The organism is Streptomyces sp. NPDC051105 (assembly GCF_040682795.1).
GTDB lineage: Bacteria > Actinomycetota > Actinomycetes > Streptomycetales > Streptomycetaceae > Streptomyces.
This window is the reverse complement of record NZ_JBFBBR010000001.1, coordinates 686,274-908,197: the sequence shown is the minus strand read 5'-3', so window position 1 is coordinate 908,197 and position 221,924 is coordinate 686,274. Positions and strand designations below refer to the sequence as shown.

180 protein-coding genes, 1 tRNA gene, 1 rRNA gene, 3 pseudogenes and 1 riboswitch (1 of these 186 only partly in view) are annotated in these 221,924 nt (G+C 70.6%); of the genes and pseudogenes, 111 read left to right on the top strand and 74 right to left on the bottom strand.

The window, feature by feature from the left end; all coding sequences use genetic code 11:
* The 3 genes from rrf to AB0N16_RS04005 all read left to right on the top strand — a co-directional run.
* Positions 1 to 95, top strand: a 5S ribosomal RNA gene (rrf, locus tag AB0N16_RS04015); the annotation flags it as partial.
* A 113-nt stretch (positions 96 to 208) separates the two neighbouring features.
* Positions 209 to 871, top strand: coding sequence for a DegT/DnrJ/EryC1/StrS family aminotransferase (locus tag AB0N16_RS04010; RefSeq protein ID WP_365792802.1), 663 nt, complete (start codon positions 209 to 211; stop codon positions 869 to 871).
* A gap of 76 nt (positions 872 to 947) precedes the next feature.
* Positions 948 to 1,020, top strand: a tRNA-Thr gene (locus AB0N16_RS04005).
* A 62-nt stretch (positions 1,021 to 1,082) separates the two neighbouring features.
* On the opposite strand, the gene AB0N16_RS04000 is transcribed toward AB0N16_RS04005, so the two are convergent.
* On the bottom strand, positions 1,083 to 3,839 hold the full coding sequence (locus AB0N16_RS04000) for a SpoIIE family protein phosphatase (protein ID WP_365792723.1): 2,757 nt from the start codon (positions 3,837 to 3,839) through the stop codon (positions 1,083 to 1,085).
* A 412-nt stretch (positions 3,840 to 4,251) separates the two neighbouring features.
* Here AB0N16_RS04000 and AB0N16_RS03995 point away from each other — a divergent pair, with 412 nt between their 5' ends.
* The 10 genes from AB0N16_RS03995 to AB0N16_RS03950 all read left to right on the top strand — a co-directional run bounded on the left by AB0N16_RS03995 (position 4,252) and on the right by AB0N16_RS03950 (position 19,355).
* Positions 4,252 to 9,711 (top strand): HAMP domain-containing protein, encoded by a 5,460-nt coding sequence (locus tag AB0N16_RS03995; protein WP_365792721.1) that lies wholly within the window; start codon positions 4,252 to 4,254, stop codon positions 9,709 to 9,711.
* A gap of 274 nt (positions 9,712 to 9,985) precedes the next feature.
* On the top strand, positions 9,986 to 10,666 hold the full coding sequence (locus AB0N16_RS03990; protein ID WP_365792719.1) for a response regulator: 681 nt from the start codon (positions 9,986 to 9,988) through the stop codon (positions 10,664 to 10,666).
* Positions 10,667 to 10,790: 124 nt separating this feature from the next.
* On the top strand, positions 10,791 to 13,565 hold the full coding sequence (locus tag AB0N16_RS03985; protein WP_365792717.1) for a DNA translocase FtsK: 2,775 nt from the start codon (positions 10,791 to 10,793) through the stop codon (positions 13,563 to 13,565).
* A gap of 275 nt (positions 13,566 to 13,840) precedes the next feature.
* Positions 13,841 to 14,683, top strand: coding sequence for a RodZ domain-containing protein (locus AB0N16_RS03980; RefSeq protein ID WP_365792715.1), 843 nt, complete (start codon positions 13,841 to 13,843; stop codon positions 14,681 to 14,683).
* 92 nt (positions 14,684 to 14,775) lie between these two features.
* Complete coding sequence (gene rimO / locus AB0N16_RS03975) at positions 14,776 to 16,248, top strand: 30S ribosomal protein S12 methylthiotransferase RimO (protein ID WP_365792713.1); 1,473 nt, start codon at positions 14,776 to 14,778, stop codon at positions 16,246 to 16,248.
* Between the two features lie 353 nt (positions 16,249 to 16,601).
* Positions 16,602 to 17,270, top strand: a complete 669-nt coding sequence (gene pgsA, locus AB0N16_RS03970; RefSeq protein ID WP_365792800.1) for a CDP-diacylglycerol--glycerol-3-phosphate 3-phosphatidyltransferase — start codon at positions 16,602 to 16,604, stop codon at positions 17,268 to 17,270.
* The gene (locus tag AB0N16_RS03965; RefSeq protein ID WP_365792711.1) at positions 17,267 to 17,812 is read left to right on the top strand and encodes a CinA family protein; all 546 of its coding nucleotides are present in this window, start codon (positions 17,267 to 17,269) and stop codon (positions 17,810 to 17,812) included. Before pgsA ends, AB0N16_RS03965 begins: the two co-directional genes overlap by 4 nt.
* 109 nt (positions 17,813 to 17,921) lie before the next feature.
* On the top strand, positions 17,922 to 18,296 hold the full coding sequence (locus AB0N16_RS03960) for a helix-turn-helix transcriptional regulator (RefSeq protein WP_181809285.1): 375 nt from the start codon (positions 17,922 to 17,924) through the stop codon (positions 18,294 to 18,296).
* 208 nt (positions 18,297 to 18,504) lie between these two features.
* Entirely contained in the window at positions 18,505 to 18,975 is a 471-nt protein-coding gene (locus AB0N16_RS03955) for a DNA starvation/stationary phase protection protein (RefSeq protein WP_362576492.1), read from the top strand.
* A 101-nt stretch (positions 18,976 to 19,076) separates the two neighbouring features.
* The gene (locus tag AB0N16_RS03950) at positions 19,077 to 19,355 is read left to right on the top strand and encodes a hypothetical protein (protein WP_365792708.1); all 279 of its coding nucleotides are present in this window, start codon (positions 19,077 to 19,079) and stop codon (positions 19,353 to 19,355) included.
* On the opposite strand, the gene AB0N16_RS03945 is transcribed toward AB0N16_RS03950, so the two are convergent.
* The 3 genes from AB0N16_RS03945 to AB0N16_RS03935 all read right to left on the bottom strand — a co-directional run bounded on the left by AB0N16_RS03945 (position 19,303) and on the right by AB0N16_RS03935 (position 26,011).
* The gene (locus tag AB0N16_RS03945) at positions 19,303 to 20,067 is read right to left on the bottom strand and encodes an SDR family NAD(P)-dependent oxidoreductase (protein ID WP_365792706.1); all 765 of its coding nucleotides are present in this window, start codon (positions 20,065 to 20,067) and stop codon (positions 19,303 to 19,305) included. The genes AB0N16_RS03950 and AB0N16_RS03945 overlap by 53 nt on opposite strands.
* A gap of 32 nt (positions 20,068 to 20,099) precedes the next feature.
* Positions 20,100 to 20,936, bottom strand: coding sequence for a DNA-formamidopyrimidine glycosylase family protein (locus tag AB0N16_RS03940; RefSeq protein ID WP_365792704.1), 837 nt, complete (start codon positions 20,934 to 20,936; stop codon positions 20,100 to 20,102).
* 119 nt (positions 20,937 to 21,055) lie between these two features.
* On the bottom strand, positions 21,056 to 26,011 hold the full coding sequence (locus AB0N16_RS03935) for an ATP-dependent helicase (RefSeq protein ID WP_365792702.1): 4,956 nt from the start codon (positions 26,009 to 26,011) through the stop codon (positions 21,056 to 21,058).
* Between the two features lie 176 nt (positions 26,012 to 26,187).
* On the opposite strand from AB0N16_RS03935, the gene AB0N16_RS03930 reads away from it, so the two are divergent.
* From AB0N16_RS03930 to AB0N16_RS03920, 3 genes are read left to right on the top strand one after another with little or no spacing between them, the layout of a single operon-like run.
* On the top strand, positions 26,188 to 27,093 hold the full coding sequence (locus AB0N16_RS03930) for an AraC family transcriptional regulator (protein WP_365792700.1): 906 nt from the start codon (positions 26,188 to 26,190) through the stop codon (positions 27,091 to 27,093).
* Between the two features lie 10 nt (positions 27,094 to 27,103).
* Positions 27,104 to 27,850 (top strand): AzlC family ABC transporter permease, encoded by a 747-nt coding sequence (locus AB0N16_RS03925; RefSeq protein ID WP_365792698.1) that lies wholly within the window; start codon positions 27,104 to 27,106, stop codon positions 27,848 to 27,850.
* Entirely contained in the window at positions 27,847 to 28,155 is a 309-nt protein-coding gene (locus tag AB0N16_RS03920) for an AzlD domain-containing protein (RefSeq protein WP_365792696.1), read from the top strand. The genes AB0N16_RS03925 and AB0N16_RS03920 overlap by 4 nt, the downstream gene beginning before the upstream one ends.
* A gap of 28 nt (positions 28,156 to 28,183) precedes the next feature.
* Here the strand turns inward: AB0N16_RS03920 and AB0N16_RS03915 are convergent, their stop codons facing one another.
* Complete coding sequence (locus AB0N16_RS03915; protein ID WP_365792694.1) at positions 28,184 to 29,128, bottom strand: hypothetical protein; 945 nt, start codon at positions 29,126 to 29,128, stop codon at positions 28,184 to 28,186.
* A gap of 80 nt (positions 29,129 to 29,208) precedes the next feature.
* On the opposite strand from AB0N16_RS03915, the gene AB0N16_RS03910 reads away from it, so the two are divergent.
* Positions 29,209 to 29,403 (top strand): DUF3046 domain-containing protein, encoded by a 195-nt coding sequence (locus AB0N16_RS03910; RefSeq protein WP_362576501.1) that lies wholly within the window; start codon positions 29,209 to 29,211, stop codon positions 29,401 to 29,403.
* 60 nt (positions 29,404 to 29,463) lie between these two features.
* Positions 29,464 to 30,717: an AI-2E family transporter gene (locus AB0N16_RS03905; RefSeq protein WP_365792691.1), complete on the top strand. Its 1,254-nt coding sequence runs from the start codon at positions 29,464 to 29,466 to the stop codon at positions 30,715 to 30,717.
* Between the two features lie 314 nt (positions 30,718 to 31,031).
* On the opposite strand, the gene AB0N16_RS03900 is transcribed toward AB0N16_RS03905, so the two are convergent.
* The 3 genes from AB0N16_RS03900 to AB0N16_RS03890 form a co-directional block, all read right to left on the bottom strand.
* On the bottom strand, positions 31,032 to 32,192 hold the full coding sequence (locus AB0N16_RS03900; RefSeq protein ID WP_365792689.1) for an oxygenase MpaB family protein: 1,161 nt from the start codon (positions 32,190 to 32,192) through the stop codon (positions 31,032 to 31,034).
* Between the two features lie 133 nt (positions 32,193 to 32,325).
* Positions 32,326 to 33,378, bottom strand: a complete 1,053-nt coding sequence (locus AB0N16_RS03895) for a polyprenyl synthetase family protein (protein ID WP_365792687.1) — start codon at positions 33,376 to 33,378, stop codon at positions 32,326 to 32,328.
* Positions 33,371 to 33,646, bottom strand: coding sequence for a polyprenyl synthetase (locus AB0N16_RS03890; RefSeq protein WP_365792685.1), 276 nt, complete (start codon positions 33,644 to 33,646; stop codon positions 33,371 to 33,373). Before AB0N16_RS03890 ends, AB0N16_RS03895 begins: the two co-directional genes overlap by 8 nt.
* Before the next feature lie 618 nt (positions 33,647 to 34,264).
* Between AB0N16_RS03890 and recA the strand changes: the two genes are divergently transcribed.
* The 3 genes from recA (at position 34,265) to AB0N16_RS03875 (ending at position 38,966) form a co-directional block, all read left to right on the top strand.
* Positions 34,265 to 35,395, top strand: a complete 1,131-nt coding sequence (gene recA, locus AB0N16_RS03885) for a recombinase RecA (RefSeq protein ID WP_365792683.1) — start codon at positions 34,265 to 34,267, stop codon at positions 35,393 to 35,395.
* Positions 35,396 to 35,399: 4 nt separating this feature from the next.
* Positions 35,400 to 36,305, top strand: coding sequence for a recombination regulator RecX (gene recX / locus AB0N16_RS03880; RefSeq protein ID WP_365792681.1), 906 nt, complete (start codon positions 35,400 to 35,402; stop codon positions 36,303 to 36,305).
* Positions 36,306 to 36,437: 132 nt separating this feature from the next.
* The gene (locus AB0N16_RS03875) at positions 36,438 to 38,966 is read left to right on the top strand and encodes an ABC transporter permease (protein ID WP_365792679.1); all 2,529 of its coding nucleotides are present in this window, start codon (positions 36,438 to 36,440) and stop codon (positions 38,964 to 38,966) included.
* Here the strand turns inward: AB0N16_RS03875 and AB0N16_RS03870 are convergent.
* From AB0N16_RS03870 to AB0N16_RS03835, 8 genes are all read right to left on the bottom strand, one after another.
* On the bottom strand, positions 38,963 to 39,382 hold the full coding sequence (locus AB0N16_RS03870) for a rhodanese-like domain-containing protein (RefSeq protein WP_365792677.1): 420 nt from the start codon (positions 39,380 to 39,382) through the stop codon (positions 38,963 to 38,965). The two genes, AB0N16_RS03875 and AB0N16_RS03870, sit on opposite strands and share 4 nt — an antisense overlap.
* Positions 39,379 to 39,933 (bottom strand): cysteine dioxygenase, encoded by a 555-nt coding sequence (locus AB0N16_RS03865; protein WP_365792675.1) that lies wholly within the window; start codon positions 39,931 to 39,933, stop codon positions 39,379 to 39,381. Before AB0N16_RS03865 ends, AB0N16_RS03870 begins: the two co-directional genes overlap by 4 nt.
* A 75-nt stretch (positions 39,934 to 40,008) precedes the next feature.
* Positions 40,009 to 40,080, bottom strand: coding sequence for a putative leader peptide (locus tag AB0N16_RS03860; RefSeq protein WP_311737274.1), 72 nt, complete (start codon positions 40,078 to 40,080; stop codon positions 40,009 to 40,011).
* A 78-nt stretch (positions 40,081 to 40,158) separates the two neighbouring features.
* Entirely contained in the window at positions 40,159 to 41,781 is a 1,623-nt protein-coding gene (locus AB0N16_RS03855) for an FAD-dependent monooxygenase (RefSeq protein ID WP_365792673.1), read from the bottom strand.
* 235 nt (positions 41,782 to 42,016) lie between these two features.
* Positions 42,017 to 42,925, bottom strand: a complete 909-nt coding sequence (locus AB0N16_RS03850; protein ID WP_365792671.1) for an amino acid ABC transporter permease — start codon at positions 42,923 to 42,925, stop codon at positions 42,017 to 42,019.
* Positions 42,922 to 43,587, bottom strand: coding sequence for an amino acid ABC transporter permease (locus AB0N16_RS03845; RefSeq protein ID WP_365792669.1), 666 nt, complete (start codon positions 43,585 to 43,587; stop codon positions 42,922 to 42,924). Before AB0N16_RS03845 ends, AB0N16_RS03850 begins: the two co-directional genes overlap by 4 nt.
* A gap of 149 nt (positions 43,588 to 43,736) precedes the next feature.
* Entirely contained in the window at positions 43,737 to 44,576 is an 840-nt protein-coding gene (locus AB0N16_RS03840; RefSeq protein WP_365792667.1) for a glutamate ABC transporter substrate-binding protein, read from the bottom strand.
* A gap of 59 nt (positions 44,577 to 44,635) precedes the next feature.
* Positions 44,636 to 45,412, bottom strand: a complete 777-nt coding sequence (locus tag AB0N16_RS03835; RefSeq protein ID WP_365792665.1) for an amino acid ABC transporter ATP-binding protein — start codon at positions 45,410 to 45,412, stop codon at positions 44,636 to 44,638.
* Positions 45,413 to 45,731: 319 nt separating this feature from the next.
* Between AB0N16_RS03835 and AB0N16_RS03830 the strand changes: the two genes are divergently transcribed.
* Both AB0N16_RS03830 and AB0N16_RS03825 read left to right on the top strand, forming a co-directional pair.
* Complete coding sequence (locus AB0N16_RS03830) at positions 45,732 to 46,418, top strand: response regulator transcription factor (protein ID WP_365792663.1); 687 nt, start codon at positions 45,732 to 45,734, stop codon at positions 46,416 to 46,418.
* A gap of 9 nt (positions 46,419 to 46,427) precedes the next feature.
* A complete protein-coding gene (locus AB0N16_RS03825; protein WP_365792661.1) occupies positions 46,428 to 47,825 on the top strand; it encodes a HAMP domain-containing sensor histidine kinase in 1,398 nt (465 codons plus the stop codon).
* Between the two features lie 168 nt (positions 47,826 to 47,993).
* Here AB0N16_RS03825 and AB0N16_RS03820 read toward each other — a convergent pair whose 3' ends face one another.
* Positions 47,994 to 48,992: a TAXI family TRAP transporter solute-binding subunit gene (locus AB0N16_RS03820; RefSeq protein ID WP_365792659.1), complete on the bottom strand. Its 999-nt coding sequence runs from the start codon at positions 48,990 to 48,992 to the stop codon at positions 47,994 to 47,996.
* A gap of 93 nt (positions 48,993 to 49,085) precedes the next feature.
* On the opposite strand from AB0N16_RS03820, the gene AB0N16_RS03815 reads away from it, so the two are divergent.
* On the top strand, positions 49,086 to 49,496 hold the full coding sequence (locus AB0N16_RS03815) for a MazG nucleotide pyrophosphohydrolase domain-containing protein (RefSeq protein ID WP_365792657.1): 411 nt from the start codon (positions 49,086 to 49,088) through the stop codon (positions 49,494 to 49,496).
* Between the two features lie 208 nt (positions 49,497 to 49,704).
* Here AB0N16_RS03815 and AB0N16_RS03810 read toward each other — a convergent pair whose 3' ends face one another.
* The gene (locus AB0N16_RS03810) at positions 49,705 to 50,253 is read right to left on the bottom strand and encodes a histidine phosphatase family protein (protein ID WP_365792655.1); all 549 of its coding nucleotides are present in this window, start codon (positions 50,251 to 50,253) and stop codon (positions 49,705 to 49,707) included.
* A gap of 565 nt (positions 50,254 to 50,818) precedes the next feature.
* Here AB0N16_RS03810 and AB0N16_RS03805 point away from each other — a divergent pair.
* Positions 50,819 to 51,571: an SDR family NAD(P)-dependent oxidoreductase gene (locus AB0N16_RS03805; protein ID WP_365792653.1), complete on the top strand. Its 753-nt coding sequence runs from the start codon at positions 50,819 to 50,821 to the stop codon at positions 51,569 to 51,571.
* Positions 51,572 to 51,950: 379 nt separating this feature from the next.
* On the opposite strand, the gene AB0N16_RS03800 is transcribed toward AB0N16_RS03805, so the two are convergent.
* On the bottom strand, positions 51,951 to 52,850 hold the full coding sequence (locus AB0N16_RS03800; RefSeq protein WP_365792651.1) for a LysR substrate-binding domain-containing protein: 900 nt from the start codon (positions 52,848 to 52,850) through the stop codon (positions 51,951 to 51,953).
* A 212-nt stretch (positions 52,851 to 53,062) separates the two neighbouring features.
* On the opposite strand from AB0N16_RS03800, the gene AB0N16_RS03795 reads away from it, so the two are divergent.
* The 3 genes from AB0N16_RS03795 to AB0N16_RS03785 are packed head-to-tail and all read left to right on the top strand — an operon-like array spanning position 53,063 to position 55,838.
* Positions 53,063 to 53,836 (top strand): VIT1/CCC1 transporter family protein, encoded by a 774-nt coding sequence (locus AB0N16_RS03795; RefSeq protein ID WP_365792649.1) that lies wholly within the window; start codon positions 53,063 to 53,065, stop codon positions 53,834 to 53,836.
* A 50-nt stretch (positions 53,837 to 53,886) separates the two neighbouring features.
* Positions 53,887 to 54,861: an aldo/keto reductase gene (locus AB0N16_RS03790; protein ID WP_365792647.1), complete on the top strand. Its 975-nt coding sequence runs from the start codon at positions 53,887 to 53,889 to the stop codon at positions 54,859 to 54,861.
* A complete protein-coding gene (locus AB0N16_RS03785; RefSeq protein WP_365792645.1) occupies positions 54,861 to 55,838 on the top strand; it encodes an NAD(P)-dependent oxidoreductase in 978 nt (325 codons plus the stop codon). The genes AB0N16_RS03790 and AB0N16_RS03785 overlap by 1 nt, the downstream gene beginning before the upstream one ends.
* 468 nt (positions 55,839 to 56,306) lie before the next feature.
* Here AB0N16_RS03785 and AB0N16_RS03780 read toward each other — a convergent pair whose 3' ends face one another.
* The gene (locus tag AB0N16_RS03780) at positions 56,307 to 57,662 is read right to left on the bottom strand and encodes a beta-1,3-glucanase family protein (protein WP_365792643.1); all 1,356 of its coding nucleotides are present in this window, start codon (positions 57,660 to 57,662) and stop codon (positions 56,307 to 56,309) included.
* A 636-nt stretch (positions 57,663 to 58,298) separates the two neighbouring features.
* Between AB0N16_RS03780 and miaB the strand changes: the two genes are divergently transcribed.
* From miaB to AB0N16_RS03765, 3 genes are read left to right on the top strand one after another with little or no spacing between them, the layout of a single operon-like run.
* Positions 58,299 to 59,828, top strand: coding sequence for a tRNA (N6-isopentenyl adenosine(37)-C2)-methylthiotransferase MiaB (gene miaB, locus AB0N16_RS03775; protein ID WP_365792641.1), 1,530 nt, complete (start codon positions 58,299 to 58,301; stop codon positions 59,826 to 59,828).
* 35 nt (positions 59,829 to 59,863) lie between these two features.
* Positions 59,864 to 60,133 (top strand): hypothetical protein, encoded by a 270-nt coding sequence (locus AB0N16_RS03770; RefSeq protein WP_318319833.1) that lies wholly within the window; start codon positions 59,864 to 59,866, stop codon positions 60,131 to 60,133.
* 60 nt (positions 60,134 to 60,193) lie between these two features.
* Positions 60,194 to 60,901 (top strand): class III extradiol dioxygenase subunit B-like domain-containing protein, encoded by a 708-nt coding sequence (locus AB0N16_RS03765; protein ID WP_365792639.1) that lies wholly within the window; start codon positions 60,194 to 60,196, stop codon positions 60,899 to 60,901.
* A gap of 75 nt (positions 60,902 to 60,976) precedes the next feature.
* Here AB0N16_RS03765 and AB0N16_RS03760 read toward each other — a convergent pair whose 3' ends face one another.
* Together AB0N16_RS03760 and AB0N16_RS03755 are read right to left on the bottom strand one after the other, a co-directional pair.
* A complete protein-coding gene (locus AB0N16_RS03760; protein ID WP_365792637.1) occupies positions 60,977 to 61,249 on the bottom strand; it encodes an antitoxin in 273 nt (90 codons plus the stop codon).
* A 33-nt stretch (positions 61,250 to 61,282) separates the two neighbouring features.
* Positions 61,283 to 61,633, bottom strand: a complete 351-nt coding sequence (locus tag AB0N16_RS03755; RefSeq protein ID WP_365792635.1) for a hypothetical protein — start codon at positions 61,631 to 61,633, stop codon at positions 61,283 to 61,285.
* Positions 61,634 to 61,812: 179 nt separating this feature from the next.
* Here AB0N16_RS03755 and miaA point away from each other — a divergent pair, with 179 nt between their 5' ends.
* From miaA to hflX, 6 genes are all read left to right on the top strand, one after another.
* Positions 61,813 to 62,751, top strand: a complete 939-nt coding sequence (miaA, locus tag AB0N16_RS03750; RefSeq protein ID WP_365792633.1) for a tRNA (adenosine(37)-N6)-dimethylallyltransferase MiaA — start codon at positions 61,813 to 61,815, stop codon at positions 62,749 to 62,751.
* 106 nt (positions 62,752 to 62,857) lie between these two features.
* Complete coding sequence (locus AB0N16_RS03745) at positions 62,858 to 63,364, top strand: hypothetical protein (protein WP_365792798.1); 507 nt, start codon at positions 62,858 to 62,860, stop codon at positions 63,362 to 63,364.
* A 132-nt stretch (positions 63,365 to 63,496) separates the two neighbouring features.
* Entirely contained in the window at positions 63,497 to 64,360 is an 864-nt protein-coding gene (gene dapF / locus AB0N16_RS03740) for a diaminopimelate epimerase (RefSeq protein WP_365792631.1), read from the top strand.
* A 295-nt stretch (positions 64,361 to 64,655) separates the two neighbouring features.
* Positions 64,656 to 66,773: an HD domain-containing protein gene (locus tag AB0N16_RS03735; RefSeq protein WP_365792629.1), complete on the top strand. Its 2,118-nt coding sequence runs from the start codon at positions 64,656 to 64,658 to the stop codon at positions 66,771 to 66,773.
* Between the two features lie 103 nt (positions 66,774 to 66,876).
* A complete protein-coding gene (locus AB0N16_RS03730; protein WP_365792627.1) occupies positions 66,877 to 68,358 on the top strand; it encodes a M1 family metallopeptidase in 1,482 nt (493 codons plus the stop codon).
* 158 nt (positions 68,359 to 68,516) lie between these two features.
* On the top strand, positions 68,517 to 70,010 hold the full coding sequence (gene hflX / locus AB0N16_RS03725; protein ID WP_365792625.1) for a GTPase HflX: 1,494 nt from the start codon (positions 68,517 to 68,519) through the stop codon (positions 70,008 to 70,010).
* 177 nt (positions 70,011 to 70,187) lie between these two features.
* On the opposite strand, the gene AB0N16_RS03720 is transcribed toward hflX, so the two are convergent.
* Both AB0N16_RS03720 and AB0N16_RS03715 read right to left on the bottom strand, forming a co-directional pair.
* Positions 70,188 to 71,405, bottom strand: coding sequence for a hypothetical protein (locus AB0N16_RS03720; protein WP_365792623.1), 1,218 nt, complete (start codon positions 71,403 to 71,405; stop codon positions 70,188 to 70,190).
* 322 nt (positions 71,406 to 71,727) lie between these two features.
* Positions 71,728 to 71,938, bottom strand: a pseudogene (locus tag AB0N16_RS03715) (glucarate dehydratase); the annotation flags it as partial.
* 278 nt (positions 71,939 to 72,216) lie between these two features.
* On the opposite strand from AB0N16_RS03715, the gene AB0N16_RS03710 reads away from it, so the two are divergent.
* The 4 genes from AB0N16_RS03710 to AB0N16_RS03695 all read left to right on the top strand — a co-directional run bounded on the left by AB0N16_RS03710 (position 72,217) and on the right by AB0N16_RS03695 (position 79,632).
* Positions 72,217 to 73,716 carry a diaminobutyrate--2-oxoglutarate transaminase family protein gene (locus AB0N16_RS03710; RefSeq protein WP_365792621.1) on the top strand — a complete coding sequence of 500 codons (1,500 nt, stop codon included), beginning with the start codon at positions 72,217 to 72,219 and terminating at the stop codon, positions 73,714 to 73,716.
* A gap of 387 nt (positions 73,717 to 74,103) precedes the next feature.
* The gene (locus tag AB0N16_RS03705) at positions 74,104 to 76,098 is read left to right on the top strand and encodes an IucA/IucC family protein (protein ID WP_365792619.1); all 1,995 of its coding nucleotides are present in this window, start codon (positions 74,104 to 74,106) and stop codon (positions 76,096 to 76,098) included.
* A 146-nt stretch (positions 76,099 to 76,244) separates the two neighbouring features.
* On the top strand, positions 76,245 to 77,399 hold the full coding sequence (locus AB0N16_RS03700) for a GNAT family N-acetyltransferase (RefSeq protein ID WP_365792617.1): 1,155 nt from the start codon (positions 76,245 to 76,247) through the stop codon (positions 77,397 to 77,399).
* Positions 77,400 to 77,655: 256 nt separating this feature from the next.
* On the top strand, positions 77,656 to 79,632 hold the full coding sequence (locus AB0N16_RS03695; protein ID WP_365792615.1) for an ATP-dependent DNA helicase: 1,977 nt from the start codon (positions 77,656 to 77,658) through the stop codon (positions 79,630 to 79,632).
* 148 nt (positions 79,633 to 79,780) lie between these two features.
* Here the strand turns inward: AB0N16_RS03695 and lexA are convergent, their stop codons facing one another.
* A complete protein-coding gene (gene lexA / locus AB0N16_RS03690; RefSeq protein ID WP_362579448.1) occupies positions 79,781 to 80,560 on the bottom strand; it encodes a transcriptional repressor LexA in 780 nt (259 codons plus the stop codon).
* Between the two features lie 504 nt (positions 80,561 to 81,064).
* Between lexA and nrdR the strand changes: the two genes are divergently transcribed.
* Positions 81,065 to 81,616 (top strand): transcriptional regulator NrdR, encoded by a 552-nt coding sequence (gene nrdR, locus AB0N16_RS03685; protein ID WP_365792612.1) that lies wholly within the window; start codon positions 81,065 to 81,067, stop codon positions 81,614 to 81,616.
* A gap of 164 nt (positions 81,617 to 81,780) precedes the next feature.
* Positions 81,781 to 84,675, top strand: coding sequence for a vitamin B12-dependent ribonucleotide reductase (locus AB0N16_RS03680; RefSeq protein ID WP_365792610.1), 2,895 nt, complete (start codon positions 81,781 to 81,783; stop codon positions 84,673 to 84,675).
* A 75-nt stretch (positions 84,676 to 84,750) separates the two neighbouring features.
* On the opposite strand, the gene AB0N16_RS03675 is transcribed toward AB0N16_RS03680, so the two are convergent.
* On the bottom strand, positions 84,751 to 85,284 hold the full coding sequence (locus tag AB0N16_RS03675) for a TerD family protein (protein ID WP_365792608.1): 534 nt from the start codon (positions 85,282 to 85,284) through the stop codon (positions 84,751 to 84,753).
* Between the two features lie 152 nt (positions 85,285 to 85,436).
* On the opposite strand from AB0N16_RS03675, the gene AB0N16_RS03670 reads away from it, so the two are divergent.
* The 3 genes from AB0N16_RS03670 (at position 85,437) to AB0N16_RS03660 (ending at position 87,728) form a co-directional block, all read left to right on the top strand.
* A complete protein-coding gene (locus AB0N16_RS03670) occupies positions 85,437 to 86,042 on the top strand; it encodes a YdbC family protein (RefSeq protein WP_365792606.1) in 606 nt (201 codons plus the stop codon).
* Between the two features lie 86 nt (positions 86,043 to 86,128).
* Complete coding sequence (locus AB0N16_RS03665; RefSeq protein WP_365792604.1) at positions 86,129 to 86,788, top strand: histidine phosphatase family protein; 660 nt, start codon at positions 86,129 to 86,131, stop codon at positions 86,786 to 86,788.
* Between the two features lie 10 nt (positions 86,789 to 86,798).
* Entirely contained in the window at positions 86,799 to 87,728 is a 930-nt protein-coding gene (locus AB0N16_RS03660) for an ADP-ribosylglycohydrolase family protein (RefSeq protein WP_365792602.1), read from the top strand.
* Positions 87,729 to 88,170: 442 nt separating this feature from the next.
* Here the strand turns inward: AB0N16_RS03660 and AB0N16_RS03655 are convergent, their stop codons facing one another.
* A complete protein-coding gene (locus tag AB0N16_RS03655) occupies positions 88,171 to 89,718 on the bottom strand; it encodes an MFS transporter (RefSeq protein WP_365792600.1) in 1,548 nt (515 codons plus the stop codon).
* Positions 89,719 to 89,906: 188 nt separating this feature from the next.
* Between AB0N16_RS03655 and AB0N16_RS03650 the strand changes: the two genes are divergently transcribed.
* From AB0N16_RS03650 to AB0N16_RS03640, 3 genes are all read left to right on the top strand, one after another.
* A complete protein-coding gene (locus AB0N16_RS03650; protein ID WP_365792598.1) occupies positions 89,907 to 90,530 on the top strand; it encodes a TetR/AcrR family transcriptional regulator in 624 nt (207 codons plus the stop codon).
* Between the two features lie 82 nt (positions 90,531 to 90,612).
* A complete protein-coding gene (locus AB0N16_RS03645; RefSeq protein WP_365792596.1) occupies positions 90,613 to 91,314 on the top strand; it encodes a ribonuclease HII in 702 nt (233 codons plus the stop codon).
* Positions 91,315 to 91,382: 68 nt separating this feature from the next.
* On the top strand, positions 91,383 to 92,009 hold the full coding sequence (locus AB0N16_RS03640) for a hypothetical protein (protein ID WP_365792594.1): 627 nt from the start codon (positions 91,383 to 91,385) through the stop codon (positions 92,007 to 92,009).
* Between the two features lie 305 nt (positions 92,010 to 92,314).
* Here the strand turns inward: AB0N16_RS03640 and AB0N16_RS03635 are convergent, their stop codons facing one another.
* Together AB0N16_RS03635 and AB0N16_RS03630 are read right to left on the bottom strand one after the other, a co-directional pair.
* On the bottom strand, positions 92,315 to 92,935 hold the full coding sequence (locus AB0N16_RS03635; protein WP_365792592.1) for a hypothetical protein: 621 nt from the start codon (positions 92,933 to 92,935) through the stop codon (positions 92,315 to 92,317).
* 286 nt (positions 92,936 to 93,221) lie between these two features.
* On the bottom strand, positions 93,222 to 95,387 hold the full coding sequence (locus tag AB0N16_RS03630) for a RecQ family ATP-dependent DNA helicase (protein WP_365792590.1): 2,166 nt from the start codon (positions 95,385 to 95,387) through the stop codon (positions 93,222 to 93,224).
* 129 nt (positions 95,388 to 95,516) lie between these two features.
* On the opposite strand from AB0N16_RS03630, the gene AB0N16_RS03625 reads away from it, so the two are divergent.
* The 7 genes from AB0N16_RS03625 to AB0N16_RS03595 all read left to right on the top strand — a co-directional run bounded on the left by AB0N16_RS03625 (position 95,517) and on the right by AB0N16_RS03595 (position 107,512).
* Positions 95,517 to 97,025 (top strand): DUF4192 family protein, encoded by a 1,509-nt coding sequence (locus AB0N16_RS03625; RefSeq protein ID WP_365792588.1) that lies wholly within the window; start codon positions 95,517 to 95,519, stop codon positions 97,023 to 97,025.
* 359 nt (positions 97,026 to 97,384) lie between these two features.
* Complete coding sequence (locus AB0N16_RS03620; protein WP_365792586.1) at positions 97,385 to 99,496, top strand: glycogen debranching N-terminal domain-containing protein; 2,112 nt, start codon at positions 97,385 to 97,387, stop codon at positions 99,494 to 99,496.
* Between the two features lie 167 nt (positions 99,497 to 99,663).
* Positions 99,664 to 100,422, top strand: coding sequence for an NUDIX hydrolase (locus AB0N16_RS03615; protein ID WP_365792584.1), 759 nt, complete (start codon positions 99,664 to 99,666; stop codon positions 100,420 to 100,422).
* A gap of 80 nt (positions 100,423 to 100,502) precedes the next feature.
* Complete coding sequence (locus AB0N16_RS03610; RefSeq protein WP_365792582.1) at positions 100,503 to 103,421, top strand: ATP-binding cassette domain-containing protein; 2,919 nt, start codon at positions 100,503 to 100,505, stop codon at positions 103,419 to 103,421.
* Positions 103,422 to 103,583: 162 nt separating this feature from the next.
* Positions 103,584 to 104,471 (top strand): FadR/GntR family transcriptional regulator, encoded by an 888-nt coding sequence (locus tag AB0N16_RS03605; protein ID WP_351728463.1) that lies wholly within the window; start codon positions 103,584 to 103,586, stop codon positions 104,469 to 104,471.
* Positions 104,472 to 104,971: 500 nt separating this feature from the next.
* Positions 104,972 to 106,525: an RNA polymerase sigma factor gene (locus AB0N16_RS03600; protein ID WP_365792580.1), complete on the top strand. Its 1,554-nt coding sequence runs from the start codon at positions 104,972 to 104,974 to the stop codon at positions 106,523 to 106,525.
* A 120-nt stretch (positions 106,526 to 106,645) separates the two neighbouring features.
* On the top strand, positions 106,646 to 107,512 hold the full coding sequence (locus tag AB0N16_RS03595) for a serine protease (RefSeq protein WP_365792578.1): 867 nt from the start codon (positions 106,646 to 106,648) through the stop codon (positions 107,510 to 107,512).
* Between the two features lie 100 nt (positions 107,513 to 107,612).
* Here the strand turns inward: AB0N16_RS03595 and AB0N16_RS03590 are convergent, their stop codons facing one another.
* On the bottom strand, positions 107,613 to 107,843 hold the full coding sequence (locus AB0N16_RS03590; protein ID WP_365792576.1) for a hypothetical protein: 231 nt from the start codon (positions 107,841 to 107,843) through the stop codon (positions 107,613 to 107,615).
* Between the two features lie 441 nt (positions 107,844 to 108,284).
* Here AB0N16_RS03590 and AB0N16_RS03585 point away from each other — a divergent pair, with 441 nt between their 5' ends.
* The 6 genes from AB0N16_RS03585 (at position 108,285) to AB0N16_RS03560 (ending at position 115,409) form a co-directional block, all read left to right on the top strand.
* A complete protein-coding gene (locus AB0N16_RS03585) occupies positions 108,285 to 110,408 on the top strand; it encodes a DNA topoisomerase IV subunit B (RefSeq protein WP_365792574.1) in 2,124 nt (707 codons plus the stop codon).
* A gap of 423 nt (positions 110,409 to 110,831) precedes the next feature.
* Positions 110,832 to 111,365: a DUF1453 domain-containing protein gene (locus AB0N16_RS03580; RefSeq protein ID WP_365792572.1), complete on the top strand. Its 534-nt coding sequence runs from the start codon at positions 110,832 to 110,834 to the stop codon at positions 111,363 to 111,365.
* The gene (locus tag AB0N16_RS03575) at positions 111,362 to 112,513 is read left to right on the top strand and encodes a histidine kinase (protein ID WP_365792570.1); all 1,152 of its coding nucleotides are present in this window, start codon (positions 111,362 to 111,364) and stop codon (positions 112,511 to 112,513) included. Before AB0N16_RS03580 ends, AB0N16_RS03575 begins: the two co-directional genes overlap by 4 nt.
* The gene (locus AB0N16_RS03570) at positions 112,510 to 113,193 is read left to right on the top strand and encodes a response regulator transcription factor (RefSeq protein ID WP_365792568.1); all 684 of its coding nucleotides are present in this window, start codon (positions 112,510 to 112,512) and stop codon (positions 113,191 to 113,193) included. The genes AB0N16_RS03575 and AB0N16_RS03570 overlap by 4 nt, the downstream gene beginning before the upstream one ends.
* Before the next feature lie 69 nt (positions 113,194 to 113,262).
* Positions 113,263 to 113,820 (top strand): DUF485 domain-containing protein, encoded by a 558-nt coding sequence (locus tag AB0N16_RS03565; protein WP_365792566.1) that lies wholly within the window; start codon positions 113,263 to 113,265, stop codon positions 113,818 to 113,820.
* Positions 113,817 to 115,409, top strand: coding sequence for a cation acetate symporter (locus tag AB0N16_RS03560; protein ID WP_365792564.1), 1,593 nt, complete (start codon positions 113,817 to 113,819; stop codon positions 115,407 to 115,409). The genes AB0N16_RS03565 and AB0N16_RS03560 overlap by 4 nt, the downstream gene beginning before the upstream one ends.
* A 15-nt stretch (positions 115,410 to 115,424) precedes the next feature.
* Here the strand turns inward: AB0N16_RS03560 and AB0N16_RS03555 are convergent, their stop codons facing one another.
* Positions 115,425 to 116,117 (bottom strand): response regulator, encoded by a 693-nt coding sequence (locus AB0N16_RS03555; protein WP_365792562.1) that lies wholly within the window; start codon positions 116,115 to 116,117, stop codon positions 115,425 to 115,427.
* 158 nt (positions 116,118 to 116,275) lie between these two features.
* Between AB0N16_RS03555 and AB0N16_RS03550 the strand changes: the two genes are divergently transcribed.
* From AB0N16_RS03550 to AB0N16_RS03540, 3 genes are read left to right on the top strand one after another with little or no spacing between them, the layout of a single operon-like run.
* Positions 116,276 to 117,091, top strand: coding sequence for an ABC transporter ATP-binding protein (locus tag AB0N16_RS03550; protein WP_365792560.1), 816 nt, complete (start codon positions 116,276 to 116,278; stop codon positions 117,089 to 117,091).
* Positions 117,081 to 117,947: an ABC transporter permease gene (locus AB0N16_RS03545; RefSeq protein ID WP_365792558.1), complete on the top strand. Its 867-nt coding sequence runs from the start codon at positions 117,081 to 117,083 to the stop codon at positions 117,945 to 117,947. The genes AB0N16_RS03550 and AB0N16_RS03545 overlap by 11 nt, the downstream gene beginning before the upstream one ends.
* 56 nt (positions 117,948 to 118,003) lie before the next feature.
* Positions 118,004 to 119,062: an ABC transporter substrate-binding protein gene (locus AB0N16_RS03540; protein WP_365792556.1), complete on the top strand. Its 1,059-nt coding sequence runs from the start codon at positions 118,004 to 118,006 to the stop codon at positions 119,060 to 119,062.
* Between the two features lie 17 nt (positions 119,063 to 119,079).
* On the opposite strand, the gene AB0N16_RS03535 is transcribed toward AB0N16_RS03540, so the two are convergent.
* The 4 genes from AB0N16_RS03535 to AB0N16_RS03520 all read right to left on the bottom strand — a co-directional run bounded on the left by AB0N16_RS03535 (position 119,080) and on the right by AB0N16_RS03520 (position 123,813).
* On the bottom strand, positions 119,080 to 119,760 hold the full coding sequence (locus AB0N16_RS03535; protein ID WP_365792554.1) for a response regulator: 681 nt from the start codon (positions 119,758 to 119,760) through the stop codon (positions 119,080 to 119,082).
* Entirely contained in the window at positions 119,757 to 121,412 is a 1,656-nt protein-coding gene (locus tag AB0N16_RS03530) for a sensor histidine kinase (RefSeq protein ID WP_365792552.1), read from the bottom strand. Before AB0N16_RS03530 ends, AB0N16_RS03535 begins: the two co-directional genes overlap by 4 nt.
* 118 nt (positions 121,413 to 121,530) lie before the next feature.
* Positions 121,531 to 122,475 carry a sucrase ferredoxin gene (locus tag AB0N16_RS03525; protein WP_365792550.1) on the bottom strand — a complete coding sequence of 315 codons (945 nt, stop codon included), beginning with the start codon at positions 122,473 to 122,475 and terminating at the stop codon, positions 121,531 to 121,533.
* An 81-nt stretch (positions 122,476 to 122,556) separates the two neighbouring features.
* Positions 122,557 to 123,813, bottom strand: coding sequence for a citrate synthase (locus tag AB0N16_RS03520; protein ID WP_365792548.1), 1,257 nt, complete (start codon positions 123,811 to 123,813; stop codon positions 122,557 to 122,559).
* Between the two features lie 109 nt (positions 123,814 to 123,922).
* Here AB0N16_RS03520 and AB0N16_RS03515 point away from each other — a divergent pair.
* Positions 123,923 to 124,063: pseudogene (locus AB0N16_RS03515) on the top strand (citrate synthase/methylcitrate synthase); the annotation flags it as partial.
* Between the two features lie 211 nt (positions 124,064 to 124,274).
* Here AB0N16_RS03515 and AB0N16_RS03510 read toward each other — a convergent pair.
* The 9 genes from AB0N16_RS03510 to AB0N16_RS03470 form a co-directional block, all read right to left on the bottom strand.
* Positions 124,275 to 124,586 carry a GIY-YIG nuclease family protein gene (locus AB0N16_RS03510; protein ID WP_365792546.1) on the bottom strand — a complete coding sequence of 104 codons (312 nt, stop codon included), beginning with the start codon at positions 124,584 to 124,586 and terminating at the stop codon, positions 124,275 to 124,277.
* Positions 124,587 to 124,710: 124 nt separating this feature from the next.
* On the bottom strand, positions 124,711 to 125,904 hold the full coding sequence (locus tag AB0N16_RS03505; protein ID WP_365792544.1) for a serine/threonine-protein kinase: 1,194 nt from the start codon (positions 125,902 to 125,904) through the stop codon (positions 124,711 to 124,713).
* 818 nt (positions 125,905 to 126,722) lie between these two features.
* Positions 126,723 to 127,388 (bottom strand): SDR family NAD(P)-dependent oxidoreductase, encoded by a 666-nt coding sequence (locus AB0N16_RS03500; protein ID WP_365792542.1) that lies wholly within the window; start codon positions 127,386 to 127,388, stop codon positions 126,723 to 126,725.
* Between the two features lie 72 nt (positions 127,389 to 127,460).
* A complete protein-coding gene (locus tag AB0N16_RS03495) occupies positions 127,461 to 127,838 on the bottom strand; it encodes a DUF2255 family protein (protein WP_365792540.1) in 378 nt (125 codons plus the stop codon).
* Positions 127,839 to 127,897: 59 nt separating this feature from the next.
* Positions 127,898 to 129,292 (bottom strand): MFS transporter, encoded by a 1,395-nt coding sequence (locus AB0N16_RS03490; RefSeq protein WP_365792538.1) that lies wholly within the window; start codon positions 129,290 to 129,292, stop codon positions 127,898 to 127,900.
* An 86-nt stretch (positions 129,293 to 129,378) separates the two neighbouring features.
* Positions 129,379 to 130,146 (bottom strand): glucose 1-dehydrogenase, encoded by a 768-nt coding sequence (locus AB0N16_RS03485; protein WP_365792536.1) that lies wholly within the window; start codon positions 130,144 to 130,146, stop codon positions 129,379 to 129,381.
* A 138-nt stretch (positions 130,147 to 130,284) separates the two neighbouring features.
* Entirely contained in the window at positions 130,285 to 130,710 is a 426-nt protein-coding gene (locus AB0N16_RS03480; RefSeq protein WP_365792534.1) for a cupin domain-containing protein, read from the bottom strand.
* Between the two features lie 299 nt (positions 130,711 to 131,009).
* Entirely contained in the window at positions 131,010 to 132,026 is a 1,017-nt protein-coding gene (locus tag AB0N16_RS03475) for a zinc-dependent alcohol dehydrogenase family protein (protein ID WP_365792532.1), read from the bottom strand.
* Positions 132,027 to 132,188: 162 nt separating this feature from the next.
* A complete protein-coding gene (locus AB0N16_RS03470) occupies positions 132,189 to 133,031 on the bottom strand; it encodes an SDR family oxidoreductase (protein WP_365792530.1) in 843 nt (280 codons plus the stop codon).
* A gap of 277 nt (positions 133,032 to 133,308) precedes the next feature.
* Between AB0N16_RS03470 and AB0N16_RS03465 the strand changes: the two genes are divergently transcribed.
* Entirely contained in the window at positions 133,309 to 134,181 is an 873-nt protein-coding gene (locus tag AB0N16_RS03465) for a helix-turn-helix transcriptional regulator (protein ID WP_365792528.1), read from the top strand.
* 158 nt (positions 134,182 to 134,339) lie between these two features.
* On the opposite strand, the gene AB0N16_RS03460 is transcribed toward AB0N16_RS03465, so the two are convergent.
* A complete protein-coding gene (locus AB0N16_RS03460) occupies positions 134,340 to 135,602 on the bottom strand; it encodes an MFS transporter (RefSeq protein WP_365792526.1) in 1,263 nt (420 codons plus the stop codon).
* 353 nt (positions 135,603 to 135,955) lie between these two features.
* Between AB0N16_RS03460 and AB0N16_RS03455 the strand changes: the two genes are divergently transcribed.
* The 9 genes from AB0N16_RS03455 to AB0N16_RS03415 all read left to right on the top strand — a co-directional run bounded on the left by AB0N16_RS03455 (position 135,956) and on the right by AB0N16_RS03415 (position 145,192).
* Positions 135,956 to 136,831: a helix-turn-helix transcriptional regulator gene (locus AB0N16_RS03455; protein WP_365792524.1), complete on the top strand. Its 876-nt coding sequence runs from the start codon at positions 135,956 to 135,958 to the stop codon at positions 136,829 to 136,831.
* A gap of 105 nt (positions 136,832 to 136,936) precedes the next feature.
* A complete protein-coding gene (locus tag AB0N16_RS03450) occupies positions 136,937 to 137,575 on the top strand; it encodes a (2Fe-2S)-binding protein (RefSeq protein ID WP_365792522.1) in 639 nt (212 codons plus the stop codon).
* 5 nt (positions 137,576 to 137,580) lie between these two features.
* Positions 137,581 to 138,561, top strand: a complete 981-nt coding sequence (locus AB0N16_RS03445) for a xanthine dehydrogenase family protein subunit M (protein WP_365792796.1) — start codon at positions 137,581 to 137,583, stop codon at positions 138,559 to 138,561.
* Positions 138,558 to 140,750, top strand: a complete 2,193-nt coding sequence (locus tag AB0N16_RS03440; RefSeq protein ID WP_365792520.1) for a xanthine dehydrogenase family protein molybdopterin-binding subunit — start codon at positions 138,558 to 138,560, stop codon at positions 140,748 to 140,750. The genes AB0N16_RS03445 and AB0N16_RS03440 overlap by 4 nt, the downstream gene beginning before the upstream one ends.
* A 193-nt stretch (positions 140,751 to 140,943) precedes the next feature.
* On the top strand, positions 140,944 to 142,104 hold the full coding sequence (locus tag AB0N16_RS03435) for an XdhC/CoxI family protein (RefSeq protein ID WP_365792518.1): 1,161 nt from the start codon (positions 140,944 to 140,946) through the stop codon (positions 142,102 to 142,104).
* Between the two features lie 137 nt (positions 142,105 to 142,241).
* Positions 142,242 to 142,466, top strand: coding sequence for a hypothetical protein (locus AB0N16_RS03430; protein ID WP_365792516.1), 225 nt, complete (start codon positions 142,242 to 142,244; stop codon positions 142,464 to 142,466).
* A gap of 43 nt (positions 142,467 to 142,509) precedes the next feature.
* Positions 142,510 to 142,872, top strand: a complete 363-nt coding sequence (locus AB0N16_RS03425) for a PQQ-dependent sugar dehydrogenase (RefSeq protein WP_365792514.1) — start codon at positions 142,510 to 142,512, stop codon at positions 142,870 to 142,872.
* A complete protein-coding gene (locus tag AB0N16_RS03420) occupies positions 142,869 to 143,366 on the top strand; it encodes a PQQ-dependent sugar dehydrogenase (protein ID WP_365792512.1) in 498 nt (165 codons plus the stop codon). Before AB0N16_RS03425 ends, AB0N16_RS03420 begins: the two co-directional genes overlap by 4 nt.
* 194 nt (positions 143,367 to 143,560) lie before the next feature.
* Positions 143,561 to 145,192 carry a family 43 glycosylhydrolase gene (locus AB0N16_RS03415; RefSeq protein ID WP_365792510.1) on the top strand — a complete coding sequence of 544 codons (1,632 nt, stop codon included), beginning with the start codon at positions 143,561 to 143,563 and terminating at the stop codon, positions 145,190 to 145,192.
* A 315-nt stretch (positions 145,193 to 145,507) separates the two neighbouring features.
* On the opposite strand, the gene AB0N16_RS03410 is transcribed toward AB0N16_RS03415, so the two are convergent.
* The gene (locus tag AB0N16_RS03410) at positions 145,508 to 146,590 is read right to left on the bottom strand and encodes a LacI family DNA-binding transcriptional regulator (protein WP_365792508.1); all 1,083 of its coding nucleotides are present in this window, start codon (positions 146,588 to 146,590) and stop codon (positions 145,508 to 145,510) included.
* A gap of 343 nt (positions 146,591 to 146,933) precedes the next feature.
* Here AB0N16_RS03410 and AB0N16_RS03405 point away from each other — a divergent pair, with 343 nt between their 5' ends.
* The 6 genes from AB0N16_RS03405 (at position 146,934) to AB0N16_RS03380 (ending at position 154,914) form a co-directional block, all read left to right on the top strand.
* Positions 146,934 to 147,809, top strand: coding sequence for a sugar ABC transporter permease (locus AB0N16_RS03405; RefSeq protein ID WP_362577093.1), 876 nt, complete (start codon positions 146,934 to 146,936; stop codon positions 147,807 to 147,809).
* 104 nt (positions 147,810 to 147,913) lie between these two features.
* Positions 147,914 to 148,744, top strand: coding sequence for a carbohydrate ABC transporter permease (locus AB0N16_RS03400; RefSeq protein ID WP_365792794.1), 831 nt, complete (start codon positions 147,914 to 147,916; stop codon positions 148,742 to 148,744).
* A 59-nt stretch (positions 148,745 to 148,803) separates the two neighbouring features.
* Positions 148,804 to 150,153, top strand: coding sequence for a sugar ABC transporter substrate-binding protein (locus AB0N16_RS03395; protein WP_365792505.1), 1,350 nt, complete (start codon positions 148,804 to 148,806; stop codon positions 150,151 to 150,153).
* Between the two features lie 89 nt (positions 150,154 to 150,242).
* Positions 150,243 to 151,997, top strand: a complete 1,755-nt coding sequence (locus AB0N16_RS03390) for a glycoside hydrolase family 35 protein (RefSeq protein ID WP_365792503.1) — start codon at positions 150,243 to 150,245, stop codon at positions 151,995 to 151,997.
* 71 nt (positions 151,998 to 152,068) lie between these two features.
* Positions 152,069 to 153,070, top strand: a complete 1,002-nt coding sequence (locus tag AB0N16_RS03385; RefSeq protein ID WP_365792501.1) for an aldo/keto reductase — start codon at positions 152,069 to 152,071, stop codon at positions 153,068 to 153,070.
* 56 nt (positions 153,071 to 153,126) lie between these two features.
* Positions 153,127 to 154,914 carry an acyltransferase gene (locus tag AB0N16_RS03380; RefSeq protein ID WP_365792499.1) on the top strand — a complete coding sequence of 596 codons (1,788 nt, stop codon included), beginning with the start codon at positions 153,127 to 153,129 and terminating at the stop codon, positions 154,912 to 154,914.
* Between the two features lie 421 nt (positions 154,915 to 155,335).
* Here the strand turns inward: AB0N16_RS03380 and AB0N16_RS03375 are convergent, their stop codons facing one another.
* The 4 genes from AB0N16_RS03375 to AB0N16_RS03360 are packed head-to-tail and all read right to left on the bottom strand — an operon-like array spanning position 155,336 to position 158,467.
* A complete protein-coding gene (locus AB0N16_RS03375) occupies positions 155,336 to 156,106 on the bottom strand; it encodes an SDR family NAD(P)-dependent oxidoreductase (RefSeq protein WP_365792497.1) in 771 nt (256 codons plus the stop codon).
* Positions 156,103 to 156,870, bottom strand: coding sequence for a VOC family protein (locus AB0N16_RS03370; RefSeq protein WP_365792495.1), 768 nt, complete (start codon positions 156,868 to 156,870; stop codon positions 156,103 to 156,105). The genes AB0N16_RS03375 and AB0N16_RS03370 overlap by 4 nt, the downstream gene beginning before the upstream one ends.
* Before the next feature lie 50 nt (positions 156,871 to 156,920).
* Positions 156,921 to 157,676 carry an SDR family oxidoreductase gene (locus AB0N16_RS03365; RefSeq protein WP_365792493.1) on the bottom strand — a complete coding sequence of 252 codons (756 nt, stop codon included), beginning with the start codon at positions 157,674 to 157,676 and terminating at the stop codon, positions 156,921 to 156,923.
* Positions 157,677 to 157,705: 29 nt separating this feature from the next.
* Positions 157,706 to 158,467, bottom strand: a complete 762-nt coding sequence (locus AB0N16_RS03360) for an SDR family oxidoreductase (RefSeq protein WP_365792491.1) — start codon at positions 158,465 to 158,467, stop codon at positions 157,706 to 157,708.
* Between the two features lie 190 nt (positions 158,468 to 158,657).
* On the opposite strand from AB0N16_RS03360, the gene AB0N16_RS03355 reads away from it, so the two are divergent.
* Complete coding sequence (locus AB0N16_RS03355) at positions 158,658 to 159,509, top strand: helix-turn-helix transcriptional regulator (protein WP_365792489.1); 852 nt, start codon at positions 158,658 to 158,660, stop codon at positions 159,507 to 159,509.
* Positions 159,510 to 159,755: 246 nt separating this feature from the next.
* On the opposite strand, the gene AB0N16_RS03350 is transcribed toward AB0N16_RS03355, so the two are convergent.
* The 3 genes from AB0N16_RS03350 to AB0N16_RS03340 all read right to left on the bottom strand — a co-directional run bounded on the left by AB0N16_RS03350 (position 159,756) and on the right by AB0N16_RS03340 (position 166,110).
* Positions 159,756 to 162,581 (bottom strand): SpoIIE family protein phosphatase, encoded by a 2,826-nt coding sequence (locus AB0N16_RS03350; protein WP_365792487.1) that lies wholly within the window; start codon positions 162,579 to 162,581, stop codon positions 159,756 to 159,758.
* 149 nt (positions 162,582 to 162,730) lie between these two features.
* Positions 162,731 to 164,746 (bottom strand): beta-galactosidase, encoded by a 2,016-nt coding sequence (locus AB0N16_RS03345; RefSeq protein WP_365792485.1) that lies wholly within the window; start codon positions 164,744 to 164,746, stop codon positions 162,731 to 162,733.
* Positions 164,743 to 166,110 (bottom strand): glycoside hydrolase family 36 protein, encoded by a 1,368-nt coding sequence (locus tag AB0N16_RS03340; protein ID WP_365792483.1) that lies wholly within the window; start codon positions 166,108 to 166,110, stop codon positions 164,743 to 164,745. The genes AB0N16_RS03345 and AB0N16_RS03340 overlap by 4 nt, the downstream gene beginning before the upstream one ends.
* 397 nt (positions 166,111 to 166,507) lie before the next feature.
* Between AB0N16_RS03340 and AB0N16_RS03335 the strand changes: the two genes are divergently transcribed.
* The 3 genes from AB0N16_RS03335 (at position 166,508) to AB0N16_RS03325 (ending at position 171,929) form a co-directional block, all read left to right on the top strand.
* Complete coding sequence (locus tag AB0N16_RS03335) at positions 166,508 to 167,554, top strand: LacI family DNA-binding transcriptional regulator (protein WP_365792481.1); 1,047 nt, start codon at positions 166,508 to 166,510, stop codon at positions 167,552 to 167,554.
* Between the two features lie 329 nt (positions 167,555 to 167,883).
* Entirely contained in the window at positions 167,884 to 169,935 is a 2,052-nt protein-coding gene (locus AB0N16_RS03330; RefSeq protein WP_365792479.1) for an RICIN domain-containing protein, read from the top strand.
* Between the two features lie 254 nt (positions 169,936 to 170,189).
* Positions 170,190 to 171,929, top strand: coding sequence for a sigma-70 family RNA polymerase sigma factor (locus tag AB0N16_RS03325; RefSeq protein WP_365792477.1), 1,740 nt, complete (start codon positions 170,190 to 170,192; stop codon positions 171,927 to 171,929).
* Positions 171,930 to 171,960: 31 nt separating this feature from the next.
* Here the strand turns inward: AB0N16_RS03325 and AB0N16_RS03320 are convergent, their stop codons facing one another.
* Entirely contained in the window at positions 171,961 to 173,214 is a 1,254-nt protein-coding gene (locus AB0N16_RS03320; RefSeq protein ID WP_365792792.1) for an alginate lyase family protein, read from the bottom strand.
* 177 nt (positions 173,215 to 173,391) lie between these two features.
* Positions 173,392 to 174,138, bottom strand: a complete 747-nt coding sequence (locus AB0N16_RS03315) for an SDR family oxidoreductase (protein ID WP_365792476.1) — start codon at positions 174,136 to 174,138, stop codon at positions 173,392 to 173,394.
* A 102-nt stretch (positions 174,139 to 174,240) separates the two neighbouring features.
* Between AB0N16_RS03315 and AB0N16_RS03310 the strand changes: the two genes are divergently transcribed.
* Positions 174,241 to 175,068, top strand: coding sequence for a helix-turn-helix transcriptional regulator (locus AB0N16_RS03310; RefSeq protein WP_365792475.1), 828 nt, complete (start codon positions 174,241 to 174,243; stop codon positions 175,066 to 175,068).
* 298 nt (positions 175,069 to 175,366) lie between these two features.
* Positions 175,367 to 175,675: a hypothetical protein gene (locus tag AB0N16_RS03305; RefSeq protein WP_365792806.1), complete on the top strand. Its 309-nt coding sequence runs from the start codon at positions 175,367 to 175,369 to the stop codon at positions 175,673 to 175,675.
* Between the two features lie 35 nt (positions 175,676 to 175,710).
* Here AB0N16_RS03305 and AB0N16_RS03300 read toward each other — a convergent pair whose 3' ends face one another.
* The 9 genes and pseudogenes from AB0N16_RS03300 to AB0N16_RS03260 form a co-directional block, all read right to left on the bottom strand.
* Entirely contained in the window at positions 175,711 to 176,325 is a 615-nt protein-coding gene (locus AB0N16_RS03300) for a transposase (protein WP_365792473.1), read from the bottom strand.
* Positions 176,326 to 176,755: 430 nt separating this feature from the next.
* The gene (gene dnaG, locus AB0N16_RS03295) at positions 176,756 to 178,615 is read right to left on the bottom strand and encodes a DNA primase (protein WP_365792790.1); all 1,860 of its coding nucleotides are present in this window, start codon (positions 178,613 to 178,615) and stop codon (positions 176,756 to 176,758) included.
* A 417-nt stretch (positions 178,616 to 179,032) separates the two neighbouring features.
* A pseudogene (locus AB0N16_RS03290) lies at positions 179,033 to 179,455 on the bottom strand (caspase family protein); the annotation flags it as partial.
* A complete protein-coding gene (locus tag AB0N16_RS03285) occupies positions 179,445 to 179,798 on the bottom strand; it encodes a hypothetical protein (RefSeq protein ID WP_365792471.1) in 354 nt (117 codons plus the stop codon). The pseudogene AB0N16_RS03290 and the gene AB0N16_RS03285, both read right to left, overlap by 11 nt.
* Positions 179,799 to 179,908: 110 nt before the next feature.
* A complete protein-coding gene (locus AB0N16_RS03280) occupies positions 179,909 to 180,277 on the bottom strand; it encodes a hypothetical protein (protein WP_365792469.1) in 369 nt (122 codons plus the stop codon).
* A 138-nt stretch (positions 180,278 to 180,415) separates the two neighbouring features.
* Positions 180,416 to 181,246, bottom strand: a complete 831-nt coding sequence (locus tag AB0N16_RS03275; protein ID WP_365792467.1) for a hypothetical protein — start codon at positions 181,244 to 181,246, stop codon at positions 180,416 to 180,418.
* The gene (locus AB0N16_RS03270; RefSeq protein WP_365792465.1) at positions 181,243 to 181,959 is read right to left on the bottom strand and encodes a ParA family protein; all 717 of its coding nucleotides are present in this window, start codon (positions 181,957 to 181,959) and stop codon (positions 181,243 to 181,245) included. The genes AB0N16_RS03275 and AB0N16_RS03270 overlap by 4 nt, the downstream gene beginning before the upstream one ends.
* 188 nt (positions 181,960 to 182,147) lie before the next feature.
* Positions 182,148 to 182,717, bottom strand: coding sequence for a helix-turn-helix domain containing protein (locus AB0N16_RS03265; protein WP_365792463.1), 570 nt, complete (start codon positions 182,715 to 182,717; stop codon positions 182,148 to 182,150).
* Entirely contained in the window at positions 182,714 to 184,255 is a 1,542-nt protein-coding gene (locus AB0N16_RS03260) for a helix-turn-helix domain-containing protein (RefSeq protein WP_365792461.1), read from the bottom strand. Before AB0N16_RS03260 ends, AB0N16_RS03265 begins: the two co-directional genes overlap by 4 nt.
* A gap of 364 nt (positions 184,256 to 184,619) precedes the next feature.
* Here AB0N16_RS03260 and AB0N16_RS03255 point away from each other — a divergent pair, with 364 nt between their 5' ends.
* Positions 184,620 to 185,714: a citrate synthase gene (locus tag AB0N16_RS03255; RefSeq protein ID WP_365792788.1), complete on the top strand. Its 1,095-nt coding sequence runs from the start codon at positions 184,620 to 184,622 to the stop codon at positions 185,712 to 185,714.
* Here AB0N16_RS03255 and AB0N16_RS03250 read toward each other — a convergent pair.
* Positions 185,704 to 186,087 carry a DUF6082 family protein gene (locus tag AB0N16_RS03250; RefSeq protein WP_365792459.1) on the bottom strand — a complete coding sequence of 128 codons (384 nt, stop codon included), beginning with the start codon at positions 186,085 to 186,087 and terminating at the stop codon, positions 185,704 to 185,706. The two genes, AB0N16_RS03255 and AB0N16_RS03250, sit on opposite strands and share 11 nt — an antisense overlap.
* Before the next feature lie 69 nt (positions 186,088 to 186,156).
* On the opposite strand from AB0N16_RS03250, the gene AB0N16_RS03245 reads away from it, so the two are divergent.
* Complete coding sequence (locus tag AB0N16_RS03245) at positions 186,157 to 187,230, top strand: GTP-binding protein (RefSeq protein ID WP_365792457.1); 1,074 nt, start codon at positions 186,157 to 186,159, stop codon at positions 187,228 to 187,230.
* Here the strand turns inward: AB0N16_RS03245 and AB0N16_RS03240 are convergent.
* Positions 187,227 to 189,683, bottom strand: a complete 2,457-nt coding sequence (locus AB0N16_RS03240) for a DNA topoisomerase IV subunit A (RefSeq protein WP_365792786.1) — start codon at positions 189,681 to 189,683, stop codon at positions 187,227 to 187,229. The two genes, AB0N16_RS03245 and AB0N16_RS03240, sit on opposite strands and share 4 nt — an antisense overlap.
* A gap of 280 nt (positions 189,684 to 189,963) precedes the next feature.
* Here AB0N16_RS03240 and AB0N16_RS03235 point away from each other — a divergent pair, with 280 nt between their 5' ends.
* The 4 genes from AB0N16_RS03235 to AB0N16_RS03220 all read left to right on the top strand — a co-directional run bounded on the left by AB0N16_RS03235 (position 189,964) and on the right by AB0N16_RS03220 (position 195,255).
* Positions 189,964 to 191,367 carry a pitrilysin family protein gene (locus AB0N16_RS03235; RefSeq protein ID WP_365792455.1) on the top strand — a complete coding sequence of 468 codons (1,404 nt, stop codon included), beginning with the start codon at positions 189,964 to 189,966 and terminating at the stop codon, positions 191,365 to 191,367.
* Entirely contained in the window at positions 191,364 to 192,752 is a 1,389-nt protein-coding gene (locus AB0N16_RS03230) for a pitrilysin family protein (protein ID WP_365792453.1), read from the top strand. The genes AB0N16_RS03235 and AB0N16_RS03230 overlap by 4 nt, the downstream gene beginning before the upstream one ends.
* A gap of 246 nt (positions 192,753 to 192,998) precedes the next feature.
* A riboswitch (cyclic di-AMP (ydaO/yuaA leader) is annotated at positions 192,999 to 193,162 on the top strand.
* Between the two features lie 12 nt (positions 193,163 to 193,174).
* Positions 193,175 to 193,930, top strand: coding sequence for a M23 family metallopeptidase (locus AB0N16_RS03225; protein WP_365792451.1), 756 nt, complete (start codon positions 193,175 to 193,177; stop codon positions 193,928 to 193,930).
* Positions 193,931 to 194,559: 629 nt separating this feature from the next.
* Complete coding sequence (locus AB0N16_RS03220; protein WP_351709601.1) at positions 194,560 to 195,255, top strand: GntR family transcriptional regulator; 696 nt, start codon at positions 194,560 to 194,562, stop codon at positions 195,253 to 195,255.
* A 326-nt stretch (positions 195,256 to 195,581) separates the two neighbouring features.
* Here the strand turns inward: AB0N16_RS03220 and AB0N16_RS03215 are convergent, their stop codons facing one another.
* Complete coding sequence (locus tag AB0N16_RS03215) at positions 195,582 to 195,863, bottom strand: HPr family phosphocarrier protein (protein WP_133919479.1); 282 nt, start codon at positions 195,861 to 195,863, stop codon at positions 195,582 to 195,584.
* A 176-nt stretch (positions 195,864 to 196,039) separates the two neighbouring features.
* On the opposite strand from AB0N16_RS03215, the gene AB0N16_RS03210 reads away from it, so the two are divergent.
* The 4 genes from AB0N16_RS03210 to AB0N16_RS03195 all read left to right on the top strand — a co-directional run bounded on the left by AB0N16_RS03210 (position 196,040) and on the right by AB0N16_RS03195 (position 201,734).
* The gene (locus tag AB0N16_RS03210; RefSeq protein ID WP_365792448.1) at positions 196,040 to 199,174 is read left to right on the top strand and encodes a GNAT family N-acetyltransferase; all 3,135 of its coding nucleotides are present in this window, start codon (positions 196,040 to 196,042) and stop codon (positions 199,172 to 199,174) included.
* 90 nt (positions 199,175 to 199,264) lie between these two features.
* The gene (locus AB0N16_RS03205; RefSeq protein ID WP_362576670.1) at positions 199,265 to 199,852 is read left to right on the top strand and encodes a DUF5998 family protein; all 588 of its coding nucleotides are present in this window, start codon (positions 199,265 to 199,267) and stop codon (positions 199,850 to 199,852) included.
* The gene (locus AB0N16_RS03200) at positions 199,852 to 201,045 is read left to right on the top strand and encodes a nucleotide pyrophosphatase/phosphodiesterase family protein (protein ID WP_365792446.1); all 1,194 of its coding nucleotides are present in this window, start codon (positions 199,852 to 199,854) and stop codon (positions 201,043 to 201,045) included. The genes AB0N16_RS03205 and AB0N16_RS03200 overlap by 1 nt, the downstream gene beginning before the upstream one ends.
* A 41-nt stretch (positions 201,046 to 201,086) precedes the next feature.
* Positions 201,087 to 201,734 (top strand): thymidine kinase, encoded by a 648-nt coding sequence (locus AB0N16_RS03195; RefSeq protein WP_365792444.1) that lies wholly within the window; start codon positions 201,087 to 201,089, stop codon positions 201,732 to 201,734.
* On the opposite strand, the gene AB0N16_RS03190 is transcribed toward AB0N16_RS03195, so the two are convergent.
* On the bottom strand, positions 201,724 to 202,539 hold the full coding sequence (locus AB0N16_RS03190; protein ID WP_365792442.1) for a VOC family protein: 816 nt from the start codon (positions 202,537 to 202,539) through the stop codon (positions 201,724 to 201,726). The genes AB0N16_RS03195 and AB0N16_RS03190 overlap by 11 nt on opposite strands.
* A gap of 313 nt (positions 202,540 to 202,852) precedes the next feature.
* On the opposite strand from AB0N16_RS03190, the gene AB0N16_RS03185 reads away from it, so the two are divergent.
* The gene (locus AB0N16_RS03185) at positions 202,853 to 203,695 is read left to right on the top strand and encodes a sulfurtransferase (protein WP_365792440.1); all 843 of its coding nucleotides are present in this window, start codon (positions 202,853 to 202,855) and stop codon (positions 203,693 to 203,695) included.
* A 75-nt stretch (positions 203,696 to 203,770) separates the two neighbouring features.
* Here AB0N16_RS03185 and sepH read toward each other — a convergent pair whose 3' ends face one another.
* The 4 genes from sepH to AB0N16_RS03165 form a co-directional block, all read right to left on the bottom strand.
* Positions 203,771 to 204,805 carry a septation protein SepH gene (gene sepH / locus AB0N16_RS03180; RefSeq protein WP_365792438.1) on the bottom strand — a complete coding sequence of 345 codons (1,035 nt, stop codon included), beginning with the start codon at positions 204,803 to 204,805 and terminating at the stop codon, positions 203,771 to 203,773.
* Positions 204,806 to 205,680: 875 nt separating this feature from the next.
* The gene (locus AB0N16_RS03175; protein WP_365792436.1) at positions 205,681 to 205,923 is read right to left on the bottom strand and encodes a hypothetical protein; all 243 of its coding nucleotides are present in this window, start codon (positions 205,921 to 205,923) and stop codon (positions 205,681 to 205,683) included.
* A gap of 62 nt (positions 205,924 to 205,985) precedes the next feature.
* Positions 205,986 to 207,314 carry a D-arabinono-1,4-lactone oxidase gene (locus AB0N16_RS03170; RefSeq protein ID WP_365792434.1) on the bottom strand — a complete coding sequence of 443 codons (1,329 nt, stop codon included), beginning with the start codon at positions 207,312 to 207,314 and terminating at the stop codon, positions 205,986 to 205,988.
* Positions 207,274 to 208,512: an MFS transporter gene (locus tag AB0N16_RS03165; protein ID WP_365792432.1), complete on the bottom strand. Its 1,239-nt coding sequence runs from the start codon at positions 208,510 to 208,512 to the stop codon at positions 207,274 to 207,276. The genes AB0N16_RS03170 and AB0N16_RS03165 overlap by 41 nt, the downstream gene beginning before the upstream one ends.
* Before the next feature lie 159 nt (positions 208,513 to 208,671).
* Between AB0N16_RS03165 and AB0N16_RS03160 the strand changes: the two genes are divergently transcribed.
* Positions 208,672 to 209,799, top strand: coding sequence for a ferrochelatase (locus tag AB0N16_RS03160; RefSeq protein ID WP_365792430.1), 1,128 nt, complete (start codon positions 208,672 to 208,674; stop codon positions 209,797 to 209,799).
* An 8-nt stretch (positions 209,800 to 209,807) separates the two neighbouring features.
* Complete coding sequence (locus AB0N16_RS03155) at positions 209,808 to 210,623, top strand: inositol monophosphatase family protein (RefSeq protein ID WP_365792428.1); 816 nt, start codon at positions 209,808 to 209,810, stop codon at positions 210,621 to 210,623.
* Positions 210,624 to 210,818: 195 nt separating this feature from the next.
* On the opposite strand, the gene AB0N16_RS03150 is transcribed toward AB0N16_RS03155, so the two are convergent.
* Complete coding sequence (locus AB0N16_RS03150; RefSeq protein ID WP_351709989.1) at positions 210,819 to 210,992, bottom strand: hypothetical protein; 174 nt, start codon at positions 210,990 to 210,992, stop codon at positions 210,819 to 210,821.
* Positions 210,993 to 211,409: 417 nt separating this feature from the next.
* Between AB0N16_RS03150 and AB0N16_RS03145 the strand changes: the two genes are divergently transcribed.
* The 4 genes from AB0N16_RS03145 to AB0N16_RS03130 all read left to right on the top strand — a co-directional run bounded on the left by AB0N16_RS03145 (position 211,410) and on the right by AB0N16_RS03130 (position 215,011).
* Positions 211,410 to 212,063, top strand: a complete 654-nt coding sequence (locus AB0N16_RS03145) for a response regulator transcription factor (RefSeq protein ID WP_351728548.1) — start codon at positions 211,410 to 211,412, stop codon at positions 212,061 to 212,063.
* A gap of 5 nt (positions 212,064 to 212,068) precedes the next feature.
* Positions 212,069 to 213,382: a HAMP domain-containing sensor histidine kinase gene (locus AB0N16_RS03140; RefSeq protein ID WP_365792425.1), complete on the top strand. Its 1,314-nt coding sequence runs from the start codon at positions 212,069 to 212,071 to the stop codon at positions 213,380 to 213,382.
* A gap of 401 nt (positions 213,383 to 213,783) precedes the next feature.
* Positions 213,784 to 214,080 (top strand): DUF4193 domain-containing protein, encoded by a 297-nt coding sequence (locus AB0N16_RS03135; RefSeq protein WP_003997302.1) that lies wholly within the window; start codon positions 213,784 to 213,786, stop codon positions 214,078 to 214,080.
* A 13-nt stretch (positions 214,081 to 214,093) separates the two neighbouring features.
* Complete coding sequence (locus AB0N16_RS03130) at positions 214,094 to 215,011, top strand: hypothetical protein (RefSeq protein WP_365792423.1); 918 nt, start codon at positions 214,094 to 214,096, stop codon at positions 215,009 to 215,011.
* A 28-nt stretch (positions 215,012 to 215,039) separates the two neighbouring features.
* On the opposite strand, the gene AB0N16_RS03125 is transcribed toward AB0N16_RS03130, so the two are convergent.
* Positions 215,040 to 215,501: a DUF3093 domain-containing protein gene (locus tag AB0N16_RS03125; protein WP_351728554.1), complete on the bottom strand. Its 462-nt coding sequence runs from the start codon at positions 215,499 to 215,501 to the stop codon at positions 215,040 to 215,042.
* A 58-nt stretch (positions 215,502 to 215,559) separates the two neighbouring features.
* Between AB0N16_RS03125 and AB0N16_RS03120 the strand changes: the two genes are divergently transcribed.
* From AB0N16_RS03120 to AB0N16_RS03095, 6 genes are all read left to right on the top strand, one after another.
* Positions 215,560 to 216,144 (top strand): PaaI family thioesterase, encoded by a 585-nt coding sequence (locus tag AB0N16_RS03120; protein WP_365792421.1) that lies wholly within the window; start codon positions 215,560 to 215,562, stop codon positions 216,142 to 216,144.
* Positions 216,141 to 216,704: a dUTP diphosphatase gene (gene dut, locus AB0N16_RS03115; protein WP_365792419.1), complete on the top strand. Its 564-nt coding sequence runs from the start codon at positions 216,141 to 216,143 to the stop codon at positions 216,702 to 216,704. The genes AB0N16_RS03120 and dut overlap by 4 nt, the downstream gene beginning before the upstream one ends.
* Position 216,705: 1 nt before the next feature.
* Positions 216,706 to 217,470, top strand: a complete 765-nt coding sequence (locus AB0N16_RS03110; RefSeq protein ID WP_365792417.1) for a DUF3710 domain-containing protein — start codon at positions 216,706 to 216,708, stop codon at positions 217,468 to 217,470.
* A gap of 164 nt (positions 217,471 to 217,634) precedes the next feature.
* The gene (locus tag AB0N16_RS03105; RefSeq protein WP_365792784.1) at positions 217,635 to 218,801 is read left to right on the top strand and encodes an alginate lyase family protein; all 1,167 of its coding nucleotides are present in this window, start codon (positions 217,635 to 217,637) and stop codon (positions 218,799 to 218,801) included.
* A 157-nt stretch (positions 218,802 to 218,958) separates the two neighbouring features.
* Positions 218,959 to 221,538 (top strand): sensor histidine kinase KdpD, encoded by a 2,580-nt coding sequence (locus AB0N16_RS03100; protein ID WP_365792415.1) that lies wholly within the window; start codon positions 218,959 to 218,961, stop codon positions 221,536 to 221,538.
* Positions 221,535 to 221,924: the 5' portion of a response regulator gene (locus AB0N16_RS03095; protein WP_365792413.1), read on the top strand. The gene runs 297 nt beyond the window's last position; 390 of the gene's 687 nt are visible here — the first part of the coding sequence; its start codon is at positions 221,535 to 221,537; its stop codon lies off the right edge, out of view. Before AB0N16_RS03100 ends, AB0N16_RS03095 begins: the two co-directional genes overlap by 4 nt.

Below are 221,924 nucleotides of genomic sequence, written 5' to 3'. Positions count from 1 at the left end.
AAACGCCCGGTTACATTCCGAACCCGGAAGCTAAGCCTTACAGCGCCGATGGTACTGCAGGGGGGACCCTGTGGGAGAGTAGGACACCGCCGAACAAATTTTCAAAGGGCTGGACCCGGAACTTCGGTTCCGGGTCCAGCCCTTTTTTGGTATGCGTAACGCAAAGTTCACGTTGCGCGCCGAGCATCCCAGCATGGGTACTGCTGCAATGCTCAGGGCCGCCGGCGTCGGAGTCGGTGACGAGGTCATCGTGCCGGCCTTCGGGAACGTGGAGGTCGCCGAGGCGGTGACACTCGCCGGTGCGCTTCCGGTGTTCGCCGACATAGATCCGGTGACCTACTGCCTCGACGTCTCGGCGGTGGAGTCGGCGGTAACTGTCCGGTCCGCGGCCGTGGTTGTCGTACACCGCTTCGGACGGTGGGCCGGCGTCCGGGAGTTGCATGCGCTGGGGCAGCGGCACGGGCTGCTGGTGCTGGAGCAGGGCGAGTCCGAGGCGCCGTACGACGAGGTCGCTCAGCGGCGGCAGCGGGCCGCCTACCTCGATGCGAAGCTGCGTGGGGTGCGGACGCCGGACGGTGGCGACGGGCACACCTACCAGCAGTACGTCGTGCGGGTGCCGGGGAACGGCCGGCCCGACCGGGACGCCTTCGCACGGGCTCTGCGGGCCAAGGGAGTCGACTGCCGGGTGCCGGTGAAGACGCCCGTGCACCGGCTGCCGGAATTCCGGCGCTGTGTCTCGCTGCCGGAGACCGAGCATGCCGCCGACGTGACGCTGGCGCTGCCCGTGGACGCCCCTTTGACGAAGCGGGAGATGCAGCGGATCGTCTCCGCCTGCAACGCCCTCGGAGGTCTGCTGCAGCCCGCCTTCTGAACGAGTTTGGGAACCCGGGTCCGTCCAGGGTATGATCTATTCCGTTGCCGCGGGGGAAACCTCGAAAAGGCAACAGGCCCCTATAGCTCAGTCGGCAGAGCGTCTCCATGGTAAGGAGAAGGTCAACGGTTCGATTCCGTTTGGGGGCTCCGGCAAGAAAAGTCCCGCCCGAAAGGGCGGGACTTTTTTGTGTCCTCTTCCGTCCCCGCCCTCAGTCCTTCTGAAGGCCGGGGACCCGCATCGCCAGAATCGCCATGTCGTCCGACGGAGCGTCCGACGCGAAGCGCTCCACCGCGCGCATGATGCGTGCGGCGACCGCACCCGCCGTCAGACCCGTGCAGGTCGTGAGGACATCGGCGAGGCCGTCGTCGCCGAGCATGCGGGTGCCCTCCCGGCGCTCCGTCACGCCGTCGGTGACGCACAGGAGGACATCACCCGGGTCGAGGGTGATCGTCTGCTCGTACAGCTCCAGGTCCTCGATGACACCGAGGAGCGGCTGGGGTTCGGCGGCGGCCTCCACCGTGCCGTCCTGGCGCAGACGCAACGGCAGCGGATGGCCGGCGCACACCACCTTCATCTCCGCGCTGCCGTCGTCCTGCGGACGCATCTCGCCGTACAGGAGGGTCAGGAAGCGGCTGCGGTCGCCCTCGTCCAGGATCGCCGAGTTGAGGCGCTCCAGGACCGCCGGGCCGCTGAGGCCCTCCCGGGCCAGCAGGCGCAGCGCGTGCCGTGCCAGGCCCGTCACGGCCGCCGCGTTGGGGCCCGTCCCGCAGACGTCGCCGATGGCGAAGCCGTACGTGCCGTCGGAGATGGGGAAGACGTCGTAGAAGTCGCCGCCGACCTCGTTGCCCTCGCCGGCCGCGCGGTAGATGACCTCGACCTCGACGCCCTCGATGTGCGGGGTGCCCGGGGGCAGGAGGCTGCGCTGGAGGGCCTGGCTGATGGCCGTGCGCTCCGAGTACAGGCGGGCGTTGTCCAGCGCCAGGGCGGCCCGGCGGGACAGGTCCTCGGCGAGTTCCAGGATTTCCTGGCGGAAGTGTTCGTCGGTGGGCTTGCCCAGGGTGAGCATCCCGATGACGCGGTTGCGGGCGACCAGAGGGAGGACCACGGTCTCGCCGCCCACGGCGGAGGCCGTGGCGAGCGTCGGACCGATGGCGGAGGAGACCTGGCGGGCAGGGCCGCCGGTCATGCCCAGGCTGCGCATGGAACTGCGCAGGGCGGCCTGGTGGGCGTTCTCGCCGGGGGCCGGCCAGACCCGGGCGCCCGGGGTGGGTACCGGGTCCGGCGGGGGCACCTTGGAGAGCAACGACTTGATGCCGTCGATGAGTTCCTCGTCCTCGTGCAGGACGTACGACAGGTACGGCTCGGAGGCCTGGTCGGCGATCGTGTAGACCGCGCACCAGGTGGCGAGGGTCGGCACCGTCATCTGTGCCATCAGGGCGAGGGTCTGGTCGCGGTCCAGGGTGCCGGCGAGCAGGTCGGAGGCCTCGACCAGGAAGCTGAGCGAGCCGCGGCGCAGCCGCTCCAGCTCGCCCAGGCGGGCCGACTCGACGGCCAGGGCGATGCGGTCGGCGGCGAACTGGAGGCGCAGCGCCTCCTCGTTGGAGTATCTGCCCGGCGCCTCCGCCGCGACGCCCAGGGAGCCCGTCAGCCGGCCCTCGACCTTCAGCGGGACCGTGACGACCGAGCGCATGCCGGTGCCGCCGAGGAGGGGGACCGCGCCCGGAACGGCCGTCAGATCGTCGTGGACGGCCGGCATACGGGCCGAGCCGTAGCGGCCGGGGCCGGCTTCGACGGGCACGCGCGCGAAGCGCTGACGCGCGGACGGCAACCCGGTGGAGGCGCGAACCTCCAACTCGGTCTCGTCGTCGGTCGCCAGGAGCAGGAACGCGGAGTCGCCGTCGAGCATGTCGCGGGCGCGCTCGACCGTGCGCTGGAGGAGGCCGTCGAGGTCGTCCGGGGCCGGCGAGCCGATGAACACCTCGAAGGGGTCGGCGCTCTGGCCGTCGGAGGCGCCGCCGGTGTCGGAGGCGGGGAGACGCAACGGGGTCTGGAGGACGGCGCGTTCGTGGTCGCGTACGAGGAGGCAGACGGTGGAGGGCTCGCCGCCGGTGTCGCGGACCCTCAGGTGCGAGGCGTAGACGGAGGTGACCCGGCCGTCGGCGCCGCGGATGCCGTAACTGCCCTCCCAGCGGGAGAGCTGGAGGGCCTCGGCGACGCCGGTGCCGGTGCCGGGGGTGTGCGGCCAGGCGGCGAGGTCGGTGAGCGGCTTGCCGGTGACCTCGGCGGCGGTGTGGCCGAAGAGTTCCTCGGCGTCCTCGTTCCAGGCCGTGACCGAGCCCTTGCGGTCGATCTGCACGACCGCGACGCGGACCCGGCCGTCGGCGAGGGGCAGCAGGTCGGCGGGGAGGGACGGGCCGGCCGCGCGGGTGCCCACCGGGCGCTCGGGGAGATCGAGCTGGAACCAGACGTTCTTGAAAGTGGGCGTGTACTCGACACCCCAGCGGGCGGCGAGGGCCGCACAGAGCTGGAGGCCGCGGCCGCCCTCGCGGTCGGGGCTGCCCATGTTGACGGCGGAGCCCTGGAGCGGGACCTCGCGTTCCGGGTAGCGGTCGGCGACCTCGATGCGCACCCCGTCGTCCGAGCGCAGGCACAGGACGTCGGCGTGGGTGCCCGCGTGTACGACCGCGTTGGTCACCAGTTCGCTGGTGAGGACCACGGCGTCGTCGATGACGTCCGCGAAGCCCCAACCCTGGAGCGTGTCGCGGACGAAGGCCCGCGCGGTCGCGACCGATCGCCCGACGGGCTCGAAGCTGGCGGCCGCGCGCGCGGTGATCACAGAACTCCTCGACCGGTTCTCGACGTACGGGCTTCCCTGGCCGGCCGACTCGTGCCGCTGCTGCGGCATCCGCTCGCCCGTGGGCCGTGGCTCCGGGGTGTGTCCCCCGGGGATCACTCCGGTGGTCATGGTCTGCGGCCGCCCCTCCGAATGCCCGCTCGTTCTCGTGCCACCGCCCAGGCCGAACAAACCGGCGCGGCTGGACAGCCGCATGCAAGGTTACTTACCTTCGCCGTCCGAGCGGATGCCGGTCGCCAGTGTTTACGTCCCCAGGGTGTGCGGACGATGTGCGAAGCTGCCGAACTGTTATGGCCTGGTTCGGCCAGGGTGAAACACTGGGCAAGCTTCTGATGAAGGTACGGGCAGGCTGAATGCGTTGCGTGTACGGCGGGCAGCAGCCCGTGGTGTGTCCGGATCCGATCCGGCAGAAGGACACAGCAGTAACGGGTACGCCGAAGTAAGCGGTACGTCGACTACGGCGGTATCCGAGCACAGTGGTACGGGCACAGTGGTGACGGTCGACCCCTGCGGGAGGGACACAGTGGAGTCTGGCGCAGCGACGCGGGGCACTAAGGCGCGCGCGAAAGGCGGACAGTCCCTGAGCGGGCGGCGGGGCGGCGGCGGGACCACGGAGGTGGATTCGGCCGCCCTGGACCGGCTGCTGGTGGCTCTCGTGGCGATGCGCGACGGGAACTTCCGGAAGCGGCTCACGGTGTCCGGGGACGGCGTGATGTCGGAGATCGCGGCGGTCTTCAACGAGGTCGCCGACCGTAATCTCCACCTCACGGGTGAGCTGTCACGGGTACGGCGGGTGGTCGGACGTGAGGGAAAACTCACGGAACGGCTGGAAACGGGCGCCTGTGAAGGTTCCTGGGCGACCGCCGTGGACAACTCCAACGCCCTCGTCGACGACCTCGTACGGCCGGTCTCCGAGGTGGGCCGGGTTCTGACGGCGGTGGCCGAGGGCGATCTGTCGCCGCGTATGGATCTGCGGTCGCCGTCGGCGGACGGGGCCGGGCATCCGCTGCGCGGTGAGTTCCTGAAGGTCGGCAGGACCGTCAACAACCTGGTGGACCAGCTCTCGACCTTCACCGACGAGGTCACGCGCGTGGCCAGCGAGGTGGGTACCGAGGGCAAGCTGGGCGGGCAGGCCCGGGTGCGCGGTATGTCCGGTTCGTGGCGGGACCTCACGGACTCCGTCAACACGATGGCGTACCGGCTGACGGCCCAGGTGCGGGACATCGCGTTGGTGACGACCGCGGTCGCCAAGGGTGATCTGTCCCGGAAGGTCACGGTTCAGGTCGCCGGCGAGATGCTGGAGCTGAAGGAAACCGTCAACACGATGGTGGACCAGCTGTCGGCATTCTCCTCCGAGGTGACCCGGGTCGCCCGTGAGGTGGGCACGGACGGCATCCTGGGCGGCCAGGCGCACGTGCCCGGGGTCGCCGGCACGTGGAAGGAGCTCACCGACTCCGTCAACACCATGGCGGGCAATCTGACCGCCCAGGTGCGCGGGATCTCCGAGGTGACCACCGCGGTCGCCAGCGGTGACCTCTCGCGCAAGGTGACCGTCCCGGCCCGCGGTGAGGTCGCGCAGCTCGCCGAGACGATCAACCAGATGACCGAGACGCTGCGGATCTTCGCGGACGAGGTCACCCGCGTGGCCAACGAGGTCGGCGCCGAGGGGCAGCTCGGCGGGCAGGCGAACGTGCCGGGCGCGGCGGGCACCTGGAAGGACCTCACGGACTCCGTCAACACGGTCTTCCGGAACCTGACCACCCAGGTGCGGGACATCGCCGCGGTGACCACGGCGGTGGCCAACGGTGACCTGTCGCAGAAGGTCACCGTGAACGTGGCCGGCGAGATGCTGGAGCTGAAGAACACCGTCAACGGCATGGTCGACCAGCTGTCGTCGTTCGGTGCCGAGGTCACCCGCGTGGCGCGGGAGATCGGTGTCGAGGGTGAACTGGGCGGCCAGGCCCAGGTGGCCGGGGCGGCCGGCACCTGGAAGGACCTGACCGACTCCGTCAACACCGCTTTCCGCAACCTCACCGGCCAGGTGCGCAACATCGCCCAGGTGACGACGGCGGTGGCCAACGGCGACCTCTCGCAGAAGGTCACGGTCGACGTCTCCGGTGAGATGCTCCAGCTGAAGAACACCGTGAACACGATGGTGGACCAGCTCTCCAGCTTCGCCGACCAGGTGACGCGGATGGCCAGGGACGTGGGCACGGAGGGCCGCCTGGGCGGTCAGGCCCGCGTGGACGGCGTCTCGGGCACCTGGAAGGAGCTCACGGACTCCGTCAACTTCATGGCCGGCAACCTCACCTCGCAGGTACGGCAGATCGCCCAGGTGACGACGGCGGTGGCGCGGGGCGACCTGTCCCAGAAGATCGACGTCGACGCGCGCGGCGAGATCCTCGAGCTGAAGAACACGATCAACACGATGGTCGATCAACTGTCCGCCTTCGCCGACCAGGTCACCAAGGTGGCCCGGGAGGTGGGTACGGAGGGCCGGCTCGGCGGTCAGGCGCAGGTGCCCGGTGTGGCCGGTGTGTGGCGGGACCTGACGGACTCGGTGAACGGCATGGCCGGCAACCTCACCGCCCAGGTGCGCAACATCGCCCAGGTGGCGACCGCGGTGGCCCGGGGTGACCTCTCGCAGAAGATCACCGTGGACGCGCGCGGTGAGATCCAGGAGCTGAAGAACACCCTGAACACGATGGTCGACCAGCTGTCGTCGTTCGCCCAGGAGGTCACGCGCGTGGCGCGCGAGGTGGGCACCGAGGGCATCCTGGGCGGCCAGGCCGAGGTGCAGGGGGTGGCGGGCACCTGGAAGGACCTCACCCAGTCCGTGAACTTCATGGCGAACAACCTGACCATCCAGGTCCGCAACATCGCCGAGGTCACGACGGCGGTCGCCAAGGGCGACCTGTCGAAGAAGATCACCGTTGACGCGAAGGGCGAGATCCTCGAACTCGTCACGACGGTCAACACCATGGTCGACCAGCTGTCCAGCTTCGCCGAGCAGGTGACCCGGGTGGCCCGTGAGGTGGGTACCGAGGGCATCCTGGGCGGCCAGGCGCACGTTCCGGGTGTCACGGGCATCTGGAAGGACCTCAGCAACAACGTGAACCTGATGGCCAACAACCTGACCATGCAGGTGCGGAACATCTCCCAGGTGTCGGCGGCGGTCGCCAACGGTGACCTGACCCGGCAGGTCACCATCGAGGCGAGCGGTGAGGTGGCCCAGCTCGCCGACACCATCAACACGATGGTCAAGACGCTGAGTTCGTTCGCCGACCAGGTCACCAAGGTGGCCCGGGAGGTGGGCACGGACGGCATCCTCGGCGGTCAGGCGCACGTACCGGGTGTGGCGGGTACGTGGAAGGACCTCACCGAGTCGGTGAACGGCATGGCGTCCAACCTGACCGGCCAGGTGCGCAACATCGCGATGGTCACCACGGCCATCGCCAAAGGCGACCTGACCAAGAAGATCGACATCGACGCCCGCGGCGAGATCCTCGAACTCAAGACGACGATCAACACGATGGTCGACCAGCTGTCCAGCTTCGCCGAGGAGGTCACCCGGGTGGCCCGTGAGGTGGGCACCGAGGGGCAGCTGGGCGGTCAGGCACGCGTGCGTGACGTCGACGGCACCTGGCGGGACCTCACCGAGTCCGTGAACGAGATGGCCGGGAACCTGACCCGGCAGGTGCGTGCCATCGCGCGCGTGGCGACCGCGGTGACCCGCGGCGACCTGAACCTGAAGATCGACGTGGACGCCTCCGGCGAGATCCAGGAACTCCAGGACTACATCAACAAGATGATCGCCAACCTGCGCGACACCACGGTCGCCAACCAGGAGCAGGACTGGCTCAAGGGCAACCTGGCGCGTATCTCCGCGCTGATGCAGGGCCGCCGCGACCTGGCGGACGTGGCCTCGCTGATCATGAGCGAGCTGACGCCGGTGGTCTCCGCGCAGCACGGCGCGTTCTTCATGGCGATGCCCCTGGTCGACGGCAAGGACCTGGGCGCCGAGACCGAGGACGCCTACGAGCTGCGCATGCAGGGATCGTACGGCTATTCGATGGGCTCCATGCCGACGTCGTTCCGGCCCGGTGAGGCGCTCATCGGCACGGCGGCCCAGGAGAAGCGCACGATCCTGGTGGAGAAGGCGCCCACGGGCTATCTGAAGATCTCCTCGGGGCTCGGCGAGGCCCCGCCGGCGCAGGTGATCGTGCTTCCGGTGCTGTTCGAGGGCAATGTCCTCGGTGTGATCGAGCTGGCGTCCTTCACGCCGTTCACGCAGATCCAGAAGGACTTCCTCAACCAGATCGCCGAGATGATCGCGACCAGCGTCAACACCATCTCCGTCAACACCAAGACCGAGGTGCTGCTGAAGCAGTCGCAGGAGCTGACCGAGCAGCTGCGGGAGCGGTCGGCGGAGCTGGAGAACCGGCAGAAGGCCCTCCAGGCGTCCAACGCCGAACTGGAGGAGAAGGCCGAGCTGCTGGCCCAGCAGAACCGTGACATCGAGGTGAAGAACACCGAGATCGAGGAGGCCAGGCAGGTCCTGGAGGAGCGCGCCGAGCAACTCGCGGTCTCCATGCGTTACAAGAGCGAGTTCCTCGCCAACATGTCGCACGAGCTGCGCACACCGCTCAACTCGCTGCTGATCCTGGCCAAACTGCTCGCCGACAACGCCGAGGGCAACCTCTCCCCGAAGCAGGTGGAGTTCGCCGAGACCATCCACGGCGCCGGCTCCGACCTGCTCCAGCTGATCAACGACATCCTCGACCTGTCGAAGGTCGAGGCGGGCAAGATGGACGTCTCCCCGACGCGTATCGCGCTGGTCCAGCTCGTGGACTACGTGGAGGCCACCTTCCGGCCGCTGACCGCGGAGAAGGGCCTCGACCTGTCGGTACGGGTATCCCCGGAGCTGCCCGCCACCCTGCACACCGACGAACAGCGGCTGCTGCAGGTGCTGCGCAACCTGTTGTCCAACGCGGTGAAGTTCACCGACTCCGGCTCGGTGGAGCTGGTGATCCGCCCGGCGAGCGGCGACGTGCCGGTGGGGATCAGGGAGCAGCTGCTCGAGGCCGGTTCGCTCAGCGATCCGGACGCGCCGCTGATCGCCTTCTCGGTGACCGACACCGGCATCGGTATCGCGGCCAGCAAGATGCGGGTCATCTTCGAGGCGTTCAAGCAGGCCGACGGTACGACCAGTCGCAAGTACGGCGGTACGGGCCTCGGTCTGTCGATCTCGCGGGAGATCGCGCAGCTGCTCGGCGGTGAGATCCACGCGCAGAGCGAGCCGGGCCGCGGTTCGACGTTCACGCTGTATCTGCCGCTGCACCCCAGCGAGCTGCCTCCGCAGGGCTACCAGCAGTCCGCGCCCGCGCTGGAGGCCGGGGACCTGGTCGCCTCGCAGAACCACGGCTCCGAGCTGTCCGGCGTGGAGATCGAGACGCCGGCCGAGGTGAAGTCGTACCAGGAGACCCAGAACGGTGCCGCCGCGCTCTTCCGGCGCCGCCGCCGGGCCATCCCGCAGATCGCCGAGTCGTGGCCGGTGCTGGCCGAGCAGGAGGCGACGGCCCCGGCGCCGCGCCGGGGCGTACGGTTCGGCGGGGAGAAGGTGCTGATCGTCGACGACGACATCCGCAACGTCTTCGCGCTCACCAGCGTCCTGGAGCAGCACGGTCTGTCGGTGCTGTACGCGGAGAACGGCCGTGAGGGCATCGAGGTCCTGGAGCAGCACGACGATGTCGCGGTCGTTCTGATGGACATCATGATGCCCGAGATGGATGGTTATGCGACGACCACGGCGATCCGTCGGATGCCGCAGTTCGCCGGGCTGCCGATCATCGCGCTGACCGCCAAGGCGATGAAGGGCGACCGGGAGAAGGCGCTCGAGTCCGGCGCCTCCGACTACGTCACCAAGCCGGTCGATCCCGACCACCTGCTGGCGGTGATGGCGAAATGGATGCGCGAGGAGTGACCGGAACGGACGGATGTGATGTGAACGTTTCGGGAACCTTCCGTGTGCACGCGGAGTTGCTGACGCAGGGTTGCGGAACCCGTGTAGAAGTGCGTAATTGGGGGAACCTTCTGGTCTCCGGCTGCGTTTCTGCTACGTGCACAGTGACATCGCGGTGACAGGGTGTGGCGACAGGCGGGGTGCGGCTACCATGACCGGCACAAGGACGGGCGGCGAAAGGGAGTCGTCCCCTGGGGCGGCGCCCGGTGCACATCCGGGGCGAGGAGGGCGGGCCATGGTGCAGAAGGCCAAGATCCTCCTGGTCGATGACCGGCCGGAGAATCTGCTGGCGCTGGAGGCCATCCTCTCTGCGCTCGATCAGACACTGGTGCGGGCATCGTCCGGGGAGGAAGCACTCAAGGCACTGCTCACGGACGACTTCGCGGTCATTCTGCTGGACGTCCAGATGCCGGGCATGGATGGTTTCGAGACCGCGGCACACATCAAGCGGCGGGAGCGGACCCGGGACATCCCGATCATCTTCCTCACCGCCATCAACCACGGCCCGCACCACACCTTCCGGGGCTACGCGGCGGGCGCGGTGGACTACATCTCCAAGCCCTTCGACCCGTGGGTGCTGCGCGCCAAGGTCTCGGTGTTCGTCGAGCTGTACATGAAGAACTGCCAGCTCCGCGAGCAGGCGGCACTGCTTCGGCTCCAGTTGGAGGGCGGCGGCAAGGGTGCGGTCGCCGGCAAGGAGTCCGCGGGGCTGCTCGCCGAGCTGTCGGCGCGGCTCGCGGCCGTCGAGGAGCAGGCGGAGGCGCTGTCCAAGCAGCTGGACGACGAGTCCGCGGACGCGGCGGCGGTGGCCACGGCGGCCCACCTGGAGCGCAAACTCACCGGCCTGCGCCGGGCGCTGGACGCCCTGGAACCGGGCACCGGCGGCGGCGCTTCACCGCTTTCCTCGCAGAACTGACCGCGACGACGGCCACAGTTGCCGATGAGCGCGCGTCAGTTCCGCGCCCCCGCAAGGGCGACACGAACGGGTGAAGCAGTGGGCACACGTGTCCCCCGTCGCATCCCCCGGTAACCTCACACCCATGGCCTCACGTCCCTCGGCAGCCAAGAAGCAGCCCCCGAAGAAGGCCGCTCCCTCGAAGGCGCCGGCGAAAAGGGCCGCCGCGAAGAAAGCCCCGGCCAAGAAGGCGCCCGCCAAGAGGGCGGCGGCGAAGAAGTCCGCGCCGGCGCCCAGGCCGGCGCCCAGCCCGACCGGGGGCGTCTACCGCCTGGTGCGCGCCCTCTGGCTCGGCCTGGCGCACGCCGTCGGCGCCGTCTTCCGCGGCATAGGACAGGGAGCCAAGAACCTGGACCCGGCCCACCGCAAGGACGGCATCGCGCTGCTCCTGCTCGGTATCGCCCTGATCGTCGCCGCCGGCACCTGGGCCGACCTGCGCGGCCCGGTCGGCGACCTGGTGGAGATCCTGGTCACCGGCGCCTTCGGCCGCCTCGACCTGCTCGTGCCGATACTGCTCGCGGTGATCGCCCTGCGGTTCATGCGCCACCCCGAGCAGCCGGAGGCCAACGGCCGGATCGTGATCGGCCTGTCCGCGCTCGTCATCGGCGTGCTCGGCCAGGTCCACATCGCCTGCGGCGCGCCCGCCCGCAGCGTCGGCATGCAGGGCATAAGGGACGCCGGCGGCCTCATCGGATGGGCGGCGGCGACCCCGCTGACGTACACCATGACCGACGTCCTCGCCGTACCGCTGCTGGCGCTGCTCACGGTCTTCGGGCTGCTCGTGGTCACCGCGACCCCGGTGAACGCGATCCCGCAGCGGCTGCGCGCGCTCGGCATCCGCCTCGGGCTGCTGCACGACCCCGAACCCGACGAGTACAGCGAGTACGACGAGCACACCGACGACGAGCGCTATGACGAGCAGTGGCGCCAGGCGCTGCCCGCCCGCTCCCGCAGGCGCTCCAGCGCCCCCCAGGACTACGACCCGGACGTCGCCGAGCAGGAGGCCCTCGCCAAGCGCCGGGGCCGCCCGCGGCGCTCCGCCGTGCCGCAGCCCGAGATGGGCCGTCAGATGGACCCCGTGGACGTCGCCGCGGCAGCCGCTGCCGCCCTGGACGGCGCGGTCATGCACGGCATGCCGCCCTCGCCGCTGGTCGCCGACCTCACCCAGGGAGTCAGCGTCGGCGACCGCGAGGACACCACGCCCACGCCCGTGCCGGCCCCCAGCCCCAGCCCCAGCCCCAGCCCCAGTCCGAGTCCGGTCCCGGCCGCGCGGCCCAAGCAGGAGACGCTCAAGGTCGAACCGGTCGTCGCCGACCTGACCAAGCCGGCCCCCGAAGAGCCCCGCGATCTGCCCCCGCGCGCCGAGCAGCTCCAGCTCTCCGGCGACATCACCTACTCGCTGCCCTCCCTGGACCTGCTCACCCGGGGCGGCCCGGGCAAGTCGCGCAGCGAGGCCAACGACAAGGTCGTCGCCTCGCTGTCCAACGTCTTCTCCGAGTTCAAGGTCGACGCGCGTGTCACCGGCTTCACCCGCGGTCCGACGGTCACCCGGTACGAGGTCGAGCTCGGCCCCGCCGTGAAGGTCGAACGGATCACCGCCCTCACCAAGAACATCGCGTACGCCGTCGCCAGCCCGGACGTGCGGATCATCAGCCCGATCCCCGGCAAGTCCGCGGTCGGCATCGAGATCCCCAACACCGACCGGGAGATGGTCAACCTGGGTGACGTGCTGCGGCTCGCCGAGTCCGCCGAGGACGACGACCCGATGCTGGTCGCCTTCGGCAAGGACGTCGAGGGCGGCTACGTCATGCACTCGCTGGCCAAGATGCCGCACATCCTCGTCGCGGGTGCCACCGGCTCCGGCAAGTCGTCCTGCATCAACTGCCTGATCACCTCGGTCATGATGCGGGCGACCCCGGAGGACGTCCGGATGGTCCTGGTCGACCCCAAGCGGGTCGAGCTGACCGCCTACGAGGGGATCCCGCACCTGATCACGCCGATCATCACCAACCCGAAGCGCGCCGCCGAGGCGCTCCAGTGGGTCGTACGCGAGATGGACCTGCGCTACGACGACCTGGCGGCGTTCGGCTACCGGCACATCGACGACTTCAACCAGGCGATCCGCGACGGCAAGCTGAAGACGCCGGAGGGCAGCGAGCGGGAGCTCAAGACCTATCCGTATCTCCTGGTGATCGTCGACGAGCTCGCCGACCTGATGATGGTCGCGCCCCGGGACGTCGAGGACTCGATCGTGCGCATCACGCAGCTCGCGCGGGCGGCCGGCATCCACCTGGTGCTCGCCACCCAGCGGCCGTCGGTCGACGTGGTCACCGGCCTCATCAAGGCGAACGTGCCCTCCCGGCTCGCCTTCGCGACCTCCTCGCTCGCCGACAGCCGTGTCATCCTCGACCAGCCCGGCGCCGAGAAACTCATCGGCAAGGGCGACGGGCTCTTCCTGCCGATGGGGGCGAACAAGCCGACCCGTATGCAGGGCGCGTTCGTCACCGAAGAAGAGGTCGCGGTGATCGTCCAGCACTGCAAGGACCAGATGGCGCCGGTCTTCCGGGACGACGTCACCGTGGGCACCAAGCAGAAGAAGGAGATCGACGAGGACATCGGCGACGACCTCGACCTGCTGTGCCAGGCGGCCGAACTGGTCGTCTCCACGCAGTTCGGCTCCACCTCCATGCTCCAGCGCAAGCTGCGCGTGGGCTTCGCCAAGGCGGGCCGGCTCATGGATCTCATGGAGTCGCGCGGGGTGGTCGGGCCGAGCGAGGGCTCCAAGGCGCGCGACGTTCTGGTGAAACCCGATGAGCTGGACGGAGTGCTTGCTGTGATCCGTGGGGAGTCTGAGGGGTAGGTCTGTCTCAGGGCTACGGGCGCCTGAAGACCGGGTGGAGGCTGTCGTGATCCACCCGTTAGAGATCGTCGGGCAACCGTTTCCCTTTGACGTACGTCAAGTTGAGCGAGAGGAAAGGTGGGTACCCCACCCTGGGGCGCACGCCTGACCCGTCATCGGGATGCCCGGCCATACCGATGGCGTACAAAGTCCCACCGCCCGGTTGCCCCACCCTTTCGTACCCCCCATAGACTGAACTTCCAGCACAGGTGGCTACACGCTCGAAAGGCGCCCCCGTGTCCATCGGCAGCAACTCCCCTGAAGACGAGCGTCCGTTCCCAGACGTGTCCGAGGAAAACCGCCCCTCCGTAGGCCGCGCCCTCAAGCAGGCCCGCATCGCCGCCGGGCTGACCGTCGACGAGATCAGCGGGAGCACCCGGGTCCGCATCGCCATCGTGCATGCCATCGAGGCCGACGACTTCGCCCCCTGCGGCGGCGACGTCTACGCCCGCGGGCACATCAGGACCCTGGCCAAGGCCGTCGGCCTCGACCCCGAGCCGCTGCTGGCGCAGTTCGCGGCCGAGCACGGTGGTGGGCGGCCCGCGCCGACGCCCGCCGCCCCGCTGTTCGAGGCGGAACGTATCCGCCCCGAGCGCCGAGGACCCAACTGGACGGCGGCCATGGTCGCCGCCATCGTCGTCGTGATCGGTTTCGTCGGCTTCACCGCCTTCAAGGGCGGCGACGGCGACGACGCCAAGCAGTCGGTCGCCGGGGGAGCCGCCCCGACGACCAGCAAGCCGGCTTCGCCCACCCCCAAGGAAAGCAAGCCCGACAAGACCCCTGAACCCTCCGACAGCGCGATCGCCGCCGCACCCCAGGACAAGGTCACCGTCCAGGTCAGCGCGGTGGACGGACGCAGCTGGATCTCGGCCAAGGACCACAACGGCCGGATGCTGTTCGACGGGCTGCTGAAGAAGGGCGACTCCAAGACCTTCCAGGACAGCTCCAAGATCAACCTGATCCTCGGTGACGCCGGAGCCATCCAGCTCTACGTCAACGGCAAGAAGATCGAGGACCAGTTCCGGCCCGGAGCCGTGGAGCGCCTCACCTACACCAAGGGCGACCCGGAAGTCGGATAACCGTTCGGATCGAGCACGTACCCAAGGGGTTGGCCGTGATCGGCCAGCCCCTTCGACGTGGGCTGTCGGTGAGACGAAGTAGTCTTGAGCCCATGCCTGAACGCCGTACCGTCGCACTAGTCACTCTCGGCTGCGCCCGTAACGAGGTGGACTCGGAGGAGCTCGCAGGCCGTTTGGAGGCGGACGGCTGGCAGCTCGTCGAGGACGCCCAGGACGCGGATGTCGCCGTGGTCAACACCTGTGGATTCGTCGAGGCCGCCAAGAAGGACTCCGTCGACGCCCTGCTCGAGGCCAACGACCTCAAGGGTCACGGCAGAACCCAGGCCGTCGTGGCGGTGGGCTGCATGGCCGAGCGGTACGGCAAGGAACTCGCCCAGGCGCTGCCCGAGGCGGACGGCGTGCTCGGCTTCGACGACTACTCCGACATCTCCGACCGGCTCCAGACCATCCTCAACGGCGGCATCCACGCCTCGCACACCCCGCGCGACCGGCGCAAGCTGCTGCCCATCAGCCCGGCCGAGCGGCAGGACTCGGCCGCGTCGGTGGCGCTGCCCGGGCACGGCCCGTCCGACCTCCCGGAGGGCGTGGCGCCCGCCTCCGGCCCCCGCGCGCCCCTGCGCCGCCGGCTGGACGGCGCCCCGGTCGCCTCGGTCAAGCTCGCCTCCGGCTGCGACCGTCGCTGCTCCTTCTGCGCCATCCCCTCCTTCCGCGGCTCCTTCATCTCACGCCGCCCCAGCGACGTGCTGAACGAGACCCGTTGGCTGGCCGAACAGGGCGTGTCGGAGATCATGCTGGTCTCCGAGAACAACACCTCCTACGGCAAGGACCTGGGCGACATCCGCCTCCTGGAGTCGCTGCTGCCGGAGCTGGCCGAGGTCGACGGCATCGAGCGGGTGCGCGTCAGCTACCTCCAGCCGGCCGAGATGCGCCCCGGCCTGATCGACGTACTGACCTCCACGCCGAACGTCGTGCCGTACTTCGACCTGTCCTTCCAGCACTCCGCCCCGGGCGTGCTGCGGGCCATGCGCCGCTTCGGCGACACCGACCGTTTCCTGGAGCTGCTCGACACCATCCGGACCAAGGCCCCGCAGGCCGGCGTCCGCTCCAACTTCATCGTCGGCTTCCCCGGCGAGTCCGCGTCCGACCTGGCCGAGCTGGAGCGCTTCCTGAACAGCGCCCGGCTCGACGCGATCGGCGTCTTCGGATACTCCGACGAGGAGGGCACCGAGGCGGCGACGTACGAGAACAAGCTCGACGAGGATGTCGTCGCCGAGCGTCTCGCCCGGGTCTCCCGGCTCGCCGAGGAACTCGTCTCGCAGCGGGCCGAGGAGCGCGTCGGCGAGACCGTGCACGTGCTCGTGGAGTCCGTGGACGGCGAGGACGGCGTCTACGGCCGGGCGGCCCACCAGGCGCCGGAGACGGACGGGCAGGTGCTGCTCACGGGCGGCGAAGGCCTGCGCGTCGGCCGTATCGTCGAGGCGAAGGTGGTCGGTACGGAGGGCGTCGACCTGGTGGCCGAGCCCCTGCAGGGCGGGCCCGCGTGGAGTGAGGAGGCCGGCAGATGACCGGAGTCCCGGCGTCCGCCGCGGGCGGCACCTCCGGCGCTCAGGGCGCTCAGGGCGCCCCGGGCTCCGCCGCCACCTCCGGTGCCGCTCCGGATCTCTCCGGTCCGCAGAACGCCGGCCCGCGGAACGCCGGTGCTGAGGACTCCGGTACGGAGAACTCCGCTACGGAGAACTCCGGTACGGAGAACTCCGGTACGGAGAACTTCGGTGCCAAGAGTTCTGTCGCCGGGACCGTCGATGCCGACAGCTCTGGCACCGGGAAGGCCGGTGCGGAGAGCTCTGGTGCCGGGAGCGTCGGTGCGAAGGACGCCGGTGCCGGGAACCTCGGTGGTGAGAGCGCCGGTGGCGGGAGTATCCGGGCCGCTGGTTCCGGTTCCCCTGACGGGGAGAGGCCCGTGCGCGGCGGGAGGAAGATCGCCGCTGCCGCCGTCAACCAGGCCAGCCTGTGGAACGTCGCCAATCTGCTGACCATGCTCCGGCTGGTCCTGGTCCCCGGCTTCGTCGCCCTGATGCTGGCCGGCGGCGGATACGACCCGGCCTGGCGCTCGCTCGCCTGGGCCGCCTTCGCCATCGCCATGATCACCGACCTGTTCGACGGGCATCTGGCGCGCACCTACAACCTGGTCACCGACTTCGGGAAGATCGCCGACCCCATCGCCGACAAGGCGATCATGGGGGCGGCGCTGCTCTGTCTCTCGTCGCTCGGCGATCTGCCCTGGTGGGTGACGATCGTCATCCTCGGCCGGGAACTCGGGATCACCCTGCTGCGTTTCCTGGTCATCCGCTACGGCGTGATCCCGGCCAGCCGCGGCGGCAAGCTCAAGACCCTCACCCAGGGCGTGGCCGTGGGGATGTACGTACTGGCACTGACGGGCTGGCTGGCCACTCTGAGGTTCTGGGTGATGGCCGCGGCCGTCGTCCTGACGGTCGTGACGGGTCTCGACTATGTGAGACAGGCCATTGTGCTGCGGAGGCAGGGAATCGCCGAGCGCGCTGCGGCGCTGGAGGAGACGGAAGCGTGAATTCCACGGCCGCCGAACTGGTGCGACTACTGACGGTGAGGGGTCAGACCCTCGCTGTCGCCGAGTCGCTGACCGGCGGCCTGGTAGCGGCGGAGATCACAGCGGTCCCTGGGGCGTCCAAGACGTTCCGAGGTTCGGTCACCGCCTACGCCACCGAGCTCAAGCACGACGTGCTGGGTGTCGACGCCACCCTGCTGGCCCAGCACGGCGCGGTGGATCCGCAGGTCGCGGCCCAGATGGCGGCCGGCGTGCGGAAGGCGCTGGGCGCCGACTGGGGCCTCGCGACCACCGGGGTCGCCGGCCCCGAACCCCAGGACGGCCGCCCGGTCGGCACGGTCTTCGTGGCCGTCGACGGCCCTTCCGGTGCTGGTTCCGGTTCTGCCGCTGGCGGAAAAGTGGAGGCTCTGCGGTTGAACGGCGACCGTGCGGAAATTCGTAGAGAGAGTGTACGGAGCGTACTCGCGCTGCTTCTGAGAGAGCTTGCGAGCGAACAGACCGGGAATGAGCGGACACAGGATACGGAACAGAACGGGGGGTTTTGATGTTTGCAGCCCTGAGTGAACACGACATCGCTCCCCGCACGGCCGCGGCGCAAGGCGGTACGGTGGGGCGTGAAGGATGCGGCTACGCGGTCCGAGGAGGGAGCCACCGATGATTCTGCTCCGTCGCCTGCTGGGTGACGTGCTGCGTCGGCAGCGCCAGCGCCAGGGCCGTACTCTGCGCGAAGTCTCCTCGTCCGCCCGAGTCTCACTCGGCTATCTCTCCGAGGTGGAGCGGGGGCAGAAGGAGGCTTCCTCCGAGCTGCTCTCCGCCATCTGCGACGCGCTGGACGTACGGATGTCCGAGCTCATGCGAGAAGTGAGCGACGAACTCGCCCTCGCCGAGCTGGCCCAGTCCGCTCAGGCCACCGAGTCCGTGCCCACGCCGGTTCGCCCGATGCTGGGAAGCGTCTCGGTGACCGGTGTGCCACCGGAACGGGTGACCATCAAGGCGCCCGCCGAGGCAGTGGACGTGGTCGCCGCGTGACGCCTGTGCGGGTGTAGACCGACGCGGCGCCGACCCGGCGTCGAAGAAGAAGTGTGCGAGGCCCCGGCCGGGGCTTCTCCAGACAGACCTGGGGAGGCGTGGCCGGGGCCGTCGTATGCCTGCCGACGGTGTGCGTCCATTTGCCGGTGTCCGGTGGTGCGGTCATGGTTGGAGGGACCGACAGGGGGCGAAACGACCGGAGAGACGCATGTACGTCGTGAAGAGCCCGCTGTCCGACGCGGACCTGAAGACCGTGGCCGAGGCGCTCCAGGGCGCCCTCGTCGATCTCGTGGACCTGGCACTCATCGCCAAGCAGATCCACTGGAACGTGGTCGGCCCCCGCTTCCGGACCGTCCACCTCCAGCTCGACGAGGTCGTCGGCACGGCCCGGACACACTCCGACACGGTTGCCGAGCGGGCCTCGGCGCTGGGCGTCTCCCCGGACGGACGCGCGGTCACGGTGGCCGCCGGCAGCGGCATCGCCACCGCCCCCGGGGGCTGGGTCAAGGACTCGGACGCGGTGGGTGCCCTGGTGGACGCGCTGGGCGCGGTGATCACCCGGATGCGGGGGCGGGTCATGGCCACCGCGGAGCCGGATCCGGTCTCCCAGGACATCTTCATCGGGATCACGGCGGATCTGGAGAAACATCACTGGATGTTTCAGGCGGAGAACGCGTAGCTGTGGCCGCCGCCGGCCGACGGCCGTTGCATCGGTGAGCCCTCGGTGCGCCTCCCCGGTGGACCGGGCGGCGTTCTAGCGTCCGGCTGGAGGTGTCGGCCATGGTGGGACGGATAGTGCGCTGGGGGGTTGCCCTGGGATTCGCGGCGGTGTGGTGGTGGGCCGTGCTGCGGATCACCTTCGCCGACGGAGCCGGGGCCCTGGAGGGGACCGTGGCCGCCGGGGGATGGGGACTGAGCCTGCTGCCGGTCAACTGTGTACCGAGGTCCCGGGCGGCGGGGGCCATGGGCCCCGGGCGGTGGCGGGCCGCCTGGCGGACACCGGTCGTTACCAGGGCATCGCGACCCCTCCGTTCGGGCGCAGGATCTGGCCGGTCATGAACGAGGAGGCGTCGGACGCCAGATACAGCACGGCGTGAGCGACGTCCGCAGCTTCGCCGACGCGGCCCAGGGGCGACATCCGGGCCATCCACGCCTCCGTCTGCCGCTGCTCCTCGCCGTCGTCGCGGTCGGTCATGGGGGTCCGGGTCCAGCCCGGGGCGACCGCGTTGACGCGGATGCCCTGCCGGCCGACCTCGCTCGCGAGCGTCTTGGTCAGCTGGACCACGGCCGCCTTGGCCGCGCCGTAGCAGAGCAGGCCGGGGCCGCCGGTGTCGATCGCACCCGACGCCATGGTGATGATGCTGCCCCCGGTCTGCCGGTCGAGCATCAGGCGTGCCGCCTCCTGGCAGGAGCGCAGGACGCCTTTGAAATTGACGTCCAGCACCCGGTCGACGTCCTCGTCACGGGTCTCCAGCACCGGGCTGCGGTGCATGATCCCGGCGATCGCCGCCATGACGTCCAGCCGCTCGCAGGACCGGACGGCCTGCCCGAGCTGCGCCCGGTCGGTGACGTCGACGGTGTGGATGTGGGCGGTGCCGCCGGCGTCCTTGATCAATGTGGCCGTCTCGTCCAGGCCTTCCGCGTTCCGGTCGGCACAGTGCACGGTCGCGCCCGCCTCGGCGAGCAGCACGGCGGAAGCCCGCCCGATACCGCCGGCGGCCCCGGTGACGAATGCGGTGCGGCCGGTGAGGTCGTACGCCTTGAGGGACATGAGGGGACGGTACGAGCGTTTCTGACGGGTCGTCAATTAGCCTGGCGAGAGCGGCTGCTCGGGGTGCCTCGAGAGCCGCGGGCGGGGCCGGTCTGGCAGACGGGGCACCAGTAGGTGGGGCGCTCACGGGAGCCGTCGCCCTGGTCGCCCACCCGGATCGGGGTGCCGCAGCGCAGACAGGGGCGCCGGGCGCGGCCGTAGACGAACAGGTCCTGGTTGCGCAGGCCCGTGGTCTGGCGGACCAGGCGGTCGCGGTTGGCCTCCAGGAGGCGCTTGGCGAGGCCGGGGAGTTTCGCGGCACGATCGGCGGGGAGCGCGCCGACCGGGAGCCAGGGGGTCGCGCCGATCAGGAAGCAGAGCTCGCTCTTGTAGACGTTGCCGATGCCGGCGAGGTTGCGCTGGTCGAGCAGGGCCTCGCCGAGCGGCCGGGCGGGGTCGGCGAGCAGGTTGGCGAGGGCGCGGTCGGGGTTCCAGTCGGGGCCCAGCAGGTCGGGGCCGAGGTGGCCCACGGCGCGATCCTCCTCGCCGGTGCGCAGGAACTCCAGAACCTGGAGGCGGTAACCCACGGCGGTGCGGTCGGCGGCACCGAGGACGGCCCTGATCTGGTGGTCGGGGCCCCCCTTCCAGCGCTCGCCGCTCCCGTAGACCTTCCACGCGCCCTCCATCCGCAGATGCGTGTGCAGGGTCAGGCCGCCCTCGAAGCGGGTGAGCAGGTGCTTGCCGCGCGGGATGGTGCCGAGGACGGTACGGCCGGTGAGGTCGACGGTGGCGTACTTGGGCACCCGGAAGTCGCTGCGGGTCAGCACCTTGCCCGCGAGCGCGTCGTGCAGGCGCCGCGCGGCCTGCCAGACCGTGTCACCTTCGGGCATGGGTCAAGGGTGACACGGGAGCGTGGAGCGCGCGGTGGGGGCACGGGCGCGGATGGCGGTGGCGCATGCGGCGCACCGGGGGCGCGGTGTTCATGTCCGGTGTTCATGTTCCTGGTGGGTCAGGCCCGCAGGCGCAGGCCGCGCGGGGTCGCGATGAAGCCCGCTCCTTCCAGCAGGGTGCCCAGGGGCGAGGTCAGGGCCGTGGCGCCGTTGACACGCTCCACCGTCACCGTGCCGAGGGTGCCGGCGCGGGCGGCGGCCGCGAGGGCCTCGGCTGCCGTACGCAGGCGGGGGTCGTCGCCGGCGTCCGTGTCCGGGGCGGACGGCCACGCCAGCAGGGTCTTGCCGCCGCGCTCCATGTAGAGGGTCAGCTCGCCGTCCACCAGGACGACCAGCGAGCCCGCCTTACGGCCCGGCTTGTGACCTGCGCCGGTCGGGGGCTCGGGCCAGGAGAGGGCGGCGCCATAGGCGTTGGCGGGGTCGGCGGCGGCGAGGACCACGGCTCTGGGGTCGGGGGCGGCCGGGGTACGGGTGTGATGGCTGCCGTAGGTGTACGGGTTCGCGGGGCTGCCGCCGCGGGGGCCGCCGTAGCCGGGGGCGGCGAACGGGTCGGACGGGGCGAGGCCCTTGGGGGAGACGTAGTCGCCGGGGGCGGTGGGGGGCTCGGGGGGCCAGGTGAAGTCCCCGTCCAGGCCGGGGAAGCCGGCTTCGTCGATGGGGCCGAGGGGGGTCTCGGCGCCGAACGCGGCGGAGGTGACCGAGCCGCCGTTCCCGAAGGACGCGTGGGCCACTGGGCCGCCGTTTCCGAAGGGGGCACCCGGCAGAGTCTCGCCGCGCTCGCGGGCGTTGGACGCGGCGCGCAGCCGGTCGACCGCGCCGTCCATCGCGAACTGGGCCGCGCCGAGCCCCTCGACGACGTAACCCCGGCGGGCCTGCCCGCTCTCCTCGAACGCCGACAGGATGCGGTACACCGCCGAGAAACCACCCTCGACGCCCTCCGCCGCGACCGCTCCCCGGGTGACCACGCCGTGCCGGTCGAGCAGGGTGCGGGCCAGGGCGTGGGCGCGCACGGTGGTGTCCGGCTCGCGCTGCGGGAGCAGGGACCAGCGGCCGGCGACGGTCGGCGGACCGGTACGTGAGGCGGTGCGGGCGGCGGCCGTCAAGGAGCCGTAACGACCGCGCGGGACGGCGCGCTTGGCGCGGTGGGCCGTGGCACCCGCGGTACGGCCCGAGCCCAGCAGGGCGCGCATCGGGGCCAGGGTGTCGTTGGTGAGCCGACCGGACCAGGCCAGGTCCCAGACAGCATCGGCCAGTTGGGGGTCGGTGGCGTCGGGGTGGGTGGTGGCGCGGACCTGGTCGGCGATCTGACGGAAGAACAGGCCGTAGCCGCCGGAGAGGGTGTCCAGGACGGACTGGTGGAGGGCCGTCAGCTCCAGGGGGTGCGGTGGTGGCAGGAGCAGCGGGGCCGCGTCCGCCAGATACAGCGAGACCCAGCCGTCCTTGCCCGGCAGGGCGCCCGCGCCGGCCCACACGAGCTCTCCGGCGGCGGTGAGTTCGTCGAGCATCGAGGGCGTGTAGTTGGCCACCCGGGACGGCAGGACCAGCTTCTCCAGGGCCGACGCCGGCACCGACGCGCCCTGCAACTGCTCGACGGCGCGCACCAGTCCGTCGACGCCACGCAGCCCGTGCCCCTTGCCGATGTGCTGCCACTGGGGCAGGAACTGTGCGAGCGCGGCCGGTGCCACCGGCTCCAGCTCGTGCCGGAGCGCGGCCAGGGAGCGGCGGCGCAGCCTGCGCAGCACGGCCGCGTCGCACCACTCCTGGCCGATGCCCGCCGGATGGAACTCGCCCTGCACCACCCGGCCGCCCGCGGCGAGCCGCTGCAACGCGCCGTCCGTGACCGCGGCTCCGAGCCCGAACCGGGCCGCCGCCGTGGCCGACGTGAACGGGCCGTGCGTGCGCGCGTACCGGGCGAGGAGGTCGCCCAGCGGATCCTTCACCGGCTCGGTGAACGCCTCGGGGACACCCACCGGCAAGGCCGTGCCGAGCGCGTCGCGCAGCCGGCCCGCGTCCTCGATCGCCGCCCAGTGGTCGCCACCGGCGATCCGGACCTTGATCGCCCGGCGGGCACCGGCCAGCTCCTCGGCCCATCGCGGTTCGGCGCCCCGCTCGGCCAACTCGGCGTCCGTGAGCGGCCCGAGCAGCCGCAGCACGTCGGCGACGCCTTCCGGGTCCTTGATCCGGCGGTCCTCGGTGAGCCACTGCAGCTCGCGTTCCAGCTCGGTGAGCACGTCCGCGTCGAGCAGCTCGCGCAGCTCCGCCTGGCCCAGCAGCTCGGCCAGCAGGCGGGAGTCCAGGGAGAGCGCGGCCGCGCGACGCTCGGCGAGCGGGGAGTCGCCCTCGTACAGGAACTGGGCGACATAGCCGAACAGGAGGGACCGGGCGAAGGGGGACGGCTCCGGGGTCGTGACCTCGACCAGGCGGACCTTCCGGGACTCCAGGTCACCCATCAGCTCGACCAGGCCCGGCACGTCGAAGACGTCCTGGAGGCACTCGCGGACCGCTTCCAGGACGATCGGGAAGGACCCGAACTCGCTCGCCACCTGGAGCAGTTGGGCGGCACGCTGACGCTGCTGCCACAGCGGGGTGCGCTTGCCGGGGTTGCGGCGGGGCAGCAACAGCGCGCGGGCCGCGCATTCGCGGAACCGGGCGGCGAACAGGGCCGAGCCGCCGACCTGGTCGGTGACGATCTGGTCGACCTCGCCCTTGTCGAAGGCGACGTCCGCCGCGCCGACGGGCGCCTGCTCGGCGTCGTATTCGGTGCCCGCCTTGGTGGGGGCCTGATCGAGCAGATCCAGGCCCATCAGGTCGGCGTCCGGCAGGCGCAGCACGATGCCGTCGTCGGCGTGCATGACCTGGGCGTCCATGCCGTACCGCTCGGACAGCCGGGCGCCGAGGGCCAGCGCCCAGGGAGCGTGGACCTGCGCGCCGAACGGGGAGTGGACGACGACCCGCCAGTCGCCCAGTTCGTCACGGAAGCGCTCCACGACGATCGTGCGGTCGTCGGGGACATGGCCGCAGGCCTCGCGCTGTTCGTCGAGGTACGACAGCACGTTGTCCGCCGCCCAGGCGTCCAGGCCCGCCGCGAGCAGACGCAGCCGGGCGTCGTCCTTGGCGAGCGAGCCGACCTCGCGCAGGAACGCGCCCACCGCGCGGCCCAGTTCGAGCGGGCGGCCCAGCTGGTCGCCCTTCCAGAAGGGCAGGCGGCCCGGCACCCCGGGGGCGGGGGAGACCAGGACGCGGTCCCGCGTGATGTCCTCGATGCGCCAGGAGCTGGTGCCCAGGGTGAAGACATCGCCCACCCGGGACTCGTACACCATCTCCTCGTCCAGCTCGCCGACCCGGCCGCCGCCCTTCTTGGGGTCGGCGCCGGCGAGGAAGACGCCGAAGAGGCCACGGTCGGGGATCGTGCCGCCGGAGGTGACGGCCAGGCGCTGGGCGCCCGGGCGGCCGGTGACCGTGCCCGCGACCCGGTCCCAGACCACGCGCGGGCGCAGCTCGGCGAAGGCGTCGGACGGATAGCGGCCCGCGAGCATGTCGAGGACCGCGGTGAACGCCGACTCCGGGAGCGAGGCGAAGGGAGCCGCGCGGCGGACCATGGCCAGCAGGTCGTCGAACTGCCAGGTGTCCAGCGACGTCATCGCGACCAGCTGCTGTGCCAGCACGTCGAGGGGGTTGGCCGGGACCCTCAAGGACTCGATGGAGCCGGTGCGCATCCGCTCGGTGACCACGGCCGCCTGCACCAGGTCGCCCCGGTACTTGGGGAAGACCACGCCGGTGGACACCGCGCCGACCTGGTGTCCCGCGCGGCCGACGCGCTGGAGGCCGGAGGCCACCGAGGGCGGGGACTCGACCTGGACGACCAGGTCCACCGCGCCCATGTCGATGCCCAGTTCGAGGCTGGAGGTGGCCACCACGGCGGGCAGCCGGCCGGCCTTCAGGTCCTCCTCGACCAGGGCCCGCTGCTCCTTGGAGACCGAGCCGTGGTGCGCGCGGGCGATGACCGGCGGGGCGCCCTGGGCCGCGCCCGAGCCGCCCATCAGCTCGGCGGGGGAGTGGTGCTCGTCCAGCGGCTCGCCGGTCACGCGCTCGTACGCGATCTCGTTGAGCCGGTTGCACAGCCGCTCCGCCAGCCGGCGTGAGTTCGCGAAGACGATCGTCGAGCGGTGGGCCTGCACCAGGTCGGCGATCCGCTCTTCCACATGCGGCCAGATCGACGGCCGGTCCCCGCCCTCCTTGGCATCGGTCGCCGGCGAGCCGCCCAGCTCGCCCATGTCCTCCACGGGGACGACGACGGAGAGGTCGAACTCCTTGCCGGACTCGGGCTGGACGATCTCCACCTTGCGGCGCGGCGAGAGATAGCGGGCCACCTCGTCGACCGGACGGACGGTCGCCGACAGGCCGATACGGCGGGCCGGCTTCGGCAGCAGCTCGTCCAGCCGCTCCAGGGAGAGCGCGAGATGCGCGCCGCGCTTGGTGCCGGCGACGGCGTGCACCTCGTCCAGGATCACCGTCTCGATGCCGGTCAGCGCGTCACGCGTGGCCGACGTCAGCATGAGGAACAGGGACTCCGGGGTGGTGATCAGGATGTCCGGCGGGCGGGTGGACAGGGCGCGGCGCTCGGCGGGCGGGGTGTCGCCGGAGCGGATGCCGACCCTGACCTCCGGCTCGGGCAGACCGAGGCGCACGGACTCCTGGCGGATGCCGGTCAGCGGACTGCGCAGGTTCCGCTCGACGTCGACCGCGAGGGCCTTGAGCGGGGACACGTACAGCACCCGGCAGCGCTTCCTGGGGTCGGCCGGGGGCGGGGCCGAGGCCAGCTGGTCCAGGGCGGCGAGGAAGGCGGCCAGTGTCTTGCCGGAGCCGGTCGGGGCGACCACCAGCACGTCCGAGCCCGCCCCGATGGCCTGCCACGCGCCCGCCTGGGCCGCGGTGGGCGCGGAAAACGCCCCCGTGAACCAGCCGCGGGTCGCGGGGGAGAAGCCGTCGAGGGCCCGGTCTGCGGATTTCGCCATGGGTCAATCCTGCACCCGGCCACTGACAACCGGGTCTGACCTGCGGAGATGCGGGAGGCGGGATACCGGGAAGAGGGGTGCGGGGTGGCAGCCGAGCTGGGCGGCCGGCGGGAAGCGGGAGCCGAAGGTGCGGGGTGAGGGCGGTCGGGTGGAGCGGGGCGGTCGACAATGGGCGTATGACGGCATCGGACGAGCGGGCGCGGCACTGGCGGTACGAGGCGCTGCCCGACGTCGATCTGCTGCGTGCCCGGTACGTCCGGAAGACGTTTGTCCGGCACACCCACGAGCACTTCGTGATCGCCGGGATCGCGGACGGGGTCGAGGTCTTCCGGCACCGGGGTTCCGACGTGACCGTCGGCGCCGGGGCGCTCGCGCTCGTCAACCCCGACACCGCGCACACCGGCCGGGCCGGGGTCCCCGAGGGCTGGCGGTACGGCGCGGTCTACCCGTCCCCGGAACTGGTGACGGCGATCGCCGCGGAGACCACCGCGATCCGGGGCACCCCCGGCTTCGTCAGCCCGATGCTCGACGATCCGTACTGCGTCGCCCTGGTGCACCGGGTGCTGCGCGCCGCCGACGAGGGCAACGCGCTCGCCGCCGACACCCTGCTGCGGGTGGCGGTGACCCGGCTGCTGCGGTCGAACGGCGGCCCGCTGCCGCAGCGGCAGGTCCGCACCGCCGGCGCGCGGCTCGCCGCACGCGCGCGTGCCGTGCTGGAGGAGCGGATGGCCGAGCCGCCGACCCTGGAACGGCTCGCCACCGACCTCGGCACCAGTCCCTTCGCGCTGCTGCGGGCGTTCCGCGACACCTACGGCATGCCCCCGCACACCTGGTTGACCGACGCCCGGGTGCGCCGCGCCCGGCTGCTGCTGGACGCGGGCGCGGCCCCCGCCGAGGCCGCCGTCACCGTCGGCTTCACCGACCAGCCGCACCTCAACCGGCACTTCGCGCGGATCGTCGGCGTCCCGCCGGGTGCCTACCAGCGTGAGCGCGGTCCCGTGGCGCATCCGCGCGAGCGCGGTCCCGGTGCGCGCCCAGGCGGGCGCAAGAACGTACAAGACGCGCGGGACGGCGGTACGTAGCGTCCTGGGCGTGGCACAGCAGACAGCACTCGCAGACATACGCGGCGCGGACGAGCCGAAACCGGACTCCGCCGTCGTCCGGGACGCCCTCGGGGTCGGCGTCGCCGTGGGACTCTCCGGGTTCGCCTTCGGGGTGACCTCGGCCGGCAGCGGGCTCGGACTGCTCCAGACCTGCGCACTCAGCCTCCTGGTGTTCACCGGTGCCTCCCAGTTCGCCCTGGTCGGGGCACTCGCGGCCGGCGGCAACCCGCTCACCGCGGCGGCCGGCGCCTTCTTCCTCGGGGTGCGCAACGCTTTCTACGGGCTGCGTCTGTCGCAGGTGCTGGCCCTTCCGCGCGCGCTACGGCCGCTGGCCGCCCAGTGGGTGATCGACGAGACCACCGCGGTGACGCTCGCCCAGCCGACACGGCGTGCCGCGCGGATCGGCTTCACCGTCACCGGACTCAGCCTGTACGTGCTGTGGAACCTCACCACCCTGCTCGGCGCGCTCGGCGCCAAGGCCGTCGGGGACACCGGCGCCTGGGGCCTGGACGCGGCCGGACCCGCCGTGTTCCTGGCGCTGCTCGCCCCCATGCTGAAGACCACGACCGACCGCGCGGTCGCCGCGCTCGCGGTGCTGCTGGGGCTCGGCCTGCTGCCCGTACTGCCCGCCGGGGTGCCGGTCCTGGCGGCCGCGCTGGCGGCGCCGGCCGTCCTGTACGTCTCCGGCCGCCGGTCCGGCCGTACCCGCGACGACGCTTCCGAGGAGACCCGTTGAACATCTGGATCGCGATCGCCGCGACCGTCCTCGGCTGCTACGCCGTCAAGCTCGCCGGGCTGCTGGTGCCCACGGGCGTCCTGGAGCGGCCGGTGGTGCGGCGGCTGGCCGCCCTGCTGCCGGTGGCCCTGCTCGCCGCCCTCACGGCCCAGCAGACGTTCGCCGACGGGCACGCGCTCGTGCTGGACGCCCGGGCCGCGGGACTCGGGGCCGCCGCCCTGGCGCTGGTGCTGCGCGCGCCCTTCCTGGTCGTCGTCGGCGCGGCCGTGCTGGTGACGGCGGGGGTCCGGGCCATCGCGGGCTGAGCGGGGCCGGGGGCGGCCGAGAGACGGGTCACCCCACGAGGTGGCCGTACGCCTTCAGGGTGCGCAGCGCCTTGATCGTCACCATCGGGCGGGCCTCCAGGGCGGTGGCCGGCGCCCACTGGAGCCAGCCGATCGGCCAGCCGCCGTCCTCCTGCTGCTCGGCGGCGAGGTGGTCCAGCGAGCGGGCCATCTCCTCGTCGGTGAACCACGCGCGCGCCAGCGAGTCCGGGGACTTCGCGAAGTCGTGCGGGAAGTGGTGCTCGCCCGGGGCGTAGCCCGTCGCCACCGGGTACGCGTCCAGGCGCTCCGGGTCCAGCGCGGCCAGCCGGTGCTCGCGCACCAGGCGGCCCAGCCGGTCGGCGGCCGCCTCCGCGCGGGCGCGGTCGGGTACCGCGTCCAGGAAGGCGACGGCGGCCTCGACCTCGTAGGGATGCGACTTCTCCAGTGACTCCACGGCCTCCCAGCAGAAGTCGGTGGCCCGGAACAGCCAGGCGTGCCACACCTCGTTGCGGTGCAGCAGCCCCACCACAGGGCCGGTGGCGAGCAGCTCGCTGGGCGGGTCGTCGGTGATCGGGATGAACGGGGCGGCCGGATAGCCGCGCTGGCTCGGATGGATCGCCGGCAGCGCCCCGTCCGCGGTGGAGACGGACGTCAGATAGCGGCACACCCGCTCCACCCGCTGCCCGCCGCAGCGCCCCACGGCGTCCAGGACGGCCAGCGCGTGCCCGGTGTGCAGCGGCTGGCTCACCGGACCGCGCAGATCGGGCTCCAGCGCATGGCCGTACCCGCCGTCCTCGTTGCGGTAGGCGTCCAGCGCCGTCTCCACCGGATCGGGGCTGCCGTTCAGGAAGTGGTACGCGAAAAGGCGCTGCTCCAGCACGCGCGCGGTGAGCCACATGAACTGTTCGGCGCGGAAGAGCGGGGAGTGCGCCGGGGGCGTAGGGGGGAGTGGGGAAGCTCCGGTTTCGGCCATGCGTCAGACCGTAGGACGGAAAGCGGTCTCGGCAAGCGGTCCCGGGCAGGGCCCACTCTCAGGGGCGGGATACTGGTGTCATGCGGTTGACGGTCTTCTGGCAGCGGATGGCGGAACACTTCGGTTCCGGGTACGCCGACACCTTCGCGCGCGATCATGTGATGACGGAGCTCGGCGGACTCACGGTGCACGAGGCGCTGGACGCCGGCTGGGAGGCCAAGGAAGTATGGCGTGTGGTCTGCACGGTCATGAACGTTCCCGGGGAGAAGCGCTGAGCGTGCACAAAGATTGGACACCGGCCACGCGTTGTCAGTGCCGTCGGCGAGACTTGCACCGTGGCACCCACTGACGACGACGGGCGGACCGCCCAGGACGCATACCCGGTCGACACGACGCCGGCCGCCGGACCCCCGGCCGCCGGCGCCGCGGTACCGGGCGCCCGCATGCCGCGCTGGCTGCCGCGCGCCATGGTGCTGGCGCTCGCCCTCATCGCCGCCTTCCAGCTGGGCAGCTGGGCGTTCCACCAGCTCACCGGCCTGCTGATCAACATCCTCATCGCGTTCTTCCTGGCGCTCGCCATCGAGCCCGCGGTGAGCTGGATGGCCTCGCGCGGAACGCGCCGGGGGATCGCGACCTTCCTGGTCTTCCTCGGCCTGGCCATCGCCGCTGCGGGATTCGTCACGCTGCTCGGCTCCATGCTGGCCGGCCAGATCATCAAGATCGTCGAAGACTTCCCGGACTACCTCGATTCGGTCATCAACTGGGTCAACCACACCTTTCACACCGACGTGAAGCGGGTCGACGTCCAGGAGGGCCTGCTGCACTCCGACTGGCTGCGCAAGTACGCGCAGAACAGCGCGGCCGGCGTGCTCGACGTCTCCGGGCAGGTGCTCGGCGGCCTCTTCCAGCTGCTGACGATCACGCTGTTCGCCTTCTACTTCGCCGCCGACGGCCCCCGGCTGCGCCGCACCCTGTGCTCCGTCCTGCCGCCCGCCCGCCAGGCCGAGGTGCTGCGGGCCTGGGAGATCGCCGTGGACAAGACCGGCGGCTACCTGTACTCGCGCGGTGTGATGGCGCTGATCTCCGGCATCGCCCACTACATCCTGCTGGAGGCCCTGGGCGTGCCGTACGCGCCCGTACTCGGTGTCTGGGTGGGTCTGGTCTCGCAGTTCATCCCCACCATCGGCACCTATCTCGCGGGTGCGCTGCCGATGCTGATCGCGTTCACCGTCAACCCCCTGTACGCGGTGTGGGTGCTGGTGTTCGTCGTGATCTACCAGCAGTTCGAGAACTACATGCTCCAGCCGAAGCTGACCTCCAAGTCCGTCGACATCCACCCGGCGGTCGCCTTCGGCTCGGTCATCGCGGGCACCGCGCTGCTCGGCGCGGTCGGCGCGCTGATCGCCATCCCGGCGGTCGCCACGCTCCAGGCGTTCCTGAGCGCCTATGTGAAGCGCTACGACGTCACGGACGACCCGCGGGTGCACGGCCACCCCCGGCGCGGCGCGGGCGGCCCCGGGCTGCTCACGCGCGTGCGGCGGCTGATAGGGCAGCGGCCGGCCGAGGACTCACGGGAGAGCTCGACCTGACGGCCGCCCCGATTGGTGCCGGGCCACCGGGACGAGTGGCGGCTACCGGTCCACCGCGAACACCACCAGGTGCACCAGGCCGGAGAGGACGAGGAGCACCCCGGCCGCATGACAGAGACGCTCGGCGGGACGGGCACCGCGCAGGGGGCTCGCCGGTGGATTCCGGTGCGGACCTTCCGGGGAGGCCGAAGTCTCCGCGGAGGACGGACTTTCCAGGGGCAGGGCATGCGCCCACCCTCCCGGGGGCCGTCCGCGCGGTCGTCGTCCGGCTGAGGACACCCGCCGTACGCCGTGGGGAGTAGGCGTGTGGACGGTCAGGAGACCGTGGCGGCCGGCGGGGTCCACCGCCGGCTGCGGGGCACCGCGCCCGGGACGCCGTAGTCCTTCCTCAGGTGTTCGGGGATGGCGTAGTGCATGACGCGGCCACGGGTGAGGGAGGACAGCTCGAAGACGGTGGTGAGGTGGCCGAGGCGGTCCAGCGCCCACGCGCCCAGCGGGGAGCGGTCCTCGATGGTCTCCAGGACGCCGAGGAGGTGCGGTACGGCCTTGACGACGGTGTCCCACGGGGTGCGCGGCACCTCCAGCCAGTCCGCGCAGGTGTCGCCGACCAGATGGCGGATCAGGGCCGAGACGATCGGGTCGAAGAAGGTGCCGGGGACGACCTCCTCGTAGAGGTCGATGAGCTGCCGGGTGAGGACCACGCCCTCCTGGGAGGGGCCCATGTGCCGGACCATGTACAGATCGAGGAAGGCGCGCGCCTCGTCGAGGGTCTTCGGAACGGTCTCCTGGTCGACGCCGAGCATGGCGCCCACCACCCGCCACGCGTAGTAGTACGCTTCCGCGCCCTCCGTGGACAGATGGATGCCCAGTCGGTGCAGACTGTCGAGGACCAGCAGTGAGAAGAACATCTGCCCGCCGATCATGTCCTCCTGGCAGATCGGCGTCCCCAGCGTCTCGGTGTCCCAGCGGTTCTCGCGCTTGAGGTGGTGCCGGATCGAGGCGTGCAGCAGACGCACCTTCTGGGCGGCGGGGACGAAGCGGCCGCCGGCCTCGAAGGCGTCGGGCTGCATCAGATAGACGGTGAACTGACCGGTCTCCGCCATGCGCTTGGAGGGGTAGCTGAGCCCGTGCGTGGCCGACAGCAGCTTCGCCACGCGCGGGACGACGTAGCAGGCGGGCATGGAGGCGAAGGAGAGCGCGGTCGCGATGTGCACGTTGTTGTCGATGAAGAACAGCCGGGCCTTCTCCATCTCGCCCCAGTCCACCCACGAGGGTGGGACCCGGGTGGCCTCCAGGTACTCCCGTGCGACGTCGGGCAGCCCGTCCGGCAGGGGCGCGCCGGCGGTGGAGACATAGCGCATCAGGGAGTTGAACGTGCCCACCTCCCCGCGCTCGAAGAGTGCGGCGACCGTGGCGTCGGCGAGTTCGTCACCGGTGTACCGGAGGGCGTCCAACGACGCCTCGGTGTGGGTCACGGCAGGGCTCCTTGTCTATGCGGGGCTCTCGGTCTTCGTCTCTGCGGGGCTCTCGGTCTTCGCGGATCTCTTCGTGAGTCACTTAGCGGGGGTCGTCCGTGCCCCGGGCGGGTGTCAGAACAGGGGGCGGGTGTCAGAACAGGCGGACCGCCGCCGAGTGGGCCAGCGCGGTCAGGGCGCCGGCGGCGGGGGCCGGCACGTCCAGTGCGTGGAGGGCGTCGAGTGCTTCCGCGACCCGCGCGCTGATCATGCGCTCGATCCGGTCGGGCGCCCCGAGCCGGCACATCACCTCGCGGACCGCGTCCAGGCCCTCCGCTCCCAGATCGCGTCTGCCGAGCACCGCGCCGAGCCGCTCCCGGTCCTCTTCACGGGCGAGCCGCCAGGTCTCCGCGAGCAGCGCGGTGGGCCGGTGGCCGCGCACGTCGTCGGCGTTGGCCTTGCCGGTGTGCTCCGGCTCCCCGAACAGGCCGAGCAGGTCGTCGCGCAGCTGGAACGCCTCGCCCAGCGGCAGCCCGTACGCGGAGTACCCCTCCCGCAGCACCTCGCCCGCCCCTGCCAGGGCGCCGCCGATCAACAGGGGCTGCTCGACGGTGTACTTCGCGGTCTTGTAGCGGATCACCTTCAGCGAGGCCGTGGTGTCCGGGCCGGTCCCGCTGCGCAGGATCTCCAGGCACTCGCCCGCGATCAGCTCCCGGGCCAGCATCGACCACAGGGGGCGGGCCCGGGCGAGATAGGCGGCGGGCAGCCCGCAGGTCGCGAACAGCTGTCCGGCCAGTGACATCAGCAGATCGCCCACGAGCATCGCCAGCGACCGCGCGGTGCCGTCGGCGCACGGGTGGGCCGGTACGGCGGCGCGCAGGGCGATGTGTGCCGTGGGGCGCCCGTGCCGCAGCGAGCTGTCGTCGATGAGGTCGTCGTGCACGACGGCGGCGGCGTGCACCAGTTCCATGGAGGCCGCCGCCCGCACCAGTGCGTCGCTGTCCGGCTGCCCCACCGCACGCCAGCCCCAGTAGCAGAACGCCGCCCGCAGCCGTTTGCCGTCCGCGACCGCCGCCTCCAGCTGTTCGGCCACCGGGCCGAGGAGCGGATCGACCGCCGCGAACAGGTCGGCCTCCTGGGCGACGAACCGGTGCAGTACCTCGTCGACGCGGATCTTGAAGCCGGTCGGATCCCACCGGTCAGCCATCGGCGGCAGTCCGCCGGGCGAGGGCGTGCCGGGCGAGGATCTCCAGATGGGCCGGGGGGACGGTCGCGTACCGGTCCAGGACCAGGCGTCCGCGCGCGGTGAGGTCGTGCTCGGCCTCCGCCGCCAGCGCTCCGGCGTCCGAGCGGCGCAGCAGCCCCCGTAACGTCCCGAAGGCGGTGCCCACCGTGCTCACCGCCAGATCGGCCAGCCCCGCCGCCAGCAGCACGGCCTGCTCGTCCAGGCCGCCTCGTCCCGTCTCACGTGTCATGCGCTCTCCCACCCACGGCACACAGGGGCGCCGCCCACCGGACGCCTCTTCGAGGATCGCGGCACGACGGGCGCGGGCATGCGGAAACTCACGATCGGGTGAACGCCTTGCCGGGTGGCCGCCACGCTGGAGGGCGCGTGCGCCGAGGCCGCGAGCGCCTTCGGTGACGGCGAGGTCTTCGGATCGCCGTGCCGCGTTCTCGCTTCCGGCGGCCGCCCCCAGCGCGCCGCGCGCTCCCGCCCGCGTGCCGCGTACGCCCGATTTACGGCCGTCGCCCGTCTTCGCCCCGCGCAACCCCCTCCCCGCGTCTGGCGCGCCCCGTCCCTGTCCGCGCACCGCTCGGAGTCCGTCGATGAGCGGGGGGCGAGCGGTGGGTGAGTGCCGTGCGGGGAAGTACGGGAGTACCGCGTGGTGCGCTTGACACGAAAATCGAACATCCATTCTTATGGAGGCTCCGGCGGAGTTCTCGACAGTGACTCCAGTGGCAGTTCGACATGGTTTCGGCGGAGAAGTCCCCGAGTTATCCACAGGCCGGACCGGCGTCGGGGCGCATTGTCAGTGGCAGGCGTTAGCGTCTTTGACGTGAAGCGATCGACTCAAGCAAACCGGGTGGAACCCATGGCAGGTACCGACCGCGAGAAGGCTCTCGAAGCCGCTCTCGCACAGATTGAACGGCAGTTCGGCAAGGGCGCGGTCATGCGCATGGGCGACCGGACGAAGGAACCCATCGAGGTCATCTCGACCGGGTCGACCGCGCTCGACGTCGCCCTGGGCGTCGGCGGCCTGCCACGCGGCCGTGTCGTGGAGATCTACGGACCGGAGTCCTCCGGTAAGACGACCCTGACCCTGCACGCCGTGGCCAACGCGCAGAAGGCGGGCGGTCAGGTCGCGTTCGTGGACGCGGAGCACGCCCTCGACCCCGAGTACGCGCAGAAGCTCGGTGTCGACATCGACAACCTGATCCTCTCCCAGCCCGACAATGGCGAGCAGGCCCTGGAGATCGTGGACATGCTGGTCCGCTCCGGCGCCCTCGACCTCATCGTCATCGACTCCGTCGCCGCGCTCGTCCCGCGCGCGGAGATCGAGGGCGAGATGGGTGACAGCCACGTCGGTCTCCAGGCCCGGCTGATGAGCCAGGCGCTGCGGAAGATCACCAGTGCGCTCAACCAGTCCAAGACCACCGCGATCTTCATCAACCAGCTCCGCGAGAAGATCGGCGTGATGTTCGGTTCCCCGGAGACCACGACCGGTGGCCGCGCGCTGAAGTTCTACGCCTCGGTGCGACTCGACATCCGCCGCATCGAGACCCTGAAGGACGGCACGGACGCGGTCGGCAACCGCACCCGCGTCAAGGTCGTCAAGAACAAGGTCGCGCCGCCCTTCAAGCAGGCCGAGTTCGACATCCTCTACGGCCACGGCATCAGCCGCGAGGGCGGTCTGATCGACATGGGCGTGGAGAACGGCTTCGTCCGCAAGGCCGGCGCCTGGTACACGTACGAGGGCGACCAGCTCGGCCAGGGCAAGGAGAACGCGCGCAACTTCCTCAAGGACAACCCCGACCTGGCCGACGAGATCGAGAAGAAGATCAAGGAGAAGCTGGGCGTCGGCGTCCGCCCGGAGGAGCCCACCGCCGAGCCGGGCGCGGACGCGGCGGTCGTCACCGCGGCCACGGTCGACCCGGCGAAGACGGTGCCCGCCCCGGCCGCCGCCAAGGTCACCAAGCCCAAGGCCGCCACCGCCAAGAGCTGACGCCGTGACACGACGAACCGACTGGGCCGACTACGAGTACATGTCCCCCGGTGCCCCACGGGGGAGGGGCACCGGGGACGGTACCGGGCCCTACGGCACGGGCGGCGACGGGTACGGGGGCGACGGCGAGGGACACCCGGTGGCACGCCGGCACCGGGACGGGGGTGCGACACGGGGGAGCGAGGGCTCATACGGGCGTGACGGCTCGTACGAGGACGACGGCCCGCCCGACTCGTACAGGGTGTACGAGGACGGCACGCACGACGGCCCGGCCGGGCCCCGCGGACACGGATCACCCGGCCGTGGCTCGCGGCGGCCCGGGACGCGCCGTCGGCGTGGCTCCGGGGAGCCGTCAGGTGAGGACGGGGGTTCCTCCTCCTTGTCGAGGGCCGAGCAGGGGGAGCCTCCGGCGGACCCGGCTGAGCGGGCGCGGGCGATCTGTCTGCGCCTGCTCACCGGGACCCCGCGGACCCGGAAACAGCTCGCGGACGCCCTGCGCAAGCGGGAGATCCCGGACGACGTCGCCGAGGAGGTGCTGTCGCGGTTCGAGGAGGTCGGGCTGATCAACGACAGCGCGTTCGCGGACGCCTGGGTCGAGTCCAGGCACCACGGCCGGGGGCTGGCCCGGCGCGCACTCGTCCAGGAACTGCGGACCAAGGGCGTCGATTCGGCGCTCATCGACGAGGCCGTCGCCCAGCTCGACTCCGAGCAGGAGGAGGAGACGGCCCGCGAACTCGTCGCCCGCAAGCTCCGCTCCACCCGGGGCCTCGACCGGGACAAGCGCCTCCGCCGCCTCGCCGGCATGCTCGCCCGCAAGGGATACCCCGAGGGCATGGCACTCAGGGTCGTCCGGCGAGCCCTGGAGGAGGAGGGCGAGGACACGGATTTCCTGGAGGGCGGGGACTTCTGACGAACCGGCAGGCCTGACGGGCGGTCAGTTCAAAGGCGGCGCCGGCCTGCCGGGGTGGTGGGGTTAACCCCCTCCCAAGACACCGGGTCACCGCAGTGCCCGGGGACCCGGGTGTGAACAACCGTGTACGCCATGATGCTGCGTTACGCCCTCAGGACCGTCCGTGCCCGCAAGGCCGGGTTCCTCGGCGCCTTCCTCGCCCTGCTCTGCGCGGCCGCGCTGATCTCCGCCTGCGGCACTCTCCTCGACACCGGCCTGCGCGGCACGATCCGCACCGAGCGCTACGCCGCGACCCCCGTCGTGGTCTCCGGCGACCAGTACGTCCACCGGACCACCGTCAAGCACAAGCACGGCAAGACCAAGGTCAAGCACAAGGCGAAACCCATCGCCGAGCGCGCCTGGCTGCCGGCGGACCTGGAAGTCCGGCTCGCCCACACGCCCGGCGCCGCCCGGGTCGTGCCCGAACTGACCTTCCTCGCCCAGCCGCTGACCCCGGCCGGCGCCGGCGGCCGTACCGCCTACGGACACGCCTGGGAGTCAGCCCCGCTCACCCCGTACCGACTGGTCACCGGCACCGCCCCGAAGGCCGCCACCGACCTGGTCGTCGACCGCGACCTCGCCGCACGCGCCCGGCTGCGCCCCGGCGACACACTCACCGTGCAGTCGACGCAGGCCCCGCGCGCCTACCGGATCACCGGAATCGCCGCTCCTGCCACCGAGGTACGCCACCAGACGTCCCTCTTCTTCTCCACCGCCGAGGCCCAGCGGCTGGCCGCACACCCCGGGCAGGTCACCGCGTTCGGCGTGCTGCCCGCCCACGGCACCGACCCGGACCAGCTGAAGCGGGCCGTGACACGGGCACTGCGCGGCACCACCGCCCAGGTCTCCACCGGGGACGCCCGCGGCCCCGTCGAGTTCCTGGACGCGGCCGCCGCCAGAGTCCGGCTGGTCAGCATGGGCGGTGCCATGGGCGGCACCGCGCTGCTCGTGGCGATCCTGGTGGTCGTCGGCACCTTCGCGCTCACCGTCCAGCAGCGCCACCGCGAACTCGCCCTGCTGCGGGCCATCGCCGCCACTCCCGGCCAGATCCGTCGGCTGCTCGGCCGCGAGGCACTGATCGTCGGCGCCGTCGCCGGCACCGTAGGCGCACTCCTGGGGCTTCCGCTCGGCGCCTGGCTGCACACCAGGTTCGTCGCCCTGGGCGCCGTACCGGCCACGCTTCAGCACACCACCGGTGTCTTCCCGCCGATCGCCGCGCTCGTCGCGACCTTGATCGGCGCCTGGGCCGCCGCCCGTATCGCCTCCCGGCGCATCACCCGGATCCGGCCCACCGAGGCACTGGCCGAGTCGCGGACCGAGGCCGCCCGGCCCGCCTGGGGGCGGATCGCGGCCGGTCTGCTGCTGCTCGCCGGCGGAGTCGTGCTCGTCGTCCTGCTCACCTCCCTGCGCACCGAACCCGCATCGACTCCCGTCACCTTCCTCGCTGTCGTGGTCCTCTCCACCTCCGTCGCCCTGCTCGGCCCGTTGCTGGTCACGGCGGCCGCGCTGCTGCTCGCCGGACCGCTGAGGCTCACCGGTCACGGTGGTCGGCTCGCCACCGCCAACCTGCGCGGCAACGCCGCCCGGATGGCCTCCGTCGTCACCCCTCTCACCCTGCTCGTCGGCATGACCTGCACCGTGCTGTTCGTCCAGTCCACCCTCGGCGACGCCGCCCGCGCCCAGGCCCGCGCAGGGGTCACCGCCGACTGGGTCGTCGCCGCCCGGGGGCCGGGCGTCCCGGCCGAAGCCGCGCAGCGGTTGCGCACCCACCACGACGCCGTCACCGAAGTGGTCCACACGACCGTCCGCGTCGGGCTCGACAAGTACCCGGCCCAGGGCGTCACCCCCGAGGGCCTCACCCGCACCTGGGACCCCGAGGTCACTGCGGGCTCCCTCGCCCGCCTCACCGACCGCACCGTCGCCGTCAGCGAACTGGCCGCCGAACAGCACCACTTGGCGCCCGGCCGCACCCTGCGACTCACCCTCGGCGACGGCACGCCCGCCACCCTCACCGTCGCCGCCGTCTACGCCCGGGGTCTGGGCTTCGGCGATCTCACCTTCGCCCACGACCTCGTCTCGCACCACGTGGACAACCCGCTCGCCTCCTCCGTCCTCGTCAGCACGGCCCGTACACAAACACAACTCGCGACTACGCTCCGTGAGTTCCCGGGTCTGCGGATTCTTTCGCCGGCCGCCGCCGACTCTCTCCAGGCCGACCGTCAACAGGACAACGCCGAGGTCAACTACCTGGCCATGGGGCTGGTCCTGGCCTTCACCGCCATCGCCGTCGTCAACACGCTCGCCATGTCGGTCTCCGCACGTGTCCGGGAGTTCGCGCTGCTCAGGCTGGCCGGGGCCACTCGCCGTCAGGTGCTCCGGATGCTGCGGACCGAGGTGCTGTCGGTGCTGGCACTGGCGACGGCCCTCGGCAGCGGCATCGCGCTCGCCGTACTGACCGCGTTCAGCGTGGGCATGACGGGCCGAGCCGCACCGACGGTCACGCCGTTGCTGTACGTGACCGTCGTCGCGACCGCCGCGCTGCTCGCGCTGGTGGCCGCGGCTCTTCCCGGCCGGGTGGCGCTGCGGGTGCCGGCGGTGACGGTGGCGACGGCGAAGGACTAACGGTCGGCGTCGTTGTCGGAGGTGACCGGCAGTCCTGCTGACTTCCACGCCTGGAAGCCGCCGACCAGGTCTGTCGCGCGGCGCAGGCCCAGCTGGTGCAGGGAGGCGGCGGCCAGGCTGGAGGCGTAGCCCTCGTTGCAGATCACGACTATCCGGAGGTCGTGGCCGGTGGCCTCGGGGGCCTTGTGACTGCCCTGGGGGTCCAGGCGCCACTCCAGCTCGTTGCGCTCTATGACGAGGGCGCCCGGGATGACCCCGTCCCGCTCGCGCAGCGCCGCGTACCGGATGTCGACCAGCAGGGCGTCTCCGGTCCGCGCCGCCTCGTACGCCTCGTGCGCCGCCACGCGCCGGTAGCCGGTCCGCACCCGCTCCAGCAACTCGTCGATGCCCACGGCGGGGTGTTCGGAGCCGCTCACTGCCAGTCCTCCGGGCGCTCGACCTGCTCCAGACGCAGCACCGGTCCGCTGCGGCTGTAGCGGCGGATCCGCGGCAGCGGCGGGTAGTAGGCGTGGACGGAGACCGCGTGGTGTTCGGTGGACTCGTTGAGCACCTCGTGGACGTGGTCGCGGCCGAAGGAGCGGCCCTTTCCGGCGGGCAGCCGACGCTCGCGGTCGACGTCCTCGGAGAGCTCCAGGGTCTTCCAGCCGTCGGTGGGCAGCCGGGTGGCGAGCGAGTACTCCTTCAGCTCGCCGCTGGCGGTGAGGAAGGCGCCGACCGACTCGGCGTGGTCGTGCCAGCCGGTGCCGGAGCCGGGCGGCCAGCCGATCAGCCAGGCCTCGCTGCCGCCGGGACCGTCGAGCCGCACCCAGGTGCGGCCCTCCGGGTCGAGCGGGAGCGAGGAGATCAGCTCGGTGTCGGCGGCCGTACGCCGGACGAAGTCGAGAAGGTCCGCCTGAGTGGGCGCGGCGCCGGGCGCGGAGGCGGACGGAGAGGCAGGGGAGGCCGGGGTGGAGAGAGAAGCAGACACGTGCACCGTTCCTGATGAAGATTCGCCGAAGGGAGCGCAGACGGCGCCCCGGAGAAAGAAGGAGAAAAAGCGAATTCAGCAGGACGGAAGACACACGCAGCCCGCGTAGCGGACCAGGTCGACATGGACCTTCCGCCACAGGCGCACAGTGGTGTCGTTCACGTTGCGGAGTACACCATGCCGGTGCGGACGGGTCAACTCACCGTCACCATGTGGACCGCGCGTTCACCGCGCGCCGGATCCGGCCTGTGCCTCCGCCTCCGCTTCGGTCTTCTCCGGGTCCTTGCCGCCCAGCGTCGCCTCGGCGGCCGCGTACAGGTCGGCCGGGCGGACCCCGCTGAGGGCGGTCACCAGATGGCCGTCGGGGCGCACGAGCAGCACCGAGTGCGCCGGTGCACCCGGGTAGGCCTCGGCGACCAGCAGCTCGGCGGGGTGCGGCAGCGCGGTCACGGCCGCGGCCAGCCGGGGCATGATCCCGGCGGAGACCCAGTGCTTGCGGTCCCACACGCCCGTACCAGGCGCGATGAGGACGACGAGCAGCGCGCCGCGGCCGAGCCGCGACCGCAGCTGTACGAAGGTGCCGTCCTCCGCGGTGACCCGGACGTCGGTGACCGGCGCCCCCGGCGCGGTGTCGACCGGGATCTCGTGCTCCAGGTGACGGGGCGCGAGCGGCGAGTCGGCGTACGCCCCCGGCGCACCGAGCGGGCCGTGCCCCAGGTGACCGTCGGTGAGGAGCGCGTCGTGCCCCCGGGCCGTGCCGGGCACGATCCCGCGCAGCCCGCCACCGCCGCGCAGTACCGGCAGCACCTGGTCGGCGGCGCGCAGCCGGGCGGCGACCACCGCCCGCCGCTCGGTCTGGTAGCTGTTCAGCAGCGACTCGTGCGGCCCGTGGTGCCAGGCCGGGGCCAGCTTCCAGGCGAGGTTGTCCACGTCCCGCAGGCCCTCCTCCAGCCCGTGCGTGCCGAACGCGCCGAGGAGATGCGCCGCGTCCCCGGCGACGAACACCCGGCCCACCCGCCACCGCCGGGCAAGACGGTGGTGGACGGTGTGCACGCCGGTGTCGAGCAGGTCGTACGGCGGCGTGGTGCCGTCCGTCCAGCCGGCGAGGGTCTCGCGGATCCGGTTCACCAGGAGCTCGGGGGTGACCAGGTCCTTGCCGGGCGGCAGCAGCCAGTCCAGGCGCCAGGCGCCGTCCGGGAGGGGGCGGGCGGTCACCTCCCCGGCCGAGGGCCCGGACATCCGCCACGGCGGGGCCCGATGGAGCAACGCCTGACCGGGCCACGGAAGTTCCGTGCGCAGCGCGGCGACCGCGTGCCGCTCCACCGCCGTACGGCCCGGGAAGCGGATGTCCAGGAGCTTGCGCACGGTCGAGCGCGGGCCGTCGCAGCCCACCAGGTAACTGCCGCGCCACCAGGTGCCCTTGGGGCCACGCGTGTGCGCGGTGACCCCGGAGCGCTCCTGCTCGACGGTGTCCAGCCGGCTGTCCGTGGCGACCTTGACCAGCGGCTGGTCGGTGATCGCGGCGCGCAGGGCGTTGGTGAGCGTGTGCTGGGCGATGTGCAGCGGGGACGGTTCGCCGGCGTCGTCGAAGACCACCTCGCGCATCACCTGCTTGCGGCGCATCGAGCGCCAGCCGGCCCAGCGGGTGCCCAGCTCGTCGAGCGGGGCGCCGGACAGCCGCGTCAGCAGGGCGGTGGTGTCCTCGCGCAGCACCACCGTGCGCGCCGGGCGCGGCTCGTCCTTGCCCGGGCCCTCGTCCAGGACGACGGACGGCACCTCCTGACGCGCCAGCGCCAAGGCGAGCGTAAGCCCGACGGGCCCCGCTCCGACGATGATCACCGGGTCCACGGCGCGGCGCCCCCTGCCCGTACGCAAGTCCCGACGGAGACGGATGAACAGGTTGGTGGAGCAGGGTGCACGATCACAGAACGTATGCAACAGACTGGGCGCCACCCGGTCAAGCGGCGCACCCGGGGACACGTCAGCATGGCGGGCGCGCGAGCCCCGGAAGCCGGGTGAAAAGGGGGGAGGCAGCGGCCGGACAGCCGCTGCCTCCACGTCGGTCGCCCGGGTTGACCCGGCGTCAGGGGTTGGCGCCGCCCGCCCCCGTGGCGAAGGTGCCGGCGACCTCGCCCGCGTTGATGTCGTCGATGTCGGGGCCGAGGACCGCGCCCGTGCCGCGCTTGCTGCGCCGCAGCCGGCCCTCCAGCCAGGAGGCGAACGTGGTGAGGATGAGGTTCAGGACGATGAAGATGACCGCCACGACGATGAAGCTCGGGATGACGTTGGCGTAGTTGGCGGCCAGGGTGCCGCGGGCGTTGAGCAGATCGGTGAACTGGAGCATCACACCACCCAGTGCGGTGTCCTTCACGATCACCACGAGCTGGCTGACGATGGCCGGCAGCATCACGGTGACCGCCTGCGGCAGCAGGATGCCGGTCATGGTCTGGCCCTTGCGCAGACCGATCGCGTACGCCGCCTCCGTCTGCCCCTTGGGCAGGGCCAGGACGCCGGCCCGTACCACCTCGGCGAGCACCGAGGCGTTGTAGAGCACCAGGCCGGTGACGACCGCGTACAGCGGCCGTTCGTCGCTGCCGACATCGGTGGAGCGGACGTAGAACTCCATGGCGAACAGCATCAGCAGCAGGACCGGGATCGCCCGGAAGAACTCCACGACGGCGCCGGCCGGGACGCGTATCCACACGTGGTCGGACATCCGTGCTATGCCGAGGACCGCGCCCAGCGGAAGGGCGATGACCATGGCGAGGGCCGCGGCCTTGAGGGTGTTGCCGAGGCCGGGCAGCAGATACGTGGTCCACGCCTCGGAGGTGGTGAACGGCTGCCACAGGGCCCACTTCAGCTGGCCCTTGTCGTCCATCTTCTGCCAGACCCACCAGAGCAGGAGGGCGAGCAGCAGGACGAAGACGACGGAGAGAAGGACGTTGCGCCGCTTGGCGCGGGGCCCGGGGGCGTCGTACAGAACCGAGCTCATCGCTTCACCGCCAGGCGCTTGGCGAGCCAGCCGAAGAACAGGCCGGTCGGGAGGGTCAGGACCACGAAGCCGAAGGCGAAGACCGCGCCGATGGGCACCGTCTGGGCCTCGTTCTCGATCATCGTCTTCATCAGGGCGGCGGCCTCGACGACGCTGATCGCGGCGGCCACGGTGGTGTTCTTGGTGAGGGCGATCAGGACGTTGGCCAGCGGGCCGATCACCGCGCGGAAGGCCTGCGGCAGCACGATCAGCCGCAGGGTCTGCGAGAAGTTCAGCCCGATCGCGCGGGCCGCCTCGGCCTGTCCGACGGGCACGGTGTTGATGCCGGAGCGGATCGCCTCGCAGACGCAGGCCGCGGTGTAGGCGCTGAGGCCGAGCACGGCCAGCCGGAAACCCTGGACCGCGAAGTCGTCGGCGCCCAGGGTGACGCCGAAGATGTCGGCGAGACCGAGCGAGGTGAAGATGATGATGACCGTCAGGGGGATGTTCCGGACGGTGTTGACGTAGGCCGTGCCGAACCCGCGCATCAGTGGGACCGGGCTGACCCGCATCGCGGCCAGCAGGGTGCCCCAGACCAGGGAGCCCACGGCGGAGAAGACGGTCAGTTTCACCGTCGTCCAGAACGCCCCTAGGACGTCGTAGCCTTGAAGAAAGTCGAACACGATTTCCCGCGCTTCCGGGTGTGTGGCGTAGGTGGAGGGCATGGCGCGCCGCCGCCAGGGGAAGCGGCGGCGGCGGCGCGCCCGAGGAACCGTGCGACCTGCCGGATCCCTGCGTCGGCCGAGTTCCGCGGGGCGCGCGGAACCGCGCCTTACTTGACGATCACGCCGATCTTCGGGGCGGCCTCGTTCTTGTAGTCGGCCGGGCCGAAGTTGGCGTCGACCGCCTTCTGCCAGGAGCCGTCGCCGACCATCTTCTCCAGCGCCTTGTTGATCTTGTCGAGAGTCGCGGAGTCGCCCTTCTTGACGCCGACGCCGTAGTTCTCGTTGCTCAGCTTCAGACCCGCGAGCTTGAACTGACCCTTGTACTTGTCCTGCGCGGCGAAGCCCGCGAGGATCGAGTCGTCCGTCGTCACGGCGTCGACGGCCCCGCTCTGCAGGCCGGCGATGCACTCCGAGTAGGTGCTGACCTCCTTGAGGTTGGCCTTCGGGGCGATCGTGTCGTGGAGGTTCTGCGCCGAGGTCGAACCGGTCACGGAACACAGCTTCTTGCCGTTGAGGTCCGTGCCCTTGGCGATCGTCGAGTCCTTCTTGACCAGCAGGTCCTGGTGGGCCAGCAGGTAGGGGCCGGCGAAGTCCACCTTCTGCTTGCGCTCGTCGGTGATCGAGTAGGTGGCCGCGATGAACTTCACGTCACCGCGCGCGAGGGCGTTCTCGCGGTCGGCGCTCTTGGTCTGCACGAACTCGATCTGGTTGGGCTTGTAACCGAGCTGTCCGGCGACGTACGTGGCCACGTCCACGTCGAAGCCCGAGAAGGAGCCGTCGGGCTCCTGGAGGCCCAGTCCGGGCTGGTCGTACTTGATGCCGATCTTGATCTTGCCGCCGCCCGACGAACCGCTGTCGTCGTCCTTGTCGCCGCTGCCGCACGCCGTGGCGGACAGGGCGAGCGCGAGCACGGCGGCCGAGGCGGCGGTGACCTTGCGGAGCTGCATGATGAACATCCCTCGTTTTGGTGAAGACGTCTGGGAAAGGAAGCGGGTCCCGCCGCGCCTCAGTGGTGCAGGATCTTCGACAGGAAGTCCTTGGCCCGGTCGCTGCGCGGGTTGCTGAAGAACTGGTCGGGGGTGGCCTGTTCGACGATCCGGCCGTCGGCCATGAAGACCACCCGGTTCGCGGCCGACCGCGCGAAGCCCATCTCGTGGGTGACGACGATCATCGTCATGCCGTCCCGGGCCAGCTGCTGCATGACCTCAAGGACCTCGTTGATCATCTCGGGGTCGAGGGCCGAGGTCGGCTCGTCGAAGAGCATGACCTTCGGGTCCATCGCCAGCGCCCGCGCGATCGCCACGCGCTGCTGCTGGCCGCCGGAGAGCTGTGCGGGGTACTTGTCGGCCTGGGTGCCCACACCGACCCGGTCGAGCAGGGCGCGGGCCTTCTCCTCGGCCTGCCTCTTGCCCGCCCTGCGGACCTTCACCTGACCGAGCATCACGTTTTCGAGCACCGTCTTGTGCGCGAAGAGGTTGAAGGACTGGAAAACCATGCCGACGTCGGCGCGCAACCGGGCCAGCTCCTTGCCCTCCTGGGGCAGCGCCTTGCCGTCGATCGTGATCGTTCCGGAGTCGATGGTCTCCAGACGGTTGACGGTGCGGCACAGAGTCGACTTACCGGACCCGGAGGGCCCGATCACCACGACGACCTCGCCGCGGGCGATCGTCAGGTCGATGTCCTGGAGCACGTGCAACGCGCCGAAGTGCTTGTTGACGCTCTTCAGGACGACCAGTTCGCCGGTCGCGGCCACGTCTTCCTTGGCCACCGATACTTCGGTCATCGCTATCGGGCTCCGTCCTCCTCGGTTGCGGAGGAATGTAGTTACCGCGCATGACCAGCGTCATTACATCTGAGGGAGATCTGAGCATCACGATCCGATAGCATCCGGGCACATGTCGTAGCGGCTGTGGCCTGTGCGCGTATCGGCCGGGTAACGGAACCCGCGCCTCGCCGGAACCCACTTGACGCCGTCGTCGTCCATCAGCGTGACTGCCATCGTGCACGCGCGCGTACGCGCGTTTTCTGCAAGGCACAGGTTTTCCGCGGACAAGCGGAGAACGAACCAGGACGATACGACCGCTGAACCGGAGGGGGCCGGGATGAGACTGCTGCTCGTCGAGGACGACAACCACGTCGCCGCCGCACTCTCCGCGGTCCTGGCCCGGCACGGGTTCTTTGTCACGCACGCCCGCAGCGGCGAGGAGGCCCTCCAGGCGCTCGTCCCCGAGGTCGACGGCTACGACGTCGTCCTGCTCGACCTCGGACTGCCCGACCAGGACGGCTACGAGGTCTGTGGCAAGATCCGCAAACGCACCAGCACCCCGGTCATCATGGTCACCGCCCGCGCCGACGTCCGTTCCCGCATCCACGGCCTCAACCTGGGCGCCGACGACTACGTGGTGAAGCCGTACGACACCGGGGAACTGCTCGCCCGGATCCACGCCGTCAGCCGGCGCACCCACCACGAGGACGGCTCGGCCGGTGGCGACAACGCGCTCCGGCTCGGCCCCGTCCACATAGAACTGCCCACCCGCCAGGTCAGCGTGGACGGCACGGTGGTCCAGCTCACCCGCAAGGAGTTCGACCTGCTGGCGCTGCTCGCCCAGCGGCCCGGTGTGGTCTTCCGCCGGGAACAGATCATCAGCGAGGTCTGGCGCACCAGCTGGGAGGGCACCGGGCGCACCCTGGAGGTGCACGTCGCCTCCCTGCGCGCGAAGCTGCGCATGCCCGCCCTCATCGAGACCGTACGCGGCGTGGGTTACCGCCTCGTCGCCCCGGCCGCGTAGCGGGGACGGGTGCGCACACGTCTCCTCCCGCTGCTCATCGTCCTGCTGGCGGCCGTCCTGCTCGCGCTCGGCATCCCCCTCGCCGCCAGCGTGGCCGCCGCCCAGCAGCAGAAGGTCGTCGTGGACCGGATCGACGACACCGCACGGTTCGCGGCCCTGGCCCAGTTCGTCACCGACGCATCCACCACGTCACGCCCCACGGGGACCGACGAGCGCCAGGAGACGCTCCGCCGCGAACTCGCGAGCTACTACGGCGTCTACGGCATCCGCGCGGGCGTCTTCTACCGCAACGCGTCCTCCATGGCCAACGCGCCCGACGACTGGGTCCTGCCGAAGACGGGCGAGGTACGCGAGGCCTACGACGAGGCGCTGCTCAGCCGGCGCAGCCATGACCCCCGGCAGGTGTGGCCCTGGCAGCGCACCCGGCTCGTGGTGGCCTCGCCGGTGATCCGTGACGGTGACGTGGTCGCCGTGGTGGTCACCGACTCGCCCACCGGGCCGATGCGTTCACGGACCCTGCGCGGCTGGCTGTTCATCGGCGCCGGCGAGTTCGCCGCGATGCTGCTCGCGGTCGGCGCGGCGCTGCGGCTGACCGGGTGGGTGCTGCGGCCCGTACGGGTGCTCGACGCCACCACCCACGAGATCGCCAGCGGCCGGCTCAAGTCCCGGGTCGCGGCGGCCGGCGGTCCGCCGGAACTCAGACGGCTGGCCCGGGCGTTCAACGAGATGGCGGACAACGTCGAGGACGTGCTGGAGCAACAGCGGGCCTTCGTCGCCGACGCCTCCCACCAGCTGCGCAACCCGCTGGCCGCGCTGCTGCTGCGCATCGAACTGCTCGCCCTCGAGCTCCCGGAGGGTAACGAGGAGATCGCCTCGGTCCGCACCGAGGGCAAGCGGCTCGCCCAGGTCCTGGACGACCTGCTCGACCTCGCGCTGGCCGAGCACGCCGAGGCGGACCTGATGCTGACGGACGTCGGCCGGCTGGCGGCGGAGCGGGTCGCGGCGTGGGCGCCGGCCGCGGCGGCGAAGGGGGTCCGGCTGAGCGGGGAGTGCCCGGCGACCACCGGGTGGGCCGACCCCATCACGCTGTCCAGCGCGCTGGACGCGGTGATCGACAACGCGGTGAAGTTCACGCCGGAGGGAGGCGTGGTGGAGGTGGCTGTCGCGGCCGACGGTGCCATGTCGACGGTCGTGGTGACCGACACGGGGCCGGGGCTGACCGATGAGGAACTCGCGCGGGTCGGGGACCGGTTCTGGCGCAGTGGGCGCCATCAGAACGTGAAGGGGTCGGGGCTGGGGCTGTCGATCACGCGGGCGTTGCTGGCGGCGGGTGGGGGTTCGTTGTCGTACGAGCACGGTGAGCCGCGGGGGCTGCGGGTGACTGTGTCGGTGCCGCGGAGTCGGTGAGAGACGGGTGGGTGCGGTTGTGGATCGGGTGCGGGCCGGCGGGGTTTTGTCGCGCCCACGAGGCGGTAACCGCATATCCCAAACAGCCCCGAGCCCCTTTCGGGGCGCTTCCGCTGCGGCCTGTCGGAAAAGGCGCCGTCCCCCAGGGGCGTTCTCTTTCGCGGTCCTTCAGGGCTTCACCGACCGGTAGTACCGTCGTGCGCCCTCCTGCAAGGGCAGGGGGTCCGTGTAGATCGCTGTGCGCAGATCCACCAGTTGGGCCGAGTGGACGTGGGCGCCGATGTCGTCGCGGCTCTTGATGACCGTACGGGTCACCCACTCGGTGAGGCGTGGGTCCATGTCCTCGCGGGTCATGAGGAGGTTGGAGACCGCGATCGTCGCCACCGTCGTGCCCTGCTGCACCGACGGGTACGCCGACTCGGGCATGTTCGTCGCCCGGTAGTATCGCGCGGCCTCACCCTCGGAGTGCAGTTTGTTGACGAGACTGTCGTCTATCGGCACGAACGTGAAGCGGAACTTCTTCGCGAGGTCCAGCAGTCCCTTGGTGGGCAGCCCGCCCGACCAGAAGAACGCGTCGACCTTGCCGCGCCGCAGCTGGTCCGGGCCGGTGTCGATGCCTTCCGCCACCGGGACGATGTCCTTCGCGGGGTCGATCCCGGCGGCGCTGAGCACCCGGTTGGCGATCAGCCGCACACCCGAGTTGGGCAGTCCTATCGCCACTCGCTTGTGCCGCAGCTGCGCGATGCCGGTGATGCCCGAGTCGCGCCCCACGACGAGCTGGACGTAGTCGTCGTAGAGCCGCGCCACCCCGCGCATCCGGTCGGCGCCCCGGCCGTCGTTCAGCTGGTACGTCTCCACCGCGTCGGCCGCCGCGATGGTGAAGTCGACCTGGCCGGTCGCCACTCGCCGCACGTTCTCGTACGACCCCGCGCTCTGGACCAGTTTGACCTTCAGGCCCGGCATGTCCCGGCCCAGCTCGGTGCGGAGCCGCTCGCCGTACTCCTGGTAGACCCCACGCAGCGTGCCGGTGCTGAAGGTGATCGTCCCGGTCGGCGGCTCCTCGCCCAGCGGCAGCAGCCACCACAGCAGCAGGCCGAACGCGACGAGGCCGGCGGCCGAGCCCTGGAGCGCGCGGCGCCTGCCGATACGGGGGAACACCTTTGACATGCGCGCGATCCTGCCAGCCGGTCCCGCTCCTGACCAGGGCCGAGCCAGGAGGGCGGACCGGGACTGTCAGTGGCGGCGGCTAGAGTCGTTCGCATGACCAGCTCCTCGCCCGCCTGTCTCGTCCGGGAGTTCCACCGCGCCTTCGGCCTGGACGCCCGTACCACGCCGACCGAGGTCTCTCCCGAGCTGGCCGCACACCGGGGGGAGTTGCTCGCCGAGGAGGCCGCGGAGGTCGCCGAGGTGGCGGTCGACGGGCCCCTCGACCGACTCGCGCACGAACTGGCGGACGTGGTCTACGTGGCGTACGGCACCGCGCTGGTGCACGGCATCGACCTCGACGCGGTGATCGCCGAGATCCACCGGTCCAACATGAGCAAGCTGGGGCCCGACGGGCAGGTCGCCCGCCGGGCCGACGGAAAGGTGCTGAAGGGCGAGCACTACCGGGCGCCTGACGTCTCGGCCGAGCTGCGCCGCCAGGGCTGGATACCGGGCGACGCGGACTGACCCGGGCTCGGAGCGTGCCGGCCGTCGGCTGCCACTCGCGGTGCAGGGCGGCCACAGCCCAACGCGGCCTGAACCACGACGACTTCGGGCCGCCGTGGCCGTTTCCGGGAAGGTCAGCCCTGCTTACTGGATGTACTCGGGTGGTGCGACAACGCGGCGAGGTGCCGTGCCGGGCGTCGCGAGCCGGTGGACCTTTCCGGTCGCAGCACTAGCCGCCGACCTGGCCGAGCCGCAGGTTCCAGCGGCCGGGGCCGCCGGTGACCTCCGTCGCGGCCAGCGGCGGGACGTCTACGCGCCAGAACGCCGTCTCGGGCGCCCCGAGCGCGTGCAGCGCCACGGCCCGAACCACCTCCGGCTCCACCACCGCGATCGTCCGGCCGGTCGTGCGGCCCGTCGCCTTCAGCCACTCGGTGATCCGCGCGCAGAACTCCCGTACCGATTCGCCTCCGTGCGGCGCGGCTCCCGGCTCGGACAGCCACTGGACCAGCGCCTCGGGTTCGGCGGCACTGACCTCCTCCAGCGTCCGGCCCCGCCAGCGGCCCGCGTCCAGGCCCGCCAGGCCGGGTTCCGCCGAGGCGTCCAGGCCCAGCGCGACGGCCGTCTCACGGCAGCGCACGCTGGGGGAGCTGACCGCCCGGCCGGCGGGCAGCGACAGCGCCACCGCCTCCGGGTTCTCGATGGAGTCGCCGTCGTCGAAGCGGGCCCGCCGCAGCGAGGGGGTGATCGCCGGGGCTATGAGGATGACTCGGCAGGTCACGGGGCGGTTCCTCCTGGCGCGTCCATCGGGGGCGGGTGCCGGACGCGCACGACAGTACGCCGTCCGGCGCCCGGACCGGCCCACAGCTCTGCGCGCCCAGGTCTTCTTCACAGCCCCCGGGCCGGTCCGGCGCCCAGGAGGATAGGGTCGTAAGTACCGTTTGTATGGGTTTGACACGGTCTGCTCAACGCCGCCTCGCAGGGTGGTCGTGCCGGTCCGGGCCATGGGGTCACCATCTCGGAGGCGGTGACTGTCTGTGCCGTACGGGTCACGTGACCGCGAGACGCGCGGAGTTGATCGCCCCACGGCCATACGCCTCACAAAGACCCGCCATAAGCGCAACCTCTGGCCGCCCGGCTCCCCCGACCGGCCCGAACGCGGCACGGAGGGGGCGATGGCGGCCGGGACGGCACACCGGTCCGCGCGCTTATGGGGGCCATCGGATCCGCCGATGGCGGGACCGGAATCCGCGGCGGGACCGGGCGCTTGTGGACTCCCGTCACCTCACGGACGAGGTGACGGGACGACCGGTTCGTCCCCTGCATTTCACACCTGAGGACATCTCATGGGAACTGTTGATCTGACCGGACGCGTGGCCCTGCTGACCGGCGCCACCAGCGGTATCGGCGCCGCGACCGCGACCCTGTTCGCCGAACGGGGTGCCCACGTGCTGGTCGCGGGACGGAACGCGGAGCGCGGCGAGAAGGTGGTCGCGGCCGTCCGCGAGCGCGGCGGCAAGGCCGACTTCCTGGCGGCGGAGCTGCGGGACGCCGACTCGGTGCGGCAGCTGGCCAGGCGGGCCGTCGAGCTGGGCGGCGGCCGGGTGGACATCATCGTCAACAACGCCGGCATCTTCCCGTTCGGCCTGACGGCCGAGACGCCGTCCAGCGATGTGGACGCCGTCTACGACCTGAACGTGAAGGCGCCGTTCTACCTGGTCGCCGAGCTGGCACCGGGCATGGCCGAGCGTGGACAGGGTGCGATCGTGAACGTCAGCACGATCGTCGCCGAGTACGGGGTCGTGGGCATGGCGCTGTACGGGTCGAGCAAGGCGGCCGTCAACCTGCTGACCAAGGCCTGGGCCGCCGAGTTCGGCCCGCGGGGCGTGCGGGTGAACGCCGTGGAGCCCGGCCCGACCCGTACCGAGGGCACGGCCGCCATGGGCGACGACCTGGACGCCCTGGCCGCCCAGGCGCCCGCGGGCCGGCCCGGCGAGGCACGGGAGATCGCCGAGGCGATCGCCTACCTGGCGAGCGACGCGGCGAGCTTCGTGCAGGGAGCGATCCTGCCGGTCGACGGCGGCCGCACGGCCGTCTGACGCATCAAGGGGGGCGCCGGAACCTGCCACCCGGCGCTCCGGCCGGGTCAGGCGAGGTCCCGCTGAAGCGCTGGGCGTGCCGGGCAGTGTCCCAGCCGTCTCCGGAGGCCTCGCCGTGTCCGCCCGTGTCCGGCGGGGCCCAGGCGGTTCCCGGTCGTGTCCGGTGAAGCGCCAGGTGTCTTCGGCGGTCCGGGTCGTGTCCGGTGAAGCGCCAGGTGTCTTCGGCGGTCCGGGTCGTGTCCGGTGAAGCGCCAGGTGTCTTCGGCGGTCCCGGTCGTGTCCGGTGGTGTCCCGGCTGTCCTCGGCGCCCCGCCGGCCGTCTCCGGCAGGGTGCCCCCGACGGTCGCGGTCGGTCGGTGTCGGGTCGGGGCGTGCGGGTTCAGGCCCGGGGCGGACGGTCCAGGGTCGCGATGAAGTGGCCCAGGTCGCGGCGGCGGGAGTCGGACGGCCATACCGCCCAGGTGCGCCGCACCAGCGGGTCGCCGATCAGCGGTGACCAGGTCACATGGTCGGGCAACGGCTGCTGCCAGCCCGGCGGAGCCAGTGCGAACGCCTTCCCGGAGGCAACCGCGGCCAGCTTCACGTCGGCGATCAGCGCCTGCCCCTCAGGCGCCTCGGGGCCGAGATCGAGGCCGTGCCCGCGCAGGATCGCGGTCAGCTCGTCGTACCAGGCGGGGCTTCCGGCCCGCGGGAATCCGACCCACTGCAACGTGTTGAGCGCGTCGAGCGGGATGCCGTCGGGCCCGGCCAGCTCGGCTGCCTGTTCGACGCCGACCAGCACACCGAGTCTCTCCCGTACGACGAGCAGCGCGTCGAACTCCGGCCCAGACGGCCGCTCTCGGAGAAAGCCGACGTCGAGGTCGGCGGCGCGCAGCGCGGTCAGCTGCTCCGCCGTGGACAGATGCCGGGCCTGCACCCGTGTCTCCGGATACGTCGAGGCCAGTTCGGCGAGCGCCGGGTCGAGCAGCCCGGACGGCAGCTCCAAAGGGATCCCGATGCGCAGCGCCCCGCCGCCCGGACCGGCGTACCCGGCCATCACCCGCAGCGCCTGATCGTGCCGGGCGAGCACCGCCCGTGCCTCACCGGCCAGCGCGGTCCCCGCTTCGGTCGCCCGCACCCCGCTGCGCCCGCGCACCAGCAGTCGCACACCCAGCTGCCGCTCCAGCCCGCTGATCGTCTGGGACAGAGCGGGCTGGCTCACATGCAGCCGCCGCGCGGCAGCGGACAGCCCGCCCTCCTCCACCACCGTCACGAACGCCCGCAGCTCGCGCAACTCCATGCCGCCTATGCCATCACGCCCGCCGACGGGAGTCACGTGCTTACACAATCCTCACGCGACCGATCGTTTATAGCGATAACGCTTATCTCCGACTATCTGGCCTAAATGGGAAACAGGGCAGCTTTCCGCTCGTTGGTATCTATGACGGCGAATAACCGGAAGCTCTGTATTCGCCGCTGATGGAGACCACCATCGAGGATCGGAGTGCTGCGATGTCGCTGACGTCATCCGAACGGCCGTACGCCGCTCGTGCGGGCACGGTGAACGCCGAGACCAGGAATCTCACCGAGCGCGGCGAGCGATCGCGGCACGGCGACCGCTCGGGCGCCCTGCGCGCCGCGGTGTTCGGCGTCAACGACGGCCTGGTCTCCAACACGGCACTGGTGATGGGCTTCGCCGGATCCGGCGTCTCCGGTACGGCCGTCCTGTTCGCCGGAGTCGCCGGACTGCTGGCCGGAGCCTTCTCCATGGCCGCCGGCGAGTACATCTCCATGCGCAGCCAACGCGAGGCCTACGAGCGCGAGATAGCGGTCGCCGCCGACCAGCTGCGCGCCGACCCGGGCGCCCACGAGGCGGAACTCGTCCAGCTCTACCGGGACAAGGGACTGGACGCGGACGACGCCCGGCATGTCGCGACGACCATCATGCGGGACCACGACACCGCCCTCAACACCATGGTCCGCGAGGAACTCGGGCTGGACCCGGATGAGTTGGGTTCGCCGTGGTCGGCGGCCTTCTCCAGCCTCGCCTCGTTCGCCCTCGGCGCCCTGACCGCCGTACTGCCCTTCCTCTTCCTCTCGGGAACGGCCGCGCTGCTGCTCGCCGTCGCCCTGGCGGGCACCGCCCTGTTCGCCGTCGGCGGGGCGATCGGCCTGCTCAACCGCCGGGCGCCGCTCCGCTCCGGGGCCCGCCAGCTCTTCGTGGGCGCCCTCGCCGCCGCGGCCGTCTTCGGGATCGGGCATGTGGTCGGCGCCAGAGTCGGCTGACCCCGACCGACGGCACAACCGAACGAACTCATCACCCACGGAGGACAATCATGCGCAGCACCACACTGGGATCGACCGGACTGCTGGTCTCCCGCATTGCCTTCGGCACCTGGCAACTCGGCGGGGACTGGGGCACCTTCGCCGAGGACGACGCCAGGAGGGCGATCCACCGGGCCCGCGAGCTCGGGGTGAACTTCTTCGACACCGCCCAGGGGTACGGCTTCGGTGCGTCAGAACGCCTGCTCGGAGCCGCCCTGCGGGACGAACTCCGCGGACACCGCGACGAGTTGGTGATCGCCACCAAGGGCGGCCTGCGCCGCACCGGCACCGGAGTGGCCCGGGACGCGAGCCCCGCCGCCCTGCGCGCCGGCGTCGACGCCAGCCTGACCGCGCTCGGCGTCGACCACATCGACCTCTACCAGGTCCACTGGCCCGACCCGGACGTGCCGCTCGCCGATACGGCCGGCGCGCTGGAGGAACTGGTCGCGGCCGGCAAGATCCGGCACGTCGGCGTGTCCAACTACACCGCCGAGCAGATGGCCGAGTTCTCCCGCACCCTGCCGGTGGAGACGCTGCAGCCGCCGTACCACCTCTTCCGCCGCGGGATCGAGGACACCGTCCTGCCCTACACCCGCCGGCGCGGCATCGGCGTCCTGGTCTACGGCCCGCTCGCGCACGGCCTGCTGACCGGCACGCTCGGGGAGGACACCGTCTTCCCCGCCGACGACTGGCGGGCGAAGAGCGAGGTCTTCCGCGGCGAGGCCTACCGGCGCAACCTCGGGGTCGTCCACGCCTTGGAGGAGTTCGCGGCCTTCCGTGACATGACGGTCAGTCAACTGGCCATTGCCTGGACCCTGGCCCGACCGGGCGTGGACGCGGCGATCGTCGGCGCGCGGCGCGTCCACCACGTCGAGGACAGCCTCGCGGCGGCGGACCTCACGCTCGACGAGACCGACCTCAAGGACATCGACTCGATCATGGCGGCGGCCACCTCGGTCGCCGGACCTTCCCCGGAGAGTGTGTGATGACCGCATCGACCGAACGAACCGAGCGGACCAAACCGACTGAACCGACTGAACCGACTGAACCGACTGAACAGACCGAACGGACCGAGCAGACCGAGCGAACAGGAAGGACCCGGGTCGCTGTTCTCGGCACCGGTGTCATGGGCGCCCCCATCGCACGCAACCTGCTGCGCGCCGGGTTCGACGTGACGGTGTGGAACCGGACCCGGCAGCGGGCCGAGGCGCTGGCCGGCTCTGGCGCGCGCGTCGCCGGGACCCCGGCCGGGGCGGCGGCGGAGGCCGGGTTCCTGATCACCATGCTCACCGACGGTGCCGCCGTGCAGAGCGCGATGACCGGGGCTGACGGCGCCCTGACCGCGCTCGGCCCGGGCGCGGTCTGGATCCAGATGAGCACGGTCGGCGTCCACGCCACCCGGCAGCTGGCGGAACTCGCCGAGGGGACCGCCGCGTTCGTCGACGCCCCGGTCTCCGGGAGTTCCGGGCCGGCGGAACGGGGCGAACTGCTCGTCCTCGCCTCCGGGGATCCGGCACTGCGCCCCCGGGTGCAGCCGCTGTTCGACGCGCTGGGCCACCGAACGCTGTGGCTGGACCGCCTCGGCGACGGCAGCCGCTTCAAGTTGGTGCTGAACAACTGGCTCGCGGTCCTGGTCGAAGGCATGGCCGAGACCGTCAGCCTGGCCGGCGTGCTCGGGCTGGAACCCGGTCTGGTGCTCGGCACCCTCACCGAGAGCCCGCTGGGGTCCCCGTATGCGACGGCCAAGGGCCGGGCCATGGTCGAGCACGACTTCGCCCCGGGTTTCCCGCTGCACCACGCGGGCAAGGACGCGGCCCTCGCCCTGGCGGCCGCCGACCACCGTGGGCTCGAACTGCCGCTCACCGAGGCGCTGCTGAAGCGCTGGGACGAGGCGATCGCGTCCGGCCACGCCACGGACGACGTGGCCGCGGCCATCACCGCGGCCGTCCCGACACATCCCTGAGCCTGGCGCCGGAGCCCGAGCGCAGCCTCGAGCCGGTGAACCTTTCCGGTCGCAGCACTGGCCCGGTGCGGGACGACTTCGAGCGATTGTCCGGGCTGCCGGAGGAGGCGGGATACGTCCGCGCCCCCGAGGGCTCCTACGGCGACGCGGATGTCGTCGTCTTCAACACCTGCGCCGCCTCCACGGCCGTGTCGGACTGCGCGAGGACACCGGCGTGCCGGACGTGCGAGGGCGGCGCGGGCCGGTGTTCCGCCGGGAACACCCACCCCCGGACCATGACCGGCGCGCCGCGGCCTGCGCCGGGCCCCGCCGCGCCTTCCCGGAGGCGGACGCGTGCGCCGCCCCTGTCGTGGTCGTGGTCAGCTCGCGGTGCCGGCGGTCGACGGGTCCGGCCGGGTCGGATGTGACCCGGCCGGACCCGCCGGTCGGGGGATCAGTGTGGGTGCGGCGTCCGTGCCACCGGATCGGCTACCAGCCGACGGCGACCAGGAGCCATTGCGGGTTGGCGTGGGAGATGAAGGAGGACTGGCCCGCCACGTCGTCGTAGGGGAAGCCGTAGGCGAGGTGGTTGATGGCGTTGTCGTGCCAGAACTTGGCGTAGTAGTTCGCCGGTGCCGCCGTGTAGAACCGGGCGGGGTCGGACTGCTGGGAGGCCGGCAGGGTCGCGACGTGGCGGTTGAGGGCGGCGCACATGTTCGGGTCGCCCGCCAGGGCGGCCGCGCAGCCGAAGATGTCGGAGGTGGCCGCGGTCACGCCCACCGACTGGGCGTACGAGGTGAAGTAGTTCGCGTTGGCGCCGCCTGCGCGGAAGCTCGGGTCGCTGCCGGGCGCGATGATCCGGTACGGGGCCTGGGTCTGGGCCAGCACGTCGAACTGGGACGGCACCGCGTCGATGAACCGCTGGAAGGTGGTGGCGCGGTCCTCGGCGAAGGTCTGCCGGTTCTCGCCGACCTCGACGTCGTAACCGTCCTTGGTGTGCAGGCGCATGGCCAGCTTCAGGCCGAAGGCGTCGACCCGGGTGGTGTTGCCGTTGAAGACGTTGTTGCCGACCGTGAACTCGATGAAGTCGTAGTACGAGCTGGTGGGCGAGCCCAGGTAGAAGTACATGCGGCCGGCGGAGTTGGCCGGCATGTCGAGGTAGGGCTGCTCGGCGATGGAGTGCGTCTGGCCGTTGAAGCTCCAGTACACCTGGCTGTCGGGGTACTTGCCGTTGGTGCGGTTGAGGATCTTCACCTCGACGGCGTTGTTCGCGGCGGGGATGTCACTGGTGCTGCCCCAGAAGTCGTCCGGCGGGGTGGTGGACCCGGGGCCGTAGACCTGGAACTCCCACAGGGAGTAGCCGTACGGGGTGCCGCGCGCGGTGCCGTAGAGGCGGACGAAGCGGCCGCTGCCGGTGATGGTCAGGTTCTGGGTTCCGCCGGTGGCGGTGGTCGTGGAGTAGACGGTGGTCCAGGTGGTGGCGTCGGTGGAGACCTGGACCTGGAAGGCGGTCGCGTAGGCGGCCTCCCAGGTCAGGGCGACCCGGCTGAGCTGCTGGACGGACCCGAGGTCGACCTGGAGCCACTGCGGGTCGGAGAAGGCCGAGGACCAGCGGGTGCCGGTGTTGCCGTCGACCGCCGCGCTCGCGGGGAAGGAGGCATTCTCGCTCGAGGAGGCGGTGGCGGGCCTGCCCTGGGACAGCAACTGGTCGGCGGCGTGCGCGGGCGACGGCGCGAGGACCGCGAAGAAGGCGGCGATCAGGACGACGACCAGGCCGAGAGCCGCGCGCGGGCGTACGGCGCCGGCCGGTGGTCTGCGGGTGGGTGCGCTGGCGGAACTCTGCATGCGGAGTCTCCTCAAGCCGGTTCGGCGTGCGTGGGGATGGAGCAACAGCAGACATGAGAGCGCTCCCTCGGGTTGTAGACCTACTCATGTCCGCCGTCAACAACTGAAGCCGAAATCAATCGGGTTACGACCCCGCCGATGACACGGCGCTGATCCCGGCGCTGGTATCGCCCACAACCTGTTCGCGGCCTTCAGCTTCCGACCGCTTGCACGGCCCGGGTCGACCCGCTTTTTACAACCCTTGACGCAACCGGTACGGACCTTTCCGTGCCGCCATGTCGTCGCCCCGGAAGATCACGAGCAGGTCGTGCGGTTTCCCCGGGCGCGACCGGAACAGAGGCTGGGTGCCTTGACCGGCAGGGGGTGCCGTGCGGTGTCCGCGGGCGGCCCGCCGGAGGGACCCCCGCGGCAGGTCTGGGTGTCCGCGAGAACGGCGCAGGCCGCCGTTCGGGCGGTGCTGAGAAGGACGGCGGCATGACGGCGGAGGCCGTGTGTCCGCGAACCGGCTCAGGCTCCGTCTTCCGGGCCGCGCCCCGAGCCACCCTCGTACGGGGCGGGGTGCCCGTCGTCCCTGGTCCGTCGGCGAGGAGGCGGCGGCCGCGACGGGCCACTTTCACGACCGCCTACTCTTGACTCATGACCAGCAGCAGTGACCGGAGCGCGGCAGTGGACGTTCTTTCATCTAAAACCTATGAAATCCGCACGTACGGGTGCCAGATGAACGTCCACGACTCCGAGCGATTGTCCGGGCTGCTGGAGGAGGCGGGATACGTCCGCGCCCCCGAGGGCTCCGACGGCGACGCCGATGTCGTCGTCTTCAACACCTGCGCCGTCCGGGAGAACGCCGACAACCGCCTCTACGGCAATCTCGGCCGCCTCGCCCCGATGAAGACGAAGCGCCCCGGCATGCAGATCGCGGTCGGCGGCTGCCTCGCCCAGAAGGACCGCGACACCATCGTGAAGAAGGCCCCCTGGGTCGACGTCGTCTTCGGCACGCACAACATCGGCAAGCTGCCGGTCCTGCTGGAGCGCGCCCGGGTGCAGGAAGAGGCGCAGGTCGAGATCGCCGAGTCGCTGGAGGCGTTCCCCTCCACGCTGCCGACCCGGCGCGAGAGCGCGTACGCGGCCTGGGTCTCGATCTCCGTCGGCTGCAACAACACCTGCACCTTCTGCATCGTCCCGGCGCTGCGCGGCAAGGAGAAGGACCGCCGCACCGGCGACATTCTCGCCGAAATCGAGGCACTGGTCGGCGAGGGCGTCTCCGAGATCACCCTGCTCGGCCAGAACGTCAACGCGTACGGCTCCGACATCGGCGACCGCGAGGCCTTCAGCAAGCTGCTGCGGGCCTGCGGAACCATCGACGGCCTGGAGCGGGTCCGCTTCACCTCCCCGCACCCCCGTGACTTCACGGACGACGTGATCGCGGCCATGGCGGAGACCCCGAACGTCATGCCTCAGCTCCACATGCCGCTCCAGTCCGGCTCGGACACCGTCCTGAAGGCGATGCGCCGCTCGTACCGGCAGGACCGCTACCTCGGGATCATCGAGAAGGTCCGGGCCGCCATCCCGCACGCCGCGATCACCACGGACATCATCGTGGGCTTCCCCGGCGAGACCGAGGAGGACTTCGAGCAGACCCTGCACGCGGTCCGCGAGGCCCGCTTCACCCAGGCCTTCACCTTCCAGTACTCCAAGCGGCCCGGCACCCCGGCCGCGACCATGGAGAACCAGATCCCCAAGGAGGTCGTCCAGGCGCGTTACGAGCGTCTCGTCGCCCTTCAGGAGGAGATCTCCTGGGACGAGAACAAGAAGCAGGTCGGCCGCACCCTGGAGCTGATGGTCGCCGAGGGTGAGGGCCGCAAGGACGGCGCCACCCACCGCCTCTCCGGCCGGGCCCCCGACAACCGTCTGGTCCACTTCACCAAGCCCGACCAGGAGGTCCGCCCCGGCGACGTCGTCACGGTCGAGATCACCTACGCCGCCCCCCACCACCTCCTCGCCGAGGGTGCCGTACTGGACGTGCGCCGGACCCGCGCGGGCGACGCCTGGGAGAAGCGCAACGCCGCCCAGGCCGCCAAGCCGGCGGGCGTGCTGCTGGGGCTGCCGAAGATCGGGGTGCCGGAGCCGCTGCCGGTGGCCTCGGGAAGCGGCTGCGGCTGCGACTGACGGGCTGCCACAATACGGGCGGAAAGGAGCATCACATGTTGCCGTACCGAGTTGCGTTCACCGAAGAGGCCGCCCAAGTGCGCGACAGCCTGCCCGCCGACCGGCGTGACGTGCTGGAACGCGGCCTGGCCATACTGGTGACCGACCCGCGGCACAAGCTCTCCCATCCCGTCCGCGGCGACGAGACAACGCGGGAGATCGCCCTCTCGCGCAACCTCTTCATCGAGTACGTGATCAGCGACGGCAAGCTCGTCGTGCTGGTGCTCACGTTGATCGACCTGACCGACGTGCTGATCGAGGACTGACCAGGGGCGACCGCCGCCGCCGACTGACCTTCGGCGGCCGTCGCCGCTACTCTGCCGATCATGCTTGTCGCCGCCGCAGTCTGCCCCTGCCCCCCGCTCCTCGTGCCCGAGGTCGCCGCGGGTGCCGCCCCCGAGCTGGACGGCACCCGTGCCGCCTGCGCGGACGCGCTGGGCGTGCTCGCCGCCGCGCGCCCCGACCTGCTGGTGGTGGTCGGGCCCGCGAAGGAGACCGGGCGGGGCGTGTTCTCGCAGGGCAGCCGGGGCTCCTTCCGCGGCTTCGGCGTCGATGTCGACGTACAGCTCGGGAGCGGCGAGGCCGGTGAGCGGGAGCTGCCGCCCTCGCTCGCCGTCGGCGCCTGGCTGCTGGAGCGCACCGGGTGGGCCGACGCGCCGATCGAGGGGCTGGGCGTGGGCGAACCCCTGGAGGCCGAACGGTGTGTCCGTACCGGCCGGGAGATCGCCGACCGGGCCGCGCGGGTGGCGATGCTGGTCATGGGCGACGCCAGCGCCTGCCGCACCCTCAAGGCGCCCGGCTACCTCGACGAGCGGGCGGCCCCCTTCGACGCCGAGGCGGCCCGCGCGCTCGGCACCGCCGACCTCGCGGCGATCAAGGCCCTCGACGCCGACCTGGCGTACCAGCTCAAGGTCTCGGGCCGGGCCCCCTGGCAGGTCCTGGCCGGCGCGGCCGAGGACGCGGGCCTCGCCGGGGCGCTGCTCCACGACGACGTGCCCTACGGCGTCTGCTACCTGGTGGCGGCCTGGTCCTGACCACCTCGCGAAACGGCGGACGGCCGGGAGTCGGGTGACTCTCGGCCGTCCGCCGATCTGCGTGGTCCGCCCGGCTCAGGGAGCCGGTGGCGGGCTCTCCGGCCGGGTCGGCGCGGTGGGGCCGGTCGCGTCCGGGTGCACAAACCGGTCCATGGCGTCCTTGGCCCTGCCCGTACCCGTCTGGATCTTGTCGCTGTACTTGCCCTTGGTCTTCTCGTCGACGACCCGCGCGGCCTTGTCGATGCCGTGCTGGAGCTTGTCGATCTTGTCCTCGTGCTGTTGCGCGAGGTCAGAGACCCGGTCCTTGGCCGGGGCGAGTTTGGCCTTCAAATTGTCCAAAAGACCCATGGCTACCTTCCCTATGGCTTCCCTCGCGGGCCGCTATGTGCGGGCGCCCTCGCCGACCTCGTTGTCGGCGGCCTCCTTGGCGGACTGCTGCTTCGGGATCTCGGTGCTCTCGGCGTCGGCGACCGCGACGGGCTCCGGTTCCGTCCGCACCTCCGTGCTCCCGTCGCCGTCCTCGCCCGGCTCCTTCGCCGCCGTCGCCCCGGCCGCCTCCTCCGCCGCGATGTCCGCCGTCTCCTCCGCCGCGTCCTCCGCAGCGCTCTCCACGGCGTTCTTCACTGTGGCCTCCGCCGCCGACCCGTCCGGCTCGGTACCGGCCGGCGCCTCGGTGTCCGGCTCCTCCGTGACCTTCGACTTCTTCCCGAGGAATCGTGCAAAAACGCCCATATCCACTCCATACGTTACTCGCGTGAGCGAAATCCCGCGTGACCCGGTGCGTCCGTTTGCGTCACCCCGGTCACCGCCTCTCGCCGGCGGCGGGAACCTCGCAACGGGCAACGAAGCCGGACACGGACTGTCACGTAACTCGTTCGAGACCCGCCCCCGAGGTTTGCGAGACTGGTGCGGTGAGCAGCGCACCCCCCGCCCCCCGTGTCATCGCCGTCGTCGGCCCCACCGCGGCCGGAAAGTCCGACCTCGGCGTCTTCCTGGCCCAACGGCTCGGCGGCGAGGTCGTCAACGCCGACTCCATGCAGCTGTACCAGGGGATGGACATCGGCACCGCCAAGCTGACGCCCGAGGAGCGCGCCGACGTGCCGCACCACCTGCTCGACATCTGGGACGTGACGGTCACGGCCTCCGTCGCCGAGTACCAGCGGCTCGCCCGCGCCCGTATCGACGCCCTGCTCGCCGAGGGCCGCTGGCCGGTCCTGGTCGGCGGCTCCGGGCTCTACATCCGCGGCGCCGTCGACAACCTGGAGTTCCCCGGCACCGACCCCGAGGTCAGGGGCCGCCTGGAGGAGGAACTCGCGCTGCGCGGCTCCGGCGCCCTGCACGCCCGGCTGTGCGCCGCCGACCCCGAGGCCGGCCGTGCCATCCTGCCCAGCAACGGGCGCCGCATCGTCCGGGCCCTGGAGGTGATCGAGATCACCGGCCGGCCCTTCACCGCCAACCTGCCGGGCCATGACTCGGTCTACGACACCGTCCAGATCGGTGTCGACGTGGCCCGCCCCGAACTCGACGAACGCATCGCGCTGCGTGTCGACCGGATGTGGGAGGCCGGACTGGTGGACGAGGTGCGCGCACTGGAGGCGCACGGCCTGCGCGAGGGCCGTACGGCGTCGCGCGCGCTCGGCTACCAGCAGGTCCTCACGGCGCTCGCCGGGGAGTGCACGGAAGCGGAAGCACGCGCCGAGACCGTTCGTGCGACCAAGCGCTTCGCGCGCCGTCAGGATTCGTGGTTCAGGCGCGACCCCCGGGTGCACTGGTTGAGTGGGGCCGCGGCGGACCGCGAGGAACTTCCGCGGCTGGCCCTGGCGTTGCTCGAACGACCGGTCACAGCCTGATCACGTCATGGCATCGGGATGCGCCACCGGTCATCGGGGCCTCCGGCGCCGTGCCATCATCGAGCTTCGATCGCAAGTGGAGTCCTAGTTGGGAGGGCGCGTGGCGATGGAGGCCGGCCCTCGCGACACCGCACGAGACACCGAGCATGTCGCCGTGGAACCGGGTGATCCGGACGACGGCGAGGACCGACTGACGCCGGACGGTCCGGACGACACGGTGGGCGGCGGGGTGACCGCCGACGGCCCCGAGCCGGAGGAGATGTTCACCAGCGGCCCCGAGGTCGAGGTCGAGCTCCGTCCGCAGCGTCGTCTGCGCCTGTGGCAGCTGACCCCGATCGTGGGCCTGGCCGCGGTGGGTTCCCTGATGTTCGCCTTCCCGCTGGCCTTCGACTTCGGCGACAGCGGCGCGGTGATCGCGATGCTGGGTCTGCTGATCTGCTCCTGCGCGGCGGGCTGGGGAATGATGGCGGCCCGCCGGGTGGGCTACACCCTGCCGGGCTTCCCCGCGAGGGGCTCGGACCGCAGGCCCGACTGGCGCGTGGTGATCGGATACGTGGTCCTGGTGGCGCTCGTGGTCGTCCTGGCTGTCTGGCGAGTGGCGCGACTGCGCTGAAAAACGCCCTGGACCGGGGCGCCCCACAGGGGCGCGGGGCTGGATGGGGTACGCGGCCTCGCCGCGTGGGCGCCAGCAGCCCCCACCGGCCCGCAGCCAGACCACCGCGCACCCCTCCCTTACCCTCGAAGAATGAGCATCCCCTTCCTCAAGGGCCACGGCACCGAGAACGACTTCGTGATCGTCCCGGACCCGGACAACGCCCTGGACCTCACCCCGGCCGCCGTGACCGCCCTGTGCGACCGCCGGTCAGGCATCGGCGCGGACGGTGTGCTGCACGTCGTCCGGTCCGCCGCGCACCCCGAGGCCGAGAGGATGGCCGCCGACGCGGAGTGGTTCATGGACTACCGCAACGGCGACGGCTCGATCGCCGAGATGTGCGGCAACGGCGTCCGCGTCTTCGCCCGCTACCTCCAGCACGCCGGTCACGTCACGGAGGGTGACCTCGCCGTCGCCACCCGCGGCGGCGTGAAGACCGTCCACGTCGCCAAGGACGGCGACATCACCGTGGGCATGGGCAGCGCCCGGCTCCCCGAGAGCGACGTCACGGTGAGCGTCGGCGACCGCAGCTGGCCCGCCCGGAACGTGAACATGGGCAACCCGCACGCCGTCGCCTTCGTCGAGGACCTCGCGCACGCCGGCGACCTGTACAGCCCGCCCCCCTTCAGCCCCCCGTCGGCCTACCCCGAAGGGGTCAACGTCGAGTTCGTCGTCGACCGAGGTCCTCGCCACGTCGCGATGCGCGTGCACGAGCGCGGCTCCGGCGAGACCCGCTCCTGCGGCACCGGCGCCTGCGCGGTCGCCGTGGCCACCGCCCGCCGCGACGGCGCCGACCCCGCCGTCACCGGAACCCCGGCGACGTACACCGTGGACGTGCCCGGCGGACGTCTCGTCATCACCGAGCGACCCGACGGCGAGATCGAGATGACGGGCCCAGCCGTGATTGTGGCCGAGGGCGAGATCGACGCCGATTGGCTGGAAAACGCCGTCCGTTGAACCGGCCCGACGTCGTGAACCGTGGTCGGGGGCGTCGTACAACATCCGGATCCATGGCCCGCGTTGCCCCCGATGGCGAGAAACGTCGACCACCCCCCGAACAGGTGGCGCAAAATCGTAAACCTCCAAGTCGTCGCTCGAATGGGTGATCCGTTTCACGCTGGGCGAGAGGCGGTCAGTCGGGCGTGTTGGGCTCGGTAGCATCAAGCACCGGCACGGACGGGGGAATGTCACCAATCCCTGAGCCGTGTATGCCCTGGGGCCCCGTCCGCCGGTCCACGAGCCGGAGGTGCCCATGAGTGCGGAGGCCACGAACCCTGCGACGCCCGGACCTGTAGTGCCCACAGCGGCCCGCAGGAAGGCCCGCCCCCGGATCGACCTGCGCCGGCTCGGCCGGGCCGCGCTCCTCGGCAACGCGGCCCGCGGCAAGCTGCCCGACGCCATCGGCCATGTCGCCGAGGCGCACCGCGCCCACTACCCCGACGCCGACCTCGAACCCCTGCGCCGTGCCTACGTACTGGCCGAGTCATCGCACCGCGGCCAGATGCGCAAGAGCGGCGAGCCGTACATCACCCACCCCCTCGCGGTCACCCTGATCCTGGCCGAACTCGGCGCCGAGACCACGACCCTGACGGCCTCTCTGCTCCACGACACCGTCGAGGACACCGATGTGACCCTCGACCAGGTGCGGGAACAGTTCGGCGAGGAGGTCCGTTACCTGGTCGACGGGGTGACGAAACTCGAGAAGGTCGACTACGGGGCCGCCGCCGAACCCGAGACGTTCCGGAAGATGCTCGTCGCCACCGGCAGCGACGTCCGCGTGATGTCGATCAAGCTCGCCGACCGGCTGCACAACATGCGCACCCTCGGCGTGATGCGCCCCGAGAAGCAGGAGCGGATCGCCAAGGTCACCCGTGACGTCCTCATCCCGCTCGCCGAACGGCTCGGCGTGCAGGCCCTGAAGACCGAGCTGGAGGACCTGGTCTTCGCCATCCTGCACCCCGAGGAGTACGCGCACACACGAGAGCTGATCGCCGAGAACGCGGCCCGCGCGGACGACCCCCTCGCGGAGATCTCCGACGAGGTGCGCGGGGTGCTGCGCGACGCCGACATCCCCGCCGAAGTCCTCATCCGGCCACGCCACTTCGTCTCCGTCCACCGCGTCAGCCGCAAACGCGGCGAACTGCGCGGCGCCGACTTCGGCCGGCTGCTGGTGCTGGTCAACGAGGACGCGGACTGTTACGCCGTGCTCGGCGAACTGCACACCTGTCTGACCCCGGTGGTCTCGGAGTTCAAGGACTTCATCGCCGTACCGAAGTTCAACCTGTACCAGTCGCTGCACACGGCGGTGGCCCGCGCCGACGGGCAGGTCGCCGAAGTCCTCATCCGCACCCACCAGATGCACAAGGTCGCCGAGGCCGGTGTCGTCGCCCTCGGCAACCCCTACGCCCCGGCCGCCGACGCGCCCGGCTCCGAGGCCCCGGCCGACGGCGAGCGTGCCGACCCGACCCGTCCCGGCTGGCTCTCCCGCCTCCTCGACTGGCAGAAGGCCGCGCCGGACGCCGACACCTTCTGGTCCACCCTCCGCGAGGACCTCGCCCAGGACCGCGAGATCACCGTCTTCCGCCCCGACGGCGGCACCCTCGGCCTCCCCGAGGGCGCCACCTGCGTCGACGCCGCCTACGCCCAGTACGGCGAGGACGCGCACGCCTGCATCGGCGCCCGGGTCAACGGCCGCCTGGCCACCCTCAGCACCGTCCTCAAGGACGGTGACACCGTCCAGCTGCTGATGGGCCAGGACCCGGCCTCCGAACCCTCCCGGGAGTGGCTGGAGCACGCCCACACGCCCGCCGCGCGCATCGCCATCCAGCGCTGGCTCGCCACCCACCCGGACAGCACCGAAGAGCCCCACGCCCCCGTGGCCGTACCCACGCGCCCGATCCCGGAGCCCCAGGCACCCACGCCCCGCACCGCCAGCGCCGTGGTCGTCGACCGGCCCGACGCGACCGTACGGCTGGCCGGCTGCTGCACCCCCGTACCGCCCGACGAGGTCACCGGCTTCGCCGTGCGCGGGGGAGTGGTCACCGTGCACCGCGTGGCCTGCGCCTCGGTGGCGCACATGAAGGGCACCGGGCGCCCGGAAACCGCCGTGAGCTGGGGTGACAGCACCGCCTGCCGGGTCACCCTGGTCGCCGAATCGTTCGGCCGCCCCCATCTGCTCGCCGACCTCACCGAGGCGATGGCCCAGGAGGGCGCCGAGATCGTCTCGGCCACCGTGGAACCACCCAGCCAGCAGCGCGTCCGCCACACCTACACCGTCGAGCTCCCCGACGCGGCCCACCTGCCCGCCCTGATGCGCGCGATGCGCAACGTGGCCGGGGTGTACGACGTCGACCGAGCGCAACACCAGTGAGGCGGCCGTCCGAGCCGACGGGAGGCCCGTCAGAGTTACTCGTTCGAGTGGATCGGGCGCGCGTCGTCACCGGGAGCCCGGAGCGCGCTGGTAGCGGTGGTTCATGTCGCTCACCCTCCGCGCCCGTCGGCCCCGGCGCCGGCACACCGCTCTGCTCGCCTCCGCCGTCTCCGTAGTCCTGCTCGGCGCGAGCGCGCCGCCGACGTCGCTGGGCGTCGGCGACCGGCTCTTCCCGTACCTCGGAAACCCGGGGTACGACGTGGCGTCGTACGACCTCTCCTTCACCTATCCCGGCAGCAACGACAAGCCGCTCCAGGCCGTGACCACCATCGACGCCTGGGCCACCACCGACCTGGACCGGGTCAACCTGGACTTCGCGCACGGCAAGGTCGAGTCCGTCGAGGTCGACGGCCGGGCCGCCGCCTTCGACAGCGCCGGCGACGACCTGGTCGTCACCCCGGACCAGCCGCTGCGGCAGGGCAGCTGGACGCGGATCACCGTGAAGCACACCAGCGACCCGGTGCCCGCCAAGGGCCAGGACGGCGGCTGGGTGCGCACCACCGACGGGCTCGCCATGGCCAACCAGGCCGACGCCGCCCACCTGGTCTTCCCGTGCAACGACCACCCGTCCGACAAGGCGATGTTCACCTTCCACATCACCGCCCCGAACGGCTACACCGTGGTCGCCAACGGTCTCCCCACCGAGTCCGCCCGGGTCGGCCGGCAGACCACCTGGACCTACCGCACCCAGCACCCCATGGCCACCGAACTGGCCCAGGTCTCCATCGGCCGCTCCGCCGTACTGCACCGCACCGGCCCGCACGGCCTGCCCGTCCGGGACGTCGTCCCGAGCGCCGACGCCAAGACCCTCGAACCCTGGCTGGCCAAGACCCCGGACCAGATCGCCTGGCTGGAGAGCAAGGTCGGGACGTACCCCTTCGAGACCTACGGCGTGCTCATGGCACAGGCGTCCACCGGCTTCGAGCTGGAGACCCAGACCCTCTCCCTCTTCGAGAAGAACCTGTTCACCGGGTCCGCGTACCCCAAGTGGTACATCGAGTCGATCATGGTGCACGAGCTGTCCCACCAGTGGTTCGGCGACAGCGTCAGCCCGCACGTCTGGTCGGACGTGTGGCTGAACGAGGGCCACGCCACCTGGTACGAGGCGCTGTACGCGGAGGAGAAGGGCAACCGGCCCATGATCGACCGGATGAAGGCCGCCTACGGCGCCTCCGACCGCTGGCGCGCCGCCGGCGGCCCGCCCGCCCTGCCCAAGGCGCCCGACCCCGGCCAGAAGATCAGCATCTTCCGACCCAACATCTATGACGGCGCCGCCCTCGCCCTCTACGCCCTGCGCCAGGAGATCGGCAAGCCCGCCTTCGAGCGCCTGGAGCGGATCTGGGTGCAGCGCCACAAGGACGCCACCGCCACCACCGCCGACTTCGTGAAGCTGGCCTCCGCGGTCGCGAACCGTGACCTCACCGGCTTCTTCGACGCCTGGCTGTACGGTGAGAAGACCCCGCCGATGCCCGGCCACCCGGACTGGAAGCAGACCCCGGCCCCGGCCAAGCAGGCCAAGAAGTGACGGCAGCGCGGCCCCCGGAATAACACGGTGCCGTGACGGGTCGTACCGTGCGACCATCATGGGGTCGGCGCGGTACGGGTCACGGGGAATCTCCCGGGGTACTCGTACGTTGAGCAAGTGAACGCCGATTTCGGCATCCCTATCGACGTAAGGATCAAATGACCTCCTCTTCTTCCCCTTCCCAGGACACCAGGCGCCTCGCGCAGGACTACCCCGAAGGTCTTCGGGCCGATGCCCTGATGGAAGAGGACGTCGCCTGGAGCCACGAGATCGACGGAGAGCGGGACGGCGACCAGTTCGACCGCTCCGAGCGCGCGGCCCTGCGCCGCGTGGTGGGCCTCTCCACGGAGCTCGAGGACGTCACCGAGGTCGAGTACCGACAGCTCCGTCTGGAGCGGGTCGTGCTGGTCGGGGTGTGGACCACGGGCACCGTGCAGGACGCGGACAACTCCCTCGCGGAGCTGGCCGCCCTCGCCGAGACGGCGGGTGCGCTGGTGCTCGACGGTGTCATCCAGCGCCGCGACAAGCCTGACGCGGCCACCTACATCGGCTCCGGCAAGGCCCTGGAGCTGCGCGACATCGTCGTCGAAACGGGCGCGGACACCGTCATCTGCGACGGTGAGCTGAGCCCGGGCCAGCTGATCCAGCTGGAGGACGTCGTCAAGGTCAAGGTCATCGACCGGACCGCCCTGATCCTGGACATCTTCGCCCAGCACGCCAAGTCCCGAGAGGGCAAGGCGCAGGTCGCGCTCGCACAGATGCAGTACATGCTGCCGCGCCTGCGAGGCTGGGGTCAGTCGCTGTCCCGGCAGATGGGCGGCGGCTCGGGCGGCGGCCTCGCCACCCGTGGTCCCGGTGAGACCAAGATCGAGACGGACCGGCGGCGGATCCGCGAGAAGATGGCGAAGATGCGCCGGGAGATCGCGGAGATGAAGACCGGCCGCGACATCAAGCGGCAGGAGCGCAAGCGCCACAAGGTGCCGTCCGTCGCCATCGCGGGCTACACCAACGCCGGCAAGTCCTCGCTGCTCAACCGCCTCACCGGCGCCGGTGTCCTGGTCGAGAACGCCCTGTTCGCGACCCTGGACCCGACGGTCCGCCGCGCGGAGACCCCGAGCGGCCGCCTCTACACGCTGGCCGACACCGTCGGCTTCGTGCGCCACCTGCCCCACCACCTGGTCGAGGCGTTCCGTTCCACCATGGAGGAGGTCGGCGACGCCGATCTGATCCTGCACGTGGTCGACGGCTCGCACCCGGTACCGGAGGAGCAGCTGGCCGCCGTGCGGGAGGTGATCAGGGACGTCGGTGCCACCGACGTACCCGAGGTCGTGGTGATCAACAAGGCGGACGCGACCGACCCGCTGGTCCTCCAACGGCTGCTGCGCAACGAGAAGCGCTCCCTCGCGGTCTCGGCCCGCACCGGCCAGGGCATCCAGGAACTCCTCGCCCTGATCGACGACGAGCTGCCCCGCCCGTCGGTCGAGATCGAGGCCCTGGTGCCGTACACCCACGGCAAGCTGGTCGCCCGCGCCCACAACGAGGGCGAGGTCCTCTCGGAAGAGCACACCGCCGAGGGCACCCTGCTCAAGGTCCGGGTCCACGAGGAACTGGCGGCGGAACTGACGCCGTACGTCCCGACGCCGGCGGTGTAACGACTGCTGAGATGAGGCCCGCCCCCTTGCAAGGGGGCGGGCCTCATGTCTTTGTCATTTAGGGGCGCGGGGCAGTGTCGATATACGGCTCCGCCGCAGGGGCGCGATCAGCCACGATGGCGAGTCAGCCGACCGAGCACACGGCGTGCCACGGCGAGTCGGCGACCCCCACCACCCTCACTGATCAGCAAACTCCTTGCTCACCGCCTCATACACACCCTTGGCCACATCACCGAACCGCGGCCCGGCCAGCCACCCCGAACTCACCGGTCCGATCGACGTGTTGGACACCAGCGCCGGCTTGCCGTCGGCACCCGTCTCCACCCAGCCGCCACCCGACGCCCCGCCGGTCATCGTGCAGCCGATCCGGTACATCGTCGGCGCCGATGCGTCGACGGACAGCCGCCCCGGCTTGTCCGCGCACTGGTACAGCAGCGACCCGTCGTAGGGCTTCGCCGCCGGATACCCGGTGGCCGTGATGCTCGACACCTTCGGAACGGCCGGGGCGCCGAAGTTCACCGGAAGCGCCGAACCGACCGTCTCCTCGAGGGACTTGCCGCCACTGCCCTGCTCCGGCGTCACATGGATCACCGCGTAGTCGTACGACGAGCCGTCGCCGCCCGTCTCCCCGCCCTGGTTGATCCACTGCTGCGAGGTCTGCGCCCCATCACCCCACCAGACGCCGTACGGCGCGATCTGGGAGCGCGTCGCCTGCGTGAGCGCCGTGCCCGTCAGCCCCTGGTCGTTGTACGACGGCACGAACGCGATGTTGCGGTACCAGCCGCCGTTCTTGCCGGCGTGCACACAATGGCCCGCCGTCCACACCAGGTTGGACTTGCCGGGGTGCGCGGGGTCCTCGACGACCGTCGCCGAGCAGACCATCGTGCCCTCGGGGGAGTCGAAGAACACCTTCCCGGCGGTGGCCGCGTTGGCGTGGTACGTCGTCCGCACGGCCTTCGCCTCGACCGGGTCCGGCGTCGGGTCGGTCACCCCCTGGTCACCGGAGAGGTCGTTGTCGTCTACGCCCTTGTCCTGGTCCGGGTCGTCGGCGTGCCGCATCCGGTCCGGGTTCCACAGGCCCTTGATGATGGGGTTGATGAAGTCGTTGGCCTCGCGCAGCCAGTCGTCCTTGTTCCAGTTCTTCCAGGCGCCGTTCTTCCACTTGTCGACGTCGATCCCGTGCTCTTTGAGCTTGTTCTTGATGTCGTCCGGGATCTTGATCTTGCCGTCGCCGGTGTCGGCCGTGGCGGACGCGGACGCCGGGCCGCCCGCGTTGTCGTCGCCGGAGCTGTCGCAGGCGGTGGCGGTCAGCGCCAGCGCCGAGGCGAGGGCGGCGGCCGCCAGCGCCCGGGGCGCGCCCCTTCGAAGGGTGGACGACGGCCGGATGGATCGCATGGTGGTGACTCCCCCTGTCGGTAAGGAACTTCAGCGCCACACACTATGCGCTCGCTGTGCGGGGCTTCCCATGGAAGGGCAACGGTTTCGCTACGGGCCCGCCGCCCGGACAACCCCTCTCACCTGCCTCTCCGGCCTCGGCCGCCCTCAGCCGGCACGGCACCCTCACCAGCAGGTGAGCAGCGGTTCGAACTCCGGGTGGATCCAGCGCATGCAGGCGGATCCGACACATGCAGCCGGTGTCGTCGCGGGGCACGGGCGCCCTATTCGCGGTAGCGCCTGTGCGACCGGTCCGGGGCCGCACCTCCGGCCGGACGTCGTCGACCCCGGCTGGATCCAGCGCCGCGACCCAGTCGTCCCGGCCGCGGGGCGGCCGCCCAGGGGGCGGGATGCTCCGCCCCCTGTGGAAGAGGTACGCCGCGAACGCCACCGAGTCCCGGACCGCGCCGCCGAGCAGGTCCGCTGACCGGGCACCCGAGCAGCTTGCCCTGCGCATCGAGACAGGCCGCCTCCACCGGACGCGTGGTCCATCCACATGGCGGCGGGCAATATGTCGGCCGAGCTATGACTCGATTCGAATGATCTACATGTCGGTAAATGGACCTGGATTCTGTCGAGTGGCGGGCCGTTGTCCGGCAGGCCGAACGGCGACGGTGAACAGGTGAGGGGGCAGGGAAAGGGTGCGGCAAGGATCTTGAGGCAACCCGTAACCCGCCGGGCGGTCCGGGGTTGGTAGCGGTGGGGGTTCCGCTGCCTGTGCCCGGTGCCCGCCGATCAACTCGCCTCTGAACAGCGGGGAGGACAGCGAACCGTGGCCGTGACGGAGTCGGTGACCGGGGGGACGTTCGGGGGAGCGCACGCAGCGCACGAAGGGATCCTGAGACGCCAGTCGGCGCGCGAGTCGCGGGCGCGGACCTATGCGCGCGCCCTCCCCATCGTGCCGGTGCGGGCCCGCGGCCTGACCATCGAGGGCGCCGACGGCCGCCGTTACCTGGACTGCCTCTCCGGTGCCGGTACCCTCGCGCTCGGCCACAACCACCCGGTGGTGCTGGAGGCGATCCGCAAGGTCCTCGACTCCGGCGCCCCGCTCTCCGTCCTCGACCTGGCGACCCCCGTCAAGGACGCCTTCACCACCGAACTGTTCCGCACCCTGCCGCCCGGCCTCGCGGACCGCGCCCGCGTCCAGTTCTGCGGGCCCGCCGGTACGGACGCCGTGGAGGCCGCCTTCAAACTCGTCCGGGCCGCGACCGGCCGTACCGGCATCCTCGCCTTCACCGGTGCGTACCACGGCATGACCACCGGCGCGCTGGCCGCCTCCGGCGGAGCCGGCGACGTCCGCGTGGCCCGGCTGCCCTATCCCCAGGACTACCGCTGCCCGTTCGGTATCGGCGGGCCGGGCGGCGCCGAACTCGCCGCCCGCTGGACCGAGTCCGTGCTCGACGACCCCAAGTCCGGGGTCCCGCTGCCCGCCGGGATGATCCTCGAACCCGTCCAGGGCGAGGGCGGAGTGATCCCGGCACCGGATGACTGGCTCCGCCGGATGCGCCGGCTCACCGCCGACCGCACCATTCCGCTCATCGCGGACGAGATCCAGACCGGCGTGGGCAGGACCGGTGCCTTCTGGGCCGTCGAACACAGTGGGATCACCCCCGACGTGATGGTCCTCTCCAAGGCCATCGGCGGCAGCCTCCCCCTCGCCGTCGTCGTCTACCGCGACGACCTCGACGTCTGGGAACCCGGCGCCCACGCCGGCACCTTCCGCGGCAACCAACTCGCCATGGCCGCCGGCACAGCCACCCTCGCCCACGTCCGCGAGAACTGCCTCGCCGAACGCGCGGGCCACCTCGGCTCCCGAATGCTCTCCCAACTGCGTCTCCTCCAGGAGGAGTTCGCGTGCGTCGGCGATGTGCGGGGGCGGGGACTGATGATCGGGGTGGAACTGGTGGACCCGGAGGGGGAGGGGTGTACGAGGGCTGCGGGGGAGGGGGGCGTACGGACCGCGGGGGTCGCGGGGCTTGCCGGAGAGGGGTGCGAGTGGGGCGGTGCGGGTCGGCCCCGGCCGCACCCCGCCGCTCCCGAACTGGCCTCTGCCGTGCAGCGCGCTTGCCTGGATCGGGGCCTGATCGTCGAGCTCGGCGGCCGCCATGCCGGTGTCGTACGACTCCTGCCGCCGCTGACCATCACCGACGAACAGGCGACCGCCGTCCTGGACCGCCTCGCCGACGCCGTGGCGGCGGTGGCCCGTGACCCGGCCGCCCACGGCGTCCGGCAGTCTCGCCGACCCGACGGCCGCAAGGAGCCGGCCGGCTAGCCCACTCACCCGGAACGGGCCGACCGGCCACCGCGCCCGCGGTGACCCAGCCGAGCGGATCGCCCGGCGGGAACCGACCCGCTGGACCATCCGGCAGGCGCCCACCCGCCGGACCACGGTCAGCAGGTCCGCTCCCCGGCGCCGCCGCACCGCCGTGAGCAGACCGGCCGCCCGGCGCCGCCGAACCGAACCAGTCGGCCGGTGCGCCCGCAGCAGACCGTCCGGCCCGGCCGCTCCGGCCGGCCCGTGCGTGAGACCCCACATCGTCCACACCTCTCCCGTAAGGACAGCCAGCACTCAGTTCACCTCCAGATCAGTCGAGTTCGCCGCGTACGACGGCCAACGCCAACGGCCACCCCGCACCGCCCGAGCCCCCGAGGAACCCCCTTGAACGCCACCCCCGCCCCCGACGACCACGGAGACCAAGGCGCGCAGGGACGCCCCGTTCCGCTCGCCGAGTCGGTTCCCCAGCAACGCGGCCGCGCTGCCCAGCCCGAGCGGCCTCGGGACGACACCGGGGACCTTCTGGAACACCCGGACCCGCACACCGCCGCCCAGGCCGCCGCCGTGGAGAACCTGCTCCGCTGCTGGGCACGTGAGACGGACCTCCCCGCGCCCGACACCGGCACCCTTCGCATCCCGTTGCCCGCCAGCGGTACAGCCCTGATCACTCCGGTCCGTCACTGGTCCCCGACCGGCTGGCACCGCTTCGGCCCACCCCGCCTGGCGGGCGCCCCCGAGACCGCCCCACCCGTCGACGCGCTCACTCTCGCGGCCCTGCTCACCCGCGAGACCGCCGGAGCCGCGGTAGGCCCGGTGGACGGAGCCCGGCACAGTCTGGGACACGTCGATGGGAACGCCGGCCCAGTCGGCGACAGTGCAGGTCCGGCCGAGGACACCCCCCGCACTCAGGCCGTTCCCGACGCCTGCGACCTCGTGGCCCGGGTAGCCGACTCCCTGCGCCGCACGGTCACCTTCATCGCGGACCGGCGTGCCCACCCCGCAGACGGCCCCGACCGTTTCCTCGACGCCGAACAGGCTCTCCTTCTCGGGCATCCACTGCACCCGACCCCGAAGAGCCGCGAGGGCCTGACCGACTCCGAAGCCCGGCTCTACTCACCGGAGTTGCGCGGTTCCTTCCCTCTGCACTGGATGGCGGTCGCCTCCTCCCTGCTCGCTACCGACTCGGCCTGGACCGAGCGCGGCCGCCCCGTCCCCGCGCCGCACCTCATGGAGAGCCTGGCCGGCACGCCCCTGCCCCTGCCCGACGGCTACGGCGCCGCCCTGCCCCTGCACCCGTGGCAGGCCCGCGAGGTCCGCCACCGCGAGACGACCGCCGCCCTTCTCGACGCCGGACTCCTGCGCGACCTGGGCCCCCTCGGCGCGCCCTGGTATCCCACCTCCTCCGTACGAACCGTTCACCGCACCGGCGCCTCCGCCATGCTCAAGCTGTCACTGGGCCTGCGCATCACCAACTCCCGCCGGGAGAACCTCCGCAAGGAACTCCACCGAGGCGTCGAGGTGCACCGCCTGCTGCGCGCCGGCCTCGCCAAGCAGTGGCAGGCCGCCCACCCCGGCTTCGACGTCGTGCGCGACCCCGCCTGGCTGGGCGTGGACGGCCAGGACGGCCGGCCCGTGCCCGGACTCGACGTGGTGATCCGGCACAACCCGTTCACCCCCGCCGACGACGTGTCCTGCCTCGCCGGGCTGGTCGCACCCCGGCCCCTCGAGGCCCCTGCGGCCAACGGCAGTCCCCGGCCGTACCGGTCCCGGCTGGCCCGGGTGGTCGCCCGGCTCGCCCAGCGCACCGGTCGCCCCGTCGGCGCCGTCAGTGCCGAGTGGTTCCTGCGCTATCTGGAGCAGGTCGTCCGACCGGTGCTCTGGCTCGATGGCGAGGCCGGTATCGCCCTGGAGGCACACCAGCAGAACACCCTGCTCCTGCTGGACGCCGACGGCTGGCCCGCCGGCGGGCGCTACCGCGACAACCAGGGCTTTTACTTCCGCGAGTCCCGGCGAGCGGAACTCGATGCCCGGCTGCCCGGCATCGGTGAGCACAGCGACACCTTCGTCTCCGACGAGGTCACCGACGAACGCTTCGCCTACTACCTCGGCATCAACAACGTGCTCGGTCTGATCGGTGCGTTCGGCTCGCAGCGGCTCGCCGACGAGATCCTGCTGCTCGCGGCCTTCCGCCGGTTCCTCACCGACGCGGCCTCCGGACCCGCCCGGCTGCGCACTTCCCTGCCCGGCCGCCTGCTCGACTCACCCGTCCTGCGCTGCAAGGCCAACCTGCTGACCCGGCTGCACGGCCTCGACGAACTCGTCGGCCCGGTCGACACCCAGTCCGTCTACGTCACCATCACCAACCCCCTCCACTCCTGACCGCCCGACCGCCCTGACCACGCCGACGTCCGCCCTCCAACCACCGCCCTTCATGGGCCGACCTCCACCACCTTTCATTCACCGACCTCCATTCACCTCACCGACCGAGGAACATGACCCACCTCGTCTCCTGAGAGGAGCGCACCATGCCTCCCACCGACGCGAGCGCCGACGCAGGCCCCGTACCGGTCCACCCCGTCCACCCCGGCCGCTCAGGTCCCGCCGAGGACACCCGGGACTGCGAGGACACCCTGGACCTCCGCCTGCCCGCCGAACTCCTCGCCCTCTTCGCCGGGAAGGCGACCGGCCCCGATCCCGGTGGGCTGCCCCACACCGGCGTCGGCGGGACGCCCGGCCCCGACAGCGGAGGTGGAGGACTGTCCGCCCCGACCGCACCGGACGGCCTCCGCACGGCCCCGACCGCACCGGACGGTCTCCGCATTGCCCGGACCACCAAGGCGCAGGCCCCCGCGCTCGACCTGGAACGAGCCGCCGCACCCGCCCATGAACGAGCAGCCGCACTCGACGACGAACGAGCAGCCTCCCCCCGTCACGAACAACGGCCCCCGCACGCTCCCGGCCGACCGACCGCACACGCTTCTGACGGACCGCCCCCGCACGCTCCCGATCGGCCGACCGCACACGCTTCTGACGGACCGCCCCCACATGCTCCCGGCCGACCAACCGAGCTGCACCATGACCCGCTCGACCCGCTCGACCCGCTCGACCTGCTCGACCAGCTCGCCACCTGGGGTCCCACCGAGACCCCCGTCGGTGCCTTTCACCTCGTGCCGGTCCATGTCGAACGCGACCTGCCGATCATCAGCCGCTGGATGAACGACCCCGCCGTGGCCGCGTTCTGGCAGCTGGCCGGCTCCCGGGCGCAGACGGAGGACCACCTGCACGCCCAACTCGCTGGAGACGGCCGCAGCGTGCCCTGCCTGGGCAGACTCGACGGCACCCCGATGAGCTACTGGGAGATCTACCGGGCTGACCTGGACCCCCTCGCCCGCCACTATCCGGCCCGCCCGCACGACACCGGGGTCCACCTCCTGATCGGCGATGCCGCCGACCGGGGACGGGGGCTGGGGTCCGCCCTGCTCAGAGCCGTGGCCGATCTCGTACTCGATCACCGCCCCGCCTGCGCGCGCATCGTCGCGGAGCCCGATCTTCGCAACACCCCCTCCGTGGCCGCCTTCCTCGGCGCGGGCTTCCGCTACGCAGCCGAGGTGGACCTGCCTGCCAAACGGGCCGCCCTCATGATCCGAGACCGGTCCCTACGTCATCTGATGTCGCGCTGAGTAATGGCGCGTACACATGTAGTACGAAGTGGCGGCCGATCGAGTTCCCGGCCACCCGGAAGAAATTCGGAAGATTCCAGTTCCCTTCCGGCCGGGAGAAAACGACGCGGTCAAACCCGCGAACCTGCCCTTTCCTCCGCGCCCCTTCCGCAGCCCCTCCTCAGGCCACCTGTCCAGGAGCGCCCGGCGTGATCCCATCCCCCCTCCCTGCCTTGATCGCCCGATTGTCAGTGCCGGGCCGTAGGGTGGTCGCGCTATGACGAAGCCCTCACTCCCTGAACTCCTGCATGCCGCTGTCACAGCTGTCGGCGGTACGGAGCGCCCCGGCCAGGTGACCATGGCCGAATCGGTCGCCGAAGCGATCGACGACGGATCCCATCTGCTGGTCCAGGCCGGCACCGGCACCGGAAAGTCGCTCGGCTATCTGGTGCCCGCGCTGGCCCATGGGGAGCGGGTCGTCGTGGCGACGGCGACCCTCGCCCTGCAGAGACAGCTGGTGGAGCGGGATCTGCCGCGTACCGTCGACGCCCTGCACCCGCTGCTGCGCCGGCGACCGGAGTTCGCGATGCTCAAGGGCAGGTCGAACTACCTGTGTCTGCACCGGCTGCACGAGGGCGTGCCGCAGGACGAGGAGGAGGGCCTCTTCGACCAGTTCGAGGCGGCGGCGCCGACCAGCAAGCTCGGTCAGGATCTGCTGCGGCTGCGTGACTGGGCGGACGAGACCGAGACCGGTGACCGTGACGGCCTCACTCCGGGCGTCTCCGACAAGGCCTGGGCCCAGGTCTCGGTGTCCTCCCGGGAGTGCCTCGGCGCCTCCAAGTGCGCCTACGGCGCCGAGTGCTTCGCCGAGACGGCCCGCGAGCGCGCGAAGCTCGCCGATGTCGTCGTCACGAACCATGCGCTGCTCGCGATCGACGCCATCGAGGGCGCCCCGGTGCTCCCGCAGCACGAGGTGCTGATCGTGGACGAGGCGCACGAGCTGGTCTCGCGGGTCACCGGCGTCGCCACCGGTGAGCTCACTCCGGGCCAGGTCAACCGCGCGGTCCGGCGCGCCGCCAAGCTGGTCGACGAGAAGGCCGCCGACCAGCTCCAGACCGCCGCGGAGGGTTTCGAGCGGCTGATGGAGCTGGCCCTGCCGGGCCGACTGGAGGAGATCCCGGAAGACCTCGGCTATGCGCTGGCGGCCCTCAGGGACGCCGCCCGCACCGTGATCTCGGCGATCGGCACGACCCGTGACAAGTCGGTCCAGGACGAGGACGCGGTCCGCAAACAGGCGCTGGCCTCGGTGGAGACCGTGCACGACGTGGCCGAGCGGATCGTGAACGGCTCCGAGTGGGACGTGGTCTGGTACGAACGCCACGACCGCTTCGGCGCCTCCCTGCGGGTCGCCCCGATGTCCGTGTCGGGCCTGCTCCGGGAGAAGCTCTTCGCGGACCGCTCGGTCACCCTCACCTCGGCGACCCTCAAACTCGGCGGCGACTTCAACGGCGTGGGCGCCTCCCTGGGCCTCGCCCCGGAGGGCGTCGAGGGCGACGACCTCCCGCAGTGGAAGGGTGTCGACGTCGGTTCCCCCTTCGACTACCCGAAGCAGGGCATCCTCTACGTCGCCAAGCACCTGTCGCGCCCCGCACGGGACGGCGACCGCGCCGACATGCTGGACGAACTGACCGAACTGATCCAGGCGGCCGGCGGCCGCACCCTCGGCCTCTTCTCGTCGATGCGGGCCGCCCAGCAGGCCGCAGAGGAACTGCGAGTCCGGATCCCCGAGTTCCCGATACTCCTGCAGGGCGAGGAGACCCTCGGCGAACTGATCAAGAACTTCGCGGCGGACCCCGAGACCTGTCTCTTCGGCACGCTGTCGCTGTGGCAGGGCGTCGACGTCCCGGGCCCCAGCTGCCAGCTGGTCGTCATGGACAAGATCCCGTTCCCACGCCCGGACGACCCGCTGATGAGCGCCCGGCAGAAGGCCGTCGAGGACGCGGGCGGCAATGGCTTCATGGCGGTCGCGGCCACCCACGCCGCGCTGCTGATGGCCCAGGGTGCGGGCCGGCTGGTCCGGGCGTCGGGGGACCGGGGTGTGGTCGCCGTACTCGATCAGCGGTTGGCCACCGCGCGGTACGGCGGGTATCTGAAGTCGTCACTGCCCGACTTCTGGTACACCACGGACCGTAACCAGGTCCGGAAGTCGCTGGCGGCCATCGACGCGGTGGCGCGGCAGGCGGAGACGAAGTGATCGCGGTTGGTCTGTCCCGGCCAGGGACAGACCAACCGCGATTCAAAGAGGCGGTCGCCGGGGGTCCGGACAGCGCAGGACCCCGGAACCGGCGCAGGGGTCCCGGGGCCCGATCGGAGGGCGGGCGGATGACCGCCCGCCGCAGGCGTCAGACGCGCCGCAATACCGCGACGACCTTGCCCAGGATGGTCGCGTCGTCGCCGGGGATCGGCTCGTAGGCCGAGTTGTGGGGGAGGAGCCACACGTGGCCGTCCTCGCGCTTGAATCGCTTGACGGTGGCCTCGCCGTCGAGCATCGCGGCGACGATGTCGCCGTTCTCGGCGACCGGCTGGCGGCGGACGGTGACCCAGTCACCGTCACAGATCGCGGCCTCGATCATGGAGTCACCGACGACCTTGAGTACGAACAGCTCGCCGTCACCGACCAGCTGCCGGGGGAGAGGGAAGACGTCCTCGACCGACTCCTCGGCCAGGATCGGGCCACCGGCGGCGATCCGGCCCACCAGCGGGACATACGACGCGGCGGGCTTGCCGGCGGTGTCCGTGGGCTGCACGCTCACGGCCTGGTCGGAGCCGCGCACCTCGTACGCGCGCGGGCGGTGCGGGTCGCGGCGCAGGAAGCCCTTGCGTTCCAGTGCCATCAGCTGGTGCGCCACCGATGACGTGCTGGACAGGCCGACGGCCTGCCCGATCTCCCGCATCGACGGCGGGTAGCCCCGCCGCTGCACCGAGTCCCGGATGACCTCGATCACCCGGCGTTGCCGGTCGGTGAGGCCCGAGCTGTCCGCCCGGATACCTGGAGGTCGACCCGGTAGGGAGCGCTTGTGTCCCTCGGGATTCACGGCTTCGTTCATGGCATGCACCGGGTCGAGTCGGCCCTGGGAGCGGTCCTGGGCGGTGATGGTGGCACTGTCTGCGGTCGTGGTCACGTCGGCCCCTCTCGATGGTCTCCCTGCTGGACAACGGTAGTTGCTTTCGAAAGGTTGCGCCAAACACACGTTCGAGTGAAAAAACGTGGTTCACCGTACGCGATCACATGTCTGGGTGTATGGCTCACGCGGTACCCGACGGGCAAAAGGTTCCATGGTTGCACTCTTCGCCGCCGGACTGATGACCTTGTGGGCGTGCCCAGTCTGCCATCCGGACCGCCGCCGACCGGGACGACCGCCCCCATCTGCGCCGGAGTCGCACGTGACCTCCGTGCGGCGCCCACGGTATCTCCGTATCCGCCGTAACGGTACGGGTGCGACACGCGCGACCTGGCGATGTATCAGCCAATCACCACATCTAGTGGTTGGATTGCTACGGCAGCCCACAAGTTGTGGTCCCCCGGGTCTCCGGAGCCTCAGAGATCGCCTATGCTTGGGGCTGCTTCGTGGGGCCCAGGTGGTCCGGCGAGGCCATCGAGTCTGCTGTGAGGAGGGTTGGAGATCATGCACTGTCCCTTCTGCAGGCACCCCGACAGCCGCGTGGTCGACAGTCGTACGACCGACGACGGCACGTCGATCCGCAGGCGCCGCCAGTGCCCCGACTGCTCCCGTCGTTTCACGACCGTGGAGACGTGCTCGCTCATGGTGGTGAAGCGGTCCGGAGTCACGGAGCCATTCAGCCGTACCAAGGTCATCAACGGCGTGCGCAAAGCGTGCCAGGGGCGGCCTGTCACCGAGGACGCACTCGCCCAGCTCGGCCAGCGGGTCGAGGAGGCGGTGCGGGCCACCGGAAGTGCCGAGCTGACCACCCACGACGTGGGGCTGGCCATACTCGGCCCGTTGCAGGAACTCGACCTCGTCGCCTACCTGCGATTCGCCTCCGTCTACCGGGCCTTCGACTCGCTCGAGGACTTCGAGACCGCGATCGCGGAACTCAGGCAGGCGGCGCAGGGCCCCGTCGCGGACGACGAAGACGCGGGAGCGGGGAGCCAGGAGGACGATCACGGGCCGGGCGGGGCCACTCGGGCGCCCACGCCCGTCCACTCCGCCGGCTGACGGGCGGACCGGAACCGGGCGGAGGGCTCGAATCCGGTTGTCGGACGGCGATCCAGGACTTGTCGCGGGTGGCAGCAGAGCGCGCCCGCGACGTGCGAACAGAACAGTGTGTCACGGGAACATCGTGGCATTTCAGGGCGTTTTAGCCCGTAGAGGGAGGCGGCATGACAGAGACGGCGAGCGGTCCGGCACGGAGTTCCCGCGCGAAGGGCACCAAGGCCACCAAGGGGCTGCGTATCGAGCGCATCCACACGACCCCCGGCGTGCACCCGTACGACGAGGTGAGCTGGGAGCGCCGTGACGTCGTCATGACCAACTGGCGCGACGGCTCGGTCAATTTCGAGCAGCGTGGCGTCGAGTTCCCCGACTTCTGGTCGGTGAACGCGGTCAACATCGTCACCAGCAAGTACTTCCGGGGTGCCGTCGGCACTCCGCAGCGCGAGACCGGCCTCAAGCAGCTGATCGACCGCATCGTGAAGACGTACCGGAAGGCCGGCGAGGACCACAGGTACTTCGCCTCGCCCGCCGACGCCGAGATCTTCGAGCACGAGCTGGCTTACGCCCTCCTGCACCAGGTCTTCAGCTTCAACAGCCCCGTGTGGTTCAACGTGGGCACCCCGCAGCCCCAGCAGGTCTCCGCCTGCTTCATCCTGTCCGTCGACGACTCCATGGAGTCGATCCTCGACTGGTACAAGGAAGAGGGCATGATCTTCAAGGGCGGCTCCGGCGCCGGCCTGAACCTCTCCCGGATCCGCTCCTCCAAGGAGCTGCTCTCCTCCGGCGGCAACGCCTCCGGCCCGGTCTCCTTCATGCGCGGCGCCGACGCCTCCGCCGGCACCATCAAGTCGGGCGGTGCCACCCGCCGCGCCGCCAAGATGGTCATCCTGGACGTCGACCACCCCGACATCGAGGACTTCATCGAGACCAAGGTCAAGGAAGAGGAGAAGATCCGCGCCCTGCGTGACGCGGGCTTCGACATGGACCTGGGCGGCGACGACATCACCTCCGTCCAGTACCAGAACGCCAACAACTCGGTCCGCGTGAACGACGAGTTCATGAAGGCGGTCGAGCAGGGCGGTCAGTTCGGTCTGCGTGCCCGGATGACCGGCGAGGTCATCGAGGAGGTCCAGGCCAAGGACCTGTTCCGCAAGATGGCCGAGGCGGCCTGGGCCTGCGCCGACCCGGGCATCCAGTACGACGACACGATCAACCACTGGCACACCTGCCCGGAGTCCGGCCGGATCAACGGCTCGAACCCCTGCAGCGAGTACATGCACCTGGACAACACGTCCTGCAACCTCGCCTCGCTGAACCTGATGAAGTTCCTGAAGGACGACGGCAAGGGCAGCCAGTCCTTCGAGGTCGAGCGCTTCGCGAAGGTCGTCGAGCTGGTCATCACCGCGATGGACATTTCCATCTGCTTCGCGGACTTCCCGACCCAGAAGATCGGCGAGAACACCCGCGCCTTCCGCCAGCTCGGCATCGGCTACGCCAACCTCGGCGCCCTGCTGATGGCGACCGGCCACGCCTATGACTCCGACGGCGGCCGCGCCCTCGCCGGTGCCATCACCTCCCTGATGACCGGCACGGCGTACAAGCGCTCCGCCGAACTCGCCGCGGTCGTCGGCCCGTACGACGGCTACGCCCGCAACGCCGACGCCCACAACCGCGTCATGAAGCAGCACGCCGACGCCAACGCCGTGGCCGCCCGCGGGGACGACCTGGACACGCCGGTCTGGGCCGCCGCCACGGAGACCTGGCAGGACGTGGTGCGCCTCGGTGACAAGAACGGTTTCCGTAACTCCCAGGCGTCGGTGCTCGCCCCCACCGGCACCATCGGTCTCGCGATGTCCTGCGACACCACCGGGGTCGAGCCCGACCTGGCCCTCGTGAAGTTCAAGAAGCTGGTCGGCGGCGGCTCGATGCAGATCGTCAACGGCACCGTGCCGCAGGCCCTGCGCCGTCTGGGCTACCAGGAGGAGCAGATCGAGGCGATCGTCGCCCACATCGCCGACAACGGCAACGTGATCGACGCCCCCGGTCTCAAGCACGAGCACTACGAGGTCTTCGACTGCGCCATGGGCGAGCGCGCCATCTCCCCGATGGGGCACGTCCGCATGATGGCCGCGATCCAGCCCTGGATCTCCGGCGCCATCTCCAAGACGGTCAACATGCCGGAGACGGCGACCGTCGAGGAGGTCGAGGAGATCTACTACGAGGCCTGGAAGCTCGGCGTCAAGGCGCTCGCGATCTACCGCGACAACTGCAAGGTCGGCCAGCCGCTCTCCGCCAAGACCAAGGAGAAGGAGAAGGCCGAGGTCACCGAGAAGGCCGAGGCGACCATCCGCGAGACGGTCGAGAAGGTCATCGAGTACCGTCCGGTCCGCAAGCGCCTCCCGAAGGGTCGTCCCGGCATCACCACGTCCTTCACCGTCGGTGGCGCCGAGGGCTACATGACGGCCAACTCCTACCCGGACGACGGCCTGGGCGAGGTCTTCCTGAAGATGTCCAAGCAGGGCTCGACCCTGGCGGGCATGATGGACGCCTTCTCCATCGCGGTCTCCGTCGGCCTCCAGTACGGCGTGCCGCTGGAGACGTACGTCTCGAAGTTCACCAACATGCGCTTCGAGCCGGCCGGTATGACGGACGACCCGGACGTGCGGATGGCGCAGTCGATCGTCGACTACATCTTCCGCCGCCTGGCGCTGGACTTCCTGCCCTTCGAGACGCGGTCCGCCCTTGGCATCCACTCCGCCCCGGAGCGTCAGCGTCACCTGGAGACCGGTTCGTACGAGCCGTCCGAGGACGAGGTCGACGTCGAGGGCCTGGCCCAGTCGGCGCCGCGCGCCCAGGAGCTGAAGGCCGTCGCCTCCCCGAAGGCCGAGACCGGGGCGGCCAAGCCAGCCCCGCAGCAGGCCCACACCAGCGCCGAACTGGTGGAGATGCAGCTGGGCATCCAGGCCGACGCCCCGCTCTGCTTCTCCTGCGGTACGAAGATGCAGCGGGCCGGTTCCTGCTACATCTGCGAGGGCTGCGGCTCGACCAGCGGCTGCAGCTGACGAGTTGATGTGAAGTGAAGTAAGGGGCGTCGGCTATGGCCGACGCCCCTTACCGCTGCTCCTGGCTGTTCGCCGTCACGGTCGGCCGAGGCCGCCCATGACACGGGTGAAGACCACGGGGTCGTCCTCGAATCCGTGCAGGCCGGGACGGAAGCTCCAGTCTCCCGACCCGTCGCGCACGAACTCCGCGACGGCGGCCGCCGTCGCTCCGAGGACCGAGCCGAAGTCGTCCTCCGCCAGCACGTTGTAGCCCTCCCGGACGCGCACCTCCGGGTTCAGGACGTTCACGAAGGTCCGGTGCGTGGACCGCTGTTGGATGACGACTCCGACGACCACGCGCGTGTACCGGGCGTCCAGCCGGTCGAGTTCGAGCGTCATCACCTCGTCCCACCCGAAGCCCTTGCCGTCCTGGCTGTCCCGGTTGAGGAAGATCGTGCCGTCGGGCGAGCGGCTGTCGAAGTGCACCAGATAGTCCGGGGCCCCGTACGGGTCGTTCGCCGTGTAGGTACCGGCAATGACGTCGAGATCGGTGGGCGGCTGCCCAGCCTGGCTGGGATCCCACTTCAGCGCGACCTCGACCTTGCGGATCGCCTTGCTGAAACCGCTCATCACGCGTCCCCTTCCCCCTAGAGGATCCACTGCCCCAACTGATGGCCTGCCAAGGCTCTTTGTCCATCGTGCCACGCACGCGGGGGCGCATGCGCGGGAGATCTCCGCCGGAGCGTGACCGACGCCACGTCCCATGGCCTTACGATGGCGCGGTGCTGGTCAAGTGGATTCGCTGCACCGTGGTGGACCGCCGCGGGTTCGAGCGGGGGCAGCGGAAATGGGCGGGGCTTCTGGGGGAGCCGGGATTTCGTGGACAGGGCGGGGGCTGGAGTCGGCAGCGAACCGGAGTGGCGCACACCTTTGCCTTCTGGGAAAGCCGTGCCTTCTACGACTCCTTCATGGCGCGCTCGCACGACCGTCTGGCCGCGTCCCAGTCCGGTACGTACAAGGACCAGCAGGTCAAGCTGTTCGAGTACCGGTTCGATGTGAAGACCGGCTTCGAACCGCGGTTCACCGACTCCGACCTGATCCGAGTGGCCCTGTGCCGGGTGCGCGAGGAGCGCGTCGAGCACTTCACGCTGATGCAGGAGAAGGTCTGGAACCCGGCGATGGCCGGCTCGCCCGGCATGATCCGCGGCATGTTCGCGGAGGCACCGGCGCACGAGTTCATGATCCTTTCGATGTGGCGGTCGGCCGCCGAACACGGCAAGTACCGCACCGAGCGGGTGGAACGTCTGGCGTTGCGCGCCCAGACGGAGGCCGACATCGCGGCCCTCACGGGCGACATCGTGGAGCTCGAACCGAGCTGGATCGTTTGAACCTCCAACCCTTGATTTATGTGACATACGCTGTATGGAGCCCATCCGAGTGCTCGACTTTCCGTCACTCGATCTAGGGTTTTGGCATGGCACGACCACGGCGCATCGTCCTTGTCCGGCACGGCGAGTCAACCGGCAATGTCGACGACTCCGTGTATGAGCGGGAACCCGACCACGCACTGGCCCTGACCGAGCGGGGCTGGCTCCAGGCCGAGGAGACCGGAAAACGCATCCGGGAGATCTTCGGCCAGGAGCCCGTCAGCGTGTACGTCTCCCCGTACCGCCGTACACACGAGACCCTCCGCGCCTTCCACCTCGACCCGGACCACATACGCGTGCGCGAGGAGCCCCGGCTGCGCGAGCAGGACTGGGGAAACTGGCAGGACCGCGACGACGTACGACTGCAGAAGTCGTACCGGGACGCGTACGGGCACTTCTTCTTCCGCTTCCCCCAGGGTGAGTCCGGCGCCGACGTGTACGACCGGGTGGGCGGCTTCCTGGAGAGCCTGTTCCGCAGCTTCGAGGCGCCGGACCATCCGCCCAACGTGCTCCTGGTGACCCATGGCCTGGCGATGCGGCTGTTCTGCATGCGCTGGTTCCACTGGACGGTCGCGGACTTCGAGTCCCTGTCCAATCCCGGGAACGCCGAGATGCGGATGCTCGTTCTCGGCGACGACGGCAAGTACACGCTCGACCGGCCTTTCGACCGCTGGCGGGACCCGGAGCCCAACTGGATGAGCGGCTAGGCTGGCCGAGATGACCTTTTCCTCCGACAATCCGAACGCCGGGCGCCTGGACCGCGCCCTGGCCAGCCTGCGCGGACTCGCGACCGGCGACGCGCTGGGTTCACAGTTCTTCGTTCCGGCGAACTACCCACTGCTGCAGCGGCGCGAGCTGCCGCCGGCCCCTTGGCAGTGGACCGACGACACGGAGATGGCCTGTTCCGTCGTCGCCGTCCTCGCCGCCCACCACCGTATCGACCAGGACGCGCTGGCCCGCTCCTTCGCCGCGCACCACGACTTCGACCGGGGCTACGGCCCCGCCGTCAACCGGCTGCTCCGGCTCGTCAGAGAGGGCGGCGACTGGCGCGAACTGGCTGCCGAGCTCTTCAACGGGCGCGGCTCATGGGGCAACGGAGCGGCCATGCGGATCGCACCCCTGGGCGCCTGGTACGCGGACGATCCGGAGCAGGCCACTCACCAGGCCGAGATCTCGGCCTACCCCACGCACCAGCACCGCGAGGCGGTGGTCGGTGCCATGGCGGTCGCCGCGGCAGCGGCCCTGGCGGCGGCGCCCGGCGGCCCGCCGAGTCCCGAGGCGCTTCTCGACGGGGTCGTCGCGCTCGTCCCCAAGAGCGCCGTCGGCCAGGGCCTGCGGCGCGCCCGCGACATGCTCGACTACGGCGACGCGGGCACCGTGGCGGCCGTCCTGGGCTGCGGACGGCGTACGAGCGCCCATGACACCGTCCCCTTCGCCCTCTGGTCGGCGGCACGTGCCCTCGGTGACTACGGCACGGCGTTCTGGACGACCGCCCAGGTGGGCGGCGATGTGGACACCACCTGCGCCATCGTCGGCGGCGTACTCGCGGGCGGCAAGGCGGGAGCACCCCCGGCCGCCTGGACGGAGCGGACGGAGGCGCTGCCGGAATGGGTGCCGACCGGGACGGGGACCACTGCCGACGCATGACCGCCGGCATACCGGGGGAGCGCTGCCGCTGGTTGACCATCGCCATACGGTGACCGCTGCCGGTGGGTGACCATTGGCATACGGTGACCGCCGTCGGTGGTTGACCATCGAAATACGGTGAACGCCGTCGGTTGGTGACCGTCCGGCGTAGGAAGACCGCTCGAGTCAGCCCCGGATTCACGATGGAGACTCTCCGTGCCCGATGGGAACTCTCCGTGACCATGGGGCGTTTTCCTGGCATCCACTCCGCGCTCCGTCCGAGTGCGGACGGCGGAGCCGGAAGTGGAGCCGAGGGGAGGGTGTCGGGGTGTGGGTCCGAGTAGCAGTTCTGGTGATGCTCGCGGCGCTGTCGGCCGTGGTGCGAATGGCCGGACCTCTGACCCTGCCGGGTGTCCCCTGGCGGCGGTCCGGCCATCCGCGGCTTCGCCCGGGCCCGGTGGGTTCAGCCCAGCCCGGGCCCGGCCGTGCCGGCGAGGGCTTCGAGGTCGCTCTTGCGGACCTTGATCACCAGCCAGGCCGTGAGCAGGCCGAGCGCGGCCATGACGGCGGCGGGGATGAACGCGGTCGAGATCCCGTGCGCGAGCACCTCGTGTCCCCAGGGCGCGGGCAGCTGGTGGGACTTGGCGAACTCCGCCTTCTGTTCCGGCGAACCGTCGGCGAGGAACTTCGGCAGCTGCTTCTTCGCCTCGTCCTTGCTGGCCGAGCCGAAGACCGTGGTCAGGATCGACAGACCCAGCGAACCACCCACCTGTTGCATGGCGTTGAGCAGCCCGGAGGCCGCTCCGGCCTCGTGCTGGGCGACCCCGGAGACCGCGGTGACGGTCGCGGTCACGAAGTTCAGGCCCATGCCGAAGCCGAAGACCAGCATGGGCCCCAGCACCCCGCCGAGATACGAGCTGTCGGGGTTGATGAACGTCTGCCAGGTGAGGCCGACGACCACGAGCGCGGAGCCGGTCATCATGAACGGCTTCGGGCCCAGGGCGGGCAGGAACCGCTGCGACAGCCCGGCGCCGACGGCGATCGCCACCGTCACGGGCAGGAAGGCCAGACCGGCCCGGATCGGGCTGTAGCCCAGCACGTTCTGTACGAACAGCACGATGTAGAAGAACATGCCGAACATCGCCGCGGCCAGGCTCAGCATGATCACGTAGGTGCCGGAGCGGTTGCGGTCGGCGAACATCCGCAGGGGGGTGATGGGCTCCTTCGCCCGGGTCTCGATGAAGACGAAGGCCAGCAGAAGCACCACCGCTGCGCCGAAGGACCCGAGGGTCAGAGCGTCGCGCCAGCCCTCCTCCGCGGCCCGGATGAAGCCGTACACCAGGGAGACCATGCCCAGCGTGGAGGTCAGCGCGCCCGCGATGTCGAAGCGGCCGGGATGCCGTTCGGACTCGTTGATGTACTGCGGGGTGAGGGCGACGATCAGCAGGCCGATCGGCACATTGACGAAGAACACCCAACGCCAGTCCAGCCAGTCGGTGAGCATGCCCCCGGCCAGCAGACCGATGGCACCGCCGCCCGCGGACACGGCGGCGAACACGCCGAACGCCCGGTTGCGCTCCGGGCCTTCCGGGAAGGTGGTGGTGATCAGCGCCAGCGAGGTCGGCGACGCGATCGCGCCACCCATGCCCTGGAGGGCCCGAGCGGCCAGCAGCTGCCAGGGTTCTTGGGCGAGACCGCCGAGGAGCGAGGCGAAGGTGAACAGCAGGATGCCGGTCATGAACACCCGACGCCGGCCGAGGATGTCACCGGCACGCGCACCGAGCAGCAGCAGACCGCCGAAGGTGAGCGTGTAGGCGCTGACCACCCAGGTGAGGTCGGTGGTGCTGAACTTGAGCGCGTCTTGAATGTGCGGAAGCGCGATGTTCACAATCGTCGCGTCAAGTACGACCATGAGCTGGCAGGCGGCAATGACGGTGAGTGCGATGCCGGGGCGCCCCTGACGGCGGGCCGCACCCGGTTTCTGATCAGGTATCAGTTGAGAGGTTGTCACTATGGGTCCCCCACGAAGGTGTTAGTGAACGCCCGCGTTCACTGTCGCGTCAACGGTAGTGAGTCCTCGGTAGAGAACGCAAGCGTTCACTTAACTGCGCGTCGCGTGCCGCGTCCCCCTTTGTCGTCGCGCGCCGCGCCCCCCGCTCCGGAATTCCCCGCTTCCCCTCGCTCGCTGGAGACACTCAGATGGTTACCTCGCGCTGGACTGCCGTTCCTCCTCGGGCGGCCTCCCCCCGTCGGCGCGGTGCGGTCCTCGAACGCGCGATCCTGGACGCCGCCTTGGAGCAGCTCAGCACCGTCGGCTGGAACGGCCTCACCATGGAGGGCGTCGCCGCCGGTGCGCAGACCGGAAAGGCGGCGGTGTACCGGCGCTGGCCCTCGAAGGAGGATCTGGTCGCCGACGCGCTGCAGGCCGGTCTGCCGCGTTTGGAGGAGGCCCCCGACCTCGGAAGTGTGCGCGAGGACCTGCTGGCGCTGTGCCGGCAGGCCCGGGACGCGATGTTCTCGCGCCCTGGCTTCGCGCTGCGGTCGGTGATTCACGAATGCGATCCGACGCAGGTCGAGCGCTTCCATGGCGTGATCTTCGACGGGGTGGTGGGGCCGACCACCAAGCTGATCGGTGAGATCGTCACCCGTGGCATAGAGCGGGGGGAGGTGCGCGCCGATGCGGCCAATGACTATGTCCTCGACGCCATTCCGGCGATGATGATGTACCGCAACAAGATTTCTGGAAGCGAATGGAACGACCAGGAGGTCGAGCGGATGATCGACCACTACATGCTTCCGCTGCTGCTGTCGCGCGGAGCCTGATCCACCGCTCCGGCGGCCCGCACTCCCGTCGGGCAAGCCGGGGTGTTGCTCTGGGATCGGCGCGGCGTACCCTAAGGGCGCCATGCCGTACGAACCGCCTACTCACACCGTCGAGCGCTCCCTCCGCGCCACGACCGGAGCCAAGGTCATTGCCGGTGTCGACGAGGTGGGGCGCGGTGCCTGGGCCGGGCCCGTCACTGTCTGCGCCGCGGTCACCGGTCTTCGCCGGCCGCCCGACGGCCTCACCGACTCCAAGCTGCTGACCGTCAAGCGCCGTAGGGAACTTGCCGAGACGTTGCGGACCTGGGTCACGGCCTACGCCCTGGGTCACGCCTCGCCGGAGGAGATCGACAGCCTCGGCATGACGGCCGCACTGCGGCTGGCCGCGGTCCGTGCCCTGGAGGCTCTCCCCGTCCGTCCCGACGCGGTCATCCTCGACGGGAAGCACAACTATCTCGGCTCCCCGTGGCAGGTGCGCACGGTCATCAAGGGTGACCGATCGTGCGTGGTCGTCGCGGCGGCCTCGGTGATCGCCAAGGTTCAGCGCGACAAAATGATGGCCGAACTGGGTATCGACCATGCAGACTTCGGATTTGCGGACAACGCCGGGTATCCGTCACCCGTGCACAAGGCCGCACTGGAGGAGCGGGGCCCCACCCCGTACCACCGGTTGTCGTGGGCGTATCTTGATGCGCTGCCCCAGTGGCAGCACCTCAAGAAGGTCCGCAGCTGGGCGGAGGGAAGCGTTCCGGAGATCGAGGGTCAGCTCGGCTTCGACTTCTGACGTTCCAGTCGCACTGTTGTGCCACCCGGTTCACGTGACCTGCACCAACGTTTGATAGATATCAGCTCATGCCTCTCATTCCCGAGGAGCCTCAGATTCACGAGAGTGCCCAGGGTCCCCGCGCCACTCCGGCCAGTGGCCGTACCGCGCCGACCCCCCGTCCCGTACCCGGCCCCCGCCCCGCGGCTCCGTCGCGTCCCGGTCGTCCCGGCCCTCTGCGGCCCACGCCGCCGGTGCAGCGCACGCCGCGTGACGTGGCCAAGCCAGGCCCGTCCGGCCCGGCCGTGCCCGCCGCGGCAGCGGCGGCCCCGCAGATCCAGCTGGTCCCGGCATCGGTCGAGAGCGCTCTCGACTCCGCCGAGGAGGCAGTGGACCTGCTTCTCGAATCGGGTCGTGCCCCCGGTGACGTGCTGGTGATCACCACCGGCGCGCAGCATCCGTGGGCCGACCACGAGCTGTCCTTCGGTGAAGCCTCCTACTGGGCGCAGCACGACGCGGGCGACGACGTCTTCTACACGGACGCCGCTGTCGCTTCCCGTGCCGCGACCCGCCCCGTGGTCGTGGTCGCCGTCAACGGCGGTTCCGACGCCGTCGCCGCCACCGCCCTGCCGCTGGCCCTCTCCCGGGCCGGTGCCCTGTTGATCGTCTGCGGCGACCCGCAGCGGATCAACTCGGTGCTGGGCGCCGGAGTCTGAGCCACCTCCGGCGCCTCTGGGACTCCGGAGGTACCGAAGGAGCCGCAGGGCCGGACTCGCACGGTGGTGCCTTCGGCATGCCCGGACGCCGGGCGAGGGGTACCGACCGTCGGGCGCGGCCGCTCGGCGGACGGAAGGTCCGAGCGCGGGTACCCGGCCGGGTCTGTCCCGTGACCGGGCGACGGGCTGTCGTGCGCGGCCCGGAGCACGGTGAGTGACCCCGCTGAGCACGCCGTGCGGCATGCTTCAGCGTGCCGTGCCCGGCGGTGTGTGCTCGGCCGGTGCCCCCGCGCGGGGGGCCCGCTTCAGCGGGCGGCCGCGCGGCGCAGTACCTCGGAGGCGGCGCCTCCCGTGCGCGGTGGCAGGGGTGCGGCTTCGGACAGGGCGAAGGGTTCGGGAGGCGAGTCGGCGTTCGGGCGCCGCCCGCCGCGGCCCTCGCCGAGCACCTGCCAGCCGTCGCGGGTCAGCGTGATGTACGCCCCGCAGCGCAACCCGTGCAGAGTGCAGGCATCCCGCAGTCCCCACATCCAGGCACCGTCCTCCTCCGTCCAACGCGCGTCCCCCTCGCGGCAGTAGAGCAGTACGGCGGTCCGCACCGGGGTGCGGCGGCGCAGGTCGTGCGGGATGACCCGGCGCAACTGGGCCAGCAGCGCGTTGCGGAACATCCAACCGTCGGCCTGGGTGGAGCGCCGGGTGAACGACGCGCTCGCGCACAGCCGTTCCTCCGGGTCGAGGACGGCAACGATCGCCGTCGCCGGCCTGGGGTGGTGTCGGGCGTGCAGCCCGCTGACGACCTCACGGGGGTTCCGGAGCAGCGGTATGCCGGCATCGGCCCACTCCGCGGGCTCGAGCAGACGGCTGGCGGAAGCGGCGGACGCGGAAGTCGACAACGATGCCGCCGAGGACGGAGCGAATCCGAAGGTCACGTTCCTCCCTTCGGCTACGCGCCCACACAGCGGGCGAGATCGGATTCGGGGGAGCGCGCACCGCAGTAAGGCCCAACCGGATCACGGACGAGCCGTGCGGGGAGCGGACTTCAATTCTTCCTGTCGAACTTGAATGCGGCAACGAGCAAATGGGGCCACCGACTGTTATGTGGTGGTGCGTTGCTTATATCCCTACCCCGTGAGACACACGGAGGACCCTGGGACGTTCTAGTTCGGCACGTGCGTACGCCGCACCCGGTGCCGTAATCGAACAGCCCCGGGTCGATCAGCCCTGAACGGCCAGGACCAGCGGCAACACCCCGCGTGCCCCGGACCTCCGCAGCAGGCGCGTCGCGACCGCCAGCGTCCAGCCGGTCTCGGTGAAGTCGTCCACCAGCAGAACCGGACCCTGCGCCGCGGCGAGCGCGGTGGCGAGGTCGGGTGGCACGGTCAGTGCACCGTCGAGGGCCTTCAGGCGCTGGGCACTGTTGCTGCGCGAGACGTGCGGCGCCTCGCCCGCGTACTCCACGGAACCCAGCAGGGGCAGTCTGCCGATCTCCGCGATACGGGCGCCCAGGGAGTCGATCAGCCGGGGCCTGGAGCGCGAGGCGACGGTGACGACACCCACCGGGCGCGGCTGCGCGTCGGCCGCGCCCGGGGCCCATCCGCCGGGGCCCTTCGCCCAGTCGGCCAGCACCTCCACCACCGCGTGGGCGACATCGTCCGGCACGGCCGTGTCCGGAGCCTGGGGCGCCAGCAGCGGCCGTAGCCGGTTGCCCCAGCCGATGTCCGACAAACGTCCCAGGGCCCGCCCCGTCGACGCCTGTTCACCGGCCGGAATGCGTCCCTTGAGATCGATGCCGATGGCCGGCAGGCCGGTCGGCCACATCCGGCGGGGCTCCACCTCGACGCCCGCGCGGCCGAGGTCGACCCGTGCCGCGTCCAGTGCTGCCGTGGAGGTGGCCGCCGTGAAGCGCGGCCGCGCGCAGTTGTCGCAGCGGCCGCAGGGCTTCGCTCCCTCGTCGTCGAGCTGGCGCTGCAGGAACTCCATCCGGCAGTCCGTCGTGGCCGCGTACTCGCGCATCGCCTGCTGCTCGGCCGCGCGCTGCCGCGCCACCCAGTCGTACCGCTCCGCGTCGTACGTCCACGGCTGCCCGGTCGCGATCCACCCGCCCTTGACCCGCTTGACGGCGCCGTCCACGTCGAGAACCTTCAGCATGGTCTCCAGCCGGGAGCGGCGCAGTTCCACCAGCGGCTCCAGCGCGGGCAGTGACGTGGGGCCGCCGGCCCGGGAGAGGACGTCCAGGGTGCGGCGCACCAGATCCTCCGACGGGAAGGCGAGCGAGGCGAAGTAGTCCCAGATCGCCTCGTCCTCCCGGCCCGGCAGCAGCAGTACCTCGGCGTGCTCGACACCGCGCCCCGCACGGCCCACCTGCTGGTAGTAGGCGATGGGGGAGGAGGGCGAGCCCAGGTGCACCACGAACCCGAGATCGGGCTTGTCGAAGCCCATGCCGAGGGCCGAGGTGGCGATCAGCGCCTTGACCCGGTTGCCGATCAGGTCGTCCTCGGCCTGCTGCCGGTCGGCGTTCTCCGTCTTCCCCGTGTACGACGCCACGACGTACCCACGCTGCCGCAGGAAGGCGGTGACCTCCTCGGCGGCGGCCACGGTGAGCGTGTAGACGATGCCGGAGCCCGGCAGTTCGTCCAGGTGATCCGCGAGCCACGCCATCCGGTGCGCGGCGTCCGGCAGCCGCAGCACACCGAGGCTCAGGCTCTCCCGATCCAGCGGACCACGCAGCACCAGGGCGTCCGAGCCGCCACCGGTGCCGAGCTGCTCGGCCACATCTGCGGTCACCCGCGCGTTGGCGGTGGCGGTGGTCGCCAGTACCGGCACACCCGGCGGCAGATCGGCGAGCATGGTGCGCAGCCGCCGGTAGTCCGGACGGAAGTCATGGCCCCAGTCGGAGATGCAGTGGGCCTCGTCCACGACGAGCAGCCCGGTCGCCGCGGCCAGTTTGGGCAGGACCTCGTCGCGGAAGTCAGGGTTGTTGAGACGCTCCGGGGACACCAGGAGGACGTCGACCTCGCCGGCCGCGATCTCCGCCTGGATCGCCTCCCAGTCCTCGGTGTTGGAGGAGTTGATGGTGCGGGCGTGGATGCCGGCCCGGGCCGCGGCGCCCACCTGGTTGCGCATGAGCGCGAGCAGCGGGGAGACGATGACCGTCGGGCCGCTGCCCGCGGCCCGCAGCAGCGAGGTCGCCACGAAATACACCGCGGACTTCCCCCAGCCCGTGCGCTGGACGACCAGGGCCCGTCGCCGGTCGGCGACCAACGCCTCGATCGCCCGCCACTGGTCCTCGCGCAACCGGGCGGTGCCCGTGTCGTCGCCGACGAGACGGGCGAGGACGGCGTCCGCCCGTGCCCGGAGTTCCGTGTTGCTCGTGTGCTCCATGAACCCCATACAACAGGACCGGACCGACAGCCGGGCGGGCTGTGGATGAGCGAGACGGCTTTGTCGTGTCCCTGATTCGACTTGTCCACAGGCAAACCGGAATCCCGAGATCCGCGAGATCGTCGGCGCATGACGAATCACAGCGAAACCACCGGACCCTCCGAAAACGGCGACATCGCGGGAGGTGCGGGGCCTCTCGGCCGATCCGCCCACGACACCCAGATCACCCTGCGCACCCCGGCGGAACTGGCCGACGCGCTGCCCTATCTGCTCGGGTACCGCCCCGAGGACAGCATGGTGCTGGTGGCCCTGCACGACCGGGGCGGCCGCGGCCGCTTCGGTGGACGGGCCCGGCTCGGCATCCCCGCGAACAAGGACGACTGGGAATCGGCCGCACGCCAGCTGGCCCAGGGCCTGATGACGGGCAGCGAGCGCCGCGGAACCCGCCCCGAGCAGATGGTCGCCTACGTCTGCCAGGAACCCGCGCCCGGCGAAACCGGCCGGGACGTCATGCGCCGGCTCGCCCCGCTGGCGCACCTGCTGCGCACCGAGTGCGGCCGCCTCGACGTGCCGGTGATCGAGGCGTTGTGCGTCTCGGAGGGCCGCTTCTGGTCGTACTGCTGCCCGGCCGATGAGTGCTGTCCTCCCGACGGCGCGCCCATGGGCCTGCCCGGCACCTCCGTGCTCGCGGCCGCCGCCACTTACGCCGGGATCCAGGTGCGCGGCACCCTGCGCGAGCTGCGGGCCAGGCTGCAGCCCCGGGAGACCGGCGTCGTACGGGAACAGGAGATCGCCCTGGACCGCGCCGGAATGGCCCTGGTACCCCGCATCCTCCACGACGCCTCCCGCGCGGAAGTGGCCGGGGAGACACTCGCCCTCGCCGAGCGGATCATCAGCCGGTACGCATCCGCCACCCCGGTGTCCGGGACCCACCAGGCGGACCTCCGTGACGACGCCCTGCTCGCCCACGACGAGGCCGCGATGCTGATCCTCGGGCTGCAGGACCGCACGACCCGCGACCGAGCGGCCGCCTGGATGGAGGGCGACGAGGCCGGACCGGCCCTGCGCCTGTGGCGAGCCCTCGCCCGCCGCTGCGTCGGCCCGTACGGCGAACACGCCGCCGCTCCCTTGACCCTGGCCGGCTGGGTCGCCTGGTCGACCGGCGACGACCTGGAAGCGCGGGAGGCCCTGGCGATGGCCCTGGGCGCGGACCCCGAATATCTCTTCGCGCGCCTGCTGCACCAGGCCTGCAACGAGGGTCTGGACCCGGAGTCGATCCGCCGCTGCCTGCGTACGGAACGCGCGGGGCGCGAGCCGGCGGACAGCGCGGAAGCCGTCGGCGACACCGCTCAGCTCGAGCCGGTCGAGCCGGTCGCCGGCCACGAGCCGAGCGCCGCCGCCGAAACCCGAGAGCGCCACCGCCCGCGTACCCAAGACGGGCCCGACCCGCGGCGGCCACGGCCGACGGGCACCCGTGGGCGACCGACGGGCGCGGGTCCCACCCGCACCCGCCCCGGTTCGTCCAGGCCCGGCGACGGCACGCGGGCCCGCGCGGCGGAGAAGAGCGACACCCGAGGCGGCCGGGTCACGCGGGAGGACACACGCACCGGGAAAAGCCGTGGCGAGCAGGACGAATGAACGAGGACCGGCCAAGGGCGGCATACGACGGGCGTGGGTCGGTGCCGTCCGCCGCTGGACACGCAACCTCGTCGGCCCCGCGCTGCGCCGTGACCGCTCGCCCGTGGGCCGGCGCGGTATCGGCCCGTCGGTCTTCGGTTTCCGGAAGCACAGGCCGTCCGGGCCGAAGGACGTCTCTCCGCACCGCCGTCCGACCGGGTTCGACGGGCGGAGGCGTGACCAGGAGGAGCCCTCCTCCGTTCACCTGAGTGGCGGAACGCCTGGACGGGCCGTGCCGCCGCCCGTCCCCGGTCCCTCCGGAGCCCTCCGTCCGGCGCCCAGTACGTCCCGGGCGCATAGAGCGCAGAAGGAGCCTCCCCATGCATCAGCCGACTCCGACCTCCACCGCCGACGACAACCACCGACTCCGGGACGGCCCACCCTGGCTCCCGCCGGCCGAGGGCGTCTCGGGGCAGCCGCGCAACCGCACAGCCCGGCCCACGCCCCCACGACCGGCCTCGGGTGCCCAGGGCCCGGGGCACATCGGCGGGCTGCCGCCCGCGCACACCGCCCTGATCTGCGTCGCGCTGCCCGGTCTCGCCATCTCCACGGAGCAGGGCCAGTTGACCGGTCGCGGCCTGGAAGGGTTCTACCGGGCGGGCCGGCGGCTGCTCGCGCGCTGCCAGGTCCGTGTCGCCGGCCGCGAACCACTCCCCGTGCAGGCCCGGATGGCGGGGGCGGACTCCGTTCGCTTCGTGGGCACCCTGCGCGCCTCTCCGGCGGCCGGCCCGGATCCGGACGTGGTCGTGGAACGGACCCGTCACGCCGAGGGCACCGAGCGCATCACCCTGTACAGCTCCGCGCGCCACCGCCTGCGCCTGCCGCTGGAGGTGGCCCTCGGTACCGACCTGGCGGAGCTGAGTGCCATCGCCTCCGGCAGCCCCGGCCCCGAACTCCCGCCCAGCGTCCACGACTCCGGCCTGCGCTGGACCACCCCCACCGGTAACTCGTCGGTCACGGCGGACCCGCCACCCGCCGACGCGCTGGCCTCCGCGGGACTGCTGCGCTGGGAGTTCGAACTGCCCCCGGGCGGAACGGCGAGCGTCGAACTGCGGGTGCGACCGGACGGCGTGGGTCCCGCGCGCGTCGTGGGACGCGCGGCCGCCAGCCCACTGGCGCCGGCCAGGGCCGCGGGCGACGACCCGAGAGCCGGGGCGCTGCTCAGGACCAGCATCGAGGATCTTCAGGCACTGCTGCTCCGCGACCCGGCGCACCCCTCCGACACCTACCTCGCGGCCGGGGCGCCCTGGCGCTGCGGTCTGGCCCCGGCCGAGGCGCTCGCCGCCGCCCGGATGACCTTGCCCCTCGGCACCCGCCTGGCCGCCGGCACGCTGCGCACCCTGGCCCGCACCCAACTCCGCGGCCCGGGACCGCACGGCGGCATGATCCCCGGCCCGCGCCGCGACGCCGGAGCACATCTGCCACCGGGCTGCACAGGTACGGAGGCCACCCTGCTCTTCCCCGTCCTGCTCGCGGAGGCCCGCCGCTGGGGGCTCCCGGACCAGGAGACGCGGGAACTGCTGCCCGTGGCCGAGCGCTGCCTGTCCTGGCTGCGCACCACGGTGGGCGACCACACCTACCTCTGCGACCCGCCGCCCGGCGGCCCCGCGCGCAGCGAGACCCAGGCCCACGCCCACCGGGCCGCGATACTCGGCGCCGACCTCCTCGACGCGTACGACCGGCCCGGCGGTGCCGGGCTGAGGCAATGGGCGGGAGAGCTGAGGAAGGCGTTCCAGGCGGACTTCTGGACCGAGGACAGAGGCGGCGGCCGTCCGGCGGCCGCACTGACCCCGGACGGCCGCCCCCTGACCCACCTCGGCTCCACCGCCGTCCACCTGCTCGACACCGGGCTGCTCGGTGCCGGCAGACCGGCCGTCGGCCTGCTCGACAAGGTGCAGACCGAGCAGCTCGCCCGATTGCTCGGGGGGCCGGCCCTGGACTCGGGGTGGGGGCTGCGTGGACTGGGGGCCAAGGAGGCGGGACACAATCCGTTCGGCCATCGGGCCGGAGCCGTCCGCGTCCACGAGACGGCTCTTGCCGTGGCCGGACTGGCCGCCGCGGGCTACGAGAAGGAGGCGGGCGGCCTGCTGCGCGGCCTGCTGGCGGCGGCCGAGCACTTCGGTCACCGGCTGCCCGAGATGTTCGGCGGTGAGCAGCGGACCGACGGAAGTGCCCCCCTTCCGCATCCCGCGGCCTGCCGTCCGGCGGCCACCGCGGCCGCTTCCGGGGTGCTGCTCCTCACCACGCTCGCCGGCATCCGCCCCGACGCCCCCGCCGGGACGGTCACCCTCCGGCCCGTCCACAGCGCGCCCCTGGGCGAACTGGGCCTGACCGGCCTGCGGGTGGCCGGCGCGCCTTTCTCGATAAGGGTCAGCCGACTCGGCCTGGCCATGGTCGAGGAGGCCGCGGACGGCCTTCAACTGGGGGCGTGACCTCCTGGGCGACCTTGCGGGACGTGACCGTCACGACGAACGGATGGCCGGGCGTCGGACGTCTGCCGGAGCGAACCGTGAGCTGCATACCGGAGCGAAGGTGATCTGCCGTCGAAGCGAGCGACGAAGGGAGTGTTTATCGTCAGGCAGACGACTATGATCACCGCATGCCCTACGACCCGTCAGCCTTTCCGCCCTTCGCCGTCACCGTGGACCTGGTCGTGCTGACTGTGCGCCGCCACGCCCTGTGCGCGCTGGCGGTACGCAGAGGGGAGCAGCCGTTCCAGGGGCGGTGGGCGCTGCCTGGCGGCTTCGTACGGGCCGACGAGGATCTCTCGCAGGCTGCGGCGCGAGAACTCGCCGAGGAGACCGGCCTGCGCGCTCACGACCCCGACGCACCCGCCCAGGACGGCGGAGCCCACCTGGAGCAGCTGGCGACCTACGGCGCCCCCAAGCGCGACCCCCGGATGCGCGTGGTCAGCGTCGCCCACCTCGCCCTCGCCCCCGACCTCCCCGCACCCCGTGCGGGCGGCGACGCCAGCAACGCGCGCTGGGCGCCGGTCGAGGAACTGCTCGCGCAGGGCGGCTACGGCCGGGACGGCGAGCCCCTCGCGCCGCTCGCCTTCGACCATGCCCAGATCCTGTCCGACGGGGTGGAGCGCGCCCGCTCCAAGATCGAATACTCGTCCCTGGCCACCGCGTTCTGCCCGGCCGAGTTCACGGTCGGTGAGCTGCGCCGCGTCTACGAGGCGGTGTGGGGCGTGGCGCTCGACCCGCGCAACTTCCATCGCAAGGTGACCGGCACCCCGGGCTTCCTCGTCCCCACCGGCGGCACGACCACCAGGCAGGGCGGCCGTCCGGCCCAGCTTTTCCGCGCCGGCGGCGCGACTCTGCTCAACCCGCCGATGCTGCGACCCGAGGTCTGACCGTCCGACAGCGCGAATCCCGCCGAGGTTAAACCCTTCTATACCTGGAAAAACGGTCATTCCGCGCTATCTTCCCTAAGGTGATCGAGGCCTTCGGACTGACCAGCAATCCCCGCAAGGCGCACCCGCCCGCCGTCGACGACGTGTCCTTCGAAGCGTGCGCGGGCCGCGTCACCGCACTCCTGGGCAAGGAAGGCGCGGGCAAGACCACGGCGCTCAGACTGATGCTCGAACTCCAACAGGGCCGTGGGCTGACCTACTTCAGAGGCCGCCCCCTGCATCGCATCGCCCACCCCTCGCGTGAGGTCGGCGTCCTCCTCGGTGACGTCCCAGGCCATCCGGCCCGCTCCGTCCGCGGCCATCTGCGCATGCTGTGCGCGGCGACCGGAGTCCCGGTCCGGCGTGCCGACGAAGTGCTCGAAGCGGTCGGCCTCGTCAGCCTCCGCGAGGAGCGCCTGGGCACGCTGTCGCGCGGCGTGGACCGTCGGCTGGGACTCGCCTGCGCCCTGCTCCCCGATCCACACACCCTCGTCCTGGACGAACCCGCGCACGGTCTCTCCACCCGCGAGAGCCACTGGCTGCACCGCATGCTCAGGGCCCACGCCGTGCAGGGCGGCACGGTCCTGTTCACCACCTCCGATCCCAAGGAGGCCGCCCGCGCCGCCGACCGGGTGGTCACCCTGGAGGCCGGCAGGCTCGTCGCGGACCAGGAGGCCACCGAATTCGCCCGCACCAGGCTGCGCCCACGTGTGGCCGTCCGCAGCCCCCACGCCGCCCGGCTCGCCGCCCTCCTCACCAAGGAGGCCCGCACGAGCCGCCGCTCAGTGGAGGTCGTCAGCGAAGGCGGCAACCGCCTCTCGGTGTACGGCAGCACGACGGCCGAGGTCGGCGAGACCGCGTTCCGCCACGGCATCCTCGTTCACCAACTTGCCGATGAGGTCGGCGACATGGGAGCGGGCGCCGGAGCGGAGCCGCCGACGGACGCCGTACCGGAGGCTGCACCGGAGGCCGAACGGCGGCTGCGGGGTGCGAGCGAGTCGGCTGCCGTGGACGGGGCTCGGACGGTCGACGAGGCGGCGACCACGGAGCGGCGGGACACGCCCGGCACCGATCCGCGTCAGAACACGGGCGGTTCTCCCGTCACCCCACAGCCACGGACATCGGCCGGACCGAGGCCGGTGAGCCAGTCACGCACCGCCGACGGGGAGCCAGGCCCGGATCAGCCGTCGAACCTGGCGGAGTCCTCCGCCACGGCTGAACAGCAGCCGTCCACCGGGGCACTCGCCGACGGCCCGGCGGCCACGCCCGGATCTCCGCACGCAAAACCGTCCGGCAGCGCCCTTGCCGCCGAGACCCCGACCGTCGCGCCCTCGCCCCAGTCGGCAGGCGCCCCCGAATCTCCCCGGCCGTCGTCGGCCGCCACCGCGTCCTCGCAGTCTCCGGCCCTGGCCACCGCACCCGGGCCGCCGACCCACGCCACCTCCCCGGACCCGATGTCCGCCACCGTCCCCGCCCAGCCACCGTCCACCGCCGACTCCGCCCAGCCCTCGGGGGCCGCGTCCGCTCGCCCACCGGCCGACGCCGCCTCCGCTCACTCATCGTCCGCTCCCGCCCCTGCTCAGCCCTCGGCCACCGGCTCCTCCGCTCACCCACCAGCGGTCCCTGCATCCGTCCGGCCACCCCTCGGCGCTGCCTCCGCTCACCCGTCGGCAACCGCCCCCTCTGCCCAGATGCCGGCCACCGCCGCATCCGCCCAGGCACCGGCGGCCGCCCCATCCGCTCACCCATCGGCAACCGCCCCCTCTGCCCAGATGCCGGCCACCGCCGCATCCGCCCAGGCACCGGCGGCCGCCCCATCCGCCCGGCCGCAGGCCGCTGCCGCATCCGACCAACCGCAGGCCGCTGCCCCATCCCCCCAGACACCGCCCCGCCCCGTGCCAGCCGGTCCCTCCACCCCCGCTGCCTCCTCCCAGCCACCGACCCCCGCCGTACCCGGCGAGGCGCCAACCACCCGGCTCTCCGTCAAACAGCAACCGCCGCAGCCCGGCCAGGCCCCCACGGCCAAGCTCTCCGCCAGGCAGCCGCAGCCGAAGCCGCGGCCTCACTCCGGCGAAGCCCCGACAGCCGACGATGACCCCACCCCGCCCCCGGCCGGCCCCGCGCGGACGACGGGGGCCGCCGCCCTGAACGACCCCTCCCCGCTCCCACCCGCCATCTCCGTCCGCTCTGCCCCCAGCCCCCTCCGCCCCCTGCGCTACGAACTCCGCCGGGCCGCCGGGATCGGTACCGGCTTTGTCACCTGCGGTGCTGTCCTGGCGGTGTCCGCCCTCATCGCCGTGCTGCTCGCCCGGCTCGGGCACACCCCGCAGGCCCGGCTGTTCGCCGCCTGGCCGCGGGAGCTGCCGCTGCCCCCCGCGGCGCTCGGTGCGGGGCTGCTCGGGGCGCTGGCCTTCGGAGACGAGTTCCGCCACCCCGCGCTGGCGGCGGACCGCGGCACCGTGCCCCGTCGGCTGGGGCTGCTCACGGCGAAGCTGGTGGTCTCCGGAGCCACCGCCGTGCTGCTCTCGTTCCTCACCCTGGGCTGCGACGCCGAAATGCTCTATCTCGTCTACGGCCGGGAACTCGCGAAGGTTCCCGCCGACTGGCTTCCGATGACCGCTAGTTGGTTCGGACTGATCGTCGGCTGCGCCTGGGCCGGTGTGCTGGCGGCGGGCGTCTTCCGGTCCACCACGGCCGGCCTCGCCGCGGTGCTCGCCGTACCCGTACTCGTCGTGCCCGTCGTACACAAGGCGCTGCAGGGGTCGGGTGTGCGGATGGCCGCCGGACTCCCGGTGCGGATGCGGGAGACGTTGCTGCTGCAGTGGCCCTTCGGAGGCGAGCGCTATCTGGTCGCCGCGGTCCGGGTGCTGGCCCAACCCGTGGGCGGGGCAATGGCGTTGTCGCTGACCGCGCTGGTCTGCGCGTACCTGTTCACCACCCTGCGGGCCAGGCTCAGATGACCACGGACCGGGCGCTTCCGGTCCCCCTGTGCGCACAACTCCTCACAGAAAGGCCATTTCTTTCCGATAAGGCGTCAATTGCGATGGGGTGAGCGATCACCCTTTCGTGTGCTTTTCACCAAAGACCTCAAGGGAGTTGGAGGCAGCGCCGACAAAGGATCCGTGAGTACCCTTGCGCACACCATGATGACCGCCGCCCGCTCCGCAGACTCTGGTCTGGTCGGCCCGGGCGAACTCGACCGCTACCCGTACGTGGATGCCCCCGTCAACGATCGTGTCGGGGCGCCCTCCTGGGAGGGCCCGGACCCGGAGCTGGGCCGTGTGGGACGACGTGCCGCGGGCAGCCGCGGCCGCGGACTGCACGGTCAACTCGTTCAGCAGCTGGGTCAGATGATCGTCTCCGGCGACCTGGGCGCGGACCGCCCGCTGGTGCCCGAGGAGATCGGCCAGCGTTTCGAGGTCTCCCGCACCGTCGTCCGTGAATCGCTTCGGGTCCTGGAGGCCAAGGGCCTGGTCAGTGCCCGCCCGAACGTCGGCACGCGCGTGCGTCCCGTCAGTGACTGGAACCTCCTCGACCCCGACATCATCGAGTGGCGGGCCTTCGGGCCGCAGCGCGACGACCAGCGCCGTGAGCTCAGTGAGCTGCGCTGGACGATCGAGCCACTCGCCGCCCGGCTCGCCGCCGGGCACGGGCGGGAGGACGTCCAGCAGCGCCTGTCCGACATGGTGGAGATCATGAGTCACGCGATGGCGCAGGGCGACGCGCTGACGTTCTCGCGCGCGGACGCCGAGTTCCACTCGATGCTCATCCAGATCGCGGGCAACCGCATGCTGGAGCACCTCTCCGGCATCGTGTCGTCGGCCCTCCAGGTCTCCGGCGGCCCGGTCACCGGCTGTGAGCGGCCGAACGAGACGTCCCTGGCCCAGCACGCGCGGATCGTCGACGCGCTCGGCACGGGCGACGGCGCGGCGGCCGAGTCGGCCATGCGTCAACTGCTCACCGTCCACCCCGAGGTCGAGCGCGTGGTACCCGCCCCGCGTGAGCACTGACCCGCATCGAGAGCGGTGCGCTCGGTCGGTTCCGCGTTCTCTGGGCGCCGCCGACCCCGGACCCCGCTTCCGCCGGACCCCGCCGGATCCCTCAGGGCTCCGGCGGGGTCCGGCGCGGCGGGACGGGCGCGCAGCGGTCGTATGACAGACACCGCGACGGTCGAGCGGTGTATGGCAGGCTTCTGTGGCGGTCGTACGGCGCACCCGCCGCCGTCCGAACGGCCCGGAGAGATCATCTGCGACAACATCTGTCCATGTCTGACCGTTTTTGAGCGCTTACGGGGTGTGACTCGGGCCACGTAGATTGGGCGTAACGCTCTTGCGAACAGCGCGATGACCTAAGAGGTGACAGCCGCGGAGGGAATACGGACGCCATTCATGGCGCTGTGTATCTTCCCGGCCCTCGCCCGCGCCGTCGGCCCATCCCCAAGCCGGCGGTCGGCTCCAGTCCCTCCAGGACGGGGCCGGAAGCCGTTTTCCAACGTTCCGAGAGGTTGTTCGTGTCGGCCAGCACATCCCGTACGCTCCCGCCGGAGATCGCCGAGTCCGTCTCTGTCATGGCGCTCATTGAGCGGGGAAAGGCTGAGGGGCAGATCGCCGGCGACGATGTGCGTCGGGCCTTCGAAGCTGACCAGATTCCGGCCACTCAGTGGAAGAACGTACTGCGCAGCCTCAACCAGATCCTTGAGGAAGAGGGTGTGACGCTGATGGTCAGTGCCGCGGAGCCCAAGCGCACCCGAAAGAGCGTCGCAGCGAAGAGTCCGGCCAAGCGCACCGCCACCAAGACGGTCGCGGCGAAGACGGTGACCACCAGGAAGGCCACCGCCACGGCCGCCCCGGCAGTGCCCCCCGTCGTAGCCGACGACCCGACCGACGAGGCGGCGTCCGCCAAGAAGGCCGCTGCCAAGAAGGCCGCCCCCACCGCCAAGAAGGCGGCCGCGAAGAAGACCGCGACCGCCGCGAAGAAGGCGGTGCCGGCGAAGAAGACCGCCGCCAAGAAGGACGACGTCGAGATTCTCGAGGAAGAGGTCCTCGAGGAGGTCAAGGCGGGCACCGAAGAGCCCGAGGGCACCGAGAGCGCGGGCTTCGTCCTGTCCGACGAGGACGAGGACGACGCGCCGGCGCAGCAGGTCGCCGCCGCCGGTGCCACCGCCGACCCGGTCAAGGACTACCTCAAGCAGATCGGCAAGGTCCCGCTGCTCAACGCCGAGCAGGAGGTCGAGCTCGCCAAGCGCATCGAGGCCGGTCTGTTCGCCGAGGACAAGCTGGCCAACGCAGACAAGCTCGCCCCGAAGCTCAAGCGCGAGCTGGAGATCATCGCCGAGGACGGGCGCCGAGCCAAGAACCACCTCCTGGAGGCCAACCTCCGTCTGGTGGTCTCCCTGGCCAAGCGCTACACCGGCCGCGGCATGCTCTTCCTGGACCTCATCCAGGAGGGCAACCTCGGTCTGATCCGCGCGGTCGAGAAGTTCGACTACACCAAGGGCTACAAGTTCTCCACGTACGCCACCTGGTGGATCCGTCAGGCGATCACCCGCGCCATGGCCGACCAGGCCCGCACCATCCGTATCCCGGTGCACATGGTCGAGGTCATCAACAAGCTCGCGCGCGTGCAGCGCCAGATGCTCCAGGACCTGGGCCGCGAGCCCACGCCGGAGGAGCTGGCCAAGGAACTCGACATGACCCCCGAGAAGGTCATCGAGGTCCAGAAGTACGGCCGGGAGCCCATCTCCCTGCACACTCCGCTGGGTGAGGACGGTGACAGCGAGTTCGGTGACCTCATCGAGGACTCCGAGGCCGTCGTCCCCGCCGACGCCGTCAGCTTCACGCTCCTTCAGGAGCAGCTGCACTCGGTGCTGGACACCCTGTCCGAGCGCGAGGCCGGTGTCGTCTCCATGCGGTTCGGTCTCACCGACGGCCAGCCGAAGACCCTCGACGAGATCGGCAAGGTCTACGGCGTCACGCGCGAGCGCATCCGCCAGATCGAGTCCAAGACCATGTCGAAGCTGCGCCACCCCTCGCGTTCTCAGGTGCTGCGCGACTACCTCGACTAGGTCGCGCCCATACGACGTCGAAGGCCCGGCTCCCATGGGGGAGCCGGGCCTTCGGGCTGCGGGTCGCGGTGCACTGGATGACTCTGGGTGTCCTGGCACCACCCAGAGTGAGGAGTGTGTATGCGCCGTCCCTTTGCCCCGGTCCTGATCCGACCGCTGATCCTGGCAGCCGTCGCCGCCGTGATACCGCTGGCCGGCCCGCCTCCGGCAGCCGCCGACAGCGTTGTCGTCGGCGGGTTCCCTGTCGACGTCTCCGAGACTCCCTGGACGGTCGCGCTGTCCAGCCGTGACCGGTTCGGGGGTACGCGGGCCGGCCAGTTCTGCGGCGGGGTGGCGATCGGCCGGACCACGGTGCTGACCGCGGCCCACTGTCTGGCCGACGAGGTGATCGGGGGACCCTCCGACCGGGTGCACGACCTCAAGGTCATCGCGGGCCGCACGGATCTGCTCTCGGCGCAGGGCCAGGAGATCCCGGTGACCCTCGCCCAGGTCAATCCGCGTTACGACGCCGATGCGAACACCGGCGACTTCGCCGTCCTCACCCTCGCCCGGCCCCTGCCGGCCGAGGCCGTCGTCAAGATGGCCGCCGAGGGCGACACCGCCTACCGGACCGGCACCGGTGCCCTGGTCTCCGGATGGGGCGACATCACGGGAGGCGGGGACTACGCGCGCCGGCTGTACGCCGCGCAGGTCCACGTGCTGCCCGACGAGGCATGCGAGCGCGCCTATCCCGGCGGCGCCGACGGCACCTACCGGGCGGAGTCCATGGTGTGCGCCGGGGAGGCCCTGGGCGGCCCCGACGCCTGCCAGGGTGACAGCGGGGGACCGCTGGTCGCCGGGGGGCGGCTAATCGGACTCGTGTCGTGGGGCAGCGGCTGCGGGCGCCCGGGTAGTCCCGGCGTCTACACGCGCGTCTCCGAGGTCGTGCGGGCTCTGGGGCCCGGCGGTGCCTTCAGTCGCTCACTGCGGCCTCAGGGGACCTCCTGAGGGGCGTCGCGGGTACATGACGACGGGCGGCCGCTCCCCGAGGGAGCGACCGCCCGTTCACCGGTCTGGACCGGAGCTGGCTCGTCGTGGGTGCGAGAGGTCAGCGCTCATCTTCGGAGGCGATGTTCGGAACGGACGTCAGCCGCTCCGTCTCGTCCTGTATCTCAGCGGCGATCTTCTTGAGTTCCGGCTCGAACTTGCGACCGTGGTGGGCGCAGAAGAGCAGTTCTCCGCCGCTGAGCAGCACGACGCGCAGGTATGCCTGGGCGCCGCAGCGGTCGCAGCGATCGGCGGCCGTCAGGTGGCTCGCGGGGGTCAGAACAGTAGTCACGTCGCCTCTTCTCTAGCTCGACGAGCTGTCGTACCAGGGTCAACATCCAACCAGCCCGAAAACGTTCCCGCTCGGGGCTTCTCCTCGAAAAAAATCTTTCGAGGTGGCCGTCTGCTGCCGGTTGGCGGCGAATGTGCCGTATTGCGTCGTCTTAGGTGCTTACGGGTTCGCTCGGTTCATCGGTCTCATCCTCCCGGCCGGGTTGCCGGTTGTTTGTGAGGACGTGCCCGGAGCCTAAATGGTTCATGCCTCGAAGGGAACGTGATATGTACTTCACTCCATCGAGGGATCGAACACGCATACGACCGTGGACTAGGGTGAGTTCACGACGAGGGTGGCGTTACAGCGGCTCTACCAGGCCTCGGTACCCTCTGAACGGCGACCGAAGCCGGCCCCTTACCCAAAAGGGGCTCCACTGAAATTCAGCGAGGAGCGAACCGCGTGACCGCCGATACGTCCGTGCCATCCACAGCGCTGCTGGCAGGAGCAGACCGGGACGGCTCCAACTACACCGCGCGGCACCTGCTCGTCCTCGAGGGCCTCGAAGCAGTGCGCAAGCGCCCCGGTATGTACATCGGCTCGACCGACAGTCGCGGTCTGATGCACTGCCTGTGGGAGATCATCGACAACGCCGTGGACGAGGCCCTGGGCGGCTACGGCGACCACATCGAGGTCATCCTCCACGACGACGGCTCCGTCGAGGTCCGGGACAACGGCCGCGGCATCCCCGTGGACGTCGAGCCCAAGACCGGCCTGTCCGGCGTCGAGGTCGTGATGACCAAGCTGCACGCCGGCGGCAAGTTCGGCGGCGGCTCCTACGCGGCCTCCGGCGGTCTGCACGGTGTCGGCGCCTCGGTGGTCAACGCGCTCTCCGCGCGGCTCGACGTCGAGGTGGACCGCGGCGGCCATGTGCACGCGATCAGCTTCCGCCGCGGTGTCCCGGGCGCCTTCGCAGGTGACGGCCCGGACGCGAAGTTCGAGGCCAAGAGCGGGCTGCGCAAGACCAAGAAGATCCCCAGGACCCGCAGCGGCACGCGCGTGCGTTACTGGGCCGACCGCCAGATCTTCCTCAAGGACGCCAAGCTCACTCTGGAGACCCTCCACCAGCGGGCCCGCCAGACCGCGTTCCTGGTGCCCGGCCTGACGATCGTCGTCCGTGACGAGTACGGCCTCGGCCCGGACGGCAGCAAGGGCGAGGAGTCCTTCCGCTTCGACGGCGGCATCAGCGAGTTCTGTGAGTACCTGGCCACCGACAAGCCGGTCTGTGATGTCCTCCGGTTCTCCGGGCAGGGCACCTTCAAGGAGACCGTCCCGGTCCTGGACGACCACGGCCAGATGACCCCCACCGAGGTCACCCGTGAACTCGGGGTCGACGTGGCGCTGCGCTGGGGCACCGGTTACGACGCGACCGTGAGGTCGTTCGTCAACATCATCGCCACGCCCAAGGGCGGCACCCACGTGGCCGGCTTCGAGCAGGCCGTCCGCGAGACCCTCAACGAGGTGCTGCGCGCCAAGAAGCTGCTGCGCGTCGCCGAGGACGACATCGTCAAGGACGACGCTCTGGAGGGTCTCACCGCCGTCGTCACCGTCCGTCTCGCCGAACCGCAGTTCGAGGGCCAGACCAAGGAGGTCCTCGGTACCTCGGCGGCCCGCCGGATCGTGAACAACGTGGTCACCAGGGAACTGAAGGCGTTCCTCACCTCCACCAAGCGTGACGCGGCCGCCCAGGCCCGCGTGGTTCTGGAGAAGGCGGTCGCCGCCGCGCGGACCCGGATCGCCGCCCGCCAGCACAAGGACGCGCAGCGCCGGAAGACGGCCCTGGAGTCCTCGTCCCTGCCGGCCAAGCTCGCCGACTGCCGTAGCGACGACGTCGAGCGCAGCGAGCTCTTCATTGTCGAGGGAGACTCCGCGCTCGGTACGGCGAAGCTGGCGCGGAACTCGGAGTTCCAGGCGCTGCTGCCGATCCGGGGCAAGATCCTCAACGTGCAGCGGTCCTCGGTGACGGACATGCTCAAGAACGCCGAGTGCGGTGCGATCATCCAGGTCATAGGAGCGGGCTCCGGCCGCACCTTCGACATCGACGCGGCCCGCTACGGCAAGATCATCATGATGACCGACGCCGATGTCGACGGCTCCCACATCCGCTGCCTGCTGCTGACGCTGTTCCAGCGCTACATGCGGCCCATGGTCGAGGCCGGCCGGGTCTTCGCGGCGGTGCCGCCGCTGCACCGCATCGAGATCGTCCAGCCCAAGAAGGGCCAGGACAAGTACGTGTACACGTACTCGGACCGCGAACTGCGCGACAAGCTCATGGAGTTCCAGAGCAAGGGCATCCGGTACAAGGACTCCATCCAGCGCTACAAGGGTCTCGGTGAGATGGACGCCGACCAGCTGGCCGAGACGACCATGGACCCGCGCCACCGCACCCTGCGCCGGATCAACCTCTCCGACCTCGAAGCGGCGGAGCAGGTCTTCGACCTGCTGATGGGCAACGACGTGGCCCCCCGAAAGGAGTTCATCTCCGGCTCGGCGGCGACGCTGGACCGGTCGCGCATCGACGCGTAGCCACTGCGGTGGGCTTTGGCTACCGGAGCGGTGATCCGGGCGCCGGTCAAGGTGGGCGGTGGTCAAGGTGGGCGGCGCTTAAGGTCGGCGGCGGTGGCCTGGGCGCGGTGGCCTGGGCGACGGTCGTCTGCCCGACGACGGCCGCCCGACTTCGCCCGCCCGACTTCGGCCGCCCGACTACGGCCGCCCGTCTTCGCTCATCCGGCTTCTCCCTCGACATGGCGCCCGCCCACGTCCACCCGGCAGTGGTTCGTGCAGCCCCGCGCTGCGTTCTCTCCACCCGGGGGTGGAGAGAACCCGCTCGTCGGATTCCACCCGTGATCCACCCACGCTCCGATCTGCTGACCTGCGCATTTCCGTAGCGTCGGAGGTGTCGGCGGCTCCCGCTCCCGGCACCGCCCCTTCCCGCTCACGGAGGCTCTGATGGCCGGGCTCGTCAACGCGTTGCTGATCGTGGCAGTCGTCGTCGTGGTGATCGTTCGCCAGTTCCGCGCCCGCCCGGTCGACACCGGTCGGCGCTGGTGGCTGCTGCCCGTGATCCTCGCGGTCGTCGCGCTGCGTGAACCCGGCATACTGGATGCCCATCACCGCACGGAATCCGCTTTGCTGCTCGGCGTCGAGATGCTGGTGGGACTCGGGATGGGTGCCGCCTGGGCCTGGACCACCCGGGTGTGGACGGAGCCCGACGGGGTCGTCTGGACCAAGAGCACCAAGGCCAGCGCGGCCGTCTGGTTCGTCGGGATAGCCGTGCGCGTCGGTCTCGTCGCCCTCGGCACCCTCGCCGGCGTCCATCAGGACAGCTCGGCCCTCATGCTCGGACTGGCGGTCACCCTGCTGGTTCGCGCCGGCATCCTCGTGTGGCGTGCGCAGTCGCTCCCCTCCGCGCCGCCCGCGGGCGGCCCCACCTGGGCGTACGGTGACGGCATGGCCCGGGTCACCACGAAGGAGGGCGTGTGACGGAGAGCGTCTGGACACGCTGGCCCTCACGTGAGGCACTGAGCCGCGCGGGGATCTCCCCGCCCCGGCGCATGCTCGCCTGGGCCGTGCGACTGATGATCCTGGCCCTGCTGCTGTGGGGCGCCTTCAGCCAGTCACACGTCCACGGCTGGAACATGGCCGCGGCCGTGGCGGGTGTCGGCGTGACCGCCGTGGCCTCTTGGGGCTTCTACCGGACCACCTACGCCCACCGGCTCGTGCCGGCCCTGCTCCTCATCGGGGTCCTCCTGGCCATAGCGGTCGCGGCGGAGGCCAACGGATTCCGGGGACCGGCCCTCGTGATCTGGTGCGGCTGCGGCATCTCCGCCCTGGAGCGGCTGCCGATCGCGGTCGCGGTGCCCGTCACGTCCGTGGCCCTGGCCTCGTACTCCGCGTTCAACAACGACGTGTGGCTGACCACCGCGGCCACCGTCGTCGGGATGGCACTCGCCGGGTACGTGATGAGACTCGATGCCGAGGCCCGGGGCCACGCTCAGCGGCTGCTGGCCCAGGAGCGTGCGGCGAGAGCGGCCGAGGCGGAGTCGGCGGCGCTGGCGGAGCGGGCCAGGATCGCGCGGGAGATCCACGATGTGCTGGCCCACAGCCTTTCGGCTCAGATGGTGCACCTGGAGGCGGCGCGGCTGCTGATCGAGCGCGGAGCCGACCGGGAGCAGATCCTCGAACGGGTGGTGGCCGCCCGGGGTATGGCCCGGGACGGACTCGCCGAGACCCGCCAGGCGCTGTCCGCCCTGCGCGGCGAGCTGACCCCGCTGGAGGAGTTCCTCACGGAGATCGTCGCTTCGACCGACGGCGCCGAGGTAACCGTCACGGGTGAACGCAGGGCCCTGCGCGCAGAGGCTTCGCAGACCGTACGACGCGTCGCCCAGGAGGCGCTGACGAACGTCCGCAAGCACGCCTACGGCGCCACGATTCAGGTACGGCTGGACTACCAGGAGCACGAAGTGACCCTGAACGTGAGGGACTCGGGTGGTCGTCCCGGCGAACTCGCCGACGCCGGCGGCGGATACGGTCTGCTGGGTATGCGGGAGCGGGCCGAGTTGCTGGGCGGGTCCCTGGAGGCAGGGCGTGACGACGAGGGGTTCGAGGTGACGTTGAGGGTGCCCGTATGACGGAGGCGGAGGGGGAGAAGAAGCCCGCGCGGGTGGTGGTCGCCGACGACCAGACAGTGGTCAGGGAGGGCATTGTGATGCTCCTCGGCCTGCTGCCCGGCGTGGAGGTCGTGGGAGCGGCGGGGGACGGGGAGGAGGCGGTGCGGCTGGTCGCCGAACTCGCCCCGGACGTGGTGCTGATGGACCTGCGGATGCCCCGTTGCGACGGTGTGGAGGCGACCCGGCGGATCAGGTCGGAGTACCCGGGGACACAGGTCGTGGTGCTCACCACGTTCGCGGACGACGAGTCGCTGTTTCCGGCGCTGAGAGCCGGTGCCCGTGGCTATCTCACCAAGGACGCGGGCGGCGACGAGATCGTGCGGGCGGTGCAGAGCGTGCTCTCGGGAGACGCGGGTCTGTCGCCGAGCATCCAGCGGCGGTTGCTGGAAAGGCTGTCGCAGCCCGAGCCGGCGCCCGTGGCCAGCGAAGCGCCCGACGGGCTGACCGCGCGGGAGACCGAGGTCCTGGTGCTGATCGCCAAGGGGCTCACCAATCAGGAGATCGCCCGTCGGCTGCATGTCTCCACCGCGACCGTGAAGACGCACATCAACAACCTGTTCGCCAAGACGGGGCTCAAGGACCGGGCCCAGGCGGTTCGTTACGCCTATGGGAAGGGACTGGTGCGGCCACCAGCGGATTGAGTCACCTAATGGGGTGAAGAGCTGCGGGAAGAAGTGTCGGGGATCTTCCCGATCTGTCCATCCTTGGGCATGCAGTCAAGCAACGATCGTCACCGCGACGGCGGGGGCGGTCCCGAGAGTTCGGCCGAGAAGCACGAGGACCAGGGCGAGTACGGCACGGCCTCCCGAGAAGTCAGGTACGAGGACCCTTGGTACGACGCACTGGCCTCCGGCTGGGGAGAGCTGGACGGCACCGGGGTGCCGGCTCCCGCCGTACCGGCCGCGCGAACGGAGCGGGAGGGGGCGGCCGTTCGCGCCCGTGACGTGTATCTGGAGGTGCAGCGCAGCGCGGCCTTCCAGGAGGTGCGCAGCCGCTACCGGAGGTTCGTGGTGCCGGGAGTCGCCGTCTTCCTCACCTGGTACGTGGGGTACGTGGTGACCGCGACGACCGCGCCGGGGCTGATGGCCAGGCCCGTCGCGGGGGCGGTGAACGTGGCGATGGTCGCGGGCCTCGGACAGTTCCTCACCACGTTCCTGCTCACCTGGGCCTACGCCCGGCACGCGCGGTTGCGCAGGGACCGTGCCGCACTGGAGCTGCGCTGGGACACCCAGGAGCTGACCCGGGGCGCTCGGGGCGGTGAGTCATGACGGGGCACCACCAGACGCTGGCGTTGCTGCTGTTCAGCGCGTTCGTCGCGGTGACGCTCGGGATCACGACGTGGGTGAGCCGAAGGCGGCATGGTTCGGCGGAGGAGTTCTACGTCGGCGGGCGGCTCTTCTCCCCGATGGAGAATGGTTTTGCCATCGCCGGCGACTACATGTCGGCGGCCTCCTTCCTGGGTGTGACCGGGCTCATCGCGCTCTTCGGCTACGACGGGCTGCTGTATGTGGTGGGCTTCCTGGTCGCCTGGCTGGTCGTGCTGTTCCTGGTGGCCGAACTGGTGCGCAACTGCGGGCGGTTCACGCTCGCCGACGTGATCGCGGCGCGGATGCGGGAGCGGCCGGTGCGGATCGCGGCGGGAACTTCCTCGATCACCGTGTCCGTTCTCTATTTGGTGGCGCAAATGGTCGGGGCGGGCAGCCTGGTGGCTCTGCTGCTGGGGCGTACGAGCCAGGCCGCGCAGGCGTGGACGGTCATCGGGGTCGGCGCGCTGATGGTGATCTATGTGTCGCTGGGAGGGATGCGGGCGACGACCTGGATCCAGATCGTGAAGGCGGTCCTGCTGCTCAGCGGGACGGTGGTGCTGACCGTGCTGGTCCTGTTGCGGTTCCACGGAGACATCGACCGCCTGCTGCTCACGGCAGCCGACCGCAGCGGACACGGGCAGGCGTTCCTGGCGCCGGGCCTCAAGTACGGCGGCAGCTGGAGCGCGCGGCTGGACTTCATCAGCCTCGGGCTGGCGCTGGTGCTGGGCACGGCGGGGCTGCCGCACATCCTGTCCCGTTTCTACACGGTGCCCACGGCGCGGGCGGCACGGCGTTCGGCGGTCTGGTCGATCGGCCTGATCGGCGGCTTCTACCTGATGACGATCGTGCTCGGCTTCGGCGCGGCGGCCCTCGTCGGACCGGACGCTGTGCGCGCGTCGAACGCGTCGGGGAACACGGCCGTTCCGCTGCTGGCACTCGACCTGGGGGGTGGCGCGGGCTCCACAGGCGGAACGGTTATGTTCGCGGTGGTCGCGGCCGTCGCCTTCGCGACGATCCTGGCGGTGGTCGCCGGGATCACCCTCGCCTCCTCGGCCTCCGTCGCCCATGACCTGTACGCCTCGCTACGCAGGCCGCACGCCAGGCAGCGCAGCGAGGTGGCGGTGGCGCGCACGGCCGCGGTCGGCATCGGGGTGGTGGCGATCGCCCTCGGTCTGCTGGCCCGCGACATGAACGTCGCCTTCCTGGTGGGGCTGGCCTTCGCGGTGGCCGCCTCCGCGAACCTGCCCGCGCTGCTGTACTCGCTGTTCTGGCAGGGTTTCACGACCCGCGGCGCGGTATGGGCCGTGTACGGCGGGCTGGTTCCGGCCCTGGTACTGGTCGTGCTGTCGCCGGTGGTGTCGGGAAGCCCGGGCGCGCTGTTCCCGGGCGTGGACTTCCAGTACTTCCCGTTGCAGAACCCAGGGATCGTCTCCATCCCGCTCGGTTTCGTCGCCGGCTGGCTAGGCACCGTCACCTCGGACGAGGTACCGGACGAGGCCAGGCACGCGGAGACCGAGGTGCGGTCGTTGACCGGGGCGGGGGCCGTCTGACCCGTTTCGGAGCCGTTACGGCGCCACCCAGGCGTACCGGTGCTCCGGGCGGCCCGTGTCGCCGTACTTCAGGGAGAGGTGGAGCCTGCCCGCCTGTTCCAGATGGCGCAGGTAGCGCTGGGCGGTGGAGCGGCTGAGGCCGGTCTCGGCGGCGACCTCGTGGGCGGAGAGCGGGTGGTCGGCGCGGTGCAGGACGCCGCAGATGAGGTCGGTAGTGGGTTCGGAGTGGCCGCTGGGCAACCCGGGCGCGGACGGGGCCGATGAGGTGCGCAGCGCGCCGAAGATCCGGTCGACCTGCTCCTGCCCGGTCAGCCCCCGGCCGCCGACCCGGTCGACGGTGCGGCGCAGGGCCGCGTAGGAGTCGAGGCGGGTGCGCAGGGCGGCGAAGGTGAACGGCTTGACCAGGTAGTGCAGGGCGCCCAGGCGCATCGCCTGCTGGACGGTGGCCACATCGCTGGCGGCCGTGATCATGATGACGTCGGTGCCGTGGCCCTGCTCCCGCATTCGGTGGACGAGTTCGAGGCCGGTCTGGTCCGGCAGATAGTGGTCCAGCAGGACCAGGTCGATGGTGCCCCGTTCCACGGCGGCCAGGGCCTGGGCGGCGCTGTGCGCGCGGGCGGCCACCCGGAAGCCGGGAACCTTCCCCACGTACTTGGCGTTTATCTCAGCGACGCGGAAGTCGTCATCGACCACCAGGACGTCAATCATCAGGCCTCTCCTTCAAGGCCGGCGAGCGTTAAGCCCGTGTTTCGGCTCCGCAGTTGTAGCGCGAGCAAAATGAGCACAACAGATGCTTGCGAGCAAAAGAACGGCTTGCGCCCAGAAGACTGCTGCTGTGGTCCGGGCCACACCTACCGTCCCGGCCCATGAGCGCAGACACCAGCCCCGCCATCGAGCTGCGGGGCGCGAGCAAGATCTTCAAGACCCCGTCGGGGGGTCTGCACACGGCTGTCCGCGACCTCGACCTCACCGTGGGGCGTGGTGAGTTCGTGGCCGTCGTAGGGCCGACGGGCTGTGGGAAGTCCACCACTCTGACCCTGGTCAGCGGCCTGGAAGAGCCCAGTGAGGGCGAGGTGCTGGTGGCCGGTGAGCCGGTGGCCGGCGTCGGCGACAAGGTCGGCTTCGTCTTCCAGCAGGACGCCACCTTCCCCTGGCGGACCGTGCTGTCCAACGTGATGGCAGGCCCCCGCTTCCGGGGCGTGCCCAAGACGGAGGCCAAGGAGAAGGCCCGCGCCTGGCTGGCCAAGGTCGGTCTCGCCGCCTTCGAGGACCGTTATCCGCACCAGCTCTCGGGCGGCCAGCGCAAGCGCGTGGCGCTCGCAGCGACCTTCGTCAACGACCCAGAGATCCTGCTCATGGACGAGCCGTTCTCCGCGCTCGACGTGCAGACCCGGGCCCTGATGTCGGACGAGCTCCTTGAACTGTGGGAGGGCACGGGCGCCTCCGTAGTGTTCGTCACCCACGACCTGGAGGAGTCCATCGCGCTGGCCGACAAGGTCGTCGTCATGACCGCCGGGCCCGCGACGGTGAAGCAGGTCTTCGAGATCGACCTGCCCCGCCCCCGCAAGGTCGAGTCGGTGCGTCTGGAGCCGCGGTTCATCGAGATCTACCGCGAGATCTGGGAGTCCCTCGGCGAAGAGGTCCGCATCACCCGCGAGAGGGGTGCCGCTCATGTCGCCTGAGGTGCTCAGTACACCGGTCGTCGACACGGTCAAGGCCAGCCCGGACCGTGCCCGGTCGCGGGCCCAGGCCGCCCGCAGACGCAAGGTGATCGTGTTCGCCGTGCGCGTGCTGCTCCTGGTGGCCGTACTCGGTCTCTGGGAGGCCCTTTCCCGGGCCGAGGTCATCGACCCGTTCAACTTCTCGATGCCCTCCAAGATCTGGGACCAGATCTGGACCTGGGTGACCCACGGCACCGCCCTGGGCTCCCTGGGCGAGCAGATCTGGTACACGCTCTACGAAGCGCTGCTCGGCTGGGTCATCGGCGTCATCGCCGGTGTGGTCTGCGGTATCGCCCTGGGCCGGATCGCCTTCCTGGCCGATGTCCTCGGTCCCTACATCAAGGTGCTCAACTCGATCCCCCGGATCGTGCTCGCCCCGATCTTCGTGATCTGGTTCGGGCTCGGCGCCTCCTCCAAGGTCGCGTCCGCCGTCGTACTGGTGTTCTTCCCGGTGTTCTTCAACGCCTTCCAGGGCGCTCGTGAGGTCGACCGCAACCTGGTCGCCAACGCCCGGATCCTCGGCGCGAGTGACCGCAGGGTGACCCTCCAGGTCGTCATCCCGTCCGCCACCTCCTGGATCTTCACCAGCCTCCACGTCAGCTTCGGCTTCGCCCTCATCGGCGCCATCGTCGGCGAGTACATCGGCGCCACCAAGGGCATCGGCCTGCTCGTCGCGCAGTCGCAGGGCACCTTCAACGCGGCCGGTGTGTACGCGGCGATGGTCATCCTCGCCGTCGTCGCGCTCGCCGCCGAAGGACTGCTCACCTTCGCCGAACGCCGCATCTTCCGCTGGAAGCCGTCGGACTCCGACAGCTGACCGCACCCCCCCTCGACTCCTCCCCGCACCGCCCACTCACAAGGACGTGAACCGTCATGCGCAAGTCCGCCAGATACTCCACCCTGGCCGCCGCCGGCCTCCTCGCCCTCTCCTCCCTCACCGCCTGCGCCAACGACGCGGCGAGCACCGCCTCCACCGGCTCCGGCAGCAACGGTGACGGCAAGGGTACGAAGGTCAAGATCATGGTCGGTGGCCTGGACAAGGTCATCTACATGCCGGCCATGCTCACCCAGCGGCTCGGCTACTTCGACGCCGAGGGCCTCGACGTGGAACTGCTGACCGAGCCGGCCGGTGTCCAGGCCGAGACGGCGCTCGTCGCCGGGCAGGTTCAGGGGACCGTCGGCTTCTACGACCACACGCTGGATCTCCAGACCAAGGGCAAGGCGGTGGAGTCCGTCGTGCAGTTCTCGCGTGCGCCCGGTGAGGTGGAGGTCGTCTCCACCAAGGCGGCCGGCGACATCAAGTCGCCCAAGGACTTCAAGGGCAAGAAGCTCGGCATCACCAGCCTCGGGTCGTCGACCGACTTCCTCACCAAGTACCTCGCCGTCAAGAACGGGGTGAAGGTCAGCGACTTCTCTCCGGTCGCCGTCGGAGCGGGTGCGACCTTCATCTCGGCGCTCCAGCAGGGCTCGATCGACGGCGGCATGACGACCGATCCGACGGTGGCGACCATCCTGGACAAGAAGGCGGGGAAGGTCCTGCTGGACATGCGGACCCCGGAAGGCTCCCAGAAGGCGCTGGGCGGCCCGTACCCGTCGTCAAGCCTGTACATGCAGACGGACTGGGTCAACGGTCACAAGGACACCGTCCAGAAGTTGGTCAATGCATTCGTCAAGACGCTCAAGTGGATGTCCACGCACAGCGCTGCCGAGATCGCGGCGAAGATGCCCGCCGACTACGCCCAGGGCGACAAGGCTCTCTACACGGAGTCCATCAAGAGCACGCTGCCGATGTTCACCGACGACGGTGTGATGCCCGAGAACGGCCCGGAGACCGTGGAGAAGGTGCTCAAGGCGTTCAACACGAACATCCAGAACGCCGATGTCGACCTCGGAAAGACGTACACGACCGAGTTCGTCGAGGCCGCCAAGTAACGACGGACCGAGCTCGTTCAGCCGCGGGTCGCCCACACGTAACGGTGTTCGGGGCGGCCCGCGTCGCCGTATTTGAGGGTCAGCCGGGCCCGTCCCGTGCGCTCCAGGAGCTTCAGATAGCGCTGGGCGGTCTGGCGGCTCACCCCGGTCCGCTCGGCGATCTCCTGGGCCGACAGCGGGCCCTCGGCGTTCATCAGGGACTGGCGCACCAGCTCGGCCGTGGTGGGTGAGTGCCCTTTGGGCAGAGCCGGCTCGGACGTCGTGGACAGGGCACCGAAGATGCGGTCCACCTCGGCCTGTTCGGCCTCGCCGCCGCCGTCCAGGGTGCGCCGCAGCTCGGCGTACGCCTCCAACTTGGCGCGCAGCCCCGCGAACGCGAACGGTTTGACCAGGTACTGCAGGGCACCGTGCCGCATCGCCGCCTGCACGGTCGACACGTCCCGGGCCGCCGTCACCATGATCACGTCGGTCTGGTGGCCGCGCCGGCGCATCTCCTGGACCACCGCGAGGCCCGTGCCGTCGGGCAGGTAGTGGTCCATGAGGACCAGGTCGAGACGGGGCAGCGTCTCCAACTGGCGCAGCGCCTCTGCCGCGTTGTGGGCCTCGCCGGCCACCCGGAAACCGGGCATCTTCTCGACGTAGGCGGCGTTGACCCGGGCGACGCGGGTGTCGTCGTCCACGACCAGGACCTCGATCATCGCGTCTCCTCGTCGGCCGGGACGAGCGCCAATTCCGGCTCCTGCTCGGTCAGCGCCTCGGGGAGCGCGACCGTGAACTGCGCGCCCCCGCCGTCCGCCTCGTCCACGGCCGCGGTGCCGCCCTGCCGTTCGGCGAGCCGGCGCACCAGCGAGAGGCCGATGCCGCGCTTGCCGTGCGCGGGCGGCTTCTTGGTGGACCACCCCTCGGTGAAGACCAGCTCCCGCTGCTCCGCCGGGATCCCGGGCCCGGTGTCGCGCACCCTGAGGACGACCGCGCGGCCCTCGGCGCACAACTCGACCTCCACGCGCGCGTGCGGAGTTCCGGCGACCGCGTCCAGGGCGTTGTCCACGAGATTGCCCACGACCGTGACCAGGCCCCTGGGGTCGATCAGCCGGTCCGGGAGCCGCGTGCGGTCCGACACCCACAGGGCGACCCCGCGCTCGGCCGCGACGGTGGCCTTGCCGACCAGCAGGGCGGCCAGCAGCGGGTCCTGGATCTTCTCGGTGACCTGCTCTGCGGTGACCCGGTGGTCGCCCACCACCTCTCCGACGAAGTCCACGGCGTCGTCGTACATCTCCAGTTCCAGCAGCCCGAGCAGGGTGTGCATACGGTTGGCGTGCTCGTGGTCCTGGGCACGCAGGGCGTCGATCAGCCCGCGCGTGGAGTCGAGTTCGCGGCCGAGCTGCTCCAGCTCGGTGCGGTCGCGCAGGGTGGCGACGGCGCCGCCGTCGTCGGTGGGCATGCGGTTGGCGACCAGCACCCGCTGGCCGCGCACGGTGAGCAGATCGGTGCCGGTCACCCGGCCGGCCAGGACATCGGTCGTACGGCCCTCGCCGAGCGCCTCGTCAGGAGACCGGCCGACGGCCTCGTCGCCGATGCCGAGCAGCCGTCTCGCCTCGTCGTTCAGCAGGCGGATGCGCCCGCCGCGGTCGAGGGCGACGACGCCCTCCCGGATGCCGTGCAGCATCGCCTCGCGCTCCGCGAGCAGCGCCGAGATGTCGGAGAAGGCCAGGTCGCGGGTCTGCCGCTGGACCCGCCGGGAGATCAGCCAGGCGGCCAGCGCACCGACCGCGAGAGCGCCGCCGGCGTAGGCGAGCAGCCCAGGGATCGCGCTGAGCAGGCGCGCCCGCACGCTGTCGTACGCGATACCGACCGAGACCGCCCCGATGATCCGGTGCCGCGAGTCGTACAACGGCACCTTGCCGCGCGCGGAGCGGCCCAGGGTGCCGTTGTCGATCTGCATGACCTCCTTGCCGGCCAGTGCCTCCTTCGGAGAGGTCGACACATGGCGGCCGATCTCCGAGAGCGTGGTGTGCGACCAGCGGAACCCCCTCCGGTCCATCACGACGATGTACTCGGCGTGGGTGGCCTTCCGGATCCGCTCCGCCTCCCGCTGCACCGGGCCGGTCGTGCTCGGCCGCCTGGTGAGGACGCCCTCGGCGATGTGCGGATCCTGGGCCGTGGTCTGCGCGATCGCCAGTGCCCGGCGCATGGCCTCCTGGTCCAGCTGTTTGCTCAACGGTGCCAGGAAGAGCCCGGTCGCCAGCACCGCGACCCCCGCGGCGATCACCACCTGCATCAGCAGGACCTGCGAGAACGCCCGTCGGGGCAGGCCGAGGCGCAGGCGGCGCGCGGGGGGAGTGGGGCTCATACCCACGACGGTACGTGGGCGCGTGGGCCCGGTCGTAGGGGGTGTGGCGTGGATCTCTTGACTGTTTCTTGGGGAAATTCGTCCTCGGGGGTGCGTCAGCCCACCCTGCGCGGTCGCGTCAGCTCGCCAGAGCCGTCGTCGTCCGCAGTTCCCGCAGCGACACCACGTCCATCCGGGCCGGCGACCCCAGCACCGACACCCCGCAGCTCTCCGCGCGGGGCGGCAGGGAGGTGCCCTGGGCGACGCCGACCCGCCAGCGCCTGCCGTCGGAGTGGGCGACGGTGACGTCCCAGTGCGGGGCCGCGCCTTCGGTCCGTACGACGCTCAGCACGCCCGCCGCGTACTCGCCCGCAGCCTCGCGCACGGCCAGCTCGGCCGCCTGGCCGGGCCGTTCCCAGGCGGAGCACCCACGGCACCCCTCCAGCACCACACGGCCCTCCTGGGCGCCGTGCAGGACCTCCTTGACGGCATGGGCCTCGGCGCGGCCATACGCGTAGCCGTACGGCAGGACGAGCACCGTCGGCGAGAAGCGATGACCACCCAGATGGGTGACCTCCCAGATGCCGTCCACACCGGACGCGGCCAGCTCCGCGGCGAGCGGGCGGCCCAGCAGGGCGCAGCAGCGGTCACGCTTGCCGTTGGTGCAGACGAGCGCGAGGGGGCTGCCCGCGTGCGGCCGGCCGCCGAGCGCCGTGGCGAACGAACGATGGTCGCCCGCGCCGAGCGCGGCGAAGTCGAGGCCGAGCAGCCGCCCGGGGTCGCGGGTGGCGGCGCTGTGCAGCCAGACGTTCCCGGGGACCGTGTGGGCGGCGTACACGTGGCGAAGGGCGGAGGTGCCCGGATCGGCGTGCCGGCCGGCACGCCGGATGAGCGCGACCCGTACGCCGGTCCCCTTGGCGGCGGCCTCCAGGGCGCGGCCCAGCGCGGGGTCCAGATGGCTCGAAGTGAGCGCCTTGGCACCCCACGGGCCGGACTGTTCCAGCAGCAGCCACGTCGTCGCGGTGGCGGCGGTGCCGGAAACGGGCTCGTCAAGCATCCGGGAGACGGTTGCGCACCTACTCACAGAGGTGAGCCTAACCTGACTTTGCCCGGAGTGACTTCCGGCCCCCGCGTGTCCGCTTCTCGGGTGGGCCGCACGCCTGGGCTATTCCGGCAGGGGCTGCGGCGGCTTCGGGCCGACGTAGTGACCGCTGGGACGCATCCGCAGCGGGCGCTCCCCGTACTCCTCCAGGACGTGCGCGATCCATCCCGCCGTTCGGGCGACCGCGAAGATCGTCTCGCCCGCGGTGGCGGGCATGCCGCAGGAGGCCGTGAACACGGCCAGCGCCAGGTCGACGTTGGCGTGCAGCGGAGCGTGCCGGGCGGTCGTGGCGACGATGTCCCGGGCCGCGAGCAGGGCGGGCTCCGCGCGGGGGACCTCCTCCAGGAGACCGAACAGAACCCGCGCGCGCGGGTCCTCGCCCTGGTAGAGCCGGTGTCCGAGGCCGGGGATACGGCGGCCCGCGCGGAGTTCGTCCGCGATCACCGGGACGGCGGTGCCCTGGTCGAGGACGTCGAGCAGCATCCGGTGGGCGAGGCCGCTGGAGGCGCCGTGCAGGGGGCCTTCGAGGACGCCGAGCCCGGCCGACACGGCCGCGTACGCGTGGGCGCGTGCGGAGGCGGCGAGCCTGACCGCCAGCGTGGAGGCGGCCAGGTCGTGGTCGACGAGCAGGGCGAGCGCCGTGTCCAGCACGCGCAGCGCCGCGTCGCTGGGGTCGATGCCGGTCAGCCGGCGCCACAGCCGGTGGGCCAGCGGACCGTCGTCGTGCCGCCGCTCGCGTTGTACCGGCAGCGCCGCGACCAGCGTGGGGATCAGCACGCGCGCGGTGCCGAGGACGGCGTCCTCGGACAGGTCGAAGCGCAGTGGGTCCTCGGCGGCCGAGGCGATCGTCGCGACCCGCAACCGGTCGGTGGGGGAGGTGTGCTCCGGCAGTGCGTCGACGGCCCTGCGGGCGACGGCGACGGTGGCCTCCGGGGCGGTGAGGACCACGCCCGGGGTCATACGACCCGTCCACAGCCACTCGGCCACCTCCTCGTAGGAGTGGCGCGCGGCGAGTTCGGTGGCGTCGACGCCCCGGAAGAAGTACCGGTCGTTCTCGATCAGGGTGATCCGGGTGCGTACGGACAGATCCCCGCCGGATCCCGAAGTCCCTGCGGCTTCGCGCCTGTTGCGCCGGGCGAGTGCTTCCACCTCGCCGGCGTCGAAGGTGCTGGCGCGGCCACCGGGCTCGCGCCTGCTGCTGAGCTGACCGCGGCTCACATAGGCGTACACGGTCTCGGGCTTCACACCGAGCAGTTCGGCGGTCTCCTTGGTGCTCAGCCGCCGCGCGGGACTGCCGGGAGCGGGTTGTTGATCGCGCATGGCGCCACCGTAGTCGTGTCCGACGTGTATTGATTGAATCAATATTGACAGAAGTTCAGTCAAGCATGGACAGTCAAATCAAGTTCAGGGAGGAAAACGGAGGTACGTCATGACCGTCAACAGGAGCGCGTCGGCCCTTGTCGAGGTGCCGCGCGGGCTCGCCGGTGTCGTCGTCACGGACACCGAGGTGGGGGACGTCCGGGGTACCGAGGGCTTCTACCACTACCGCCAGTCTGCGAATATTCATCTATAGAGTCCCGTTTACGCAGGTCAGCGCCCTGTTGTGCGCCCTTTGGAGGTGCGGGTCGAATCAGGGTCGAATTGGATTGACGAATATCTGAGTAATCGGTGATTTCTCCGTCCGTCGCACTGGCTGTGCCGCGCCTCGCCGGGCTGCACCGGCAGAGCATCCAGCCGGTGAGGCGCTGTTCGTCCTCGGGGATCAGGACGACCGGTCGGTTTTAGGTGGTGCGGTAGCCCTCGATGGGCATGAGGAGTCCGGCCAGGGTGCGGCGCAGGGTGGAGCGTCCGGAGTCCCTCAGGTGGTTCGAGGCGATGCGCGGGCGCAGCCGCTTGGCCTTGCCCATGTAGAGCAGCCGCTGTCGGCCATCGCTTGAGTTGGCGGGCCCATGGAAGGCGGCCAGTACCTTCGGTGGTGCCCACCAGGCATACAGACCAGCCGTGACGGGCAGGACGGCGACTGCAGCGGCCAGGACGTGCGGCGCGGAGAACAGGTCCGCAGCGGCTTGCTGGACGGTCACGTCATCGGGCACGTGCGCTCCCTGGGCCCAGTGGAGTGGATCTGTCAGGACTGCAGCTGTCGGCGGCGGCTTGCCGGTCGAATGGCGATCACCGAGCCGTCTGCGGCGCACTGGAGGCCCCGGAACGGGTCCTGGCTCAGTCGTCCGACTTTCTTCCCTTCCCCTTGCCGTGCCTGCCCTCCCCTTTGTGACCCTCCTCGTTTCCATGGTCCGGTAGCGACGGTGGCGCTGTGGACGGAGCCGCAACCGACGGCGTGGCGTCGGCTGGAGCGGAGGTGATGGCCGTCGGCGAGGGCGCCGTGGGCGACGAGGGGCTGTCGGCACCGGAGTTCAGCGACGCGCCGAAGGCGGCGGCCACCGCGAACAGGGCGACGGCTGCGCCGCCCAGCACGGCTTTCGGGGCCGTCTTGCGACTGCGGCGTGGGCGGGAGTGCGATGCGCCCGCGTCGGCAGGGCTTGACGGTGTCGGCGGAGAGGAGACGGGGGGAGTCGGCAGGAGGGCGGTACTGTCCGGCGCGGCAGGGGAGGGCGTCCGTTCCTGCGTGCCCAGCCAGTCGGCGGCCTGTTCGGCGGTGGGCCGGTGCGCGGGGTCCTTGGCCAGCAGGCGCAGCACGTACTCGGACAGCGGCGGTGGTATGTCCGGGCGCAGCTGGGCGGGCGCGGTCGGGGCGGCGTCGACGTGTTGCTGGACGACGGCCAGCGAGGTGGCGCCACGGAACGGGGGCCGGCCGGTGAGCAGTTCGTACAGCACGCAGCCCAGCGAGTAGACGTCCGAGGCCGGGAGCGCGGGACGTCCCAGGGCCCGTTCGGGGGCCAGGTAGTCGGCGGTTCCCAGGATCTTGCCGGTGGCGGTCAGGGTGCTGGCGGCCTCGTCGGCGAAGCGGGCGATCCCGAAGTCGGTGATCTTCGCGGTGCGATCGGTGGAGAGCATGACATTGGCGGGCTTGATGTCCCGGTGGATCACTCCTTGGCGGTGTGCGGCGGCGAGACCCGCGGCCATCTGCGCCGCGACGGCCGCGGCCTCCTGGGGGGCCAGGGCACCGCGCAGGGAGCGTTCCTGGGCCAGACTCCAGCCGTCGACCAGCTCCATGACCAGATAGGACTGGCCGGTATGGGAGCCGAAGTCGTACACACTCACCACATGGGGGTGGTTCAGCCGTCCGGCCGTCTGCGCCTCCAGTCGGAACCGCTCGCTGCCCGTAGCCTCCTCCGCCCGCATCAACTTGACCGCCACCGGGCGTCCGAGGAGCTGGTTGGCTGCCCGCCACACCTCGCCCATCGCCCCGCGCCCCAGCAGCTCTTCCAGTTGATAGCGGTCCGCCAACAGCACCTTTTGCACCCACCCCGAACGACGACAACACCCGGCTACTGCAAACCCGAATTCTCATCCCGGCGTGGGCATCAGCGATGAACTGCTCGAACTCCTGCGATACGTCAACCGCGTAAAGTTCAAAACCGAGGGCCGCCGACGCGTCATGGTGATCGGAACCCAAGTCGCCGGGCAAACCCACGAACTGGAACATCGAACCGTCAGCCTGCGCGATCACGCCCGATGGCCGGCTCGTGACCCCTGTCGTGGACCGTGTCTGGAACGCCGAGGGCGACGACCCGGCACGGATGCAGGAAGCCCGCCGTAGATCAACCGCTGACACGGCACCCCGTAGCTCACAGACAATCGGAGAACTGATCCGTACCATCAAGGGGGACATGCACGCAGGTGCGATCGCCTCGGTACAGGCCCTATACGCCCAAGCGGAAACCGAGATGGCCAGGTGCGAAGGCTCGGCGCTCAGTCAGCTGGCCGCGGTCGTGGCACAGGCGCAGAACTGGCTCAATCGACAGGACCGCGACAGAGCCCGCCTCTTCCTCCGCCTCGACCGGGCGCAGCAGCACAGCGCATCGTGCCCAGACACGAGCCCTGTACGGCAGAGCCGTCAGGCTCCTCAAACACGTCACGGTCGTCACGGCAGAAGAGCAGGCCATCATGACGGCAGCCGAAAGTCTGCTCACCACACCGGTTCCGCGGCCGGCACCGAAGCCTGCAGTGTCTGTACCCGTCCCCCGTACACCGACTGGGTCTTTGACCGAGCGTCCCAGGCACAGCCATCACGCTGAGCTCAAGGACTGGGCCGATATTGAGAGTGCCGATCAGCCGTCGAGCGAATCGGCGAAGTGCCGGAATTCCTTGCGGTCCTGGTGCATGGTCCACAGGGTCTGCGCGAGCACGGCCGGGTCGCGCTTCGGGTCTCCGGGGGTGATCGCGCCGGGGATGATGAGCTGCGCCGCGTGGATGTTCTCGTCGGCGAGGGCATCGTGCAGCAGCCGGGCGTACGCGCTCTCGGCGGCGAAGGCGATCGAGGTGCCGGCGAGGTGGGCGCGGGGGACGACAGCGGTGCCGCCGTTGACGAAGAGGATGGTGCCGCGGCCGATTTCGCGCATGCCGGGCAGCAGGTGGCGTACCGCTGTCACGGGACCGTGGAGCGAGAACTCCAGTGGGCCGGTGAGGTCGGCGGAGGTGGTCTCCAGCACCGGGCGCATGAAGTCCCGGTGCGGGACCGGGCTGTACTGCAGGATCTCGATGGGGCCCAGGGTCGCGGTCGCCGCGTCGAGGGCGGTGGTAAGGGCCTTCGGGTCGCGTACGTCGGCGGCGAATCCGTGGGCCGTGATGCCCTCGGCCGTGAGGGTGGCGGCGAGGGCGTCGGCGTGGTCCTGGCTGCGGGAGATGAGGGCGACGTCGTAGCCCTCGTGGCCGAACTGCCTGGCGACGGCCGCGCCGAGGCCGGGGCCGGCTCCGATGATGGCGATGGTGGTCACTGGTGACTCCTGTTTCCGGTTCGTTGGTGGGTTGAGGCCCGTGGGGGCGGCGCGGCGGTGCCAGAGGTCTCGTCAGCGAGGTAGGAGCTTGAGGGTGGTGGCCCGGGTGCCGGGGGCCACCATGGTCTTCACGTAACTTCCGCCGTAGCGGCTGTACTTGGTGCGGTACGCGGCGTCGACACGGTCGTTTACGTCGGAGTCGGTCTCCGCGACGAAGGTGACGTCCTTGTCGATGCCGCCGGCGCGGATGTGGCCTGCACCGTTCGTCCGGGCGGTGCGGTACCAGGCACCCTCGGTGCCCCGGTAGGAGCGGACGTAGAGGTCGTCGCCGTCGCGGACCACCCAGATCGGTACCGGTCCATGCAGCGTGCCGTCACGGCGTACGGGCGCTACCTCCAGCTCGTCCGCCGTCTCGATCGCGCCGAGCTCGTCGGTCGTCCATGTCGTCATCGGTTCGTCTCCTACATGGCGAGGGTGCGGTGTGTGGCGAAGAAGGGCGGCTCGTTGCGTCACTTCAGTCGTGGAGTGGGTTCGAGCAGGAGGTTGGCCGCGGCGGCGAGGAAGACCACGACCGCGGCGATCACCAGGCTCTCGCGCAGGCCGTGCAAGAGCTGCGTGTGGTGGACGAGCAGCGCGCCGAAGACGGCCACGGCGAGTGCGCCCCCGACCTGGCGGCTGGTGTTGAACACACCGCTGGCCACGCCCGCACGGTGGGCGGGGACGCTGTCCAGGAGCAGCGCGGTGGTCGGCTGCATGGCCAGCGGACCGCAGATTCCGACCGGGATCATCACGATCGCCACCAGCCAGGCCGGAGCGGAGGCAGGGAGGGCGGTGAGCACCGTCAGGCTCACCCCCATCAGGAACAGGCCGCCGACGATGGGCACCCGCGGGCCGAACCTCTCGGTGAGCCGGGCGGTCGGCACACCCAGGAAGGCCGACAGGGCGGTCATCGGCAGGAAGACCAGGCCGGCGGCCAGGGAGGACAGGCCGCGCTCCTGCTGGAGGTAGAGGCTGTAGACGAAGACCGTGCCGGTCAGCCCGGCCATGAAGGCGAAGCCGCTGCCCGAGGCGATGAGCATGCTGCGGGAGCGGAAGAGGTCCGGCGGCACCATCGGGTGCTTGCCGCGTGCCTGTGCCGCGACGAAGACGGCCAGGGCCAGAGCTGCTGCCGCGAGGGCTACGAGTACCTTCGGTGCGCCGAATCCGTCGGCGCCGGCCTCGATCGCCCCGAATGTGAGCCCGCCCATCGCCACCACCGCGGTGATCTGCCCGATCCGGTCGAACGGCACCTCGCGGTGTGGCGAGCACGCCGCGCGGGCCAGCAGGAACAGCGCGACCACGCCGACCGGCAGGTTGATGAAGAAGATCATCCGCCAGCTGGCCAGGCTCAGCGCGCCGCCCGCGACCGGGCCGGCCGCGGCGGCCACCGAGCCGCTGATGGTCCACCAGGCGATCGCCCGCCCGCGCTTGACCGGATCGGGGTAAGCCTCGCGGATCAGCGTCAGCGAGGACGGCATCATCATCGCGGCGCCCGCGCCCTGCACCAGGCGTGCGGCAACCAGCACGGCCAGGTTGGGTGCCAGTCCGCAGGCGGCAGAGGCGGCGACGAAGACGGTCAGGCCCGTACCGAAGGCGCGGCGGGCGCCTATGCGGTCGCTGAAGGATCCGGCGGACAACAGCAGCGCCGCGAACATGAGCGTGTAGCCGTCGACCACCCACTGCAGGCCCGTCATCCCGCCGCCGAGATCGTCCCGGACGTTGGGCAGAGCGACGTTCACCACCAGGGCGTCGAGCGTGATGACGAAGAAGCCGAGCACAGCAGCCGCGAGCGCGGCGGAGGCGGAGCCGCGCGGTTCGGCGGCATCAACAGCCGTGCGCTGGGATGCGGTGCGCGGGGCGGACATCGTGGGTGAGCTCCTGGAGTGCAGAGACGGGAAGGAAGAGGAGCGTTGCGGCGGCGGACGGAGACCGAACTCGGAACGGCGGACGGTCAGTGAGTGGTGAAACCGCCGTCGACCGGCAGCGCGACGCCGACCACGAAGCTGGCACCGGGGCTGCACAGCCACAGAACGGCCGCGGCGATCTCGTCCGCGCGCCCCAGCCTGCCGATCGGCTGATCCCTCATGATCTCGGCCATGGCTTCGGCCTGGCCTTCGAGCATGTCCGCGACCATGGGCGTGTTGATCACTCCGGGGCACACGGCGTTGATCCGGATGCCCTTGGGGGCGTACTCGACCGCGGCGCTCTTGGTCAGGCCGATCACGCCGTGCTTGGAGGCGTGGTAGGCCGCGCGTTCCGGCAGGCCCACGAGGCCGCCGAGCGAGGAGCAGTTGACGATGGCACCGCTGCCCTGCGTCCGCATCTGACGCAGTTCGTGCTTCTGAGCGGCCCAGACGCCGCGCAGGTTGACCGCGTTGACGCGGTCGAAGTGGTCGGCCGTCTCGTCCGCCGCGTCACTGGGCGGCACCTGGATACCGGCGTTGTTGAACGCCATGTCGAGGCGGCCGAACGTCGTGATCGCGCGTTCGACCATCGCGGCGGCCTGGCTTTCGTCCGTGACGTCGCAGGCGACGCCGATCGCTTGGTGGCCGGCGGCGGTGAGCTCTCCGGCCGCGGCTTCGGCGGCGTCTTTGTCGATGTCCGCGAGGACGACGGCGGCTCCTGCTTCGGCGAAGGCCCTGGCGGTGGCGAGGCCCATGCCGGAGGCCGCGCCCGTGACGAGTGCCACCTGGTTCGTGAAGTCGTAGGTCGGGCTCATGGTGGAGTGGCTCCAATCATCGGTCGGCGCGGCGCCGACGAGCCAGAGGTGGCGCGGCGGTCGTCGAGTCGGCGGCGAGGCGGTGGGTCTGGGGCACGCTTGCCGCGTGGCCGTGCCCGTGCGGCTGGGGATGTTGTGTCAGGGACGCGTGTGAGTGCAGACGCGCGGGCCGTTGTACTCGTCGTCGGCCACGTGCTCCAGCCAGGTGTTTTCCGGGCCGCTGTCCGGGCCGGGGTTCTCCCACAGCGCGAGGTGGATCATGAACCGGTCCGGGACGGCGCCGTGCCAGTGCTCCTCGCCAGGGGGCGTGTAGATGATGTCTCCGGGGTGCGCTTCGAGAAGTTCGCCGCCCCGGGACTGGACGAGAGCGATGCCCTCGACGATGTAGAGGGTCTGGCCGAGTCCGTGGGAGTGCCACGCGGTCCGGGCACCGGGCGCGAACCTGACCATGTTCGCCCGGGCGCGAGAGGGTTCCTCGCCGCGGTAGACGACGTCGAACCAGACGTCACCGGCGAACCAGTCGGCCGGTCCCTTGCCTGTCGGCGGCTGCTTGAGCAGTTCCATGGGGGTTTCTCTCTTTCTGCGCTGTGTCGCCGTGTTCTCGCGGCGGCAGCCCTTGGGGCAACCGGCACCGCCGTGTTCGTGGTTGGCCATGAGATGGCCACCGCGCTCGGTGTGTGTGCCCTCGTCCGTAGCCGTGTCACCGCTCAGGGCGGGCCGCGCGGTTGGCTGCCGCGCTCGTCCCGCGAGGAAGGGGAGGTCAGTTGCCGTTGTGTCGGATAGCCCCGACCTGTGTGGCATCGGGATCGGGGGCCCGGGGCATGGTCACGGTGGCCGTACCCATGCCCCAGAGGTCTGTCATGTCAGGGGCGCAGCAGTGCCTTGATGGCGCGGCGCTCGTCCATGGCCTTGTAGCCCTCGGCGACCTGGTCGAGGGGGAGGGTCAGGTCGAAGACCTTGCCCGGGTTGATGCGGCCGTCCAGGACCCGGTCGATCAGGTCGGGCAGGAAGCGGCGTACGGGGGCCGGGCCGCCGCGCAGGCCGACGTGGGAGTAGAACAGCTCCTCGCCGTTGATCTCCACGTCGTGCGGGACGCCGACGAAGCCGACGTTGCCGCCCGGGCGGGTGGAGCGCAGGGCCTGGAGCATGGACTCCTGGGTGCCGACGCATTCGAGTACCGAGTCGGCGCCGATGCCGTCGGTCAGCTCCTTGACGCGGGCGATGCCTTCGTCGCCGCGCTCGGTGACGATGTCGGTAGCGCCGAACTCGGTCGCGAGCTTCTGGCGGGACGCGTGGCGGCTCATGGCGATGATGCGCTCGGCGCCCAGTTCCTTGGCGGCGATGACGCCGGACAGGCCGACCGCGCCGTCACCGACGACGACGGCGGTGGAGCCGGGCTTCACCTCGGCGGCCACGGCGGCGTACCAGCCGGTGCCCATCACGTCGGAGAGCGCCAGCAGGCTGGGGATCAGCGCCTCGTCCGGCTGGCCGGCGGTGGCGACCAGCGTGCCCTCGGCGTTCGGGATACGGACGTACTCGGCCTGGCAGGTGCTCATGAACTCGCGGTGCAGGCAGGAGGACTGGTAGCCGTTACGGCAGTTGGGGCAGATGTTGTCCGAGGTCGCGAAGGACCCGATGACGAACTGACCCGGCTTGACGGAGGTGACGTCGCCGCCGACCTCCTCGACGATGCCGACGTACTCGTGGCCCATCGGGTGAGGTTCGGTCACCGGGTTGATGCCGCGGTAGTCCCACAGGTCCGAGCCGCACACACAGGTGGCGACGGTACGGATGATCGTATCGGTCGGGTTGACGATCTCGGGATCGGCGAGCTCCTCGAAGCGCACGTCCCCGGGGGCATGAATGACGGCTCCACGCATGACTGTTTCCTTGCTGTGAGGTGGGGCGGGTGTGCCCGCCCCGTGAGTGTGGTGATGGTGATGATCGGCTGGTGAGCGGCTGTTCCGGAGCGCACACGCGGCCGCCTTACACGGATGGCCTCGTGCCCGAACGGCAACGCCGCAGGCATCTCCACGGGAGATTCAGGCGGTGGTGTCGGCGTGGGCCAGGTCGCCGGTCTCGCGGGACGCCTTCGCCTGCGCCAGCAGTTCCTGGGCCTTGGCCTCGACCGCGTCCAAGGCGTCCGCGCCGGCGATGAAACGCAGCGGCGGCTCCTCCTGGGCGGCGATGGCCACCAAGGCCTGGGCGAGCTTGACGGGATCGCCGGACTGGCGGCCGTTCATGCTCTTCCAGGCTTCGATCGTGGGGGCGGTCCGCGGGGCGTAGTCGTCGATGGACAGCTCTGCCCAGTCGGTGGAGGCGTCCCCGAGCAACTCGGTGCGGAACATGCCGGGTTCCACGATCGTGGTGCGGATGTGGTAGGGGGCCACGTCGTGGCGCAGCGACTCCATCCAGCCCTCCACACCGAACTTGGAGGCGGCGTACGCGCCACCGAACTCTCCGCCGACCACGCCGGCGGACGAGGAGATCGTGATGACGTGACCGCTTCGCTGCCCGCGCATGACGGGCAGGACGGCGCGGGTGACGTTCATCGGACCAAAGAGGTTGGTCTCGATCTGCCGACGCAGTTGCGCGGGTGAGATCTCCTCGAAGTAGCCGGCGAGGAAGCTCCCGCCGTTGTTGACCAGGACGTCGATGCGGCCGAAGCGGTCGACGGCCGTCCGCACGGCCGCCTGCGCGTTCTCCAGGCTGGTGATGTCCAGCTCGGTGACCAGCAGGTTGTCCTGCGATCCGCCCAGAGCCTTCTCCACGTCCTCGGGACGGCGGCCGGTGGCGACGACCTGGTGACCGGCGGCAAGGGCCTCACGGGCGATGTCCGTGCCCAGACCGCGTCCGGCACCGGTGACGAAAATGACCTTGCTCATGAGGGATTTCCTTCCGAGCGCCGTAATCGGCACTCAGCCGTGTGGGGTGATGATGCGTGGTGCCGCCATGCCAGGACTTCGGTGGCTGTCGGCGTGACCGGTCGGATGTGCCGGGCCTGTCAGATCGATTTCTCCGGCTGGTTTCTCCCGGCCACGTCTTCGACTTTTGCATCTTCACGCGAGCCCGCAAAGGGGAGAGTTCCATCCCGGGAGAGGAGTATCCAGGGAGGAAACTCTCCCCCCCACCCGACTTGCGGAGGGTGCCAGACTGGACGGCATGACCAGTGACGCGCACCTCAATGAGCTGGGTGAGTTCCTCAAGGCCCGCCGTTCCGAGCTCAGCCCCCGCGAGGTCGGCCTGCCCGACACCGGTGGGAGGCGGCGCGTGGCCGGGCTTCGCCGTGAGGAGGTGGCCCTGCTCACGGCCATCAGCACGGACTACTACACCCGTCTGGAGCAGGGCCGTATCCAGCCGTCGGCGTCCGTGCTGACGGCTGTTTGCCGTGTGCTGCATCTGGAGGACGACCAGCGGGACTATCTTTTCGGGCTTGCGGGAAAGGACGCCGGGGGGCCGAGGCGGCGCGCCGTGCAGAAAGTCCAGCCGCAGCTGCAGCGGCTCCTCGACGATCTCACCGCTACTCCCGGTATGGTCACCGGCCGCCGGATGGATGTTTTGGCGTGGAATCCGCTGGCAGCCGCTTTGATGACCGATTTCGCAAGGATTCCAGAAAAGAAAAGAAACTATGTCCGGGTGCTCTTTACCGATCCCGACGTGAGAGCAATGTACGCGGACTGGGAGGGCAACGCCCGTATGTGTGTCGCCCACCTGCGCATGCAAGCGGCCAGATATCCTGACGACCCGCGCCTGGCGGCTCTCGTCGGCGAGTTGTCGGTGCAGGACGCGAACTTCCGGGAGTGGTGGGGAGGCCACCACGTGGCAACCCGCTCCCTGGGAACCAAGGTGTTCCACCACCCGGTCGTCGGCGAACTCGTCCTCGACTGGGCCACCCTCACCTGCAGCACGGACTCCGAACAGGAACTCCTTGTCTGGACCGCCGAGCCAGGCACGCCCTCCTACGACGGCCTGCGCTTCCTTTCCTCCTGGGCGGCCACCCACATCGGTCAGCCCGGGGCCGACGCCGTCAACTGACCTGGCGGGGACACCCACCACGGCCCGCAACGTCACGGGATGTCTGCGTCGCATGCCGTCTGCCGTGCCAATGACCCGCAAGTCCGGGGCCGGCCCTGAGAGGGGCCCGGCTCCGCACTTTCGGGCGGACAGCACGCTGCCGCTTCGAGTAGACGGAATCACACCGCCGTACGACGGGCATCCGCGTCGCCCGCGATCCCTTCCTCCTGGTCGGCTCCCTGTCGGACGAGCCGGGACTCCTGAGCACGCGGGGTGCGCCGCAGGGCGAGGACGGTCAGCGGCACCAGGGTGAGGGTTGCCACCACCGCGCCGACCAGCGGCGGCCCGGTCAGCCCGAGCGACGAGTCCAGCGAGATGCCCGCCGCCCAGGAGCCGACGGCCGTGCCGGTGTTGAAGGCCGACACGGTGAGCGCGGCGGCGAGCGTGGGAGCGGAGCCGCCGAAGCGCACGGCCAGAGCGGTGACCACGGGGACCACGGTGAAGCCGGTCAGGCCCATGAGGACCACCAGGATGACGGTCGCCACGGCGCTGGTGGACAGCGGAACCAGCAGGAGCAGGACCAGCGCGGTCAGGGCGGCACCCGTGAGCGTGGTGGCCGAGGGCCTGCGGTCGCCGAAGCGTCCGCCGGCCGTGGTGCCCAGCAGGGCGCCCACACCGAACCCGACCAGGACGAGTGCCACGGCGCCCGAGGGGATTCCGGCACGGTCGGTCAGCAGCGGCGAGATGTAGCTGTAGGCGGCCATGACACCGCCCATGAGTAGAGCAGCGGCACTCAGGGCCAGCCAGATCCGGCCCTGGCGCAAAGCCGCGAACTCGGCCCGGATCGAGGGCACTTCATGCCGTTCCACGGCGGGCATGAGCCGGAGGACGGCCGGTGCAGCGGCGGCCGACAGGACGGCCAGCACCCAGAAGGGGCCGCGCCAGCCGATGAACTGTCCGGCCCAGGCACCGAGCGGCACGCCGATCACGTTGGCGATGGTCATGCCGCCGTTCATCACGCCCAGGGCGCGTGAGCTGGCGGCGGGGCCTGCGGCGGCAGTGGCCACGACCGCGCCGACGGACCAGAAGGCTCCGGTGGCCAGGGCGGTCACCACCCGGGCGGCGAGGAGGATGGTGAAGGAGGAACTGAGAGCGGCGATCACATGGCCGACGGAGAAGATCACGAGGGCCATGACCAGCGTGGACCGCTGGGGGAGGCGGAGCGTCGCGATGGCCATCAGCGGGGCGCCGACGATCATGCCGACGGCGAACGCCGTGATCAGCAGACCGGTCCGGGCGACGCTGACCCCGAGGTCGCCGGCCATCTCGGGTAGTAGACCCGCGATGACGAACTCGGTGGTGCCCATCAGGAACGTCCCGGCGGACATCACCCAGACGACGAGGGGGAGCTTGCCGGACCTTTCATTGGTCAGGGATGACATGGTGGGAAGGTCTCTTTCCTACGTGGAACTACGGAGGGCTGCGGGCTGTTGGGACCGCCGACCCTCGGGAACGCGCCGATCGGTGTCCGTGTGGCCACAGGGCCGGGGCGGCGTACCGGCCACACTGTCGGTACGCGGAGTGATGTCATACGGCCGTGGTCCTGACGCCGTACGCCGAAATCACGAAGTAATTCGCCACAAGTGCGACCGGCCGGTGATGCCGACGGCTACGACAATGACAATGCCATCAGCTCACGCGCGTGAAAATGGGAGGGATTTCTCCTGGGTCAAAACTATCCTGGGACAAAACTCTCCCTCCCAAGGGGACGGCGAACGATGCGACACTGAGAGGCATGACCAGTGACGCCCATCTCAATGAACTGGGGGAATTCCTCAAGGCCCGGCGTGCCGAGCTCAGCCCCCGCACGGTCGGCCTGCCCGAGACGGGCGGTCCGCGGCGCGTGGCCGGACTCCGCCGGGAGGAGGTGGCCCTGCTCGCCTCGATCAGCACCGACTACTACACCCGCGTGGAGCAGGGCCGCATCGCAGCCTCCGCGCCCGTGCTGTCCGCCATAGCCCGCGCCCTGCACCTCGGCAATGACCAGCGGGACTATATGTTCGAGCTGGCGGGAAAAGGTAGCGGCCGGCCGCGCCGACGCGGCGTGCAGAAAGTTCAGCCGCAGCTTCAACGGCTGATGAATGACCTCACGGCGACACCCGCAATGGTTCTGGGCCGCCGTATGGATATTCTGGCGTGGAATCCCGCGGCTGCCGCGCTGGTCACGGATTTCGCAAAAGTCCCGGAGAAGAAGCGCAACTATATTCGGCTGCTCTTCACCGACCCTGCTGTCAAGGCGCTGTACCCGGACTGGGAGAACGTCGGCCGCGGCTGCGTCGCCCAGTTGCGCAATGAAGCCGCCAAGTACCCCGACGATCCCAGGCTGACCGCGCTGGTCGGTGAACTGTCGATACAGAACGATCACTTCCGGCAGTGGTGGGGCGCTCACCACGTCTCCGCGCTGACCGTGGGCACGAAGACGATCAGCCACCCGGTGGCGGGCGAACTCCGTCTCGAATGGGACACCCTCGTCTGCAGCACCGACCCCGATCAGCAACTGGTCATCTGGACCGCGGAGCCGGGCACCTCCTCCTACGACGGCCTGCGCTTCCTCTCCTCGTGGGCCACCACGTCCCAGCCCCAGCAGACCGCATCCGACCCCGCCGACTGACGCGTCCGGCCAGGATGTTCGCCGGTTGACGACGACGCGGGCCCACGCCGCCCAGGACACAGGCGAGCGGGCAACCCCCACCTTCCGCCCACCGAAGGCAGACGCATGTCCACTGAACTCACGGACTCAGCCGTACCTCCGACCGACGAGTCCCGTCCGACGCAGTCCCGGCGCACCTTCATCGCGACGACCACCGCGGTCGGCGGTGCGGTTGTCGCGGGCGGGCTGACCGCGGGACCGTTCGGAGCGGAGGAAGCAGCCGCCGCGGAGGCGCCGCCCAGCGGCAGCGTCTCCCTGACCGTCAACGGGAAGCGGCGCACCGTCACGATCGACAACCGCACCTCGCTCCTCGACCTGCTCCGCGAACACCTCGGGCTGCCCGGCAGCAAGAAGGGCTGCAACGCCGGGGCCTGCGGGGCGTGCACGGTCCTGGTCGACGGCCGCCGGGTCAACTCTTGCCTGACGCTGGCGGTACGGCTGGAGGGCTCCGAGGTCACCACCATCGAGGGCCTCGCCCCGAACGACGACCAACTGCACCCGTTGCAGGAGGCGTTCATCAAGCAGGACGCCTTCCAGTGCGGCTACTGCACCCCGGGCCAGATCATGTCCGGCGTCGGCTGCATCCAGGAGGGCCACACCGGCTCCGCGGAGGAGATCCGGGAGTGGATGAGCGGCAACATCTGCCGCTGCGGCTGCTACGTCAAGATCGTCAAAGCGGTCGAGCAGACCGCGAACGGGAAGTGAGCGCTGTGCACCCCTTCTCCTACACGAAGCCCTCCGGCACCCGCGAGGCACTCAACGCCGGTCGCCGCGGCGGGCGTTACATCGCCGGCGGCACCACGCTCGTCGACCTGATGCGGGAGACCGTCGAGCGGCCGGAAGCCCTCGTCGACATCAGCGCCCTGCCGCTGCGCGAGGTCACCGTCACCGAACGCGGCGGCCTGCGCATCGGCGCCCTGGTGCGGATGGCCGAGGCCGCCGAGCACCCGAAGGTGCGCACCCTCTACCCGGTGATCTCCCAGGCGCTGGAGCTGAGCGCGTCCGCCCAACTGCGGAACATGGCCACCATCGGCGGCAACATCATGCAGCGCACCCGCTGCACCTACTTCCGTGACGTCACCGCTGCCTGCAACAAGCGTGAGCCCGGCTCCGGTTGCGCGGCACGGGACGGCTTCAACCGCACGCACGCGATCCTCGGCACCTCCGAGTCCTGCGTGGCCACGCACCCCTCCGACGTGGCCGTCGCCTTCGCCGCGCTGGACGCGAGTGTGCAGCTGGTCGGTCAGGACGGCGGGCGCAGCGTCCCTTTCACCGACTTCCTGTTGCGGCCGGGCAGCACACCTCACCGTGAACAGGTCCTCAGGCAAGGCGAGTTGATCACCGGTGTGGAGATCCCGGCCCATCCGCGCCCTCTGAAGTCGGGCTACCTGAAGGTGCGTGACCGGCAGTCGTACGAGTTCGCGCTGACCTCCGCCGCCGTCGCCCTGCACGTACGCGGTGGCGTTGTCCGCGAGGCGAAGGTCGCCGCCGGAGGTGTGGGCACCGTGCCGTGGAAGCTGCCCGACGTCGAACGTCACCTCATCGGGGAGCGGCCCTCCGAGTCCCTGTGGACCGCGGCGGCCGAGCGTGCCGCCGACGGGGCCCGCCCGTTGCAACACAACGCCTTCAAGGCCGAGTTGCTGAAACGCACCGTCGAACGCCAGCTGCGCATCGTAGGAGGTACCCAGTGAGCCCGCAGCCGCAGGCAGCCGTCGGCGCGCCGCTGTCCCGGGTCGACGGGCGGCTGAAGGTGACGGGCAGAGCGACCTTCGCCGCCGAGCACGACATCGACGGAGTGGTACACGCGGTCGTCGTCGACAGCAGGGTCGGTCTGGGACGGATCACCGGCATCGACACCCGCGCCGCGCTCGCCCGGCCCGGCGTCCTGAAGGTGATCAGCCACCTCAACGCGCCCGAGCTGGCGTACCGCGACAACGCCGGCTCGAACAACCCACCGGGCAGACGGCTTCGCGTCTTCCAGGACGACCAGGTCCTCTTCCACGGCCAGCCGGTGGCCGTCGTCGTGGCCACCACCCTGGAGGGTGCACAGCACGCCGCGAGCCTGGTGAACGTCTCGTACGACGCGGAGAAGCCCTCCACTGACCTGACGGCCGCGAAGGCCGGCGAGCGGACGACGTACGCGCGCGGTGACGCGGACAAGGCACTCCAATCCGCCGCCGTTCGGCTGGAGATGACGTACCGGGCCGCCCGCAACAACCACAACCCGATGGAGCCGCACGCCACCATCGCCCGCTGGGAGGGCGACAGGCTCACGGTGTGGGACAAGACCCAGTGGGTCGTCGGCGGCACGCAGACGGAACTCGCGGCCGTGTTCGGTATCCCGCTGGAGTCGGTACGCGTCATCTCGCCGTTCGTCGGCGGCGGCTTCGGCAGTGCTCTGCGCACCTGGCCGCACACCACGATCGCGGCCCTGGCCGCACGCGAGACGGGCCGGCCGGTCAAACTCGTCCTCACCCGACGGCAGTTGTACTTCGGGACCGGCTTTCGGCCCGCCTACGAGTACAAGGTGCGCCTCGGCAGCGACCGGCGCGGCCGGCTGACCGCGATGACGCACGACGTGCGTGCCGAGACGTCGTCGTACGAGGCGTTCACGGAGGCCGTGCTGGTCCCGGGGCAGATGCTCTACAGCATGCCCAACGTCCAACAGGCGTACAGCACCGTGCCGTTGGACGTGCACACCCCGCTCTACATGCGCGGCCCCGGCTACGCCACCGCCTCCTTCGTCATCGAGTCGGCGATGGACGAACTCGCCCACGAACTGGGCGTCGACCCGATCGAGCTGCGCCGACGCAACGAACCCGACGACGACCAGTCCAGCGGGCTGCCGTTCTCCACCCGGCGGCTGCGCGAGTGCTACACCGCCGGGGCCCGGGAGTTCGGCTGGGAGCGGCGCAATCCGAAGCCGCGTTCCACCCGGGAGGGTGACTGGCTGATCGGCACCGGCATGGCGGCCGGCGTCTATGACACCGTGCGGGTCGCGGCCCAGGCCCGGGTCAGGCTGGACGCCGACGGCACGGCCCTGGTCGAGGCAGCGTCCAGCGACATGGGCCCTGGGACGTACACTTCCCAGACTCAGGTAGCAGCCGATGCCCTCGGCCTGACCATGCGCACCGTGACCTTCCGGCTCGGCGACTCCCTGATGCCGCCGACCCCGCCGCACGGCGGCTCCATGACCATGGCCAGCGTCGGCTCGGCCGTCCAGCTCGGCTGCGACCAACTGCGCACGCAGGCAATCAAGTTGACCGTCGAGGACGAGGACTCGCCGCTCTACGGGGCAGACGCCGACACCATCGTCGTACGCAGCGGCCGGCTGCACGTGAAGGACGACCCGGCGCGCGGAGAGACATACCGGCAGCTCCTGACCCGCAACAATCTGAGTCACCTGGAAACGCTCGGGTCGTACACGCCCGCCGAGGCCCGCTTCTCCATGTTCGCGTACAACGCGACCTTCGCCGAGGTCGCCGTCGACGCCCGTCTCGGGCTGGTACGGGTCCGGCGTCTGCTCGGCGTGTACGACGCGGGCCGCATCATCAGCCCCAAGCTCGCCGACAGCCAGGCGCTCGGCGGCATGGTGGGCGGCATCGGCACGGCCCTGCTTGAGCACACGGTCACCGACCACCGCGACGGCCGGATCGTCAACGCCGACCTCGCCAACTATCTCGTCCCCGTCAACGCCGACGTCCCCGATCTGAAGGCGATCTACCTCGACGGCGAGGACCCCGAGGCCGACCCCATCGGCGTCAAGGGCCTCGGAGAGGTGGTCCACGTGGGCGTGGCACCTGCCATCGCCAACGCGGTCTTCCACGCCACCGGCCGTCGCATCCGCGAACTGCCCATAACCGCCGAGGCGTTGCTCTGAGCCGAGGCTCCGACACGAGCCCTCGGGGCGGCCGGTTTCGAGGTGAGGCGGCCGCCCGGGGCCCTCTCCCCCGACCGTCCGGCGGTTCCGCACACCCCCGTCGCCGGACGCCACGGCCGCCGCCGTGAACTGTTCCCCCGCGGCGCGGCGGTGGCCCGCCCAAGCCGTAGACGCCCGCCACGGGAGATCCTCCATGCTGAACATCGCGGACACGCTGTACGACTGGTGCCGCGCGGCCCGCCCCTTCGCCCTCGCGACCGTCGTCCAGGTCAGCGGCAGTGCGCCCCTGCCACCCGGCACCGCGCTCGCCGTCGACGCCGACGGTACGGTCGTCGGCAGCATCTCCGGCGGCTGCGTCGAAGGGGCGGTCTACGAGCTGTGCCGGCAGGTGCTGGAAGACGGCGGCGCCCCGGCACGGGCCCGGTTCGGCTACTCCGACGACGACGCCTTCGCCGTCGGCCTCACGTGCGGCGGCGAGATCGACGTACTGGTGCAGCGAGTGGAGCCGGCGGACGGGACCCGCCTGACCGCCGTACTCGAAGCGGTGGCCCTGGGCCGTCCCGCGGCCGTGGCCCAGATAGTGGACGGTCCGCAACGACTCCTCGGGCGCACCCTTCGCGTTTTCGGCGACACCGGGGCCCACGACGGAAGCCTGGGCAGCGAGCAGGCGGACCGGACGGTGGCGGCCCAGGCCCACGCACTGCTGCGGGCGGGCCGCGCCGGCCGTATCGAGGTCGGCGGCGACGCCGACAGCTGCCCCGAGCGGCTGTCCGTCCTCATCCACGCCAGCGCACCCCGCCCCCGCATGCTGATCTTCGGCGCGGTGGACTTCGCTGCCGCGCTGAGCCGGGCGGGAAACCTCCTCGGCTATCGCGTCACGGTGTGCGACGCACGCCCCGTCTTCGCCACCCCGGCCCGTTTTCCGCACGCCGACGAGGTCGTCGTCGACTGGCCGCACCGCTACCTGGAGCACACCGACGTGGACGCCCGCACCGCCGTCTGCGTCCTCACGCACGACACCAAGTTCGACATCCCCCTGCTCCGGCTCGCGCTCGGTCTGCCGGTGGGTTACATCGGCGCGATGGGCTCCCGCCGCACCCACGACCACCGTCTGGACCTGCTGCGCGAAGCCGGTGTACCGGAGACCCGACTGGCCCTCCTACACTCCCCGATCGGTCTCGACCTCGGTGCCCACACCCCCGAGGAGACGGCCGTCTCCATCACCGCGGAGATCATCGCCCACGCCAACCGGGGCAGCGGGCTGCCGTTGTCCCGCGGCACCGGGCCCATCCACCGCCACCGCACAGCGGGATCACCCGCCTCAGGGACATCGGCTGCCCCGGCGCATGTCTGACGAGAAAGGCCCGTCGGCCGCAAGACGCGAGCTTGCCCACCACGTCCCGACAGCCCGGCCGACAATCGACTCCTGGAGACGACCGCAATGAAGAGGAACCCGCCGATCATCCTCACGGCCGTACTCGTACTGGCGGGGTGTTCAACGGCGACGTCCGAACCCGGAACCTCCCCGCCTCGATCCTCCCACCGGCCGTGCACCGTCCGGCGGCGGGCGACAGCTACACGGGCCCGAGCCTGACGGGCCTCACCTCCGACGACTGGAAGGTGACGGTGGTCAGCGACGAACTGAACTATCCCTGGGAAGTCAGGGTCTCCGAGGGCACCTTGGTCGTGACCGAAGTCGCGGCACCATCGCGATGATCGACGGCACCTTGGTCGTGACCGAAGTCGCGGCACCATCGCGATGATCGACGCCGACGGCGGTCTCGAACGGTACGACGTGCGGACCTCGGATCCGGTCGTGCACGACGGCGGCAGCGGCCTGATGGGTCTCGCCCTCGCCGAGGACTTCGGCGACACCGGCAATGCCTACATCTACTACACCTATGCCGCCGACTCCGAGCTCATGAACCGGATCGCTGAGGTCAACTACGACGGCACGGCATGGGGGGAGACACGCGTCCTGCTCGACGACATCCCCGGACACCAGCTCGGGGGACGGTTGGCGATTGGGCCCGACATGAACCTTTGCGCCAACGCGGGTTGGGTCACAACGACGACTATCCCCAGGACGTCGACAACCTGGCCGGGAAGATCCTCAGGATGAACCTTGACGGCCGCCCCGCCGAGGGCATTCCCTTCAAGGGCTCCTCCGTCTACTCCTACGGGTACCGCAACCCCCAAGGGCTGGCATGGGACAGGAAGGGCCGGCTCTTCGCCGCGGAGCACGGCGAGTCCGCGCACGACGAGATCAACCGCATAGTCCCCGGTGGCAACTACGGATGGCCCCTCGTCCAGGACGACACCCAACGAGACGGAAAGCGGGCCGCGTTCATCAACTCCGGCACCGGAACGTGGGCACCGTCCGGCATCGCCTTCGCCGGTGACGAACTGCTCGTCGCGGCGCTCTCCGCCCAGATCCTGTACGTCGCGAACCAAGACAAGGGCTCACTCGACCCCGTGTTCAGCTCCGGTGAGCGGGCACGCGCCGTCCTGCCGTACCAGGACGGCGTCTACGTGACCTCCACCAACACATCTCCGCGCGCCACCACCCGGTCCGAAGCCGCCGATCGCTTGCTGTGGATCCAGCCGAATCGCTAGCGACAACAGAGGTGCCAAGGAGGCGCCCGCCTCGCGCCTTTCCGACGCCGCCACGACTGTGTGCTCCGCCCCGGCGAAGCCGGTCTCGACGGTCGGAGAGCCGTTGCCCGCGAGCATGTTCGACGCTACGGTCCTGGCCGATCACCGGTCGGCGTTGGGCCAGGCCGCTCACGAAGAAGAGGTCAGGACAGCACGTGCTTGGGCAGACCATGAAGGTCATCCGTAATCCGGTTCTGGCCGGCTCGCATCCCGATCCGTCCGTCCTGCGGGTGGGATCCGACTACTACCTGGCAACCTCGACGTTCGAGTGGTGCCCGGGCGTACGACTGCACCACTCCCGGGACTTGGTGCACTGGCGGGCTCTCGGCGGGGCGCTGGACAGCGTACGGCTGCTGGACCTGACCGCCAGTCCGGACTCCGGCGGCGTCTGGGCGCCCAATCTGAGTTATGCGGACGGCCTGTTCCACCTCGTCTACAGCAACGTGTCGACGTACGCGGGCGGTTTCACCGACAGTCCCAACTACCTGGTCACCGCGCCATCGATCGACGGACCCTGGTCCGATCCGACGCTGTTGCACGCGCGGGGCTTCGACGCGTCCCTCTTCCACGACGGCGCCGAGAGCTGGATGGTGAACCTGGTCCACGACTGGCGCCCGGGCCATGGCGGTTCGGCGGGTCTGGAAGCGACTCGCTACGACCGCACCGCGCGCCGCCTGTCCGGCGAACCGATCCCGATCCAGCTGCCACCCGGGGCCGGGTGGATCGAGGGCCCCAACCTGTACCGCCGCGGCTCCTGGTACTACCTGCTGACCGCGGACGGCGGCACGGGATACGACCACCAGGTCACCGTCGCCCGCTCGACCGCCCTGGCCGGGCCCTACCAGCGCGACCCGGACGGCCCGCTGATCACCGCACGCCACCACCCCGACCTGCCGCTGCAGAAAGCCGGGCACGGCAGCCTGGTGGAGACACCCACCAGGCAGTCGTACCTCGCCTATCTCGCCGCCCGGCCCCACGGTCGCCATGGACCGTGCGTACTGGGTCGCGAGACAGCGTTGGCGCCAGTCACCTGGACTCCCGACGGATGGCCGCGTACTCCGACAGGGCTGCCCGCTCTTGAGATAACCCCTCCTGACCGTCCTGCCGTTGGAGATGAGACGCCGACCGTTGACAGCATTACGACTCCGGACGGTTTCGACGGCTTCGATCAGCCGACCCTTGGCCCCCACTGGTCCACCCTGCGACGACCGCCGACACCTGACTGGCTCTCCCTGGCCGAACGCCCGTCCCACCTACGGCTACATGGCGGCCGTTCACCGCAGAGTCTGATCGGCCCCAGTCTGGTGGGCCGCCGGGTGACCTCCGCGAGCTGTTCCTTCGAGGCCCAAGTGGAGTACCGCCCGCGGCACTTCCATCACCTGGCAGGGATCACCGCCTACTACAACACCCGGAACTGGTACTTCCTGCATGTCACGGTGGATGACCAGGGGCAGGTGGTGCTGCGTACGGCGAGTTGCGACCGGGGAGCGCTGAGCGTCGATGAAGCGGGCCAGGAGTCGCTCGGTGACACCGCGCGGCTACGACTCGGCCTCGACATCGACGGGGCAGCCCTGCGTTTCCGCTTCGACACCGGCCCCGGTTGGCGGCCCATCGGTCCGACCCTCGATGCCACCGTGCTGTCCGACGAACACGCCGAGGACATCGAGGGCGGCCAGATCCGGGCCATGGGATTCACCGGTGCGTTCACCGGTCTGTGGGCCTGGGACCTGACCGGACGCGGCTTGCCCGCCGACTTCGACGAGACCACCTTCCGCGTGAAGTCGTGACAACCTACGGCGGGGAGTTCTTCGACATGGACCCCCCGACTCCCGTCGAGGCCCACTCGTGACGCCAGGAGCCAGCCGCGGCTACCGCCCTGCAACCCTCGCCGACGTGATGATTGCGCAAACATGACGGCTGGGGGGAATGTGTCGCCCTCCGCGAAAGCAGTCGGGACTCTGTCCGTATCGGTCGCCCCACCCCTGGGTCGACAGGTCACCGTTTTACCGAGGAGCCGCAGAGGCCGCCCTGGAAGGGCAGCCGGATGCTCGGCGGCGGGCCACGGGGGCATCGGCGCCCCCGGGCGTCTCTCCGACGGGTCCCTACGCCTTCTTCGTCCTCGGCCTCTTAGGCGGCGGTGCGGTGCTCGCGCGTACGACGAGTCGGGGTTCGACGGAGTCGATCAGTCCCGCGATCGACTCGCCTCCCTCGATCTGCCGCAACAGTACGGCGACGCAGGCGCGGCCCATCTCCTCGAAGTCCTGGTGCACGGTGGTGAGCGGTGGCTGGAGGTAGGCGGCCTCGGCGACGTCGTCGAAGCCGACGACACTCACGTCGTCCGGCACCGTGCGACCGGCTTCGGTCAGGGCCCGGATCAGGCCGATCGCCATGTGGTCGTTGCCGGCGAAGACGGCGGTGATGTCGTCCCGGGCGGCGAGTTCACGGCCGATGACGTAGCCGGACTCGGCGCTCCAGTCGCCGTAGCTGACGGGCGGGACGGGGGCCCCGGCTTCCTTCAGCGCCGTGTGCCAGGCCGTGACCCGGTGGCGGGCGGAGTAGGAGTCCCTTGGGCCCGCGAGGTGCCAGACCGTGGTGTGCCCCAGGGAGAGCAGGTGCTCGGTGGCGGCGCGGGCGCCGACGAGCTGATTGTTGTCGACCGCGGGGAAGCGCTGGCCGGGGTTCCCGTCGGCCATCACGATCGGGACGCCGGGAGGCAGCCGCAGCTCGGGTCGGTCCAGAATCTGTGCCTCGATCAGCACGATGCCGTCTACGGCCTGGCTGGTGAGCTGGGAGAACGCCTGCCGCACGGCTCCTTCGGTAGGGGCTCTGACCACGGCGACATTGACCGAGTACCCGGCGTCCTGGGCCACCGCCGCGATGGACTGGAGCGTCCGGGCATTGCCGTGGGCGCTCAGGTCGAAGCTGATGACGCCGAGCATCCGGAACTGGCCGGTCGCCAGCGCACGGGCGGCGGTGTTGGTCCGGTACCCCAGCATCTCCATGGCTGCCAGGACGCGCTGCCGGGTCTCGTCGTCGACGTTGGACTTGTCGTTGGCGACCCGGGAGACGGTCTGACTGGAGACACCGGCCAGCGCGGCGACGTCCGCCTGTGAGGGCGGCCGGGTGCGCGCGGGAGGGACGCTCTCAGCGGCGGCTCCGGCCGAGGTGCTTCCCGCCCTGCTCATACCCAGGTCTCCTCGCTCGTCCAGGCTGCTTGCTCTCCTCATGATGTTGGCGCAAACACGGGCGTGGAGTCAATTCAGGTGCGGACACGGCGCCTCTGGAGCCTTCGGATGGCGAGGTCAGACCGTATAAGCGCCCGGCATGCGCCTTATCTAGAGCTTCTGTCCCCCTGGACATCCGTCGGATTCCTTTTGGTAACACCCTCTTGACACGCGGGAGCGAGCGCGGGCAGTCTCCCATCCAGTCAAGCGTGTTAGCGCAAACACGGTCCGTCAGTACCGCGTGAACAGGACCAGAGCCTTGAGCAAGCTGTCTTCGTCCGCCGCATATCCGTCTCGCCGGGGGGTGACTTCCCCGCACGGCCGATTCGGCTACGTACTCTTCGCACCCTTCCTGCTGGTTTTCGCGATCGCCATCGCCGCACCCTTGCTGTACGCGGTCTACCTGAGCCTCTTCCAGGAGCGGCTGGTCGGCGGCACCGTCTTCGTCGGCTTCGAGAACTACACCCGGGCCTTCGGCGACACCCTCTTCCGCGTGGGGCTGGCGCGGGTGGCGCTCTTCCTCGCCGTACAGGTGCCGATCATGCTCGGCCTCGCACTGCTCGCCGCGCTGATCATCGACAGCGGCCGGCTGCGCTGGGCCGGCCTGTTCCGGATCGGCATCTTCATCCCCTACGCGGTCCCCGCCGTGGTGGCCGCGCTCATGTGGGGATATCTGTACGGCCCGAACTTCGGCCTGGTCCACCAGGTCGGGGACGCGCTCGGCGTCGCCATGCCGAACCTGCTGTCCAAGCCCTGGATGCTGGCATCCATCGGCAACATCAACACTTGGGAGTACACCGGCTACAACATGCTCATCCTGTACGCGGCGTTGCGCTCGGTACCCGAAGAGCTGTACGAGGCCGCGGAGATGGACGGCGCCGGAGCGATCCGCCAGGCATGGAGCATCAAGATCCCGGCACTGCGTCAGGCGCTGCTGCTGACCGTCATCTTCTCGATCATCGGCAGCTTCCAGCTCTTCAACGAGCCCAACATCCTGCAGTCGCTGGCGCCCGACGTCATCACCACCAGCTACACGCCCAACATGTACGCCTTCAACCTGGCGTTCAATGGCCAGCAGTTCAACTACTCCGCCGCCATCGCCGTCCTGCTCGGCGTGGTCACGGCCGCCGTCGCCTACGCGGTCCAGCTCTGGACCGCCCGGAAGGAGCGCGTCCTGTGACCGCCACCGCAACAGCCCCTGCCCGCCGGCGTACCCGTCCCGGCCGCCCCGATCGCCCCGCCGGATCCGGTCGGCGTGCCCCGCGGCGACGCGGCAGCACCCCGCTGACGGTGGCCATGGTCCTGATGCTCGCCTACACCCTGCTGCCTCTGTTCTGGCTGCTGATGAGCAGCACCAAGAACAGCAAGTCGCTGTTCTCCAGCTTCGGCCTGTGGTTCGGCGACGGCTTCCACTTCTTCCAGAACGTCCACGACGTCCTGACCTACGACGACGGCATCTACCTGCGCTGGTTCGGCAACACCCTGCTCTACTCCGTGGTGGGTGCGGGCGGAGCGGCGATCATCGCGACAGCGGGCGGCTACGCCCTGGCGAAGTACGAGTTCCGTGGGAAGAAGGCGCTGTTCGCCCTGGTGCTGGGTGCCGTCACCATCCCCACCACGGCGCTGGCCGTCCCCACCTACCTGCTGTTCAGCAAGCTGGATATCGTCAACACCCCCTGGGCGGTGCTGATCCCGGCGCTCGCCAGCCCGTTCGGCCTGTATCTGATGCGGGTCTACGCGCTGGACGCGGTGCCCGACTCCATGCTCGAAGCCGCCCGCATCGACGGTTCGGGTGAGCTGCGGACCTTCTTTACCATCTCGCTGCGGCTGCTGGCTCCCGGGTTCGTCACCGTCCTCCTGTTCGCGCTCGTCGCGACCTGGAACAACTACTTCCTGCCCCTGATCGTGCTGAGCGATCCCCACTGGTTCCCCCTGACGGTGGGCCTGAACCAGTGGAACACCCAGGCCAGCGGTCAGAGCACGGTCGGCACCGCACAGCTCTACCCGCTGATCGTCACCGGAAGCCTGCTGGCGATCGTGCCCCTGATCATCGCCTTCCTCTTCCTGCAGCGCTTCTGGCAGTCCGGCCTCGCCAGCGGAAGCGTCAAGCAGTAAGCCCCTCCCTCCCCAACCCGGTTCCACCTCCCCCAATGACGTAGAGGAGCACCACAGCCATGTCCTTTTCACCCCCGCCCCGTAGACGAGTCCTCCTCGCCGCCGCGCCTGTCGCCGCGCTGGCTCTCACCCTGACCGCCTGCTCCGGATCCGCCGACTCGGGCGGCGCGAACGCGGCCGCGACGGCCGGCGCGCTCGACAAGGCGACCACGCTGACCTTCTGGACCTGGACGCCCAACCTCAAGCCGATCGTCGCCAAGTTCGAGGCGCTGCACCCCAAGATCAAGATCAACGTGGTCAACGCGGGCCAGGGCCCCGCCGAGTACACGAAGCTCCCTACCGCGATCAAGGCCGGCACCGGCGGCCCCGACATCGCCCAGGTCGAGTACTTCGCGCTGCCGGAGATGGCCCTGTCCAAGGACCTGGTCAACCTCGACGACTACAACGTCCAGTCGCTCAAGGACAAGTTCACCGCCTCCGCGTGGTCCCAGGTCTCGACCAACGGCGGGGTCTACGGCGTCCCTCAGGACACCGGCCCGCTGACCATGTTCTACCGCACCGACGTCTTCAAGAAGCTCGGGCTGCAGGCGCCCAAGACCTGGAAGGAGTTCGCCGACGACGCCGCCAAGATCCATGCGGCGGACCCCACCCACTACATCACCGCCGTGGACCCGAGCGACGCCGGCGTTGTCGACAGCCTCATCTGGCAGGCGGGCGGCAAGCCCTTCCAGACCACGGGATCCACCAAGGTCTCGGTCAACCTCAAGGACGCCGGCGCGACCAAGGTCAGCACCCTGTGGACCTCCCTGCTGTCGAAGAAGCTCGCCGACCCCACCGCCATCTGGACCAACGAGTGGTGGCAGGGCATGGCCAGCGGCAAGTACGCCACGTGGATCGCCGGCGCCTGGGCGCCGGGCAGCATCGCCTCCACCATCCCGCAGACCTCCGGGAAGTGGGCCGCCGCCCCGGTCCCGCAGTGGACGGCCGGCGGCAAGGCCTCCTCCGAGAACGGCGGCTCCTCCAACGCCGTCCCGGTGACCAGCAAGAACAAGGCCGCGGCGGTGGCCTTCGCGGAATGGCTCAACTCCGACCCGACCGCGACCAAGGCACTGGCCGACGGCGGACTCTTCCCGGCCACCTCGGCGCTGCTCAAGGACCCCGCCTTCCTCAACAAGAAGATCGCCGTCCTCGGTGACCAGCAGGCCAACCAGGTCTACGCCGCTTCGTCCGCCCAGGTCACCCCCGGCTGGCAGTACCTGCCCTTCCAGGTCTACGCCAACTCGGTGTTCAAGGACACCACCGGGCAGGCCATCAGCGCCGGCACCGACCTGTCGGCCGGCCTCACCGCCTGGCAGAAGCGGATCGCCGACTACGGGAACCGGCAGGGCTTCACCGTCAGCGGTGGCTGACCGCCGCCGGACATCCGGAAACGGGGCGGGGCACCATCTCACCATGGTCGCCCCGCCTCGTCCTCCCCGCCACAAGGAGCAGCCCAGCCGTGCCCGTGCTTGAGATCCTCGACGAGGGATTCCTTCTCGACGCGCAGCCGTTCCAGATCATCTCCGGCGGCCTGCACTACTTCCGTGTCCATCCCCAGCAGTGGGCCGACCGGCTGCACAAGGCCCGCCTGATGGGCCTCAACACCGTGGAGACGTACGTCCCCTGGAACCTGCACGAGCGCCGGCCGGGCGAGTTCCGCATGGACGGCGCCCTCGACCTGCCCCGCTTCATCGAGCTGGCCGCCGCCGAGGACCTGCACGTCCTGCTGCGCCCAGGCCCGTACATCTGCGCCGAGTGGGAGGGCGGGGGCCTGCCCTCCTGGCTGCTGGCCGAGCCGGGGATCGTCCTGCGCAGTTCCGACCAGCGCTACCTCGCCGCGGTGGACCGCTACTTCGCGGCGCTGCTCCCGCTCCTGCTGCCGTACCTGGGCACCCGTGGCGGCCCGGTGATCGCCGTACAGATCGAGAACGACTACGGCGCCTACGGTGAGGACACCGCCTACCTGCGCCACCTCGCGGAGCTGCTGCGCCAGTACGGCGTCGACGTCCCGTTGTTCACCTCCGACCAGCCCACCGACCTGGCCCGCGGCGGACTCGACGGAGTCCTGCGGACCGCCAACTTCGGTAGTCGGGCCGCGGCGAACCTCGCCGAACTGCGCCGCCACCAGCCCACCGGACCGCTGATGTGCACCGAGTTCTGGGACGGCTGGTTCGACCACTGGGGCGGCCCGCACGCTGCCCGAAGCGCCGAGGACGCCGCCGCCACCCTGGACGAGATGCTGGCCGCCGGGACGTCGGTGAACTTCTACATGTTCCACGGCGGCACCAACTTCGGCTTCACCAACGGTGCCAACGACAAGGGCGCCTACCGGCCCACCGTCACCTCCTACGGCTACGACGCCCCGCTCGACGAGGCAGGCGACCCCGGCCCCAAGTACACCGCCTTCCGGGAGGTCATCGCCAAGTACGCCCCGGTCCCCAACGGGAAACTGCCCGACCCGGCACCCAAGCTCGCTGTCCCCGGCGTCGAACTCACCCACAGCGCCGCCCTGTTCGACAACCTGTGGGTCCTGGGCGGTGATCGGGCACTGCACGCGCAACAGCCGCTGACCATGGAGCAGTTGGGCCAGGACTTCGGCTTCGTCCACTACCGCACCACCCTGCCCGCCGCCGGCCCCGCACTGCTGAGCGTCGGTGACGTCCGCGACCGGGCCCAGGTGTTCCTGGACGGGCAACCCGCCGGCGTCCTGGAACGCGAGAACCACGAGTACGCCCTGACCTTCGACGTACCCCGAGCGGGCGCGGTGCTCTCCGTGCTGGTCGAGAACCAGGGCCGGATCAACTACGGCCGGGGCATCCACGACCGCAAGGGCCTGCTCGGCCCAGTCGCCCTGAACGGCGTCGAACTCACCGGCTGGCAGTGCACTCCGCTTGGGCTCGACACCCTCGACGGCCTGGCCTTCGCTCCGACGGGCACACCGCTCCCCGGACCGGCCTTCCACCGCGGCCACTTCGACATCGAGCGGCCCGCCGACAGCTTCCTCTCGCTGACGGGCTGGACCAAGGGCAACGCCTGGATCAACGGCTTCTCCCTCGGCAGGTACTGGTCGCGCGGTCCGCAGCACACCCTTTACGTCCCCGCGCCCGTCCTGCGCCCCGGCCGCAACGAGATCACCGTCCTCGAACTCCACGCCACCACCAGGCGCATCGTCGACCTCCGTGACACCCCCGACCTCGGTCCCACCGAGGAGTAGCGGGGCATCCTGCTCCCGTCACGTCCTTCGCTACCACTCCCTGCGCCACCACTCCGAAAGGACCTCCCGCAATGGCCTACCAGGCCGCCGACGACCGCTACACCTCGATGACCTACCGGCGCGCCGGACACAGCGGCGTGCTCCTGCCCGCCGTCTCGCTGGGCCTGTGGCACAACTTCGGAGACACCGCCCCGCTGGAGAACCAACGGGCGGTACTGCGCCGGGCCTTCGACCGCGGGGTGACCCACATCGACCTCGCCAACAACTACGGCCCGCCCTACGGCTCCGCCGAGGCGAACTTCGGCACGCTCTACGCACAGGACTTCCGGCCGTACCGGGACGAGCTGTTCATCGCCACCAAGGCCGGCTACGACATGTGGCCCGGACCCTACGGCGACGGCGGCTCGCGCAAGTACCTCCTGTCCAGCCTGGACCAGTCGCTGCGCCGTACCGGTCTGGACTACGTGGACGTCTTCTACTCGCACCGCTTCGATCCGAACACGCCCCTGGAGGAGACCATGGGCGCCCTCGACACCGCCGTCCGTCAGGGCAAGGCCCTGTACGCGGGCATCTCCAACTACTCACCGGAACAGCACCGCCGCGCCGTGGAGATCCTGGACGGCCTCGGCACCCCGCTGCTCCTGCACCAGGCCGCCTACTCCATGCTCGACCGCACCGTCGAGCCCGGCGTACTGGACGCAGTCGACGACACCGGAAGCAGCCTCATCGCCTTCTCCCCGCTGGCCCAGGGCTTGCTGACGAACCGCTACCTCAAGGGGATTCCGGCCGGCTCGCGGATGGCGGTGGGGCACTTCCTCAAGAGCGACGCCCTCACCGAGGCGAAGCTCTCCCTCATCCGGGCCCTCGCCAAGGTGGCGGAACAGCGCGGGCAGACACTCGCGCAGCTCGCCCTCGCCTGGATCCTGCGCGACCCGCGCGTCGTCTCCGTCATCATCGGCGCCAGCAGCGTCGCCCAACTCGACCAGAACCGCGCGGCGTTGGACACCGCACCCCTGAACGCTGACGAGCTCGCCGAGATCGACCGCCTCCTCGCGACGACAGGCACCCGCTGACGCAGTCCGCACGGACGGCCATAATCGCGCCCAACTACCCCGTGGAGGAGCACCTGATGAGCCAAGACGGCGGAACCCGTCCCGTGCCCGCCTCGGAGCCGACCGCTCAGGAGACATCCGACACGTCCACTCAAGATAACGGACTGTTCGAGCACTGTCCCTGGCTCTTCGGTGAAGGCGCCTCGGACACGCAGCGCGCCGAACAGCAGCTATGGCAACAGAAGTTGATCGCCACCGGGACCGTGACTGTCGGCGAGCGGTGCTACGTCGCGAAGTCAGCCGCCGTGTACCCGGACCGCCTGCACCTGGGCGACGACTCCTACATCGGCGCCCACGCGTACGTCACTGGCGACATTACGGTCGGCGCCGACTGCTCGCTGAACCCGTTCACGACCGTCCGCGGCACCGTGAAACTCGGCGACGGAGTCCGTATCGGCGCCAACACCTCCGTGCTGGGCTTCAACCACACCGCCGAACCCGACATCCCGGTCCACCAGCAGCCCGTCACCAGCCGCGGGATCAACATCGGCGACGACGTGTGGATCGGCTCCCATGTCGTCGTCCTCGACGGGGTGACCATCGGCGACCACTGCGTCATCGGCGCCGGAGCGGTGGTCACCAAGTCCGTCCGCGCCTGGACGGTCGCGGCGGGCAATCCCGCCCGCCCGATCCGCGACCGCCGGACGACCACCCGCCCGGCCGCTGACGGCGCCCCTCATGAGCAACTCGCGGAGCAGCTCGCCGAGTTCCGCCGTACGGCCACCGACCACGCGGCCGACCTCATCGCCCGCTGCTGGGCCTCGGACGCTCCGGGCGGTGGGCGGTACGTCGACCGCCCAGGAGCGGCACCCACCGTGCGGGCCCACTGCGACGCGGTGGAGATCGCGGACCTGCTGCTCGGGGACGTCCCCGAACAGGGCACGGCCGCCTCCCATATCGAGCGGTTGCGCGCGGCCCAGGACCCGCTCACAGGACTGGTGTCCGAGACCGACCCAGCCACCGGACTGCCGCGCCCGCTCCCGCCCGCAGCTCGGGACGGGTTCGTCGACGACGGAGCGGCCCAGTACCACGTGCTGTCCGTCGGCTACGCGTTGGACCTGCTGGGCAGTACCTTCGCCCATCCGATCGGCATGGCCCGCACCATGACAGCAGGCCCGCTCGTCCACCGCCTCAACGCTCTGCCCTGGCACGACCGGGCCTGGCACGCGGGCAGTTGGATCGACTCCTGGGCAACCGCCGCCCACTGGAACCTGCGCCGGGACGACGAACCGCCCGCTTCCGGCGCGCTGGAGGCACTCTTCGGCTGGCTGCTCACCCGCGTCGACCCCTCGACCGGCCTGTGGGGCGCCGCCTCACCGGCTACGGGACGACTCCAGCAGGTGAACGGCTACTACCGGCTCACACGCGGAACCTTCGCCCAGTTCGGCCTGCCCGTCCCGCATCCCGAACGCGTCATCGACGCCGTCCTGGACCACAGCCGCGACCCCCGCCATTTCACTCCAGGACGCGAGAACGCCTGCAACGTCCTCGACGTCGCCCACCCCCTGTGGCTCTGCGCCCGCCAGACCAGCCACCGCAACGCGGAGATCCGGCACTGGGCAGCAGGACAGCTCGCCGAAGCCCTGCCCCGCTGGCACCCGGGGCAGGGCTTCGGATTCGGGCCCCCGGCCGACGGCGGCGGCCCCGGCCGCGAGCCGGGCCTGCAGGGCACCGAGATGTGGCTGGCCATCGTGTGGACCCTCGCCGACCTCATCGGCCTGTCCGGCCTGCTCGGCTACCGGCCCCGCGGCGTGCACCGCTCCGAACCGGCAGGAGCTCTGGCCGCTGGAGACCGAAGGACCTGAACCTGGCACCCACACGCGGCGTCATCGTCCTGTACTTCAATGCCGCTCCTTGATGAGGAGAACGCCGCAGAGAAAGGTGAACTGCCGAGTTTGTTCCGGTGGCCAGCTGGCCGTCGGTGGAAAACAGCCGCACGCGGACTCGGCGGGGCCGGAGTTGCGCAGGCCGGTGGCGAGGGCGGCGAGGTGCCCACTCTGGCCGTTCTCGGGGACCTGCGGCGGCCACCATGAGTACGCCGGTTGGCCAACTGTGACACCAGGGGTGGGGCCATGCCGTCGTCCGACAACCGCGCGCGCGGCAGCTGCGGCACTGTGCGATGCGGCCGTCAAGGACGGACACCGGCCAGCCCCGGGCAGTAGTCAGGGGCGGTTCCTGAGCCGGGGGGCTGGGGCCGTCGGATGGAGAGCACTGGTCACGCGTCGTTCAGAGTTGGGTCTGGCCACCGTTGACCTCGTAGACGGAGCCGGTGACGAAGGCGGCTTCGTCCGAGAGCAGGAAGCTCACCACGCCTGCGACCTCGTCGACCTGACCCACGCGGCCCATCGCGGTTTTCGCGGCGATGGAGGCGCGGACCTCCGGCGGGAGTGCTCGTGCCGACGGCGCGTCGATCGGACCGGGTGCGACGGCGTTGACACGGATGCCGCGCTGCGCGTATTCGACCGCGGCGGAGCGGGTGAGTCCGACGATGCCGTGTTTGGAGGCCGAGTACGCGGCCCGGCCTGCGTGGGCCATCACCCCGGCGGTGGAGGCCATGTTGAGGATGGTCCCACCGCCGGCTTCGAGCATGTGGGCGATCTCGGCCTTCATGCTGTGGAAGACGCCGGTCAGGTTGATGGTGATGACGTCGTTCCAGTCTTTCAGAGAGATGTCGTGGACCTCGGCCAGGCCGGGCGTGATGCCGGCGTTGTTGAAGGCGAGGTCGAGAGCGCCGTAGGTCGTGAAGGTGAAAGCGACGAGCCGCTCGGTGTCGTCGAACGAGCGGACGTCCGCGGCGAACGCGGATGCGAGGTGTCCGGCGGCGCGGAGTTCCGCGGCGACGCGTTCGGCGGCCCCCGCGTCACGGTCGGCGACGACGATACGCGCGCCGTCCGCGGCGAGTCGCCTGGCGGCCGCTTCGCCGAGGCCGGATCCGGCGCCGGTGACGAGCCCGACCTTGCCGGTCTTGTCGCGCTTGTCTCGGGTGCTGGTGGTCATGCGGCGGCTTCCTCGGTGGTGAGCTGGACGAGTGTGAAGACGGCGCCCGCGGGGTCGAGGAAGACCGCGATCGTGCCGATCTCGACCGGCGTCGGCGGCATGAGCGGGGTGCCGCCGTGTTCGGTGGCGGCCGTCGCGGCGGCCTCGATGTCGTCGACGGCGAAGTAGACGTCCCAGTACGCGGGCGTTTCGGCGGGCATGGCCGGCGGCCTGGGCAGGAGCCCAGAGAAGGATCTGCCGTGGGTCTGCCACTCGCGACGGCCGAGGGGACCACTCGGCTCCGTGAGCCCCCACCCGAACGCCTCGCGGTAGAACGCCGCGGACGTGTCAACGTCGTCGGTGATTAGTTCGCCCCATCCGAGGGTGCCGTGTGCGGGCTGCTCGCGATGCGGTGCGGCGGGCGCGCGGAGTCCGACTCGTGTTCCGTTGGGGTCGCTCACGACGGCGGTTCCGGCGGACCCGCCGTCGGCCAGGGGCAGGACCGCGCCGTCGGCCTTGGAGACGGCGGCCAGCGCGGTGTCGAGGTCGTCGACGTCGAAGTGGATCAGCCATCCGGGGGTTCCGTCGGCCACAGTGATGTCGGCGATGTCGGCCACTGGCGTGCCCGCGGCGGATGCGATCAGCCGGCCGTTGGTCTCGGTGATGGCCCAGCCCAGCACGGCCCTGTAGAAGGAAGCGACGGTGTGCGGGTCGGCCGAGGCGAGGCTTGCCCATCCCGGCCTGACGGCGGTCACAGGCGCGTCGTCGGTCGTGGTCGTGGTCATGGTCATGCTCCGTTCAGTGTGCTGCGGTCCACGCGGGGTTTTCGGCATGGTCACTGGAGTGCACCCCCGCTGATCAGGAGGCTCTGCCCGCTGATCCAGGCCGCCAGGGGGGAGGCGAGGTACTCGGCGGCGTCCGCGACGTCGTCGACGGTCCCCATCCGGCGGCCGATGCGCCCGGGCCGGGCGACGAACCGCCGGACCGGGTGGTCGGGGTCCGGCTCGGTGAACACGCCCGCACCCTCGATCGCCGTGGGAAGGATCGTGTTGACGGTGACCCCGCGGTCGGCGAGTTCCTGCGCCAGGACCTGTACGGCGTAGCGCGGTGCTGTCTTGCTCGACCCGTACAGTCCTTCGCCGCGGACCGGCACCGTCGTCGTGCTCGAACCGACGTAGATGATCCGGCCGCCGTTCACGACGTGCCGCGCCGCCGCCTGGAGGGTGAAGAAGGTGCCCCGGGTGTTGATGGCGAAGAGACGATCGAACTGCTCCTCGGTGATGTCGAGGAAATCGATGCCGATGAGCTCGACACCCGCGTTGGCGACAGCGATGTCGACCTGCCCGAAACGGTCGGCGGCCTCGGCGAAGAGGCGCTCGATATCAGGCAGGGCCGAAATATCGGCCTGTACTGCGATCGCCTCCGCGCCCAGACGCTCGATCTCTGCGACCGTCGCGTCGGCGTCCTTCGCGCTGGAGGCGTAGTTGACCACGATGTTCGCGCCGAGGCGCGCGTAACGCAGGGCGATCGCCTTGCCGATGCCTCGGGCGGAGCCCGTGACCACGGCCGTCTTCCCGGTCAGATCCCGCATCGGAATCGTTGCCCCTGCCGGCCCGCCGTTCACAGGCTCTGACCGCCGGAGATCTCGATGCGCTGCCCGGTGACCCACTGGCTCGCATCCGAGAGAAGGACGGTCACCGCGCCCGCGATGTCGTCGGGTTCGCCCACGCGTCCCAGCGCGACCTGCGAGGTGAGGTAGTTCCGGACCTGTTCGTCGTGCATCATGCCGCCGCCGAAGTCGGTCGCGGTCGCCCCGGGCGCGACAATGTTCACGCGGATGCCGCGGCTGCCGAGCTCCTTGGCCTGGTAGCGGGTGAGGACCTCGACCGCGCCCTTCACGGCTCCGTAGGCGGAATGCCCCGGGACGGCGAAACGGGTCAGCCCGCTGGAGACGTTCACGACGGCGCCGCCGTCGGCAAGCGCCGGCAGCAGGGTCTGTGTCAGGAAGAAGACGCCCTTGAGGTGCACGTCGACCAGGTCGTCGAAGTCCTTCTCGGTGGTCTCGGCGAACGGGGCGGTCAGGTCGGTGCCGGCGTTGTTGACGAGGAAGTCGAACGTGGTCCTGCTCCAGCGGGCCTGGAGCTCGGTGCCGAGCTGTTCGGCGAAGTCCGCGAAGGTGTTCACGACGCTGGTGTCGAGCCGCAGCGCGACGGAGGAACGCCCCAAGTCCCTGACGGCGGAGACCACTTCCTCGGCCTCGGTCCGGTTGGTTCGATAGGTCACGACGATGTCGACACCCGCCCTGGCGAGGTGCAGGGCGTACGCGCGCCCGAGGCCTCGGTTGGCTCCGGTGATGACGGCGATCTTCTGGGTGGTGCTCACGGTGACTCCTTCGTCGCTGGTCGTTCTGGAGGGTTCGAGGTGCTGTTGTCGACCCCGGTGACCAGTTGACGCGCGATCCGAGAAGCCATCCAGTGCCTGCTTGTCCACTGTCCGGCGGTCCCAGGCTGGGACGACATCCTGGGATCAGCAGACAGTGGATAGCCGTATCCGGGTGAGGCACAGTGTCGATATGGATCAGAGCGGCCTGGCGACGTTTCTCCGTCGGCGTCGAGAGGCGCTGCAACCCGACGACGTCGGCTTCCCTCCGGGGCAGCGCCGACGCACGCCCGGCCTGCGACGCGAAGAGGTGGCCGCGCTGTGCGGAATGTCGACGGACTACTACAGCCGTCTCGAACGCGGCCGCGGACCACAGCCCTCGGAGCAAATGATCACTGCGATCGCCCGTGGACTCCGGCTCACCCTCGACGAACGCGACCACCTCTTCGTCCTCGCCGGCCACAACGCACCGGCTCGCGCCACTCGCGACGATCACGTCAACGCCGGAATGATGCGCATCATCGATCGTCTCGGTGACACCCCCGCCCAGGTCGTCACCGGCACCGGCGAGACCATCGTCCAGACCCCGATGGCAGTGGCCCTGCTCGGCGACGAGACCCGTTTCACGGGGCTCGCGCGCAGCCTCATCTACCGCTGGTTCACCGACCCGAACGAACGTACGATCTATGTGCCGGACGATCATCCGACGCACAGCCGCGTCTACGTAGCCCATCTCCGCGCGGTCGCCTCCCGCGAGGGCCGCGGCTCACACGCCGCCGCGCTCGCCGGCCGTCTGGGCGCGGAGAGCTCCGAATTCGCGGACCTGTGGGCCCAGCACGAAGTCGGTGTCTCGCACACCGCGCGCAAGAGGATCCTGCATCCGCAGGTCGGAATGATCTCCCTGCACTGCCAGACACTCGTCGACCCCGACCAGGGGCAGTTGCTGCTGGTGTTCACGGCGACCCCCGGCACGGAAGACCACGACAAGCTCCGACTGCTCTCGGTCATCGGAAGCCAGCGGATCGACGCGTCCACCGGCGGATGAACGGCGCGTCGTGCACACCGATCGCCGTCAGGGAGAGTCCGGCGATCTGGAAGCGGTCAAGCTTCGTCATAGCGGTCGCCCCTGTGCGGCCCGTGCTGGCCCGGCAGTGAAATCGCGACCGGCTTCAGCGCAGGGAGGCAGGCGGCCGAACGATCCCCCGTCACCGATCACGGCCCCGACCGGCACGAGCACCTCAGCCCCCGTCCACGCCTGCCCCATGGTCGGCGAATTCAGGTTGGACAACGCTCATTTGTCGGTCGGCAGCGCCTGTTCGGTCCAGATGCACTTTCCGGAGGAGGTGTACCGGGCTCCCCAGCGGTCGGCCATCGCCGCGACCAGCTGCAGTCCACGGCCGCCCTCGTCGGTGTCCGCCGCGCGCCGGATGCGCGGCATGCTGAGGCTGCCGTCGGAGACCTCGCAGATCAGTGCCCGGCTGCGCAGGAGGCGTACTGCCATCGGCCCCCTGGCGTGTCGTACGACGTTGCCGATCAGTTCGCTGACGAGCAGTTCGGTGGTAACGGACAGCTCTTCCAGCTGCCATGCCGCGAGTTGCTTCCGGATGCTGTGGCGTGCTTGGCCCGCAGCCATGGGTTCGTCGGGCAGTTGCCAGCAGGCGATGTCCTGCGGGGCCAGAGCGCGGGTGCGCGCGACCAGCAGAGCGGCGTCGTCGCTGGTTCGGTACGGGTCGGGCAGCATTTCGGCGATCAGGTCGTCGCACAGGCCGTCGAGTTCGGGAGTGCCGCCGTACGCGGTTTCGAGCCGCCGACGGAGTCGGTCCATGCCCTGGCCGATGTCGCAGCCGGCCGATTCGACCAGGCCGTCGGTGTAGAGCACGAGCAGGCTGTCCTGGGGCAGTGTCACCTCGGCCAAGTCCAAGGGTGGCGCCGCGACGCCGAGCGGGGGGTTGCACGGGAGATCGAGGAAGTAGGCGGTGCCGTCGGGACGGATCACTGCCGGCGGCGGGTGACCGGCGCTGATGACCGAGCAGTGGCGGTCGGCCGGGTCGTACACGGCGTAGAGGCACGTGGCGTAGAAGTCCTCGCCCAGGCCGCCGACCATTTCGTCAAGGTGGGAGAACAGCTCGTCCGGAGGCATTTCGAGGTCCGCGAGCGTACGGACGGCGGTCCGCAGCCGTCCCATGGTCGCGGCTTCGGAGAGACCGTGGCCCATGACGTCTCCGATGACCAGGGCGACCCGGTCCGCGGACAGCGGGATGACGTCGTACCAATCACCGCCGACCTCCATGCCTTTCCCGGCGGGCAGATAGCGGGCGGCCGCGGTCACGGCCGGTACCGAGGGCAGGGCACGGGGGAGGAGTCCGCGCTGCAGTTCCTGGGCTCGGCCGTGTTCGGCGTCGTACAGCCTGGCTCGCTCCATGGCCTGGGCGACCAGGCCGCTCAGCGCCGTGAACAGTGTCTGTTCCTCGTGAGAGAACATCTGCGGCCGGTCGTAGGTGATGACACAGATCCCGACCGTCCGTCCGGAGACGATCAGCGGCAGGTACGCCCACGCCTGCTTGCCGCTCAGGGCCACGATGTCAGCCATCCCGGGGTAGCGGCGGACGAACTCCTCCGGCGAGGAAATGAAGTTGGGCACGCCGTCGAGGAGAGCCTGGGCCACATCCGGGAGGTCCTTGACCGGGACTGCCTCCACCCGGTCGACTAGTTCCTTCCGTGCGCCGACGACGGCGACCAGGAACACGCGCCCCGCCTCAACGGTCCAGACGCCGACGGCTGTCGCGCCGAACAGCGGCAGCATGTACTCGTTCACCGTGTTCACCACGTCATGCCCGGTTACCGCCGCCGCGAGGGCACGGGTCAGCGCCGCGATCGGGGTGCTCTGCGAGCTGACGGCAGCGTCCACGGGATGCCGCTCGGCCGCGTCCTGCTGGATGTCCGTGATATCGCTGAGGTAGAGCGTCAGGTTGTCGGTCGCGGGAACCAGTCGCATGCGCAGCCACCGCTGCTGGGCGGGCCACGGTACGTCCAGGCCGAGTGGTGCCCCGTTAGCGACGGCCTGCCTGGCGGCTTCCTCCACACCGAGGCCGCGGAGGTCCGGGACCGCCTCCCACAGGGAGCGGCCGTACAACTGCTCCGGAAGGCCGAGGAGGTGCTCAGCGCCGCTGCTGGTGAAAGCGACACGCCATGAGCTGTCTAGGGCCAGGACTCCGTCGTTGTCCTGCCGCAGGGCGTGGCCGATGAAGTCCCGGGTGAGTCTGCTGTCGGTGGCGTCCCTGACCGTGCCGCTCAGCCAGGCTCCTCCGCCGTTCCCGTCGCCCCGGTCACGGCTGCGCCACGCCACCCAGCGGAAGCCGCCGTCGTGTTGGCGGATCCGGCACTCCACGCCGTACGCGCTCGGGCCGCGGCGAGCCTGCGTCGCCCAGGTCAGCACCCGGTGCAGGTCCTCGGGGTGAACCAGCCGTTGCCATGCTTCGATTCGCCCGTCGAAGGCGTCCGTGTCGAATCCGAGGATCCTGACTGCGGATTCGTCCAAGCTCACCGTGTCGTTGGTGAAGTCCCAGATCCAGATGCCGAATTCGGGCCCCCTGCGGATCCCCGAGGACTCACCGTCGCGGCGCTCTGCGGACTCCGCCGCACTCTCGACCGTCCGGACCGCGCACACTCGCTCCCCGATGCACTGGGCCACGGCATCGAGCACACGCCGCTCCTCCGTGTCCGGCTCCTGGGACGCGGAGGTGAGGACGGACAGCGCACCCACCCGGCCGCCCCGGGTCAGTACCGGCACGGAGGCCAGTCCGGTGCCGACGGGCAGACGGTCTGCGCCGACGTGGGAATCCCGGTCGCCGCGGGCCGGCATCCATGCGAAGGAGCGAGTCAGGACAGCACGGGCAGGTGCCACCGCTTCGCCGGGCCCTACGTCCTCCCAGGCCCGGACGAAGGAGTCGGAAAGCCCGGTGTGCGCGGCTAGCGGCATCGGCCCGCCGTCCGCGAGGTCCCAATGGATCATGCCACCCAGCCCGTGCAGTACCGCCACGGCCGAAGCGATCCCGAGGTGTAGCAGCTCGTGTTCGTCCGGCCACGCTGTGCTGGCGTGCTCTGCGTCCGGGCCCATATACTCACCTACTCAATTCGAGCATAGAGGGCTTACGACCTATATGTGCCCGGAATCCGTAGCATTGAGCGCGCCCGCGGCACGTCGGGCGCGGACCTGGTGGAGGCAACGCGTGCCGCGCTCGGCGCAGAGGCCGATTGCGTGCCCTCTCAGTGCGGCTCGCGGACCACCGCGACGCCTCCGGCAGGGACGGTGACCGCCCCGCAGACCGGTTTGCCGGTGAGGAGTTCCACGCCGTCCGCGGGGACCTCGGCGCCGGCTCGGGCGTGGTCGATCAGGAAGAGGTAGTCGGCATCGGCGCCGCTTCGCCGGACGACCTCAAGGCCGACGGGCACACCGGTGAGTACCGGCTGGACGTCGGCCTCCTTTCGGATGCGGTCCATCAGGGCGGAGAGGGTCGCGGGGTCGGGGCGGGTGGCCAGGTACCAGGCTGTTCCGCTCCCGGGGGTGTGGCGGGTGACCGCTGGTGTTCCGGCGAGCGGCCCGTCGGCGAAGGAGGCGACGGGTTCAGCGCCCATGAGCTGGATCCGCTCGGACCACAGGGTGGCGGTGGCGCCCGCGGGAACCTGCCCGGTGAGCTGGAGCGTCTGCTCAGGCAGCAGCGGGAAGAGCTCGTCGGTGCGCACGCCGAGGACGTCTCGGAAGGCGCCGGGGTAGCCGCCCATCCGGACGTGGCAGTTCTCGTCGACCGCGCCGCTGTGGAAGCCGACGGCCAGGGTGCCGCCGCGCTCGGCGAAGCCGGTCAGGTTGGCCGCGCCCTCGTCGTCGACCAGGTAGAGGCTGGGTGCCAGGACCAGGCGGTAGCGGTCGAGGTCGGCGTCCGGCCGGACGAAGTCGACCGCGACCCCGGCCCGCCACAGCGGGGTGTACCAGTCCCGGACCAGGTCCTGGAAGCGCAGTTCGCCGCTGGGCTGGGAGGGGAGTTCCAGGGCCCAGCGGGCGTCCCAGTCCCAGACGATCGCGACCTGAGCGTTGACAGTGCTGCCGCGGACCTCGGCGAGGGCGTCGAGGTCCGCACCGAGTTGTACGACGTCCTGCCAGATGCGGCTGTCGGTGCCGGCGTGCGGCAGCATCGCGGAGTGCCACTGCTCGGCACCGGCTCTGGCCGCCCGCCACTGGAAGAAGAAGATGCCGTCGGCGCCGCGGGCCACGTTGGCGAGGGCGTTGCGGCGCATCTCGCCGGGATGCTTGGCGCGGTTGACGGGCTGCCAGTTGACGGCTCCGGTCGAGTGCTCCATCAGCAGCCAGGGGCCGTCGGCGAGGGAGCGCATCAGGTCGCCGCTGAGGGCGATGTCGATGTCGGACTCCGGGTCGTCGGACATCAGGTAGTGGTCGTTGGAGACGATGTCCAGCTCGGGTGCCCAGCGCCAGTAGTCCAGGGCGTCGAAGGTGCGCAGCACCATCAGGTTGGTGGTGGCGGGGATGCCGGGGGCCGCCCGCCGCAGGCTGTCGCGTTCGGCGGTGTACAGCGAGAGCAGTTCGTCGGAGCAGAAGCGGCGCCAGTCCAGTTGGTGGGTGGGGTTGGGCGGGGCTCCGGTGGCGCGGGGCGGCAGGATCTCCTCCCAGTCGTAGTACCACTGGCTCCAGAAGGTGGTGCCCCAGGCGTGGTTGAGCGCGTCCAGGTCGTCGGCGTAGCGCGTGCGCAGCCAGGTGCGGAAGGCGGCGGCGCTGGTGTCGCAGTAGCAGGCGGCGTTGTGGCAGCCGTACTCGTTGTGCACGTGCCACATGGCCACGGCCGGATGGTCGGCGTACCGCTCGGCCAGCGCTCCCGCGATGCACAGGGCGGCCCGGCGGTAGGCGGGACTGCTGGGGCAGAAGGTCTGGCGGCTGCCGTACGACAGGGTGTGGCCGTCACGGTCGACGGGCAGGGCCTCCGGGTAGGCGCGGAAGAACCAGGCGGGCGGGGCCGCGGTCGGGGTGGCCAGGTCGGCGGCGATGCCGTTGGCGTGCAGCAGGTCGAGGATGCGGTCCATCCGGGCGAAGTCGTAGACGCCCTCGGAGGGTTCGAGCAAAACCCAGGAGAAGACGCCGACGTTGACCATGGTCACCCCGGCCTCACGCATCAGGCGCATGTCCTCAGCCCAGACCTCCTCGGGCCACTGCTCGGGGTTGTAGTCGCCGCCGTAGGCGATGCCGGGGACGCGCAGCGAACGTGCGGAAGTCATTGGTGGTCAGCTCCGAGGGACGAAGTGGCGGACGTGGCGGAAAGGGAGGAGGCGCCGAGCAGGCGGCGGGTGGTGGTGAGGCCCCAGTCGTCGAGGGAGAGCAACCGGTCGCTGGAGGCCATCAGCCCACCGGTGGTCTCCAGGTACGCGGCCCAGCGCTCGCGACTCTCCACGGGGTGACGGGCCATCAGGCGGCCGGGGTCGTTGACCCAGAGGCGCCCGTGCTGCCATTGGCGTCCCGTGCCGGTGAACTCGGCGCGATCCAGGCCGTGTTGGCCGAAGTCCTCGGCATCGGCGTGGCGATACGGGGCAGTGTCGGGGCTGACGCGCATGGCGTCGAAGAGGCCGATGGAGGGGAGGATCGGTGCGCGGCAGCCCAGCAGGTAGGCGTCCGCGCCGATCGCCTCGCGGATCAGAGCGATGCCTTCGCGGTACGCCGTGAGAGCGTCGGCCCCAGAGTGCCGTACGCCGTCCAGCGCGCCTGCGTAGAGGAAGTCGACCTTGAAGTAGTCGTAGCCCTCGATGCGCAGAACCGCGAACACCTCGATCAGGTACGCCGCCGCGGCCAGGTGCGTGGTGTCCAGGACGTGCAGGTCGTGACCCCGGTTGCGGCCCGCCAGGAGGGGGCTGCCGTCGGAGGTCCGGACGAGCCAGTCGGGGTGGACGGTGGCGAGTTTGCTGCGCGGGTCGACCAGGAACGGTGCCGTCCAGATGCCCGCCCTGCGGCCCCGCGCGCGGATGGTCTCGGCGACCCCGGCCCGGGAGGTGAACCGGCCGGAGAGGGTGAGCCAGTCGCCGAGCGCGCTCTGGTAACCGTCGTCGATCTGGACGACGTCGACGGGGAGGGCGAGGGCGTCCATCGCGGTGAGGTTCTCGCGTATGTCGTCCTCGGTCACCGCGTTGAAGTGCTCGTACCGAGAGCACCACACGGTCGGCGCGGGCCGGGGGGCGGGCAGGCCGAGCCCGTCCGCCCAGGCGGCGAGGGCGCCCTGGATGCCGTCCGGCCCCGGGGAGTGACTGTGCTCGGTGACGGGTCCGTCGGCGCTCACCTCGGCGCGGCCCTCGCGGACGGTGAGCCGGATGGACGGTACAGCGTGCAGCGGGTCGGCCGCCGCCCACAGCCGGACCGGTGAGCCGTCACCAGGGTCCAGTGCCAGCAGTCCCTCCCCTTGGAAGGTTCCGGCCGGGACCGTGCGCCCGGGCCGGTGGCTGACGGTCGCCCAGTTGTCGTTCGTCGGCCGGTACGGAGTGGCGCCGAGGGCGTAGGCGCCACTCGGGCTCCAGGACTGCCAGCCCTCCTCGTGGACCCGAGCGGCGGCGGGATCCACGAGGAGGGAGGTGAGAGGGGTGAAGGGAGGGGGCACGGTGGTGGTTCTTTCTCCGGGCGTCAGCTCGTGTCGGCGCCCAGGGGCAGGCCGCTGTCGAGCTGTCGTTGGTGGGCCGGCCGAACAAGGGGCGGTTCATGTCGGGTCCTGACCAGGCCTGTCGGCCGGAGAGGCGGCGGAGACAGGCCGTCGAAGCAACCAGTGTCAAACACGATCGAACAAACACGATCGGGACGCGAGGACCATAAATCCAACCAGTGGCCTCCTGTCAAGACCCTTCGCTCCATGCGTCATACAGGCAATGCGCGCGGAAGGAGCGGCGGGAAGATGCGACGCCCGAACTCTTGACGCACGACCTCCCGAGCCGTAGACATTGACCGCGCGGTCATACAGCTGACCTAGCGATACTCCAGGCATCCGGTCATCGGGAGACGTCATGGCACGAGTGGTGGGACTGGGCGCAGGCCCTGGTTTGCCGCGCAGTGAGGACGTGGCCCGCGTGGCAGGGGTGTCACGCAAGACGGTGTCGAGGGTCCTCAACGGTGAGCCGCACGTCTCCGCCGATGTGCGCCGACGCGTGCTAGAGGCCGCCGAGAAGCTCGGTTACCGCCTGAACAATGCGGCCCGGATGTTGGCTTCTGGTCGAACCCGCTCCATCGGCGTGGTCACACTCGGGACCGCCGGATACGGGGTCGCCTCGCTGCTCGTGAGCATCGAGCGAGCCGTTCGGGACGCCGGATACGCCCTGCGGGTGATCAGCACCCTGGAAGGCGACGAGCGGGGCATCGCCGGCGCCGTGGGCTCACTGCTCGAACAGGGCGTGGACGGCATCGTCATCTCCGAGCCGGTGGACGAGGGAGAAGTCGCCCTCCGCGTCGACGTACCGGTCCTCTTCCTCGGTGCGCCACCGGTCTTCACCGCCTCCCGGACCGTGACCGCGGGGGTCGGCTCCGACCTCCTGGCCCGGGCCGCGACCGAGCACCTGCTGGATCTGGGGCATGCGACGGTCCATCACCTCGCCGGTCCTCAGCAGTGGTACGCCGCCAAGGACCGTCTCGCGGGGTGGCGGGCGGTACTGGAGGAAAGGGGCAGGAGCGCCCCGCTGGTCATCGAGGGCGACTGGTCGGCCGCCTCCGGATACGCGGCGGGCCGCGAGCTGGCCGCCGATCCCACCGTGACCGCGGTATTCGCGGCGGGCGACGACATGGCCATCGGCCTGATCCACGCGCTGCTGGAAGCCGGCAGGCGTGTGCCCGACGACGTCAGCGTCGTCGGCTTCGACGACAACCCCGTCTTCGCCTACGCGACTCCGCCGCTGACCACCGTGCGTCAGCCCTTCGACGCCGCGGCGAAGGAAGGACTCAGGCTTCTCGTGCATGCCATCGAGAAGCCCGACGACGACCTTCCGCCGGCGAGCACCCCACCGGTCGAGCTCGTCGTCCGCTCCTCGACGGCGGCGCCCGCGCCGCTTCGCCCGGAGTAGACGTCGCGCCACATCACCTGAACACCTCCCGACTTCGACACCCTCCCCGGAGAAGCCCAAGAGGCATACCTCCGGCAACGGCCGACCAGGACCGGTAGGCCGCGGGACCCGTCGCCGTACACCGCGCGCCTGTACCTGTCGCCGACATCTGTCGTCGCCGACGGTCATCTCACCCATGCGCATGCCTACGTCCACCGGCATGTCGTCGTACGTCATCCGTGCCCCCTCCGGCCGGCGTACCCAAGAGCCACCCGCCGCTGCCGTTCCGGGACGTTCCGGAAGCGGCGGGCACCAACACCCATCTCTGCACCGCATGTTGGGAGCCGTACATGTCCATCACACCGGAAGACGCCAGACAACGCGCCGTCCCACGTCCCCACCCCGCCACCGTCCTGCTCATGCTGCTCTCGCTGATCGCGGCGGCCATCACGCTCCTCGTCCCCGCCGCCGGCAAGGCGCACGCCCTCTCCCGCGCCTCGCAGACGTTGGCCGCCCCGCTGGCCAACGCCCCCTCCCCGGGCACGCTCTACCCGCGGGCCATGCGAATGAAGTACAGCGGGGCGTCCAACGGCACCATGCTCGCCACGTACGAGCAGTGGACCTCGGGCACCCCCGTCCTGCCGATCTACCGCAGCACCGACAACGGCAACACCTGGACCCAGATCTCCAGCGTCACCGACACCCAGAACGGCTGGGGGATGCGCTGGGAGCCGGACCTGTACGAGCTGCCCACCGCGATCGGCAACTTCCCCGCCGGAACCATCATGGCCACGGGCGCCTCGGTCCCCAGTGACCGGTCGGCGATCAAGATCGACATGTACGCCAGTACCGACCACGGACTGACCTGGACCTTCGTCAGCAACATTGCCACCGGCGGCGCGGCCATCAGCGAGAACGGCAACACCCCGGTGTGGGAGCCGTTCCTGATGGTCTCCGGCAACAAGCTCATCGCCTACTACTCCGACCAGCGCGACCCCGCCCACGGCCAGAAGATCGTGCACCAGGTCACCACGGACGGCGTCAACTGGGGCCCGGTCGTCGATGACGTGGCGGTGCCCACGTACAGCAGCCGCCCCGGCATGCCGACCGTCGCGAGGCTGCCCAACGGCAACTACGTCATGACGTACGAGTACGGCGGCGCCCCCGAGGGCAACTTCGCCGTCTACTACAAGATCTCCGCCGACCCGGAGGCGTTCGGCTCGGTCACCGGCACGGTGCTGAACTCCGGTGGCGTGCCCACCAGTTCGCCGTTCATTACCTGGCTTCCCGCCGGCGGTGCCAACGGCACCCTGGTGGTTAGCGCGAACAGCACGTCCGATCTGTTCCTCAACACCCAGAACGGTGCCGCGGGCGCCTGGACGCGCATCCCCTCCAACGTGGCCGCCGGTTACAGCCGGGGCATGCTCCCGCTCGCGGACGGGCACAGCCTGGAGGTCTTCAGCGGAGGACGGCTGAGGAGCACGGGCGTCAACTCGGTCACCTACAGCACCATCGACTTGGGCGGCGGCATCTCCGACGGAGCCACCTACACCGTCGCCAACGCCAACAGCGACCTGAAGCTCACCATCGCCGGCGGCTCCACCACCAACGGCACCTACGCAACCCAGCAGAACACCGACAACGCCACCGACCAGCAGTGGCGCTTCGACCAACAGGCATCCGGCTACTTCAAGATCGTCAACGTCGCCAGCGGCAAGGTCCTGGGCGTGGAGAACCAGTCTGCCGCCAACGGCGCCAAGATCCTGCAGTGGAGTGACAACGGCAGCACCGACCACGACTGGGCCGTGGCACCCAACCCGGCGGGCGGCTTCACCATCACCAACCGGGTCAACGGCAAGGTCCTCGAAATCCCTGGCGACTCCACCACCGTCGGCACCACGGCGGACCAGAGCACAGACACGGCCTCCGCCACCCAGCGGTGGAACCTCACCCAGACCGCCCCGCCGAACCTCGCCACCGGCCAGTACGTCTTGGTCAACAAGAACAGCGGCAAGTACCTCGACATACCCGCCGCCTCCACCACCGCGGGCACGGCGGCCCAGCAGTGGCAGAACAGCGCCTGTGCGTGCCAGTTGTGGAGCTTCCAGCCCCAGACCGGCGGTGCGTGGACGGTCACCAATGTCAACAGCGGGCTGAAACTCGACATCAACAACGGCTCCACCACCGTCGGTGCGGCCATCGTCCAGAACACCGCCACCAGCGGTGCCTCCCAGAAGTGGACCCTGACCGACGCGGGCGGCGGCTACTACAAGGTCGCCAACACGAACAGCGGCCTGCTGGCCGGTGTCGCAGGGTCCTCCACCGCGAACGGCGGGGCCGTCATCCAGTGGACCGACGTCAGTGTGAACGACCAGCTCTGGAAGATCGTCCGGGTCAACTGACCCTCTGAGAAGGGGCTTTCTACCGGTCAACAGCAAGAAGGCAGGGCCTCCAGGCCGCTCGGGGTACGCCCCCCGGCACTAGGAGGCCCTGCCGGCACAGCACGATCGGCACGTCGTCGCGGCCCCGGCGGCACGGTCGCGTCGGCCCTGCGATCGCCCGCCAGATTTCGGTTATGCGGTGCGTGCCCGTCCCCTCTTCTAGATGACGATGCACCTCCGGTGATGCTGCGAGAGAACCGATGCGCACAGTAGACATGCCCGACACCGAAACCATCACGGCTGCCCAGGACGGGGACCAGCACGCACTCGACCAACTGGTCGCAGGCTCCCTGCCGTTCGTCTACAACGTCGTCGGACGGGCGCTCGGCGGCCACCTCGATGTGGACGACGTGGTCCAGGACACCATGATCAGCGTGGTCGCCGGCCTCGACGGCCTGCGCGAGGCGGAACTCTTCCGCTCCTGGCTGGTCGCGATCGCGATGCAGAAGGTCCGCGAACGGTGGCGCGTACAGCAGAACCGTCCCGCTCCGGGGTTTCTCGACGAGGTGCTCGAAGCGCAGGATCCGAGCGCCGACTTCGTCGAGGCGACCATCCTCCAGCTGGGCCTGTCGGGCCAGCGCCGCGAGGTCACCGAGGCGACCCGCTGGCTCGATCCTGCCGAACGTGAACTGCTCTCGGTGTGGTGGCTTGAGGCGTCCGGCCAGTTCACCAGAGCCGAACTCGCCGCCGCGCTCGAACTGACTCCGCAGCACACCGCGGTGCGGGTGCAGCGGCTCAGGGAACGCCTTGAGTCGGCCCGGATCGTTGTCCGCGCGCTCGGCGCCGTCTCCCGCTGTCCCGACCTGGGCCAGCTCACCGAGGGCTGGGACGGCGTACCGGCCGGGCTGTGGCGTAAGCGAATCGCCCGGCACGTCCGCGCCTGCGCCACCTGCGGCACGCTCGGGCAGGACCTGGTACCCGCCGAAAGACTGCTCGCGGGGCTCGCGCTGGTACCCGTATCGGCAGGCCTTGGTACGACCGCGCTGCTCTACCAGCTCGGCGCGGCTCACACCGCCGCAGCCACGGGCGCTGCCGCACCTCACGCCGTGGGCCTGGCCGGCACCCGGCTCGCGGACGTCGTCCACTACCTGATGGCGAAGCCCGCGGTGGCAATCACGGCCGGCGCGGTGGTGGTGAGCGGAGGAGCGCTCACCGGGTACGCCGTACTGCAGTCACCGCCACCGCGGCACCACGCCGTCGCCACCACGCCGACACCGGCACACGCGAGCCCGGCCACCGCCGGGCCCACAACGATCCCGAACGGGTCAGCAATCCCGAGCACCCCCGTCTACGGCCAGAACATCGACCACGCGGAGAGCGCCCCGAACCCCGACACCCCACCGGGAGAACTGCCGATGCGTCCCCAGACCGCCCCGGTCGCCATGTCGGGTACGTACGGCAGCCGGCATCCCGGCGCGACCGGGGAGATGTACGTCCTCAACCACCGCGGCGACAACCTGCGGATCAGCGGGCGCGGCTACTTCTTCGTGCGTTGGCAGGTGACCGTCTTCCCGGGCTCCATCGCGATGCCGACCTGGACCGGACTGACCGGCAAGCTGTTCCACGTGGCCTCCGGCGGCGGTCGCCGGATGGACGACCTGCAACCGGGCACCACCGATGAGCACACCTGGCTGGGGAACCGTCCCCTGGGCTACGCCACGCTGCCGGCCGGCGCGCAGCAGATGTGGCAGAACGAGTACTACTACGTCGACGGCACGGTCACGCTGAATCTCAACCAGAGCGGCCTCAAGTACGCCCTGATCGTCGCCTCCTGCAGTCGGCAGCACATTAACGACGAGATCCGTCAGGCCCCTGCGGACGATCCGGCCCTCGGCTACGTCCGGTACGGCATCGTCAGGGACACCGGCGACGACGGCGCTCCGGTGCCGCAGTACCTCACTCGGAGCGCCCCGGCCGACCCGTTCGCGGTGCCCCAGCTCTCCAGGCTTCCCTGAAACGGCGCCGGGGCACCACCACGGTGACCGGCTAGCGGGTGAAGGTCAGGGTTCCGAAGCCGAGTTGGTCGAAGCCGCCGCTGTTGGGGCCGTAGTCCCCGCCGCCGCCCTCGGCGCGGGTCTTCTGGGCGAAGGCCGCCACGTTGGGCGCGGACAGGCCTCTGCGCTTGACGTAGTGGTTGTAGACCAGCTCCCACTCCGGGCGTTCGGCGCCCCGGCTCGCCGGGGAGACACCGGGCTGGGTCTGGCGGGCGCCGGACCGGCCGGTGCCCCAGGTGTAGGCGGTGTAGGGGACGTCTTGGCCGAGGTTGTACCTGGCGACGTACTCGGCGCCCTTGAGGAAGCGATTGTCGTCGTAGCCGTACAGGTCGTAGCCCTGGTTCCAGGCCATCTCGCAGAAGCTTCCCATCAGCGCGATGCCGAGCGTCGCATGGCCCTGGTCGCGGCCCGACTCCTGCCACTGGCCGAGGCCGCCTGCATAGACGAAGGGGACGGCGTGCTTGATGGAGCCGTTGCCGGCGCCTTCTTTGAAGTAGGTGACGGCCTGCTCGACCTTGGCACGGTCGTCGCAGAAGATGCCGATGGCGAGGACCGAGGCCATGTTGCACAGGTCCCAGTTCGCCCAGTAATTGGTGATGTAGGCGTCGTTGTGCGTGGTGAGGAAGCGATCGTTCATCGGGTAGAAGATGGTGAGCAGCATCTTCTTGAAGCGGGCCACGTCGAAGCCGTCGTAGCCGCGCATGATCTCGGCGGCGTTGGCGAACTGGTAGCCGTAGATCCCCGCCGCCAGGAAGCGGTCGGCGTTGCCGTTGAGGTTGATCAGGGTGGCGGACCAGGCGTTGAGGATGTCCCGGGCGGCGTCGCCGTGGGCCCTCTCGCCGGTGACCTTCCAGCGCAGCGCGTTCTGGTAGGCCGCGTGAATGTCGTTGTAGAGCGTCACATAGTTCTGCCCGGCACCACCCCGGATCACGGTGGGCATCGCGCGCGGGGACCAGGTGCTCTGCGAATGCTGGTTCGCCACCAGTCGGTCATAGCCGGCCTTCCAAGGCTGGGCGCCTGCCTTCACCTTCGCCGCCATGCGGGCGAAGTCGGCCTCCGTGTGCAACAGCCCCGGGTGAGCGAACCCCGAGGTGGGCGGTGCGGTCGCCGTGCCGACCGCACCGCCGGTGGGCGACGGCGTCGGACTGCAGTCCGCCAGCGCCGCGTTCGCGCTGCCGCCGGCGAACGTGGCCCCTCCGACGACACCTGCCGTACCCGCAACGGCTATTCCGGCAATCCCCAGCATGCCGCGGCGGCTGATGCGGTGCTTGTTCTGCTGACTCACCACGAGTCCTCTCTCCCTGTGTGCCGAATTCCGTCCGGCACACAGGAGATGTGGTGCGTCGGCGCGCCATAACAGGAACTGGGGCCGAGTTTCGGCATCACCCGTGTCCTGGATCGTTCTGGTGATGCCTTCCGGAGATCACCAGGGCAGTGCCGCGTCCGCGGCCGGGGCGCCGTCCCCCCAGAACCGACCGCTCGGGCCGTCGGCCGGCAGCGTGGCCAGCGCGACGCTCACCAGCGCGCCCTGCTCGGGCGTGCGGGAGCCGGTGTGACGGGTGAGGTCGGTCGCGCAGTGGCTGGGGTTGGCGGCGTTGACCTTGATCGGGGTGTCCCGCAGCTCCTTGGCGTACATCACGGTGACCATGTTCAGGGCGGTCTTGGACGCCGGGTAGGGAATCGTGGCCAGTTGGTGGAGCGGATGCCCCGGATCGCTCATGAAGGTCAGCGACCCGACTTCGCTTGAGACGTTGACGATCCGGGCCGCCTCGGCGTTGCACAGCAGCGGCAGGAACGCGTTGGTGACCGCCACCACCCCGAACACGTTCGCCTCGAAGACCTGACGGAGGGCGGCCCGGGTGGCGGCGCTCGGTCCGCCGCGGGCGCCTTCGACATCGCCGACGATGCCCGCGTTGTTGACCAGGACGTCGAGCCGCCCGTACTCGGCGTCCACCCGGTCGGCCGCTCGCTGGACGGACGCGTCGTCGGTGACGTCGATGGGGAGGAACCGGGCGTCGACGCCGCCCTCGCGCAGGGCCAGCGCGGCCTTCTGCCCGAGTTCCTCGTTCCGCGCACCGACCAGCACGGTCATCCCGCGCTCGCCGAGCAACCGGGCGGTCTCGTAGCCGATGCCCTTGTTGGCGCCTGTGATCAGCGCAATCAGTGTCATGCCCCCGACCCTGCGGCGCCCGTGGCCGGCCCACCAGAGACCTGGCGAAGCTGGTATCGGCGATACTACCCACGGCCGCCAGGGCTGAGGCAGCATGGAGGCATGATCCTGCGCGAGGAGCTGGCAGCGTTCCTGAGGGCTCGCCGGGCTCGCCTGAAACCTCGCGACGTCGGTCTGCCGGACGGTCTGCGCCGCCGCACGCCCGGTCTGCGCCGGCAGGAGGTCGCCCACCTCGCCGGAATGTCCGTCGAGTACTACATCCGGCTCGAACAGGGCCGTGGCCCGCACCCGTCCCGGCAGGTGCTCGCCGCACTGGCCAGGGCAATGCTGCTCACCCGCGACGAGCGGGACTACCTCTTCCGCGTCGCCGACGAAAGGCCGCCCCCGGTCGCCGGCCCGGTCCGTGAACTCACTCCCGCAGTGCGGTGCCTCCTCGACAGCATGCCGGAGGTGCCGGCCTACGTCGTCGACGCGAAGTACGACCTCCTCGCCTGGAACGCGCTCGCGGCGCACTTCATCAGCAGCATCGCGCGGGCACCGGAGGAGGACCGCAACCTTGTCCGCTGGATGTTCCGCGAGGCCCTCGACCACCACCGCTGGGACGACGAGTCGGCGATCGCCTTCGCCCGCGCGACAGTCGCCGACCTGCGCGCCGCCTACGCCCTCCATCCCGGCGACCGCGGGATCGAAGGACTCGTCACCGAACTCCTCGGCACCTCACCGCGATTCGCCGAGATGTGGGGGACCCACGACGTCGAGGTACGGCGCCGGGTCATCAAGAAGATCGACTCCTCCACCTTCGGACCGCTGGAGTACGAGTGCCAGGTACTCCACATCCCCGAGACCGGTCAACGCCTCATCGTCTACTGTGCCGAGCCCGGGTCCGCGACTCGGGAACTGTTCCGGCGTCTCGCTGCTGCGGCTGTCTGAGCGGAAGCCCGCGTGACTGACTCGGTCGGTAGCGCCTACAGGCGTGGGTGGCGGCACGGAGTGGAGGCTGGCGGTCGGCCGCGACCGTACTGACCCCGATCCTCACAGTCGCGCAGCAGGCCGTTGCGGGCCATCCGGGTTTCCAGGCAAGCGTGCACTTGCCTTACGCCGAGGTTCCCGCAGACTCCTGCCGGATCTGTACGGAGGACACAGCCGTCGCGCTCCCCGACGAGGCGGAACTGCCACGCTTCGGCCGTTTCGCAGTCTGCTACTGACCGGCGTCGGCGGTCTGGACGCGTTGCCGGCCAAGGTGGAGGCGCTGCGGTCGAAGGCGAAACGCCTGGGCGCGCGGGGCTGGCTGGCCGAATCCCAGCCGGTCCGGTCCACCCTCGCCCAGAGCGTGGCCGGGCGCGGCTCCGCGTGCATCTTGAACACCTGCGAGTCGTTGTCTTGGCGTTTATCCTCGCTGAGCTCGGTGCTCCTTGATCGATTCGACGCGTTTGGCTGTTTTGCCGACGTCGTGGTGCCCGGCCCCGGTGCTGGTTTTTCGAGCCGGCAGGCCGTCCCGGTCCTGGACGAGACGGTTTCGGTACGGCTGCCGGACTAGCCGGAGGCTGTCGCACGGCTCCTGCCCAGTGGACGTCAAGAGTGTTTCCCGGCCATGTGTTTGATGAGTTTGTTGAGGTTGTGCGCTGTGCCGAGGAGCTTGATCTCGGTGTCCACTGCCTGGCGGCCGCGGTAGTTGAGGTGTCGTCCGAAGCGTTGGAATATCTGGGCGAATCCCGGCTCGACCAGGGCACTGCGTTGACGGTATTGGGCCCGTCCTGTTGGGGTGGCGAGGCGGGCCGCCATGTCCTGCTGGTCGGCAGGGGCCTGCTGGCGTTTCGCGGGGAAGCCTGCCTGGTCGGCATCGCTGGTGACCGAGACCAGCAGCGGGAGGTCGGCGAGGGTCTCGAAGGCCGCGACGGAGGCGTATCCGCTGTCGGCGAGCCAGAGCTGGATGTCGCCGGGGAGCTGTGCTGCCTGGTGATTGTGCTGGGTCTTCTTCACCATCGGAACGAGGGCCGTCCTGTCGGAGGGATTGTCGGGGGCTTCGATGGCCAGCAGGAATTGACGGCGGGCGCAGACGATCTGGATGTTGTATCCCTGCAGGTAGCCGCCGCGTTTGCCGGGAATCAGCCGGGAGTCGGGAAGTGATAGCAGGAGAACCAGCAGCCGGTCGAGTCCGAGGCGGGCGTGTGCGGCGTCAACTTGCAATCCGGGGATTCAAAGGATGCCGTCGCGTGGCCCGGCGAAGGTGAGTCGGGCGCCGGTCGGCCGCACGCTGACCTGTGATCAACGGAGGATGATCGCGGAGTGGGGACCGGCTGGGCGGGCATGGCGCGGGTGGATCTCATTTCATACCGACAGGCGTGTGGCGTCGGCGATCCCCGCTAGAGTTCGCATCTCATCCACAACTGCTCTCGGTGGGGGCCCTGTTCGTGTCGCGGATTGCTGCTCGTCGTACGTCGGCCCCGGCTCGGATCGGGGGCTTCCGAGTGGTCGGGTTGCTTGGCGCGGGTGGGATGGGCACCGTGTACGCCGCGGTCGGGTAGCGGGGCGAGCGGGTAGCGGTGAAGGCCGTGCACGCTGGGCAGGCCGCACATGACCAGTTCCGGGCTCGATTCCGACGCGAGGTGCAGGTCCATCAGAGGGCTTTTGCTCCCAATTCCCGCAGCGCCTGATCGTATTTGTAGAGTGTCCACAACTCGTTTTGCATTTGGTTTAGATGGGCAGGGTTATCTGTCGAGCTGGTAACGGCCAGCCCGCCGAGTAGCTCCTGGATGCGTCGGGTCACGGAGCGCCGTCTGACTGCCACTAGAATGTTTCCCGCGTAGGTTTCGTTGATGGTTCTGGACATGATGGTCTCGCCGCACAGCTCGGTGATGAGCGTACGGGCGGCATGGCTCGGAGCGGCCTCGCGGATGAGATTCAGATACTGGGACTGCTCCTGAACTCCGTACTCGGCGCCGCCAGCATCCAAGATCGCCTGGCGGATGATTGCGTACGGCGGAGCGGTGAACTCGTCGATGCCGTAGGCATCGAACGCCGGTGACACCAGTTCGGGTCGCTGCAGTGCCAGTTTGAGCAGTTCCCGCTCTGTGGTCGCTACAGGATTTCGAAGATCAACAGCGAGTCTGGGCTCCGTGCTGTTCTGCTGACGCTGCCCCGAGTTGCCGGTAGGGTCTGAGTCCCGGCGGTCGGCGCGCGCCATTTGTGCGATGCGTCTGACTACGAATACTGTGTCCTGGATGTTGAGCATTCCTGCGAGCTGGACGGCGATCTCATGCCGCAAGAAGCTGCTCTTAATGCCTGCGACGAGGGGAGCGGCTTCGTCGAGTGCGGCGGCGCGGCTAGTGGGGGTGTTCAGGTCGTGACGAAGGATGATCTGGGCGAGGGCAAATTCATAGAGGGGCGTGCGAGGCTGGGCGAGGTCGGCAACGGCCTGATTGCCCTTGGCCATACGCAAGGCGCTCAGGCTCAGGTTGTCGGGCGTTATGGCGATGTACATCTGGGCGGCGAACCGGGGATCGTCCGCAATGGCACGCAGGGCTGCCTGGTGGCCGGACTCGACGTCTTCGAAGGCGAAAACGGCACGTGCCGAGCCGTCGTCCGGGAGTAGACGGCGCAAGAGCTTGGTGTGGCCGCCGCTGAATATGGTCCCGCAGGTGGCAACTGCGGTGGTCACACCGGCCAGGTGGCTGGCCATGACATCTGTGAAGCCTTCGACAAGGAGCACACGGAGGGAGCTGGCGATGTCTTTCTTCGCCAGGTCAATGCCGTACAGAACCTGGGACTTCTTGTAGATCGCGGTTTCAGGTGTATAGATGTAATCGGGGCCGTTATCCGCATCGTGGAGTTTGCGGGCGCCGAAACCGACGACCTCGCCGCCGATGTTGCGGATCGGCCACATCAGGCGGCCACGGAAGCGATCGGTGGGGCCACGGCGGCCCTCGATGATCAGGCCGGAGTGGAGCAGTTCTTTGTCGGTAAAACCGTGGTTGCGCAGATGACGCACTAGGTGATCCCAGCCCTGAGGGCTGTAGCCTACGCCGAAGTGAGCGGCTGCAGCTTTATCGAATCCGCGATCAGCGAGAAAGGTGCGTCCAATGCCGGCTTCTGGGAGCGTATTGAGCTTGGTTGTGTAGAAGTCGGCGGCGGCCTTGTGGGCTTCGATCATACGGATTCGCTCTACGTGCTGGCGGTCGTAGTGGCCGCCGTCTTCACTGAGGGTGATTCCAGCAAGCGAAGCGAGACGGTCAACCGCCTCACCGAAGGTCAGATGTTCCATGTGCATGAGAAAATTCAATGTGTCGCCGCCGGCCTGACACTTGAAGCAGTGATAAACGGACTTTTCAGAATTAACTCTAAAATACCCATCATCCGTCGCGCAGAACGGACAGGCGCCTCGGAGCTCACGCCCGCCTCCGCGTAGCGGAATATAAGTACCGATCACGCGGTGAATGGGCATGGCGGCCTTAAGCGCCCTGGTATCCCGCCGGGCAATAGGTGGTCGAGATTCGAGGTCGAAGGGCGGAGGCCCGGACTGGCCCACGCCATTACCTCCCCGTAGCCGACGGGGAGTTACCGCGACAGGAATGGCCGCATTGCGCGTAAAGGGTGCGCTACTGGCACTGTCATTGATTCGGCGGCTGGGCAGCGGAAGCCCGCGGGCCCGCAACCGCTGACGCATAGGCTCATAAAGATCCCCGAGCGTCAGGAATCGCGGACCGTCGGGAATTCCCTCACGGACCAGCCCGATGAGCTCGCCGGTAAAGGACGTACAGACGCTTCCTTGTTCTGCGAGGGGAACTACGTGTGCGACGTCATCAGAGGCTGCCCAGGTGTATGTCCCGTGCACATCGGCGGCCAGGGAAAGGTCAGCGCTCTGGGCGGAGAGCGTCTGAATCGCACGGCCGGAGTAGCAGCAGTCGAGAATGGAAATCTTGACCTGTGCCGGGCTGCTCAGCAGCGCGGCCCGCACATGGGCGAAGGGCAAAGCCGTCAGATCGACATGCTCGGCATCCGTCTCGGCCAGCGGCAGGAAAACTGCACCTTCCTCGGAGAGAGTGCCATGGCCTACGAAATAGAAGAGAAACAGACCGTCGGTGCGCTCCGCGAGTTTCCGGATCTGGACTGCGACATGCCGCCCATCCGCCGGGTTGTCAATCACTGTGACTTGCTCGGGAGACCAGCCGCAAAGCGACGGATCAGTAAGGATTTCCTCCATGCGTCGAAGGCTGTTAGCGGCAGCAGGCACAGCGAGGAACCGGGAGTCCCGGTAATGTGACATGCCTATCAGGACGGCGCATCGATTCAGTCTTCCGGACTGTTCCTCAGGCTTCATCGAGTGTCTGCTTAATCAGGCGCAGCAATTCCGCTTCGTCCGCCGGAGTGGTGCTGTTGCGGGTGATTTGCACGGACTTCTCGCCGACCGTCACACTGACGCTCTGCTCGGAACGCCTGCTACTCAGCCATGACCCCAGTGAAGTCACAAACGCCGAGGCAACGCCACCAGAACCGATGGCAACGCCGATGAGCTCGAACGCGCCTCCCAGCTCCTCCTCCTGAGAAGCCATCCGCCTCGCACGCACCCGACCCTGCAAGTTCCGGTCTCCACGCAGCCACTGCAGGAGCGACGTGAACTCCTCCACCGAATCCGCACCGCCCAGACGTACTTCAACTTCCACGCGAACTGTGCCCCCTCTGCCACCTGTACGCCTGCCCGGCCCTGGCGCGTCAGTGGGAAGTGCGCATCCCCAGTTCCCCGATGCGACCGGGCTGTTCCTGCCGTGTCAGCCTAGCGGTCCTGCTCGATTTGCAGCTTGTTGCGCCGTGCAGTCGAGAGCCCAGCCGCAGGCAATGACGTCTCCGCCTCCGGACGCGGCTCTGGCGGGTAGCCCTTGGCGCGGAGGAGGGCGTCGAGGGCGATGGCGACGATGTCTCCGTGGGGGATGTTGCTGTCGGCGTTGTAGCGGCGGATGCGGTGTTGGAGTTGGAGGGCGTTGGGCACGGCGTAGTTGAGCTGTCCGCGGCGGGTGTGGCGGTTGCTGATGATTGCCAGCGTGTCGGGGTGTGGGGTGAAGGGGTCTTCCGCGGGGCCGGGTAGGGCTTCGAGGACGTCGGCGAGGTCGCGCAGGAGGCGGATGTGGTGGGTGTGGTCGGGCATGGGGTGCTCCGGTCGCTGCGACTAGGCGGATAGTGATCCGCCTAGTCGGCTATTGGGCTAGTGGAATAGTCGGTTGGGTGGGCGCGGTCTGGCTGAGCCGCGCCCACCCGGTGGCGTGGGTGGTGAGGCGTGGGGTGGTCAGAAGCCTCGGGTGGTGAGCCACTCGTCCATCGCGACGGCGACGATGTCGCCGAGCGGGAGGTGGTCGAGTTCGTTGTCCAGCGCGAAGCGCTTGATGCGCTTCTTCAGCTTCAGCGCGGTCGGTACGGACGAGTCGAGGGACTCGCGGGTGATGATGCGCTGGTTGAGGACGACCGCGACATCGGGGATGCCCTGGGGTCGGCCCGGTCCCTGAGTCCAGGGCACGCCCTCGCTGGGCGCTTCCTGCGCCCGAGCCCCGTGGCTGTGCTCTCGTGTCGGTTCCTTGGCCTCGACGGGGAAAGCCGTACCGGTGACGACAGGTGCCGTCGCGCGGACCGCTATCTCCGCAGCCGCTCCAAAACTCGGGACATCGGCGGCCGTGGCGACGCTCCCCTTCGTCGCGGAGTGCTCGCTGAACCCAACGGGGGCGGCAGCGGGCGTCTCCGCCTGTGCAGCGGGTGGCGGTACCGGTCCGGCAGTGGTGCCAACCGTCTGAGGCGAGGGACTCTCAGCCGCTGTCGGTGCCGCAGCGTTCGGGGTGGACGCAGCTGCCGAGTCTGCGGCGACCGGATACGCATCGTGTTCCGTCCCGGCCTGCGCCGGGGCTGCTGCTGCGACGTGAGCGAGCACCGGAACGGGGCTTGCCCCAGGCGCGCCTTCGGGCGTCTGGGCTGTCGCCAGGGCGGCGGGCTGTTCGGCGGCGTACTGCTCGGGGGTGAGTTCGGCGGCTGGGGGAGGGGGCGGCGAGGCCGTCTTCTTGGCCCCGCCGCCGAGGGTGCGACCGGTGCGGCGGGCAGGGGGCTTCAGCTTCTCGTTCTTTTCGGTCATGCCTGGGTCAGCTCCTTCATGAGCTCGGCGTACTCGCTCAGTTCGGTGGGGATCTCGCCGAAGGCCTCCATGTAGTGGACCCAGGAGTGGATGGTGGTCTCGGCGAGCGGGAAGGCCTCGTCGCGGTCGGGGCCGATGCCCTCGCCCTCGGCGGGGTCGAGGAGCTGGTCCTTTGCCCGGCTGGGCAGGCTGGTGCGGTCGTCGGCCTTGACCATCACGACGTGGGCGGTGACGCCGCGGGTGTTGCGGGCGGCGGCGCGTTCGGCCTCGTCGAAGGTGGCGACCAGCTTGCGGCGCTCGATCTTGGTGGGGGCGACCGGCACGAGCAGCAGGTTCGCCGCGGTGACAGCCTCGTGGAAGATCCGGGCGCTGCCGCCGCCGGCGTCGACCACGATCGCGCCGAACTCGGCGCGCTTGGTGCGGATGTACTCGGCGATGTCGTCGAACGGGTACCGCTCGACGACCAGGTTCTCGGGGATCTCGAAGCCGGCGGCCTGGGCGACCTTGTACCAGTCGTAGGCGGACTGGCTGGTGGCGTCGGCGTCCAGCAGCAGCGTGGGCAGGCCGAGGACGACGGCGTAGTAGAGGGCGATGAACCAGGCGGTGGTGGTCTTGCCGGTGCCGCCCTTGAGCATGCCGACGACGATGACGAAGGCGTCCCAGGCGCGTTCGGTGGCCGCGGCAAGGGTCTTGTGGCGGGTGTTCTCGTTCACGTGTGCTTGATCTCCTGATTTTGGAACGGGTGTCGGCCTTGCTGGGGTGCTGTGCGTCGGCCATGAGGGTGGTGGCGGTCTCCTCAGATGAGCCGGAGGTGCCCGGGGCAGACACGTGGGGCTGCGATGGCGCTCAGGCGTGGAGTGTTTGCGGATTCCCGGTGGGCCGGGGGTTTTGATCCGGGTGGTCATGGCTGCTTCCTCGTGTGCGTGGCGGGGCCGTGGTGGTGCTGGGGGCGCATGGGGGTGTGGGCTTGGCGGAGGAGGCGGTAGACGGTGGCGGTGGAGTAGTTGCACTCCTGGGCGAGTTCGGGCACCGTCGCGCCGGCCTCGTAGCGCACCCGCAGCCAGGCCGCGAGTTTGGCCCGCTTCGCCCTAGACCCGGCGGAGCGGATCTGTATCGTCTGCCGCGTGCTGCGCACTGTGCCGCCCGCTTCGACGAGCAGACGGCGGGCGGCCGGCTTGGACTTGCCCGCGGCCGCGGCGAGTTCACCGAGAGTTGCGCCGTGCGTCTCGTAAAGGGTGCGCAGCCTGGCCGCGAGGCGCGCGCGGGCCTGCTGGCCGTCTCGCATCCTGCGGGTCTGCCACGAGGTCCGCATCACCGTTCCGGCCTCACGCAGCCGGTTCAGGACCGTCCCGTAGGGCAGACCGCTCATGGCCACCAGTTCCTGGACCGTGGCCCCGGCCTCGTACTCCTGACGCAGCTTCTGTGCGCTGGGCGGCTCGCCCTCGTGCTCGTTGGGGGGTGGTGGGTTCACGAGGCGGACTCCCATTCGCTGAGGGCTTGGGTATGGGCTGCCGCCAGCTCGTCATAAGTGCGCTGGTCGGCAGGGGTGATGAGGATCAGCCGGCCGTCCGTGGCCACCCGCCACTCGGCCGAAGACCGTCCAGTGACGGGATCGAGGAGGTGTCCACCCGGGGCGTGCCAGGCAGCCGGAACCTCGTCTGGCCGCACCGAGGGGACCAGGACCTGGCAGCCGTCGCGGAAGATCACCACAGCCCGGCTGCGGTGTTCGGCCAGACGCTCCAGCGCCTGCCGGTAGAGGGCGCGCTCGGCCGCATGCAGGGCCTTGCGTCGCCCTGCGGTCCCCGCCGTACCGTGCCGGAGGGCTATCTCGTCCCAGTTCTGGGCTGGCTGCATGTCCGCCGTGGCCTTGTCACTGGTGGGGGAGTGGCCGATGCCGTGCAGGGCGCGTGGGGTGAGGGTCCAGGTTTCGCCGTGGTGGTGAACGAGGCCGTGGTGGGCCAGGCTCTGGAGGGTGCGGTAGGCGGTGGCACGGGAGACCGAGGAGCTGGCAATCAGGTCGGTGACGGTCTGGTCGGAGCGGGCATGAAGCGCGCTGATGATCACGAGGGCGGTGCTGCCGAGGCCGCGGTGGGCGAAGGCGTCGTGGCTCATGAGGCGGGCGAGGACGGTGGAGTCGATGTCGGCGGCCGCCCCGGTCTCAGGGGTGGTCCACTCCGCAAGTGCCGGGTCGGGGGGGTACTGAGTGGTACGGGAGCGAGACAGCACAGCGGGCGCCGTGTGCCGTCGGGGGGTGCCGAGGGCGAGGTACCAGGTGGAGCCTTCCCGGCCGTGCCCCACCCGCAGACGGCGCAGCCAGCCGTACGGCTTCAGGAAGGTCTTGTAGACGGCCCGCAGGGTGGTCCTGGAGATTCCGGCTTCCTCGGCGGTCTGCCGCTCACTGGCGTGGTGCAGCGGGCCGCCCGCGGTCTCCGCGAAGGTCAGGTGCGCCCGCAGGACCCGCAGCGCGGTTCGGCCCCGCTCCCCGCGCCACGGCGTGGTCTCGATCCGGTCCCGCAGCGCGGCGAGGAGTTCGTAGGCGTGTTCCCGGGAGCCGACCGCCACGGTGGCGCTGACGGTCTGGACGGCGCTGGCCCACACGCGGTGGATGTAGTCCAGTGCGCGCGCCTGCCCGGAGCGCAGGGCGATGTGCTGGGCGTGCCGGCCGCCCTCGTGGTCGGGGTGCAGCACCAGCCGGGTCAGCTGCTCGACGGTGCCGCCAGCACGGGCCACGTGGCAGGCGATGGCCGCGGTGACCCGGTGACCGTGCTCCGCCGCGCCCTGACGCTCACCGCGCGGGATCACCGTGCGGCCGTCCGGGCCGAGCCTGCTGTAGCTGCCTGCCGCGTAGCGGCCGGTGAGGTCGCCGTACAGGACCAGGTCGGCGGCGGGCTTGGGAAGGACGGCGAGTCCCTGCAGCGTCGTGTGGCTGCCTGTGGTTGCCTCTGGTGGGGAGAAAACCGGACGTGAAGCCGACGGGGAGTAGTGCGGGTGGGCTGTGGGGTGTGGCATTCTGGGGTCGTCCCAAGGACATGGATGCCACCGCGGACCTCGAAATCAGAGGTGGCGTCCGGAACCGACCTCCAATCGGTGCCAGCGAAGCCTCCAGGATTGCCGTCCTGGGGGCTTTCGTGCGCTTTGGCACCGGTCAGAGGCAGGCGTCCCCATCGCGGCTCGACCGGAGACGACCGAGAGGCCTGCCAGAGCCGCTGCCCAGGATCCGAACCGGTCAACGCCGGCCGCTCAAAGGGCAGTTTGGGAGGCCGATGCCTCTGACTGCCTCTGAGCGACCCGGGTCGAACCGGGGTCGAATCAGAGCGATTTCCTCTGACTGCCTCCGATCGCCTCTGCAACCCGACCTAGCAGGTCACAGCCGATTCAGCCTCAGCAAGCCCAGGTCAGAGGGGTGCGGCGGAATTACCGCCAGTACTCGGCCGTCGAACTCGCGCGCACCCGTGGCTTCGAGGACGTCTGGCACCTCCTGGTCCACGGCGAACTGCCGGACGCGGAGGGTGCCGCCGCCTTCGCGGCCGAGACCGCCGCACTGCGGCGTCTGCCCGACGGGGTCCGGGCGGCCCTGCCCGTAGTGGCCGCGGCGGGCGGCGGGTCCGGACCGCTCGCCGGGATGCGCACCGCGCTCTCGCTGCTCGGCGCGGCGCGGGGGTTCCGGCCGGTGTATGACATCGACGCGGACCAGCGACGCGCCGACACGGTCGCCGCCTGTGCGGCCGTACCGACGCTGCTCACCGCGCTGTACCGGCTCGGGCAGGGGCTCGACCCGGTGGAGCCGCGTGCGGACCTGTCGTACGCGGCCAACTACCTGTACATGGTGACGGGTTCGGAACCGGATCCCCGGCAGACCCGTGCTGTCGAGCAATACTTGATCTCAACCATTGATCACGGATTCAATGCATCAACCTTCACCGCCCGCGTCATCGCGTCGACCGGCGCGGACGTCGCTGCCTGCCTCGTGGGAGCGGTCGGTGCACTGTCCGGGCCGCTGCACGGGGGCGCGCCCAGCCGGGCGCTGGACACCCTGGACGCGATCGGCACACCGGACCGGATCGACCCGTGGATCCGCGAACGGGTCCTGGCCGGTGACCGCGTGATGGGCTTCGGGCATGCGATCTACCGTACGGAGGACCCCCGTTCCCGCATGCTGCGCGAGATCGCGCAGGACTTCGGCGGCTCCCGGGTCGAGTTCGCCGTCGAGGTCGAGCGCCAAGTGGAGCGCATCCTCGCAGAACTGAAGCCCGGCCGTGAACTGCACACCAACGTCGAGTTCTACGCGGGCGTGGTCATGGAACTCTGCGGCCTGCCCCGTGAGATGTTCACCCCGACGTTCGTGGCGGCCCGCGCGGTCGGCTGGAGCGCCAACATCCTGGAACAGGCGGCGGACTCGAAGATCATCCGGCCGGTGGCGCGATATGTGGGGCCGGAGCCGAAGACGCCGAAGGCGGTCACCGCGTAGGGGGGAGGAAGTAGTCGACGGTGAGGACGGGGTCGCCTGCGGCGAGCGCGGCGCGGTAGGCCGCCTCGGTCAACGTCACGAACCGCCGCTCCCGGCTCCCGGCGGAGTAGCGATGCCAGGACGGTAAGGAAGGGTCGCTGAACGTGAGAATCACCAGCTCCCGGTGCGCCGACCGGTGGCTCTCTTCGTTCTGCGTGCGCGTCTGCCGTGCCTCATAGGCGAGGGACGGGGCGACGCCGGCGAGCGCCGCGGCGGAAATGAAGACGGACACCGCGCCGTACGTCTGGCTGACGGCACTGAGCCGTTCCCACGCCAGATGCCTGGGGGCCAGGGAATTGAGGGTAGCCAGCACACCGAGGCCGACGGGACTCACTTCCCAGCACCTGGCCGTTTCTTATCCTGGACCGGCCCGCCACCGCCACCCGCACGAAAGAGGCCCCCGTTGGAGCACCACCGCAGCCCCCAGCAGATCCCGGTCGTCGTACTCGCCGGATTCCTGGGCTCCGGGAAGACCACGCTCCTCAATCACCTGCTGCACCGCAGCGGAGGCAGCCGGATCGGGGCGATCGTCAACGACTTCGGGGCCATCGAGATCGACGCGATGGCCGTGGCGGGCGCGCTCGGCGACTCCACCGTCTCGCTCGGCAACGGCTGCCTGTGCTGCGCCGTCGACGCGAGTGAACTGGACCTGTACCTGGAGCGGCTCGCCAACCCCGCCACCGGTGTCGACGTCATCGTCATCGAGGCCAGCGGTCTCGCCGAGCCCCAGGAACTCGTCCGGATGCTGCTCGCCAGCGAGCACCCCGGCATCGTCTACGGCGGCCTCGTCGAGGTCGTCGACGCCGCCGAGTTCGACGACACGCGCGCGAAGCACCCCGAGATCGACCGCCACCTCGCCCTCGCCGACCTGGTCGTCGTCAACAAGCTCGACCGGGCCGAGCGGGGCGGCGAGCGTGTACTGGAGCTCGTGCGGTCGCTCAGCGACCGCGGAGCCGCCGTCGTCCCGGCCACCTACGGCCGTATCGACCCCGAGTTCCTCTTCGACTGCCGGCCAGGCGAGGAGCGCATCGGGCAGTTGTCCTTCGACGATCTGCACGAGCATCGAGAAGACGATGAACACGCGGGACACCTGCACACCCGGTACGACAGCCTGTCCTTCGTCTCCGGCCGGCCCCTCGATCCCCGTCGGCTCATGACCTTCCTGGACAGCCGGCCCGAGGGGCTCTACCGGATCAAGGGGTACGTCGACTTCGGCCCGTACGACACCGGGAACCGGTACGCCGTGCATGCCGTGGGGCGGTTCCTGCGGTTCTACCCGGAGCCCTGGGGGCCGGACGAGGAGCGGCTGACGCAGCTCGTGCTGATCGGCTCCGGCATCGACGCGCCCGCCCTGCGCAAGGAACTGGACGCGTGTACGAGCGACGCCCCGCACGCCGACGAGCACGGCATGTGGGGCGTCCTGCGCTATGTACCGGGCCTCGAGGAAGGCCCCGAGGAAGGCGGCTACGGGGCTTAGACCGGGCCTGCCACCACCGACACCGTCTTCGGCAGCGAGACACCCGAGCCGTCCCGGCGCGGGTCGGCCTCCGGGAGTTCCGCCGGCGTGCCGTTCTTCTGGGCCGCCTTCGCCGGCACCGGGCCCGCCCAGGCGAAGGCCAGGCAGTCCTCGCCCTTCAGGAACCGCTGGCAGCGCACACCGCCGGTGGCGCGGCCCTTGCGCGGGTACTGGTCGAACGGGGTCAGCTTGGCCGTCGTCTGCACCGAGTCGTCGAGCGTCCCGCGCGAACCGGCCACCGTGAAGACCACCGCGTCGGCCGCCGGGTCCACCGCGGTGAAGGAGATGACCTTCGCGCCCTCCACGAGCTTGATGCCCGCCATACCGCCCGCCGGACGGCCCTGCGGGCGCACCTGGGAGGCCTGGTAGCGCAGCAACTGCGCGTCGTCCGTGATGAACACCAGGTCCTCCTCGCCGGTGCGCAGCTCCATCGCGCCGACGATCCGGTCGCCCTCCTTGAGAGTGATGACCTCCAACTCGTCCTTGTTGGACGGGTAGTCGGGGACCACGCGCTTGACCACGCCCTGCTCGGTGCCGAGGGCGAGACCCGGTGAGGACTCGTCCAGCGTGGTCAGGCAGACCACCGCCTCGTCGTCCTCCAGGGAGAGGAACTCGGACAGGGGCGCGCCGCCCGCGAGGGTCGGGGCGGTCGCCGTCTCCGGGAGCTGCGGGAGGTCGACCACGTTGACGCGGAGCAGGCGGCCGGACGAGGTCACCGCGCCGACCTCGCCGCGGGCGGTCGCCGGGACCGCCGAGACGATCACGTCGTGCTTGGTCCGCTTGCCGTCGGCGTCCTCCGGGAACGGCTCGCCGTTCGTCGTGCGCGCCAGCAGGCCCGTCGAGGAGAGCAGCACCCGGCACGGGTCGTCGGCCACCTGGAGCGGCACCAGGGCCGCCGGGGCACCCGAGGCCTCCAGCAGGACCGTGCGCCGCTCGGTGCCGAACTTCTTCGCCACCGCGGCCAGTTCGGTCGAGACCAGCTTGCGCAGTTCCGCGTCCGACTCCAGGATCCGGGTCAGCTCGGCGATCTCCGCGGTGAGCTTGGCCTTCTCCGCGTCCAGCTCGATGCGGTCGTACCTGGTCAGCCGGCGGAGCGGCGTGTCCAGGATGTACTGGGTCTGGATCTCCGACAGCGAGAAGCGCTCCATCAGGCGCTCCTTGGCCTGCGCGCTGTTGTCGCTGGAGCGGATCAGCCGGATGACCTCGTCGATGTCGACCAAGGCCGTGAGCAGCCCCTCGACCAGGTGCAGGCGGTCCCGGCGCTTGGTGCGGCGGAACTCGCTGCGGCGGCGGACCACGTTGAAGCGGTGGTCGAGGTAGACCTCGAGCAGTTCCTTCAGGCCCAGGGTGAGCGGCTGGCCGTCCACCAGGGCGACGTTGTTGATGCCGAAGGACTCCTCCATCGGCGTCAGCTTGTAGAGCTGTTCCAGGACCGCCTCCGGCACGAAGCCGTTCTTGATCTCGACGACCAGACGCAGCCCGTGCTCGCGGTCGGTGAGGTCCTTGACGTCGGCGATGCCCTGCAGCTTCTTGGAGTTGACCAGGTCCTTGATCTTGGCGATGACCTTCTCGGGGCCGACCGTGAAGGGCAGTTCGGTGATGACCAGACCCTTGCGGCGGGCCGTGACCGTCTCCACCGCCACCGTGGCGCGGATCTTGAAGGTGCCGCGGCCCGTCTCGTAGGCGTCCCGGACGCCCTCCAGGCCGACGATCCGGCCGCCGGTCGGCAGATCGGGGCCCGGGACGTGCTTCATCAGCGCGTCCAGGTCCGCGTTCGGGTACCGGATCAGATGGCGGGCGGCCGAGATCACCTCGCCCAGGTTGTGCGGCGGCATGTTCGTCGCCATGCCGACCGCGATCCCCGACGAGCCGTTGACCAGCAGGTTCGGGAAGGCGGCGGGCAGCGCCACCGGCTCCTGCTCCTGGCCGTCGTAGTTCGGCGCGAAGTCGACCGTGTCCTCGTCGATCGACTCGGTCATCAGACTGGTCGCCTCGGCCATCCGGCACTCGGTGTACCGCATGGCGGCCGGCGGGTCGTCGTTGCCCAGCGAGCCGAAGTTGCCGTGGCCGTCGACCAGCGGGACGCGCATCGAGAACGGCTGGGCCATGCGCACCAGCGCGTCGTAGATCGACGCGTCGCCGTGCGGGTGCAGCTTGCCCATGACCTCGCCGACCACGCGCGCGCACTTCACATAGGCGCGGTCGGGGCGCACACCCATCTCGTTCATCTGGTAGACGATGCGGCGGTGCACCGGCTTCAGGCCGTCGCGGGCGTCCGGCAGGGCGCGCGAGTAGATGACCGAGTACGCGTACTCGAGGTAGGAGCCGCGCATCTCGTCCACGACGTCGATGTCGAGGATCCTCTCCTCGTACGAGTCGTCGGGCGGCGGGGTCTTCGTGCTGCGGCGGGCCATCGCTGCCGGCTCCTTGCTCATGCGTGAACGGGATCTGACGCTGACCATTGTGGACCGCGGCACCGACAAGCCGGTCCAGGCCCCGGTCTCCGCGGCCCGCCCCGGTGCCCAGGAGGCGTTCGGGAGCGGGTGGGACGCAGGCTACGCGATCCGCTGTGGGCGTACGTGGTGCGGGAACTTCGCCGGGCCCCGGCACGCTTGCATACAGTGGCAGGACCGGCAGGAAAACCGCGGTTCGAGACCGCTTCCGCGAGTGAGTGACGCGAGTGAAGGGACGTACATGCCCATGGGTCACACGACCACGGCCGAGACAGGCTCCGGAGGCCTGACAGCGACCGAGCACCGCTTGGCCAACGGTCTGCGCGTGGTGCTCTCCGAGGACCACCTGACCCCGGTCGCGGCGGTCTGCCTCTGGTACGACGTCGGCTCCCGGCACGAAGTCAAGGGACGTACCGGCCTGGCTCACCTTTTCGAGCACTTGATGTTCCAGGGCTCAGCCCAGGTGAAGGGCAACGGCCACTTCGAGCTCGTCCAGGGCGCCGGCGGCTCGCTCAACGGCACCACCAGCTTCGAGCGCACCAACTACTTCGAGACCATGCCCGCCCACCAGCTGGAGCTCGCCCTCTGGCTCGAGGCCGACCGCATGGGCTCCCTGCTCGCCGCCCTGGACGACGAGTCCATGGAGAACCAGCGGGACGTCGTAAAGAACGAGCGCCGTCAGCGTTACGACAACGTCCCCTACGGCACCGCCTTCGAGAAGCTGACCGCCCTCGCCTATCCGGAGGGCCACCCCTACCACCACACGCCGATCGGCTCGATGGCCGACCTGGACGCGGCCACCCTGGAGGACGCGCGGGCGTTCTTCCGCACCTACTACGCGCCCAACAACGCCGTCCTGTCGGTCGTCGGCGACATCGACCCGGAGCAGACCCTCGCCTGGGTCGAGAAGTACTTCGGTTCCATCCCGGCGCACGACGGCAAGCCGACCCCGCGCGACGGTTCGCTGCCCGACATCATGGGCGAGCAGCTGCGCGAGGTCGTCGTGGAGGAGGTGCCCGCGCGCGCGTTGATGGCCGCCTACCGGCTCCCGGAGGACGGCACGCGCGTGTCCGACGCGGCCGACCTGGCCCTCACCGTCCTCGGCGGCGGCGAGTCCTCCCGCCTCTACAACCGCCTCGTACGGCGCGACCGTACGGCCGTCGCCGCCGGCTTCGGCCTGCTGCGGCTCGCCGGCGCCCCCTCCCTGGGCTGGCTGGACGTGAAGACCTCCGGCGACGTCGAGGTGCCGGTCATCGAGGCCGCCATCGACGAGGAGCTCGCCCGGTTCGCCGAGGAGGGCCCCACGCCCGAGGAGATGGAGCGCGCCCAGGCCCAGTTGGAGCGCGAGTGGCTGGACCGGCTGGGCACCGTCGCCGGCCGCGCGGACGAACTGTGCCGCTTCGCCGTCCTGTTCGGTGACCCGCAGCTCGCCCTGACCGCCGTCCAGCGCGTCCTCGCGGTGACCCCGCAAGAGGTCCAGGAGGTCGCCAAGGCCCGGCTGCGGCCCGACAACCGCGCGGTGCTCGTCTACGAGCCCAAGTCCCCGGAGGCGGTCGAGGACGCCGACGTACCCGAGGACCCCGAGGCCGAGGCCACGGTCGAGGCCGCAACCGCCGAGCACGACGACGAGGAGACGGCCAAGTGACCGAGCTCGCCACCATGGAATTCCACCCCCAGCCCCAAGCGGGCCAGGCCCGGCCCTGGGCCTTCCCGGCACCCGAGCGCGGCACCCTGGACAACGGCCTGACCGTGCTGCGCTGCCACCGCCCCGGCCAGCAGGTCGTCGCCGTCGAGGTACTCCTGGACGCGCCCCTGGACGCCGAGCCGGCCGGCCTGGACGGCGTCGCCACGATCATGGCGCGCGCCTTCTCCGAGGGCACCGACAAGCACTCCGCCGAGGAGTACGCCGCCGAGCTGGAGCGGGCCGGCGCCACCCTCGACGCACACGCCGACCACCCCGGCGTCCGGCTCAGCCTGGAGGTCCCCGCCTCCCGCCTGGGCAAGGGACTGGGGCTGCTCTCCGACGCGCTCAGGGCACCCGCCTTCGCCGACAGCGAGGTCGAACGACTGGTCCGTAACCGCCTCGACGAGATCCCGCACGAGCTGGCCAACCCCAGCCGCCGGGCCGCCAAGCAGCTCTACAAGGAACTGTTCCCGTCGACCGCGCGGATGTCCCGTCCGCGCCAGGGCACCGAGGACACCGTAGAGAAGATCGACGCGGCCGCCGTACGCGCGTTCTACGACCGGCATGTGCGGCCCGCCACCGCCACCGCGGTCGTCGTCGGCGACCTCACCGGCATCGACCTGGACGAACTGCTCGGCGAGACCCTGGGCGCCTGGCGCGGCTCCACCGCCCAGCCCCGGCCGGTGCCCCCGGTCTCCGCCGACGACACCGGCCGAGTCGTCATCGTGGACCGCCCCGGAGCCGTCCAGACGCAGCTGCTCATCGGCCGCGTCGGCGCCGACCGGCACGACCGCGTCTGGCCCGCCCAGGTGCTCGGCACCTACTGCCTGGGCGGCACCCTCACCTCGCGCCTGGACCGCGTCCTGCGCGAGGAGAAGGGCTACACCTACGGCGTCCGAGCCTTCGGGCAGGTCCTGCGGTCCGCCCCCGACGGCAGCGGCGCCGCGATGCTCGCCATCAGCGGCTCCGTGGACACCCCGAACACCGGCCCGGCGCTCCAGGACCTGTGGACGGTGCTGCGCACCCTCGCCTCCGGGGGCCTCACGGACGCCGAGCGCGACGTCGCCGTGCAGAACCTCGTCGGCGTGGCGCCGCTCAAGTACGAGACGGCGGCGGCCGTCGCCGGCACCCTGGCCGACCAGGTCGAGCAGCATCTGCCCGACGACTTCCAGGCCACGCTCTACCGGCAACTGGCCGCGACCGGCACGGTGGAGGCCACCGCGGCGGTCGTGAACGCCTTCCCGGTCGACCACCTGGTGACCGTCCTCGTCGGCGACGCGGCGCAGATCAAGGAGCCCGTCGAGGCCCTCGGCATCGGCGAAGTGACGGTCGTCGCCGCGGAGTAGGCGGAGTAAGCCGAGCGAGGCGAGCGGCGAAGCAAGCCGCGCGTCCGGACGAGCGGCACGCGCGCGTGAAGCGGCCCTGGTGACTGTTGCGTCACCAGGGCCGCCGAATGTCCGAATTGGGGCGGAGGTTGCCTGTCTGCCCTGTGGGATGCGCGACAAATGACGTGATCCGTTTGAGCATTGCGAGGACGTCCTCGTAGGTTCTTCCGGGCTGTCCGTCAGGCAATGCGCCGCGCCCGCGGCACCGGACAGCCATCGCCGAGTCCCCGTACGGCGCGAGCCAGGGGAGCCGGGGACCCACACAGTCCCTGGGGTGAATCGGGCGCCCGCGCGAGCCGCGAGGGGGCCCGTAGGAGACCTTCCTGCTCCGAACCCGTCAGCTAACCCGGTAGGCGAGAGGGAAGGAAAGGACCAGCCTCTACATGGCGTTCATGTGCGCCTCCGGGAAGCACCGTCGTCCCGGCCGGGTGAAGCGCACCACCGCGCAGGCCGCCGGTATCGCGGCCCTCACCACCACCGGTGTCATCGGCACCCTCTCGGCCGCCCCCGCGCTCGCCGCCGAGAACTCCGTCGAGCAGACCGGCCTCACCCCGGTCATCACCGTCAGCGACTCGGTCGCCGACCAGATCGACGCCCAGGCCGCCGCGCAGAAGGCCGCCGCCGAGCGCAAGGCGGCCGAGGAGGCCGCGCGCAAGAAGGCCGTGGAGAAGGCCAAGAAGGAGCGCGAGGCCGAGGCACGCGCCGCGCGGGCGGCGGAGCGCAAGCGCCTCAACGCCTTCGTCCCGCCGATCTCCGACTCGTACGTCTCCACCGGCTACAAGACCGGCGGCTCCCTGTGGTCCTCCGGCGCCCACACCGGCATCGACTTCCACGCCGCCACCGGCACGGTGGTGCACGCGGTCGGCATCGGTACGGTCGTCTCCACCGGCTGGGGCGGGTCCTACGGCAACCAGATCGTCATCAAGATGGCCGACGGCATGTACACCCAGTACGGCCACCTGTCGTCGATCGGCGTCTCGGTGGGCCAGAAGGTCACGCCGGGCCAGCAGATCGGCCTCTCCGGCGCGACCGGCAACGTGACCGGCCCCCACCTCCACTTCGAGGCCCGCACGACCCCGGAGTACGGCTCGGACATCGACCCGGTCGCCTACCTCCGCAAGCACGGCGTGAACGTCTGACCGACCACGGCGGGCACGCCTGGCGCGCGGTACCGCACGCCCCGCGCGGGTTACGGCGCGCACGCCCCCGCGCGGCCATCGCGTGAGCGCGGGGAGTGGGGCGCGGGGCGCGGGGCGCGGGGCGCGCGAGCGTGACACCACGGCGTGCGCGTTCTGCGAGAACCCGGCGTGCGCCCCACCCGTGCGTCCCCGGCGTGGATGCCTCCCGGCGCCCCCGGCGTGGACCCCTGCCGCGAGCTCTCAGCGTGCGCCCCTCCCGCGCGATCCCGGCGTGCGCCCCACCCGCGCGTCCCCGGCGTGGATGCCCCCCGGCGCTCCCGGCGTGGACCCCACCCGGGAGCCCCAGTGTGGACGCCCCGCCCCGAGCGCCGCACGAAGGTGTTTCCCCGCGGGCGCATCACACACCTCGATCACGCGCCCCCCGGCGATGAACATGTGACGCCACAGGGCGACAGCCCCGAAGCCCCGGCCGCTCCCCGAGCCGGGGCTTTCGTCGTTTTCGTGACCCCGGTGTCCAAAAAATATGCATGGATTCAGGGCCGCCGTCGGAAATTCCAGCCCATTGCAATAGAGTCACGGAACGGACGCCACTCGGCGGCGTTTCACGGGGATTAAGGCGGAGGTCGGACATGCGTATTCCGGCGCACTCGGTATGCACGGCGATCCGGGACGACATCGTCGCGGGTGTCTACGAGCGCGGCAGCCGGCTCACCGAGGAACTCCTGGCCCGTCGCTACGGCGTCTCGCGCGTCCCCGTCCGCGAGGCCCTGCGCACCCTGGAGGCCGAGGGCTTCGTGGTGACGCGCCGGCACGCGGGTGCGTGCGTCGCGGAACCGACCGAGCAGGAGGCCGCCGACCTGCTGGAGATGCGCCTGCTCCTGGAGCCGCTCGGCGCCTCCCGGGCCGCCCAGCGTCGTACCGAGGCCCACCTCAAGGTGCTGCGGGGACTCGTCAGGCTGGGCCAGGAACGGGCCCGCAGGGGCGGCAGCGAGGACCTGCGCTCCCTGGGCGGCTGGTTCCACGAGACGCTCGCCCAGGCCACCGGAAGCCACGCCCTGACCTCGACACTTACTCAGCTGCGGCACAAGATCGCCTGGATGTACGCCGTCGACGCGCCCGCCAACCCCGTGGAGTCCTGGGCCGAGCACGGCGCCATCGTGGACGCCGTGACGCGCGGCGACAGCGAGCGCGCGCGGGCGATCACCGCGCTGCACACCGAGCGGTCCGCGGTCTCCCACCGGCTGCGCTTTTCCGGCGGCACGGACCGGGCGAACGGTGTGAGGACTTCGCAACACCCAGTAAACATGTCGGGCCTGCGGCATTAACACGGGCACCGTATACAAAGACGTGTTATTCGGTGGAGCGGTATTTTCGTTGCCCTCTGTCGGTCTCTGCCGTCCCTATTTCGCGCGCGTCCGGAATTTCCGGTGGCGCGTCATCGGCGTGCCCGATGGGGAATTGACTAAGCCCGGCGCGAAGTCCCGCCCCGTATAAAGCGTGGCCCTTCGTGAAGACCGGCGCCGAGCGAGGTCACGGCGGCGGGAACGGCGGAGGCCGGCGGCCGGAACGGCGGAGACCGGCGGCGGAAACGGCGGAGGCCGCGCCGCCCCTGTAGGGACGTCGCGGCCTCGCCGTGCGGGCGCTATGGCGCTCAGACGGTCTCGGGGAGCTCCTCGAGACCCTCAGCGACCAGCTTGGCCAGGCGGTCGAGGGCGGCGTCCGCACCCTCGGCGTCGGAGGCGAGGACGATCTCCTCGCCGCCCTGGGCGCCCAGGCCCAGGACAGCCAGCATGGAGGCCGCGTTGACGGGGTTGCCCCCGGCCTTGGCGATCGTCACCGGGACGCCTGTGGCCGTGGCGGCTCGGACGAAGATGGAAGCGGGGCGGGCGTGGAGACCCTCGGCCCAGCCGACGTTGACGCGGCGCTCAGCCATGTGATGCTGCCCTTCGGTGTTCAGGGTTGTCTAGACCAGTTTCCCATATCGTGAAGCGTCCCCGGAGCGGACGTGAGTCCTTCCGGGTGTGTCGTCGGACCGCGGCCTCGGCCCGACTTCCGTCCTCCACAGACTGCCTCGCGCCACTGTCGGACGCGAGCCGTACTCTGGGGCCCATGCAGACCCCGGCGGACCGGCAGGACCGGCACGAATACCCCGCCCACTGGGAGGCGGACGTGGTGCTGCGCGACGGTGGTACCGCGCGCGTCCGGCCCATCACCGTCGACGACGCCGACCGCCTGGTCAGCTTCTACGAGCAGGTCTCGGCCGAGTCGAAGTACTACCGCTTCTTCGCGCCGTACCCCAAGCTCTCCGCCAAGGACGTCCACCGCTTCACGCACCACGACTTTGTGGACAGGGTGGGACTCGCGGCCACCATCGGCGGCGAGTTCATCGCCACCGTACGCTATGACCGCATTGGCGCCGACGGCATGCCCGCCTCCGCGCCCGCCGACGAGGCCGAGGTCGCCTTCCTCGTCCAGGACGCCCACCAGGGCCGGGGCGTCGCCTCCGCCCTCCTGGAGCACATCGCGGCCGTCGCGCGGGAGCGCGGTATCCGCCGGTTCGCCGCCGAGGTGCTGCCGGCCAACAGCAAGATGATCAAGGTGTTCACGGACGCCGGCTACACCCAGCAGCGCAGCTTCGAGGACGGCGTGGTCCGCCTGGAGTTCGACCTGGAGCCCACGGACCGCTCGGTCGCCGTCCAGCGCGCGCGGGAGCAGCGGGCGGAGGCCCGTTCGGTACGACGGCTCCTGACCCCCGGTTCCGTTGCCGTGATCGGCGTCGGCCGGGTGCCCGGCGGCGTCGGCCGCAGCGTCCTCGGCAACCTCCGGGACGCCGGCTTCACCGGCCGCCTGCACGCCGTGAACCAGGCCTTCCCCGAGGATCTCAAGGAGGTCGACGGGGTGCCCGCGCACCGCTCCGTGCGCGACATCGACGGGCCGGTCGACGTCGCCGTGGTCGCCGTACCGGCCGAGCAGGTCCCGGACGCCGTCACCGACTGCGGCGAACACGGCGTCCAGGGGCTCGTCGTCCTGGCCGCCGGGTACGCGGAGAGCGGTCCGGACGGCCGCGAACGCCAGCGCGAACTCGTCCGGCACGCGCGCACGTACGGCATGCGGATCATCGGGCCGAACGCCTTCGGGATCATCAACACCGCCGCCGACGTACGGCTGAACGCCTCCCTCGCGCCCGAGATGCCCCGCCCCGGCCGGATCGGCCTCTTCGCCCAGTCCGGCGCCATCGGGATCGCTCTGCTGTCCCGGCTGCACCGGCGCGGCGGCGGCGTCACCGGGACCACGGGCGTGTCGACCTTCGTGTCGTCCGGCAACCGCGCGGACGTGTCCGGCAACGACGTCCTCCAGTACTGGTACGACGACGCCGAGACCGACGTCGTCCTCATGTACCTGGAGTCCATCGGCAACGCGCGCAAGTTCACCCGCCTCGCGCGGCGCACGGCGGCGGCGAAGCCGCTGGTCGTGGTGCAGAGCGCCGGTTCGGCGCCGCAGGGGCACGCGGTACGGGCCACGCGGCTGCCGCACGCCACGGTGTCCGCGCTGCTCCGGCAGGCCGGGGTGATCCGCGTCGACACGATCACGGAGCTGGTCGACGCGGGACTGCTGCTCGCGCGGCAGCCGCTGCCGGCCGGGCCCCGGGTGGCGATCCTCGGAAATTCCGAGTCGCTGGGGCTGCTGACGTACGACCGGTGCCTGGCGGAGGGGCTCCGGCCGGCGCCGCCGCTGGACCTGACGACCATGGCGACCCCCGCGGATTTCCATCGGGCGCTGTCGGAGGCGCTGGCGGACGAGTCGTGCGACGCGGTGGTCGTCACGGCCATTCCGACGATCGGGGAGGGGGCGGTCGCGGACGCGGAGCTGGCGGAGGCGCTGCGGTCGGCGGCCGAGGGGGTTCCCGGGAAGCCGGTGCTGGTGGTGCATGTGGAGCTCGGGGGGCTGGCGGAGGCGCTTTCGGCCGCGGGCCGCACCGCACCGCAGACGCCTGTCATGGCACCCGGCGCCTTCGGCGGCACCCACCGGTTCCGCCCTGCGCCGGTGGAGACGGCGGCCGAGGCGCCGCCAACTGCCCCGACGACGCGACCGAGTACGCCGTCCCCCGCACCGACGGCGCGACCGAGTACGCCGTCCACTGCCCCGACGGCGCGACCGAGTACGCCGTCCCCCGCACCGACGGCGCGACCGAGCACGCCGTCCCCCGCGCCGACGACGCGACCGAGCACGCCGTCCCCCGCGCCGACGACGTCGCCGAACGCCGCGTCGCCCGCCGCGGGAGCCGCCCGGACACCCCCCGCCGCCGTCGCCGCGGGAGCCGCCCGGACACCCCCCGCCGCCGTCGCCGAGGCCGCCAAGCCCCCCACTCCCCACCCCTGCTCCCGGCTGATCCCCGCCTACCCCGCCGCCGAGCGTGCCGTCCGGGCCCTCGCCGAAACCGTGAAGTACGCGCAGTGGCGGCGGGAGGCCGCCGATCCCGGGAAGGTGCCCGAGTACGACGACATCGACGAGAAGGGGGCCGCCGCGCTGATCGGCGCCCTGCTGGAGCGCGGGGAGGGGCTCACCCCCGGGACCGAGGAGACCTGCGCGCTCCTCGGCAGGTACGGCATCGCCGTGCACCACGCGGCCGCCGCCCCCACCCCCGAGGCCGCCGTCGCGGCCGCCCGCGACCTCGGCTACCCGGTCGCCCTCAAGGCCACCGCCCCGCACCTGCGCCACCGCGCCGACCTGGGCGGAGTACGGCTCGACCTGGCGGACGAGGAGCAACTGCGCCGGGCGTACACCGAGTTGACCGAGCTCTTCGGGCCGCCGGGGGAACTGCGCCCGGTGGTGCAGCGGATGGCACCCCGGGGCGTGGACACCGTCGTACGGGCCGTGATCGACCCCGCGGCCGGGGCCGTGCTGTCCTTCGGGCTGGCCGGGGCCGCCTCGCAGCTGCTCGGGGACACGGCCCACCGGCTGATCCCGGTGACGGACCGGGACGCGACCTCGCTGGTGCGGTCGATCCGGACCGCGCCCCTGCTGTTCGGCTGGCGCGGCTCGGCCCCCGTCGACACGCCCGCCCTGGAGGAGCTGCTGCTGCGCGTCTCCAGACTGGTCGACGACCATCCCGAGGTGGTCGCGGTCACCCTGGAACCCGTCGTGGTCGCCCGGCACGGCGTCAGCGTCCTCGGGGCCACCGTCCGCCTGGCGCCCCCGCCCGCCCGCGACGACCTGGGCCCGCGGACTCTGCCCGCCTACTGACCGCCGCGAACAGCCGCCCCCGTGATGGCTTTCCAAGAGGGTGCGTCGACTGGCCCGGACCCCCCTTGCCCACGGATTAGGATGGACGCCATGGCCAAGACCAGTACGACGACCCAGGGGCTGCGCGTCGCGATCGAGCGCAGCGGCTACTACCCGGCCCTCGTGGCCGAGGCGGTGGAGGCTTCCGTGGGCGGTGAGCCGATCCGGTCATACCTGGTCCACCAGGAGACGACGTTCGACCAGAACGAGGTGCGGCGGCACGTGACCGTGCTCGTCCTCACCGGCAACCGCTTCATCGTCAGCCACACCGACGAGCAGGCCGCCGACACCACCTCCCCGACGCCGTACGCCACCACCTCGACGGAGTCGGTGAAGCTCGGCCGGATCTCGTCGGTCGTGGTCAGCCGGGTGGTGGCCAACCCGGAGCAGTACACGCCGGGCACCCTGCCCCGCGAGATCGTGCTGACCATCGGCTGGGGCGCCGTCTCCCGTATCGACCTGGAGCCCGCCGCCTGCGGCGACCCCAACTGCGAGGCCGACCACGGCTACACGGGCAACTCCACGGCGGACGACCTGAGCCTGCGCGTCAGCGAGGCGGGGGACGGCCCGGAGACGGTGCGCCAGGCGCTCGCCTTCGCCCAGGCCATCTCCGAGGCGACAGCGGACGTCACGCACTGATGGCGTACGCCGCCTGGGACCATCCGGAACCGCTGGCCCTCGGCTCCGCGCCGCTGCCCGAGTACGGCAGCGGTTCCCTCGCCGACCTGCTGCCCACCCTGGCCGCCGGGATGGCCGTACCGGGAATGACCGCGTCGATCACGGAACTGACCGCCGCCGACCGCAACTGTGTCTTCCTGGTCGACGGGCTGGGCTGGGAGCAGCTCAGGGCCCACCCGGACGAGGCGCCCTTCCTGGCCTCGCTGCTCGGCAGCTCGCGCGGCGGCACCGGACGGCCGATCACCGCCGGTTACCCGGCGACCACCGCGACCTCTCTCGCCTCCGTCGGCACCGGCCTGCCGCCCGGCGCGCACGGCCTGCCCGGCTACACCGTCCGCAACCCGGCCACCGGCGAGCTGATGAACCAGCTGCGCTGGCAGCCGTGGACCGACCCGGCCGCCTGGCAGCCGTACCCCACCGTCTTCCAGCTCGCCGCCGACGCCGGTGTGCACTCGGCCCAGGTGTCCTCCCCGACCTTCGAGCGCACCCCGCTCACCAAGGTCGCGCTCAGCGGCGGAACGTTTCACGGGCGGCTCACCGGCGAGGAGCGGATGGACTTCGCGGCGGAGCAACTGGCCGCCGCCGACCGCTCCCTGGTGTACACGTACTACGCCGAACTGGACGGCGCCGGGCACCGGTACGGCGTCGACTCCGACACCTGGCGCGGCCAGCTGATGCACGTCGACCGGCTGGTGCAGCGGCTCGCCGAGCAGCTCCCGCCGCGCAGCGCGCTCTACGTCACCGCCGACCACGGCATGCTCGACGTGCCGTTCGACGAGCAGCACCGCATCGACTTCGACGAGGACTGGGAGCTGCGGGCCGGCGTCGCCCTGCTCGGCGGCGAGGGCCGAGCCAGGCACGTGTACGCGGTGCCGGGCGCCCAGAACGACGTGCTGACCTGCTGGCGCGAGGTGCTCGGCGAGCAGTTCTGGGTGGCCTCGCGTGACGAGGCGATCACGGCCGGCTGGTTCGGCCCGCCGGACCGGTTCGACGAGCGGGTGTACGAACGGATCGGCGATGTGGTCGCGGCAGCGCACGACGACGTCCTGATCATCGCCTCCGAGCGGGAGCCCAAGGAGTCGGCGATGGTCGGCAACCACGGTTCGATGACCCCCGTCGAGCAACTCGTCCCGCTGCTCGAAGTACGCTCCTAGCGCCGCCGATCCCACCACCCCCGAAAGGTGCTCAACTCCCCATGCCCGAGCTGGTCTTCTTCTCCGGAACGATGGACTGCGGGAAGTCGACCCTGGCTCTGCAGATCGAGCACAACCGGTCGGCCCGCGGCCTCGTCGGCATGATCTTCAGCCGTGACGACCGCGCCGGCTACGGCAAACTGTCCTCCCGCCTCGGCCTGGTCACCGACGCCGTGGAGGTCGAGGACGGGCAGGACCTGTACGCGTACCTGGTCGACCATCTCTCGCAGGGCGGCCGCGCGAACTACGTCATCGCCGACGAGGCGCAATTCCTGGCGCCGGAGCAGATCGACCAGCTCGCGCGCGTGGTCGACGATCTGGGCCTGGACGTCTACGCGTTCGGCATCACCACCGACTTCCGCTCCAAGCTGTTCCCCGGCTCCCAGCGGCTGGTGGAGCTGGCCGACCGGGTCGAGGTGCTCCAGGTCGAGGCCCTGTGCTGGTGCGGCGCCCGCGCCACCCACAACGCCCGCACGGTGGGCGGCGAGATGGTCGTCGAGGGCGCCCAGGTGGTGGTGGGCGATGTCAACGGGTCGGCCGGGAAGGTCGGTTACGAGGTGCTGTGCCGCCGCCACCACCGGCGCCGGATGACCGCCGCGTCGGCCCATGCGGCGGCCCTCTCCCCGGACGTCCTGCCCGTCACGCCCTGACTCGGCGCGGGCTCTGGATCACCGAGAAGACCGCGCCCTCCGGGTCGGCCACGATGGCGACCCGGCCGTGTGCGGTGTCCCGGGCCGGTTTCAGCACCTGTCCGCCCAGCTCGTCGACCTCCCGCAGGGTCGCGTCCGCGTCGGCCACCTCGAAGTAGGTCAGCCAGTGCGGCCCCCGGTCCCGGGGCAGTGAGAGGCCGACTCCGTGGATGCCGGCCACCGGGCGGCCCTCGACGTGCAGGGTCACGTAGTCGAAGTCGGCGGACACCACCGGCTCCTCCGCGTAGCCGAACACCGCCTCGTAGAACTTGGCGACGCTCGCGGTCTCGAAGGTGAGCAGTTCGTTCCAGGCGGGCGTGCCGGGGACACCGGTGACGGCCGTGCCGAGGTGGGCGGAGGCCTGCCAGATGCCGAACACCGCGCCCGACGGGTCGGAGGCGATGGCCATCCGCCCGGCCTCGGCCGCGTCCAGCGGGCCGACGCCCACCGTGCCGCCGCACAGCCGGGCCGTCTCGGCCGTCAGATCCACGTCCTCCGAGGCGAAGTACGGCGTCCAGGCGATCGGCAGCTGGCGGTCCGGCGGCAGCTGCCCGATGCCCGCGACCTCCTGCCCGTCCAGGAGCGCCCGGACGTAGGGGCCGAGCTGCTGCGGCCCGGGCTGGAACTCCCAGCCGAACAGGGCCTCGTAGAACTCCTCGGTCGCGGTCAAGCCGTGCACCATCAGACTCACCCAGCAGGGGGTACCGGGCGCGCGCCGAGCGTGTGTACCGCCGTTCGGGCCGGCCGATCCGCGTACCTCGGTCATCGTCACTCTCTCCTCGGCCCTCGTGGTGGCCGTGTCGCTTCCGCTCTCCGCACCGGTTGTGCCACAGCCGCGGGCACGCCCCGTGCCGATGCTCGCACCCTCCGTGGCGCCGTGCGTCCAGGCCGTGGCGGCGGCCTTCGCCGCGAGGATGCCTGATCTGCCGTTTCTCGCCCGTTTCCGGCCGATTGCCGCCGGGTGTCCATCAGTCGTACAGCATGTGCCCGATCCCGCACGCCCGGTGATCGAGCCTGTCCGGCCGAGCAGAGTAGTCGTACCTGGACGCTGCGGCCACCCCTGGCGTAAGGATGGGGCCATGGAAGCCATCATCACCGCAACCGAACTCGCCGACGACCTGACCGGGCCGAACCCGCCCGTGCTGCTGGACGTGCGCTGGCAGCTGACCACGCAGGGCGGCGCGGCCTTCGACGGCCGGGCGGAGTACGCCGCAGGGCACCTGCCGGGCGCCGTCTACGTGGACCTGGACACGGAGCTGGCGGCCGCGCCCACCGGCCGCGGCCGCCATCCGCTGCCCGACCTGGCCGTCTTCGCGGCGGCGATGCGCCGTGCGGGGGTGTCGGCGGACCGGCCGGTGGTCGTGTACGACGGCGGACCCGGCTGGGCGGCGGCGCGTGCGTGGTGGCTGCTGCGCTGGACGGGTCACCCGGATGTGCGGGTCCTGGACGGCGGGTTGCCGTCCTGGGAAGGCGCTCTTTCGGCTGACGCGGCCGAGCCGGCCGAGGGTGACTTCGAACCGGCGCCCGGCGCGCTGGAGTTGCTCGACGCGGACGGGGCGGCCGCGCTGGCCCGCGCGGGTGTGCTGCTCGACGCCCGCGCGGGGGAGCGGTACCGGGGCGAGGTGGAGCCGATCGACCGGATCGGTGGCCACATCCCCGGTGCCGTCTCCGCTCCGACCACGGAGAACGTCGGCCCGGACGGCCGTTTCCGGTCCGCCGGGGAGCTGAGTGACCGTTTCAAGGCCCTGGGCGCCTCTGGGGCGGCCCCGGTGGGCGTCTACTGCGGCTCGGGCGTCTCGGCCGCCCACGAGGTGCTGGCGCTGGCCGTGGCGGGCATTCCGGCGGCGCTGTACGTCGGTTCGTGGTCGGAGTGGTCCGCCGACCCGTCCCGTCCGGTCGCGGTCGGCCCCGACCCGCAGTAGAGGCAGCGATGAGAGGGGGCACGCGCGCGCGTGCCCCCTCTTCGTACGGCCGTACGACTCCTGCTTCTTCTGCTGCTACTCCTGCTTCTTGCGCCGCGTCCCGAAGACGATCTCGTCCCAGCTCGGCACGGCGGCGCGGCGGCCCGGGCGGACGCCGTCCGCCTCGGCCTGGCGGTCGGTGGCGCCGATCAGCCGGTCGCGGTGGCTGCCGACGGAGCGGGGCATGAGGACGTCCGCGTAGGCGGAGCCGGCCGAGGCCGCGGGGGCCGGGGGCTCCTCCTCCGCCGGTTCCGGGGCGGGCTCCTCCGGGACGACCTCCGCGGGCCGCTCGGGGACCACCATGTCGCCCCGGAAGCTCGGCACCGCCTCCAGCAGGCTGGTCAGCGAGTCCCGCTCGCCGGCCGTCTCCTCGACCGGTTCGGACGACTGCGCGGGCAGGCTCGGCCGGTCCCGGTCGCCGGAACGGTCCATCGGGCGGTCGCGCGGCAGCCGTGCGATCCGCGGCACGAACGGAAAGCTGGGCTCCGGCACGGCGAGGTCGTCGGACTCGCCGATCAGCGAGCGCGCCTCGTCGTCGACGGCCTGGACCAGCCGCCGGGGCGGGTCGTAGGTCCAGCTCGCCGAGTGCGGTTCGCTCGCGACCCGGTAGACGAGGAGGACTTCCCAGGTGCCGTCGTCGCGCCGCCAGGAGTCCCACTGCACGGTGTCCTTGTCGGCACCGCGCAGCACCAGCCGCTCCTGGACGGCCTCGCCGAGCAGCGGCCCGGAGTTCTCGCCGGGCCGGCGGACCGGCGTCTTGCGGGCTCGCTCGGCCATGAAGGCGCGCTCGGCCAGTACCGGACCCTCGAAGCGCCGCACCCGGTCGACGGGGATCCCGGCGAGCTGGGCGACCTCTTCCGCGGTCGCCCCTGCCCGTATCCGCGCCTGGATGTCTCGGGGCCGGAGATGGCTCTCGACCTCGATCTCGATCTGGCCGAGCCGGGGCCGGTCGCCGCGCACGGCGGCACGGAGCCGTTCGTCGATCGGAAGCGTGTACTCCGTAGAGTCGGCAGCCTTGAGCACCAGCCGTGTGCCGTCATTGGAGACGGCCACGACACGCAGTTCGGGCATGGGGACCTCCCGGGTGGTGCCTGCCGACGTCACGTGCGTCGCTGCTTCCGCTAGTCGAGTGTGGCCTGCCCGGGTGCAGCCTGCCACAACCTTGCCGAGTTGCCCGGCGTGTCGGGCACTGGCCCTGCACCGCCGTTATGGCACGGTTACCTATTCGCAACGCTAAGTGACCAAAACCGTCACCCTGTGCAACTAGCCCCCTCCCGGCGGTCCTGCAAGGCCCCGGACACCCTGGCGGGAGACCGGACCCAGGGCTCGCAACAGTACTCCATTCGGGCCACGTGCGTGGATTGGCGCGCCGCCCAACTTCTGGCAACGACGCCTCCCTGGCCTCCGGTTGCCCACTTCGGGCGATCTTGAACGTGGCGTACTTCACGCAATCCGCAGAAACGGAACTAATGGTTTCGTCCGTACGTCCCTTTCTCATGCAGTCGGTCGAACAAGTGCGGGAAGGGTAGGCAAGGTTCGGGAATGCGTGAAAGGCCCGGTTTCGGTGACCAGACCAGTACGGGGGAGGGGGTGAAGGGAAGTTCGAAGCGGATCGACCTCAGCGTGCCCCAGGTCGCGGGCAGCGCGGTGGCCGCGGTGGTGGCCGCCAAACTCGCGTCCTGTGCCGGGGTGTACGGAACGATCCTCGGAGCCGGAGTCGTCAGCGTGGTCGCCACCTGCGGCGGCTCGTTGTTCCAGCACTTCTTCAGGCGCACCGGGGAACAACTGCGCGACGCGACGGTGACCACCCGGCCCCGCGAGCAAGCGCCCCCGGGGCCCGGCGAGTTCACCGAGGGCACCGTCTACCGCGCCCGGGTGCGGACCTGGCGGCGCCCGGTGTGCGCGGCGGCCCTGGTGTTCGCGGTGACCATGGCCGGCGTCACGACCTACGAACTGGTCTCCGGCAGTAGTTTCAGCGGCGGCTCCGGTACGACGGTCAGCGGTGCCGTCACCGGCGACACCACGTCCTCGAAGTCGTCGGACCCCTCGGACTCCTCGGACTCCTCAGACCCTTCGCACCCTTCGGGCTCCCCCGATCCGAAGTCCGGTGCCGGTAGGACCACTTCGCCGGTCCCGTCGCCGTCGCCCTCCTCGGACGCGTCACGGACGCCCGCGAGCGAGGGGGCCACGACACCGGCACCGTCCCCGAGCGGGGAGCCGAGTGCGGCCTCCTCGCCCGCCGGGTCCTCGGCTACTGACCCAGAACCCTCCGCAAGTAGTCGTTCTGGAACAGCCGATCAGGATCGAGCCGGTCCCGCAGCGCGGTGAACTCACCGAAGCGCGGGTAGGCCTTCGCGAAGTACTCCGCGTCCCTGGTGTGCACCTTGCCCCAGTGCGGGCGGCCCTCGTGCGCGGTGAAGATGCGCTCGGCGGCGGTGAAGTACGCCTGGTACGGCGTGCCCCGGAACATGTGCACGGCGACGTAGGCGCTGTCCCGGGCGGAGGCGGTGGACAGGGCGATGTCGTCGGCCGGGGCGGTGCGGACCTCGACCGGGAAGTTGATCCTGAGACCGGAACGGTCGACCATCGCCTTCAGTTCCCGCAGCGTGTCCACCAGTGCCTCGCGCGGCACGGCGTACTCCATCTCCACGAAGCGCACCCGGCGCGGGGATGTGAAGACCTTGTAGGGAATGTCCGTGTACGACCGCGCGGACAGTGCCCTGCTGGAGATCCGGGCGGCCGTCGGTACGACGGCGGGCACCGCGCGGCCGAGCAACTGCACGCCGTGGAAGAGGCCGTTGGAGAGGAACTCGTCCTCGAACCAGCCGGCCAGCTGCCCCACCGGCTGCGGCGGACCCGCGCTGCGGTTGTTGCGCTTGGTGTTGGTGTTGCCGGTGTGCGGGAACCAGTAGAACTCGAAGTGCTCGTTCTCGGCCCAGAGCTGGTCGAACTCGGCGAGCACCCGGTCCAGGGGCATCGGCTCCTCGCGCGCGGTGAGCAGGAAGAGCGGTTCCACGGCGAAAGTGATCGCGGTGACGATCCCCAGCGCGCCGAGGCCGATCCGCGCGGCCGCGAAGATCGCGCGCTCTTCTTCGGTCCCCTTATCGGAACACGTGAGCACCGAGCCGTCGGCGGTGACCAGTTCGAGTTCCCGGATCTGGGCGGCGAGCGACGCCGACTCGCGGCCCGTGCCGTGGGTGCCGGTGCTGGTGGCCCCGGAGACCGTCTGCTCCATGATGTCGCCCATGTTGGTCAGCGACAGGCCCTCCCGGGCCAGGGCCATGTTGAGTCTCCTGAGCGGGGTGCCCGCCTCGACCGTGACGGTCATGGCCTTACGGTCGATGTTGCGGATCCCGGTCAACAGTTGAGGGCGGATCGAGACGCCGTCGGTCGCGGCGATCGACGTGAAGGAGTGGCCGCTGCCGACCGCCTTCACCTTCAGGCCGTCTTCCGCCGCCCGCCGTACCGCCGCCGCCAGCTCGTCCACGGAGGCGGGCGTGACCTCCCGCGCGGGGCGGACGGTGACATTCCCTCCCCAGTTACGCCACGTGCCGTTCTTCCCGCTCGCTGTACTGCTCAACGGTGCCTCCCCGACCCGTGACCGGCCTGTTGAGCCGGCGGTACCCGAGGAAACCGACCGCGACCGCGACGGCCCCGGACACAGCCGGAACCCCGTACCCGGCGCGGGCACCGGCAGCGTCGATCACCCAGCCGGCGACCGAGGAGCCGAGCGCCACCCCGACCGCGAGGCCGGTGCTCACCCAGGTCATGCCCTCGGTGAGCTTCGCGCGAGGTACGTGCTTTTCGATGAGGGACATCGTCGTGATCATCGTCGGTGCGATGGTCAGGCCCGCAACGAACAGCGCCACGGCCAGAAGCGGCAAGTTTCCGACCAGTAGGAGGGGGATCATACTCACGGCCATCGCACATATGCCCAGCAGCCACCTGTGTTCCGGCTTCCCCGCGAAGCGCATCAGGCCGAAGACCACCCCGGCCAGGCAGGAGCCCGCCGCGTACAGGGCCAGGACCACGCTCGCGGCGCCCTTGTGGCCGCGTTCGTCGGCGAAGGCGACGGTGACCACGTCGACCGCCCCGAAGATCGCCCCGGTGGCCACGAAGGTCGCCACCAGCACCTGGAGGCCGGGCGCCCGCAGCGCCGAACCGCGGGCGTGGTGCCCACGCGGGTGCGGCGCGGGCTCGGTGGCCCGCTGGGCGGTCAGCCAGAAGACGCCGACGGCCAGGAAGCAGGCGGCCAGCAGCGGCCCGGCCTCCGGGAACCAGGCCGTGGACAGGCCGATGGAGATGATCGGCCCGAAGATGAAGCAGACCTCGTCGACGACGGACTCGAACGAGTAGGCGGTGTGCAGCTGCGGGGTGCCCCGGTAGAGGGCGGCCCAGCGGGCCCGGATCATCGCGCCCAGGCTCGGCACCGCGCCGATCCCGGCGGCACACACGAACAGCACCCAGTCCGGCCATCCGTAGTGCGCGGCGAACAGCAGCCCGGCCGCCGCGGCGAGCGCGAGCAGGGTCGCGGGGCGCAGGACGCGGCGCTGGCCGTGCTGGTCGACCAGCCGGGAGACCTGCGGGCCGATCGCGGCGGCGGAGATCGCGATGGTGGCCGAGAGCGCGCCCGCGAGGCCGTACCGCCCGGTGAGCTGGGAGATCATCGTGACCACGCCGATGCCCATCATGGACAGCGGCATCCGGCCGACGAAGCCCGCGGCGGAGAAGCCCCTGCTGCCGGGGGCGGCGAACAGGGCGCGATAGGGGCTGGGCACGGGGATCTCCGACGGCTGGGTAAGGCGTGACTGCGGCTGATACAGCTTACGAGGGAGGTCACTCGTATGCACCTGCTGGGCACTGGGGATAAATCTCCCGAATCCGACTCTTCACGCTCCTGTTTCCGGGCTGTCAGCGCCGGGTGGCAGGATCGGCTCATGCCAGACGCGCTCGATGCCACCCCCTACGACGCCCTGCTCCTGCTCTCCTTCGGCGGCCCGGAAGGCCCGGACGACGTGGTCCCGTTCCTGGAGAACGTGACGCGCGGGCGCGGTATCCCGAAGGAACGCCTCAAGGAGGTCGGGCAGCACTACTTCCTGTTCGGCGGGGTCAGCCCGATCAACGACCAGAACCGCGCCCTGCTGGACGCCCTGCGCAAGGACTTCGCCGAGCACGGCCTGGACCTGCCGATCTACTGGGGCAACCGCAACTGGGCGCCGTACCTGACGGACACCCTGCGCGAGATGGTCGCCGACGGCCGCCGCCGCATCCTGGTGCTCGCCACCAGCGCCTACGCCTCCTACTCGGGCTGCCGCCAGTACCGCGAGAACCTCGCGGACTCGCTGGCCGCGCTGGCGGCCGAGGGCCTCGAACTCCCGAAGATCGACAAGCTGCGGCACTACTTCAACCACCCCGGCTTCCTCGACCCGATGATCGACGGGGTGCTCCAGTCCCTCGCCGACCTCCCCGAGGACCTCCGTGCGGGCGCGCACATCGCCTTCACCACCCACTCCATCCCGACCGCGAGCGCCGACACCTCGGGGCCGGTCGAGACGCACGGCGAGGGCGGCGCGTACGTCGAGGAGCACCTGGACGTGGCCCAGCTGATCGCCGACGCGGTCCGCGAGCGCACCGGCATCGACCACCCCTGGCGGCTCGTCTACCAGTCCCGCTCCGGCGCCCCGCAGATCCCGTGGCTGGAGCCCGACATCTGCGATCACCTGGAGGAGCTGCACGGCGCCGAGGTCCCGGCCGTCGTCATGGCCCCCATCGGCTTCGTCTCCGACCACATGGAGGTCCTCTACGACCTCGACACGGAGGCCACGGCCAAGGCCGCGGAACTGGGTCTGACGGTACGGCGGTCCGCGACCGTCGGGGACGACCCGCGGTTCGCCGCCGCGATCCGTGAGCTGGTCCTGGAGCGCGCGGCCGTGGAGAGCGGGCGGGAGGTCACGCCGTGCGCGCTGGGCGCGCTCGGCGCGAGCCACAACCTGTGCCCGGTCGGCTGCTGCCCGGCCCGCGCCGCCCGGCCGGCCGCGGCCGGCGCCGACAGCCCCTACGCGTGAGGAGCCCCGTGACCGACGCCCTGCACACCGACCTGCTCAAGCTCGCCCGGGAGGCGGCCGCCCGCGCGGGCGAGCTGCTGCGGGACGGCCGCCCGGCCGACCTCGCGGTGGCCCGCACCAAGTCCAGCCCGATCGACGTCGTCACCGAGATGGACATCGCGGCGGAGAAGCTGATCACCGACCTGATCGCCGGCCACCGCCCCGACGACGGCTTCCTCGGCGAGGAGGGCGCGTCGACCGAGGGCACGAGCGGGATCCGCTGGGTGATCGACCCGCTCGACGGCACGGTCAACTACCTGTACGGGCTGCCGACCTGGGCGGTCTCCATCGCGGCCGAGCAGGACGGCGAGACCGTGGTCGGGGTCGTGGCGGCCCCGATGCGCGGCGAGACGTACCACGCGGTGCGCGGTGGCGGAGCCTGGGCGACCGGGGCGTGGGCGGGCGAGCGGCGGCTGGCCTGCCGTGCGGCCGCGCCGCTGGAGCAGGCGCTGGTGTCGACCGGCTTCAACTACGTCACGGAGGTCCGCACCCACCAGGCCGAGGTCGCCGCCCGGCTGATCCCGCTGCTCCGCGACGTACGCCGGAGCGGGTCGGCGGCGGTCGACCTGTGCGATGTGGCCTGCGGCCGGCTGGACGGGTACTACGAACGCGGGCTGAACGCGTGGGACTGGGGTGCGGGCGACCTGGTCGCGAGAGAGGCCGGCGCGCTCACGGGCGGCCGCCCCGGAGAGCCCCCGTCCCGCGCCCTGACGGTCGCGGCCACCCCGGGCGTCTTCGAGCCCCTCCAGCATCTACTGGACGACTTCGGAGCCTGGCACGACTGAGTCCCGGACCGTTGGGCCGAGGGGGGCCGGAGGGGCTGTTGGGAGTGGTCTGGGCGGAGGGGGACCTGGGTTCTTCTGGGCCCAGGGGGAATCGAACGTTGTTGCGGTGGGTAGTGGTCAGGGTATGAGCAGGGCCCCGGCGCTGGATTCGCCGGGGCCCTGTTCCTGTGCCGGTGAGCTGCTGGTGCGGGACTGTCAGACGCTGGTCATGCCGACTTCCACGCCGTGTTCGGCGGCGAGGCGGCGCAGGTCGTCGAGCTCGGCCTGTTCCACTTCGACGAGGAAGTCGTCGCCCTCGTCACGAGCCCGGGTGATGTCGGACTCGGTCGCCTTTATGCGCTGCAGAAGTCCTGTGGTGAATGCGTCCATGCTGCGCCCCCTCGTCCTGGGTCGTGGGTCGGTGGCACGGGGGTGTGCCGTTGGAAGGGGCGATCACGTCTCTCGCGGGTGCCCAGCGCTGCCCTGCTGGGCGGCGACGGTGCCGGACACCCCCATCGTCCACTCTGCTGTAGCGGCGACGTACGTACCGCATGGTGCTGCGGCACATGCAGAGCGTGATCGCGGGGTGTACATGCCGTCCTCCCCCCGCTCCCTTCCGTGGAAACCTCAACCGGAAGAGAAAATCTCGCATTCCCGCCCGGCGCCGCCGATCCTGCGGCCCCAGCCCCCGTCTTACTGCCGACTTATGGCCGAAAAGGGCAGGATGGAGGTCACACACCCCATGGAGACCCCTGCCCACGTGCGCCGGTGCGCGCTACGCGGGTGGACAGCGGAAGGACAAGCGACGTGCGCGTACTCGTCGTCGAGGACGAGCAACTGCTCGCCGATGCGGTGGCCACCGGACTGCGCCGGGAGGCCATGGCCGTCGACGTCGTGTACGACGGTGCGGCCGCCCTGGAGCGCATCGGCGTCAACGACTACGACGTGGTCGTCCTCGACCGCGACCTCCCCCTCGTGCACGGCGACGACGTCTGCCGCAGGATCGTCGAGCTCGGCATGCCCACGCGCGTGCTGATGCTCACCGCGTCCGGCGACGTCAGCGACCGCGTGGAGGGCCTGGAGATCGGCGCCGACGACTACCTTCCCAAGCCCTTCGCGTTCAGCGAGCTGATCGCCCGCGTGCGCGCCCTCGGCCGCCGTACCAGCGTGCCGCTGCCCCCGGTCCTGGAGCGCGCCGGCATCAAGCTCGACCCGAACCGCCGCGAGGTCTTCCGCGACGGCAAGGAGGTCCAGCTCGCGCCCAAGGAGTTCGCGGTCCTGGAGGTGCTGATGCGCAGCGAGGGGGCGGTGGTCAGCGCCGAGCAACTCCTCGAGAAGGCCTGGGACGAGAACACGGACCCGTTCACCAACGTCGTGCGGGTGACGGTGATGACGCTGCGCCGCAAGCTGGGCGAGCCCGCCGTGATCGTCACCGTCCCCGGCTCGGGTTACCGGATCTGATGACCGTGGCCACCACTCCCGCACCTCCGCAGGCACCCCCCAAGCCCACCTGGGACCCCCGGAGACCGCAGCCGGTCTTCCCCTGGCTGCGCCCGACCATCCGGATACGGCTCACGCTGCTGTACGGCGGCATGTTCCTGATCGCCGGCATCCTGCTGCTCTCGATCATCTACCTGCTGGCCGCGCAGGCGATCAGCACCGGCAACCAGCCGTTGTACAAGATCGTCAAATACTCGGCGCTCCAGGTCTCCAGCGACAACTGCCCCGCGGTCAACATGGCCAGCACCACGGGCCAGGTGTCGCTGCAGGAATTCAACAACGCGATCGCCCAGTGCGTGGACCACCAGCGCCAGGCGGCCCTGGACGACCTGCTGAGCCGTTCCCTGCTGGCACTGCTGGGCCTGGCCGTGATCGCCTTCGCGTTCGGCTACGCGATGGCCGGACGGGTGCTGTCCCCGCTCGGCCGGATCACCCGCACCGCCCGTGCGGTGGCCGGCTCGGACCTGTCCCGCCGGATCGAGCTGGACGGCCCGGACGACGAGCTCAAGGAGCTCGCGGACACCTTCGACGACATGCTGGAGCGGTTGCAGCGGGCCTTCACCGCCCAGCAGCGCTTCGTCGGTAACGCCTCCCACGAGCTGCGCACGCCCCTGGCGATCAACCGCACGCTCCTGGAGGTGCACCTCTCGGACCCGGGTGCGCCCATGGAGCTGCAACAGCTCGGCAAGACCCTGCTGGCCACCAACGAACGCAGCGAGCAGCTCGTGGAGGGCCTGCTGTTGCTCGCCCGCAGCGACAACCAGATCGTCGAGCGCAAACCGGTGGACCTGGCCGAGGTGGCCACCCAGGCCGTCGACCAGGTGCACGCCGAGGCGGCGGCCAAGGGCGTGACCATCCGGGGCGTGCGGAAGCCGGTGGTCGTACAGGGCAACGGCGTCCTGCTGGAGCGGATCGCGCTGAACCTGGTGCAGAACGCGGTGCGCTACAACGTGCCCCATGAGGAGGTGCAGCGCGAAGCGCTTCCGAACAAGGACGGTGGCGGGCGACGGGAGGGCGGCTGGGTCGAGGTCGACACCGACATCCAGCACGGCCAGGCGGTACTGTCCGTCTCGAACACCGGCCCGGTGGTGCCGGCGTACGAGATCGATAACCTGTTCGAGCCCTTCAGGCGGCTCCGCACCGAGCGCACGGGCAGCGACAAGGGCGTCGGCCTCGGTCTGTCCATCGTCCGGTCCGTGGCCCGGGCGCACGGCGGCCATATCGCGGCCCAGCCTCGCGAGGGCGGTGGGCTCGTGATGAGGGTCACCCTGCCGATCTGATGCCGTTACAAGATCGCGACACACGCGGAGGGTGTTCGCTTTGCGCGGAATTTTCTCTCGGCGTGGCGTGGTACCCCTTGTGTGATCGATCACAAGGGCGGTTTTCCGGCCATATACTCTCCGTGATCATGGCTGGGGGAATAAAGCCGGGAAAATCCCTGTTTTCAGGGGTCTTGATCACGGGAAGTACAGGGTGAGGCGCCTTTGAGGTGTCTCGTGAGAACCGTGTACGGTCCCCATCGCCATTCAACCCGATCACTCTCGAGGGGTCCGGTTGGGTGTCGATTGAGTAACAGACCTTGATGTGAGGCAAAATCTCCGCCTCGGGTCGGGCACAAGTCCGGCCTCTCACGCGTTACGTGCGCTGGAGACACCGCAGATACCCAGAGGGGGAGAGCGACATGGCAACCGATTACGACACTCCACGCAAGACCGACGATGACGTCGACTCGGACAGCCTTGAAGAGCTGAAGGCTCGGAGGAACGACAAGTCCACGTCCTCGGTGGACGTAGACGAGTTCGAGGCCGCCGAAGGCCTGGAGCTGCCCGGCGCGGACCTCTCGAACGAGGAGCTGGCCGTCCGGGTGCTGCCCAAGCAGCAGGACGAGTTCACCTGCATGAGCTGCTTCCTGGTGCACCACCGCAGCCAGCTGGCCCGGGAGAAGAACGGTCAGCCGATCTGCCGCGACTGCGACTGAGGAGGGGTCGGGCATGACTGGCTCGACCCCACCTCGGAGGCGCCGCTTCTCTCTTCCGGGAGCGGACTCGGGGCCGTCCGACGGCCCACGCGCGCGTGACGACGAGCGAGGCTCATCCGATCCGGGAGCCTCGCTCGAACCGGCGGCCGACCGGGGTGACCTCCCGGCGCCGGCGGACCAGCCCGCGCCCGTCGCACGGCGACGGGCCGGGGTCATCCGTGACAGGGCCGTGAATCTGGCCCGGGAAGGCGCCCGTAAGGGCGGCAGCCGGGCGCGAGCGGGGCTGGCCTACCTCGCGGACCGGATCATCGAGATCGCCCCTCGTGTCCCCGTACGCGACCTCGCGACCCTGCGTCGGCAGTTCCCCGGCCTGGGACCCGAGGAGCTCGCCGACAAGCTGGTGGCGGGCGCGGCGGGTGCGACTTCGGCGGTCGGGGCCGGGGTCGGCGCGGCGGCGATGCTGCCGGTGCCGCCCGCGATGCCGACCGAGCTGGCCGCGGAGATCACCGGGGTCGCGGCGATCGAGCTGAAGCTCATCGCCGAACTCCACGAGGTCTACGGCGTGCGGCCGCCGGGGAACCTGAAGGCCCGCAGTACCGCGTATCTGTCCTCCTGGTCGGGGGAGCGCGGGATCGACGTGATGAAGCCGTCGACGATCAACGGCGCCCTCGGCGGGCACATGAAGCGCGAGCTGCGCCAGCAGATCATGAAGCGCATGGTGCGGGACCTGCCCAACCTGATGCCGTTCATGGTGGGCGCAGCGGTGGGCGCGGTCATGAACCGCCGGGACACCAAGAAGCTCGCGGCGCGGATCCGGGCGGATCTGAGAAAGATCCAGGTGCCCTGGGAGGAACTGCCCGAGCTGCCGCCGCTGGAAAAGCCGGCGGAGCCGCTGCCGATCGCCGAACTGCCGGAAGACCTCGGAGGCTGACGCCGGCCGGCGCAGAGATCTACCCGGCCTACTGGGCCTTCTTCGCAGCCTCGATCGCCGCCGCCAGAGCCTCCGGCTCCCGCGTCGACAGGTACAGGTACGGCGTCGGGTCCGCCGGGTCCGTGACCTCCACGCGCAGGGCCCTGGGGATGTAGGCGCGCAGCAGGAGGAAGGCGCGGACGTCGGCCTTGTACGTGCGCCAGGCGCGCGCCTCCTCCGGGTCCAGGACCTCGGACGCGCCCAGGGCGGACACCGGGATCTTCGCCTCGCCCGCGATCAGCGAGTCGCCCACCACCCGGATGCGCGGGGAGCCGTACGAACTGGCCACCACCGCTGCCGCCGCCGTACCGCCCACCAGACCGCCCAGCGTCGGCAGAGTGCCGAAGGGAAGCAGAACCAGGGCGCATGAGACGCCGATCAGGAAGCTGAGGAACCACCACGACCGGGGGGCCGTGAGGCGTTCTTCGTACGGGGTGGCGGAAAGCTGCATGGAGCCAAGCTTGGCACGGTGTCCGGATTCACCGGACGCGCGGGTAAGGTCTGCGGCTGTGAGTGGTAGTTCCGCAGCTCTTCAGCCTCCCGCCAGCGCCCGGAAACCGGTGCGGCATCCCGACGCTCCCGCGCCCGGCGAGCTCATCGGCGCCCACTACGCACAGTGTTTCGGGTGCGGCCACGAGCACGCGCACGGGCTGCATCTGGAGGTGCGGGCCGGCGAGGGGGTCTCCCTCACCGCCGAGTTCACCGTGCGGGCGGCCCACCAGGGCGCCCCGGGCCTCGCGCACGGCGGTGTCCTCGCCACCGCCCTCGACGAGACGCTCGGTTCGCTGAACTGGCTGCTGCGGAAGATCGCCGTCACCGGACGGCTGGAGACCGACTTCGCACGGCCGGTGCCCGTGGGCACCACGCTGTACCTGGCGGCCGAGGTCGTCGCGGTGGCCGGCCGGAAGATCTACTCGACCGCCACCGGGCGTCTGGACGGCCCCGGCGGACCCGTCGCCGTCCGTGCCGACGCCCTCTTCGTGGAGGTACCGGTCGAGCACTTCGTCGACAACGGCCGCGATGAAGAGATCAAGGCCGCCATGAACGACCCGGACCAGATCCGGCGCACCCGCGCCTTCGAGGTGAACCCGTGAACCCCGCATCCCCAGTGAGCCCCCTCGACGTGCTCATCCGCCGCGTCGACCCCGGCGTACCGCTTCCGGCGTACGAGCACCCCGGTGACGCGGGAGCCGATCTGCGTACCACCGAGGCGTGCGAACTGAAGCCCGGCGAACGGGCGGTACTGCCCACAGGGGTGTCGATCGCCCTCCCGGATGGGTACGCGGGCTTCGTACACCCTCGTTCGGGGCTCGCCGCCCGGTGCGGTGTGGCCCTCGTGAATGCCCCGGGGACGATTGATGCCGGGTACCGTGGGGAGATCAAGGTGATCGTGGTGAATCTCGACCCGCGCGAGGCCGTACGGTTCGAGCGCTTCGACCGGATTGCCCAACTGGTCGTCCAGCAGGTCGAGAAGGTCCGCTTCCAGGAGGTGGCGGAGCTTCCCGGCTCGGCGCGGGCCGAGGGGGGCTTCGGGTCCACCGGCGGGCATGCCGCGGTGGGCGACGTGAGCGGCACAAGCGGTCGGGCCGCCGACGGTGGCCGGACGGGTGGGAATCGATACGCTTCGGTCGTATCCGACCGGGAAGGACAGTGACGTGTTCGGACGTCGCAACAAGAAGGGTGCCGCCGAGGACGCGGCCGGCGAGGCCGAGCAGGTCGTCGACAGCGTCGGCACCGAGGCGGACGAGGAAGAGGGCGAGCGCGAGCGCGTACGCCTGGAACCGGAGCCCCGGCCCGACGGACCGTGGGACGACTCCGAGGTGCGCGATCCGGGCGAGGGCCGGGTGGATCTCGGCGGGCTGTTCGTGCCCGGCGTCGACGGCATGGAGCTGCGGGTCGAGGTCGCGGGTGACGCGATCGTCGCGGCGACCGTGGTGCTCAAGGACAGTGCCGTGCAGTTGCAGGCCTTCGCCGCGCCCAAGCGCGAGGGCATCTGGGGCGAGGTGCGTGAGGAGATCAGCTCCGGCATCACCCAGCAGGGCGGCATCGTCGACGAGGTCGAGGGCCCGCTGGGCTGGGAGCTGCGCGCCCAGGTGCCGGTGCAGCTGCCGGACGGCACGGGCGGTTTCCAGGTCGTGCGGTTCGTCGGTGTGGACGGTCCGCGCTGGTTCCTGCGCGGGGTGATCTCCGGGCAGGGCGCGGTGCAGCCGCAGGCCGCGGGGCTCCTGGAGCAGATCTTCCGGGACACGGTCGTGGTCCGCGGCGAGGGCCCGATGGCCCCCCGTGACCCGATCGTCCTGAAGCTGCCCAACGACGCCCAGATGGTCCCCGAGGGCGTTCAGCAGCAGGAGGAGTCCTCGCGCTTCTCCGGCGGCATGGGCCAGCTCCAGCGCGGACCGGAGATCACCGAGGTCCGCTAGGCGCTTTGCCGGGAGAGCCGTTCGAGAGCCGCACCCTTCGGGGTGCGGCTCTTTTGTGTGCGCACCCCCTTGACGGCGCATTGGTCTGTACCTACGGTCACGGCTCAACGCGCCGTTCATAAAGGCGCTTCACGTTCACCCACATGAACGAGAGGCCTTCAGGTATGCGCAGAACCGGACTCCTCGCGGCCGTCGTCGCCCTCGTCCTCGGAGCCCTTTCCTGGCCGGCCCAGGCCGCCCCCGCCACCTTCGTCCATCCCGGAGTCACCGTCTCCAGGGCCCAGCTGGACTTCGCCCGCACCGAGGTACTCGCCGGCGCCCAGCCCTGGAAGGCGGCCTACGACCAGATGATGGCGAGCAAGTACGCCGACCTGAACCGGACGCCCGCACCGAGGGCGACGGTCGAATGCGGGTCGTACTCGAACCCCAACTACGGCTGCACCGACGAGCGCGAGGACGCGATCGCCGCCTACACCGACGCCCTCGCCTGGTACATCACCAAGGACGCCCGGTACGCCCAGAAGGCCATCCAGATCATGGACGCCTGGTCGGCCACCATCACCAGTCACACCAACAGCAACGCGCCCCTGCAGACCGGCTGGGCCGGCTCCTCCTGGCCCAAGGCCGCCGAGATCATCAGGTACACGTACACCGGCACCTGGGCGAACGAGGCCCGCTTCGCCACCATGCTGCGCAACGTCTACCTCCCCACCGTCATCAAGGGTTCCAACTCCAACGGCAACTGGGAGCTGACGATGATGGAGGCCGCCGTCGGCATCTCCGTCTTCCTGGAGGACAAGGCGTCGTACGACACGGCCATGGCCAAGTTCCGCACCCGCACGGCCGCCTATGTCTACCTGGCCTCCGACGGGTCGGTGCCGAAGACCGTGCCCAGCCAGAACCTCGACACCACCGCCAAGATCGTCTCCTACTGGCAGGGCCAGTCCACCTTCGTCACCGGCCTCACCCAGGAGACCTGCCGGGACTTCACGCACACCGGCTACGGCCTCTCCTCGATCTCGCACGTCGCCGAGACCGGCCGGATCCAGGGCCAGGACCTCTACGGCACCGACGTCGGCGAGCGGCTGCGGCAGGCGCTCGGCTTCCAGTCCAAGTACCAGCTGGGCACCGCCGTCCCCAGCTGGCTCTGCGGCGGCTCCCTGACCCTCGGCCTCGGGCCCGTCACCGAGGTCGGCTACAACGCCCTCCACAACCGGCTGGGCATCGCCATGACCAACACTCAGACGCTCACCCAGAACAACCGTCCCGCGGGCACCAACAACCTCTTCGTGGCCTGGGAGACCCTCACCCACGGTGACAACCCCAACTGAGCCCCACGATGCCCCGCGGGGCCCTCAGGGACGTCCGCGGGGCACATCAGGGTTCCGTCAAAGATGCCCGCCGTCGAACCGCCTGTCTCATTCGCCGGGATTGTTGGCCGTAGGGTCGACGCTGCGTAGGCGGCAGTAAGCGGAAGACAATGGGACCATGGCACGCGGCAAGCTTCGGATCTATCTCGGTGCGGCACCGGGCGTGGGCAAGACCTACGCCATGCTCTCCGAGGCCCACCGGCGCGTGGAGCGCGGCACCGACTGCGTGGTGGCCTTCGTCGAGCACCACGACCGGCCGCGCACCGAGGTGATGCTGCACGGCCTGGAGCAGGTCCCGCGCAAGGAGCTGGAGTACCGGGACGCCACCTTCACGGAGATGGACGTGGACGCCGTGCTGCACCGCGCCCCCGCCGTCGCCCTGGTGGACGAACTCGCCCACACCAACATCCCCGGTTCCCGCAACGCCAAGCGCTGGCAGGACGTCGAGGAACTGCTGGCGGCCGGCATCGACGTCGTCTCCACCGTCAACATCCAGCACCTGGAATCGCTCGGCGATGTCGTCGAGTCCATCACGGGGGTGCGCCAGCGCGAGACCGTGCCCGACGAGGTGGTACGGCGCGCGGACCAGATCGAGCTGGTCGACATGTCGCCCCAGGCGCTGCGCCGGCGCATGGCACACGGCAACATCTACCAGTCGGACAAGGTCGACGCCGCCCTCTCCAACTACTTCCGGCCGGGCAACCTGACCGCCCTGCGCGAGCTGGCGCTGCTGTGGGTGGCCGACCGGGCCGACGAGTACCTGAAGCAGTACCGCAGCGAGCACCGGGTCTCGGCGATCTGGGGCTCACGGGAACGGATCGTCGTCGGGCTCACCGGCGGGCCCGAGGGGCGCACGCTGATCCGGCGGGCCGCGCGGCTCGCCGAGAAGGGCGCCGGCGGCGAGGTCCTCGCCGTCTACATCTCCCGCAGCGACGGCCTCACCTCCGCCTCCCCGAAGGAACTCGCCGTCCAGCGCACCCTCGTCGAGGACCTCGGCGGCACCTTCCACCAGGTCGTCGGCGAGGACATCCCCGCGGCCCTGCTCGACTTCGCGCGCGGGGTCAACGCCACCCAGATCGTGCTCGGCTCCTCCCGCCGCAAGGCCTGGCAGTACGTCCTCGGGCCCGGCGTCGGCGCCACGGTCGCCCGCGAGTCGGGACCCGACCTGGACGTCCACATCGTCACCCACGAGGAGGTCGCCAAGGGGCGCGGACTGCCGGTGGCCCGGGGCGCCCGGCTCGGACGCGGCCGCATCATCGCGGGCTGGCTGGTCGGCCTGGTCGGGCCGGCCGTCATGGCGGTGCTGCTGAACACCGTCGACCTCGGCCTCGCCAACGACATGCTGCTCTTCCTGACCCTCACGGTCGCGGCCGCGCTGCTCGGCGGCCTCTTCCCGGCGCTGGCCTCGGCGGCCTTCGGGTCCCTGCTGCTGAACTACTTCTACACCCCGCCGCTGCACCGGCTGACCATCGCCGATCCGAAGAACATCGTGGCCATCGTGATCTTCTTCGGGGTCGCGCTGTCCGTCGCCTCGGTCGTGGACCTCGCGGCCCGCCGCACCCACCAGGCGGCCCGGCTGCGCGCCGAGTCGGAGATCCTCTCCTTCCTGGCCGGCAACGTGCTGCGCGGTGAGACCAGCCTGGAGGAGCTGCTCGAGCGGGTACGGGAGACCTTCGGCATGGAGTCCGCCGCCCTTCTGGAACGGGCGGGCGACGTCCAGCCGTGGAGCTGCGCCGGGCGCGCCGGTGTCGGCCCCGCCCTGCAGCGGCCCGAGGACGCCGACGTCGACGTGCCCATAGGCGACCACATGGCCCTCGCGCTGACCGGCCGGGTGCTGCCCGCCGAGGACCGCCGGGTGCTCGCCGCCTTCGCCGCCCAGGCAGCCGTCGTACTGGACCGCAGGCGGCTTCAGGAGGAGGCCGAGCAGGCCCGCGCGCTGGCCGAGGGCAACCGGATCCGTACGGCCCTGCTGGCCGCCGTCAGCCATGATCTGCGCACCCCGCTCGCCGGGATCAAGGCGGCGGTGTCGTCGCTGCGCTCGGACGACGTGGCGTGGTCCGAGGAGGACCGGGCGGAGCTGCTGGAGGGCATCGAGGAGGGCGCCGACCGGCTCGACCACGTGGTCGGCAACCTGCTCGACATGTCCCGCCTGCAGACCGGCACCGTCACTCCGATCGTCCGGGAGATCGACCTCGACGAGGTGGTCCCGATGGCGCTGGTCGGGGTGGACGAGGGCAGCGTCGAGCTGGACGTCCCCGAGACCCTGCCCATGGTCGAGGCCGACGCCGGGCTCCTGGAGCGGGCGGTGGCCAACCTGGTCGAGAACGCCGTCAAGTACAGCCCGCCCGACCGGCCCGGCCATGTGGTCGTGGTGTCCGCCAGCGCCATCGCCGACCGGGTGGAGCTGCGGATCGTGGACCGCGGGCCCGGTGTGCCCGACGAAGCCAAAGAGCGCATATTCGAGCCCTTCCAGCGCTACGGTGACGCTCCGCGCGGCGCCGGGGTCGGTCTGGGGCTCGCGGTCGCCCGGGGCTTCACCGAGGCGATGGGCGGCACCCTCAACGCCGAGGACACGCCCGGTGGGGGCCTCACCATGGTCCTCACCCTCCGCGCGGCAGGATCGGTCGCCGCAGGAGCAGAACCCGTGGCTGAAGCAGCAGCACAGGCCGTGGCAGAACCGGAAAGGCAGGCCTCATGACCCGTGTGCTCGTGGTCGACGACGAGCCGCAGATCGTGCGTGCCCTCGTGATCAACCTCAAGGCGCGCAAGTACGAGGTCGACGCGGCCCCCGACGGCCGTACCGCCCTCGAACTGGCCGCCTCCCGCCACCCCGACGTGGTCGTCCTCGACCTCGGCCTGCCCGACATGGACGGCGTCGAGGTGATCAGGGGGCTGCGCGGCTGGACCCGGGTGCCGATCCTGGTGCTGTCCGCCCGTCACTCCTCCGACGAGAAGGTCGACGCGCTCGACGCGGGCGCCGACGACTACGTCACCAAGCCCTTCGGCATGGACGAGCTGCTGGCCCGGCTGCGGGCCGCCGTCCGCCGCGCCGAGCCGGTCGCCGGGACCGGCGAGGACGACGTG

Coding starts and splice junctions, on each gene's coding strand:
- AB0N16_RS04010 (WP_365792802.1), top strand. CDS start 209: ATGCTCAGGGCCGCCGGCGTCGGAGTCGGTGACGAGGTCATCGTGCCG.
- AB0N16_RS04000 (WP_365792723.1), bottom strand. CDS start 3,839: ATGACCACCGGAGTGATCCCCGGGGGACACACCCCGGAGCCACGGCCC.
- AB0N16_RS03990 (WP_365792719.1), top strand. CDS start 9,986: ATGGTGCAGAAGGCCAAGATCCTCCTGGTCGATGACCGGCCGGAGAAT.
- AB0N16_RS03985 (WP_365792717.1), top strand. CDS start 10,791: ATGGCCTCACGTCCCTCGGCAGCCAAGAAGCAGCCCCCGAAGAAGGCC.
- rimO (WP_365792713.1), top strand. CDS start 14,776: ATGCCTGAACGCCGTACCGTCGCACTAGTCACTCTCGGCTGCGCCCGT.
- AB0N16_RS03960 (WP_181809285.1), top strand. CDS start 17,922: ATGATTCTGCTCCGTCGCCTGCTGGGTGACGTGCTGCGTCGGCAGCGC.
- AB0N16_RS03955 (WP_362576492.1), top strand. CDS start 18,505: ATGTACGTCGTGAAGAGCCCGCTGTCCGACGCGGACCTGAAGACCGTG.
- AB0N16_RS03950 (WP_365792708.1), top strand. CDS start 19,077: ATGGTGGGACGGATAGTGCGCTGGGGGGTTGCCCTGGGATTCGCGGCG.
- AB0N16_RS03945 (WP_365792706.1), bottom strand. CDS start 20,067: ATGTCCCTCAAGGCGTACGACCTCACCGGCCGCACCGCATTCGTCACC.
- AB0N16_RS03940 (WP_365792704.1), bottom strand. CDS start 20,936: ATGCCCGAAGGTGACACGGTCTGGCAGGCCGCGCGGCGCCTGCACGAC.
- AB0N16_RS03935 (WP_365792702.1), bottom strand. CDS start 26,011: ATGGCGAAATCCGCAGACCGGGCCCTCGACGGCTTCTCCCCCGCGACC.
- AB0N16_RS03930 (WP_365792700.1), top strand. CDS start 26,188: ATGACGGCATCGGACGAGCGGGCGCGGCACTGGCGGTACGAGGCGCTG.
- AB0N16_RS03915 (WP_365792694.1), bottom strand. CDS start 29,128: ATGGCCGAAACCGGAGCTTCCCCACTCCCCCCTACGCCCCCGGCGCAC.
- AB0N16_RS03910 (WP_362576501.1), top strand. CDS start 29,209: ATGCGGTTGACGGTCTTCTGGCAGCGGATGGCGGAACACTTCGGTTCC.
- AB0N16_RS03895 (WP_365792687.1), bottom strand. CDS start 33,378: ATGGCTGACCGGTGGGATCCGACCGGCTTCAAGATCCGCGTCGACGAG.
- AB0N16_RS03890 (WP_365792685.1), bottom strand. CDS start 33,646: ATGACACGTGAGACGGGACGAGGCGGCCTGGACGAGCAGGCCGTGCTG.
- recA (WP_365792683.1), top strand. CDS start 34,265: ATGGCAGGTACCGACCGCGAGAAGGCTCTCGAAGCCGCTCTCGCACAG.
- AB0N16_RS03875 (WP_365792679.1), top strand. CDS start 36,438: ATGATGCTGCGTTACGCCCTCAGGACCGTCCGTGCCCGCAAGGCCGGG.
- AB0N16_RS03850 (WP_365792671.1), bottom strand. CDS start 42,925: ATGAGCTCGGTTCTGTACGACGCCCCCGGGCCCCGCGCCAAGCGGCGC.
- AB0N16_RS03840 (WP_365792667.1), bottom strand. CDS start 44,576: ATGCAGCTCCGCAAGGTCACCGCCGCCTCGGCCGCCGTGCTCGCGCTC.
- AB0N16_RS03835 (WP_365792665.1), bottom strand. CDS start 45,412: ATGACCGAAGTATCGGTGGCCAAGGAAGACGTGGCCGCGACCGGCGAA.
- AB0N16_RS03830 (WP_365792663.1), top strand. CDS start 45,732: ATGAGACTGCTGCTCGTCGAGGACGACAACCACGTCGCCGCCGCACTC.
- AB0N16_RS03820 (WP_365792659.1), bottom strand. CDS start 48,992: ATGTCAAAGGTGTTCCCCCGTATCGGCAGGCGCCGCGCGCTCCAGGGC.
- AB0N16_RS03815 (WP_365792657.1), top strand. CDS start 49,086: ATGACCAGCTCCTCGCCCGCCTGTCTCGTCCGGGAGTTCCACCGCGCC.
- AB0N16_RS03805 (WP_365792653.1), top strand. CDS start 50,819: ATGGGAACTGTTGATCTGACCGGACGCGTGGCCCTGCTGACCGGCGCC.
- AB0N16_RS03800 (WP_365792651.1), bottom strand. CDS start 52,850: ATGGAGTTGCGCGAGCTGCGGGCGTTCGTGACGGTGGTGGAGGAGGGC.
- AB0N16_RS03795 (WP_365792649.1), top strand. CDS start 53,063: ATGTCGCTGACGTCATCCGAACGGCCGTACGCCGCTCGTGCGGGCACG.
- AB0N16_RS03790 (WP_365792647.1), top strand. CDS start 53,887: ATGCGCAGCACCACACTGGGATCGACCGGACTGCTGGTCTCCCGCATT.
- AB0N16_RS03785 (WP_365792645.1), top strand. CDS start 54,861: ATGACCGCATCGACCGAACGAACCGAGCGGACCAAACCGACTGAACCG.
- AB0N16_RS03780 (WP_365792643.1), bottom strand. CDS start 57,662: ATGCAGAGTTCCGCCAGCGCACCCACCCGCAGACCACCGGCCGGCGCC.
- miaB (WP_365792641.1), top strand. CDS start 58,299: ATGACCAGCAGCAGTGACCGGAGCGCGGCAGTGGACGTTCTTTCATCT.
- AB0N16_RS03770 (WP_318319833.1), top strand. CDS start 59,864: ATGTTGCCGTACCGAGTTGCGTTCACCGAAGAGGCCGCCCAAGTGCGC.
- AB0N16_RS03765 (WP_365792639.1), top strand. CDS start 60,194: ATGCTTGTCGCCGCCGCAGTCTGCCCCTGCCCCCCGCTCCTCGTGCCC.
- AB0N16_RS03760 (WP_365792637.1), bottom strand. CDS start 61,249: ATGGGTCTTTTGGACAATTTGAAGGCCAAACTCGCCCCGGCCAAGGAC.
- AB0N16_RS03755 (WP_365792635.1), bottom strand. CDS start 61,633: ATGGGCGTTTTTGCACGATTCCTCGGGAAGAAGTCGAAGGTCACGGAG.
- AB0N16_RS03745 (WP_365792798.1), top strand. CDS start 62,858: ATGGAGGCCGGCCCTCGCGACACCGCACGAGACACCGAGCATGTCGCC.
- dapF (WP_365792631.1), top strand. CDS start 63,497: ATGAGCATCCCCTTCCTCAAGGGCCACGGCACCGAGAACGACTTCGTG.
- AB0N16_RS03735 (WP_365792629.1), top strand. CDS start 64,656: ATGAGTGCGGAGGCCACGAACCCTGCGACGCCCGGACCTGTAGTGCCC.
- AB0N16_RS03730 (WP_365792627.1), top strand. CDS start 66,877: ATGTCGCTCACCCTCCGCGCCCGTCGGCCCCGGCGCCGGCACACCGCT.
- hflX (WP_365792625.1), top strand. CDS start 68,517: ATGACCTCCTCTTCTTCCCCTTCCCAGGACACCAGGCGCCTCGCGCAG.
- AB0N16_RS03720 (WP_365792623.1), bottom strand. CDS start 71,405: ATGCGATCCATCCGGCCGTCGTCCACCCTTCGAAGGGGCGCGCCCCGG.
- AB0N16_RS03700 (WP_365792617.1), top strand. CDS start 76,245: ATGCCTCCCACCGACGCGAGCGCCGACGCAGGCCCCGTACCGGTCCAC.
- AB0N16_RS03695 (WP_365792615.1), top strand. CDS start 77,656: ATGACGAAGCCCTCACTCCCTGAACTCCTGCATGCCGCTGTCACAGCT.
- nrdR (WP_365792612.1), top strand. CDS start 81,065: ATGCACTGTCCCTTCTGCAGGCACCCCGACAGCCGCGTGGTCGACAGT.
- AB0N16_RS03680 (WP_365792610.1), top strand. CDS start 81,781: ATGACAGAGACGGCGAGCGGTCCGGCACGGAGTTCCCGCGCGAAGGGC.
- AB0N16_RS03675 (WP_365792608.1), bottom strand. CDS start 85,284: ATGAGCGGTTTCAGCAAGGCGATCCGCAAGGTCGAGGTCGCGCTGAAG.
- AB0N16_RS03665 (WP_365792604.1), top strand. CDS start 86,129: ATGGCACGACCACGGCGCATCGTCCTTGTCCGGCACGGCGAGTCAACC.
- AB0N16_RS03660 (WP_365792602.1), top strand. CDS start 86,799: ATGACCTTTTCCTCCGACAATCCGAACGCCGGGCGCCTGGACCGCGCC.
- AB0N16_RS03650 (WP_365792598.1), top strand. CDS start 89,907: ATGGTTACCTCGCGCTGGACTGCCGTTCCTCCTCGGGCGGCCTCCCCC.
- AB0N16_RS03645 (WP_365792596.1), top strand. CDS start 90,613: ATGCCGTACGAACCGCCTACTCACACCGTCGAGCGCTCCCTCCGCGCC.
- AB0N16_RS03640 (WP_365792594.1), top strand. CDS start 91,383: ATGCCTCTCATTCCCGAGGAGCCTCAGATTCACGAGAGTGCCCAGGGT.
- AB0N16_RS03630 (WP_365792590.1), bottom strand. CDS start 95,387: ATGGAGCACACGAGCAACACGGAACTCCGGGCACGGGCGGACGCCGTC.
- AB0N16_RS03625 (WP_365792588.1), top strand. CDS start 95,517: ATGACGAATCACAGCGAAACCACCGGACCCTCCGAAAACGGCGACATC.
- AB0N16_RS03620 (WP_365792586.1), top strand. CDS start 97,385: ATGCATCAGCCGACTCCGACCTCCACCGCCGACGACAACCACCGACTC.
- AB0N16_RS03615 (WP_365792584.1), top strand. CDS start 99,664: ATGCCCTACGACCCGTCAGCCTTTCCGCCCTTCGCCGTCACCGTGGAC.
- AB0N16_RS03595 (WP_365792578.1), top strand. CDS start 106,646: ATGCGCCGTCCCTTTGCCCCGGTCCTGATCCGACCGCTGATCCTGGCA.
- AB0N16_RS03580 (WP_365792572.1), top strand. CDS start 110,832: ATGGCCGGGCTCGTCAACGCGTTGCTGATCGTGGCAGTCGTCGTCGTG.
- AB0N16_RS03570 (WP_365792568.1), top strand. CDS start 112,510: ATGACGGAGGCGGAGGGGGAGAAGAAGCCCGCGCGGGTGGTGGTCGCC.
- AB0N16_RS03565 (WP_365792566.1), top strand. CDS start 113,263: ATGCAGTCAAGCAACGATCGTCACCGCGACGGCGGGGGCGGTCCCGAG.
- AB0N16_RS03560 (WP_365792564.1), top strand. CDS start 113,817: ATGACGGGGCACCACCAGACGCTGGCGTTGCTGCTGTTCAGCGCGTTC.
- AB0N16_RS03555 (WP_365792562.1), bottom strand. CDS start 116,117: ATGATTGACGTCCTGGTGGTCGATGACGACTTCCGCGTCGCTGAGATA.
- AB0N16_RS03550 (WP_365792560.1), top strand. CDS start 116,276: ATGAGCGCAGACACCAGCCCCGCCATCGAGCTGCGGGGCGCGAGCAAG.
- AB0N16_RS03545 (WP_365792558.1), top strand. CDS start 117,081: ATGTCGCCTGAGGTGCTCAGTACACCGGTCGTCGACACGGTCAAGGCC.
- AB0N16_RS03540 (WP_365792556.1), top strand. CDS start 118,004: ATGCGCAAGTCCGCCAGATACTCCACCCTGGCCGCCGCCGGCCTCCTC.
- AB0N16_RS03535 (WP_365792554.1), bottom strand. CDS start 119,760: ATGATCGAGGTCCTGGTCGTGGACGACGACACCCGCGTCGCCCGGGTC.
- AB0N16_RS03530 (WP_365792552.1), bottom strand. CDS start 121,412: ATGAGCCCCACTCCCCCCGCGCGCCGCCTGCGCCTCGGCCTGCCCCGA.
- AB0N16_RS03520 (WP_365792548.1), bottom strand. CDS start 123,813: ATGCGCGATCAACAACCCGCTCCCGGCAGTCCCGCGCGGCGGCTGAGC.
- AB0N16_RS03495 (WP_365792540.1), bottom strand. CDS start 127,838: ATGACGACATGGACGACCGACGAGCTCGGCGCGATCGAGACGGCGGAC.
- AB0N16_RS03490 (WP_365792538.1), bottom strand. CDS start 129,292: ATGTCCGCCCCGCGCACCGCATCCCAGCGCACGGCTGTTGATGCCGCC.
- AB0N16_RS03485 (WP_365792536.1), bottom strand. CDS start 130,146: ATGAGCCCGACCTACGACTTCACGAACCAGGTGGCACTCGTCACGGGC.
- AB0N16_RS03480 (WP_365792534.1), bottom strand. CDS start 130,710: ATGGAACTGCTCAAGCAGCCGCCGACAGGCAAGGGACCGGCCGACTGG.
- AB0N16_RS03475 (WP_365792532.1), bottom strand. CDS start 132,026: ATGCGTGGAGCCGTCATTCATGCCCCCGGGGACGTGCGCTTCGAGGAG.
- AB0N16_RS03470 (WP_365792530.1), bottom strand. CDS start 133,031: ATGAGCAAGGTCATTTTCGTCACCGGTGCCGGACGCGGTCTGGGCACG.
- AB0N16_RS03465 (WP_365792528.1), top strand. CDS start 133,309: ATGACCAGTGACGCGCACCTCAATGAGCTGGGTGAGTTCCTCAAGGCC.
- AB0N16_RS03460 (WP_365792526.1), bottom strand. CDS start 135,602: ATGTCATCCCTGACCAATGAAAGGTCCGGCAAGCTCCCCCTCGTCGTC.
- AB0N16_RS03455 (WP_365792524.1), top strand. CDS start 135,956: ATGACCAGTGACGCCCATCTCAATGAACTGGGGGAATTCCTCAAGGCC.
- AB0N16_RS03450 (WP_365792522.1), top strand. CDS start 136,937: ATGTCCACTGAACTCACGGACTCAGCCGTACCTCCGACCGACGAGTCC.
- AB0N16_RS03435 (WP_365792518.1), top strand. CDS start 140,944: ATGCTGAACATCGCGGACACGCTGTACGACTGGTGCCGCGCGGCCCGC.
- AB0N16_RS03425 (WP_365792514.1), top strand. CDS start 142,510: ATGATCGACGCCGACGGCGGTCTCGAACGGTACGACGTGCGGACCTCG.
- AB0N16_RS03420 (WP_365792512.1), top strand. CDS start 142,869: ATGAACCTTGACGGCCGCCCCGCCGAGGGCATTCCCTTCAAGGGCTCC.
- AB0N16_RS03410 (WP_365792508.1), bottom strand. CDS start 146,590: ATGAGCAGGGCGGGAAGCACCTCGGCCGGAGCCGCCGCTGAGAGCGTC.
- AB0N16_RS03395 (WP_365792505.1), top strand. CDS start 148,804: ATGTCCTTTTCACCCCCGCCCCGTAGACGAGTCCTCCTCGCCGCCGCG.
- AB0N16_RS03385 (WP_365792501.1), top strand. CDS start 152,069: ATGGCCTACCAGGCCGCCGACGACCGCTACACCTCGATGACCTACCGG.
- AB0N16_RS03380 (WP_365792499.1), top strand. CDS start 153,127: ATGAGCCAAGACGGCGGAACCCGTCCCGTGCCCGCCTCGGAGCCGACC.
- AB0N16_RS03375 (WP_365792497.1), bottom strand. CDS start 156,106: ATGACCACCAGCACCCGAGACAAGCGCGACAAGACCGGCAAGGTCGGG.
- AB0N16_RS03370 (WP_365792495.1), bottom strand. CDS start 156,870: ATGACCACGACCACGACCGACGACGCGCCTGTGACCGCCGTCAGGCCG.
- AB0N16_RS03365 (WP_365792493.1), bottom strand. CDS start 157,676: ATGCGGGATCTGACCGGGAAGACGGCCGTGGTCACGGGCTCCGCCCGA.
- AB0N16_RS03355 (WP_365792489.1), top strand. CDS start 158,658: ATGGATCAGAGCGGCCTGGCGACGTTTCTCCGTCGGCGTCGAGAGGCG.
- AB0N16_RS03350 (WP_365792487.1), bottom strand. CDS start 162,581: ATGGGCCCGGACGCAGAGCACGCCAGCACAGCGTGGCCGGACGAACAC.
- AB0N16_RS03345 (WP_365792485.1), bottom strand. CDS start 164,746: ATGACTTCCGCACGTTCGCTGCGCGTCCCCGGCATCGCCTACGGCGGC.
- AB0N16_RS03335 (WP_365792481.1), top strand. CDS start 166,508: ATGGCACGAGTGGTGGGACTGGGCGCAGGCCCTGGTTTGCCGCGCAGT.
- AB0N16_RS03330 (WP_365792479.1), top strand. CDS start 167,884: ATGTCCATCACACCGGAAGACGCCAGACAACGCGCCGTCCCACGTCCC.
- AB0N16_RS03325 (WP_365792477.1), top strand. CDS start 170,190: ATGCCCGACACCGAAACCATCACGGCTGCCCAGGACGGGGACCAGCAC.
- AB0N16_RS03320 (WP_365792792.1), bottom strand. CDS start 173,214: ATGCTGGGGATTGCCGGAATAGCCGTTGCGGGTACGGCAGGTGTCGTC.
- AB0N16_RS03315 (WP_365792476.1), bottom strand. CDS start 174,138: ATGACACTGATTGCGCTGATCACAGGCGCCAACAAGGGCATCGGCTAC.
- AB0N16_RS03310 (WP_365792475.1), top strand. CDS start 174,241: ATGATCCTGCGCGAGGAGCTGGCAGCGTTCCTGAGGGCTCGCCGGGCT.
- AB0N16_RS03280 (WP_365792469.1), bottom strand. CDS start 180,277: ATGCCCGACCACACCCACCACATCCGCCTCCTGCGCGACCTCGCCGAC.
- AB0N16_RS03275 (WP_365792467.1), bottom strand. CDS start 181,246: ATGACCGAAAAGAACGAGAAGCTGAAGCCCCCTGCCCGCCGCACCGGT.
- AB0N16_RS03260 (WP_365792461.1), bottom strand. CDS start 184,255: ATGCCACACCCCACAGCCCACCCGCACTACTCCCCGTCGGCTTCACGT.
- AB0N16_RS03240 (WP_365792786.1), bottom strand. CDS start 189,683: ATGGCCCGCCGCAGCACGAAGACCCCGCCGCCCGACGACTCGTACGAG.
- AB0N16_RS03235 (WP_365792455.1), top strand. CDS start 189,964: ATGCCCATGGGTCACACGACCACGGCCGAGACAGGCTCCGGAGGCCTG.
- AB0N16_RS03225 (WP_365792451.1), top strand. CDS start 193,175: ATGGCGTTCATGTGCGCCTCCGGGAAGCACCGTCGTCCCGGCCGGGTG.
- AB0N16_RS03220 (WP_351709601.1), top strand. CDS start 194,560: ATGCGTATTCCGGCGCACTCGGTATGCACGGCGATCCGGGACGACATC.
- AB0N16_RS03215 (WP_133919479.1), bottom strand. CDS start 195,863: ATGGCTGAGCGCCGCGTCAACGTCGGCTGGGCCGAGGGTCTCCACGCC.
- AB0N16_RS03210 (WP_365792448.1), top strand. CDS start 196,040: ATGCAGACCCCGGCGGACCGGCAGGACCGGCACGAATACCCCGCCCAC.
- AB0N16_RS03205 (WP_362576670.1), top strand. CDS start 199,265: ATGGCCAAGACCAGTACGACGACCCAGGGGCTGCGCGTCGCGATCGAG.
- AB0N16_RS03200 (WP_365792446.1), top strand. CDS start 199,852: ATGGCGTACGCCGCCTGGGACCATCCGGAACCGCTGGCCCTCGGCTCC.
- AB0N16_RS03195 (WP_365792444.1), top strand. CDS start 201,087: ATGCCCGAGCTGGTCTTCTTCTCCGGAACGATGGACTGCGGGAAGTCG.
- AB0N16_RS03190 (WP_365792442.1), bottom strand. CDS start 202,539: ATGACCGAGGTACGCGGATCGGCCGGCCCGAACGGCGGTACACACGCT.
- AB0N16_RS03185 (WP_365792440.1), top strand. CDS start 202,853: ATGGAAGCCATCATCACCGCAACCGAACTCGCCGACGACCTGACCGGG.
- sepH (WP_365792438.1), bottom strand. CDS start 204,805: ATGCCCGAACTGCGTGTCGTGGCCGTCTCCAATGACGGCACACGGCTG.
- AB0N16_RS03160 (WP_365792430.1), top strand. CDS start 208,672: ATGCCAGACGCGCTCGATGCCACCCCCTACGACGCCCTGCTCCTGCTC.
- AB0N16_RS03150 (WP_351709989.1), bottom strand. CDS start 210,992: ATGGACGCATTCACCACAGGACTTCTGCAGCGCATAAAGGCGACCGAG.
- AB0N16_RS03135 (WP_003997302.1), top strand. CDS start 213,784: ATGGCAACCGATTACGACACTCCACGCAAGACCGACGATGACGTCGAC.
- AB0N16_RS03130 (WP_365792423.1), top strand. CDS start 214,094: ATGACTGGCTCGACCCCACCTCGGAGGCGCCGCTTCTCTCTTCCGGGA.
- AB0N16_RS03125 (WP_351728554.1), bottom strand. CDS start 215,501: ATGCAGCTTTCCGCCACCCCGTACGAAGAACGCCTCACGGCCCCCCGG.
- AB0N16_RS03105 (WP_365792784.1), top strand. CDS start 217,635: ATGCGCAGAACCGGACTCCTCGCGGCCGTCGTCGCCCTCGTCCTCGGA.
- AB0N16_RS03100 (WP_365792415.1), top strand. CDS start 218,959: ATGGCACGCGGCAAGCTTCGGATCTATCTCGGTGCGGCACCGGGCGTG.